Origin of the sequence: Streptosporangium lutulentum, assembly GCF_030811455.1 — a bacterium.
In the GTDB taxonomy this organism is placed as follows: Bacteria; Actinomycetota; Actinomycetes; order Streptosporangiales; family Streptosporangiaceae; genus Streptosporangium; species Streptosporangium lutulentum.
In genome coordinates, this window is sequence record NZ_JAUSQU010000001.1 from 7,725,166 (window position 1) to 7,955,851 (window position 230,686).

Below are 230,686 nucleotides of genomic sequence, written 5' to 3' on the forward strand. Positions count from 1 at the left end.
TCATGCCGGTCCCGGTCGGCGGGGTCGTATCCCTGATGGAAGTGGATCTGCTGGGTGACCGACAGGCAGGGCACCCGAACGCCCCCGATCACGCCCGTGACGAAGGCGTCGGCGGGATAGGAGAAGGTGCCGCCTCGCGTGTCGGCGTGCTGGACGGCCGAGCCGTCCGGGCCGAACAGCAGCGGGTGCAGATCCAGCTCGTGCCCACCGGGGTCGGCCATGACGAAGCGGACCGGCCGACCCGGCTGGGCGTCGGGCCGCTCGCCGAACCCGGCCGCCTCCAGCGTTCCGATCAGCAGCGGCTCCTGCTCGACACGGTGCACCAGGTCGAGATCGCGATGCTCGCGGGTCACCTCGCCCACCAGGGCGTCGACGCCCCATCCACCGGCGATCCAGACCTCGCACCCGGCCTGACGCAACAGCGCCAGCACCCTCAGAACCTCATTCGCCTCGAACACGGAGAACACCCTGTCATCCCCGTCCCCGTGGCGTCGATCGATTTCCGGGGGCGCCGGCCGCACGCCGTGGTGAAGGACCGGTTCGGTCCCGCCGGCATAGATCGGCGCCCTGCCCGCGTCCTTGCTTGGTGACACAGCGAGGAGGACATGTGGATCCAGGATGTGAGGCGGACTTCCAGAAGTTCGTCGTCGATCGGTCGGGTGCGCTGTTCCATACCGCGTACTTGATGACCGGTGACCGGCACGCCGCCGAGGACCTGGTGCAGTCGGCACTGGCGCGGACCTCCGCGAAATGGCGCGGCCTTCGCGATCCGGCGGCCGTCGAGGGATACGTCCGCCGCGTCATGTACCACGAGCAGGTGAGCTGGTGGCGGCGCCGTTCCCGGGTCGCCGAGGTGGCCACCGAACGGCTGCCCGACCAGGCCGGAGAAGGGCACGCCGACGTCGCGGACCTTCGCCTGGTGATGCGTACGGCTCTCGCCCAGCTGACACCCCGGCAGCGGACCATGCTCGTGCTGCGCTACTTCGAGGACCTGTCCGAGACCGAGATCGCGCGGATGCTCGGGATCGGGGTGGGGTCGGTCCGCAGTCAGATCTACCGCTCGCTGGAGCGCCTGAGGAAGGTCGCCCCTGAACTGAGCACCGTGAGGGAGTTCAGATGAACATCGAAGACCTGCTGCGCGAGACCCTTTCCGACATGGCCCGTGAGGAGCGGCCACCTCCGCCGGGCCGGTTCCTCCAGGTCGGCGGGGGCCGATCCCGGCGCCGCGGCCTCGCCCTGGCAGCGGCGGCGGCCGTCACCGTGATGGCGGTCGGATCCACCCTCGTCGTCGGAGGGCTGTCCTCTCGGATGACGGTCTCCGAGCCCCCCGTCGGGCAGGGTTCCGGCGAGGTGCCCGTCGAGGTCCTGCGGAACCGTTTGACCGTGAAGGAAGGGCTGCGGCTCACGGATGTCTTCAAGCGACTGTCGAACGTCACCGGCAGGCCGGTGAAGGAGTTCGAGCAGGCCGCCAAGCACGGCGGGGCGCTCGGCCTTCCGGCCTACGCCAAGGGCAGGCTGGAGGGATTCGCCTTTCCCGCGACCTACGAGGTCTCGCCCACGTCGAGCCCGGCCGAGATCCTCGCCGCGATGGTGGCCCGCTTCAACCGAACCGCCGAGGACCTCGACCTGGTGGACGGCGCCAGGCGTGCCGGCCGTACGCCACTGGAGATCTTGACCATCGCCAGCATCGTCCAGGCCGAGTCGGGCACCAATCGTGACATGCCCAAGATCGCGCGGGTCGTCTACAACCGGCTGGACCTCAAGCCCGCGAGGAAGCTGGAGATGGACAGCACGCTCATGTACGGCCTGAACAAGTACGGCATCACCGCCTCGAACAAGGATCTCCGGAGCCGGTCGCCGTACAACACCTACATGCGCCCCGGACTGCCGCCCGGTCCCATCGGCAACCCGGGCGCCGACGCCATCAAGGCCGCGCTGAAGCCGGCCGCCGGCTCCTGGCTGTGGTTCGTGACGACCGACCCGAAGAAGGGCGTCACGAAGTTCGCCGGCTCCGAATCCGAGTTCCTCAAGCTGAAGGAGGAGTGGGAAAGGAACCGCGGAAACCGGTGACGGAGCGGTTCTCTGCTCGCCGCTCGCGCGCGCTCCCTCTCACCGCGCCTCCGCCGGCCCTCCGCCTGACGGATCCACGCCACACGCCCTAACCGAAGGCGTTGTCGCGGGCCAGGTCGAGGGCCGTCAGGACGGCTCCCTGAAGCACCGCGTTGCCCACCACCGTGCTGGCGCGGATCTCGGCGGGAGCGGGGGAGAGCCCGCCCACGCGCTCGGCCACCAGCGCGGCGAGCGCGTCGCCGCCCGCCCGGCCCGTCGTACCGCCGAGGACGACGAGCCCGGGGTCCAGGATCGCGACGAGGGCGAAGGCGCCCTTGGCGATCCGCGCGGCCAGCTCCGCGCGGCCGAGGCCCCGCGCGGCCTCGGCCTCCGTCTGGTCGCAGAACGACGTGCCGTTCACCTCCAGGAGGCCGATCTCGCCCGCGCCGCCCGACACGCCGCGGCGCAGCCGGCCGCCGAGCACGACCGCCGCGCCGACGCCCTCGTCCAGCCAGAGCAGGACGAAGTCCTCGTGCCCCGTCGCCGCGCCCGTGCGGAGCTCGGCGACGGCGGCGAGGTTCACCTCGTTCTCCAGGATCACCGGCACGCCCAGGCTCTGCCGTACCGAGGCGATCAGGCCCGGCCGCCACCCGGGCACGTTCTCCGACACCAGTTCGCCGTGCCGGGGGTCCACCAGGCCGGGCGCGCCGATGACGACCGTGTCGAGCACGCGGCCCGCGGCGGCCTCCCTGACCGCGCCCCCCATGAGGCCCGCGAGGTCCTGCGGCCCGTCCGCTCCGGGGATCTCCCGTACGGCCGAGCCGACCGCCCGCCCGGTGATGTCGGCGATCGTGACCTCGATGGCACTGCGGCGCACGTCCACCCCCGCCACGTGGGCGCGGTTCGCCACGATGCCGTACAGGCGCGCGTTGGGGCCCCGGCGGTCCTCGCCGCTCTCGCCGGTCACCTCGATGAGCCCGCCGTCCCTGAGCCGCTCGATCAGATCGGACACGGTGGGCCTGGACAGCCCGGTCAGCGTGCGGAGCTGGGGAGCGGTCAGCGGCCCGCGCTCAAGCAGCAGGTCCAGGGCGAGCCGATCGTTGATGGCGCGGGCCATGGCCGGGGTCGCGGTCTTCACGTCCCCCATATTAATCAGGGAGCCTGCCTGATATCTCTTTTCATCAGGAAGCCTGCCTGATAGTTTCCGGGCCATGAGTCACCATCGCGCCATAGCCGCCGTGTTCGCCGCGCACGGCGCCGTCGCGGGCAGCCTGGCCACCCGCGTTCCGTGGATCCAGGACCACCTGCACCTCGGCCCCGGCACCCTCGGTCTCGCGCTGCTCTGCCCGTCGATCGGCGCCTTCGTCGGCATGCCGCTGGCCAGTCGCCTGGCCTACCGCTTCGGCGGACGCGCCGCCACCCGGGTCCTGCTCGCGCTGTGGTGCGCCGCCCTCGCCCTGCCCGCCCTCGCCCCTGCTCCCGCCTGGCTGTTCGTCGCGTTCCTGCTGTACGGCACGGCGGCGGGCATGTGCGACGTGGTGATGAACGCCCACGCCGTGGTGCTCGAACGGCATCTGGGACGCTCCATCATCTCCGGGCTGCACGGCCTGTGGTGCGTGGGCAGCCTGGCCGGAGGCGGCATCGGGGCTCTGGCCGCACAGGCGGAGGTCGACGCCAGGCTCCACCTCGGGGCGATCGCGCTCGTGCTGCTCGGTCTGGGCGCCGTAGCCGGGCGCGACCTGATGCCCGACGGCTCGACCGCCGGCGTGCCCGCGCCACGGCGCTTCGCTCTGCCCTCGCGCGCGATCCTGGCCATCGGCCTCGTCGGGTTCTGCGGCACGTTCGCCGAGGGCGCGAGCTCGAACTGGGCCGCCGTCTACCTCACCGAGGTCACCGCCGCCGGCCCGGGAGTGGCCGCCGCCGGCTACATGACCTTCATGCTCTGCATGGCGGGCGCCCGGCTGGCCGGTGACCGGGTCATCGGCCGGTTCGGGCCCGTGACGGTCGTCAGAGCGGGTGGGGCCATGGCGGCCGTGGGCGGCGTCATCGTCGTCACGGCCCGCATGCCCTTGCTCGGCTTCGCCGGATTCGCCCTGCTCGGGCTGGGCATCGCGGTGATCGTCCCTCTGGTGTTCACAGCGGCGGGCAACATCGGGCCGACCCCGGGGGAAGGAGTGGCGGGCATCGCGACGATCACGTACCTGTCGGGGCTGACCGCCCCGGCCGTCACCGGGTGGGTCGCGGGCGGCGTCTCCTATCCCGCCGCGTTCGCGATGATCACCGGTGTGATGGTGCTGCTGACGCTGCTCGCACCGGTCCTGCGCCCGGCTCCGGCGGCGGCCCCGCGCACGGCGTCCCTCGCCCTCACGTCCGCCAGACGTCCAGGCACCGAGTCATGAACCGGAAGGGGACGGCCTGCCCCCTGGTCTGGTCGACGGTGCCGACCAGGTGCAGGTCGAGCTCCGGACAGTGGAAGAGCCACGTCCCGGTGACTCCCGAGTGGCCGATGAGCGTGACGGGGCGGCGTCCCGATGACATGAGCCGACCGACCGTGAAGAACATGGTGCCCAGCCCGTATCGGAGGACGGGAATGTTGCGCAGCCGGTTGCGCCGCTCGGTGAGCGACTCCAGCGAGCGGGCGTCACCGAAGAGCTCGCCGTCGAGCAGCGCCCGCTGAAAGACGAGGAGATCGCCGGTGGTGCTGAACAGGTCGTTGGAGGACTCGATCATCGAGGTCAGTTCCACGCGGCGCCGTTTCGCGTAGAGCGGTGAGGGCGCCGCGGTCGCCGGATCCGGCGGGCGATGTCCTGGGAGCCAGGTGTGCGTGAGGCCGAGCGGACCGAGGATCCGTTCGGTCAGCAGATCGGCGAACGACCGATCGGTCACCGTCTCCACGATGCGGATGAGCAACTGGAAGCCGGTGTCGGAGTAGCGGGCCTTCTGCCGGGCGGAGGTGAGGTCCTGCGGCTCGAAGTGCGGGCGTTGCTGCTCGCGCGTGATCCGCATCGCGTCCTCGAAGGACCAGGCCAGCTCATGCCCGGCGGCGAGGCGCTCATACAGGCTGGGGCCTTCACGACGCTTCTCAAAGTAATCAGGCAACCCGGACGTATGACTCGCGAGGTGGCGCACCGTGATCGCGGACGTCCGGTCGATCCCCCCGAGGACATGGAGCCCGGCGATCGTCTCCGCCGGCAGGTAGGCGCCGATCGGCGCGGCCAGTTCGAGCTCGCCGCGCTCGTGCGCCTGCAGCACCAGCGTGATGATGAAACGCTTGGTGACGCTCGCGATGAAGAACGGGGTGTCGGGACGCGGTTGGTGATCGTCGGAACCGGCGGGGCCGGAGGCGGCGGACCAGCGCCGTTTCCCGTCACCGCTCGCGACGGCGAGGTTGGCGTGGTGTACGTCGCGTCGCGCGACGAGGTTCTCCAGCAGGCCCGTCAGCCGCACGTCGACGTCGTCGGGAACGTGATTGTCATGGGCGAGGGTGGTGGCGAGCCGCGATGTCTCGTGAATGTTCCCTGTCTCCGTTCTCTCGGCGTGACCCGTCGGCACCACGCCCTCCATCGGCCGGGGCGGCCGACCGGCATTCACGACCATGGGCATCGACCCGTGGTCGAGGCGGGCGCGTTGCCCTGAGACGCCATGGGTTCTCCGCGTCAACGGAGGGCGAGGGTGCCGGTGATCATAGATATGTCTAGTAGACATGTCTATGAGAGTCAATGCCCTAGACTCTGCCGATGGCCCATGTGATCCTCGGTCTGCTCCTGATCGCCCCGCAGACCTTCTACGACCTCATCAAAGGATTCGAGGCCGGCGTCGCGCTCTTCTACAGCGCCAGCCCCGGCAGCATCAAACGCGCACTGGACACCCTGCTCACGCGGGGGTTCATCGAGGTCGCCAGCGTCGAAGCCGAAGGCCGGGGGCGGAAGGTGTACCGCCTGACCGACGCCGGCCGTCAGGAGTTCCGCGCGTGGATGAAAGGGGAGTTGACCGGGCCCGACATGGAGACCGCGGCGCTGTCCAGGCTCTACTTCCTCGGCCTGCTGGAGCCGGTCGAACGCGTACCGGTGCTCCGCCGCATCACGGCGCGCATCGAGACCGACCTCGCCACGCTGTCGGCCCTCGACAAGCACCTCCATACCCTGGACATCCCCGAGGAGCACCGCGACCTCGCCACCCACCAGCGCGCGACGCTCGGCTACGGCATCGCCTCGCACCGCTTCGCGCTCGACTGGTTCCGCGACCACATCGACCGGCACGAGACGCCGAACCCCTGACACCGCACAGAAGCGGCCTCACGGTCCGGTGACCTCTTCACCCGCTTGGTCGCCCTGCTCGCACGATGACGGCTTGACCGATTGGAGGGCCGGCATCCCCTGTGGTGGCCGGTGAGGAGATGACGGCGGCGACCGTCCCGCCCCCACGACCCTTTCCCCCGCCCTCTCCATCTCCTCCGCAGCCGGACCGGGGGCTGGGGCAGCGCCCATCGCTGCTCCATCGCCACCGGGACTCCACGATCCGCGAACGCGGGATCGAACCGCCCGAGGGTCACGCGCCGGCCCGCCTCGCGTACCAGGTGATACCGGCTCCGTTCGAGAACGCCCTGTGGTCGGTCGGGGTGAACACGGTGGGACGGAAGCCGCCGTCGACGAGGGCGGCGCCCGCGCCCGCCACCACGGGATAGCTCTTGATGATCATTTCGTCGATCTCGATCAGCAGCGAGCCGGCCAGCCCTCCGCCGCCGCAGAGCCAGACGTCCAGCCCGTCCTCACGCTTGAGGTCCCGGACAAGCGCGGCGGGGTCGCGCACCAGTTCCACCGCCGGGTCGTCGATGCGGTCCAGGGAACTGGAGACGACGTACTGCCGCAGGTGCGCGTACGGACTGCCGATCCCCTGGTCGAGCACGGCCCGGTAGGTGTTCAGCCCCATCAGGACGGTGTCGAAGCGCCTGTTGGGGACGTCCACGAGACCGGCGTGCGGACGGCGTCCAGCTACTTCGCCGGTGCGCGCCGACCTGGGTGAACGGGGCGGCGCGCACCGGTGATCAGGACGAGCGCGGCGATGGCGCCGTAGAGCGGGAGCACGAACCCGAGCCCCTGCGAACCCTCAGGGCAATAGGGGGAGAAGAACGCAACGGTCGACAGTGCGTAGTAAGCGGCTGTCACGAGCGCTCCGCCGGCTCCTGTCCAGGCCAGGAGCCGGCGCCTTCGGGGCGGTGATAGCCATGCGGCCACGGCCAGCGCTGTCAAAGCGGGGGGAAGCAGAGCGGCCATCGCGCCGAAACCCAGGCCGAGCACATCACGACCGGTGTATCCGTCTTCGGTGTTCAGATGGGCGCAGATGTAGATCTCTGTATCCACCGGTGACGAAGCCCAGCCAGGAAGGGTGGACAGAAGGATGGCACTCATCCAGCACAACAGCGCGCGGTGCTTCATCGCCTGCCCCCAGGACCCCGCAACCGCTCAGCCTCCGGGCGGACCTCGGAACGGGGAGGCTCAGTCTTCCAGCCGTAGCTCGTGGCTTCCAGCCTTGGCTCGTGGCCTTCGGACGAGATTCGAAGGCGGAGAGGGGGCACCCCGCCCCGTGACCTGACGAAAGTCATGGTGAGGTCCATCCGATCGTACGGTGTGTGGCCCTCCCGCCGACTTCTAGCGTTCGTCCCATGCGAATGGAGATCTCGGAGGGCCCCCGATGAAGAGGCAGAAGATCGCGGCGATCGCCGCTCTGACCGGTGTGTTGCTCACGACGGGGGTGACGGCGGCGAGTGCCCTGGCGGAAGCGCCGGAGACCGGCGGGCTGAGCGCGACCGCGATCGACCACTACATGCGCGACTACATCGAGCGGACCCGACTGCCCGGCGCCCTGGTCGCGGTCACCAAGGGCGACCAGGTCGTGCACGCCGCGGGTTACGGCCACACGGCCGGCGGCGAGATGATCACGAAGGACACGCCGATGCCGCTCGCCTCGGTCTCCAAGTCGTTCACGGCCCTGGCGGTGCTGCATCTCGCCGACCAGGGAAAGATCAGCCTGGACGCCCCCGTCCGGACGTATCTGCCCGAGTTCACCATGGCCGACCCCCGCGCCGGGAAGATCACCGTGCGGGAGCTGCTCCAGCAGACCTCGGGAATGAGCGACCAGACCTTCCCCGAGCTGACGCTCCCCGCGCCGGACACCCTCAAGGACGCCGTCGCGATGCTGCGGACCGCCCCGCTCGCCGTCGACCCGGGCACCAAGGAGATTTACCACAACCCCAACTACACCGTCGCGGCGCGGCTGGTCGAGGCGGTGGCCCGGGTGCCGTTCGCCGACTACATGGCCACCACCGTCTTCGATCCACTCGGCATGACGTCCACCAGGACGGTGAACACCACCACGGACCTCCCCGGCGCGGGCGAGGGGTACATCCGCGCCTACGGCCAGGTCATCAAGCGCTCCCATCCGAAGTGGTTCATCAATGGCGGCTACGGCGTCGTCAGCACCGCCGACGACATGGCCAAGTGGCTGATCACGCAGAACGGCGCCGGCCACGTCTTCCCCGAGGAGAGCATCAAGACCACCCAGACCGCGTCCGGCGTGGGCGGCAGCAACTACGGCATGGGATGGGACACCGGGAAGACCGCCGGGGGAGCGCCCCAGCTCCAGCACACCGGCTGGCTGCTCACCCACAACTCCGCGCAGACCCTCCTGCCCGCAAGCGGATACGGTATCGCCGTCGTCACCAACACCGGGATGATCTCCGGTGACGACGCGGTCATCATCACCGACGGCCTGATCGACATCATCGAGGGCCGCCCCGACGCGGGCACCGTACCCTTCACCACGACCGCGGACCCCTGGCTGGGCGGCCTGACGCTGCTCAACCTCGGACTCGGCTTCCTGGGGGTCTACCGTTCCCGCGGCTGGGCCCGCCGCCGTGCGGGCCGCCCCGTGTGGCGCCTGATCGTACGGCTGGTCCCCTACGCGCTGCCGATCGCGTTCTTCGCCGGCCTCGCCGATCTGATCGGCTTTGTGATGAACCGGGTGGGCACGCTGGACCAGATCACCTACGTCTGGCTCGCGCTGTACATCTGGGCCGGCACCGGTGCGCTGGCCGCCACCGCCGTCGTCGTCTCCCGTCTCGTCCACACCGTCCTCGCCCGCCGCTCGGGCACCCCCGCCCCGCTTCCGGGCGGACCGGCGTCAACGCCGGCCGGTCCCTCTCCCGTGGGTAGCGTGCCTGCATGACCGGGCGGTACCGTCCGCCCTCCGGCCTGCCGTTGAGGCTTCCGGAAAGGTGACCGCTTTGTCAGAGGCGCCCGCCATAATGGCTCAGATGGCGACACAGCAGCGGCTCTCGGACGGTTTACCTCATCCGATGTAAGGCGCCGACGCCCCTCGGAGAAAGTGATCGATTCGGAGATGCTGCGTGTCGTGCATCGGCAGTGTCTTGATCTCCTCTCGGTCGACCCAGCGGACGCCGATCGACCCCGGCTCCCATTCATGAGCACCTTGCTCGGCGGCATGGTCATCCACCTGGTCACGGACCGCTCCAAGGCCTCACGACGGCTTAGCGATCTCAGGGCGCTGTCAGGGGAAGTTTCAGGGACGCCCCGGACGCCGCCCCGCCCGCCTTCCAGGAGACTTTGCGTCATGAGTATGAGGAGCTTAGGTGTGGTCGCGGGCGCGGTGGCGCTCGTGGCGCTCTTGACGGGGTGTGGCCTCGCCGGCCCCTCCGAGGAGGACACGGCGTCCTACGACGTCACGGACAAAGTGAACGCGATCCAGATCGAGGCCGACTCGGGCGGAATCGAGGTGACCGAGTCCGACCGGCAGGACATCCACGTGATCGAGCGCCTCAGCTGGCGCAAGAACAAGCCCGTCGCCAGCCATGAGACGCAGGGCGACACCCTGGTGCTTAAATTCACCTGCCCCGGCAGCTGGATCGGCGGCACGAACTGCGAAGTCGGCTATCAGGTCGAGATCCCCCGAGGACTGAGCGTCAAGGCCACCAGCGACTCCGGGGAGGTGACGCTGCGGGATCTGTCCGGCGACGTGGACGTGACCAGCGACTCAGGCATGATCGACGCCGGCGGGCTGGCGGGCAAACAGGTCGTCTCGAAGACCGACTCGGGCGCCATCACTCTCGCCTTCACCGCTCAGCCCGACAAGGTCAAGACGTCGACGGACTCCGGCAGGACCGAGGTGCGCGTGCCGGAAGGGCCCTACAACATCGCCGCCACTACGGATTCAGGCACCAAGGAGATCGACGCGACGCACGACGCCTCGGCTCCACGCTCGATCACCCTGTCCAGCGATTCCGGTGCGATCGAGGTCCTCGGATCCTGAATCCGCGCGGAGAAACGCCAGAGGGGCCGCGCCGTTGAACCGGCGTGACCTCTCTGAGCTGGCAAGGACGGGAGATTTGAAATCTTGAGGGGATTACCCCTTTACGGCTTCCAAACGGGAGCGTTAGTCCCCCGGAAGATCAAAAGGCCACTTCCCTTGGTGGGAAATGGCCTCTGAGCTGGGTGGGGCTACCAGGACTTGAACCTGGGACCTCTTCCTTATCAGGGAAGCGCTCTAACCGTCTGAGCTATAGCCCCTCATTACACACAATGAACGGTGCCGCACCCGCTTCGCGAGGGCGAATCCGTTCACTCGAACAGGGAAAAGCTTACCCTGTCCTGGCGCCTGTTCGCGCCATGTCCCCGGCCCTCAAAACCGGGGACATGGCGGCAGGTCGCCTATTCGGCCTCGCTGAACGTGACCTCCACGCCGCCGACCAAATCGGAGGCGATGTTGTAGATCACAGCGCCGAGGGTCGACATGGCGGTGATCAGCACCACGTTCACCGCGCCGATCAGGGCGGTGTAGCCAAGGATGCGGACCGGCTCGAACCAGGAGGCGATGTCCACGTCGCTGGTGGACTTGCCGTCGGCCGTCGTCAGCTGGTTCACCGTCTGGATGATGTTCTCAAACACCCCAAGCCCGGACAGGACCATGTAAAGAACCGCGACCGCGATGAACAGCACCACAAAACAGACCAGAGACACCACGAAGCTGAACTTCATGGCGGACCACGGCTCGACACGGCGCAGCACCAGGTGCGCCTTGCGCGGTGGCCGGGGAGTTGTGTCCGAGGCCTTCTTGTCCGCCCCCTCCGAGGAGGACGCCGAAGAAGACAGCCCTCCCGGCGACCAGGGAGTACGGTTCGGCTCTGCCGGGCGGATCCGAACCGTGGAATCGCCCTTTTGCTTGTCGTCCTCGATCGCCGTCACGCGCTGCCTGCCCTTGGGCTCGTCGGTTACCGAATCATCGGTCCCCGGCTTGGGCGCTTGACCGTCGGCCGGTGACTCGACCACCTCGACGATGTTCGTTTCAGCGGTCTTGTCCATCTTCTCCGTCACCTGGTCGCGTGTCGATGACGAGGCCGGACGTGGACCCGGATTGGACTGAGCATTCACGGGCTATTCCCCTTCCCCGTTTTCCTCAGTTTCCAAAGTCTCTGCATTGCGGGCGAGAGCCACGACGCTGTCACCCTCCGCGAGATTCATCAGACGCACCCCCATGGTCTGGCGGCCCGACTGCTTGATCTCTCCTGCGCTGGTCCGGATAACCCCGCCGACCGACGTGATCGCGAAAACCTCGTCTTCGGGCCTGACCATGGCCGCGCCAACCAGCTTGCCACGCGCACTGACGATCTTGGCAGTCAGGACGCCCTTTCCGCCTCTTCCCTGCAAAGGATATTGCTCAGCGGGGGTGCGTTTGGCGTATCCGCCCTCGGTCGCGATCAGCACATGGTCGCCGTCGGCCATCCGGTTCATCGCCAGCAGCTCGTCGCCGTCGAGGAATCGCATGCCGATCACACCGCTGGTCGCCCGGCCCATCGGCCGAAGGGCCTCGTCGGAGGCGGTGAAGCGGATGGACTGGGCTCCGCGGGAGACCAGGAGGAGGTCGTCCTCCTCCGATATCAGCCTGGCGGCGATCACCTCGTCATCTTCGCGCAAGTTGATGGCGATGAGGCCACCCGTGCGCGGCGAGTCGTATTCGGAAAGGCGGGTTTTCTTCACCAGACCGCTACGGGTGGCCAGCACGAGGTACGGGGCGACGTCGTAGTCACGGAGGTCCAGGACCTCCATCACGACCTCGTCCGGCTGCATGGCCAGCAGGTTCGCCAGGTGCTGACCGCGGGCGTCGCGGCCGGAGTCGGGCAGCTCGTAGGCCTTGACCCGGTAGACCCGGCCCTTGTTCGTGAAGAACAGCAGCCAGTGGTGGGTCGTCGTGACGAAGAAGTGGTCGACGATGTCGTCCTGGCGCAGCTGCGCGCCGCGCACCCCCTTGCCGCCGCGCTTCTGCGCCCGGTAGAGGTCGGTGTTGGTGCGCTTGGCGTAGCCGCCACGGGTGATCGTGACGACCATGTCCTCCTCGGCGAGGAGGTCTTCGATCGACATGTCGCCCTCGTAGGCGATGATCTCCGTCTGGCGGTCGTCGCCGTACTTCGCCGCGACCTCGGAGAGCTCGTCGAAGACGATCGTCCGCTGCCGCTCGGGCGAGGCCAGGATGTCCTGGTAGTCGGTGATGTGCGCCATCAACGCGTCGTACTCGTCGGTGATCTGCTGGCGCTCCAGAGCGGCCAGCTTGCGCAGCTGCATGTCGAGGATGGCCTGTGCCTGGATCTCGTCGATCTCCAGCAGCGTCATCAGGCCGCCCTGGGCCGCGGACGCCGACGCCGACCGCCGGATCAGGGCGATGACCTCGTCCATCCGGTCGAGGGCCCGCAGCAGGGCACGCAGGATGTGCGCCCGCTCCTCGGCCTTGCGCAGCAGGTAGCGCGTCCGGCGGACCACGACCTCGATCTGGTGCGAGACGTAGTGGCGGACGAACTGGTCGAGCCGGAGCGTCCGCGGGACGCCGTCGACCAGGGCCAGCATGTTGGCGCCGAAGGTGGTCTGCAGCTGGGTGTGCTTGTAGAGGTTGTTCAGCACGACCTTGGCGACCGCGTCGCGCTTGAGCACGATCACCAGGCGCTGGCCGACCCGGGAGGAGCTCTCGTCGCGGACGTCGGCGATGCCGGTGATCCGGCCGTCCTTCACCGACTCGGCGATCGTCAGCGCGAGGTTGTCCGGGTTGACCTGGTAGGGCAGCTTGGTGGCGACCAGGCACTGGCGGCCCTTGGCGTCCTCCTCGACCTCCACGATCGCCCGCATGGTGATCGAACCGCGGCCGGTCCGGTAGGCGTCGTCGATGCCGCGGCGGCCGACGATCAGCGCGCCGGTGGGGAAGTCGGGGCCCTTGACCCTGGCGATCAGCGCTTCGAGGAGTTCCTCGTCGGTGGCGTCGGGGTTCTGCAGGCACCACTTGACGCCTTCGGACACCTCCCGCAGGTTGTGCGGCGGGATGCTGGTCGCCATGCCGACCGCGATGCCGGCGGACCCGTTGACCAGCAGGTTCGGGAACCGCGCCGGGAGGACCACGGGCTCCTGGGAGCGCCCGTCGTAGTTGGGGATGAGATCGACGGTGTCCTTGTCGATGTCGCGCAGCATCTCCATGGCGATCGGCGCGAGCTTGCACTCGGTGTAGCGCATCGCCGCCGGCGGGTCGTTGCCCGGCGAGCCGAAGTTGCCCTGCCCGTCGATCAGCGGGTAGCGCAGCGCCCAGGGCTGGGCCATTCGCACGACGGTGCCGTAGATGGACGAGTCACCGTGCGGGTGGTAGGAGCCCATGACGTCGCCGACGACGCGGGAGCACTTGAAATAACCGCGGTCGGGCCGGTAGCCGCCGTCGTACATGGCGTACAGGACCCGGCGGTGGACCGGCTTGAAACCGTCCCGGACGTCCGGCAGAGCACGCGAGACGATGACCGACATCGCGTAGTCCATGTAGCTGCGCTGCATCTCGGACTGGATGTCCACCGGTTCGACACGATCGACCGGAGGTCCAGGCGGAGTGTTCACTTCCGTCACAGGTCAAAATCCTTTTCTGGTACGGCTACCGCTACACGTCGAGGAATCGGACGTCTCGCGCGTTCCTGATGATGAAGGAACGGCGGGCTTCGACGTCCTCACCCATGAGCACGCTGAACAGCTCGTCGGCCTGAGCGGCGTCATCGAGGGTGACCTGCAGGAGCAAGCGGGTGTCGGGGTTCATGGTGGTCTCCCAGAGCTGGGAGGCGTTCATCTCGCCCAGACCCTTGAAGCGCTGCACGTTGTCGCGGGGCCGGGGGTCGGGCTTGCCCGCCGCGATACCGGCCTGGATGACCGCGTCGCGCTCCCGGTCGGAGTAGGCGTAGGAGGCGTCGTCGCCCCTCCGGTCCCACTTGATCTTGTAGAGCGGCGGCTGCGAGAGGTAGACGTGCCCGGCCTCGATCAGCGGCCTCATGAAGCGGAACAGCAGGGTCAGCAGCAGGGTCGTGATGTGCTGGCCGTCGACGTCGGCGTCGGCCATCAGGATGAGCTTGTGATACCGCAGCTTGGCGATGTCGAACTCGTCGTGCACACCGGTGCCCATGGCGGTGATCAGCGCCTGGACCTCGTTGTTCTGCAGGACCCTGTCGATCCGTGCCTTCTCGACGTTGAGGATCTTGCCGCGAATCGGGAGGATCGCCTGGAACTTGGAGTCGCGACCGCCCTTGGCCGAGCCGCCCGCCGAGTCACCCTCGACGATGTAGAGCTCGCACTTCTCCGGGTCGCTCCACTGGCAGTCGGCCAGCTTGCCGGGCAGGCCCGACCCCGACTCCAGCAGCGACTTGCGCCGGGTCAGGTCACGGGCCTGGCGGGCCGCGAGGCGGGCGCGTGAGGCCTGCAGGGACTTGGTGATGATGTCCTTGGCCTCGCCGGGGTTGCGCTCGAACCAGTCGCGCAGGTGGTCGTTGCAGGCTTTCTGCACGAACGACTTGGCCTCGGTGTTGCCCAGTTTGGTCTTGGTCTGGCCCTCGAACTGCGGGTCGGCCAGCTTCACCGAGATGATCGCGGTCAGGCCCTCGCGGATGTCCTCACCGGCGAGGTTGTCGTCCTTGCCCTCCTTGAGGAACTTCTGCTCGCGCGCGTAGCGGTTGACGATCGACGTCAGCGCCGCGCGGAAGCCCTCCTCGTGGGTGCCGCCCTCCGCGGTGTTGATCGTGTTGGCGAAGGTGTAGACCGACTCGCTGTAGGAGTTGTTCCACTGCATGGCGATCTCGACCGCGATACCCTCGCCGCTCTCCTCGAAGTCGATCACCGAGAGGTGAGCGGGCTCCTTCTTGGCGTTGAGGTGCTTGACGAAGTCGGAGAGACCGCCCTCGTAGTGGTAGGTGAGCTCTTGGGGCTCGCCGTTGACGAAGTCGGGCCGCTCGTCCTTGATGGAGATCGTCAGGCCCTTGTTGAGGAAGGCCATCTCCTGGAAGCGGCGCGTGAGCGTCTCGAAGTGCCACGTCGTGGTCTCGAAGATGGTCTCGTCGGCCCAGAAGGTGATGGAGGTGCCGGTCTCGTCGGTCTTCTCCCCCTTGGCCAGGGGGGCGACCGGCCGGGTGTCGGCATATTTCTGCCGCCAGTAGTGACCCTCGGTGCGGATCTCCACGTCGAGTCTCTTGGACAGGGCGTTGACCACCGAGACGCCGACGCCGTGCAGACCGCCGGAGACCGCGTAGGACTTGTCGTCGAATTTTCCGCCCGCGTGCAGCACGGTCAGGACGACCTCGACCGCCGGCCGGTTCTCGCCGGGGACATTGCCCACGGGGATGCCGCGGCCGTTGTCCACAACCCGCACACCGTTGTCTGCGAGCAGCGTGATCTCGATCCTGTCGGCGTGCCCCGCCAGGGCTTCGTCGACGGCATTGTCCACCACCTCGTAGACGAGGTGGTGGAGACCACGTTCCCCGGTCGAGCCGATGTACATGCCTGGGCGCTTACGAACCGCCTCAAGCCCTTCGAGGACGGTGATTGAGCTAGCGTCGTAGGACAAGTGCGAAATCCTCCTGCCGCGGACACGCGGCGCGGAACGCATAGCCCCGCCGTGCCCGTCACCGTCATGAATGCCCCGATGCGCTCACCCGGGAGTATCGGCGCACAGGCCGGGGTGACACGCAAACGGACGTGTCCGGAATTCAATTTCATTCTAGCGGCTCAGAACACATCGTGTGGCATTGACGGCCTCTAGAAGCCTCTGTCGCGCGACGATCATCCTCTCAAACATCCCCCTACGGGGATGGGGGTCGCCACGCCAGAGGGGCCACTGATCCGTTTCTGCGTGATCGATCAGCCGTACGTGTCGCCTGGGCCGCGGCTTCCTGTGACCCTCAGACCGCCGCTGGGCCGCGGGCCGTTCTGGGGTCCGCGCACCTTCACCCGCTGTACGGTTCCGTCCCCAAGCTCCTCGTTCAGCCGTCTGACCAGCGTCCTGGCCAGCAGTCGCACCTGGGTGGCCCAGGCCGTGGAGTCGGCGACCACGAGGACCTCCCCGTCGGCGAAGGTCTCCGGCGTGGTGTGGGCCGCCATGTCGGGCCCGACGATCTCGTGCCATCGGCCGAACACCCCGCCCACCGCGGCCGGCTGCTCCCACCCCCGGTCGGCCAGAAGCTCCGCGATGGCCCGACCGAAAAGCTGGGGATCACCGGAGTCCCTGCGCGGTCCGTACGCCTTGCGCCGCGGCTCGCTGCGGGGCAGCTGGCCCCGCCTGGCCGCGTCCGATTTCGCCTGGGCCAGTTTCTCCCTGGCCATCGCCGCGCCCTTGGCCGCCGCGCTCCTGGCCGAACCCGAACCCGAGCCCGAGCCCGAACCGGAACCCGGGTCCGGCCCCTGCTCCGGGCCCCCGGCCGACCCCCGTTCGGAACCCTTGACCAACTCCAGTCTCGGGGCCTGGGCCGATCCGGGCTCCGAGCCCCGTTCGGAGCCCCTGACCGGGTCGGGTCCGGAGATTCCTGTCGATCCGGGCGCCGGGCTCCTGACCAGTCTGAGCTCGGGCGGTGTCCTATCGGACACGGGCCACACCACCTTCCGCCACGTCGAACCGGGCTCCGGCCAGTTCGGCCGGCACATCGTCGGGGACCGCGGCGGTGATCAGCACCTGCTCGGCGGGGGCGACCATCTCGGCCAGGCGGCGGCGGCGCCGGTTGTCCAGCTCGGCGAAGACGTCGTCGAGGATCAGCACCGGATCACCGCCGTCGGCCTTCAGGAGGTCGTAGGCGGCCAGTCTGAGCGCCAGAGCGAACGACCACGACTCGCCGTGGCTGGCGTAGCCGCGCGCGGGCAGCTCTCCCAGGCCGAGGAACAGATCGTCGCGGTGCGGGCCGACCAGGGTGACGCCGCGTTCGAGCTCGGAACTCCGGACCTCCAGCAGGGCGGCCCGCAACCGTTCTTCGAGAGCGGCGCGGTCGACGCCCCCGGTTTCCAGGACGCCTGCGGCGTCCGCGGGGTCCGTCCCCGGGCCTGTGGACAACGTGCCGCGATACTCCAGCCCCGCGGGGGCGGAGTCGGGCGCGAGGGACGCGTAGGAGGCCGCGACCAGCGGTCGCAACACCTCCACCAGCTCCAGCCTGGCCGCGAGCAGCTCCGCGCCGTGCCTGGCCAGGTGGGCGTCCCACACCTCAAGGGTGCTCAACGGATCTCCGGCCCCGGCCGCGGCGAACGCCGCCTCGCTTTCGGCCCTTCGCCCGCTCCGGCTTCCCCTTCGCGCCTGCGCGGCCGTACGCAGCAGGGCTCCGCGCTGCTTGAGCACCCGGTCGTAGTCGGCGCGGACCCCCGCGAACCGGGGAGTCCTGGCCACCAGGAGGTCGTCCAGGAACCGGCGCCGCTCCGAAGGGTCGCCCTTGACCATCGACAGGTCCTCGGGGGCGAACAGGACCGTGCGCAGCAGACCGATGACGTCGCGAGGGCGGGCCACGGGCGAGCGGTTGAGCCTGGCCCGGTTGGCCTTCCCCGGGTTGAGCTCCAGCTCGATCAGCGCCCGCCGGTCCTCGCGTATCACGACCGACCGGATGATCGCCCGCACCGCCCCCTGCCGCACCAGCGGCCCGTCGTTGGCGACCCGGTGGCTGGACTGCGTCGCCACGTAGCCCAGTGCCTCGACCAGGTTGGTCTTGCCCTGCCCGTTGGGTCCGACGAAGGCGGTGACTCCCGGCTCCAGAGCGAGGTCGACGGACTCGTAGGAGCGGAAATCGGTCAGGGAGAGGCTGGCGACATGCACCTCAGGAAGATTAGTCGGCCACGCCCGTCACTGGGGCCTCGCCACGTTTGTACGGCTTGCCCCTGTGGAAAAGGTATGGCGCAAGCCGTACGAACGCGGGGTTACTTCTGTGCCTCCACGGGCGGGACGACATCGGCGCCGGGGGAGTCGGCGCCCTTGGCGACCGAGCCCTCCTTGGAGGTGACGGCGTGCCCGCCGAACTGGTTGCGCAGGGCCGCGACGACCTTCATGGCCGGCGAGTCGTCCTGGCGGGAGGCGAACCTGGCGTACAGCGCGGCGGTGATGACCGGCAGCGGAACCGCGTGATCCACCGCCGCCTGCACCGTCCAGCGGCCCTCTCCCGAGTCCTGGGCGTACCCTTCGAGCTCTTCCAGGGCCGGGTCCTCGTCGAGCGCGCGGACCAGCAGGTCGAGCAGCCAGGAGCGGATGACCGTGCCGGTCCGCCAGCTCTTGAAGGCGCCGGGCACGTCGGTCACGACGTCGGAGGCCTCAAGCAGCTCCCAGCCCTCGGCGAAGGCCTGCATCATGCCGTACTCGATGCCGTTGTGGACCATCTTGGCGAAGTGGCCGGCGCCGATCTCGCCGGCGTGGACGAACCCATCCTTCTCGGGCTTGAGGGTGTCGAAGACCGGCATCAGCCGCTCGACGTTCTCCGTGGAGCCGCCGACCATCAGGGCGTAGCCGTTCTCCAGACCCCAGACGCCCCCGCTCACGCCGCAGTCGACGAAGCCGATCTGCTTGGCCCCGAGCGCGGCGCCGTGCTTCTGGTCGTCCACGTAGTGCGAGTTGCCGCCGTCGACGAGGATGTCGCCGGGCGACATCAGATTGCCGAGCTCCTCGATCGTCGCGTGGGTCGGCGGTCCCGAGGGGACCATGACCCACACCGCGCGCGGCTCCTGAAGCCGCTCCATGAGCTCCTTCAGGCTTGAGACGTCGCTGACCGCGGGATCGCGGTCGTAGCCGACGACGTCGTGGCCGCCGCGGCGCAGGCGCTCGGCCATCTTGCCGCCCATCTTGCCCAGCCCAACCATGCCGATCTGCATACGAGCACCCCCTTCAGGGTTCCATCATCCACCTACCACCAGGCGTGCCCGCGCGAGCCGTACCAGGTCGGCGTTTCCACCGACCGGCTCACCCACAGGGCCGTGGAGGACATCCTCCAGACCGATGCGCGTGGCCAGACCCGACTGCCCCGCCTCGTCCACAAGTATCCAAGCCGGGGCTCCCTCTCCGTGGAGAAGCCTGGGCCCGGGAACCCCCAGGCGGTCGAGGCGGCCGAGCACGGCGTGTGCCCGGGACACGGACGTGTCCGCGGGGCCGCCGATGATCTCGACGAGCACCCTCAGGCACTCCAGCCCGGTCGCGGCGAGCGCGTCGGCGTCGTCCACAGACCAGACCCCGGCCTCCACACCCACTCCGAGCCGTCGGAGATCCTGCCATACGCCGGAGAAGCCTTGCTCAGAGAGGTTCACCGACGCGAAATCCGGCCGGTCCTCCGGCGGGAGCGCGGCCCAGCCCCGTACGGCCTCACGCCGCGCCCCGGGGTCCCAACCGGATATCCACAGGCCCGTGCTGACCCCGACGGGAAGCCCCGGGCACGCCTGCCGCACCGCGCGGACGGCCGCACCGACGTGAACGGCGCTGAGAGACTCCCTGCCCGCCGCGTCACGCGGATGCATGTGCACGGCGTCGGCACCCGCCTCACGCGTCTCACGGGCCGCTTCAGCGAGCTCCAGGGGCGTCACGGGGAGGGCCGGGTGGTCGCCGGGCGTCCTGCTCCCGTTGAGGCAGGCCTTGATCATGGTCGTTCCCCGGTGCCCTCGTCCCGCCGCCGCGTCCACGCCCGGCTCGCCGCCCTGTGGAGGAAGGTCAGCTGGAGAGGCGGATGGGCATGATCAGGTAACGGTAGTCGGGGACTCCGCCGTCGCCGTCCACAGGCTTGCCGCCGGTGAGGATGGCGGGCTTGGTGGACGTGGTCATCTGCAGGCGCGCCACGTCGGAGTCGATCGCGCCGAGCCCCTCCAGCAGGAACTGGTGGTTGAAGGCGATGTTGATGTCGTCGCCCTCGAAGTCCACAGGAAGCACCTCGACCGCCTGCGCCTCGTCGCCGCTGCCCGCCTCCAGGACGACCTCGTCGCCGCGGAAGGCCAGCCGGACGGGGGTGTTGCGCTCGGCGACCAGGGCCACGCGCTTGACGGCCTCGACGAAGGCGCTCGTCGGCAGGTCGGCGCGGGCGGAGAACTCGGTCGGCAGCAGCGAGCGGTACTTGGGGAACTCGGGGTCGAGCAGCCGGGTGGTGGTGCGGCGACCGGCGCTGGAGAAGCCGATCATGCCTTCTCCGGTGCCGCCGACCGAGCTCATCGCGATCTCGATCTCGGCGCCGGTGTTGCCCAGGGCCTTGGCCGTGTCGGCGAGGGTCTTGCCGGGGATCATGGCGATCGCGGAGAAGTCGGGCTGGTCCGGCTGCCACTTCAGCTCTCGTACGGCGAGACGGTAGCGGTCGGTCGCGGCCAGGGTGACCGTGTCGCCCTCGATCTCCACGCGCACGCCGGTGAGCATGGGCAGGGTGTCGTCCTTGCCCGCGGCCACGGCGACCTGGCCGACGGCCGAGGCGAAAACGTCGCTGCCGATCCGTCCGGCGGCGGGGGGCATGGCCGGCAGGGAGGGGTAGTCCTCCACAGGCATGGTGAGAAGGGTGAACCGCGCGCTGCCGCACGTGACGACGGCCTTCGCGCCCTCGACGACGAATTCCACCGGCTGCGCGGGGAGCGCCCTGGTGATCTCGGCGAGCAGCCTGCCGGAGACGAGCACGACGCCCGCCTCTCCGGTCTGCAACTCCAGGGTCACCTCGGCGGAGACCTCGTAGTCGAAGCCGGAGAGCTTGAGCTGCCCGCCCTCTGTGACTTCGAGACGCATGCCTGCGAGCACCGGCACGGAGGGGCGCGCAGGCAGACTGCGCGCCGTCCATGCGACCGCCTCAGCGAGCACGTCTCGGTCGACCCGGAACATCACGTGGATCTGCCTCCTGTGTATCGAGCGCCGTTCGCTCGGTGCCTGGGGTTCAAGTGTTCACTGTCCCGCACCTGTGCTCCCCCGGAACCCATCTATGGCTCTTGGGTTTCCTATTGAGAGATACAAGTGGTCATCGCAGTAGGGGCGGTGGATACTGTGGAAAGCCGTTGTTTCCGCAGCTCAGAGCCTGTTTTTTCATCCACCGGGGCTGTGGGTGAAGTGTGTGGAGAACTCTTGGGCCTGGGGAGAACCGAGCTGTACACACAGGCCATCCCCAGATCTTGGGTCCTTTGTCCACCGGTTATCCACGAGGTTTCCCCAGGTTGTCCACCGGGTAAGAGGTCGTTTTGTCCCTGGGGAAAACTCTCTTCACAGGGTCCCCACAGGTTATCCACGAGTTGTCCCCAAGTTGTCCCCAACTTCTCCCCAGAGTTATCCCCATGTACCGAACGGCATTCGGTTTGGTGATTCCCCAGGTGATCATGGTCGGACGCTCCGATGGCTCTCCCTTGCCACGGCCATGTCAATGATCCACAAGGTTTTCCACAGCCTGTGCATCATGCGGGGGAAGTCCTCATCCATTGCGCGACTGCTGCTTGATCCTGGTGGTGAGCTCGTTGACCTGGTTGTAGATCGAGCGACGCTCGGCCATCAGGGAGCGGATCTTGCGGTCGGCGTGCATGACCGTGGTGTGGTCGCGGCCGCCGAACTGCTGACCGATCTTCGGCAGCGACATGTCGGTGAGTTCCCTGCACAGGTACATCGCGATCTGGCGGGCGGTGACCAGGACGCGCGAGCGTGACCCGCCGCACAGATCGTCGATCGACAGCCCGAAGTAGGCCGCGGTGGAAGCCATGATCGTGGCGACGGTGATCTCGGACCCGGCGTCCTCGGTGATCAGGTCCTTGAGCACGACCTCGGTGAGCTGCAGGTCCACCGACTGCCGGTTGAGGCTGGCGAACGCGGTCACCCGGATCAGCGCGCCCTCGAGCTCGCGGATGTTGGTGGAGATGCGGCTGGCGATGTACTCCAGCACCTCGGGCGGCGCGGCCAGGCCCTCCTGGATCGCCTTCTTGCGCAGGATCGCGATGCGCGTCTCCAGCTCGGGCGGCTGGACGTCGGTGATCAGGCCCCACTCGAACCGGTTGCGGAGCCGGTCTTCCAGCGTGACCAGCTGCTTGGGCGCCCGGTCGCTGGAGATGACGATCTGCTTGTTGGCGTTGTGCAGGGTGTTGAAGGTGTGGAAGAACTCCTCCTGCGTCTGCTCCTTGCCCTCCAGGAACTGGATGTCGTCCACGAGCAGGATGTCCACGGCCCGGTAGCGGCTGCGGAAGCCGTCGGCCTTGTGGTCGCGGATGGAGTTGATGAAGTCGTTGGTGAACTCCTCCGAGCTCACGTATCTCACCCGCGCGCCGTCGTAGAGGCTCTGCGCGTAGTGGCCGATCGCGTGCAGCAGGTGGGTCTTGCCCAGGCCCGAGTCACCGTAGATGAACAGCGGGTTGTACGCCTTGGCCGGCGCCTCGGCCACCGCGACCGCCGCCGCGTGGGCGAACCGGTTGCTGGAGCCGATGACGAAGGTGTCGAAGGTGTACTTCGGGTTCAGCCGCGCGGGTTCTCCCTGCGTACGGCTGCCGCGACCGTCCCACCTGTTCTGCACGTGGCTGGGACCCGGGTTCTGCGCGCCGCGGTCGAAGGTGTCCGGCTCGGGGCGCGGAGGGGAGGGCTGCGGGGTGTAGCCGCCCCGGCCGTATCCGGGGTTCGGCTCGCCCTGCTGGGGCTGCGGGGAGGGCTCCGCGGGGAGGTAGGGCTGCGAGGGCTCCTCCACGTGCTGATACGGGTAGGAGAACGGCTGGCCCTGTGGTTGATGCTGTGGATATTCGGTGGGCGGCGGGGCGGTGGGTCCGGGGGCCGGATAGGGGTGTTGCAGGCCGGAACCGCTGTGGTGCTGGGGAGTTACCGGCTGTGTATAACCCTGCTGCTGTCCGTTGCCCTGTGTATAACCCGCCTGCGGCGCCTGGGGATAAGGCTCCTGGCGAGGGGCGAGCCCCGGCTCAGAACCGGCCGCGCTGGGGTCGACCATGACCGCGACCCGCATCGGGCGGCCGAACTCCTTGGAGAGTGCATGGCTGATAAGCGGACGAAGCCTATTTTCCAGAACATCTCTGGCGAAATCGGTGGGGGCGGCGAGCACCACGGTGTCGTTCATGAGGCCGAAGGGCCGGGTCATACTGAGCCAGACCCGCTGCTGGGACGGCACACTCTCGTTGAGGGAGTTCTCCAAGGCCCGTTCCCATACCGCGCTGAGCTCGATTCCATCCACGGTCCGGCTCTCCTCCTCTCGATGCGGCCCGCCTGAGTTCACCGCGATCTGTTTATCCACATCGATGGCCGCCGGGCGTGCCGGATTCCGTTGTTGTCCACATGCCGGCGTCCCCGTGGCCCCGCCGGGGGGCACTGTTCGAAATCCACATCGAATCCACAAGGTGTGCACAGCCCGATACCTGTGGTTCCGACGCATCCCCGCAGTAGAGAGAAGGTCTGGAAGGGTCGACAGTAGCCCTGTCCCCAGCTGTGGACAAGACGTTGTCCACAGCCTAGTGGCAGCACGGGGGACACTGAGTGCACATCCTGTGGATGGCGAGCCGCCGGTGGAAAAGTGGCCTGTGGAAAGGTGGATAACCTATATAGGCGTGCTCTCCGGTTTGACCTGGGACACGCGCGACCCCTAACGTACGAAGGTCGGCTTGCCACGCGACGGCTATTTCGCATGCCCCGCTTCCGGCAAGCCAGCCACTGTCGAGCGTCCCCATGTGCTGGGGACGCGCTTAAGCCTGGAGCCCACTCGTGACCAAGCGTACTTTCCAGCCGAACAACCGCCGTCGCGCGAAGACTCACGGCTTCCGGCTTCGCATGCGCACTCGCGCCGGCCGTGCCATCCTGGCCGCCCGCAGGCGCAAGGGCCGCGCCGAGCTGTCCGCCTGACGCATCCGTTGCGCCCGGTTCGCCGGGCCAAGGCAGCCGCGCACCGTTGCCCGCCGACCGTGATGTCGGCGGGCGACAGCCGTGCCTGCCCAGGGTCAATCAAGGTCTCTCGTGTTGCCGTCCGTGTCCCGCATGCGCCGGGGCGAGGAGTTCGCCAACGCGGTCAGAAAGGGAAGCCGTGCAGGCCGTCCCACCCTGGTCGCGCACTTGAGCGTGCGCCCAAATACGGACGAATCCCCTTTGATCGGATTCGTAGTGAGCCGTGCCGTGGGAGGCGCGGTTGTACGAAATCGGGTTAAACGTCAGTTGAGACACCTCATGCGAGACCGTCTCCACAGGCTTCCGCGAGGTAGCCTGCTGGTTGTACGCGCCAATCCACCGGCCGCGTCCGCGCGGAGCGAGCGCCTTGCCGCCGAGCTCGACGGCGCGTTGGATCGTTTACTCAGGCGGCGAGAGCCTTCCAAGGCTCGCATGGATGGGCGATGATGACGGCGCAGCAGATCGCCGGGGTTTCTCCGGCTGCCAGGGCCCTGATGGCTCCTGTCCGGTTCTACCGGGCCTACGTGAGTCCTCTGCTGGGTCCCCGTTGCCGTTTCCATCCTTCGTGTAGTGCTTACGGTCTTGAGGCGTTGACCGTCCATGGTGCGCTGCGCGGCACATGGTTGACGATCCGGAGAATCGGGCGTTGCCACCCATTCCATCCCGGAGGTTTTGACCCGGTGCCCCCACGCCCGGGCCGGTCCGACGAAACGCAAGGGAGCTAGCTCGGTGGAGCTGTCCTGGCTGAACTGGCTATACACAGCAGTCGCCCAAGTCATCACCTGGATTCATCAGGGCTATAGCAGCTTCCTCGACCCGAACAGCGGGCTGACGTGGGCGCTGAGCATCATCACGCTGACGGTCCTGATGCGGCTGCTCATCTTCCCCCTCTTCCTCAAGCAGATGCGCTCGTCGAAGAAGATGCAGGAGCTGGGCCCCAAGGTCGCGGAGATCCGCAAGCGATACAAGAACGACAAGCAGCGCATGAACCAGGAGGTCATGGCGCTGTACCAGGGGCAGGGGGCCAACCCGCTCGGCGGCTGTCTGCCGATCGTGGCCCAGTTCCCGATCTTCATCTCGATGTTCACCGTGCTCAACGCCATGGCGCATGGCGAGGCCAAGTTCGGCATGACGCAGGAGTTCATCGAAAGCGCGCGGGGCGCGCACATCTTCGGCGCCCCCCTGCCGGCGACCTTCTGGAGCAGCACCGAGCAGATCGAGGCGTTCGGCGCGAACGCGATCCAGACGAAGATCGTGCTCGCGGTCTTCGTGGCGATCAGCTCGCTGACCACGTTCCTCACCGTCCGGCAGAGCGTGGGCCGCTCGATGGCGCAGATGCCGGACAACCCGATGGCGCAGCAGCAGAAGATCCTGATGTACGTCTCGCCGCTGTTCGCGATCTTCTCTCTGAACTTCCCCCTCGGTCTGATTCTTTACTGGGTCACCACCAACCTGTGGACCCTGAGCCAGCAACACTGGTTCTACAGCCGTAACCCCTCCCCCGTGGTCGACGCCAAGGGCAATGTGACGACTCCTGAGCCCAAGCCGAGCTTGCTCAGCAAGGTCAGGAAGGCGCCTCCCGAGCCCCCGGCGCCTCCCGCGGAGCCGGAGCCCAAGGTGCTCCGTCAGCAGCCGACCCGCCAGCCCCGCAGCAAGCGGACCGGTAGCAAGAAGTCCTGACGACTCATCCCGACAGCACGAAGGAGTGGCCGGACGTGACCGAGGCCGAGGCCGAAAAGGAGACCGTGAAGGCGGCTCCGGATCTCGCTGCGCTGGAGCAGGAAGGCGAGATCGCGGCGGACTACGTCGAGGGTCTGCTCGACATCGCCGACATCGACGGTGACATCGACATGGATGTCGAGGGTGACCGTGCCGTGGTGTCGGTTGTGGATATCAAGGGCGGCGACCTCGTGGGCTCCAACGGCGAGGTGCTGGAGGCGATCCAGGAGCTGACCCGTCTCGCGGTGCACCGGCAGACAGGCGAGCGGTCCCGCCTCATGCTGGACATCGGTGGTTTTCGTGAGCGTCGCAGGGCCGAACTGAGCGAACTCGGTCGGAAGATCGCCGAAGACGTCAAGCGCGATGGCGAGCCCAAGTCGCTGCAGCCGATGACGCCTTTCGAGCGCAAGGTCGTGCACGACGCCGTCGCGGCGGCGGGCCTGCGAAGCGAATCCGAGGGCGAGGAGCCCCGTCGCTTCGTGGTGGTCCTGCCCGTGTAGCGACACGGCGGACGGAAATTGGCCGTCGTCCCCGATTTTCCGGGGACGACGGCCTTTTTCATGCCCTGCTTTGTGTGTCGCCGTGGACTGGGCCGTTAGCCTTAGACCGGCCTGACCCAGACAGTTTTCAAGGAAGAGTGAGGTCGAGTGACCGACCAGATGCCCGATCCGCCCGAAGTCGCGCGTGAGGTGTTCACCGGGGGCGCCTGGTCCCGGGCTGAGGCCTTCGCGGAGCTACTGGCCGGCCCTGGAGTGGTGCGCGGACTGCTTGGGCCGCGTGAGGTGCCCCGCATCTGGGACCGCCATCTGCTCAACTGCGCCGTGGTCGCCGAGGCTGTCCCCGCGAACGTGCGGCTGGTGGACATCGGTTCGGGCGCGGGACTGCCGGGCCTCGTCCTGGCGATCGTGCGACCGGATATCACCGTCACCCTTCTTGAGCCGCTCCTGCGCCGGACGGTGTTCCTGGAGGAGTGCGTGGAGTCGCTCAAGCTCGGCAACGTCGAAGTGCTGCGTGGCCGAGCCGAGGAGTTCGCGGGAAAGCTCGACTTTGACGTAGCCTCCGCCCGAGCGGTGGCGCCGCTTGACCGGTTGTTGAAGTGGTCGCTGCCGCTGTTACGAGAAGGCGGGGAGCTGCTCGCGATGAAGGGGGAGCGGGCAGCGGAAGAATTGGCGGACGCAGAGGCGCAATTGAGGTCGAGTGGGGTGCAAACGGCCGAGCTTGTATCGGTCGGGCACGGTAAGGTCGAGCCGCCCGCAACTCTCATCCGGGTGGTCGCCGGTCGGGCTCCTGAGGGAGCACGCCAGGCCTCTCGCCGGAAAGATCGCGCCTCGCGAGCGAAGCCGGCACGAGGCCAGTAGACACATAGAGCAAAGCGAGTACGAGGCCAGTGAATGACCGTGTAAGTGCGATCGTCAGCGCGATGTGCGGCCTCGGCTGGCCCGAGACTCCCACCGTCCTGACACATGGACGCCCTTCTGGTCTGGGCTGGCCGGCACCGGCTCCCGCCGCAGTCAGGCCGGTTGAAAGGACGATGATCGTGACCCAGACCCCCCTTAACCCCGGCGACTCGCCGCTGGTACGAGAGGCACTCAGCTCAGTGGTTTCACGTGAAACAGCGCCCCAGAAGACCATGGCCGCCTCCGGAGACTCCGCGGGGGCTCGCGATGGAGACTGGCCTCGGCCGCCCAAGACCCGCATATTCACCGTCGCCAACCAGAAGGGTGGCGTGGGCAAGACCACGACGTCGGTGAATCTGGCGGCGGCGCTGTCGATGCATGGCCAGCGCGTGCTCGTGGTGGATCTCGACCCGCAGGGCAACGCCTCCACGGCGCTGTCCATCGAGCACCGTGGTGATGTGCCGGACATGTACAAGGTTCTTGTGGAGGACGTGTCTCTGGAGGAGGTCGTGAAGGAGGTTCCGGACATGCCGAACCTCTACTGCGCCCCCGCCACGATCGACCTGGCCGGTGCCGAGATCGAGCTGGTGTCCATGGTCGCGCGGGAGGCTCGCCTCCAGCGTGCGCTGGCCTCGTATACGGTGATCGACTTCGATTACGTCTTCATCGACTGCCCGCCCTCGCTCGGCCTGCTCACCGTCAACGCGTTGATGGCCGCGAACGAGTTGCTGGTCCCCATCCAGTGCGAGTACTACGCGCTGGAAGGACTCGGCCAGTTGCTCAGGAACGTGGACCTGGTCCGTGCCCATTTGAACCCCGCGCTTGATCTGTCCACCATCCTGATGACGATGTATGACGGACGGACCCGATTGGCCTCCCAGGTTGCCGAAGAGGTCCGGTCCCACTTCGGCGACACGGTGTTGAAAACGCTGATCCCCCGGAGCGTCCGCGTCTCCGAGGCCCCGAGCTACGGCCAGTCGGTCATGACCTACGACCCCGGCTCCAGCGGCGCGATGGCGTACATGGACGCCGCCCGTGAGATGGCATATCGCGGCGCGGCCGTGTGAGCGTTGAAAGACTCGCGGTCGTCGTGGCCGCGAAAACGACTGGGGCGGAAATCCTTGAGCCGGAGGAGCGGCAGTGAGCAAGCAGCCGAGAGGTATGGGCGGCAAGGGTCTGGCGGCACTCATCCCCACGGGTCCGCCCGTGGTACGGAGTGCCGCACCGTCGGCGACCGCGACGATGGTCGTACCGGAGCCCGCGGCGGAGTTCGCGCCGCAGCACCGCCAGTCGGAACTGAAGCCGGTGGCGGGCGCGTACTTCCTTGAGATTCCGATCGAGAGAATCGAGCCGAACCCGCGCCAGCCCAGAGACATCTTCGATGAAGAGGCGCTGAAGGAGCTCGCCACGTCGATCGGCGAGGTCGGCCTGCTCCAGCCCATCGTGGTCCGTGCGGTGGGCGAGGAGAGTTACGAGCTGGTCATGGGAGAGCGCCGCTGGCGAGCCTGCAAGCTCGCCGGCCTCTCCGAGATCCCCGCGATCGTACGGAGCACGCAGGAGGACAAACTCCTTCTCGACGCGTTGATCGAGAACCTCCAGCGGGAACAGCTCAACGCACTGGAGGAGGCCGCGGCCTACCGGCAGTTGCTGGACGACTTCGGCGCCACCCACGAGCAGCTCGCCACCCGGGTCGGTCGTTCCCGTTCCCACGTGACGAACACGTTGCGGCTCCTCAACCTCCCCCCCAAGGTGCAGCTCAGCGTCTCGGCCGGCACGATCAGCGCCGGGCACGCCCGGGCTCTGCTCGCGTTGGACGACCCCGCAGCCCAGGAACATCTCGCTCATAGAATCGTGGCCGAGCTGCTGTCGGTTCGTGCGGTCGAGGAAATCGTCGCCATGGGCGATGCCAAAGCCGCCCCCGAGCCCACCACTCGCGCGCCCCGGGCGAAGCCGGCCGAGGAGCCGGCCCTCCGCCACCTCGCCGACCGTCTCTCCGACCGCTTCGAGACCCGGGTGAAGGTGGACTTCGGTCGCCGCAAGGGGCGCATCGTGGTGGAGTTCGCGACCATCGACGACCTGGAGCGCATCATCAGCACGATGGCCCCAGGGTCCATGCAGATGGTGGAGGAGTAGCTCCCCCTCCTGAGCGGCCTCCGTGTTTCACGTGAAACACGGAGGCCGCTTTTGTTTCCCCCGGAGGATTCCGGCTCGGCCTCTCTCCACCTCCGGGCATCCGCCGAAGCGGCCTGCGTCCTGCGTCCTCGTCGTCCTGCGTCCTCGTCCGGCAGTCGACGGTCGGCAGTCGGCGGTCGGGGGATGCCCGGCCTCCCCCGGCCCCGGATATCCGCCGAAGCGCGTCCTGCGTCCTCGTCCAGCGGTTCAGCGGTCAGCGGTTGGGGGTTGGGGGTTGGGGGTCAGGCGGGTCGCGACTTCCTGGATGGACCCTCCGGCCGAACACCCGGGACGGAGATCTCCTCTCGTCCGGAACGGTGGGCGTGTGCGGATCAAGGAGGGGTGATGGCCAAACGCCGTTTCCGACCGCTCATCCGCCCCGCCTGGCCCCTCGCTCGCCCAACCATTTGCCCGCTCGCCCGCCAGGCCGTTCGTCTGCCCAGCCCCCCGCTTGCTCGCCTGGCTGTCCGCCCGATGGTTCGTTTGGCCGCCCGAGCGGGTTGCTCGCCCGTTTTACCCGTCTGCTCGTCATATTCGCCCGAGCGTTTGCCCGGCCGGCAGACAGAAGGGTTCTACCCGCCCGCTCGACGAACGGGTTTCGCTAATGCGGTGACCGGAAACGTTCGCCGGGTTGGAGGCACGCTGCGTGGCTTCACCAGTCGAGAGTGACGGGCCACTCGTGCTGTGCTCCTTGGAGCAGGTCTTTCGAGCAACACGGCCAGCCCGGGCGGAAAGACCCGCTCCGTGGTCGTGTCGAGCTCGGTCGCGGTCCACCATCGGTGCCCGAACCCATCATCTCCGGATCCGGAAACCTCCGCCGCTGAGACTCGGGCGAAAAAGTACGGGTGCATGCACGGTGGAGTAGCGGCTTCCCTGTAGGAACCACCCTCCTGTCGTTGACGGCCGCCGGGTTCGCCCAGGTCTTGGCGCGTGATGATGAAACCGGTCTCTTCGTCAACCCAGGGTTGGCGGACTCCAGCGCGTTGGCCCCTCAACCCAGGGTTGGCGGACTCCAGCGCGTTGGCCCCTCAACCCAGGGTTGGCGGACTCCAGCGCGTTGGCCCCTCAACCCAGGGCTGGCGGACTCCAGCGCGTTGGCCCCTCAACCCAGGGCTGGCGGACTCCAGCGTGTAGGCCTCTCAACCCAGGGTTGGCGAACTTCAGCGTGTAGACCCCTCGGAACGTCTCCCCGGGCGCCTGCCGTACTCGCGCTTTGGAGGAGCCGGTCATGCATCAGAGACCGGCTGTTGTCGTAGGTGGCGTTCTTCCCCATGACGTGTCCGCCTGCCCTCGTAGGGTTCGACGGCGCGGTCGCAGAGGTGAACCCGGACTGGAGCCGATCCCCGGACGACTCGGCGAGTGTGTACGTCCGGCGTTCCAGGGGCTCGGTTGGCTTGGCGACAGAACACCTGTCGATGCCATGAAACGATCTGAGGACCCTCCGAGGAGGCCGGCTGACGCCAGAGGAAGGAGCTCTCTGTCCTGGAGAGGGCAGCCCTAAAGGTCTTTGCGGAGCGCGTTGCCTCTGGCGGAAGACTGGTGTTTCACGTGAAACATGGGTTCCCTCCGATGGGCGGCAACCCATGTTTCACGTGAAACGGCGGCCCGTCAGGCGTTGACCGCCCCATTCACGGCGAGACGGATGTCCGAGATGAACGTGTCCACATGCTCGGCGGTGGTGTCGAAGGCGGTCACCCAACGGACCACGTTCTCGGTCGCGTCCCAGATGTGGAAGAGGTAGCGCTCCTGGAGCTCCGAGATGGCCTTCTCCGGAAGGACCGGAAAGACGGCGTTGGACTGCACGGGGTAGTGCAGAGAGACGCCGGGGAGGCCCGCTATGCCATCGGCCAGGCGATGGGCCATGGCATTGGCGTGGGAGGCGTTCTCGCGCCAGAGACCATCGGTGAGGAGCGCGGTCAGCTGGGCGGAGACGAAGCGCATCTTGGAAGCGAGCTGCATCCCCTGCTTACGGAGGAACAGGGTTGAGATGTCCAGCTCGGGCCGGAGTACGACGAGCGCTTCGGCGCCCATGGCGCCGTTCTTGGTACCGCCGAAGCTGAGCAGGTCCACGCCCACGTCGGTGGTCAGGGAACGCATCGAGCCGCCGAGTTCGGCCGCCGCATTGGCCAGCCGGGCTCCGTCCATGTGGAGGAAGAGCCCGTGCGCGTGGATGAACTCCGCGAGCTCGGCGATCTCGTCGGCGGTGTAGCAGGTGCCGCACTCGGTCACCTGGGAGATGGAGACGACACGCGGCTGGGAGTGTTGCACGTTGCCTATCACGGAGAGCTGGCCCCGGATGTCGTCCACGGTGATCTTGCCGTTCTCCGTGGGGAGGGGGATCAGCTTGGTGCTCAGCAGGCGCTCAGCGGCACCGCACTCGTTGGTGTTGATGTGAGCGGTGGCGGGGCAGAGCACGGCGTCATAGGGCCGCAGAAGAAGGCTCAGGCCCACGACGTTGGCGCCGGTGCCGTTGAACATGGCGTAGGTGGTCGCCTGGGCGCCGAATTCGGCGCGGAAGGCATCCTCCATCGTCTCGGTCCAGGGGTCTCCGCCGTAGGCGGGGGCGTCTCCGGTGTTGGCTTCGAGGATGGCGGCAAGAACGGCGGGGTGTACGCCCGAGTGATTGTCGCTGGCGAAACTTTTAGGAAAAGGAGTGGAGGTCAGCACACGGCCAGCGTAAGGGGGCAGGGCTCAGGGAGGTAAACGTAGCCTCCCCGATCCGCCCGGTGCCGGTCAGGTAGGGAAAAGACGTCGGCGGTGTGTGCCGGATGGAGCGAGAATCGGTAGCCGTTCCTGCCTTGGTGGTGAAAGGCGACGGTTTCGCGCCGGGACAGGAGGGGGAAATCTGCGGGTCTGCGACAGAGGGCGAGAAAGCCGATCAGCGCTCCGGCTCCGCAGGGCCGGACACCGACGCGGGGGTTCGGGTGGACGGCCGGATGCCGACGGCCCGGAGGTCCAGAGGGTTCGGGTGAATGACCGAGTGCTGACGGCTCAGAGCGGACGGCCAATCCGACGTCCTAGGGGATTCAGAGCGGACGGCAAGATGTGCCGGTGCTCTGGGAGATTCAGGTCGAGCGGGGCACTGGTGGCCCCCCAAGGAGCCAGGCTGGACAGACCACGGCTGACACCCGGGGGGATTCAGGTTGTACGCCGGTCGGGCCGAGGTCAGGCGCCGCGGGTGGCGGCTTGTTCCAGGAGCACCCGGCAGAGGGTGCCGAAATCCTCGCCGGCGGCTTCGACGGCCATGGGGAAAAGGGAGGTCTCGGTCATGCCGGGGGCGACGTTGACCTCAAGGAAGTGGGGCAGACCGTCCTCGTCGACGATGAGGTCGGTACGGGAGACATCGCGGAGGCCGAGGGCCGTGTGGGCGGTCACGGCCATTTCGGAACAGGCGGCGGAGACCTCGGCAGAAAGGCGGGCCGGGGCGAAGAACTCGGTGTGACCGGCGGTGTAGCGGGCCGCGTAGTCGTAGGTGCCGTCGTCGGGAACGATCTCCACGGGGGGCAGGGCCACGGGGCCCTCTCCGAGGTCGACCACGGAGACGGAGACCTCGACGCCCTTGATGCAGCGTTCGATCAACGCGGTGTCGCCGTAGGCGAAGCACCCGACCATGGCGGCCGGGAGTTCTTCGGCGACCCGGACGATCGAGGCGCCGAGGGCCGAGCCGCCGCGGGACGGTTTGACGAACAGGGGGAGGCCGAGGCGCTCCACGATGCGGGTCAGCACCGCGGAGGCGCCGAGGTCGTGGAAGGTCTCCTTGGGAAGCGTCACCGAGTCAGGCGTGCGCAGGCCGACGGAGCGGACGACGGTCTTGGCGGTGGGCTTGTCGAAGGCCACCCTGCAGGCGTCGGGGTCGGCGCCGACGTAGGGGATGGAGAGGAGTTCGAGCACCGAGCGGATGGCGCCGTCCTCGCCCGCCCCGCCGTGGAGCGTGACGAAAACCGCGTCCGGCGGATTCGCGAGCACCGAGGGAACCAGCGAGGCGTCGGTGTCACGGGTCTCCACGGAGACCCCCGCCCCCTGCAGCGCCTCGCTCACCCGGCGGCCCGAACGCAGGGAGACCTCCCGCTCGTAGGACAGTCCGCCTGCCAGGACGAGCACGTGGCCCAGATCACTCATCCGAAGTTTTACCTCTCGTTAAGGCCCGCTCCGAGCCTGTCCGGTCGCTCTCACCGCGTGCGGTCCGGTCTTCCTATGAGGACCGGGATCGATCACCGCACAACGGCACAGGAAGTCACCGTACGGTACAGCGCCGCGCCGGTGTGCGCGGGCTGGGCGGCCCCGTGTCGCGTCAGGCCCTGCGCACCGGCGACTCCGTTGTGGAGCGCCCGTGCTTCGGGGCCAAGGCGCCCGTGTCTTGCGAGCGTTCGTGCTTCAAAGCCACGTTGCCCGTGTCTTGCGAGTGCCCGTGCTTCAGGGCCAAGGCGCCCGCGTCTTGCGAGTGCCCGTGTTTCAAAGCCACGCTGCCCGTGTCTTGCAAGTGTCGGTGCTTCGGGACACCGGCGTTTCAGGGCGCCGACATCCCGAGGTGTTCGCGTTTTGAGGCTCCGGGTGTTCCAGGGCTCCCGTCCTGAGTCGCCGGCCGTTTCAAAGCTCTTGTCTCGGGGCGTGAGCCCCCAGGGCACCTGAGTCCAAAATATCCGTGTTTCGAGGTGCCCGTGTCGCGGCGCGTCAGTGTTTCGAGGTCCCTGACGTTCCCGAGTTCCCGTGCCCTGAGACGTGGGAGTCCTCGGACACCCGCGTGCCGGAAGGCGCCGCGTCACGAGTTCTGGATGCCCGCGTCGCGATGTCCACGATTCGAGACCGCCGGCGTCCGAGGGCCTCCGTGCTTTGAGGCGCGGACGTCCCAGCGCGATGGGCGTCTTAGCAAGGTGGGCATCCCAGAGCGATGCGTGTCCCAGAGCGATGCGTGTCCGAAAGCGATGGGTGTCCCAGAGCGATGGGCATCCCAGCACGGTGGGCGTCCCGGAGCTTGGAGTCCTTCCCGGACACCTGCGTCCCGGGACGCCCACCGAGAGGGGCTATGCGAGGTCGGGCCCCGGTGTGTCGACCCCGATGTGCTCGGGAGACGCGCTGGCCCCGAACGTGTCGCGCACGCGGAGCTCCTGCTCGATCACCCCGGCCAGGCGGCGAACGCCCTCGCGGATGCGTTCGGGCTCCGGGTAGCAGTAGGACAGCCGCATGTGGCGTGCGCCGCCGCCGTCGGCGAAGAAGCCCGTGCCCGGCACGAACGCCACTCTCTCGGCGACCGCGCGAGGCAGGAGCGCCTTGGAGTCGAGGCCCTCGGGCAATGTGGCCCAAACGAAGAACCCGCCACCGGGGCGGGTCCAGGTGAAGTCGGCGGGCATGAAGGCCTCAAGCGAACTGATCATGGTGTCGCGTCGCTCGCGGTAGAGCTCCTGAAAGGACTTGATCTGCTCGCGCCAGGGCTGGGTGGCGAGATACTGCCCGACGGCGAGCTGGGTGAAGGAGGAGTGCGACAGGACCGCCGATTCCATCGCCAGCACCAGTTTGTCGCGGATGGCGTGCGGGGCGAGCGCCCAGCCGACCCGGAAGCCGGGGGCCAGGGTCTTGGAGAACGAGCCGAGATAGACGATGTCGTCGGCGTTGTCGGCGCGCAGCGCCCGCATGGGCTCTCCGTCGAAGCCGAGCAGGCCGTACGGATTGTCCTCGACGATCAGCACGCCGGCTCGCTGGCAGATCTCCAGCACCTGCTGCCTGCGCACCGCGTTGAGCGTCACACCGGCGGGATTCTGGAAGGTGGGGATCGTGTACAGGAACTTGATCCTGTTGCCCGCCGTCTTCAACGCGTAGATGGTCTGGGCGAGCGACTCGGGGATGATCCCCTCGTTGTCCATCGCGATATGGACGACCTTGGCCTGATAGGCGGCGAAAGTGCCCAGCGCGCCCACGTAGGACGGGCCCTCGGCGAGCACGACGTCGCCGGGATCGATGAAGATGCGCGTGATCAGATCAAGGGCCTGCTGAGAGCCGACGGTCACGACGACGTCGTTGGAGTTGGCCTCGATCCCCTCCATGCGCATGACGTCGCAGATCTGCTCGCGCAGATGCGGGTCACCCTGGCCGGAACCGTACTGGAGCGCGACCGGGCCGCGCTTCGCTATCAGGTCGGCGACGAGCTCCCCCACGACGTCGAGGGGAAGCGCAGTGACGTACGGCATGCCGCCGGCCAGCGAGACCACCTCGGGCCTCGACGCGACGGCGAAAAGTGCTCGAACCTCGGAGGCGACCATCCCGGTAGCTCGTGCCGCGTACCGATCGACGTAGGCGTCGATTCGCGATCCTTGGGCCGCGATGGTCTGACCGTGATCTGGTTCTTGGGGCACGGTCCACCTCCTAGCTCATGTGGAGCACACGGTGCTCATGCCAGAGAAACCCAGAGTATGACAGTGGCCGGAGTCGTCTGCGTGTGGGGATGGGACCCTCTGAAATCAGTACCCTCCCTGGGTTACGATGCCAGCTGGAGACGCGGTTTTCACGCGTTTTTCGCCATGGCTTGCACTCGTCTCGCCAGGATTGGGGCCAACAGGTGTCGCGTCGGCTGGCAAACGTCACCCTGGACAATCTCGACGACCTGCCGCGCCGCTGCCGTCGGTGCGTCTTCTGGGAGCTCGATCCCGTAGGTGCGGAGCGAGCGGTCGAGGCGGGTGATCCCGGGTTGGAGAAAGAGGCCTGGATCTCGTCGACCCTCCTGGAATGGGGAAGCTGCGGAAAGATCGTCTACGTGGACGGGGTGGCGGCCGGCTTCGTGCTCTACGCGCCGCCGCACCACGTGCCGCGTTCGGTGGCCTTCCCGACCTCGCCGGTCAGTGCCGACGCCGTGCTGCTGATGACCGCGCACATCATCCCGGAGTTCTCCGGCGGAGGTCTGGGCCGGATGCTGGTCCAGGGCGTGGCCAAGGATCTGACCCGGCGCGGGGTGCGGGCGATCGAGGCGTTCGGCGACCTGAAATGGGAGCAGCCGGGGGCATGCCTGATGCCCGCCGACTACCTGCTCTCGGTGGGATTCAAGACGGTTCGGCCGCATCTGCGTTTCCCCCGCCTCCGCCTTGAGCTCAAGAACGCCGTCTCCTGGCGTGAGGACGTCGAGGTGGCGCTGGAGAGGCTTCTGGGTTCCATGAGTCCCGAGAGGGCGCTGCGGCCCGTCTGAGGCCATCTGGGGCCCGCAGGAACACGCCAGAACGCATGAGGCCATCTGGGTCCGCCGGAACACACCAGAACGTGTGAGAGCCCCCTGCCCGGTGGGCGAGGGGGCTCTCACGAGTGGGTGTTGCCGCTCGGAAGCGGGTGATACGGCATGCGCTGTGGGATGCGACCAGCCGCAGGGGGCCTAGATGATGCCCTCGAGCTCGCGAAGCAGCATGGCCTTCGGCTTGGCGCCGATGATCTGCTTCACAACCTCTCCGTTCTTATAGACGTTCAGGGTCGGGATCTGGAGTACGCCGTAGGTGCCGGCGGTCGCCGGATTCTCGTCGACGTTCAGCTTGACGATGGTGAGCTTCTCGGCCTGCTCGTTCGCGATCTCCTCCAGGATCGGCGCGACCTGGCGGCACGGGCCGCACCACTCGGCCCAGAAGTCGACGATCACTGGCTTGTCGCTCTTCAGGACGTCGACGTCGAAGCTGGCGTCGGTCACTTGCTTGATTGCGCCCAAGGTTCCTTCTCCCTCTATCCGGTGCTGCGGTTGGAATCAGTTGTCGGCGTGGTCGGCCAGCCAGCGCTCGGAGTCGAGCGCGGCGGCGGAGCCGGTGCCCGCGGCGGTGATCGCCTGACGGTAGGTGTGGTCGACCACGTCGCCCGCGGCGAAGACACCGTCCAGGTTGGTGCGAGTGGTGGGGGAGGCGACCTCGATGTAGCCCTCGTCGTCGAGCTCGACCTGGCCCTTGACGAGCTCGGAGCGGGGGTCGTGGCCGATCGCCACGAACAGGCCGCTGGCCGCGAGCTCGCTCTCCTCGCCGGTCTTGAGGTTGCGCAGGCGCACCCCGCTGACCTTGGTGTCTCCCAGGACGTCGACGACCTCGCTGTCCCAGGCGAAGCGGATCTTCTCGTTCGCGAACGCGCGCTCCTGCATGATCTTGCTGGCGCGCAGCTCGTCACGGCGGTGCACGATGGTCACCGAGGAGGCGAACCGGGTGAGGAAGGTGGCCTCCTCCATGGCGGTGTCGCCGCCGCCGACGACCACGATGTCCTGGCCGCGGAAGAAGAAGCCGTCACAGGTGGCACACCAGGAGACGCCGCGGCCGGACAGACGCTTCTCGTTGGGCACGCCCAGCTCGCGGTAGCCGGAGCCCATGGCCAGGATGACGGCCTTGGCGTAGTAGGTGTCCGTGGCGGTCTTGACGACCTTGGGCGTGACGGTCAGGTCCACCTCGACCACGTCGTCGGCGACCAACTCGGCGCCGAACCGCTCGGCCTGCTTGCGCAGGCCGTCCATGAGGTCGGGGCCCATGATCCCATCGGGAAAGCCGGGGAAGTTCTCCACCTCTGTGGTGTTCATCAGCGCGCCGCCTGCGGTGACCGAACCCTCGAAGACCAGGGGCTTGAGGTCGGCGCGGGCGGAGTACACAGCCGACGTGTAGCCCGCGGGACCCGATCCGATGATGATCACATTCCGGACGTCCATCACTGCTGTGCCCTTCCCTATGTCATTGCCAGTGGCGTCAACAGATCCTAGGCGCCGGTGATTCCCCGTAACGCGTGGAAGGCCCGGCACGGACGAATCCGTGCCGGGCCTTCCCGAGATCGAAGGAGGTCTTTCCCGGCGGGTTACCCGAAGCGGGTCACTTCCAGTGTGCGAGAGCGGTCTCGCGCACGGTCTCGCATTCCGGACCCACGACGTGTACGTCCACCGTGTTCTTGGCCCTGTCACGCCAGAAGACCAGGATGTTCGCCTCTTGCCCGTTGTAGAAGCCCTGGTCCACGGCGAAGGGCGACGTGCCGACCTTCTTCGAGACCGCCTTCACACACTGGGCGAGCTTGGAGTCCTCGGACAGGCCGGCCTGGATCAGCACCGGCCCGATGTATTCCATCAGCGGACCCTTGAGCTCGGCGTCGGTGTAGTTCCAGTTGCTGTCCGACAGCGTGTACTGCAGGTTGTCGACCGGCAGAGACTGAGCGATCGCCGGAGTGTCGTCCGTGCCGGTCGCGGAGAGCATGCTGGTCGTCACCACGGCCGCGCCGATCACCGCGGCCGCGACACCCGCCGCCGCGGCGGGCATCGCCCACCTGCGCCGCCGTGTGGCCTTGCGCCGCCTGGCCGGAACGATGGTGCCGTCGTCGCCGACGACTCCCAGCCGTACGGCCGGCTCCGGCGTCTTCTCCCACTCGGGTTCGGGAGAGGGCGTCGTCTCCCACGCCGGCTGAGGGACAGAGGTCGTCTCCCAGGGCGCGTCACGCATTATGTCGTCCCAGGCCGGTGCTTCCACCAGGCCTATTCCACCTCCACGCATGCTGTCGGCCTCGGCGGCCAGCGCGCGATCGATCCTGAGCGCGACTCCCATGGGCATCGCCGGTGTGGGCGTCGCCGCGAGCACCTCACGGACTGCTGCGAGGTCGGCAAGGCTTTCACCACAGGGATCGCAGATCGCGAGATGCTCGCGTACCTGCAAGGCCGTGGCGGCGTCAAGGAGACCCTCGGCCAGTTCGGCCAGGACCTCCAGGTCATAGTGCGAATCACACGTCACGAAGTTCTGCTCCCTTCGCGGATGAGACGCGAGACAGATCGGAACGGTTCCGTAGATGCGAAAGAATTGGGGCGAGTTTCGCGCGTCCGCGCGCGCATCGGCTCTTCACCGTGCCGCTCGGCACCTCCAGGACCTGGGCCGCGTCGTCCACGGAGTAGCCCATCATGTCCACGAGCACCAGTGCGGCCCGCTGGTCCGACGGCAGCAGCTTCAGAGCAGCCGAGACCTCCATGGAGACCTCGCGCTCGGCCGTCTGGTCGAGCACCGGGGCGTCGCGTTCCGCGGCCTCCACGAGCTCGTCGTCGGCGACCGGGCGTACTGATTTCCTGCGCATGCGGTCGAGGCAGGCGTTCACCACGATGCGGTGCAGCCACGTGGTGACGGCCGCCTCGCCGCGAAAGCTCCCGGCCTTGCGATAGGCCGAGACGAAGGCGTCCTGCACGGCGTCGGCCGCCTCGTCGGGATCGCCCAGCGTGCGCAGGGCGACCGCCCACATGCGATCTCTATGTCGCTTGACTATTTCACTGAAGGCGTGCGGATCCCCGGCGATGTGCCGGGTCAGCAGATCGGCGTCGGACACGAGGGCCCGCGCTGCCTGCTGTTCCGCCGCCGGCGGGATCTCGGGTGGGGAATTCACAAGAAGAGTCCTGCTATACCAGTCCGGGGAGAACACCACTACGTGATAGATGGTGCCATGAAATCTTCAACGATCCGCAAAAAGCCGGGTAAAACAGATCAATTCGCACTGGTTTCACTTGCTTGCGAGGATCTTCACATCGAGCACCGAACCACGGAACCCCTGCTCGAAGGGGGGCAACTTGGTGAACCAGATCAGGACGTAGCGGCTCTTCTGCCCGGTCTCGAAGGTGAACTCCTTCGTGCCCACGGCGTCGGTGGGTTTTCCGGTCACGGCCAGCTTGTTGAGGTCTTTCGTGTCGCCCAGCCTGAGCTCCGCGGTGCCACCGGGGGTGTCACCGAACTCGATCGAGACCTGCCTGATCGGGATGGACTCGCCCATGTCCATCAGGAGACCGGCGCCGTCCTTCAACCCGCCGAAGTCGGGGGTGTTGTTGTACGTCTCGGTATGCCAGTCGGTGGAACTCTTGCCGTCGATCGCGTTCTGGACGTGCCCGTCGCCCTCCGGGCCGTCGCCCAGCGGGTCGAAGCCGGAGACCGACTTGGGCTTCACCTCGCGGGTTCCGGTGGCCACGGTGGGAGCGGTGGGGGTGGCGGAAGCGGTGGTCTCGCCGGCGGACGAGCCCCCGGCGTTGCCGAAGCTGCGTCCGAGCGTCCAGGCGCCCAGGCCGACGGCCGCCATCGCCAGCAGCACGACCACGGTCATGGCGATCTTGTTGAGCGTCCCGCCGCCCGCCGGGCGCTGCTGGTGCTGATGCTGGTGCTGCGTGGGGGAGGACATGCCGGTGCGCGAGGGCGCCGCGGTGTCCAGACCCTCGGAGCGTGAGGCCGCAACGGGGAGCGGCGTCATCGGCATCGGCGTCGGCATGGGCAGGGGTGCGGGGCGGGACACCGAGGCCAGGGCCTCGGCGAGCTCGGCGGGTGTCGTCAGCGGGTCGAGCCCCCGCTTGCTCTCCGGCAGCACCGCCCTGCAGACGATGGCGTCGAGGTAGCCGGGAACGCCCGCGGTGACCTGGCGCGGCGTGCAGAAGTGCCCGTCGTCCATGGGAGCGACGGGAAGCCCGCCGCCCTCCCGCTCGTCGCCCGGCCAGTGGCCGGTCAGCCCGGCGTACAGCAGGCGGCCGAGCCCTTCGGCGTCGGCGCGAGCCGGGTCGTCGCTCGTCACGTCGGACAGGACGGCGTCGATTCCCAGGCCGAGCAGCTTGACCGTGCCGCCCGCCGTCCACACCAGGTGCTCGGGGGTCAGGCAGAGGTGGGCGAGGTTCGCCTCGTGGGCGTGCGCCATCGCCTCGGCGGCCTCGGCGACCAGGGAGGCCGCCCGCTCGGGGTCGAGCGGGCCGCCCGCGATCATGTCGCTGAAGGTCTCACCGCTCACCCACTCGCTGACGACGTAGGAGTGACCGTCGTCCTCGGTGGCGTCGAAGACCTGGGTCAGCCGGGGGTCGGTCAGCCGGCTGGCCACACGCGCGGCCGTGACCACCTCGTTCAGGCGGGGGAAGTCGGGGTCGAAGGTGTGGACGGCGACGGGCCGGGCGAGCACCTCGTCGATGGCCTTCCACAGCGTGGCTCCGCCCGACTCGTGGACGCGGTCTTCCAGCCGGAATCGCTCAGCCAGTTTCGTGCCGGGCTCGACGGCGGAGGGACTCATGAACGCTCCGCAACTGAGAACACGACAGCACCACGCCAGGTCGGCAAATTAGGACACATCGCATGATGCCGGGTGGATCCGCCCACGCCCTCCTGCTTCCATTAGCCGCATGTCACCACACGCGTCGCACCATGGTAGTCCCGCACCGGTTCCGCCCGTGTTCGCCTTGTCAGACGCTTGGGACAAGCCTTGGGGTTACCGGCTTACCCGCCCTGCAACCATTCCAACGATCGAACTCACCTCGGGGATGCGCATCCGGTGGGCGATCATCAGGTAAAGAACCATACCGAGACCTCCGCCCGCGGCGAGCATGATGGCCGCACTCAGCGCGTGAAGATCGGTCAGCTCCTGGGTGAGCCACAATACGCCGAGCGCGACCACCGCGGCCGGAACCGCGGCCATGTACATCCGGGACAGTCCCAGGGCCACCTCGCGACCTTGGAGGCCCTGTACGCGGCGGCCGGCGAGCATCCAGGCGACCCCGGTGCCCACCACGTAGGCGACGGTGAACGACAGGGCCAGGCCCATCACGATGTAGCGCGGCGGAAGGGTGAAGTAGGCCACGACGCTGAGCGTGGCGTTCACCGCCACGTTGCCGAAGGCGAGGAAGACCGGGGTGCGGGTGTCGCCGAAGGAGTAGAAGACGCGCAGCAGGAGCTGGAAGATCGAGAACGGGACCAGCGCCAGCCCGAAGATCTGCAGCACGTTGCCGATGTAGACCGCCGAGTCGACGGTCATGTTGCCCCACGAGAAGATCATCACGGTCACGGCCGGGCCCAGCACCATCAGCAGCAGCCCCGCCGGCACCAGCAGGACCGACACCAGCCGGACGCCCGAGGCGAACTCCGCCCTGACCGTGTCCAGCTGCCCGTCGGCCACGCCCCGGCTCATCCTGGGCAGCATGGCGGTGATCACCGAGACCGCGATGATCCCGTAGGGGAGCTGGAAGAACTGGTAGGCGAAGGAGTACGCGGCGTTTCCCGCACCGGGCGTCTGCTGGCCCGCGCCGGTCGCGAGCTTGGTGGTGATCAGGAAGCCGAGCTGGCTGACCCCGACGTAGGCGAAGGTCCAGACCCCGGTTCGGCCCATCTCGCCGAGCCCGGCGTTGCGCAGGTCCAGCCTGGGCCGGAACCGGAACCCCACCCGGTGCAGCGAGACGACCAGGACCACGCACTGTGCCACGATGCCCGCCGTGGTGCCGAGTCCCAGCAGCAACAGGTCGGCGTCGGTCACCGTGTCGACGTTCGTGCCCACACCGCCCAGCTTCACGTAGTAGACGATCGCGACGCCGATCATCACGATGTTGTTCAGCACCGGCGCCCACATCGGGGCGGCGAACCTGTCACGGGTGTTGAGGATCGCCCCGGCGATCGCCCCGACGCCGAAGAAGGCGATCATCGGCAGGATGTACTGGGCCAGCCTGACCGCGACCTCTGTCTGCCTGGGCCCCCAGCCGGCGCTGTACAGGCTGATCAGTGGCCCGGCCAGGAGCACCGCGACCACCGCCACCGCCGTCAGAGCGATGATCCCGAGCGTCATCAGCCGCTGCTCGTAGGCCCGGCCGCCGTCGGGGTCGCTCCGCTGCCTCCTGATGATCATCGGCACCACGACGCTGCTCAGGATCCCGCCGATGAGGAAATCGAACAGGATCAGCGGGATCGTGTAGGCCACGCTGTAGGCGTCGCCGAGCGCGAAAGTCCCGATGGCCGCCGCGAGCACCGCCGTACGGACGAAACCCGTGACGCGCGAGACCATCGTCCCGGCCGCCATGATCGCGCTCGCACGCAGGACTCTGCTCATGGGTCTTCCTCTGCTAGGTGCTCAGGACTCGGTGCCGACCGGCGCGCTCGCGCGCCTCGCCGTGGAGGTCGCCGCGCGGCGGCCCCCACGGCGGCGCAGGATGCGCATGATCACGGCGGCCAGCATCACCACGAGCGCCGCGCCCACGATGAACAGGGCGATCCCGGCGTAGCCGGTGGTCCGCACGGTCAACTCGACCGGCTTGCCGTACTTGCGGCCGTCGGCGGTGGTGAGCTGGACCGTCACGGTGGTCTGACCGCTGTCCGCGGCGGTCATCGGGACCGGAATGATCCGGTTCTGACCACCCTGGATCACGATCAGTTTTTGGTCGCTGTCCCGGTAGGGCTCGATCTTCAGTAATTTGGGCTGGTCGGAGGTTACCTTGAGCCGGACCGAGACCTGGCTCCCCGTGCCCGTCAGCCCGTTGTGGACGCTGATCGGCACGTCGCCGTTGTCGCCCGCCAGGGTGCGGAGCCTGGACTGCTCGGTGCCGGTGATCGTGACCATCCCGATCCGGTCGTCGACCGTGGTGCCGACCCGCTCGGCGTACGGCGCCGCGACCTCGTCCTTGCCCCGCCAGGCGGAGGAGGCGAGCCGGAGCAGCGCCAGGTCGAACCCCTCGGAGTCTTCGGCCGTGGTGATCGCGGCGGTCAGGTCGGCGCGGGCGCCGATCCGTTTGACCGCCGTGAGATACGGCTTGCCGAGCTCTCTGCGCCGATCCTGGTCGGTGTAGGTGAGGCCGGCCCGGGGCGTCGGAACGCCCTTGCCCGCCTTCGCCGTGTCGAGCGTGGTGGGAGCGAGCCAGGGCAGGGTGGCGGCCGTCTTCACGAGGTCGCTCACGTAGGCCGGATCCGGGTCCCAGCGCCGGGGCGGGGCGGCGATCACGGTCCTGGTGGTGGTGACGGGCTCCGCACTGATCATCGCGGTCTCCGCGATGAAACGCTGACGGTTCAGCAGCGCCGCTCCGGGGGCGGAGGTGCCGGCGCCGACGACCTCGCTCAGGCCCGGGTCGGCGATGAGGGCGGTCACCGGGCCGTTCACGCTCTGCAGCGTCGCGAAGGCGTCCGGGGTGGTGTCCGTGGCCATCACCGGCGGCAGGTTCAGCGAGTTGAGCAACAGGGTGCCGACGCCGCCGGTGGCCAGCAGGTCCAGCCCGTCGTAGTCGGTCAGGCCGCCCACCGGCCAGTTGATGTCGGTGATCACATCGCGCCCGAGGATCTCCTTGCCGACGGTGCCGGCCTGCGCGATCGCGAGCCTCGTGAAGTCGTCGACGCCGTTGTGGGCCAGGGCCGTCACGTCGGGGTCGGCGTAGGGGGTGGCCACGACCGGATGCTTGGCCAGGGCCGTGCGCAGGTCGGCGAGCCAGGTGGCGGCCTCGGTGTCGGCGGGGAGCCGGCGGGTCGTCTCCTTCGACAGGACCGTGTGCGTCTTGCTCGTCGTTTGCGCGTCGTCGAGCAGGGAGGGGTCGACCACCCAGGTGATGCCCTTGGCGGAGGCGGTGTCCTCGGCGACCGTCAGCAGGTTGCCGAGGCGTTTGCCGGCGGCCATGGACGCGGGCAGGTTCTCGTCGATGAAGGTGTCGTCGTCGGCCCGGTGCGGCTGGTCGACGAGCGGCATGACCATGGCGAGCCGGGTGCGGGGCACCTTGAGGCCCGCGGGCATGTAGGTCAGGAGGGTGCGCTGGACGGCGACCGGATCGCCCAGGGCGTTGAGCACCTCGATCGTGATCGGGTAGACACCGAAGCGGGAGATGCCCAGCGTCTGCGGGGTGAAGACGAACTCCCACGGCAGCTTCCCCGAGGGCGCGATCGACTGCTGGTAGCGCTGGTCGCGCCAGGAGAGCCGCTGGGTGCTCTGACCGGTTCGGTAGGTCTCCATGTCGGCGCGCCGGGCGAACGGCTGCGACGAGTACTGCATCTGGATCCGCATGCCGTCCAGAGGCTGGGTGCCGGTGTTGACCAGGGAACCGGAGATCCTGATCTGCGTGGTCGGCTCACGGGGGACGTCCGGGCTGACCGACTCCACCACGATCTGCGGGTTCGCGCGGATCGCCGCCGTCGTCCGGGCGCTCGCCGCACCAGGAAGGACCACGGCCGCGGACATGAGCAGCGTGGTGGTGAGCAGGGCGAGCAACGTGGCCTTGCGGATCACGTGCCGGCCAGGGATGGAGTACGGCGCACGCCCGCAATGTTATGGCCTATCCGGCGAGGGGAAAGGTCACCGGCTCTCTTCGGGAGCGTGGCCGCGCCAGGTCGACGGTCTTGCCCGAGACAAGGGTGAGCAGGTGATCTCTGCGAATCAGGAGCGCCGTGCGACGCTCCCCGGTAGGGGTGTAAACCAGCTCCGAGGTCGCGCCGAGGCGCTCGTCCACCAGTACGGTCAACTCGTCCGGGAGCAGCAGGGGGCAGACCAGGCCGGAGGCGTAGTCGGTGGCGGAGTTCACGGTGAACGCCGAGGCCGGACGGACCCGCCGGGCGCCCAGGACCTTCCCGATCATGTCGGGCCGGGGAGGAAAACCGACCGACGCGACCACCGCGACGGGCTCGCGGCCGATTCGCGTCGTGACCTCGAAAACGGTGACCTCCACACAGGTCGCCGGGCTCGCGGACAGCACCTCGGGAAGCTCATCGGCACACGTCATCGCGCGTGGAAGGCGTACGATCTCATGATGGATCTGGTGATCGAGGAGCCAGCGGTGGATCGCGAGGGCGTCCTTCATGTGTGTGCTCCTTGCCTCGACGCACGGCCCCCGAGAATCTCCTGACTGACCGTAACCTGGTGATCGCTTCAGGTGTATCCCCGCAGGGGAACATGTTCCGTAACCAAAGGACCTACCCGGCTTGTCCCTTTCAAATCTGACTGAGAATCAGCGCCACGGCATGAGCGAGCTGTTCCGGAAGATCGCTCCCGTGGCTGACGAACTCGGCACGCTGTTCGCCGCCAGGGGCTACCAGATCGCCCTCGTAGGCGGTTCCGTCCGAGACGTGTTCCTGGGCAGGATCGGCAACGATCTCGACCTGACCACGGACGCCCGCCCGGAGACGGTCCTGGAGCTCATCCGCGACTGGGCCGACTCCATCTGGACGATAGGCATCGACTTCGGCACGGTCGGCGTGCGCAAGGGCGGCTGGCTGCTGGAGATCACCACCTATCGCAGCGAGTCCTACGACCCCAAGTCGCGCAAGCCCGACGTCGTCTACGGCGACACGCTGGAGGGCGACCTGGCCCGGCGTGACTTCGCGGTCAACGCGATGGCGCTGCGCCTGCCGTCCCGCGAGTTCGTGGACCCGCACGGCGGCCTCGACGACCTGCACGCCAAGAGGCTGCGCACGCCCGGTCCCCCCGAGCGGTCCTTCGACGACGACCCGCTGCGGATGCTCCGCGCCGCCCGGTTCGCCAGCCAGCTCGGCTTCGCCGTGGACCCGGCGGCGTTCGCCGCGATGACCGCGATGTCCGAGCGGATCGAGATCGTCTCCGCCGAGCGGATCCGCGAGGAGCTGGACAAGCTCATCTGTGGCGATCACCCCCGCGAGGGGCTCAAGATCCTCGTCGACTCCGGACTCGCCGCCCACGTCCTTCCCGAGCTGCCCAAGCTCCGCCTGGAGATCGACGAGCACCATCGGCACAAGGACGTCTACGAGCACTCGCTGATCGTGCTGGAGCAGGCGATCGACCTGGAGGAGAGCGGTCCCGACCGGGTCCTGCGCTGGGCCGCGCTCCTGCACGACGTGGGCAAGCCCAAGACCCGCCGCCACGAGTCCGGCGGCCGGGTCTCCTTCCACCATCACGAGGTGGTCGGCGCCCAGCTCGCCAAGAAGCGCATGACGGAGCTGAAGTTCCCCAAGGACGTGGTGGCCGACGTGTCCCGCCTGGTGGAGCTGCACCTGCGCTTCCACGGGTACGGCACGGGCGAGTGGACCGACTCGGCCGTGCGCCGCTACGTCAGGGACGCCGGGCACCTGCTGGAGCGCCTGCACAGGCTGACCCGCGCCGACTGCACCACCCGCAACACGCGCAAGGCCCAGGCCCTGTCCCGGACCTACGACCAGCTTGAGGAGCGCATCGCCCGGCTGGCCGACGAGGAGGAGCTGGGCAAGATCCGCCCCGAGCTCGACGGCAACGAGATCCAGGAGCACCTCGGCGTCCCCCCGGGCCCGGTGGTCGGGCGCGCCTACAAGTTCCTCCTGGAGATGCGCCTCGACCGGGGTGTGATCGGCAAGGAGGCGGCGGCCGAGGCCCTCCGCCAGTGGGCCCGCGAGAACGAGATCGGAGCCTGACCGGCGTCTCCGGCCCGGACCGCGAGCACGTCTGACGTCCCTGCGCGCGGGTGCCGGCCACGGCACCCGCGCACCGGTCTCCGGGGTCCGCGGGGTGCGGCCGACGCTCGCGGACGGGCGGGAGCCGGTCGGCGGGATGCCGCCCTACCCGGTCGGCGAGGACCCTCCGACGGTCACGGCTGCGGTGACGGCAGCGGCTGGAGCGCCCGCCTCGGAGTGATCACCCAGTAGATCGCCGCGCTGCCCAGGTAGCCGACGGTGATGAGCCCCAGCACCGGCAGCGACCTGCCGTCCTGCGGCAGCAGCACCGCCGCCAGGGCCGCGGCCAGCACGTAGGTGCCGTTGAAGAGCATGTCGTAGATCGAGAAGGCCCGCCCGAGGTAGGCGTCCTCGACGTCCCGCTGCACGGCCGTGTCCGCGCAGATCTTGATGCTCTGCCCGGTGATGCCGAGCACGAAGCCGGTGACCGCGAAGCCCCACTGCTGGAACGACACGCAGAGCAGCGGCGTCAGCACCCCCGCGGTGACGAGCATGATCGTGACCCAGGACCGGATGCCGAAGCGCTCGGTCGCCCACGGCGTGATCAGGATGGCGAAGAAGTAGCCCACCGCGGAGGTGGCGACCACGATGCTGACCGCGGTCAGCGCGTCCTCGACGTTCTCGGCGAAGTAGTAGCGCGACAGCATCATCAGCATCGCCGTGCACATGCCGTACATGAACCGGTGGGCGGCCATCGCCCCCATCCCGGCGGCGGCGGCCCGATGACGGACGAGACGCCGCGCGCCGTCGGCCAGGCCGCTCAGCACGTTGCGCAGGGCCTCGCGGGTCTGCGTCCGGTTCGGGTCGTAGGCCGGGCCGAGGAGATCCTTGTCCATGGTCCTGGCGATCAGCGCGCTGAGCCCGAAGATGAGACCGGAGGCGACCAGCAGCACCGCCGTGCCCCGGTGGTCGGCACCGAAGATCATTCGTAGCAGGTAGCCCACGCCCACGCCCACGAAGGTCATCACGGTGCCGGAGGTGGGGGTCACCGCGTTGGCCACCATCAGCCGGTCGGCCGGGACGACGTGCGGGAGCGACGCCCCGAGCGCGGAGAGGAAGAACCGGTTCACCCCGAGCACGCCGAGCGCGGCGGCGTAGAAGACCGCGTCGGGGGCGTCCACGGCGACGAGCGCGGCGGCCGCCAGCAGCAGCGCCCCGCGGACCATCGGCGCGATGACCAGGATCTGCCGCCGGGACCAGCGGTCGATGAACACGCCCGCGAAGGGACCGAGGATCGAGTACGGAAGCAGCAGCACGGCCAGACCGGTGGCGATCTCGACGGCGCTCGTGCTGTTCTCGGGGCTGAAGAACGCGAACCCGGCTACCGCGAACTGGAAGATCCCGTCGGACGACTGTGAGACCAGACGGGTCCCGAACAGCCGCCGGAAGTCCCGACCTTCCAGGACGACGCGTAGATCGGATACGAATGACACGCGCTTAGCCTACGCGTGATGACTACGAGTCAGGCATAGGGAACATCGCCGAAATGCGTACAAAATACGTGCAATCCCTCCTGTTCAGCCGCGATCGGACACGCCGACGCTTATCCGCGATCGGATGCGCCGATCGGCATGATCACGTACTCTCGATCGAGTGACAGCTGATGAACACGTTGTGCTTGTCGACGCCGAGGGAAACGCGATCGGCACGGCGGCCAAGGCCATGGTGCACGGCTTTGACACGCCCCTCCATCTGGCCTTCTCCAGCTACGTGTTCGACGGCCGGGGCCAGGTGCTCCTCACCCGCCGGGCATCACACAAGATCACTTGGCCCGGCGTGTGGACCAACAGCTGCTGCGGGCACCCGCTGCCCGGCGAGCCACTTCCGGACGCGGTGATCCGAAGGCTCTCCCACGAGCTGGGCCTGAAGGCCGATCGGGTCGATCTGCTCCTGCCGGGCTTCTCCTACCGGGCGGTCATGGACAACGGGATCGTCGAGCGGGAGCTGTGCCCGGTCTACCGGGTGCTCGTCGAATCCGACGCCGTGCCCAACCCGGACGAGGTCGAGGGCGTGCGCTGGATGCCGTGGGAGAGGTTCGCCGACGAGGTGCTCGGCCGGCGCATGGAGATCTCCCCGTGGTGCCGCGAGCAGGTCGGCCAGCTCGTCGGGCTCGGGGCCGACCCGCTCGCCTGGCCGGTCGCCGACTCCGCCGACCTTCCCGGCGCCGCCCGCTGAGGGGATCCGGCCCTCTCCGCGCGGGCGATCCGCGAGACATCACGACGAGAGCCTCCGCCCTGCACGGGCGGAGGCTCTCGTCGTTTCACCGTTCAGTCTGGTCGCGGTCCGGTTCGGCGCGGCAGTGACGGTAGGGGGCGACTCAGCGCTCGACCTCGCCGCGGATGTACTTCTCCACGTAGTCACGGGCCTCGTCGTCGGAGTACTGCTCCGGCGGGGACTTCATGAAGTAGGAGGAGGCCGACAGGATCGGGCCGGCGATGCCCCGATCCAGGGCGATCTTGGCGGCGCGGACCGCGTCGATGATGATGCCGGCGGAGTTGGGGGAGTCCCAGACCTCCAGCTTGTACTCCAGGTTCAGCGGGGTGTCGCCGAAGGACTTGCCCTCCAGGCGGACGTAGGCCCACTTGCGGTCGTCGAGCCACGGCACGTGGTCCGACGGGCCGATGTGCACGTCGGCCTTCTGCATCTCGTGCGGGATCTGCGAGGTGACGGACTGGGTCTTGGAGATCTTCTTGGACATGAGGCGCTTGCGCTCCAGCATGTTCATGAAGTCCATGTTCCCGCCGAAGTTCAGCTGGTAGGTGCGCAGCAGCTCCACGCCGCGGTCCTCGAACAGCTTGGCCATCACGCGGTGCGTGATGGTCGCGCCGACCTGCGACTTGATGTCGTCACCGATGATCGGGACGCCGGCGTCGGTGAACTTCTGCGCCCACGTGGGGTCCGAGGCGATGAACACCGGCAGGGCGTTGACGAACGCGACCTTGGCGTCGATCGCGCACTGGGCGTAGAAACGGTCGGCCTCCTCCGACCCCACCGGCAGGTAGGAGACGAGGACGTCGACCTTGTTGTCCTTGAGGATCTTGACGACGTCGGCCGGGGCCTCGTCGGACTCCTCGATCATCTCGCGGTAGTACTCGCCGAGACCGTCGAAAGTGTGGCCGCGCTGGACGGTGACGCCCAGCGGCGGCACGTCACAGATCTTGATGGTGTTGTTCTCGGAGGCCACGATCGCCTCGGAGAGATCACGCCCGACCTTCTTGGCGTCAACGTCGAACGCCGCGACGAACTCGACGTCGCCGACGTGGTAGTCGCCGAACTTGACGTGCATCAGGCCCGGCACCCGAGTGCCGGGGTCGGCGTCCTTGTAGTAATGCACGCCCTGTACGAGCGACGTGGCACAGTTGCCCACACCGACAATGGCTACGCGCACCGAACCCATGGCACTCGCTCCCCTTTTGTTTCTTTAGTGGATCAGTTGTCTTCCGGGGTGATTTGCGGCCCCGGTTTCTCTGCCCCGGGCATGGAAGCCCGGGATGCTTCTTCTTGCGTGGGCTGCCGCTCTTCGGCCGGCGGAGACGCTCGGCGCTCGGTGGCGATCAGCTCATTCAACCAGCGCACTTCGCGTTCGACCGACTCCAGACCGTGACGCTGAAGTTCGAGGGTGTAGCTGTCCAGCCGTTCCCTGGTGCGGGCGAGAGCCGTGCGCACGCCGTCGAGCCGTTCTTCCAGCCGGCTGCGGCGCCCTTCGAGGATGCGCAGCCGTACTTCGGCCTCGGTGTGCCTGAAGAAGGCGAAGTGAACGCCGAAGCTCTCGTCCTCCCAGGCGGACGGACCGGCCTGGGTGAGCAGCTCCTGGAGGCGTTCCTTGCCCTCCGCCGTCAGCTTGTAGACGATCTTCGATCGCCGGCCGGGGAGCGCCAGAGGGCTCTCGGCGGGGGCGTCGGGCGGGTCGGAGACACGTGAGCACGCGCCGTCTTCGGTGATCAGTCCGTCGTTGAGCAGCTGACGGAGGCAGGGATAGAGCGACCCGTATGAGAACGCCCGAAACATACCGAGTAGCGTGTTGAGCCGTTTGCGCAGCTCGTAGCCGTGTAGCGGGGTCTCGTGCAGCGACCCGAGCACGGCCAGCTCCAGCACGCCGCTGCGTCCACTGGCCACCGGAAACCACCACCTCTCGTGTCGATGTATCGAGCCGATACATCAGCAGGATACGTCCACTCAACATATGCCTGCAATCAACGACTTTCCCAAGAGGTTGGGGGCAAACGGTAAAAAGCCGTAGTCTGGCGCTTATGTGGTCGCATCGAGCGGTGGTAGGGCATAGCCCTCGCGCGGACGAGGCCGCTTTCCAATACGGAAAATCCCGCCTCCGTGAGGAGGAGGTCTGCCAAGGTTGTTCTTGGAACCACCTGACGACCTCGTTCGTCCTCGGAAACGGAGATCCACCCGTAAAGGTCGGCTACTAGTGAGCCAAGGCGATGAGGGCTTCCGCGATCAGGGGGTAATCTCACCCGCCAGCACGCCGTCGTAGACCCCGATGACCGAACGAGGACGCGTGAGTTACAGCCACAGCAATGACCCGGAGCCGAACGAGCGCCAAGAGCGCGCTGACGGATCGGCTCGCCAGGGGAGGCGCCGTCGCTCAAACCCAGGGGCCGCTCCCCACGACGTTCCCCCGCCTCAACGCCCTCAAACCGGCGACGCCGGCTGGCCCGGGCCCCAGGCTCAGGCGCAGGGACGGCCTCCGCAGGGCCCGGCCCCCGATCCTCGATCCGGCCCGCCGCCCCGGCCCGCCGCGATGCCCTACCCCAGCGGAGCGGGGCAGGCGGGGCCGCCTCCCCAGCACGGGCAGATGCCTCCCCAGCACGGCGGGCCGCCCCAGCACGGCCAGATGCCCCCGAACGGCGGGGCGCCCCAGCACGGCCAGATGCCCCCGAACGGCGGGGCGCGCCATCCCGGTCCGACGCCCCAGCCTTCCGGAACGCCCAGGCCCGCCGCGATGCCCTACCCCGGCGGGGCGGGGCCGGCATCCCAGACCACCGCGATGCCGCAACCCGGCGGGCCTCGCCAGGGCGGCCCGGCGCCCCGGGCCGCCGCGGCGGCTCAGACCACCGCGATGCACCAGCCCGGTGGGACGCGCCAGCGTGACACCGACCCGACCGGCCGCCGCGCCGAGGCCGCCTTCGAGGACACCCAGGCGATGCTCGCGGCCCAGGCGGGCGGCGGACGCCCCTCGGGCCCGGGCGAGCCCGGAGGCCGCAGGCGAGCCCGCGGCGGGCGCGCCGCGGACGCCTCGATGGGCCTCGGGGCCCCCGGAGGGCCCGGAGGCCCCGACGGGCATGGTCCCGACGACGACGAGGACGAGCCCGGCGGCAGGGGATGGAAACGTTTCATCCCCAGCTGGAAGATCATGATGGCCAGCTTCGTGGTCCTCTCCGCGGGCGTCTTCGGCATGATCGCCGTGGCCTACGCCGGCACGCCCGTCCCCACGGGGGTCCAGGACAGCGCGGTCGACCAGGGCAGCGCCATCTACTATTCCGACGGCAAGGGCCTGATCGCGCGCCTGGGGACCAAGCGCAACCCGGTGACGATCGACAAGATCCCCCTCTGGGTCCAGGACGCGGTGATCGCCGCTGAGAACGGGGGCTTCCGCGAGGACAGCGGCATCGACTTCCCGGGCATGGTGCGGTCGTTCGTGAGCACGGTGACCGGTACCCAGGTTCAGGGCGCCTCGACGATCACCCAGCAGATGGCCCGTGGCTACTACGACGGCCTCAGCAAGGAAGTGTCGATCCAGCGCAAGATCAAGGAGATCTTCGTCGCCGTCAAGATCAACAAGACGCTGTCGAAGAATCAGATCCTCACGCAGTACCTGAACACCATCTACTTCGGCCGCGGCGCCTACGGCATCGACGCCGCGGCCCAGGCGTTCTTCAACAAGCACGTCGACAAGCTGACCAAGGAACAGGGCGCCTACCTGGCGGGGCGCATCCAGAACCCCGACGCGTTCGACCGGGCCGAGAACGCCAAGAACCTGGGCCCCACGCAGGCGCGTTACGCCTACGTGCTCGGTCAGATGAAAGTCCTCGACCCCGCCAAGTACGGCTCGCTGGCCTCCACCTCGCCCACCGCCCCCAAGCGGATCGCCCGCCAGACCAAGGACTACTACCAGGGGGTCAACGGCTACATGATCACCGAGGTCCTCAAGGAGCTCAAGGCCAAGGGCATCAGCCAGGAGGCCGTCGAGCAGGGCGGCTACAAGATCATTAGCACGTTCGACAAGCGTTTGATGGGCGCGGCCAAGACGGCCGTCCTGAACAACACCTCCGGTCTCTCCAAGGAGATCCACACGGGGCTCGCGGCCGTCGATCCACGCAACGGGCGGGTCATCGCCTTCTACGGAGGCAGCAACTTCGCCAAGAAGGAGTGGAACGACGCCTTCATGTCCGAGAAGCAGGCGGCGTCGGCGTTCAAGCCCTACGTGCTGGCCGCCTGGCTGGAGGCCGGCAACAGCCTCAACAGCTACCTGCTGGGCAAGGGACCGATCGAGGCGCCCGGCACCAAACCGATCAAGAACTCCCACGACATCCCCGGCGGTTCGGTGAACGTGGTCAGGGCCACGGCCGAATCCGTCAACACCGCCTTCGTGCAGATGGGCGAGGAGGTCGGCCTGGACAAGGTCGTCGACATCGCGGCCGGGGCCGGCATCAACGAGGAAAATCTCAAGAAGACCGAGAAGGACCACGCCTTCGCCCTCACCATCGGATCCGGCCCGGTCACCCCGGTCCAGCAGGCGGGCGGCTACTCGATCTTCGCCAACGAGGGCAAGCACTTCCAGAACCACGTCGTGATCAAGGTCGTCAAACCCGACGGGACGACGGTCATCCCGGAGAACAAGCAGCCCGTCCAGGTCATCAGCCCCGAGAGCGCGGCCGACGCCCTCGTCGCGTTGCAGGCGGTCGTGAAGGACCCCCAGGGCACCGGCAAGGCCGCGGCTCTCCCCGACCGGCCGGTGGCGGGCAAGACCGGCACCAACGATGACAACAAGGAAGCGTGGTTCGTCGGGTTCACCCCGCAGCTGTCCACCGCGGTCGGCATGTACCGGCAGGACGGGAAGACGAACGCCGAGGAGCCGCTGGGCGACGCCATCCAGGGCGCCACGTACCCCACCCGCGTGTGGCAGGCCTTCATGGCGGAGGCCATGAAGGGCAAGGAGGTCATGCAGTTCCCGCCGCCCGCCAACGTCGGCATGCCCAAGGACCTCGCACCCAAGCCCGCCCCGAAGCCGACCCCGACGGTGACGGAGGACCCGTTCGCCCCCGACGGCGACGGCGGCGGCGACGGCAGCGACTGGTCCGGCGACGGCGGTAACAGCGACGGCAACGACGACAACGGCGGGATGGATCAGCCCGAGGGCGGGGAGTGTCTGCCCTGGGACGGTTCGTGTGATCGCCGGGACGACGGCGGCGGACTTCCCGAGGGGGATATCGGCGACGGCGGCGCCGCCCCCGGTGCGGCGGTCGGGCCGGACCACCAGCCCTCCGGGCAACGGCCCTGATGAAGAGCCTCCTGTCGATGCGGAGCCCGCTGCCGGAGATCGGCACGCGCGTGATCCCGTACGTCCCCCTGGCCCTGTTCGCGGGGCTGGGGGCCGTGCTGGCCTGGTTCTGGAAGTGGCCGTGCCGGATCGACGGGGCCTGGAACGACGGCACCCTGCGGTTCACGAACTTCTGTTACACCGACATCTATCCGCTGTGGCAGATGGAGAAGCTCAACGAAGGCAAGATCCCGTACTTCGGCTATCCGGTCGAATACCCCGTCGGCATCGGCGGGATCATGGAGTTCTTCCGCCGGATCGTCACGAACATGAGCGATCCCGGGACGGCGTTCTACGACCTGACCGTGATCCTCATGGCCATCTGCCTGATCGCCGGCGTGCTGCTGATGGCCGCGCTGGCCGGGCCGGTCCGGCGCTGGGACGCGCTCTGGTACGCCCTGGCCCCCGCGCTGATCCTCACCGCCTACATCAACTGGGACCTGGCGAGCAACGCCCTCGCGCTGGGCGCGCTGCTCGCCTGGTCGAAGCGGAAACAGTGGCTCGCGGGCATCCTGCTCGGCCTGGCGATCGCCACCAAGTTCTACCCCCTGATGTTCCTCGGCCCGCTGTTCCTGCTGACGCTGCGCACGGGCAAGTGGGTGCCGTTCCTCAAGACCCTCGGCGGCACGGCGGGCGCCTGGCTCGTCGTCAACGTGCCGATCATGGTCTTCGCCTTCGACGGCTGGAAACGGTTCTACGTCTTCAGCCAGGAGCGCCCGGCCGACTGGGGCTCGATCTGGTACTTCTTCAACCAGAAGCAGTGGCCGTTCCTCGGCGACACGGACCGGCTCGACCTCCTGGGCATCGTGTCGCTCGGCGCGTTCTGCCTGGCGATCGCCGTGCTGACGCTGACCGCCCGAACCCGGCCCAGGCTGATGCAGCTCTGCTTCCTCACCCTCGCCGCGTTCATGCTGACGAACAAGGTCTGGTCGCCGCAGTACGTGCTCTGGCTGATCCCCTTCGCCGTGCTGGCCCGGCCCAACTGGAAGGCCATCGCGCTCTGGCAGATCGCCGAGTGCTGGTACTTCTTCGCCATCTGGCTCTATCTGGTCGGCCTCCAACCCGGTGACGAGGCGCTGGGCATCTCCGGCGACACCTACTTCACCGCGGTGTGGGGCCGGGTGATCACCATCCTGATCATGATGGCCTTCGTCGTGCGGGACATCCTCAAGCCCGAGAAGGACATGATCCGGCAGGACGGGACCGACGACCACTCGGGCGGTGTCTTCGACGGAGTCCCCGACCGGTTCCGGATAGCGCTCGCCTGATGACCCATGCCGTTTCCAACCGGCCGCGGGGCGGGTCGATCGAGCACGATTCCACCGTATGACCGCCTCCCTCGACCGTCCCCCCGACACCTCGCCCCCATCCCGGCGCGACACCATGACGGAGGCGTTGCTGCTCTGGCTGAGTTCCCGGCTGGGCATCGTCGTCCTCGCCGTCGTGGGGGTCACGGCGATGGCGGACGGGGACACCATCGCCCCGTTCCTGGAGCGCTGGAGGCACTGGGACGCCGACCTTCTCATCACCATCGCCGAGCACGGTTACGGAGGCGATCCGAGCGGTGAGCCGGACAAGGGACTGCCGGCCTTCTTCCCCGGGATGCCCCTGATGCTTCGCGTGGTGCATCTGTTCACGGGGAGCTGGACACTCGCCGGACTGCTGATCTCCTTCGTGGCCGGGGCCGTGGCCATGGTCGCGCTGGCCAGGCTGGCCGAGTTCGAGGGACCGCCGGGGACCGGCCGGCGCGCGGTGCTGGCGTTGCTGCTCTGGCCGATGTCGGTCTTCCTGTTCGCCGGGTACAGCGAGTCCCTCTTTCTGGCCTTCGCGATCCCCGCGTGGCTGGCGGCGCGCCGGGGGCGCTGGCCGCTCGCCGCCGTTCTCGCCGCCGGGGCCTCCTGCGTGCGGATCACCGGCCTGTTCCTGGCCCTCGCGCTGGTCGTGGAGTTCTTCAGCAGGCGGCATGCCGTACGGCAGGCGGGGTGGCTGGTGGCGCCGTTCGTGCCGCTGGTGCTCTACTCCGCCTACCAGCACGCCAGGAGCGGTGACTGGCTGGCGTGGAAGCACGCGCAGGAGGCCGGGTGGGGACGGCACCTGGTGTGGCCGTGGGAGTCGTTGATCACGACCTGGAACTCGGCCCTGGGAGAGGGGCGGTTCGCGTGGGCGTTCCGCCTGGAGATCGCGGGGGCGGTCGTCGGGGTCGGGCTCGTGCTGGTCCTGCTCTATCTGCGCAGATGGAGCGAGTTCCTCTACGTGGGACTCCAGGTGGGAGCCCTGCTCTGCTCCGCCTACTACCTGTCGATCCCGCGCTCGGCGCTGCTGTGGTGGCCGCTCTTCCTGCTCATCGCCAAGGCGAGCGCCTCACCCCCGTCGTGGAGACGGTGGATCATCGTCGTCTACGCCCTGGTGGTGGGTCCGTTGATGGTGCTCAACACGCTGGTCTTCACGGACGGGGCCTGGGTCGGGTAGCGGTCGCTACCCACTTTCGTGGATAAGTAATCCAGAAAGTTATCCACAGGCTGTGGATTGTTGTCGGCCGAAGGCGTCCCCTGGATCATCGCCACGGATGGACGACGGCTCAAGGTCGCGGCTTCGCCCAGGTCACAGATGCTTCCTGAGGAAGGCGACGTCCTGTGCCTGACCCTCGAACGGCGTCTCCACCACGATCGGCGCGTTCGCGCTCCTGCACACGCCGAGGATGAGTTCGGTGTCGATCTGTCCCGCCCCGAGGCTCGCGTGCCGGTCGGCGCCGGAGTCGAAGGCGTCGCGCGAGTCGTTGCAGTGGATGAGGTCGATCCTGCCGGTGATCGCCATGACCCGCTCGACCACGTCGGCCAGTCCTTCGCCGCCCGCGTGGGCATGACAGGTGTCCAGGCAGAAGCCCACGTCGAACCCGTCGAGCGCCTCCCACAGCCGGGCGATGCGCTCCAGCTTGCGGGCCATCGCGTTGCCGCCGCCCGCGGTGTTCTCGATGAGCACCGGAACCTCGTGCTCCTCCAGGCGCTCGAACACCTTGCGCCAGTTGTCGAAGCCCTTCTGAGGGTCGTCGCCGGCGCTGACGTGCCCGCCGTGGACGATAAGCCCCTTGGCGCCGAGTTCCGCCGCCGCGGCGAGGTTCGAGCTCAGCAGCTTGCGGCTGGGGATGCGGATCCGGTTGTTGGAGGTCGCCACGTTGATCACATAGGGCGCGTGGACGTAGACGTCCACGTCGGAATCCTTGATCTCCCGGGTCTTCTCGCCGATGACGGGGCCCTTCCAGCCCTGCGGATCGCCGAGGAAGAACTGCACGACCTCGGCGTCACGGGCCCTGGCGTGGGCCAGCGGGTCGTCCTGATCGACATGAGCTCCGATACGCGGCATGTATCCGAGAGTAGCCGTTTCAAGGCCCCGGCCAGGGGCAGTCGCAGGGCGCGCCCCGTTGCCCGCCCCCCCAGCGGGCTGAACACAAGGAGTCAACGTGCCTCGCTACCGCAGAGGGATCAGCCTGATAGGTCTGATCTACATTCTGGTCGGCCTCTATGTGGCCTGGGTCTACGACTACATCACCCCCGCGCTCCTGAAGGACATCGCCGAGGCCCTGCTGGCCGTCTTCCTCTGGTTCCTCGTCCTGCTGGGCGTGGACCTGCGACTCGGCTAGTCATCCGGCCCTCGATGTGGGGTGGTCTTCGGCGGTTCGGGGCTCTACGGGAGGAAACCTCCGTGGTGGATGCCGAAGGCCACACCCACGAACGAGGCCACGATGCCCACGATGTTCAGCGAACGCTCGCGCGTCGTCGCGGAGACGTACTGCGAGTAGAGACCCCCGACGAACCCCACCGTTCCCGCCCATGACGCGAACGCGTGCATGCCCGGCATGAACCCCGTCGCGAAGGCGACCAGCCCGCAGACGAGGGTGCCGACGCTCAGGACGTCCTCGGCGAGATGAGGCCGCCCACCGCGGTTCGCCGCGAACCGGAACGGCCCCCGCCTGGTGGATCGAGACGCATCCGGCATGTCCACCACCTCTTTTTCCTCTCGTGGTGAGGTGCCCGCCGAGCCGACTCCCCAACCCTTACCGGCCTGGTAGGCTGTCAGGGCTGCGTTGAATGGGTGTGTTATCGCCCACCCGCCATCACGAAGGCCGAAATAGGCGTTCGCGGTGCACACGTCAGCGTCCTCCTGTCACGGCACGGTGTCGTGACCGCAATAGTCCAGAGGAGGTTGGAAGTCAGCATGCGTCGTTACGAAATGATGGTCATTCTCGACCCTTCGCTCGATGAGCGTACGGTTGCCCCTTCCCTCGACCAGTTCCTCACGGTGGTCCGCAACGACGGCGGCAGCGTGGAGAAGGTCGATGTGTGGGGTCGTCGTCGGCTGTCCTATGACATCGCGAAGAAGCCCGAGGGCATCTACGCCGTCATCGACCTGACCGCGGAGCCCGCCACGGTCAAGGAGCTCGACCGGCAGATGAACCTCAACGAGGGAATTCTGCGCACCAAGGTCCTGCGCCCGGACGTGCACTAACCTCCGACATTTTGTCGGGCGGCAGCCGTACTCTGAGCCGATAATCAGCGAAGGCCGCAGGAAGGGCAGCGCTAGCCATGGCAGCAGGCGACACCACGATCACCATCGTCGGCAACCTCGTCGACGATCCGGAGCTGCGCTTCACCCCCACGGGGCAAGCAGTGGCACGGTTCCGCATCGCATCCACTCCGAGGTTCCTCGACAAGACGACCAACGAGTGGAAGGACGGCGAAGGCCTGTTCCTGACCTGCAACGTTTGGCGGCAGGCGGCGGAGAACGTCGCCGAGAGCCTCCAGCGCGGCATGCGGGTCATCGTTCAGGGACGGCTGCGCCAGCGGTCTTACGAGACCAAGGAAGGCGAGAAGCGCACGGTTTACGAGGTCGAGGTCGACGAGGTCGGCCCCTCCCTGAGGAACGCGACCGCCAAGGTCAACAAAACCGCCCGTCAGGGCGGCGGCGGTGGCTTCGGCGGCGGCGGTGGCGGTGGCCCCGCCAACGACCCGTGGGCCTCCGCGGCGCCCGCCGCACCGCAAGGTGGCGGCTTCGGCGGCGGCGGCGGTAGCTACGGCGGCGGCCCGCAGGGCGCTCCGCAACAGGGTGGCGGCGGCTTCGGCGGCGGCGACTTCAGCGACGAACCGCCTTTCTAGGTGACGGTCCCGGCGGGACCGTCGAAGACCGCATTCTGAAATCCCAGTCCATATCCGCAGCGACCATTCCCGCCTGACGGCGGGGCTCTGAAAGGAGCACCACGATGGCCAAGCCGGCATTGCGCAAGCCTAAGAAGAAGGTTTGCCTGTTCTGCCACGACAAGATCTCCTACGTCGACTACAAGGACACGGCGCTGCTTCGGAAGTTCATCTCCGACCGCGGCAAGATCCGTGCACGCCGGGTGACGGGCAACTGCACCCAGCACCAGCGTGACGTGGCGACCGCTATCAAGAACGCTCGTGAGATGGCGCTCCTGCCGTACATGAGCACCGCGCGCTAAGGAGGTCCGGACAAATGAAGCTCATTCTCACCAGTGAGGTCACGGGCCTCGGTGCCCCCGGTGACATCGTTGAGGTCAAGAGCGGCTACGGCCGTAACTACCTGCTCCCCCGTGGCTTCGCGATCCTGTGGACGCGTGGCGGCGAGAAGCAGATTCTCTCGATCAAGAAGGCCCGCGACGCCCGCGAGATCCGCGACGTCGGCACCGCCAAGGAAGTCGCCGGCCAGCTCAAGGCCCTGAAGGTGGTCCTGAAGACGAAGGCCGGCGAGTCCGGTCGTCTCTTCGGTTCCATCACCACGGGTGACGTCGCCGAGGCCGTCAAGGCCGCCGGTGGCCCCCTGCTCGACCGCCGCCGCATCGAGATCGCCTCCGCGATCAAGAGCCTCGGCTCCCACCGGGTCAGCGTCAAGCTGCACCCGGAGGTCTCCGCCGCCCTCGACATCGAGGTCGTCGCGGCCTGACAGGCCCCATGAGATAAGGGCTCCTCCCATCGAGGAGCCCTTATCCATGTGACGGCCCGGGTTCTTCCCGGCGCCCGCGTATGAGTCCGGTGCCCGCGTGTGAGCCGGTGTCCGCGGGGCGCGTGCGTGTTCGTGGCGGGTCGATGCCCACGTAGTGAGACCACGTCCTTTCTGGTTACGGCGAATACGTACAATTCGGGAGTCATTGCTTTACTCTGGAGGTTTTTCATGGTTCGTCCGTCGATGCTGCTCGCGCTCGGTGCCCTCGTGGCAGCCGCGGTGGCCTGTGCGCCGGCTTCGGAAACGACGACCCAGGCGAGTGCCTCCGCCCCGGCCACCTGCACCAAGGACCAGCTCACGCTGAAGACGGCGGGCAAGCTGACCATCGGCACCGACAAGCCCGCCTACGAGCCGTGGTTCAAGGACGACGACCCGGCCAACGGCAAGGGCTTCGAGAGTGCGGTGGCGTACGCGATCGCCAAGCAGCTCGGCTTCACGGACACCGAGGTCACCTGGGCCACGGTGAAGTTCGACTCCGCGTTCGCTCCCGGCGCCAAGCAGTTCGACCTCGACTTCAACCAGGTCTCGGTCACCCCCGACCGGGCCAAGGTCGTCGATTTCAGCGACGGCTACTACACGGTCAAGCAGGCCGTGGTCGCGCTGAACGGCTCCAAGATCGCCTCCGCGACGGACCTGGCGAGCCTGAAGGACGCCAAGATCGGCGTCCAGGTCGGCACCACCTCGCTGCAGGCGGTCAAGGACGTCATCAAGCCCACGGTCGAGCTGAACGTCTACAACGAGCAGATCGACGCGGTGAACGCGCTGAAGAACAAGCAGGTCGACGCCGTGGTGGTGGACCTGCCCACCGCGTTCTACGTGACCGCGGCGCAGGTCGAGGGCTCCAAGATCGTTGGCCAGTTCGGTACCGCCTCCGGCGCGCCCGAGGTCTTCGGTGCGGTCTTCGAGAAGGGCAGCCCCCTGGTGGGTTGTGTCAACGAGGCGATCGGCAAGCTGACCGCCTCCGGCGAACTCGCCAAGATAGAAACCGAGTGGCTCGGTTCGGCCGCGGGTGCGCCGGAGCTGAAGTGACCGGAGAGCGACCACCGGCCGCCGGCCCCACGGGGATGAAGAGCGCGCCCCGCCCGCCGGACGGCGGCGGTCGATGAAGAGCGATGGGCATGTCCCGGTGTCCACCGACTGGGTGAAGAGCGAACGGCAGGTCGAACGGGAGCGACTCCGCAGGCAGAGGTCGATCCGGTCGAGCTCGGTCGCGACGGTCTCGACGATCCTGGTGATCGTCCTGCTTTTCTGGATCTTCACCAGCTCGCCCGGCTGGCCTCGGGTCCAGGAGACGTTCTTCGACTCCGAGCAGTTCGTGAAGGCGCTGCCGGAGGTGCTGAGCGGGTTCCTGCTCAACATCAAGATCTTCCTGATCGCCGAGCCGCTGATCCTGATCGTGGGCCTGCTGGTCGCGCTGATCCGCAACCTCAAGGCGCCGGTGTTCTTCCCGCTGCGCGCCCTCGCGGTGGCCTACACCGACGTCTTCCGCGGTGTGCCGACCATCCTGGTCATCTATCTCGTCGGCTTCGGCCTGCCCGCGCTCGGCCTGCAGGGCATGCCGACGGATCTCGCGACGCTGGGCGTCATCGCGCTCACGCTGTCCTACGGGGCGTACGTGGCGGAGGTCTTCCGCGCGGGCATCGAATCGGTGCACCCCAGCCAGTGGGCCGCCGCCCGATCCCTCGGGCTGAGCCACGGCAGGACCATGCGTCACGTGGTGGTTCCCCAGGCGGTGCGCCGGGTGGTGCCGCCGCTGCTCAACGACTTCGTCTCGCTGCAGAAGGACACCGCGCTGGTCGCCACGATCGGCCCGTTGGAGGCGCTGCGGCAGGCGCAGATCCACGCCGCCAGCACGTTCAACTACACGCCCTACCTGGTGGCGGCGCTGCTGTTCATCCTGCTCACCATTCCCATGGCCCGTTTCACCGACTACCTGGCGGCCCGCTCCCAGAGGCGGCGAGGCCAGTGACCCGGCTTTCCGGCGGGCGCGGCGCCCTCGCCCCGTGGGCCGGTGGACGTGGCGCTCTCGCCACGTGGGCCGGTGGGACAGGCGGTTTCGAGGCGTGGACCGGCGGACGCGGAGGGTTCGTCCCGTGGACCGGCGGACGCGTCGGTCTCGAAGCGTGTTCCGGCGAGCCGCAGGGCGAGGAGAGTCCATGAGCCTGCTGACCATCGAAGGTCTGTGGAAGAACTACCACGGCCACAACGTGCTGCGCGGGATCGACCTGACGGTCGAGGCACACGAGGTGGTCTGCCTGATCGGGGCCTCCGGCTCGGGCAAGTCCACGTTGCTGCGCTGCGTCAACCTGCTGGAGACGGCCGACGACGGCACGATCCACCTGGACGGTACGGAGATCACCGACGTCCGGGCCGACGCCGACGACGTGCGGAAGCGCATGGGCATCGTGTTCCAGGCGTTCAACCTGTTCCCGCACATGACCGTGCTGGACAACATCACGCTGGCCCCGCGCAAGGTGCACAAGGTCGGCAGGGAACAGGCCGAGACACAGGCCCGCGAGCTGCTCGCCAGGTTCGGCCTGGCGAGCAAGGCGAACTCCTATCCCGACCAGCTCTCCGGCGGCCAGCAGCAACGCGCGGCCATCATCCGGGCCATGGCCACCCGGCCCCGCCTGATGCTGCTGGACGAGGTCACCTCCGCGCTGGATCCGGAGCTGGTCACGGAGGTGCTCGGGGTCATCCGGGAGCTCAAGGAGGGCGGGATGACCATGATCCTGACCACTCACGAAATGGGTTTCTGCCGTGAGATCGCGGACACCGTCTGCTTTCTCGACGGCGGTGTGCTCCTGGAACGCGGCACTCCCGAGCAGATCTTCAACGATCCCGGCGAGCCCCGCACCCGGGAGTTCCTGCAGAGCGTGATCGACGCCCGTCGGCTGTGACGCCTCAGCGGCGGTGCCTGCCCCGGAACCCGGAGTCGGGCGGGACGACGGCGGGGAGCTCCGCCACGGGACGTGCTCCGGCGAGCACGCTGTTGCGCCTGCCGTACATCAGGTAGACCAGCACGCCGAAGGACATCCAGATGATGAAGTACAGCCAGGTGACGACCTGGAGGTTCACCATGAGCCACAGGCAGGCGGCGATCGAGGCGATCGGCACGCCGGGGGAGAGCGGGGTGCGGAAGCCCCGGGGCAGGTCGGGCATCGTCCGCCGCATCCTGATCACCCCGCCGGCCACGGTGACGAACACGAACAGGGCGCCGATCACGACCAGCGGTTCGAGCGTGAGCACCGGCACGAACTCGGCCAGCAGGATCGCCAGGCCGCCGATGAGCAGGGTGACCCTGGTCGGGCTGTGGTAGCTCCGGTTGATCGTGGACAGCGAGCGGGGGATGAGCCCGTCACGGGCCATGGAGAACATGACGCGGGTCAGGCCGACGAGCAGCACCAGGATGACGGTCGTGAGGCCGAGGACCGCGCCGATGTTGATGATGTGCACCATGAAGCCCTCGCCCGCCTGGCGGAAGGCGTTGGCGAGCGGAGCACTGGGGTCGATCTTGTTGTAGGGGGTCATGCCGACCATCACCAGCGCGACCGCGATGTAGACGACCGTGGTCAGGATCAGGCCGCGGATGATGCCCTTCGGTATCGAGCGGGGCGCGTCCTCGGACTCCTCGGCCGCGGTGGCCACGACGTCGAATCCGATGTAGGCGAAGGTGATGGCCGCCGAGGCGGCGAAGATGCCGAACCAGCCGAAGGCGCCCGTCTGACCGAAGACGATGCCGAGCAGCGGGGAGTGCAGGGTGTCCGCGTCTCCCGTGGCGGGGGTCGCCGGTACGGGGATGGCCGCGAGGTTGCGCTGGTCGAAGTGGGTGGCGCCGATCACGATGACCGCACCGACGGCCAGCAGCTTGGCGATCACGATGATCCACAGGGCGCGCAGGCCGATCCGGGCGCCCAGGGCGACCACGGCCGTCAGAGCCACCAGAATGAACAGCGCGAACAGGTCGAATCCCTCTTCTTTGCCGACCATCCCGGTGAGCGGCCCGGAAAGGCTCACCCCGAGGTCGGTGAGCATCTGGGCCGCGTAGAGCGACCAGGCGCGGGCCACCGTCGCGACGGCCAGCAGGAGTTCCAGCAGCAGTGCCCAGCCGACGATCCAGGCCCAGACCTCGCCGAAGATGACGTAGGTGAAGGTGTAGGCGCTTCCCGAGGTCGGCATGGCCGAGGCCAGTTCGGCGAAGCAGAAGGCCACCAGCAGGCTGGTAATGCCGGCGATCATGAAAGAGAGGATCACGCCGGGACCGGCCATGGTGGCGGCCTGCCGGCCGGCGAGGCTGAAGATGCCCGCGCCGATCATCACGCCGACGCCGAGGACGATGAGATCCGTCGAGCCGTAGGCCTTGGGGAGGCCGTGGCGTGCACTGGTCCACCGATCCGTGGCGTGGCTTGGCGGCATACGGCGCACGATCGATGGTGAGGAGCCTGAGGGCACGACATGACCAATCATGGTGGGTGAAACACCCGCATCGCCGGGATCGTTTTACAGTGCCGCAGGAGATCGTCGCCGTACAAGGGCTAGCCGGTCACGTGGTGGACACCACCAGGTCACGCGGCGATCACCAGTGGCGTCTCACCTGGTGGACGCCACCGGGTCACGCGCCGACCACCAGCCACTTCGTCCCGTACGCGCGCAGTCCGAGGGTGACCATCCGGGCCACCATCCACACCCCGAGCGCCATCCAGAGCATGGCCAGGCCGCTGCCGGAGACGACGACCAGGAGCGCGGCGGGCAGGTAGGCGAGCGTCGTCCACGCGCCGGCCCAGGCGAGGTAGCGCTGGTCACCGGCGCCGATCAGCACCCCGTCCAGGACGAACACCACCCCCGCGAGCGGTTGCAGGATCGCCACCACCCAGAGCAGGTCGAGCAGTTCCCCGGTCACGACCGGATTCGCGTCGAACACGGCGGGAACGAACGGCCTGGCCACGACCACGAGCACCCCGAGCACCACGCCGGAGCCGATCCCCCACAGGATCATCCTCCAGGTCGCCTCGCGGGTTCCCGCCACGTCACCGGCGCCCAGAGCCCGGCCGGTGATGGCCTGTCCGGCGATGGCGATCGCGTCCAGGGCCAGTGCCAGCAGGTTCCAGATCCTGATGGCGATCGTGTGCGCCCCGATCTCGTTCTCCCCCATCCGGGTGGCGACCGCCGCCGCGATGAACAGCACCGCCTGCAGGCACGCCGTACGGATGATCAGCGCGATCCCCGCCGAACCGGCGGCCCTGATGCCCGCGAGGTCGGGCCGGAGGGATGCCTTGTGCCGCCCGAAGATCAGGGCGAGGTAGACGGCGGCGGCGAGCGACTGGGCCAGCACCGTTCCCCAGGCCGACCCGGCGACACCCCAGCCCAGACCGAGGACGAACACGACGTTGAGCACCGCGTTGAGGGTGAAGGAACCCACGGACACCAGCAGCGGGGTCTTGGTGTCCTGCATGCCGCGCAGCACCCCGGTCCCGGCGAACACCAGCAACATGGCCGGGACGCCCAGCAGGCTGATCCGCAGGTAGGTCGCGGCCTGCCGGGTGAGCTCCCCCTCGGCGCCGATGAGCTGAACGAGCGAGGGCGCGAGCGGCCACACGATCACGATGATCGCCACTCCGATCCCGGCGGCCAGCCAGAGACCGTCCACCCCCTGCCGGATCGCCTGAGGGACGTTGCCCGCACCGATCTGCCGGGCCACCGCCGCCGTCGTGCCATAGGCCAGGAACACGCACAGCGCCACCAGGAGACTCAGCACCGTGCTCGCCACTCCCACCGCACCGAGCGCGGGCGCGGGCAGGCGGCTGACGATGACGGTGTCCGTCAGCAGAAACAGCGGCTCGGCCACCAGGGCGCCGAAGGCGGGCAACGCGAGCCGGAGGATCTGTCTGTCGTGGTGACGGCCGGAGCCGCGGGTAAGAGGCACGGCTCAATTGTGCGTCTTACCCTTAGACGGCTCCTCAGGGGGACGAAGGTCGTGTTTCATGCCATGTGAGGCGAGTCTCAGCGTGTCGCCTCAACTTTCTTTTCTCCACAGGCAGTGGATGACGTTTTCCCTGCTCAGGCGGCTTCTGTGGACTGTGGACAAGAGTTATCCACAGAACTGTCCCCAGGCTGCCCACACCTCTGAGGAAGAACTGCACAACTTATCCACACCTCTGTCGACAGGCCACGTTGCCACCTGGCCTGAAGAGCGGCGAAACTGTCAGACCGGTCGGCTACAAGTTGGATAGCGCGACCGAGTGGGAAGGGGGGCGTGCGGTGAGTATCGCGGAACCACCGGTCTTCGAGCCTGGGTTCGAGCGCACGCCGCCGAACAACATCGAGGCCGAGCAGTCCGTCCTCGGTGGCATGCTCCTGTCCAAGGACGCCATCGCGGACGTGGTCGAGATCATCCGATCTGACGACTTCTACCGTCCGGCCCACCAGATCATCTACGACATCATCATCGACCTCTACGGTCGCGGTGACCCGGCCGACGCCGTCACCATCTTCGACGAGCTGCAGAAGAGAGGCGAGGTCGCCCGAGTCGGCGGCGGCGCCTACCTCCACACCCTGACCGCGGTCGTCCCCACCGCGGCCAACGCGGGCTACTACGCGAGGATCGTCCGCGAGCAGGCCATCCTCCGGCGGCTGATCGAGGCCGGCACCCGCATCGTCTCCTACGGCTACGGCGGCCAGGACGAGGAGGTCGACGAGCTCGTCGACCGCGCCCAGGCCGAGATCTACAAGGTCACCGAGCGCCGCACCTCCGAGGACTACATCCCCCTGGCGGACATCATGCCGGGCGCCCTCGACGAGCTGGAGGCCATCGGCGGGCGAGGCGGCCAGATGGTCGGCGTCCCGACGGGCTTCCAGGACCTCGACGCCCTCACCAACGGCCTGCACCCCGGCCAGATGATCGTTGTGGCCGCGCGACCTGCCATTGGTAAGTCCACGCTGGGACTGGATTTCGCCAGATCTGCCGCTATCAAGCACGGTATGACGACTGTCGTGTTCTCGCTGGAAATGTCCCGTAATGAGATCACGATGCGTCTGCTGTCGGCCGAGGCCCGGGTGGCGCTGCACGCCATGCGCTCGGGCACGATGACCGACGACGACTGGGCCAAGCTGGCCCGGCGGATGGGCGAGGTGGCCGAGGCGCCGCTGTTCATCGACGACTCGCCCAACATGTCGATGATGGAGATCCGGGCCAAGTGCCGGCGTCTCAAGCAACGTAACGACCTGCGGTTCGTCATCATCGACTACCTGCAGCTGATGTCCTCGCCGAAGAAGACGGAGAGCCGCCAGAACGAGGTCTCCGAGATCTCCCGTGCCATCAAGCTCCTGGCCAAGGAGCTGGAGGTCCCGGTCATCGCGATCTCACAGCTGAACCGTGGACCCGAGCAGCGAACGGACAAAAGGCCCATGGTTAGCGACCTGCGTGAATCGGGTTGTCTGACCGCGGACACCCGGGTCCTTAGGGCTGACACCGGCGCGGAGGTGTCGCTGGGAGAGCTGCTGGAGAGCGGAACGCATGACATTCCGGTGTGGTCGCTCGACGAGCGGCTGAGACTCGTCCCCCGAACTATGGCGCGTGTCTTCCCCAGCGGGGTCAAGGAGGTCTTCAAGCTTCGGCTGAAGTCTGGCCGGGAGGTCAAGGCAACAGCGAACCATCCCTTCATGACCTATGACGGGTGGCGGCCGCTGGGCGAGCTTTTTGTGGGAGCCCGGCTGGCTGTGCCACGTCACGTTCCGGCTCCCAGGCAACTCCAGGAATGGCCGGAAGCCCATGTCACCTTGCTGGCGCACATGATCGGTGATGGATCATTTGTGAAAACCCAGCCGATACGTTACGCAAGCAAGGATGAGGCCTGCCTCGAAACAATGACGGAGGCGGCGAGGCATTTCGGCATTACCGCTGTTCGAGACGAATACGAGGCTGCCAGGGTTGCCACTCTGCGTCTTCCCGCGCCTTATCGCCTGACCCACGGCAAGAGAAACCCGATTGCCGCATGGCTTGACTCTCTCGGGCTTTTTGGACTCAGAAGCCATGAGAAATACGTTCCCGAAGGAGTCTTCTCGCTCTCCAAGGCCCAGGTTGCTCTCTTCCTGCGCCATCTCTGGGCAACCGATGGGTGTGTCTGGTGGGACGACAAGCTCGGTCAAGCACGAATTTATTATGCTTCCACGAGTCGACGCCTGATCGACGATGTTGCCCAGCTTCTCCTGCGCTTCAACGTGATGACCAGGGTGAAGGAAATTCGGAAAGGCGATTACCGGTCGGGATATCAGCTGCATATCTATGGTTCCGAAAACCAGCTCCGTTTCCTCGGAAGCATAGGTGTTCACGGCGAACGATCGGCGCATGCGGAGCGGTGTACCACCGCGCTACGTGGAATCAAGGCGAACACGAACCTCGACACCGTTCCTCGTGAGGTTTGGGAAAGGGTGCGGAGTGTACTGGGCGAGAAGGAGATGACTCACCGTGAGTTCTCAGCCGAGCTCGGCACTCAGTTCTGCGGAAGTACCTTGTGGAAGCACGCCCCCAGCCGCGAACGCCTGGGTCGAGTGGCCACGATTCTCGATGATGCCCAACTGGAGATGCTCGCCACCAACGATGTTTTCTGGGATGAAGTCGTCTCTATCGAGAGCCAGGGTGAGCAGCCTGTCTTCGATGCCACCGTTCTAGGTACCCACAATTTCATTGCAAACGGAATCGGCGTCCATAACTCGATCGAGCAGGATGCTGACATGGTCATCCTTCTCCATCGGGAAGACGCGTATGAGCGCGAGTCGCCCCGAGCGGGCGAGGCCGACCTGATCGTGGCCAAGCACCGTAACGGACCCACGGCCACGGTCACCGTGGCCTTCCAGGGCCACTACAGCCGGTTCGTCGACATGGCCCCTCACTAAAACGATCGTCAACGCGATCCTCCGCCGGGGCCGGACCGGCCGCCGGCGGGACTCCCGATCGCGGGCATGATCGCCTGGTCGACTATCGCCGCGAGGTCCTCGTCGCTGGGCGGGGTCCCGGTGTCGATCAGGCGCTTGGTGACGAGAGCCTCGCCGATGTCGGCCACGACCGGGGTGAGCAGCTCGGCCGGGAAGTGACCCCGGTCGGCGTAGTGCCGCAGCACGGTGCGGGTGAACGTGCCGCCCCGGTTGGCGAAGACCCGCTCGAACAGGGCCTCGGACATCAGCGCGGCGCTCCTGGGGTCGGTGAGGATGGCCGCGACGGCGCGGCCCGCCGGGCTGAAGGCCCAGTCCGTCATGAGGCGCAGGGCGCGGATGAGGTCACCGCGCAGGTCGTCGGCCCCCGCCGTCGGCTCCTCGACCGGGTGCTGGTGGTAGAGCGCGTCGAGGAGCACCTCTGTCGGGTCCGACCAGCGGCGATACAGGGTCGTGCGCGGCGTGGCCGCGCGCCGGGCGATGCCGTCCATGGTCAGCCGCCCCGCGCCGACCTCCACCACCTCTTCCAGCACGGCGTCGTGGATGGCCTTCAGCAGCTCTTCTCCGCGTCGGCGCACCCGGGCGCTGTGATCGTTCATCGCCACCTCTTGCTTAGCTGCACGGGTGTATCTTACTCTCGCAATTAGATACACTCGTGTATCTAATTTCAGGAGGACAGCCATGTCCATCGCCCCACCGGCCCCCGTTCACGGGCCACTCCCATCACCCAGCGCGCGCTCGCGCCCGATCTCGCACGCGGGCTGATGCTGCTGCTCATCGCGTTGGCGCACGCGCACATGTACCTGTCAGGCCACGAGGCGGGCTTCCGCGGCTACGCGCTCGACGGCGGCGCCCTGGACCGGCTGGTCGCCGGGACGCAGATCCTGCTGGTGGACGGACGTGCGCTGCCCATGTTCGCCGCCCTGTTCGGCTACGGCCTGGTGCAGCTCGCCAACCGGCAGCTCGCCACGGGCAGGAGCTGGCCACAGGCGCGCGGGACGCTGCGCCGGCGGAGCCTGTGGCTGCTGGCGTTCGGGTTCTGCCACGCGCTGCTGCTGTTCTTCGGTGACATCCTCGGGGCGTACGGGCTGGTCGGGCTCGTGCTCGTCGGGTTCATCCGGCGCGAGGACAAGGTCGTGCTGCGTGCCGCCGTCGTCGGGCTGGTGCTGCACGTCGTGATCCTGTTCGGCTTCGGGCTGCTCACCGTCTCCGCGCCCAAGGGCGACACGCCCGCCGCCATGGCGGACCCGATCGAGGCGATTGTGATGCGGCTCATCGGATGGTCCGGGATGACGCCCACGTACTTCGCCGCAAGCGTGGTGCCGGCCTTCCTGTTCGGGATCTGGGCGGCGAGGCGCCGCGTGCTGGAAGACCCCGTCGCGCACCGGGACCTGCTCTCCCGGGTCGCTCTCCTGGGCACCGGGCTGGCCGTCGTCGGCGGAGTGCCGCTGACGCTGATCGACACCCGGATCTGGACGCCGTCGGACATGGTGGCCGTGTCGACGTACGCACTGCACAGCGTGACGGGCATCGCCGGCGGGCTCGCGTACGCGGCCGTCATCGGACTCGCCGTGGACCGGATGCGGCGCGGCCGTCCCGGCCCGGTCGTCAGGGCGCTGACCGCGTGCGGCCAATGGTCGCTGACCTGCTACCTCCTCCAATCGGTGATCTTCGTGGCGGTGTTCGCACCGTACTTCGGAGGGCTCGGCACGCGGGTCGGCGACGCCGCGGCGTCCGGCATCGCCGTGGTGACGTGGCTGGCCACCGTGGTGCTCGCCGCGCTGCTGGCGCCCGGCGGGCGAAGAGGCCCGGCCGAGGCCGCGCTGCGGCGCCTCACCTACTCGCGCCGCTGACTCCCCGTACGCCGGGATACCGGCCCGACGGGTCGCGACCCCGAACTCCGGCGTGAACGGGCGGCGAGGCCGCGGTCACGCCGAAGTCCCGGGTCGGCGGCGGGCCGGTGACGGGCCGGTCACCGAGCGGCTGCGACCACCACACGCCCTCGCCGTGTGACAGGCCCCGGATCCGGCGCTCGGCCTCGTGCACGCTCCTGGTCGGGATCTCGCCCCTGATCAGCCACGTCTGCCGGCCGGAGGTCTCGGTGAGCCGCGCGCCCAGTCCGGCCAGCAGTGTGGTGGCCGGGCTGAGCGCCTCGTGCGGAACCTCCAGCTCGAAGGTGTGGCACGGCTCGAACACGGTGGTCCCCGCCTCTCTGAGGGCCCGCTGGAGGACCAGCGGGACGAGGCCGCGGAAGTCGGCCGCCGTGGTGAGCGGCGCGATGTAGCCGGTACGGGTCAGCGTGACCGCGCAGTCGGTGATCTGCCAGCCGTACGGTCCCCGCCGGAGCGCCTGGTGCACGCTGTCCTCGATGGCCCGGTGGAAGGCGTGCGGGAGCGACCCGAGATCCACCTCGCGCCGGAAGGTGATGCCCGGACCGGGCTCGACGCGCAGCCCGACGGTGGCGTGGAAGTCGTTGGGGCCACGCCGGTCGATCTCGGTGATCGCTTCGGCGCCGCCTCGCGGGCGCTCCTGATAGACCAGGCGGCTCTCCTCGAAGACGGCCTCCACCCCGAAGTCGTCACGCAGCGTCTGGGCGATGACCTCTTTCTGCACCTCCCCGTACAGCAGCACCGAGACCCCCTCGCTTTCGACCGTGCGGGTCTGGATCAGCGGGTCCTGGTCGGCCAGGCAGGCCAGCGCGGCATGCAGCCGGGCGGCCTCCGGCCTGTGGCGGGGCCGTACCAGCGTCTCCAGGCTGGGCCGGGCGAAGTGCGGCCGCTCGGCCGGGGCGGGTACGGCTCCCACGCGGTCGCCGACCCGAACCCCTGACAGGCCCCACACCTTGGTGATCGCCGGGGTGGCGCCGACGGTCCGCAGCGCGGTGACGCGCCCGGTGTACTCGCCGTCGGGGCGGTGCAGGGTCAGGAGCCGGCGCGGGTGCAACTCGCCCCCGAACAGCCGGAAATAGGCGACCTTCTGCCCATCCTCGCCGCGTTCGACGGCGAAGACGGTGCCGCGTGGTTCCCCGCCGGGCGGCGGGGCGGCCGGGAGCAGGCGGGTGATGCCGTCGAGGAGCTCGGCCACGCCCTGCCCGCCGATCGCCGAGCCGAAGAACAGCGGGTGCGTCAGTCCCGCCGCGGTCTGGGCGCGCAGGAGGTCGCGCAGGGTGTCCGGGCCGGGGACGCGGTCGTCGACGAGGTCGGCCAGCAGCCGCTCATCGTGCTCGGCCAGGGCCTCCGCCGCGTGTTCGATCGGCCGGGGGCGGGTGCGGGCGGCCGGGGTGGCGATGTCCTCGAACGTGTTCATGGCGATGACGTGCGGAGACAGCAGGCGGCGGATGTCGGCCAGCATCTCCTCCTGCCGTGCGCCCGCCCGGTCGATCTTGTTGACCATGATGATCGTCGGCAGGCGCATCCGGCGCAGCGTCTTCATCAGGACGCGGGTCTGCGCCTGGACGCCCTCGACCGCCGACAGCACCAGCACCGCGCCGTCGAGCACGCCGAGGGCGCGTTCGACCTCGGCGATGAAGTCGCTGTGGCCCGGGGTGTCGATGAGGTTGACCTGCAGGTCGCCGACGGTGAACGAGGCGACGGCGGCGCGGATGGTGATGCCGCGCCGTCGCTCGATGGCGCCGCTGTCGGTCTGGGTGCTGCCGGAGTCGACGCTGCCGAGCCGGTCGATGGCGCCGGTGTCGAACAGCAGTCGCTCGGTGAGGCTGGTCTTACCCGCGTCGACGTGCGCGAGGATGCCGATGTTCAGGACGTGCACAGATGGAGACCTCGAGAACTCTGGTGCCAGTGGGGCGCTGAGAGATGTCGAGGCTCTGCCGCATTCGTGTGCTCCTGGGTCGTCGGACGGGTGAGCATCGTCTCACCCGTCCGGTGCGGACCGCGACGGGTTTTTGGTGCGGGCGCTCCCGCACCGGGCCGGCCGTGTGGTGGAGGCCGCCCGGCTGCCGCTCAGCCGAGCTTCTTGACCATCACTTCGAGCTGCAGGCCGGCGCGGGTCGGCACGCCGACGCTCTCGTCGTCATACGGGAACGGGATCATCTGACCGGTGCGGGTGTAGCCGCGGCGCTCGTACCAGGCGAGGAGTTCCTCACGGGCCGAGATCACCGTCATCTGCATCTCGTTCAGGCCCCACTCGTCGCGGACGAAGCGCTCGGCCTCCGCCAGGACCGCCCTGCCGAAGCCGACGCCCTGCAGCGTGGGACGTACGGCGAACATCCCGAAGTACGCGTGCCCGCGCCTGCCCTGTACCTGGCAGCAGGCGACGACCTCGCCGTCCGACTCCATGACCATCACCAGTCCGTCTGGCTCGTGGAGCGCGGTGATCACGCTCATGGCGTCCGTACGCTGCCCCTTCAGCAGATCGGCCTCGTTCGTCCAGCCGGCTCGACTCGGCTCCCCGCGGTACGCCGAATCGATCAGGGTCACCAGCGCGGGAACGTCCGCGATGGTGGCGACACGGAAGGTCGGTTCTGTGATCCGGGCGGTGGTGTCCATGTGCATGATCCTCTCGACGGACGGCAAGATGATGAGCGTCGAGGCATACAGCCTCGGAAAAACGTACATTACCGGACATTTCTCCGGACTGTCCGATCCGGAGGACCGGCTGGGCCGGGTGCGCGGTGCGTTCGCGCCTGCCGTCGCGTCCGGGGAACCCTCTCACGCGGACGCCCGCCGCAGGAAGCCTTCTGGCTCCGTACGGCGGGCGTTTCGGGATCGATCCGGTGGCTCGCGGCCGTCGCGCGATGTGTTACCAGCCGGCGCGGGAGCTGTAGAGCTGACCGCGCACCGCGCCGTCGGGGAACTCGCCGGTGTACCGGTTGCTCGGGTTCTTCCTGATCCCGGAAACGGTGCCGCCGTCAGCCTTGACGGTGCCGGCGTAGGCGGTGCCGTTCTTGTCGCCGACCTGCGGGCCGCCCGAGACGGTCACCTCGTTCCTGCCGGCCAGGGCGGCGGCCATGACACCGGCGAGGGCGCGTGCGGGTTTGAAGATGACCAATCTCTCGTATGCGTGCGAGACAGGTAAAGCCAATGGCCTTCCGCACGTTGTACGGGTTCAGAGGCCAAGCTGGTTCAAATCGGGAATCCGTAAAATTGCACATTGCCGAACGGTCATGAAAGTGCCCTCGCGTTAAAAAAGGGGGGCTTAAAACGCTCGCTCAAATCTTGACGGTGAGCAGTGTCTTCCCGCTGGTCGTGCTCACCTCGAAGTGGTCGATATCACCGGTGGAAAGCGCGGTTCCTCCGTGCACGTAAAGCGCTCTGGGAGAGCCGGGAACTCCGTAACCCTTTTCCGGAACCGCCCATCCGGTGACGGTCCGCCTCTCGCCCGTCTTGGAGACGGCGACCAGTTCGCACTCCAGGGGACCCTTGACACCCTTGAGTTCGAGGGCCGCGTGGGTGCCCCAGCCCTTCTTCTCCAGCACCACGCCCCCCGAGATGCCGGGGAGGCCCGTCCCCGCGATCGGCGTGCCCTGCCTGTAGGCGTCCTCCGCGGGGCTGCGCGTGGAGTGGATCGCGATTGGAGCGGTCCCGCCGTCGCCGAACACCGCGGCGCCCACCCCGATGCCGCCGGCCACCAGGGCGACGGCGGCGGCGGCGCCGATCACGAACGCCCCCTTGCGGGCACGCCGGTCGGCGTCCTTCTTCCGCCGGAGCAGGTCGATGACCTCGGCACGAGGAGCCTCGCCGAGGTGACCGTCGTCCCGCTCGTCCTCGACGGGGTCGACGCCGGCGAGCAGGCTCGCCATGCCGGACAACTCGGCCAGCTCCGCCGTACAGGAAGGGCAGCCTGCGAGGTGCGCGGAGAAGGCCCGGCGGTCGCTCTCCTCGAGGAGTCCGAGCGCGTAGGCGCCCACGTCGGTGTGCTCGACCTCCGGGGTCATGCCGTCACCCCCCGCTCCTCCAGGGCGACGCGGAGCGCGCGGAGAGCGTAGTAGACCCGCGACTTCGCGGTGCCCACGGGAATGCCGAGCAGCTCGGCGGCCTCGTTCACCGACCGGTCGCGGAGAATCGTCTCGTTCAGGATCTCGCGATGAGCGGGGGACAACGACGTGAGCGCGTCCGCCACGACCACCTGGTGGAGGAGACCCTCCATCTGATCGGGCATGGGCACACCCTCCAGCGGTGCCTCGTCGGCCTCGTGGGGACGCACGTCCTTACGGCGTTGATCGTCGATCACGATACGCCTGGCCACCGTCGCCAGCCAGGGCATCAGGGAGCGGGCCCCGGAGTCGAGCTGGTCCGCGCTGCGCCACGCCCGGAGCATGGTCTCCTGCACCACGTCCTCGGCCCACTGCACGTCTCCCCACGTGAGCCGCACGACGAAGGCGAGCAACGGCCGGTGGTACTCGCGATACAGCTCGGAGACGATCAGCTCGTCGTCCGGGGCGTCGCCCGAGGTCAGGTGACGGAACCAGCTCCGTCGCCCATCCGGTTCGCGGGAGGCGTTCACGATGGGTCTGGCTCCGAGAGGGTCGGCCGGCGGGGGAGGACAGGTGCTCTGTCTCATCATGGCCCGCATCCCTCGGTCCGCGCGAACGCGTGATGAACCCGATCATCGTTCGGTTTCCCGCCGGGGCGCCGGACCGCCGTGTGACCCGCCGTCCTGCGGGCCTTGGGACGGCTCGCGGTCTCCCGGACGGTGACGAGTCTCACAGCTCCGGGGCCGAAGGCGCCGCCCCCGCCCTCTCGACCACGGGACCGGGACGGGGATCCGGCGATCGGGACGGTGCCTGCCGTGCCCCCTCGTCGCCAGACGCTCATGGTCACCCCTCTTGTCCCCGCTCCGGCGGCCGGACGATTTCACCTTCGGCAGGCAGTACGGAACGGACGCCGAAGAGGGTTCAATAAATCTCGGGGAATTTTCGATGACCTGGGAGAACGGCCGGATGAAGATCGTCGACCTTCGGGCCTTTCCCCTTGACGCGATCCTCCGGAGGCCGGCCCCTGACGGCCTCCGGAGAGCGATTTCGGCGAGTCCTCGAGGACGGGCTCCGGCGGACGCAGGGCGGGTCACTCCCAACGGAACAGCCGCGCGGCCACTACCCCGGTGATCAGCACGGTGGCCGCCATGACCACCAGGTGCAGCGGCTGCGGCGCGTGGCCCGCCCAGGTCGCGCGGAGCGCGTCGCCGAAGGGGGCCATCGGCAGGAAGTCGCCGATCCGCTGGAGGAACTCGGGCATCGTCTCCCGGGGGGTCCACATGCCGGACACGTAGAGCAGAGGGAACATCAGCAGCGAGCCGAGGGCGGGCGCGGTCTTGGCGTTGGGCGCCACGGCGGCGATCAGCAGCCCCAGGCCAAACATCGACGCGGTGCCGAGCACGAACACCCCCGTGAACGCCAGGACGTTCTTCGGCAGGGCCGAGCCGAGGACGAGCCACCCCGAGGCGATGAGGAGGACCGTGGCGACGACCGCCATCGCCAGGTTGTTCACGACCTGGGCGACCAGCAGCCGGACCGGCCTGACCGGGGTGGTGGACAGCCGGCGCAGCACGCCGTTCTCCCGATAGGTCACCAGCGTGGCGGGAAGTACGGTCAGCGCCATCGTCACCACGGCCAGGAGCACCATCATGGTGGGAAAATGAATGTCGATCACCCGCTCCCCGCTCGTTCCGGGGAGGGTCTCCCGGAGCCCGGAGGTGCTGCCCAGCCCGAGCAGGAGCCCCAGGGGGAGCAGGACCGCGAAGATCGTGGCGCCCGGCTCCCGGAGGAGGAGCTTGGCCTCGACCATGATTGTCTTGTTCATCGGAGTCCTTCCGGTGCGGGAACCCCGGGCTTCGGCCCCGGGGCGGAGGTCAGGCGGAGATCTTCTTTCCTGTGAGGGAGAGGAAGGCGTCGTCGAGGGTGGCCTGCTCGATCCGCAGGTCGGCGGGGACGACATCGGCGGAGGCCAGGGCAGTGGTGATCGCCAGGAGCAGGTTGCCGGTGCCGGTGACAGTGACCTGCTCACCCGTACGGCTCACCCCGGTCACCTCCGTCAGGTTCCTGAGCACCGCGTCGTCGAATGCACGGGAACGCCGGAACGTGACGGTCTGCTGCCGCTCGACCATCGAGATCAGCCCCGCCGGGCTGTCGACGGCGACCACCCGGCCGGAGTCGATCAGCGCGAGCCGGTCGCAGAGCCGTTCGGCCTCCTCCATGAAGTGGGTGACCAGCACGATCGTCACCCCGTCCTCGCGGATCTGCCGGATGAGCTCCCAGGTGTCCCGGCGGGCCTGCGGGTCCAGGCCGGTGGTCAGCTCGTCCAGGATCGCCACCCGGGGGTTGCCGATCAGGGCCAGGGCGATGGAGAGCCGCTGCCGCTGGCCGCCGGAGAGCTTGCCGTAGGGAGTGTTCCGCTTGTCGGCGAGCCCCACCCGCTCCAGCAGCGTGATCCAGTTCGCGGAGACCCGGTAGAAGGAGGCGTAGAGGTCGAGCGCCTCCCAAACCCTCATCTTTCCTGGCAGCATGAAGCTCTGCAGCTGGACGCCGAGCTGGTTCTTGAGCTTCGCGCCGCTGAGGCCGCCGAGCACCCTGACGGTGCCGGAGTCGGGAACGCGCAGGCCGGCGACGCACTCGACGGTGGTCGTCTTGCCGGCGCCGTTGGGGCCGAGAACGCCGAAGATCTCGCCCTCCTCGACGGTGAACGACACGTCGTCCACCGCGAGATGATCACGGTACTGCTTGCGGAGGTTGCTGACCTCGATGACCTTCATGCTCAACGACGTTAGGAGCCGCGCCACCGCCGGAGAATCCGCCTGGGCACCCGGCAGGGGTGTGGTTATCTCCACCGCGGTACGGCACCTGGCGACACTGGGCGCATCCGGTCCGATCGTCGAAACTGATGGACATGAGGAAACACGCAACGGCGATCGGCCGGGCCCTCGCTCTGGGGATGCTCGCCCTGTCGGACGTCGTCCTGGTGGTGCTGGCCATGGTGACCCTGGCACTGAGCTTCGGGCTGGGGATGATTTTCCTGTTTCCTGCGGTGGCCTGGCTGATCAGACACCGTACGATGCTCGCAAGAAGGCTGAACGGCACCCTGCTCGGTGTCGAGACGCAGGCACCGTACCGGCCGGAGCCGCTGCCGACCCGCCCCCAGCCCGACGGCTGGTACCGCCACGACCGCCGGCTCTACAGGACGCCGCGGTGGCCCGACTGGAACAAGCGCTGGATGTGGATGTTCAGCGACCCGGCCACCTGGCGGGACGGGCTCTGGCTGCTCCTGAACCCGGTGGTCGGCGGGGCGCTCCTGCTGCCCTTCGTCGTGATCGGATACTGCCTGGTGACACCGTGGCAGTCGAACCCCTTCGCCATGTCACTGGGACTGGGCGTCGCCGTCGCCGCGGTGGCCGCGATGCCCTGGGCGCTGCGGGAGTACGGGCGGTGGAACCGCCTGCTGCTGGCCCCCACGGCGATATCCATACTGGCCAACCGGGTCCAGCGGCTCGACCAGGTGCGTCTGGACGCGGTCGACTCCCAGGCGGCGGAGCTGCGGCGGATCGAGCGCGACCTGCACGACGGGGCGCAGGCCAGGCTCGTCGCCATGGGCATGACCCTCGGCGCGGTCGAGGAGCTGATGGAGAAGGACCCGGTGGCGGCGAAGGTGCTGCTGGGCAAGGTCAGGGAGGCCTCGTCCACGGCGCTCACCGAGATCCGCGGGCTGGTCAGGGGCATCCATCCGCCGGTCCTGGCCGAGCGCGGCCTCGGCGACGCCGTGCGGGCCCTCGCGCTGGACAGCCCGCTGAAGGTCAAGGTCACCGTCGACCTGAAGGCGCGCCCGGAGTCGCCGGTGGAGTCGGCCGCCTACTTCTCGATCAGCGAGCTGCTCGCCAACGCGGCCCGCCACGGTGGCGCGGACCGCGTGTGGATCGACATCAGCGGCCAGGGCCGGGCGCTGCGCGTCACGGTCGTCGACGACGGCTCGGGCGGCGCCGACCCCATCCGGGGCAGCGGCCTGCGCGGCATCGAGCGGAGGCTGGCGGCCTTCGACGGGGTGCTCGCGGTCAGCAGCCCGCCGGGCGGCCCGACCACGGCGACGTTCGACCTGCCGACCGCGCTGAGCCTCGGTGACAACAGGGACAAGCAGCCGAAACTGCCTCTCTGGAAGACCGTCATCGTCGTGATCGGCTGGGGCATCGGCTGGCTTCCCCTCTTCCCGCAGGGGCTGGTCGCGATGGTCTTCAAACTCCTCGGCCGGCAGGATTTCAGCTGGTTCTACGCGCTCTACCTGCCCGAGCGGTGGCAGTGGCCGGCGATCATCTTCAATGTCGTCCTCGGCGTCTCCCTGTACGCCATCGCCCTGCTCATCCCCATACGGCACTCACGCAGGCGCTGGATGGCGGAGGCCACCCCGTCCCGCCTATGGTTTTGCACGTGAGCCTCAGAGTTGTCATCGCCGAAGACCTCTACCTCCTGCGAGACGGCCTGGTCCATCTGCTGCAGGCACACGACTTCGAGGTGGTCGCGGCCGTCGAGTCCGGGCCCGAACTGCTGAACGCGCTGATGGAGAAGCGGCCCGACGTGGCCGTGGTGGACGTACGGCTTCCGCCGACGTTCACCGACGAAGGGCTCCAGGCGTCGCTGGCCGCGCGCAAGGCCGTCCCCGGCCTGCCGGTGCTCGTGCTCTCCCAGCACGTCGAGCAGCTCTACGCGCGAGAGCTCCTGGCCGACGGCTCCGGGGCGATCGGCTACCTCCTCAAGGACCGGGTCTTCAACGCCGAGCAGTTCGTCGACGCGGTCCGCAGGGTCGCCGGGGGCGGTACCGCGATGGACCCCGAGGTGATCGCCAAACTCCTGGTCAGCACCGCCAGGCACGAGCCCCTCGGCGCGCTGACGCCGCGCGAGCGCGAGGTGCTGGAGCTGATGGCCGAAGGCCGTTCCAACGCGGCCATCTCCCAGCGGCTGTTCCTCAGCGAGAGCGCGGTCGGCAAGCACACGGCCAGCATCTTCGGCAAGCTCGACCTCGTCCCCTCCGACGACGACAACCGCCGCGTCCTCGCCGTCCTCACCTACCTCAACGCCGCCCGCGGCTAGATTTCGGGGCCTCGTCCGCGCCGGGGATGTGTGGCTGTCTGACGTTCTGTCGGTCAGACCGGCTAACGTCAGGTGGAATACGGTTCCCACACGTGGCGATGCCGTTCAGGACGAAGGGATGATCAGGTGAAGTTCCGGGTTAACCGTGATGTCCTGGCCGATGCTGTGGCCTGGGCCGCCCGGGTGCTGCCGAGCCGCCCGGCCATGCCTGTGCTCTCCGGCCTGCTCCTGGAGGCCGACGACGGTCTCGTGCTGTCGGCCTTCGACTACGACGTCTCGGCCAGAGCCTCGATCGAGGCGGATGTGGCCGAGCCCGGCCGGGTGCTGATCCCGGGCCGGATCCTCGCTGAGATCACCCGTAGCCTGCCCGCCGAGGTGGTGGAGATCGTCACCAGCGGCTCCGAGGCGGTGCTGACCTGCGGAAGCGCGGAGTTCGGCCTGCTCACCATGCCGGTGGAAGACTTTCCGACCCTGCCGGCGATGCCGCCCAGGATCGGCGCCATCGGTGGCGGGATCTTCGCGAGCGCGGTCGGTCAGGTGGCTCCGGCGGCCAGTCGCGACGAGACGCTCCCCATGCTGACCGGGATCCGGGTCGACATCTCCGGCGAGACCGTGACCATGGCCACCACCGACCGCTACCGCATCGCGGCCAGGGAGTTCGGCTGGCGTCCCGAGCAGCCCGGGGCCACGGCCGCCGCCATGGTGCCCGCGCGGGTGCTGGTGGAGGTGGCCAGGTCGCTGCGCGGGGGCGAGGTGTCGGTGGCGCTGGGCGAGGGTGTCGCCGGGTTCGAGAGCGTCGGCCGGAGCACCACGGTCCGCCTGCTCGACGAGCAGTTCATCGACTACCGCTCACGGCTGACCGACGACTGGTCGATCCGGGCCGATCTGCACGTGGCCCCCTTCGTCGAGGCGATCAAGCGGGTCGCGCTGGTCGGCGAGCGCAACACCCCGATCCGGCTGTCGTTCAGTCAGGGGCAGGTGCTCATCCAGGCGGGCGGCGGCGATCTCGGCCGCGGCACCGAGACGGTGGACGCCGAGCTGTCCGGCGACGACATCCAGATCGCCTTCCAGTCCCAGTTCCTGCTGGACGGCCTGAGCGGCATCGAGACCGAGCTCGTCCGGCTCAACATGGAGTCCCCGAGCCGCCCGGCCCTCGTCGCCGAGGTTCCCGGCGACGCCGACCCCGCCTTCCGCTATCTCGTGATGTCCCTGCGCCTGCCCTGAGGCGCCCGCGCCTCATCCGGCGAGACATTAAAAAAGGGCCTCAACCCCGCTCGGGGGTGAGGCCCTTTTCTCGCCGGATGAGAGCTAGATCGAGAGCTCCTGCGCGTCGGTCAGGGAGATCAGGATGTGCTCCATGCACGCGTGACCGGCGTGCTCGGCCGCCGCGGCGTCACCGGCCGCGATCGCGCGGGCGATGGCCTCGTGGGGAATGTAGGTGCTGTTGAGCGAGGTGCCCGCCGCGGTGATGCTGGCACGCAGGGCGGCGGAGAAGTCCTCGTAAAGGTCGATCAGAACCAGGTTGTGCGTGGCGTGGACGACCGCGACGTGGAAGGCGAGGTCGGCCTCGACGAAAGCGTTGGGCTCGCCACGCTCCCAAGCCCGCTCCCGTTCGTCCAGCGCGGCCTCGATCCGGACGATGTCGTCCTCGGTGCGCCGGGTGGCGGCAAGCCGGGCGGCCTCCACCTCCAGTGCGCGCCGTACCTCCAGGATCTCCAACTGCTCGGCGGCGCGCAGCCGCCGCAGCATGGCCCCGGAGAGCTCGCTCGTGGCCCGGACGTACGTCCCGTCGCCCTGGCGGCATTCCAGCAGGCCGGCATGAGTGAGCGCGCGCACCGCCTCGCGGACGGTGTTGCGGCCTACCCCGAGTTGCTCGGCCAGCACTGTCTCGGTCGGGATCTTCGCGTGCATCTGCCAGGAGTTCGAAGTGATCTGCTCCTTGAGCTGATCGATCACTTGGTCGACGAGGGATGCGCGCTGCGCCGTACGCAGACTCACAGTCCGCCTCCTCCGGAGAAACCAATCATCCTACGATTCAATGACTGGTAGACCCTAAATATTCCGGAGGCGCAAAAACAAATTTGTCGCTCCAGAACTCGGGGTGCTTTACCGGACCAGCGCCGAATCGACCGTCACGCCCACCATCGCACCGCGCACCCCGGCGGCTTCGAGCGCCCTGCGATACGCGCTCATCTGCTCGTCGCCCTCACCGACCTGGCCGTACAGGTCACCCAGCTCGCGCCAGGTCCGAGCGGCGTCCCGGTCGGGACCGGAGAGGTCGTACGGCTGGTCGCCGAGGGCTTCCTTGGCGCTGTGCAGAATGGCCGTGACGTCCTTGTCGCCACGCGTGAGCGCGACTTCGGAGAGGACCAGATGCGCGGTGGCCCCGAAGGGGGTGCCCGGCCGGCCGCTCAGCACCTCGAGGGCGGCCCGGGCCAGAGTGGCCGCGCCGTCCACGTGGCCGCTCCTGAGCTGGACGTAGGCGAGCGCGATGTGAGCCTTGGCGTGCTCGTCGACGCGCTCGGGGAACGGGGCGAAGACCTTGCTCGCGAGGGACGCGAACTCGTGGGCCTCGTCGAGGGACTCTCCGCCGACGGAGGCGGTGAGCCGTGACCAGTCCATCGCGATCAGGGCGAGCCGGAACGCCATCCGGGCCGGACGACCGGTCGCGATCGCGTCGTCGGCGAGGTGGACGGCCAGCGCCGAGTCCTCACCTTCGGCGGCGGTGATGCTCGCCTGCCAGAGGGCCTTGATCTCGGCGGTGCGGTTGAGCGCGTTCGGGATGCCGTTGACCGACAGGACGCGCCGGGCGTAGGACATCGCCTGGGAGTTCGGGGTGCGCGCGGCCTCGCTCTCCACGAGGGAGGCGGCCAGGTCCACGGCGATCTCGCCCTGGGTCAGACCCAGCTGGTTGACCTGTGTGAGCGCGTGAACGGCCAGGTCGTAGGCGCGCAGGGTGTCTCCGGCCCGCTGGTAGCAGCGGCTCAGGGCCACGGTCAGCGGCAGGTCCGCCAGACGCTCGGGGTGGGCGGCCGCCTCGCGGCGAAGCCGCTCGAACGCCTCCACCGCCGGACCGATCCGCCCCTGGGACTCCAGAGACCGGGCTCGGCCGAGCCGCGCGTGCGCGGCCAGCATGGCGTTCTCCTCGCCGGCGACCTTGACGATCTCGCCGAACCGTTCCGCGGCCACGGCCGGGTCGCCGTGGTAGAGCTCCAGCTCCGCGTGGCGAAGGCCCAGCTCGGTGTCGATCCGCTGGCGCGGCTCGATCCCGTGGAGCAGGAACTCGGTGGTACAACCCAGGCGTTCGGCGAGGAGGCGCGCGACCACGGGGGTCGGCGTGCGCTTGCCGGACTCGATGAGGGAGACGTAGCTGTCTGAAAGGTCAGGCCCAGCCAGCTGGGCCTGGGACATGCGCCTGCTCAACCGCAGTCCGCGGACGCGGTCACCGATGGTTCCCTGACTCGGCATCTGATCTCTCAGGGCGGGGGATGGTCAATATGTTCTCGCCATGATTGCATGAAGCAGTCGAATCGGGTAACCCCAGGTGAAAAATCCTTAGGCGGAACTCTTGCCAGCCCTTACGTCATAGGGGATTAATCATCCGAATCGTTGGCGCCGGGGAAGAGCATCTGGCAGACCTCCAGATAGAGGGTCTCCGGGTACGGAATGTAGTTGACCCGTGACAGGGCCTGATCCTGGCCGGCCGACTCGAGCACAAATTCGCCGTATCCCAGCATGCGACCGAGGAGTGAGCGCTGGAAGCTCATGTCGGTCACCTTGCCGAGCGGCATCATGTCGACCTTGCGGGTGATCAGGCCCGTGGTGAGCAGCATGCGTTTGGAAGTGACCACGAAGTAGTCGACCGACCACTCCGCGACCTTCCAGACGAAACGGATCAACAGCAGGAGCCATGCCCACCAGACGACGACGAGCGCGCCGCCACCGCCTTCACTGACTCGGTCGCCGAACCACTTGCTGAGCAGTCCGGCGAGAATCAGGCCGCCGAAGACCTCGGCGACCGGACGAAGCAGTACGGCTGGGTGGCGCCGCACCATGATGACCTGGTGTTCGTGGGGGAGTAGGTAGCGGTTGACCGACGAGGGAGCGGAGTCCCCGTGGGTCACTAGCCTCATGACGACATATGAGAAACGAATTGGGCCATGGAGTCGGCTCCCTTACGAATTCCGTTCATGACGTTCTCTGTAGTGTTCGCGGCATCGTTTGGTCGCGTGAACAGGAAAAACACGACAAAACCGACCCCTGCATACTTTAGGACCTGCTTAACCTGCATTGCGGTCTCCTTCTACCACTTACCCACTGCACCCGACGTATACATTACCCATGCCAATCGCAAGGTAAAGCGCATCAGCTCATCCGGTCTGGACTTCTCGTGGAGGCGTTTTCCTGCTGATGTCGTGCCCCGTCACCGCGTGATCGCCGCTCGTCACCCTCGCTCGCTCGCGACCAGCGCGAGGACTTCGAGATGCTTGCGGGCGATCCGCTCGACCAGGCCCGGATGGGCATGGCCGGTGACCTCCAGCGCGCCGTAGTGCGCCGCCTCTATGCAGCGTGCAACCGTGGTCGCCGGATGGACCTCGGAGAACTCGTCCCTCAACGCGGCACTGAAATCCGCGTAGGGGTCCGGCTCCGTGTCCGGGATGCTTCGCTCGCTCATGGTTCTCCCTGGTGTGCGCCCGCGGTCCCTGCGGATCGGGAACACAGAAGAGATGCTGTCGCGACTCTTCGTACCCAGGTAGGCACAGTATGTAACCAGAGATCGCCGGAACGCTCGTCCTTTTGGCGAAAACGTGGGGAAAGTGGGTGCTTCAGACGACGCCGTAAAGGCGGTCGCCGGCGTCGCCGAGTCCCGGGACGATATATCCCTGATCGTTCAGGCGCTCGTCCAGCGCGGCGGTCACCAAACGGATCGGCTTGTCGATCCCGGCGAGGACCTTGTCCATGTGGGCGATTCCCTCGGGGGCGGCCAGCAGGCACAGCGCGGTCACGTCGTCCGCGCCCCGGTCGAGAAGGAACTCGATCGCCGCGGCGAGGGTGCCGCCGGTGGCCAGCATGGGGTCGACCACGTAGACCTGCCGACCGGAAAGATCTTCAGGAAGCCGCGTGGCGTAGGTCTCCGCCTTCAGCGTGGACTCGTTGCGGACCATCCCGAGGAAACCCACCTCGGCCGTCGGCAGCAGCCGGGTCATGCCGTCCAGCATGCCCAGACCGGCGCGGAGGATCGGGACCACCAGCGGGTACGGCTGCGCCAGCCGTACGCCCTGGGCCGGGGCGACGGGGGTCTCCACGGTGATCTCGGTGACGCGGACCTGCCGGGTCGCCTCGTAGGCCAGCAACGTCACCAGCTCGTCGGCCAGACGCCTGAAGGTGGGCGAATCCGTGTTCGCGTCCCGCAGCGCGGTCAGCTTGTGGGCTACGAGCGGGTGGTCAACGACCAGGGTCTCCATGGACGCCCACGGTATCCCGAATGACCGCCCAGGGGATAACGGGCGATATCGTCCTTGGGTGGCTGCTCGGCGAGTACGGCGCGACACCTGCGCGACATCGCCCGCTCACTCGGATTTGATCACAATTTGGTAGGAGAGACCTACGCCCGAGAGCCGCTTCTGAAAGCATTGACATCCGTAGAGAACGCATCGGTGGGGATGGGCATGTCAGACGAAGACTCGCTGGACTTTGCCATCGTGATCTACCGCGAGGAGGGCCGCTGGGAAGCGGAGATGCTCCCGGAGAGACTCACCTCGAACCTCGACGACCTGATTCACGCCCTGCGCCAGCAGCCGAGCATGAACGGCACGATTGGCCTGGTCGCCGTGGGGGATGAGTTCTTCGTGGCGCTACGGGTGTTCGGTGAGCGGGTGGAGGTCTTCCTTTCCGACATCGCCGCGTCCTGGGACTTCCCGCTCGCGGAGCAGGTGCTGGAATACCTCGACGTGCCGGTGCCCGACGAGGAGGAGCTCGACGCGATCCTCCAGGACGAGGAGACGGCGCTCCCTGCGGGGGATCTGTCGATCTTCGCCGACCTGGGCCTCGACGAGATGGAGCTCGGAATCCTCTCCGGGGACATCGACCTGCTTCCCGAGGACGTTCTGTCCAGCATCGCCGCGCGGTTGGGATTCTCCGAGCCGTTCGAGCGCGCCATCGACTCTGTGTTCGGCTGACCTCGGGAGATCGGCCATGCCTTCCAGACCGTCCGGCAACAGCGTGTTCTCCGCGGCCTTCGTCCGCACCGGCGGCGGATGGAACGGCGCGGAGGTCGATCTCAGCGAGGCCGAGATCGCCGACGATCTCGGAGACGCCGTCCAGGAGCACCTCGGGCTCACCGGCGACGAGCTGGCCCTGCTGTGCGTGGAGATGGAAGACGAGTGGTTCGCGATCGTCCGCTACCAGGGCGATCTGGAGCCCCGCACGTTCCTGTCCGACGCTCAGGCCGGCCTCTCCGACCAGCTCGGGGAGCTCTTCGGAGAGCTGGCCGGGGTCGCGCCGGACAAGGAGACCCCCGCCGGGCTGGGCGTACGGCCGGCGGGTGACTTCGAGCTCCTGAACGACCTGGGGGTGAGCTCCGACGAGCTCGTCGAGCTCAGCATGGAGGAGGGCGCCCTCCCGGGAGACACGCTCTCGGTGATCGCCGAGCGCCTGGCCTTCGCGGACGAGCTCGATCGGCTGCGGTGACGGGCGCCGCGGTGACGGACCACCTCCCGGCGATGCGCCTGGCCCTGGAGCAGGCCGCGGCGGCCGGCGCCCGAGGCGAGGTCCCGGTCGGCGCGGTCGTCCTCGGCCCTGACGGCTCCGTGCTGGCGCGGGCGGGGAACGACAGGGAGTCATCGGTCGATCCCACCGCGCACGCCGAGGTGCTCGCCCTGCGCCGGGCCGCGAGAGCCCTCGGGCGGTGGCGGCTGACCGGCTGCACGCTGGTGGTCACCCTGGAACCCTGCACCATGTGCGCGGGGGCCTCCGTGCTGGCCAGGATCGACCGCGTCGTCTACGGCGCCGTCGATCTCAAGGGTGGGGCCGTGGGCTCGCTCTGGGACGTGGTCAGGGACCGTCGTCTCAACCACCGGCCCGAGGTCGTCATGGGCGTGCTGGCCGAGGAGTGCTCGGAGATCCTCACCGAGTTCTTCGCTGTTCGCCGGATGCGCGAGCTATAGCGGTTATCCGGTAAGCTGCTCCGCGGTGGAGTCGCCTAGTGGCCGAGGGCGCACGCCTCGAAAGCGTGTGATGGGGCAACCTATCCGTGGGTTCAAATCCCACCTCCACCGCCACTGAAAAGGGCCCACCGATCTGCGCCGGCAGGACGGGGGCCCTTTTGTCATGCGCCCATGCTTCTCGGGGAAGAGTCCGGGCTCAGTCGTCGGCGGGCAGATCCAGGACCCGGGCGTGCAGGACCGAGCGCTGATGCAGGGCCGAGCGCAACGCGCGGTGCAGGCCGTCCTCCAGATAGAAGTCGCCGCGCCACTGCACCACGTGGGGGAAGAGGTCGCCGTAGAACGTGGAGTCCTTGGCGAGCAGGGAATGCAGGTCGAGCACCGCTTTCGTGGTGATCAAAGTGTCGAGCCGGACCTGTCGCGGCGGTATCTGCGCCCACTCGCGATGCGAGAGGCCGTGTTCGGGGTAGGGCCGTCCATCGCCGACCAGCTTGAAGATCACAGTACGTAGTTTATGAGAGATTCTCGTCCTTCGTCTGGTCGGCCTCCCCTGTCGCAGGTCACGGTCTTTTTCAGATGCTCCCGGCGAACGTGTCGCACTTGCGGGGGTCGCCGCTCTCGTAACCGGTGGTGAACCACTTGACACGTTGCGCGGAGGTTCCGTGGGTGAAGCCGTCCGGGTTCACCCGGCCCTGGGTGCGCTCCTGGATGCTGTCGTCGCCCACCGCCGAGGCCGCGCTGAGCGCCTCCTCGATGTCCGTCTTGGTGAACGGCTTCTCGAACAGGCCGGTCTCGTAGGCGTTCTTGGCCCATGCTCCGGAGTAGCAGTCGGCCTGCAGCTCCAGCCGGACGGAACCGCTCTCCGGGCCCTGCTGATCGCCACGCTCGGCCTTCGCGTTGGTGCCGAGCAGGTTCTGGACGTGGTGACCGTACTCGTGCCCGATGACGTAGGCCTGGGCGAACGGCCCGCCCTTGGCCCCGAACTGGCTTTCGAGCTGCTTGAAGAAGCTCAGGTCGAGATAGACCTGACGGTCGGCCGGGCAGTAGAACGGGCCGACCGAGGCGTCGGCGGCGCCGCAGGCGGTGTTCACCTGGCCGGAGAACATGACGGTCTTGGCCGGCTCGTAGCCCTGAACGACCTTGGGCCAGTAGTCCTGGATGCTGTTGACCACGCCGACCACCCGGCACTCCTCGTTCTGGTCGGCGTCCTTGCCGGTCTTGCACTGCGCGCTGAGGTCGGAGGTGGGCCCCACCGCGGCCGGGTCGCCGCCGGTGATGTCTCCAGGATTGATCCCGAATATCAGCGCAACGATCAGCGCAACGATTCCGGCCGCACCGCCGCCGACCGCGAGGCCGCCACCGGGGATTCCTCGGCCGCGACTTTCGGTCTGCGAGCTGTCCAGCTGGACATCATCCTTGAAATCCATCGCCGACGTCCCTTCGATCCGCTAGGACCCTTCGACTGCCCCCAGGAGGGCGGTACATGCCGTTGGGTTCGGATACCGCCGGAGGAGACGTCGCGGCGCCGTGGACCGTGGGTCCGGTGACCGTCGGCGGACGGTGCGTCCGGCACCGTCTCGCCCGCCCGGTCGCGACCGGGGGCCTCCTCCGCGTTGGCTGTCTCAGATATTCCCCGAACGGCCTGCGTCTACGCCGTGACATGGCGACGGCGGTGCTCGAAGCGGGTTCCGGCGACGATCGGCCCAGACGGACCGTCCGGATATGCCGACGCGGGCCGTCAGCGGGCCGGCGCGTTCCCGTTCTCGCCTCCGGCTTGGCGTTCCGAACGCAGGAGCCAGTCCGAATACCACTCGGCGAATGTCACGCGCTGCTTTTCCGGTCGCAGGAACCGGACGGGGTCGACCCCTTCGCCGACGGCTCTGACGTCGTTCCACATGGTGCCGCGCTCGGGGCCGGTCACGGCGAGAAGCGTGTAGTAGCCGCAGCCTTGATGGCTCACGCAGAGCGTGCCCGCCATCAGAGCCGCGTCGAGTTCGTCGTACTCGTCGTTCCAGGCGCTCCAGGCCCGTCTGTACTCCTCCTCGTCCGGACAGGCCTCCCGGACGGGCTCCCTCTTCTCGTACGCGTCGATCATTTCCTGCGCCGGACCGGGCAGGAAGGGCCGCCGCAGGTGCTCGCTCCCCGCGCTGTCTCCGCCCTCCGTCCGGGGCCTCAACGGGAACAACCCGTAATCGGGCCCGGCGCCACCCGACGCGACCTGAAGCAGGAAGTCGCGGTACTCCGCCGGAAGCCTCACGCCCAACGACCGCTCGATCTCCGAAAGCTCGATCTCCGTCAGCGGGGGCAGCAACTCGAAGCCGTGGCCCCACTGACCACCCAGATGACCGTTCAGCGCGGCACCGAACACCTTGTTCGCCTTCGGGGCCGTGCGCAACGCGAGCACCCGATCACGCACACCCGCCCATATCGCCGTCATCGCCCACACGCTACTGAGCCACCACCACCTCGACAATCGGATTCAACGGGGGCAGGGGGAAGGATTCGAGGTGACGAAGGACCGAGCCGCCGCGGCGGTCCGGCCCACCGCCGGAGAGACGTCTCGAATCGATCGGCGCCGAGTCGCCTCACCTGTCAGCCCGCCTTCCGTTCCCTCTCCGGTTCGGTCCCGGGCGTGACCGCGCCCTGCCGGTACGGCTCTGCCGGGATGTCCAGGTCGACGCCGTCGAGTACGTAGGTGCTTGCCGTAGGCCTTGCGCAGACCGATGGCGGAGATCGCCGGGTCGGTCATGATCGGTCCTTGAAGGTCGGGTGTGGGCTCGGGGCGGCGTTTCAGACTGAGGTGGCGATCAGCGGGCGGGGCCCCGCGTCGGTGGCCTGCCGTACGGCTCGCCTGGCCGCGATGATCGTCCAGGCGGTGATGAGCGCGGTGACCAGCGCCGTCGCGGCGAAGGCGGCGAGGGTGGCCGCATCAGGGTGGATCAGGGACTGGCCGCGTGCGGCCTGCCAGGTCACGACGGCGACCAGGCCGCTGTAGCCGAGGGCGGCGGCACCCACCAGACGGGCACGCACTCGCTCGTCCCGCAACCAGGCGTACCGGGTGGCCAGGGCGGCCAGGACCGCGGTGAGGACGAGCAGCACCTGGATGCCGTGCAGGCCGAAGAAGTGCGGGACGCGGAAGTCTCCGCCGGTGACGCTCCAGTTGGTGAGGGGCATGCCGTGTCCGTCGGGGTCGCCGATGCCGTGGCCCTGGTACATGGGGATCCGGGCGCCGTTGGCGTCGGTGACCGTACGGGGATGGATGTCGGTGACCATCCAATAGAGCGGGACGAGCATGCCCACGGTGGCCAGCCCCAGCCCGGCGCGGATCGCGCGGGTGAGCGCGGGGCCGGCCGTGCGCTGGATCAGCACCATGATCCCGATGATCAGTTGCGCGATCAGAATGATCATCACGCCGTAGGTGAGGAACGGGACCAGGGCCAGGGTGACGGGATCGCTCTGGTCGGCGTTGAAGTGACTGATGGTGCCACGGGCCGCCTGCAGGGTGATGACGCCGACCTCGACGGTCGCGGCGCCGGCGAACACGCAGCCGACCCACCAGCCCACCCGCCTGCCCCTCGTCAGTTTGGACAGCAGCCAGGCGAGCGTCCCGGCGTAGAGGCCGAAGGCGAAGCCGAACTTCAACGGTTTGACCCACACCGACTCGCCCAGCAGCGTGCGGTCGTCGATCAGCGAACCGGCGAGGCAGACGAACATCAGGGCGCACATGAGGCCCGCGCAGATCAGCAGCGGACGATGCCAGGACTTCACAGGAACTCCGATCAAGCTTGTCGTTTCGACATGCGAAAAGCTAGCTTGCATTCAGATATTCGTCAATGATAAATCTGCTGGTCGAGTGGGCAAATGAGAAGTACTTGCAATGGGATGCCGGTGAACGCAAATGGTTGACTTGCAATGAGATGGGGGTGGATGCAAGACTGCCCGCCCGTGCAGGCGCGACCAGGAAGGCACATCCATGCCCGGAGGCAGGCTGACCCACCAGGACCGACGGCAGATCGCCGACGGCCTGGCGGAAGGGCTCACCTATACCGAGATCGCCGCCCGCCTGGACCGGCCGCTGTCCACCGTCACGCGCGAAGTGGCCCGCAACGGCGGATCCGAGGGCTACCGGGCCGACCAGGCGCACGAGGCAACCCGAGAACGCGCCAGGAGGAGCCGGTCCGCCCCTGGGGAACGCGACGTCGAGGCGGTCGACACCGTGGAGGAGCAGTTCACCGAGATCTTGATCAGCACCGGTCTGTCGCGGATGACCGCCCGCGTGCTCGCCGGCCTCTACCTCACCGACAGCGGCAGCCTTACCGCCGCCGAACTCACCCGGCACCTTCAGGTCAGCCCGGCCTCCGTCTCCAAGGCCATCGGCGAGCTCGAACAGCAGGAGATGGTCCGCCGCGAACGCGACCCGCGCAGGCGCCGCGACCGCTACATCATCGACGCCGACGCGCTCTTCCGCGCCTGGATGGCCGGCGCTCGCCAGAACGCCCTGCTGGCCGACTTCGCCCACCGGGCGGCTGAAACCCTCGGGGCTGCCTCGCCCGCCGGGGGCCGGCTGCGGGACGTCGGCGACTTCTTCGACCACGTCGGCCAGGCGATGCTGCAGGCGGCCGAGCAGTGGCGCGAGGCCTACAACGCCAAGCAAGAGCTGTGAACGGCCGGTTCGGCGTCATCGGATGCTGTGACCAGACATGATCATCGGTTCGTTCGTGGTTCGGACCACTCCCGATCACCGGTCCCGCTGCCACTCGATCGCGAGGACGATCCGTTCAGACGGCATCGCCGTGGTGACGAGATGCCGGGAGCCGATCTTCGGCAAGCCGTCGGCGGGAGGGGTTCCCGTCCCCACTGAGACCCCGGACAGCAAGCAGGGGCCGACTGGATCCAGTCGGCCCCTGCTTTTCCGCTTCAATCAGGCGCGGAGGATAGGAGATTCGAACTCCTGAGGGGTTGCCCCCAACACGCTTTCCAAGTCTGCGGATCTTCGTACAAACCCATTCAATCCGGGCTTTCACCAGACAGGCGAGGGTGGCGTGTGCGCCCGTGAACGAGGGTGAACGACGGCGAACTGAGACCCATACTGAGACCCGCATGAGGCAGAGCTGACGCTGACTGGGTCCCGACAGGCTGGCGACTCGGTTCCTCAACGAGCTCCGGGCACCCCACCGGCTCTTTGCCGGTGGGGTGCCGTGTCACGTCTTTCTACGGCTCATGAAGGTCGACGGTGTGCGGCGACCTGTTCAGGCGACTCCGGACTTTGTCGCAATATTGGTACACGCAGCACTGTGACCTGCTGCTTTGTCATCGGGTACGATGATGGTGACCGTTGAGGGCTTGCTTCCCTCATTGGTCTTCGCCTGGTGATACCAGGCGATAGCGGCGATCATGGCGGCACTCGCCCCGATGATTGCGATCGCGCGGGCGGTCCGTGGGGTGCTTTCCAGGGCATAGCGGACCGCCCTTGCAATTTCGGTATGCGAATCCTGCGCATCCTCTTCTGTCTGGTTTCTCCGTTTTCGGCTCACTCGTTTTCCCTTCTGGTGGAGTTAGTCACAGGAATGGCCCTGAATGGCCCTCAGGTCCATTCTGAACCACGAGTGTACATGTCCCGGACGGTAAGTGACCCTCCACCATTCGGTGGCCTTACGGTTGACTACAGGGCCTTTGAGGGGTATTTCGCGCGCGCCGCGCGCCGCGTGTGCGTCACGTGCGCGCCGCGCGCGATATATCAAATTCTCCCGAACGGTGGGAAAGCTGCCCGAGGGCACCCAGATCGTGTTCCACAGACTCGTTCGCAGAGGGGTTCCGGTGTCGGGTGTCATCTGTATACTGGCGGGTTTTCCTAACGGTGGGAAAGCTGCCCGAGGGCACCCAGATCGTGTTCCACAGACTCGTTCGCAGAGGGGTTCCGGTGTCGGGTGTCATCTGTATACTGGCGGGTTTTCCTAAAACTTCGCCTATTCGAGATCTCTCGGGTAAGTACCTTCCATGGACGGCTGTTTGTGGTATACGCGCGCACGCGCATCTTAGGGAAGGGGTGTATCCATGCGCTCCGTAGGTCTCCCACGGCTGGAGAGATGACTACCTAAGTGCTTCTGATAGTGGCAGCGGAGATATGTGATATACGCGCGCACGCGCGCGCCTTTAGACATAGGCATATGGCTTACCTTGAGCCTGGGCGCATCGGAGCAGCTTGTAGCTACTCAGTGCATTGAGTCGGGTGCGTACCTCAACCCAAGTCAGTTCCACTCCACTGACAAGCGGCGCCCTACTGCGCTCTCAACGACGAGAGCTTCAGAGAAGGGCCTTCGGGGCTCTCGTCATGTTCGGTTCAGCCTCCCAGGTTGTGGAAGGTCAGCTTCGGATACGCCAGGAAGCGTGGCGGGGGCGGGTTCAGTGCGAGACACTCGTCTGCATGGCTCAGCTGGCAATGACATCAGCACGATGGGGTGAACTCACTGCGCTGCTGAACGATGAGCAGCGTCTTCAAGCCGAGTATCCCAAGGTGGCCGAATACCTGGACGCGGCAGGAGGACTGTCGGGGACCGGTGACGTTGAAGCCGACGGGGCGTTCGACTTACGGTTCGTGCACTACATGACCGGCGGAAGCGCTGTGAGCCCGAACCCCTACTGGGACATCGTTGAGCCGTTTGTGTTCGAGCACGAGGGCCGCCGCGTGGTGAACGGTGGTCGCGCGGAAGGAAGTGCGCGACTTGCCTTTGCACAGATGATTTTGCAGGCGACCTACGCATACGCGGTGCCTTCCCCGCAGACCATCGACTGGATGTCCAGTTTCTGTGCCGATCTCCCAATCATGGAGCTGGGGGCAGGTCGGGGATATTGGGCGGCGCAGTTGGCTCGCTCGGGGTTGGTCGTTGAGGCGTATGACCTGGAGCCGCCGGACAAGGCCAAGAACCTCTCATTCCTTGGAGTTGCCGGCCAGGCGGACGTGTGGCACCCCGTTGGTGATCTGGATGAGTTCGCGGCTTGTGCCCGAGCCGCGGATCATGTGCTGTTCCTTTGCTGGCCGCCTGGCTGGGGGGACAAGATGTCGTCTGAGGCGCTGACCTCGTTCGAGAAAGCAGGGGGCGAACGACTCATCTACATCGGAGAGCCGAAGGGCGGCAAGACCGGCAACGATGCCTTCTTTGATGCCCTGTCGGCCCGCTGGAAGTTGGACTCCGTAGACCCACACTTCGTTTCGTGGTGGACGGAGGCGGACGTCGCGCAGGGCTGGGTTCGGAGTTGAGGACATAGCAAAGGGGGGGGTGCCGACCGAGTCGGCACCCCCCTTGCTATGTCTCCTTTTGCTACTTGAGGGCCATGCGGAACACGAATGCGTCGTAGCGATCTCGTGGATACGACACATCGGAAATCATGATGATTCGGTCATCGGCGGAGAGAAACTGCTGGTGGACAGTCTTGGCGAGCTCGCCGGGGGTGGTGCGCAACCACTCGGCATGAGGCGCTGTCGGTAGCTGGTCAGAGACAGTCTCTTCCAGGAAGGTTGCCCCCGATACATCGACAACATCCACCGGGTGGTAGGTGTCCGAGATCGAGATTGGCCGACCATCTTCGGTGGCTCGGGTGATGACGTGGGTGATCAGCTCGCCTTCTGAGAGGCCGAGAGCCTCCGCAAGTTCGCTGGTGGCAGGGATCTGCTCGGTCTCCCGTTCTACCTGAATGTCTCGATCGGATTCGTTCCGGAACGTGCGCTCAGCGGTTTCCATCTGGCGCTCAGGAGAAACGCGAACGAGGTTGGGTCGGTCGGCGACGAAGATGCCTCGCCGCCGTACGGATCGAACGAGCCCCTGGCTCAGGAGCAGTTCGAGGGCCTTTCGAACCACGATGTCCGACACGCCGTTCTTCTGGGCGATCTCGGCGTAGCTCGGTAGTTGCATGCCGGGAGGAAGCTCTCCCCCGCGAATACGTAGGGCGTACTCGCCTGCGATGCGGACGTAGGCCGGTTCTGGCACTTGGTGATCATCCCTTCAACTGCTCTTCGGTGATGCCTCCAACGTATACGCATCATCGTATACCAAGGTCTTGTGCGTATACGAAGTTACGTATACGCTCATGCTTGTGACTCCTTCGCGCGGAGGGTCGCCGGAAGCACTCAGAAGAAGGAGAACGACGATGCTCCCCACCCCCAAGACCAGTCGTTTCGTCCCGTTTCTGCTCACAGCTCTGGCTCTGTTCTTCATCGTCCGGGAGCCCGCCCACGCTGCTCAGTTCGCGACGAACGCCTTCACCGGCCTGATGACGGTCACCGAATCGCTGATGACCTTCGCTTCCAATCTCGGTTAACCCGCCCATGCAAGAGGGACGGCCCCATCCGGCAAAGACACGGGCCGCCCCTCAACTCCCCGCTTAGAAGGAGCACACCCATCATGACCCGCCCGTCCACCCCGGCCAAGTCCGACGTGTGCACGTCGGACTGTCGCAACGGCCAGATCTGGAACCCCGGCTCCGGCACCTACCCCTGCCCCCTCTGCCGCGCGAAGAAGGTCGCCCGATGAGCGCCCCCACCATCCACCTACTCACCACGCACCCGGCGCTGTCCCTGCTGGCCGCCATCACCGATGGCATGCCGCGCAGGCTGGCCGAGGGCGCGCTGTGCGGGCTGGACCCTGAGTTGCACACCGGCCCGGACGCCTTCACCGATGAGAGCGCCGACGAGCGGGCCGCCCGCGAGCAGGTAGCCCGCGAGGTCTGCGCCGAGTGCCCCGTTCGGGCGCTGTGCCTGGCCCGCGCGCTGGAGACCCGCCCTAGCAGCGGAGTGTGGGCCGGCATCCTCGCGGCCGACCTGCTGGCCCTGCTGAGCACGACCGAGCAGCGGACCGAGGTGGCCTGACCATGGGCCGCTTTCAGTGCCTCGACTGCGAGCACGAGCACCACGCCGCCACCACGTGCCCGCGCTGCCGTACGCAGCGCGGTCAGGTGGAGCTGTGCCGCTCCCACGGTGAGCGTCATGTCCACCGCTGCGGTACCTGCCGCACCCTGGCCCGCTCCCAGTCCGGCCTCTGACCCGCAGGAGACCCACCATGCCCATCCACAACCACCACGGCCCGGTCACGGTCACCAAGGACGGACGGATCATCATCGACGGCCGACAGGTCGGCACCACCGCCCTCACCTTCGGCATCCCCACCGACGACGACACCAACGAGGAGGACAAATGAGCCGCATCCGCGCCGCCTTCTGGGACCCGGCCGGTACCCGGTACGGCATCCCCACCTACCCCTGGCGAATGTCGCCTCCGCACCTGCTCACCCGCCGCCAACTGACCGCCGAAGGGCTACGGCCCGGCGGGCAGGGCGTACAGGCACAGGTCATGTGGCGCTCGACGCGACACAGCGCCCCCGGCGTGCGCTCCGCCTACCTCTACGACATCCGGTTTGCGCTCCCGAAGCGCACCGCCACCCCGGCCCAGATGGAGGCGCTGGCCAAGGCCAACGCTGCCCGCCGCACCTGCCCCGACTGCCACCGGGACGCCGGGTATGTGCTGCCGCGCCACCTGGGCACCTGCCTGGACTGCGCCGAGACGGCGGAGGTGGCCGCGTGAAGATCCGCCTGATCGGCACGCCGTTCGAGGTGGCCGACGCCTGCCTGTCCATCCGCGCACTGGCCATCATCACCGCCTTTCACGGCCCCTACCCCGCCCGCCGCGACCCCGCCCACGTGTGTCTGTACCTGGAGGTCACCAGCCTGCTCCGCCCGGTGCCCCACCCCGACGCACCCGCCGAGACCTCCGCCGCTCACCGCGGCTGCACCCGGCCCGACTGCCTGACCTGCCAGAGCTGGACCTACGAGACCCGCACCTTCCGACGTCCCCGCACGGAGGGCTGATGAGCACCGCGACCCCGACCCCGGAGCCAACGCCCGAGGACATCTCGCGTGGCCTGGCCGAGCTGGAACGCCACCTCGACCAGCAGGCCCCGCCCCTCCCGGCTCTCCCGCCGGCGCGCCCGGTGGAGACCGGCGGGGAGACCAAGCGCGTGCAGCGACTGCGCGCCGAGGTGGCCGAAGCGCACCTGTTGGCCGATCTCCAAGACGACACCGCGCCGCTGTTGCTGGACACGGCCAAGGTCCGTAAGCGCCGCAAGGCCGCCCGCGAGGCCGCCCGGCTGCATGAGCTGGCCCAAGACCCGGCCATGCGCGCCTACCAAGCGGCGCGGATGCGCCGTTTGCTGGTCACCGCGGGCATGGTGTCGCTGAGTCTGGCGCTGGCGTGGTCGACGGCCGGTGTGCAGACCTTCGCCGCCGACGGCGCCGCGGCCTGGTCACCCTCATGGGTGTTCGCCTGGCTGGTCGAGCCGTTCATGTCCCTGGCCCTGCTGGTCGTGGTCGGCGCCCGCGCCTACCTCGCCACCCACGGCCAGCCGATCCACTCGCCCACTCTGGTCCGCATCGAGTGGCTGTTCCTGGCTTTGACACTCGGCATGAACGCCTGGCCCTACCTGCCCTGGTCACTGCCCACAGGAGAGACATTCTCCTTCTCTCGGCTGGTGCTGCACGTCCTGGGACCGATCGTCGCCGTCGCCATCGTGACCGCTCTGCCGATCATCTTGGCCGCGTTCACCGGCCTGGACCACAACGACACCGGACGGCTTACCGGCCTTACGTACAGCGCAAACGCCCATGATCCGGTAAGGGCGCCCGGACCGGACCTGGTCCGCCTGATCGACCGGGCGCGGACGCTCATCGCCACCGGCGAGCTTCCGGAGGCCCCCAGCGCCTACCGCCTTCAGCGCGTGCTGCGGTGCGGCATGGACGACGCCCGCGCCGTCCGTGACGCCCTCAACCACCCCACCGCCAACTAGGCCAAGGAGCCGCCCGCCATGTTCACCTTCGCCCTCATCCTCAGCCTCGCGTGCCTGGCTGTCCCGGTGTCCATCTTCGCCCGGATGGCCATCACCGGCCGAAGCGTCCGCGCCGAGATCCACTCCAGCATGTCGATGCACCGCCGGACCTGCTGCAGCCACAGCGTCACCCGCGACGCCGACCGATGAATCCGACCAACGAGCCGAATCGCACACCGTCTTCGACCATCACGCAGGGCGCGGCCCCAACTCCGCCAAGAACCGTGACCGCGCCCTGCAACCCCGCCCGCTCGATCGCACACGAGGTGACCCCATCATGACCGACACCCCGACCGAGACCAACGGCCACCACCCCACCACGCCGCATCTGGACCTGATCCCCCTGCCCGACGCACCGACCAGCCCCACCGCCCCGGCCCCCCTCGCGCCCGCCGACCCGGCCACCGACCGCGTGACCCGTGATACCTCCTACGAGATCGCTCTGGATGAGGAGCCGCCCGCCGCGGCGAAGCCGGTCGCGGTGGATCTGCCCGGCGACGGCATCGTGCCCGGCACCATGCCGACCGAGGGACGTCGGCCGATCATCCCGGCCGGTCTGCACCGCGGCAACCGTGCGGCCAGCGCGCAGGCCACCGCGCACCGCCTGGGATATGTGGCCGCCTTCCACGCCGTTCGCCTGCCCTGGTACAGCGTGCAAGCGCTGGGGTGGTCGGTGGTCGGCATGGTCCGCCTGATCGGCCGGCAGTTGCGCTGGTGGTGGGTCAGCGAGCAGTACGCGCTCCTTCAGCAGGCCGCCAGCGACAACGACCCTGACCGGTGGCTCAAACTGCACCGCGAAGGCAAGGCCACCCGCCGCTGGCGCGGCATCGTGCTCGCGGTGCAGGTCATCGCGGTCATCATCGCGACGCTGATCGTGTCCGGTCTGCCGCTGCACTTCCAGCTGCTCACCATCGCCGCGCTGGTACCGCTGCTGGCCCGCAGCGGCCGCCCGGCCGGACGGCCGATCATCGCCCCGGCGGTGGTGACCCGCCGCTATCGCAAGCTGAATGCCGATGTGGTGCTGCGCGCCTACTACGCCGCCGGCCTGGGCCACCCCGAGCGCTCCGATCAGCAGATCGAGTTCGGCGCGCAGATGGCCCGCGACGGCAACGGCTCCAGGGTCCTGATCAACCTGCCCTACGGGCGGACCTTCGCCGAAGCCGTCAAGGCCCGCGAGAAGATCGCCTCTGGGCTGGATGTGTCCATCGCGCAGGTTGCGCTGACCCGGGATCCGGCCAGCAACCGCAGTCACTGGCTGTGGGTGGCCGACGCCGACCCCCTCGCCCTGCCCGCCGGCCGTACCCCGCTGCTGGCCTGCAAGGAGACCGACATCTGGCAGCCTGCCCCGCTCGGCCTCGACGAGCGCGGCCGGCAGGTCTCCCTGCTGATGATGTGGATCTCCATCCTGGTCGGCGCCCAGCCCCGCCAGGGCAAGAGCTTCACCGCCCGCCTGCTCGCCCTGTATGCCGCCCTCGACCCGTACGTGCGGCTGGAGGTGTTCGACGGCAAGGGCTCGCCCGACTGGCGCAAGTTCGCCCTGGTCGCGCACTCATGCTCGTTCGGCTTCACCCTCAGCCGCGACGGCGACCCGCTGGAGATCTTCGTGCAGATGCTGCGCGACCTCAAAGCCGACGTCCAGCAGCGCTACCAGCGCCTGTCTGAACTGCCGGTGGAGGTCTGCCCCGAGGGCAAGCTGACCCGCGAGATCGCCCGCAACCCCAAGTACGGCATGCCGGTGCGGCTGGTGGTCATCGACGAGTGCCAGGAGTACTTCGACACCGGCGACAAGGACCTCAACAAGGAAATCGCGGGCCTGCTGGTCTACCTGGTCAAGGTCGCCCCCGCCGCCGGAATCATCGTGCTGGACGCCACCCAAAAGCCCGGCGGGGTCGGCGCCGGTGACGTGGCGACCTCCTTTACCAGCTTCCGCGATAACCACCAGGTGCGGATCGCGCTGCGCACCGGCTCCTACACCGTCTCGGACATGGTGCTCGGCTCTGGCGCCTACTCCGAAGGATTCGACTCCTCGGTGCTGCTGCCCAGCTACAAGGGCGTCGGCATCCTGCGCGGCGCCTCCGACGAGACCCCGACCGTGCGCTTCTACCTGGCCGATGCCGAGGACGCCGAGAAGATCTTGATGGCCGCCCGCGCGCTGCGCCAGCGCGCCGGCACCCTGACCGGCCACGCCGCCGGACAGGCCATGATCTGCGAAACCCGCGACGTGCTGGCCGACGCCGCGAGCGTCTTTGAGTCCGGGGAAACCGGTCTGGACTGGGCACAGATGGCCGCCCGGCTGGCCGAGCGCATCCCCGAGCACTACACCGACCTGACCGCCGAGACCATCTCCGCCCAGCTGCGCGCGCTCGGCATCACCAGCGTCAACATCAAGCGCGACGGCCAGGTACTCAAGGGCGCCAAGCAGGCCGCCATCACCACCGCCCTGACCGCCCGCCAGAGCGCCACTTCCTAACCCGCGGCGAGCCCCTGCCGGCCATCTGAAAACAGGTCACCGAACGGCCGGCAGGGCTCACCCGCCACCCCACCCTGCGCGATCGAGTGGTAGCGGCGCTCCCGCTACCGGTAGCGGGCAGGCTACCGCCCCCGCTACCCCCCGCATAGGCCCTGAGCTGCCCACATACCCGCAGGTAGCGGGTAGCGGGCCACCCCTGCCCCACCCCACACCGCCCCCTGGAGTGCTTGTCATGCCCTTCCTGGCCGCTACCGCTACCCACCCCGCCGCTACCGCCCTCGCCGCCTACGCGCCCCTGATCGTCTGGCTGATCCTCGCCGCCCTGGGCTGGCTGACCCTCTACGTACTGCGCTGCGCCGCGACCCCGTTCGGCCCCTGCCGCCACTGCCATGGCGAGGGCAAGCGCACCCCGCGCCTCAGCCGCAAACGCCGCCACTGCCACCGCTGCGAGGGCACCGGCCTCCGGCTACGCACCGGCCGACGTGTCTGGAACAACATCCGCCGTCTGTACCGCGACCTCAAGCGCTAATCCGCCCAACATCAGGAGAACGCCAACCATGACCACCCCGCACACCGCGCGCATCGCCGCGCTGCTGCTGGCCATCACCGCGGCTCTCACCCTCACCGCCGCCTGCGTGCCTGTCGAGTCCGCGTGCGCCGCGACCCTCGCAACGGTGGCCACCCCGCCCGAGCCGATCGAGGACGGCACCTACCGCGACGGCTCGTATGAGGAGACCGAGGACGCTCCTCCAGAGCCGATCGAGGACGGCAGCTACCGCGACGGCAGCCACGAGGACACCGAGCAGGCCGACGTTCCGCCCGAGCCCGACGAGCACACCGAAGACGCCGGCAGCTGCTGACCCCCGGACGGGCGCGCACCGGTGTGGCCAAACCGCCAAGTCAACCCACACCGGGCGCGCCCGCTCACCCCACCAGCCACCGGCCCGCAAAGGCCGGCAGAAAGAGGCTCACCCATCATGACCCGTTCCATCACCGACGTAGAACTCCCGCTAGATGTTCACCCGCCTAACCCCGACCCGCGCTCAGCCCACCGGACGGCGCCGATGGCAGCCGAGCCGATCGTCATCTACCAGGGCAAGCGCTACCGGCTGTGGGAAGGGCGCATCCTGCTGGACTGGAGCAAGCGCCTCGTTCCGCACCACCGCGAAGGCTGCGTGCTGTGCTGCACGGTGCGGGTTACCACCGGCCCCGGCTCCCCGCTTCGCCACCCGAAGAACTGCACCAACTGCATGACCTACCCCGGCCCGCGCCCCGACCCGTGCTGGTCATGCGGCACGACCGCGCACTTCCGCGACGATGCCGGCCGCCCCACCCACAAGGTCTGCCTGGAGACGAACATCACCGCCGCCGCCCTCGCCAAGAGCGCCCCGACCCCGATCGCAGAAGCCGCATGAGCGCCCCCGCAACGCTGCGCTACGCGCTGGCCGCCGCCGCCCGTGGCTGGCACGTCTTCCCCGTCTCCATCGGCGACAAGCCCCCGCTGAAGGGCTTCACCGACTGGGAGACCAACGCCACCACCGACCCTGAGACCATCCGCCGCTGCTGGTCGCGCGCCTCCTACAACATCGGCATCGCCTGCGGCCCCTCCAATCTGGTCGTGATCGACCTGGACACCCGAAAGGACGGGCAGAGCCCGCCGCCTTCCTGGGACCTGCCGGGAGTCAACGAGGGTGCCGACGTGCTGGCCGTCCTGTGCGAGCGCGCTGGAGAACCCCTGCCGTTCGAGACGTTCAGCGTGCGCACCCGGCGCGGTGGCACTCACCTGTACTTCACCGCGCCGGACGGCCCGGCCCTGCGCAACACCGAAGGTGCCTGGGGCGGACTGGGCTGGCTGATCGACACCCGAGCAGGGGGCGGGTACGTGCTCGGCCCCGGCAGCTACGTGGATCTGCCGGACGGCACCGGCACCTACGAGGTGATCCACAACACGACCCCGGCCCCGCTGCCCCCCCTCCTGTCCAAGCAGCTTGTTGCCCCGCCCCAGGCAGTGGCCGAGCCGGTCTGCCTGACCTTGCCTGATGACCGGCGCGGTGCCTTCCTGCGTGCCGCGATCACTGGCGAACTCGACCGCGTGGCCGCTGCCCCGGAAGGCCAGCGCAACCGCACCCTCTACCTGGCCGCTACCGCCCTGGGCCAACTCGTCGCGGGCGGTGCGCTCACCGAAGGCGAGGTCACAACCCTGCTTGGACAGGGAGGGGTTGACGCCGGGCTGAGCGCCACCGAAACCCGCCTCACCGTCGCCTCCGGGCTCAAAAACGGCGCCCGCCGCCCCCGGACGGTCGCCGCATGACCACCTCACCCACGCACACAGGAGCTGAACCCATGTCCCAGACCGAACCCATCAGCCACGGCGCGATACTGCTTGACGCACTGCTGGCCGCCCTGACCCGCTACGTCATCTTGCCGAGCCCGGAAGCCGCATGGGCGGTCACGCTGTGGGTGGCCGCCAGCCACGGCCAACCCGCCTGGGCACACGCCCCCCGCCTGGTCATCCGCGCTCCGGAAAAGCGGTGCGGCAAGTCCCGGCTGCTGGACGTGGTCGAGGCCACCTGCCACAACCCGTTCATCACCGTCAACTCGTCCAGCGCCGCGGTCTACCGGTCCATCACCGACGACCCGCCGACCATGCTCGTGGACGAGGCCGACACCATCTTCGGTCCAAAGGCTGACGGCAACGAGGATCTGCGCGGGCTGCTGAACGCCGGCCACCAGCGCAACCGGCCCGCCAAGCGCTATGACGCCAACGCCAACCGGGTGGAGTCCATCCCGACCTTCGCCATGGCCGCACTCGCCGGCATCGGCGCCATGCCCGACACCATCGAAGACCGCGCCGTCGTGGTGAGGATGCGCCGGCGCGGCCCCGGCGAGAGTGTCGCCCCTTACCGCCATCGCCGCGACCGGCCCGCGCTGCGCCAGCTCGCCGAAGACCTCTCGTTGTGGCTGCGCGCCGACCTAGCCACCCTGGAGCAGGCCGAACCGGCGATGCCGGTGGAAGACCGCGCCGCCGACACCTGGGAACCCCTGGTAGCCGTCGCCGACCACGCCGGGAGCCACTGGCCCGAGCGTGCCCGCGCCGCGGTGCTGGCCCTGACCGCCGAAGCTGACGACAACGGCGAAACCTCCACCAGGGTGCGGCTGTTGGCCGACTGCCGTACCGCCTTTGGCACCGATCCCGCTCTGCCCACCGCCGTCCTGCTGGAGCGGCTTAAGACCGACGCCGAAGCGCCCTGGGCTGACTACGGACCCACCGGCCTGACTGCCATGAGATTGGGAGTGATCCTGCGCGAGTACGGCATCCGTTCGGCCAACATCCGCTTCCCGGACGGCAGCCAGGTCAAGGGCTACCAGCGCGCCGACTTCGCTGACGCCTGGGCGCGCTACTGCCCCCCGCCGAGCACCCTGGACACCCCCAAGGGCAGCGAAATTCCTCTGTTCGAGGGGGGTAGCCGTCCCAGCCGTCCCAGCCTCGTCATCGCAGGTCAGCGCGGGACGGCTTCCAACCGTGGGACGGCTTAGCCGTCCCAGCAAAACAAGCCGTCCCAGCCTGACCAGCACAAATGAGGCTGGGACGGCTGGGACGGCTACCCCTCCTGAACTCGTCTATCCGCGCTCGCAGGACAGCCAAAACACTGTGCATCGATGAGGAGAACACCCCGTCATGACTATCGCAGCGCCGGACAGTGTCCGACTCGACCTGACCGCTGTCACGGACCCGGCGGACATGCCCCTGTTGCTCACGGTCGAAGAGGCCGCTGAGCGGCTCAGGATCGGCCGAACCCGGATGTGGCACCTCGTGACGACTGGCACCGTGCGGTCCGTCTTCATCGGACGACTCCGCCGCGTGCCGATCGAGTGCCTGCACGAGTACGTGACCAACCTGCTGGCCAACGGTGGCCAACGACAGAAGACCGCAGCCTGAGGAGAACTGAATGGGACGTAAGCCGAACGGTGCCTCATCGATCTACCTGGGCAAGGATGGCAAGTGGCACGGGCGGGTGACCATGGGCGTCAAGGACGACGGCACCCCGGACCGTAGGCACGTGAAACGCAAGAACGAGTCCGAGGTCATCAGAGCAGTTCGTGAGCTGGAACGAGAGCGCGACAGCGGAGCCATCCGCAAGACTGGGCGGTGGACCGTCACGAAGTGGCTCACGCACTGGATCGAGACCGTCGCCGTTCCGCCGGCCATTCGTGAGACGTCCCACTCGGGCTACCGGGTGGACGTGTATACCCACCTGATCCCCGGTATCGGGGCGCATCGACTCGACAAGCTGACCCCCGAGCACCTCGAAAAGCTCTACGCCAAGATGCAGCACGAGGGGAAGTCCGCGGGCACTGCCCATCACGTCCACAGAACGATCCGGACGGCGCTCAATGTGGCCGTACGGCGTGGGTACCTCATTCGGAACCCCGCCACGTTCGCCAAGGCCCCGACGCTGAGTGAGGAGGAAGTGGAGCCGTATGAGATCGGTGAAGTGAAGCGGCTTCTGAAAGCCGCCGAGGCGTTGCCGCGCAACAGCGCTCGGTGGGCCGTGGCGCTCGCCCTGGGACTCCGCCAGGGGGAAGCCTTGGGACTGAAGTGGGCAGATGTGGATCTGGAGAAGGGCACCCTGCGGATACGGCGAGGACGTCAGCGCCCGAAGTACGAGCATGGCTGTGGGAAGACCTGTGGACGGAAGGCAGGCTACTGCCCGGAACGCCGGCAGACTCGGCCGGACACCGCCGACACCAAGTCACGTGCAGGACGGCGCACCATTGGACTACCCGGTCAGCTCGTCATTCTCCTACGGAAGCACCAGCAAGAGCAGAAGGTGGACCGCGTAAACGCTCGGCAGCTCTGGCAGGAAGGGGGATGGGTGTTCGCTACCGCGACCGGCGGCCCCCTCAACCCAAACACCGACTACCACCAGTGGAAGGATCTCTTGAAGGCCGCCGGGCTCCGAGACGCTCGCCTTCACGATGCCAGGCACACCGCGGCCACCGTTCTTTTGATCCTCGGAGTTCCCGAGCGAACCGTGATGGTCATCATGGGATGGTCCAGCACAGGGATGGCGGCGAAGTACCAACACGTCACCGAAGGCATCCGGCAAACCGTAGCCAAGCAGGTAGACGTCTTACTTTGGGAATAGAGAGCTATTGTCCCGATGACGGTTCGAGCCGCTCCGTGATATCGGAGCGGCTCGAACGGCTTTCACAGCGGCAACATGCCAGCGTGCTGGGGGAACCCCAACTCTTTCAGATATGTCAGCCGAGCGGTGATAGCCGCTGAGAAATGCCGCCAGTCGAGACTCTCCTTAAGCTCAACGGGCTTGGGATTTTCGGCGGACGATGTGATGTAGCATGCCGAATCGTAGAGTCCTTCCGCGACAAGCCTGTCACAGAAAATCGCAAACCGATCTTGATAAGAAGTTCCGCGCCAGGCATCTTCTACTGGGAAGGCGCCCCGTCTTAGATCCACGGTTGAGCGTGACCCCTCAGCATCCTCCATGATGAAGAAGTAACCAAGCCAGGGTTTCTCGCCGGGGAAGTGATTAGCCAGCGCGGCACGTCTGAGATCTACAGCGCTGCCGAGAGCTTCCTCTACTCGATTATTGTAGTTTTTGCTGAACGAAGGTCCACCAAGCGCCTTGAGTTCGAATGCTGCAACCAAGATGTCCTGGTGAGTCACCACGACGTCCCATTTTTTCTGTGGGCGGTAATAGCCTGGTAGCTCTAGACCTTTACTAACCCGAATTTCTTGTGGCGTATACCCAGCCTCAAGAAAGAATTTAGCCAGTAGGGCTGCGATATCGTCGAAGTGCTTGCCCCCACGTACGTCCCCCGCAGTTCCGGCTCCCACCGCATTTTTGATCGCAGACATTTCTCTTTGTGTCTGCTTTACTCCCCAGTACGCGGCTATAGCGTCCTCGAAGTCTTGGCGGCTGACTGTCAAGCGTTGCCCTTCCTAATCTGGAAGATCAGTTAGCCCGTAGGCGCGAAGTGCGGCCTCCGTAGCAGCCTGTACGTCACGGCAGTCGAATGCCTTGGCCAAGGCTGCGCAGACCTCATCGCTCAATTCCGAGAAGTCGGGAACACGGATCTTGCGGAGGTACTGGGCCTGGAACCGTAGGGTTCCTCCACGCATCTTCACGGCATACGCCTCGACGAAGGCTTGGGCAACCTTCGAGAGGAGCAGACCGCCAAGTACGCGCAGATCCCATACATCCGACACGATGTAGTACAGGTTGTGGTGAGGGTACATCCCTCCCTGATCAAGGACAGGGTGGATGGTCAACTTCATGTCGGGGAAGAGAAGTTTCGGTTTTGCAACCAGCGTGTGGTCGACCTTGTCGATGGTCTTGTACCAGCGTTCCGGCTGCTTAACGGCGACGTAGCGTGTACGTAGAGCTCCGCTGTGCTTCCTGAGATAGGCGCCTAGTCGGGGGTACTTAGCCAAGTCGACTAGGTTGCCGCGCGCATCCCAGGGGTTGACCAGGTAAGTGTCGTCCCATTTGAGAACCCCGCTGGTGGTGTCACGGACCATGGCCAAGGGCAGAAGCCGGTCATCCTCGACGAGATCTTCGTCATGAGTGATAAAGATCTTGTCGGCGCCGGTTGCGATGCCGATGCCTACTCGGGTTCCCGTAGTCTCGTCTTCCAGTAGGCGAAAGCGATCGCTGAGATCCTCCAGCATAGCGAGCCGGGCGGGTGAGGCCGCTGGCCAGGAATCCTCGGTGGGGAACCAATGCGGCAAAAGAGCTGCATGGTAGGCCGGACGGTGGGTAATGCTCTCAGTCGGGGCTTTTGCCCACGCGACCAACTCTGTGGCTTCTACTGCGTCAAAATCTTGCGTCGCCTCGGCAGCGATAGCAGAACCTTGTCTAGCGTTCTTGATGATTGTGATCGCTGGGTACGCGGACACCTGCTGATGGAAAGCATCCACGGCATGCATGCTTAGAACTAGTTCCATGCTGTACCGGCGGGTGACGAGTTGGCGGAGTCTCTGTCCGTATTGGTTGCGCATCCAGCGGTCGGCGCAGATGAAGCCAAGTTGACCGTCTGGCTTGAGGCTGCGTAGACCAACCTCATAGAAGCCAACGTAGATATCTGCTCGGCCCCCCATGGAGGGGCATGCCGCGCGGTAGGCGCTCATACGTTCATCTGGAACGTCTTCAAGCCGGATGTAGGGCGGGTTGCCGACGACAAAGTCCGCCTTTTGCTCGATGTCTGTTTGCAGTAGGTAGTCGCCTTCGCGAACCCAGGTGTGGACAACCTTGTCCACGTCTGCTGTGTCCCAGCCATCCGAGATGAGCTGCTTAGCCAGGCGTTTCCGGCTCTGCTGGACATTACGAGCCAAAAGATCAAATGCTTCTACGGCATTGACTGCTTCGAGGAGAGAGCGTCCGCGTGCCTGGCAAGAGGTGCTGAGACGCTCTGCTATCGGGCCTAGGAAGGCGCCGGCGCCACACGCGGGCTCAATGATGTGCATCTCGGCTAGGTCGCGATCAGGTGTGTAGCCGACTAGGTCAAGGATGGCCTCAACAACCCAGCGACGGGTGAAGACTTCACCGTGCTCCACTGCCTCCCGCAAGGATGCGGGCAAGGGCAAGTGATCAGTACGAACAAGCTCACGAGTTGCCACTGGCCGACCATACCGCCAGGTACTTACCCGTGCCGTGCTCTATAACCGGACCTGACAAAGACGCAGTCCGGTAGATGGACCTTTGGCTCTTGGGCGACCGGTAAAGGCATGATGACCCGTCTCAGTTGGCTAACTGAGACCCAAACTGAGACCCGAACGCCAGAGGGGCCGGACCGCGTGTGCGGTCCGGCCCCTCTGAGGTGGCGGAGGATAGGAGATTCGAACTCCTGAGGGGTTGCCCCCAACACGCTTTCCAAGCGTGCGCCCTAGGCCAACTAGGCGAATCCTCCGTGGAGAAGCTTACCCAACTTCCGGAGTGCCCGGGCCATGAATTTTCTCGGTCACGATCACTTCGATCTGAGGCCGACTCGGCCCCGATCACTCTGATCTGAGGCTAGACTTACGAAGGACCCCTCGCGCGGCGTCATCCTGTGAACCTCCCCAGGGCCGGAAGGCAGCAAGGATAAGCAGGCTCTGGCGGGTGTGCGAGGGGTCTCTTCGTTTCAACCCCTCGCAGGTGGGATCGTCGCATGAGTCTTGCGCTTTACCGCAAGTACCGGCCCGGGACCTTCGCCGAGGTCAAAGGGCAGGAACACGTCACCGAGCCACTGCGGCAGGCGTTGCGCAGCGGGCGGATCAACCACGCCTACCTCTTCAGCGGGCCCCGAGGATGCGGCAAGACGTCCAGCGCCCGGATCCTGGCCCGCTCACTGAACTGCGAGAAGGGCCCGACCCCTGACCCGTGCGGGGAGTGTGACTCCTGCGTCGCGCTGGCCCCCACCGGTCCCGGCCACCTCGACGTCATCGAGATCGACGCGGCCTCGCACGGTGGTGTGGACGACGCCCGCGACCTGCGTGAGCGGGCCTTCTTCGCGCCGGTGTCGTCGCGCTTCAAGATCTACATCATCGACGAGGCGCACATGGTGACCCGCGAGGGTTTCAACGCGCTGCTCAAGCTCGTCGAGGAGCCTCCGCCGCACCTGAAGTTCGTCTTCGCGACCACCGAGCCCGAGAAGGTCATCGGGACGATCAAGTCCCGGACCCACCACTACCCGTTCCGGCTGATCCCGCCCGCCGCGCTGCGCGCCCTCATGGAGGAGATCCTCACCTCCGAGAAGATCGCGTTCGAGTCCGCCGCGCTGCCGCTGGTGGTCCGGGCGGGCGCGGGCTCGGCCCGTGACTCGCTGTCGATCCTCGACCAGCTTTTCGCCGGGTCGGACGAAGCGGGAATCACGTACGCGCGTGCGGTCTCACTGCTGGGCTACACCGACGGAGACCTGCTCGACGACGTGATCGCCGCCTTCGCGAGCCGTGACGGCGCGCAGGTGTTCAACACCGTGAACCGGGTGATCGACGGAGGCCACGACCCCCGCCGCTTCGCGATGGACCTGCTGGAGCGCTTCCGCGACCTGGTGATCCTGGCCAACGTGCCGGAGGCGGCCACCAGCGGGCTGCTCGACCGGCCCGCCGACGAGCTGGAGCGGCTTCAGGGCCAGGCCGCCTCGATGGGCCCGGCCGAGCTGACCCGCGCGGCGGAGATCTTCAACGCCGGTCTGACCGAGATGCGCGGAGCCGCCTCGCCCCGGCTGCTGCTTGAGCTGATGTGCGCCAGGACGCTGCTTCCCGGGGCCGCACAGGGAGAGGCGGCGTTGCTCACCCGGCTGGAGCGACTGGAGAAAAGCGGTGTCGCGGCGGCTCCGGTGACCTACGCGCTCTCCGCCCCGGACGCCGCTCCCGCTCCCGTGTCGGCGGCCCCCGCGGTCGCGGCGCCCCAGGCTCCGCCGTCCGCGCCTCCCGTCGCGGCTCCGGCTCCCGCGGTCCCCGCCGAGCGGCCTCGCCCCCAGGGCGACGACTGGCCCGTGGCGGTCAAGCCCGGAGCCGCCCCCCAGGCGCAGGCTCCGGTGCCGGCACAGCAGACCCCCGGCGCACCGGCGTCCGCGCCGGCCCCCGGATCGGGGGCGGGGGCCGTCCAGCAGGCCTGGCCGCAGGTGCTGAGCGCGCTCAAGCAGCGCAGCATCGTCGTCTGGGCGCAGGTCAACACCAACGCCCAGGTCGTGGGGGTCGAGGGCAGGGTCGTGGTCCTCGGGTTCACCCAGGTGGGCGCGATGAAGAACTTCATCGGCGGCGGCAAGGACGCGGTGGTCGCGGCGGTGCTGCAGGAGGTCCTGGGCGGCACCTGGAAGGTCGAGGCCGTCGTCGGGGGCGGGCCCGTCCCGTCCGGTGGCGGCCGTCCTCCGGCCGCGCCCCCGCACAGCCCGGCCCCGCAGCATCCGGCCCCCCGCCCCGCTCCCGTGAGCCAGGAACCCGTCCCCAGGCAGGACCCCGGATCGCCGGCGTCGGTCTCGGCGGCCCCGTCGGCTCAGGCGGCACCGGCCGCCTCCGCCGCCCCAGTGAGGCAGGCTCCGCCCGCCACGGACGAATCCTGGCCGGACGAGCCGATGCCGGAGGATCACGGCTCGCCTCCCTCCCCGAACCCCGGTCTGGCCGCGGCCCGTTCGGCGGCCAAGGCAGCGGCCCAGTCGGGTCCGAGGGCCGTGGGCAACAGGGCGGGCGGCGGCAAGCAGGGCGGCGGCAAGCAGGGTGGCGACGCGGCGGCCTGGCCGGACGCGGTGCCCGGCCGCAAGAGCGTTCCGGAGGTCGACGAGGTCGATCCGCTGCACGACGCGGACGCCGACGTCGACGCGGTCACCGGAATGGCCCTCATCCAGCGAGAGCTCGGCGGCCAGGTCATCGGGGAGATCGACCACACCTGACGACCTGCTCCGCTCGCGGTGTCGGCCGCGTCCGGCGGCCCGCTTCGCCGAGGCCGGGCGCGGGATCAAACCGCCGCGGAGGCCCCGGAAAGACGGAAGTCCGTGCGAGGGCCTCCGCGCCTACGGCAGGTTGATGCCGGTGAGGCGGATCCGGGCGGCCACCGCGCGGTGGTCCTCGCGGGGCAGGGCGGCGACGAGGCGTTCCAGGATGTTGATGTCGTTCTTGCCGTGTTCCGTCTCGGCGTAGGCCCACAGGTCGTCCGGGCCGCCCCGGAGGAGGAGCCGGGCCCGGACCTGGCCTTCCAGCTCCTCGCGGATGCGGCGGAGGGTGGGGGACTCGGAGCGGGGAAGCAGAGGGCCGCCGTAGGTGCGGACGATCGGGGCGGTCTCCTCCAGGGCGAGCAGCCGCCTGAGATCGAGGAAGTCGGCCTCGACCGCGCAGGCCAGCCTGTACGGCTTGGCGACGACGGTGGGGCCGAGCTGGGCGCGGAGGCGGTGGATCTCGGCACGGATGGTCACCGGATTGCCGGCGTCGCCGTACAGGTGGAAGGAGAGCTGGTCGGCCGTCATGCCCTGGGGGTTGAGCGCCAGCAGCGCGAGGATCTCGGCGTGGCGCAGGGAGAGGGACAGCCGGACCCCGTCGAGGTGGGCCGAGGGGCGCTCGGCGCCGAGGAAGGACAGGGTGAGCACGGGGCCGTGCGCCTGGCCGGGAAAGCGGAGCAGGAAGCCGTCTCCGAGCGGTTCGAGCAAGGCGGCCCGGCCGCCGGGCAGGAGCACCCGGTCACCCGTCTCCGGCAGGCGGATGCGGTGACCCCACTGCCGCGCGTGGTCGCCGGAGATGATCCGCCCGGTCATGGTGACCAGGGCGCCCGGTTCGCCGTGCAGCGCCCGCAGGTGCTTGTCGTGGCGGCTCCGGAGCCGCTCGTCGCGCTCGATCATGCGCAGCGTGAGCTGGCTCTCGGCCAGGCGCGCGGTGGCCTCGACGAGGGCGACGGTCGCCGGATGCAGGGTGTGGGTGGGGCCGCTGACGTCGATGCAGCCGAGCACCTCGCCGCTGTCCGGATCGACGACCGGCGCGGCGGAGCAGGACCAGAGGTGCAGCACCCTGACCAGGTGCTCGGCGGCGAAGATGTGGACCGGACGCCGGGCCTCGAGGGCGGTTCCCATGCCGTTGGTCCCGATCGCGCTCTCTCCCCAGTGGAACCCGTCGGCCATACCCACCTCGTCGGCCCGGTTCATCACCTGGTGGTTGCCGTCGCGCCAGAGCACCCGGCCCTCGGCGTCGGCGACCATCAGGATGTTGGAGCTTTGCCTGGCGGCGTCCAGGAGCGTCTCGCCGACGAGCGGCAACAGCGCGTTCATCGGATGGGACGAGCGGATCTCCCGGAGGTCCTCGCCTTCGAAGGCGAGCGGCGCCGAGCTCGTCTCGGGGTCGACTCCGGCGTTCAGGGAGCGCCGCCACGACGCGGAGATCACATTCCTGGGCCCCCCGCCCGCCGGTGGCTCTCCACCGGTCACGGCTTCGTGCAGGCGGCGCAGCCGTACCGAGTAGGCGTCCAGCTCGGAAACGGGGACAGCGCTCATACGGCTGTCGCGCACATACCCCCCCGGAATCGGACCGATGGGCGAAGCATCGGTGGTGAGGACCTCGGTACGCAACCCATTCGGCGAAAGAGGGTGTGCGAAGGGTGAGTGAACGGTCGCAACGTGTGTGCAACCTGTGTTCGGCTACCTTCTGACCACACGCCGCCGTGTACGGCCGTTCCGGCGCGTGTGATGTCGGGTCCCGGACGTCTGGAGGGGGGCCGGGGCCCGACTGAGGTTTGATCCCCTTATGTGGGGAACACGTGGTGCCGCCAGTACACGACCTGGCAAGAACCCCGTAGGCTCGTGACGACTGACGTCACGGACGAGGAGCACACGACGGTGAACCCAGGGGATGTCAACCTGCAGCAGCTGCTGGAGCAGGCACAGCTCATGCAGCAGCAGCTTGTGAGCGCCCAGCAGGAGCTGAACGACGCGGAGGTCGAGGGCTCGGCGGGAGGCGGTCTGGTCGTGGCCACGGTCAACGGCGGGGGCGAGCTGCTTGAACTGAAGATCAGCGGAGAGGCCGTCGATCCCGGCGACCCCCAGGAGACGGCCGACACGATCGCCGACCTGGTCATCGCCGCGATCCGCGATGCCGTGCGCGCGGCGGCCGACCTCCAGCAGGAGAAACTCGGTCCGCTCGCGCAGGGGCTGGGCGGTGGCGGCGGGCTCGGCCAGCTGCCCGGGTTCTAGATCATGTACGAAGGGGTCGTCCAGAATCTGATCGACGAACTGGGGATGCTGCCCGGCGTCGGTCCCAAGAGCGCGCAGCGCATCGCGTTCCACCTGCTGGCCGCGGAGCCGGCCGACGTGAAACGGCTCGCGCACGCGCTGCTGGAGGTCAAGGACAAGGTTCGCTTCTGCCGGGTCTGCGGGAACGTCGCGGCCGAGGAGGAGTGCCGGATCTGTCGTGACGTCAGGCGCGATCCCCACGTGATCTGTGTCGTCGAGGAGTCGAAGGACGTCGTGGCGATCGAGAAGACCCGCGAGTTCCGGGGCCGTTACCACGTGCTCGGCGGGGCGATCAGCCCGATCGACGGGGTCGGTCCCGACGACCTGCGCATCCGCGAACTGATGACACGCCTGGCCGACGGCCAGGTGACCGAGCTCATCCTCGCCACCGACCCCAACCTTGAGGGGGAGGCGACGGCGACCTATCTTGCCCGGCTAGTAAAGCCGATGGGACTGAGAGTCACACGACTGGCCAGCGGTCTGCCGGTAGGCGGTGACCTCGAATACGCCGACGAGGTCACCTTGGGCCGCGCTTTCGAAGGAAGGAGGCTGCTGGATGTCTGATGCGTGGAGCGCTCTGGCAGAACGGATCGCGGAGCATGCGGAGAACTACATCGACGGCCTGACCCGTCTGGCGGGCGGTGAGGGTGGTGACGCCATCCTGTCGCTGCTGCTGGTGGAGGTCGCGCAGGTCAGCTCGGCGGGCGCGCAGCTCGGTGCCAGCCAGGACGTGATCCTGTCCGGCAACTGGGAGCCGCACCTGAGCGAGGACCCCGACGTCGACGCCGTTCGTACGGCTCTCGCCGAACGGCTCGGCCCGGTGGACGACTACGCGGAGGTCTTCGACCCCTACAAGGACACCGTGGTCACGCCGTACCGGCTGTCGGACGACCTGACCGCCGTGGCCGCGGACCTCCTGCACGGCCTGCGGCACTACAAGGCGGGCCGTCCGCTCGAGGCTCTCTGGTGGTGGCAGTACTCCTACTTCAACACCTGGGGAAACCACGCCGGAGCTGCCATGCGGGCACTTCAGTCGCTTGTCGCTCACGCACGTCTGGACGTGGCGGAAGAGCGCACAACGGTGTGATCGTCCACATGCTGGGCCGAACCAGAGGGTACCTACGGGTGCGCCAGTAGACTGTGAGCTCCACAGCCCTAGATTGCTTCGGAGACATCTCGTGGCGCTCGTTGTTCAGAAATATGGTGGTTCGTCCGTTGCCGACGCGTCCCGCATCAAGCGGGTCGCCCAGCGTATCGTCGCGACGAAAAAAGCCGGCAACGACGTCGTGGTGATCGTCTCCGCGATGGGCGACACGACCGACGAGCTGCTGGACCTGGCCCAGCAGGTCTCGCCGCTGCCGCCGGGCCGCGAGCTCGACATGCTGCTCACCTCCGGTGAGCGCATCTCGATGGCGCTGCTGGCGATGGCGATCGCGAACCTGGGCCACGAGGCACGCTCGTTCACCGGCTCCCAGGCCGGTGTGATCACCGACTCGTCCCACGGCCGCGCGCGCATCATCGACGTGACGCCCGGCCGGATCCGCGAAGCCCTCGACGGGGGCCAGATCGCGATCGTGGCCGGGTTCCAGGGCGTCTCCCAGGACACCAAGGACATCACCACGCTCGGCCGGGGCGGCTCTGACACGACCGCGGTCGCGCTCGCCGCGGCCCTGAGCGCCGACGTGTGTGAGATCTACACCGATGTGGACGGCATCTTCACCGCCGACCCCCGCATCGTCCCCGCCGCCCGCCAGATCCCCAAGATCTCCTATGAGGAGATGATGGAGATGGCGGCCTGTGGGGCGAAGATCCTTCACCTGCGCTGCGTCGAGTACGCTCGCCGTTTCGGCCTGCCGATCCATGTCAGAAGCTCATTCAGTACCAAAGAAGGCACGTGGGTCGTTTTCGCCCCCGACAGCGAAGGAACAGAGATGGAGCAGCCGATCATCTCCGGCGTCGCGCACGACCGGAGCGAGGCCAAGATCACCGTTGTCGGGGTGCCCGACAAGGTCGGCGAGGCTGCCACGATCTTCAAAACGCTGGCCGACGCCGAGGTCAACATCGACATGATCGTGCAGAACGTGTCGGCGGCGACGACCGGGCGGACGGACATCTCCTTCACCCTGCCCACGACCGACGGTTCCACGGCGCTCACCGCGCTGAAGAGGATCCAGGAGCGCATCGGGTTCGAGTCGCTGCTCTTCGACGACCAGATCGGAAAGGTGTCGCTGATCGGCGCGGGCATGCGCTCGCACCCCGGCGTCACCGCGACGTTCTTCGCCGCCCTCGCGGACGCGGGGGTGAACATCGAGATGATCTCCACCTCGGAGATCCGCATCTCGGTGATCGTGGGACAGGACGAGGTGGACACGGCGGTCACCGCCGCCCACCGCGCGTTCGACCTCGACTCCGACCAGGTTGAAGCCGTCATCTATGGAGGTACCGGGAGATGAGCCGCAAGCCCACCCTCGCCCTGATCGGTGCGACCGGTGCCGTCGGCACCGTGATGCGCGACATCATCTCCAGCCGGGAAGACCTCTACGGCGAGATCAAGCTCGTCGCCTCCGCCCGGTCGGCGGGCAAGATCCTGCAGGTCCGCGGGGAGGACCTGGTCGTCCAGGAACTGACCCCCGAGGTCTTCGACGGCGTCGACATCGCGATCTTCGACGTGCCGGACGAGGTCTCCGCGACGTGGGTGCCGATCGCCGCCGAGCGCGGCGCGGTCGTCATCGACAAGTCGGGCACTTTCCGGATGAACCCCGAGGTCCCGCTCGTCGTGCCGGAGGTCAACCCCGAGGCCGTGCGCGACCGGCCCCTGGGCATCGTCTCCACCCCCAACTGCACCACGCTGTCGATGATGGCCGCGATGGGCGCGCTCCACGAGCAGTACGGTCTGCGCGAGCTGGTGGTCGCCTCCTACCAGGCGGTCTCCGGTGCGGGCGTGGCGGGTTCCGCCCGCCTCTACGACGAGGTCGAGGCCCTCGCGGGCGACCGGACGATCGGGCAGACCGCCGGCGACGTGCGAAAGGCGCTGCAGAACAAGCTGGGCGACGAGGAGTCGCCGTTCCCGGCGCCCGTGGCGTTCAACGTCGTGCCGTGGGCGGGCTCGCTCAAGGACGGCGGCTGGGCCTCCGAGGAGATCAAGCTCCGTAACGAGTCCCGGAAGATCCTTGGGATTCCCGACCTGAGGGTCTCGGCGACCTGCGTCCGCGTTCCGGTGATCACCACTCACTCGCTGGCCGTGCACGCGACCTTCGAGCGGGAGATCACCGTCGCCGACGCGCACCGGATCCTGGAGGCCGCCCCGACCGTGGTCGTCATGGACGACCCGGAAAACGGCGTCTTCCCCACCCCTGCGGACGTCGTCGGCACCGACCCGACCTACGTGGGCCGGATCCGCCAGGCGCTCGACTTCCCGAACGCCCTCGACCTGTTCGTCTGCGGTGACAACCTTCGCAAGGGCGCGGCCCTGAACGCGGCCGAGATCGCCGAACTGGTCGCGGCCGAGTTCGCGTAACCCGTTACGACCTCACGTCCCCCGCCTGTTCGCCGTACGGCGGCACCGCCGCCGCCGTACGGCCCCCACCGCGTCGATCCCTGCGACGCCCAGGACCGCCGCAGGGATCGCGTACGGGTCTCGGCGGAGTCAGTGGAAGAGAATGTCCCAGTGGTTCGACTCGCGGGCGTAGAGCGTCCCTGAGGGATCCCCGTAGAGACGTGCTCCGTCGCCTCGCACCCCTTGCAGGGGGTGATGCTCTTTGATGTAGCTGTTGATGCACTTGTTGGGCTTGATGTCCAGCTTGTAGCCCTCATGGTGGCTGTAGGGGCCGGGAGCGTGGCCGATCTCGGTGCCGCCGGTGATGACGATCGGGCACTGGCTGCTCTTCTTCAGTGCGATCACGTTGTCCACGGTGGCGGCCCGTACGGCCTGCAGCGAGGTGCAGTGCCCCACGCGACGGTCGGAGCATTTCCCGGAGGAGGTCCAGTTCAGGCCGGCCTGTTTCAGTAGTTCCGTGGCCTGTATGTGCTGGAGCCGTATCGGTTGGCGTTGCTGTACCTGGGTCTGTTCCTGGGCCTGGGGCGGGACCTGGGGCTGGGCCACGGGCTGGACCTGAGGCGGGACCTGGGGTTTGGCCGGAGGCTGGGCCTGGGCCGGGACCTCGGGTTTGGCCACGGGCCGGCCCTGGGGCGGGACCTGGGGTTTGGCCGGAGACTGGGCCTGCGGGACGGTCTGGGGCTTGGCCAGGGGCTGGTTCTGAGGGGGGTTCTGCGGCTTGACCCGGCCCTGGGGCCTGCTCTTGAGACGGCCCAGAGGGCGGCTCTTGGGCTGGTTCTGGCTTCGGGCCTGACTTCCGGGCCGGCTCCGGACCTTGGATCCGCCCTGAGGCGTGGACCGGGCCCGATAGCGGGCCCGGCTGTCGAGCCGATGCCGGGCCTGGGTCGCCGCCCGGCTCCGCAGCACGGTCGCCTGCCGGTACAACTGCCGGCTGTAGCCGCGGGCGGCGTTCAGGACGTTGACGCCGTAGGGCTGGGCGACCGTGAACCGACGCGGCGTGAAGGCCCGGACGGCCAGTGGCCGGTTCAGGGCCATGACGGCGGCGGACAGGCGCCTGCTCTCGGCCACGGCGGTGTCCTCCGGGGCCCAGGCGATGAACGATATCTGCAGAGCCAGCAGTGCTCCTGCGGTAAACCAGGCGGCTCTCTGTTTACAGGGACGTGTCCCCATTGTGTATCCCTTGTCGCGGGAGCCCTTCCAGCAGCAAGGGGATCAATCCCACACCGGAACCCGGATGATCCCTACCAGAGGCCGAATTTTGCCCCATGGTGGCGATCATCGTGCGGCTCGATGACCTAAGGGGGCCGTGAGTCGTACAGTGACGAAGGTGGCTGAACCAAGCCCGGGAAGCCGGGGATCAGACAGGACCCGTGAGGTCATCGTGGAGACGGCCCTGCGGCTTTTTCGCGAACGAGGATACGAAGCCACCACAATGAGGGCCATCGCCGCAGAGGCCGGGGTCTCGGTGGGCAACGCCTACTACTACTTCGCCTCGAAGGAAGCCCTCATCCAGGCGTACTACGACCGGGCGCAGGCCGAGCACGAGGCCGCGTGCGAGGAACTGCTGGCCGCCGAGGACTCCTTCGCCGAACGCCTGGGCGGGGTGCTGCGGGAGTGGGTACGGGTCTCCGATCCGTATCACGAGTTCGCGGTGAAGTTCTTCAAGCACGCGGCCGAGCCCAGTAACCCGCTCAGCCCGTTCAGCGCCGAGTCGTCGCCCGCCCGCGATTCGTCGATCGCGATCTACCAGAAGGTCGTGGAGGGGTCGAGGGACCGCATGGACGCGGAGCTCAGGGCCGAGCTGCCCGAGTTGCTCTGGTTGATGTCGCTGGGGGTCGTCCTCTTCTGGGTGCACGACACCTCGGAGGGCTGCCGGAGGACCTACAGGTTCATCGAGCTCACCGTGCCGCTGGTTGATCGGCTGGTCGGGCTCTCCCACCTTCCGGGCCTGCGTGGGGTCGCCCGGGACTTCATCGCCGGAGTCCACGAACTTCGGTCGTAACCTCCCCCGCGGATTTCAGTCATGCCTTCCCCATGAACTCCAAGAATTTGCGTATCGATCCGATTACTCTAAGTAGTTGCTTTGATGGTGGATTCAAGGGAGTCTCATGGGTTGGGTAATAACACTGGTGGTGGTGTCCATCGCGATCATGCTGATCGCGTTCCTCGTGCTCAAACAGAAGGGGCGGGAGAGCGAAGATCGCGGATCGGCGGCGGTCGACTTCTCCGCCAACCTCGCCCTCGCCGTCTACCTGCTGGTGCTGGCCTATGCCGCGGTGCTCTGCAGGGACGGGCTCTCGGTCACCGAGACCGACGTCAAGGCCGAGGCGGAGACCCTCACCGAGATGTACTGGTCGGTGGCTCCGATCCCCGAGGCGGAACAGGTCCGATCCCAGATCCGGCAGTACACCGCGCAGACCATCAACCTCGACTGGCCGCTGATGGCCAGGGGCGAGATGTCGCCGGCCGCCACGAAAACGCTTGAGGACCTGCGTTCCGCGACGATCCGGCTTCGGCCGATCGGCGAGGAGAACAAGGCGCTCCAGCAAGAAGCCCTCACCCGGGCCTCCGAGATCTCCCACGCGCGCGGCATCCGTTCGAGCGACGCGAGCGAGGGCCTGGAGAGCATCTTCGTGATCTCAATGATCCTCTCCGGGTTGCTGGTGATCGTGCTGCCGTGGACGCTCGGAGTGAGGCCCACGCGCGCGTCGATGTTCGCCGACCTGGTCCGGGTGGCCGTGGTCGTCATCGGCGTCTGCTTCATCATCCTGATCAGCCACCCGTTCAGCGGAATCGGCGCGGTCGAGCCCGAAGCGCTCAGGGCCGCGGAACAGCACTACGACCACATCGACAACCAGTTCCCTTCGCAGCCGTAGCCAGGCCCGCCCGGGCAGCGGAAAGCCCGCCGGTAGAGGAGATCTACCGGCGGGCTTTCCGCTGTCCGGGCAACGGCGGCGGACTTTCGGGCCGGCCTCTACCGGCGCATTCTGCCCTTCAGGGCGGCGACCGCGCTGACCGAGATCACGCCGGTGAACATCACCAGGAGAACCAGCCTGCGGTCGGTGCCCTGCCGCCGGTCGGCGAAGCGCTCCAGCACCATCTGCCGCTTCATCGCCTGAGGCGGGCCGGGCGGTAGGACCGGCCTCGGCGTCGGCTCCGGGGTGGGAGGCGGTGTGACGACCTCCCTGGGACGCTGGGCGCCCGGTGGGAGCGGCTGGACGGGCTGGACCACGGGTGGCTGGGCGGGCTGGACCGTAGGAGGTTGGGCGGGCTGGGCGGGCTGGACGGGCTGGGTCGCGGGCGGCGGGGCCGGCTGGGTCGCGGGTGGTTGGGCGGGCTGAGGCGCGGGTGGTTGGGCGGGCTGGACGGGCTGAGCCGCGGGTGGCGGGACCACGGGCGGCACCACCACCGGCGGTTCGGCGGGCGTCGCCGGCGCGGGCGCGGCGGGCGGCGGTGGCGATGGGACCGGGGCCGGAGGCAGGAACGGGGCGCAGGGTGACAGGACCTCCAGATGCAGCGCGGCGACCCCGGGCAAGGAGAGATCCAGGCACAGGCCGATCCCCATGGGGAGGAGGCCGCCGGAGGAGTTGTTCTCGACCTGAAGGGAGAGGAGATCGTCGGAGGACGAGCTGTCCTCTCCGACCTCGACGGAGAGGAGGTTGTCGGAGGGGGAAGGGCCGCCTTCGGCGGGGAGGGCGCCCGAGGGCGAGGTGTTCGTTCCGAGCTCGACCGAAAGGAGGCCGCCGGAAGGGGACGGACCGCCTTCGGCCGGGAGGTCGCCAGAGGACGGATTGTTCTCTCCGAGCTCGACGGAGAGGAGGTTGTCGGAGGGGGACGGGCCGCTTTCGGCGGGGGGTGAGGTGTTCGTTCCGAGCTCGACCGAAAGGAGGGTGTCGGAAGGGGACGGTCTGTCTTCGGCGGGGAGGGCGCCCGAGGGTGAGGTGTTCGTTCCGAGCTCGACGGAGAGGAGGCCGTCGGAGGGGGACGGTCTGTCTTCGGCGGGGAGGGCGCCCGAGGGTGAGGTGTTCGTTCCGAGCTCGACCGAAAGGAGTCTGTCGAAAAGGGACGGGCCGTCCCCGGCCGGGAGGGCGCCGGGGAGAGGCGAGCTCGCACCGGCCAGAACCACGTCGCCGGAGAAGGACGGCGTGCCCTTGGGGGCCGGCGCTTCCTCGAAGGAGGGGGACGTGTCTCTGCGGGAGGGAGAGCGGTCGAGGGAGGGCGACTCCGGCAGGCCCCCGGCCATTCGGGCACGGGGCTTTTCGAACGGCGCGCCGCCGGGCTTTCGCGCCTGAGACTTTTCCACCGGTCCGCCCTCGGGTGGCGAAGACTTCCCCGACGCAGGGTCTGCCCCGGCGGGCGGCTTCCCTCCGGCCCACCTCGCCTGGAGGTGCGGCGCGCGTGTTCCGGTGTGGGGCATGGCCGTATTCGTGCATCCCGCTCCGGAGAGACGGCCGGACGAGGCGCCCCCGTCCCTTACGGCCTCGGGGCAGTCGCCGTGGTCGGCCGATCGGTCGTACGCGGACACCGCGACGCCGACCGCCCCGGCCAGCACGGATGCCGTCATGCAGCTCGTCAGAACCGCCGCTCCCAGGAGCTCTCGGTGTTTCCTCCGCCGATTAATCATCACGTAAAGGTTCTAACACCTAACGCACAGTGATGAAGGGGTAAGTAGGCGGGTAGCGTAGATCATTTTTCGGAAACATACCGGCCGGTTGGTACGGTCAACCTGTTGATGCCCCCGAGTGGGTGCGGCAAGCTACATCAGAATGTCGTTCTAGAGGACATCGACCAACCGGCGAGCACTGACACGGAGGCGACACGATGGCTACGGGCGCACGTTGGGGGATGACGATCCCCTTCTATGACCGTTCACTGGCCGATTCCCGGGATCTGATCGCCGAGCTCCCGGCGCTCGGCTACACCGACGCCTGGTCCGCGGAGGTCAACGGCGTCGACGGTTTCGTGCCTCTGGCGATGGCCGCCGAATGGGCCCCCGAGGTACGGCTCGGCAGCGCGATCGTCCCGGTCTCCACCCGGGGGCCCGGTCTGCTGGCCATGTCCGCCGCCACGCTCGCCGACCTCGCCCCCGGAAGGTTCGTGCTGGGCATCGGGGCCTCCTCCCCGGCCATCGTGGAGCGCTGGAACGCCGGTGAGTTCGTCAAGCCGTTCGCCAGGACCAGAGACACGCTGCGCTTCCTGAAGAGGGCGCTCGCCGGGGAGAAGGTCACCGAGAAGTACGAGACCTTCGAGATCAAGGGCTTCAGGCTGGAACGCGCGCCCAAGTCCCCGCCGAAGATCGTCCTGGCCGCGCTGCGCCCCCGCATGTTGCGCCTGGCCGCGGAAGAGGCCGACGGCGCGATCACCAACTGGCTCTCGCCGCGGGACGTACCCAAGATCAGGGCCGAGATCGGGCCCGGCACCGAGCTGATCGCACGGCTGTTCGTGTGCGTCAGCACCGACACGGAGAAGGTGCGTGAGCTCGGCCGGCGGATGCTCGCCGGTTACCTGACCGTTCCGGTCTACGCGGCCTTCCACGACTGGCTGGGACGCGGTGAGGTGCTGCGGCCGATGCACGAGGCATGGGCGGCGGGCGACCGGCAGGCGGCGCTCAAGGCCATCCCCGACGAGGTCGTGGACGAGCTCATCGTGCACGGCGACGCGGCGACGTGCCGGGCCAGGATTCAGGAGTACGTGGACAACGGGCTGAACACCCCCGTCCTCGCCCCGATCCCCGGCGGTGAGATCCCGATCGCGCAGGCCGTACGCGACCTGGCCCCGAACCGGGGATGAGCCCGGGCCGGGCGTGAGCGGACCGTCGGCTCGGAGGCGAGGGGAACGGGTCTCTGGCCCGGAAGTAAGCGTGGGCGGGCTTTTACGAGGCCCCAGGCGGGGATCCGCTCGTCGGAGCGGTTCTCCGGGCCGGAAGGAGGCGGCCCTTTCGCGCGTCCCGGCGCGCCGGGGGAACCCGGGACGGAAGTCACGCGTTATATCGTGATGCGGCGGGGTAGTGGAACGCCGCCATTCGAACGTGCTCCCAAGGAGGATCCCCCATGGCGAAGGCAGCGCGTGCGGCACAGGTCTGGCGGACCTACAAGGATGTGAAGAAGCCGGGCACCCCCGGTCTCGGCGCCCGCCTGCGTGCCATTCCCCGGCTGATCGGCGCGACGGCGCGCGGTCAGTATCCCGGCATGGGCAAGGGCAAGCTGACCATGATGGGGCTCGCCGTCGTCTACATGCTGTCGCCGCTCGACGTCATTCCCGACTTCCTGCTGCTCATCGGCGTGGTCGACGACTTCGGCGTCTTCCTGTGGCTGATGAGCTCACTCCTCGGAGAGGGCGGCCGATACGTCGACTGGGAGCGCAAGCACGTCAGAGCTGTTCCATCCTGAGCCAGGCGCGGGAGGGCAGAGGGTGGCCGAACAGGCGGGCGGCGTTGCCGTAGGCCACCCTGGCGATGTCGGCGGGCGGCAGGCTGCCCAGGTTCGTCACGACGGCCTGCTGGGTGTCGGGCCAGGTCGAGTCGGAATGCGGGTAACCGCTCTCCAGCAGGACGTGCTCCAGGCCGACGGCGAGGCGCACCCCTGACAGGGCGTGGTCGTTGAGCGTTCCGAAGAAGAAGTTGCGGCGCAGGACCTCGCTGGGCTTCAGACCGCCCTCCCAGGACGCCTCGCCGGCGACCGGGTGGTCCAGCGCGTAGTCGGCCCGCTCGGCCAGCATCGGCAGCCAGCCCACGCCGCCCTCCACGATCAGGATCCGCAGGGCGGGAAAGCGCAGCGGGACGCCGGACCAGAGCCAGTCGGCACAGGCGAACATGGCGCTCGCCGGCATCAGCGTGGTGATCGCCTCGATGGGGGTGTCCGGCGAGGGCACCGGGGCCCAGGAGGCGGCACCGGTGTGCAGGCAGACGACGGTGCCGGTCTCCTCGCAGGCCTGGAAGAACGGGTCCCAGTGCTCGGTGTGGATGGACGGCAGGCGCAGCCGGGTGGGGAACTCGGGGAAGAGGACCGCCTTGAAACCCCGGGCGGCGTTGTCCCGGATCTCCTTGGCCGCGATCTCGGGGTCGGTCAGCCAGGGAAGCTGCAGGGCGATGATCCGCTCCGGGTAGGTGCCCGCCCAGACGTCCACGTGCCAGTCGTTCCACGCGCGCAGGACCGACAGGCCCAGCTCCTGGTCGCGGGTTTTGGCGAAGACCATCCCCGACTGCCCGGCCAGCATGCCGGGGAAGCAGAGCGCCCCCCAGACGCCGGCGCGGTCCATGTCCTCGATCCGGGCCTCGATGTCGTGGCAGCCGGGCCGCATGTGCTCGAACCGCACCGGGTCGAGTGTCCACTGCTCGCGGGGCAGGCCGGCGCCCACGTCGAGCCCGGCGCACGGATAGGTGGCTCCGCCGTACCGCCAGACCTGATGGCCCGAGTCGGTCTCCACCACCTTGGGAGCGAGATCGGCGTACTTCTCGGGGAGCCGGTCGTCGAACATGTCAGGCGGCTCGATCAAGTGATCATCGGCTGAGATGATCACATGGTCCCGCCGCCTCGGCTCGGGGTCGGGCAGCAGCGGGGTAGTCACGCGGTAAACCGTACGACGCTGGCATAACGCTCATCAAGCTGCAAGGTCTCCGCTTGGTATCTCTGTCCCCCTTCGGAAGAGCCCCGAGACCGCTGGAGGGGGACACACGGCGGCCTCGGGGCGGGCCCGCCGGGAGGGTGCTGCTCTTTGGCGGGCCCTGATGGGTGCATCTACCCAGAGATCTTCTAAATATCGGAGTTTTTCAGGAGATGATCCTGAAGGTCGGAGATGAGCTTTTCATTTACGCCCAGTACCTTGACGCAGTAGTCGCGCACCGGGCCGAGTTCGGCCAGGAACAGTCTCATCGCGTCGGCGGGCGCCTGGCCGAGTCCGGGCCACGGCAACGGCTCGCCCGGATGCTCCTCCTCCCAGTACGCGATCAGCCGGGGCGTCGCCAGCCCGGTCAGCGCGTAGTCGACGATCACGTCCTTCTCCGTCACCCCGAGCAGTCGCAGGACCAGCGCGGTGAGCACCCCCGTGCGGTCCTTGCCCGCCGCGCAGTGGATCACCACGGGGGCGTTCTCCTCCGCGGCGATCACCTCCAGAGCGCTCCTGAGCTCGGCCACGCCGTCCTGGGCGACCTCGTGGTAGCGATCGGCGAAGAACCTGGCGACCCCCACCTCGGGGTGGAAGTCGTCCTGGACGTTCCAGCGTCGGTGCTCGACCGAGAGGTTGTGGTAGGCCGGCCCCTGCGGTGCCCGTCCGCGACGCTCGATCTCCTCCGGATGGCGCAGATCGATCACGGTTCGGATGCCGAGGGCGTGAAAGCGGGCGAGGTCGTCGTCGGCGAGCCAGTGCAGGGAGTCGGACCGGTAAAGCCGTTGCCAGCGCACCTCCCGCCCGCCCTCGACGGCATAGCCGCCCACGTCCCGGAAGTTGTGCAGTCGTGCGAACTCGATATGCCGGATCACGCGCTCCAACCTATCCAGCGGTGGGTGTTTCACGACAAGGAGAACAATCGCCGTGACGCTTCTTTTTTGGTCATAGAGATGGAAAGGAAGCACCATTGGGTAGTAATAGATCATGACTTCCGATGCGCCCGAAGTTCGTCAAGGCTGGCGAGTCGTCGGATTGATCATTCGATGGGTGTTGCTGGTCGTTCTGCTCTGGGGCGCCCTGATCACGGTGCTGAGCCTCAATCCCGTGCCCCGGACGCAGGCGGAGTTCCGCGCCGCCGCGGACGCGGGCAGGATCACCGTCGTCGAGTTCAGGGAACAGGAAGGTGACCTCTCGTACCTGCGGTGGACCGAGGGCCCGCTGGTATGGCGCTGGATCAGTCCGAGGCCGCTCTCGGGCGACTCGGCCACCTACACCACCGAGGACCTCAGGCGGGAGCTGGGAGACGACTCGGTCAGGGTGACCGGGATCAGAAACGATTCTGGCGATTTCCCGCCCCGCTGGCCCTTCGAGGTGCCCGCACTGGCCGGTGTGAACTGGGTCGCCGTGGCCGGGGTGCTCACTTTCCTGATCATGCTCGGCTCGACGCCCCGGCTGGGCAACCGATGGGCCTGGTTCTGGCTGTTCACCGTCGGACAGGTCGGCGCGATCCTGTTCCTGCTGCTCGAACCCCGCCCGCTCGGGTTCCGGCCGGGAGCGCCTTCCACCCCGAGCAGTCGGCTGAGCGGCGGCTTCGGCTTCCTCACGGCGATCGGGGTGAGCATGATCGCCGCGGGAGTCACGGCCCTCCTCGGGCAGCTTGTGGGCCTCGCCGTCGGCTAGGCTCCGGCCCGCTTGGCGGACCGCGCGGGCTCGGCGGCCTGCGAGACCTCACCGGTCGGCTCGGCCGGTCGTGCGGGTTCGACCGGCGGTGAGGGTTCCGTCGACGGGGTGGATTCGGCCGACGGCGCGGGTTCGGCCGGCCGTGTGGGCTCGGCCGGCTGCGGGGCCTCGGTGTTCCCGGCGGGTTCGGCGTCCCCCGCGCGCTCGGCGGTTTTCGAGCCCGCGGCCGCGGCCTGGAGGTCGGCGGCCTCGCGGCGGATCAGCATGATCCAGCCGCCGATCGCGATGCCGATGAACAGCCACCACTGCACGCCGTACGCCAGGTTGAGCCCGCCGCCCTCGCCGATGTCCGGTTCGGGCAGCGGCGCGGGCGCGGCGGTGGCCTTGGGCGACTGCTCGATCAGATCCACGTATCCGCCGAGGAGTTTGTACGGCAGGCCGCGCCCGACCGTCTCGGTGTTGATCAGAAGGACCTGGCCCTTGGGAAGACCCGCCCGATTCCGGATGCCCGTGGAATCCTCGGTCTCGGTGGGACGTAGCCGTCCGGTGACAGTCACCTCACCCGGGGTCGGCGGGGGAACCTCGGGGGAGGCGTCGGGCGTGGCGCCCGCCTTGACCCAGCCTCTGTTCACCAGCACGCCGACCCCGTTCGCCATGGTCAGCGGGGTGAGAACGTAGAAGCCGACCTGGCTGTCCTGGATGCGGCGGCGGACCACGAGCTGAGCTCCCGCGTCGAACGTCCCGGTGGCCGTGACGGTGCGGTATTTGTCCTGGACACGGACGGTGCCGCCCGGGGTGGTGAGGCTCTCCACGGGGACGGGTGCGGCGGCGAGATTGTCGGACGTCTGGTGGCTCGTTCCCGACCGCTCCTCGTAACGCCCGAACTGCCATCGCCCCAGCAGTACGAAGGAGGGGATGATCAGCAGCACCAGGACGTGGAAGGCGAGCCAGCGAGGAGTCAGCAGGAACCGGTACACGCACTCAAGGTTAGGCACCGGGTGCGTCGCCTCGTCCTTCGAGTGTGCCTTTCGCCGTAGTAAGGTGCCCGGGACCGTACGATCACCGGGTTCGCCGAAGGAGCCGAAGCCGTCGAAAACCTGTCGGATCTCAGGGGCGTCGCGTACGGTCGGATGAGCTCGCCCCCCGGAACGTCCAGCACCTCCGGAGCCCGCATCTGATGACCCTGCTCATGTCGGCCCCCGCGGCTCCGATCGCGCTGCCCCGCCTGGGGGCGCTGCTACGGCACGCCGCCCCCCGGGTGCTGGAGAGCATGATCCTCCCTGTCGCCGTCTTCTACGCGGCCTTCGCCGTGCTGGGCCTGTACGGCGCGCTGGCCGTGGCGGTGGCCTGGGTCTACGGCGGGGTCGTCTGGCGGCTGGTCAGGCGCAGGGCGGTCCCCGGCACGCTGATGCTGGCGGCGGGCGCGGTCACGGTCAGGGCGGTGCTGGCCGGGGTGACGGAGAGTTCGACCCTCTTCTTCCTGCCGTCCTGCCTCGGGGTCTTCTGCGCGAGCATGGGTTTCCTGCTCACCGCGCCGCTGCGGCGGCCGCTGGCCCAGCGGGTGGCGAGCGATCTGGTGCCGCTGCCCGACCATCTGCTGGAGCATTCGCTGATGCGTCGCTTCTTCATGCGGCAGTCGGTCCTGTGGGGCTGCGCGCAGCTGGTCAACGCGGGGCTGAGCGTGTGGCTGCTGTTCAGCCTGACCACGGAGACCTATCTCGTCGTCAGAACCTCGGCGGTCGCGGTGCTGCTCGGCGGCGCCGGGCTGATCTCGGTGCTCAGCCTCCGGCGTTGCCTGCGGGCGCTGGCGCGCTGACCGTCGCCCCGGGGCCCGGAATCGGCGTGACCTCCCGGGGGCCGGCGACCTCGTGGCCGTCGGCGCAGCGGAAGTGCTGTTCGACCAGGGCTCCGCAGCCTCGGTGGGTGATGAGCAGGGAAGGACCGTCCGGGCCGGCGAGATACCGGTCGCCCCACTGCATCAGCGCCACCAGGGTCGGATAGAGGTCTCGTCCCATCTGCGTCAGCCGGTATTCGTCCCGCTGCCGCTGGCCGGGCTCGCGGTAGGGGACCTTGCACAGGAGCCCTTCCTCCACCAGCCGGGTCAGCCGGGCGCTCAGCACCTGTCTGGGCGCTCCCGTCATGGCCTGCATGTCGGCGAAGCGCCGTACTCCTCCGAACGCCTCCCGCAGCACCAGGAACGTCCACTTCTCGCCGACGACGGCGAGGGCGCGCTCGATGGAACAGCTCCCCGCTCGCAAGGGCGTGGTGTCGAGGGTCGCCTCACTCATGTCCGCATCGTAAGTCGCCATCGCATTACCTCCAACGTCATCTAAGTCTAGTTGACAGACTCAGCTGCTCACGAGAATCTGAGTCCATGATGCGAACTCAGCTGGCGACGCCGCACCACGCTCCGGTATGGATCACGCCCGGAGGCCCCGGAGACCATGGCGGTCCCGAAGACCTTGGAAACCTCGGAGACCGTGAGGGCCGCGGGAGCGTCGTGGATCTCGGAGACGTCGAGATCCGTCCGGCGCGGCTGAACGACGAGGAGCTGATCCGCCGCTTCTTGACGGGACTGTCGGCACGCACGCAGACGCAGCGGTTCTTCGCCGGGATGAGCCGCCCGAGCGCGAGCGTGGTCCGGGCGCTGCTCACGGTGGACGAGCAGCGCGACGCGCTGCTCGCCGTACGGGGAGACCTCCTGATCGGGCACGCGATGAGCTACCGGGGAGAGGGAGCCGACGTCGAGATCGCCGTCGTGGTGAGCGACGAGTGGCAGGGGCAGGGGATCGGATCCCGGCTCGTCCGCAGGCTACTCCACCGGGCGTCGGCCGGTGGGGCGGAGACCTTGGGCATGGACGTGCTCGGGGACAACCGCAGAGTGCTCGCGATGATCCGCAGGGCATGGCCGGAGGCGATCATGAGGACTTCCGCGGGGACGGTCCAGGTGACCACGATGACGTTGCTCTGATCGGCGCCCTCGCCGTTACGCCGGCTGCCGCCTTCGGTCTTCGTGCCGCGGTGAAGGCCCTAACGATCAAGCGGTTGGGATGAATCCGGCCCGAGGTGCCCGTGCCATTTGCGGAACAAGGTTCTGGTGCCTCACCATTGCTCTGTGAAGACTGCCAAGAACGGACGCGACGGCCGCACCCGGATCGTCGAGGGTGCCCTGCGCCGATTCAGTCAGGATGGTGTCTCGGCCACCACGCTGGCCAGCCTCCGCGCGGAGAGCGGCGTCAGCGTCGGCAGTTTCTACCATCACTTCGCCAGCAAGGAGCACGTCTTCGGCGTTCTCTACGCGGAGACCCTGAGAATGTACCAGGACGCGTTCCTCGCCGAGCTGCGGAGCCACGAGGGCGCGAGAGAGGGCATCGAGGCGATCGTCGCCCTGCACATGTCCTGGAGCGGCGAGCATCGTGAGCGGGCGCACCTGCTGATCAGCGAGCGGCCTCCCAGGCGTGAGGAGCCGGGTGGCCCCGAGGTGTCGGAGTCGCGCCGCGCGTTCTTCAGGAAGGTCTCCGACTGGTGGCGGCCCCACATGAAGAACGGCCTGCTCCAGCCCGTTCATCCGACGATGTGTTACGTGCTCTGGCTGGGCCCGGCCACCGAGATGTGCCGGCTGTGGTTCGCCGGGGCGCACCAGCCCACCCAGGAGGAGATCGCCGGCCTCTGCGAGGCCGCCTGGCAGAGCCTGCGGCAGCAGAGTTCCTGATCGTCGCCCGGCGTCGTGTCCTCCGAGGGCTCCGGTCCGAATCACGGGGGCTTTTTCGGACCGGAGCGGTCTCAGTTCGCTCCCACCAGCTGGTGAGGCCGGCAGGAGACTCGCCAGACCTCGTCGTCCAGCGAGATGTCCAGCCACAGGTCCCGGCGCCGGCGCCGCAGGCCGGGCACGCGCACCCGGTCGCAGATGGAGAACCTGCCGCGCCGGGGATAAACGAATCCCAGCTCCCCGGGAAGAACCCGTAGCTCGTCCTGATTTCCACAGCGAGGACAGGTCCAGGCGACCAGGTCCAGGCCCCGGCGGTAGTCGTGGCAGGCGCGGAAATACTCATCCGGACGGAAACGGGATTCGCAGGCGAAGCACGGGATCAACATCGTGGATCCTTTGGAGCGGATGGCGCGGCCACAAAGAAGTACCGCTCCTCGCTTGAGGTCCGCTTGCAGAACGCTTGCCACCTTGAGTAATCGATCATTTACTCATAGTGGCCAACGGCGCCCGGTGTGAGGATTCGCGCGCTCCGGGCCGCCGCCGGCCGTCTCGCCGCCCGGAGCGCGAGGAGGTCTCCGGTGCGAGGATGTCCTGGTGAACGATCTGCTGGACCGGCTCAGAGGACTGCTTCTCGACACCGGCTACACCATCGACGGCGTCCGCGAGCGTCTCGGCGACGTCGCCGCCACCGCGCTTTCCCGCGAGGAGACGGTGCCCGCCCTGCGCGCCACCGCGGGGGACGACCCGCTCGGCACGCTGATCCGCCTGTGGTGGCTCGGCGCCGCCGTGGACGAGCGGAAGGCGCCCCGGGGCCTTCCGGTGGAAGAGCTGGCCGCCGCGGGCCTGGTGGGCGTCGAGGGCGGCCGGATCACCTCCACGGTCCACCTGCAGCCCTGGGAGACCGGCGGTTACGTCGTCTCCGACCGCAAGGTCAGGCCGGGTGACCCGGCGCTGCGCACGGACCACGTCGTCGGGGCGGGCGGGGCGTCGGCGAACCTGGCCCAGCTGGTGTCCCGCCGTCCGGCGGGACGCGTCCTCGATCTCGGCACCGGGTGCGGGGTCCAGGTGCTGCACCTGGACGGCCGGGCCGAGGAGATCGTGGCCACCGACGTCAACCCCCGCGCGCTGGAGCTGGCCCGGCTGAGCTGGGCCCTGTCGGGGATCCGGGGGGTGGACGCCCGGCGGGGTTCCCTGTTCGACCCCGTCCCCGGCGAGCGCTTCGACCTGATCGTCTCCAACCCGCCGTTCGTGATCTCCCCTGCCGGACGGTTCGCCTATCGCGAGTCCGGCTTCCGGGCCGACGACTTCTGCCGCGACCTCGTACGGCTGGCGCCCCGCCATCTGGCGCCCGGCGGCACCTGCCAGCTCCTGGCCAACTGGCTGCACGTCGGCGGCGAGGACTGGCAGGACCGGGTGGGCGGCTGGCTGGCCGAGACCGGGTGCGACGGCTGGGCGGTCCAGCGCGACGTCCAGGACCCGGCCGAATACGTCGAGCTGTGGCTGAGGGACGCCGCCGAGCAGGGAACCCCGCGCTACCGCGAGCTCTACGAGGACTGGCTGGGCTGGTTCGAGTCCGAGAACGTCACGGGGATCGGCTTCGGCTGGATCACCCTGAACGACTCGGGCAGTCTCGACCCGGTCGTGCGGGTGGAGGAGTACGGCCAGCGGGTGGAGCTCCCGGTCGGCGGGTATGTGGACGAGATCCTCGGCTCGATCACCGGGGCGCACCGGCTGACCGACGCGGAGCTTCTGGGCGCCCGGCTCGCGCTGGCCGACGGGGTGCTGGAGGAGCGGATCGGATCGCCGGGCGCCGAGGACCCGGAGAGGATCGTGCTCAGGCAGACGAGAGGGCTGCGCCGCAGCGCACAGGTGGGGACCGTGGAAGCCGCTCTCGCCGGGGTCTGCGACGGCCTGTATCCACTGGATCCGCTGCTGGCGGCGATCGCTGAGCTCACCGGGGAGGACCCCGGCGACCTGCGGGAGAAGGCCCCCGAGGGGCTTCGCCCGCTGATCGCCGAAGGGTTTTTCCACATATCCACAGGCTAGTTCTCCACAGCCTGTGGATATCGTCGTTATCGCTTGTCAATTCGATGTCAAACGACGGCGGGGAAGCTTTGGCCGTGGGGCACGGACCCGGGGGGAATGGGGCCGTGTCGAGTCCGGCCGGCTGTCACAGTGAGGCGGCCGACCTCGGGGTGACGCACCGGATGACCGGGCCCCCTACGCGTCACCCGAGGTCCGACGGTCGGCCGGGCACCCGCATCCACCTTCAGGTCCCAGACCGACGGGAATCCCAGTGATCAACCACGTTTGGATGACGCGTCTCGACGACGACTGGTACGACGGTCTCGAGTCAGCTGCCGGCCTGGTCCCGGTCGAGCCGGCCCAGGCCGGCGTGGTCCCGTTCGGCCTGACCCCGGTCGATCCGGCTCTCGTCGCCCCGGTCCCGGTCGAGCAGGGCACGCAGGTCGTCGGCTTCGGGTGCCCCCAGCATGGTGAAGATGGCATGGGCCCGTTCCAGGCAGTCGCGGCTGCGCTCGGCGCCGCCGAGGCCGGCGAGCGCCCTGCCTAACACCCCCAGCGCCTGCGCCTCGCCGTACGGGTGCCCGATCTCGCGGCTCACGGTCAGGGCCTGCTCGGCGTGACGGGTCGCGTCGGAGAACCGGCCCGCGGCGATGAACGTCTCGGCCAGCCGGGAACAGACCCGCTGCTCCCACACCCGCTGGTTGCTGGCCCGGAAGAAGGCCAGGCACTCGGCGTGGTGGTGGACCGCCTCGTTCAGCCGTCCCACCCGCGACAGCACCATCCCCAGGTGGTAGCGGGCCCTGGCGATGGCCGGGCTGGAACCGAGCTCGATCAGGATGGCCAGGCCCTGCTCGGCGGCGGTGATCGCCTCCTCCGGCTGCCCCAGGAACAGGTGGTCACGGGCGGAGTAACTGAGGGAGATGGCCTCGCCGCCCCGCGCGCCGAACTCCCTGAACACCTTGCGCGCCGCGTCGTACCAGGCCAGCGCCTCCACGTGGCGGCGCTGGCGCCCGGACACGACGGCCAGCGCGTTGAGCACCTCTCCGATGACGATGCGGTCGCCCCCCGCGGACAACTCCAGCGAGGCCCGTAACTCCTCCTCCGCCTCGGTCAGCCGGTTGGCGCTGAACAGCACCCGCCCGAGGACGTAGCGGCAGCGCAACTCGCTGGAGGTGGCGCCGAGCCGCCGGGCGACGGCGAGCAGCTCCCGCGCGTGGCTGTCGAAGTCTCGGACGTGGCTCCCCGACTCCAGCAACGGCTCCATGGCGAGCAGCAGGTCGGCGCCGGGCAGCAGCGCCTCGGCGGAGTCGGTGTCGGTCGCCTGGGCGATCGACGCGAACAGCGACTCCGCCTCGACCGACAGCCAGGCCACGGCCTCGTCTGCGGAGGCGAACGTGTGTCCCTGCCCGGTGACCCCGAGCTGGTCGGCGATCGTGCTGCCCTCGTAGGCGAGCCGGTGCGCCGACTGCGCGGACGCCAGGTAGAAGTCGAGCAACCGGCGCAGGGCCGCGCCCCCCTCCCCGCCGGCCGCCACGCTCACGTCGGACCCCCGCCGGTCCGCTCCGCCGTCCGAGCCTTCCGCCCGCTCCCCGGCCCGTTCCGCCGTACGGCGGGCGAAAAGCTTGAGCAGGTCGTGGAAGCGGTAGCGGCCGGGGGCGGGAGCCTCCAGCAGGCTGGCGTCCACGAGGGACTCCAGGATGTCCTCGGTGTCCGTCGGGCTCAGCGCGAGCACCGCGGAGGCGGCCCCGATCGAGATGGCGGGGCCTCCCGGAAGGGAGAGCAACCGGAAGGCGCGGGCCTGGGCCGGGCTGAGCTGGCCGTACCCGAGGGCGAAGGTCGCCTCCACGGCGAGGTTGCCCACGCGCATCTCGTCCAGGCGACGGCGCTCGTCGGCCAGCCGGGGCACCAGCGAGGCGACCGTCCAGGAGGGCCGGGCGGCCAGGCGCGCCGCCACGATCCGCACCGCGAGCGGCAGGAACCCGCAGGCGGCGACCACGTCCATGGCGGCGGCGCGCTCCGCGGCCACCCTCTCGGCGCCGGCGACCGTGCCGAACAGGACCAGCGCCTCGTCCGGCTCCATGACGTCCAGGTCGACCAGCCGGGCCGCGGCCAGGTCGGCGAGCTTGCCGCGGCTGGTCACGATGGCCGCGCAACCGGTCGAGCCGGGAAGCAGATGACTGACCTGGGCGGCGTCCCTGGCGTTGTCGAGCAACACCAGCATTCGCCGCTCGGCCAGCAGCGAGCGGAAGAGCGCGGACCGCTCGGCCAGGCCGTCGGGGATGATGTCGGCGGGCAGGCCCAGCCCGCGGAGGAACGCCGCCAGCACGGACTCGGGAGCGGTCGGCTCCTCCCCGTATCCGCGCAGGTCGGCATAGAGCTGACCGTCGGGGAACAGGTCCTGCATGGCATGGGCGACGTGCACCGCGAGGGCCGTCTTGCCGACGCCGCCGATCCCGGAGATGGCCGCCACCGGCACCCCCTCGGAACCGCTCGGAGACGACAGCAGGGTGTGCAGCCGCGCGATGATCTGGCGGCGGCCGGTGAAGTCGCTCACCGCCGCGGGGAGCTGCGCCGGGCGCGGCAGCTCGGGGGTGCCGTGCGCCCCTTGCTGCTCGTGCTGGACGGACTCGGCGCCCTCCGCCTTCGCCGCCGGTTCGGGAGCGGCGGGCGCGGGCTGTGCGGGATGGGTGACGGAGGCGGGTGCGAGGCTCGGGTCGTCGACGAGGATGCGCTGGTGCAGGGCCGTCAGGTCGGAGCCCGGGTCGATGCCGAGCTCGTCGATCAGGGCGGCACGGGTGTCGGCGAAGGCCGTGAGCGCCTCCGCTTTGCGGCCGCACCGGTAGTAGGCCAGCATCAGCTGGGCGCGGAGCCGCTCGCGAAGCGGATGGTCGGCGGTCAGCGCGATCAGCTCGGAGACGACGTCCGCGTGCCGTCCCAGCTCCAGGTCCAGGTCCATCAGGACTTCCAGCACGCTCATCCGGCGCTCCACGAGCCGGTCACGCTGGTGCTCGGCATAGGGTCCGACGGCTCCGGCGAGCGGCTCCCCGGCGCACAGCGCCAGGCTCGCGCGCAGGCTCTCGGCGGCGCCGCCGACGTCTCCTGCGCGGCGGGCGGTCTCGGCCTCCTGGACGCCCCGGTCGAAGAGGGCCAGGTCAAGGGTGCTGTCGTTCAGGCGCAGCGCGTATCCCCGGCCGACCGAGGTGAGCAGCTCGGGGCGGGTGCGCGGGGACCTGCCCGGCTCCAGGACGGAGCGCAGCCTGGAGACGTAGGTTCGCAGCGCGCCGAGTGCCCGGGGCGGGGCGTCCTCGCCCCAGATCGCGTCGATCATCTCGGCCGGCGTCACCGCCCGGCCCTCGCGCAGCAGCAGCATCGCCAGAATGGAACGTTGCAGCGGGGTGCCCAGATCAAGCTCGGTTCCGTCACGCCAGGCCTGGACAGGGCCGAGCACGGCGAAGCGCAACCCGCCTTCGCTGCCCTGAACAGCCATTTCTTGAATCCTCGCCCTAACGGAAAGTTTTATGGCCAAATGATAGGTCCTTCGCCGCTTACCTCGTAGGTAGAGGCTTGCTCGTCAACCTAAGCGTTGATCAGACGCTAATCGGGTGTTGAGCCATACCGATGATGCTGGGGCATGTCGGGCATGGCCCCATACGGGGGCGGCCATGCCCGGCGGATTGAAGGAGTCGATAAAAGCACTGTAAGTGGGGTGAAGGTGGTGGATCTATCAATAAGCCGTAACTCCATCTGAAAGGGAGTTGCATTCCCCTTCAAGGAGAACCCCCATACATCACGTGATCCACAACCTCCTCGGCCTGGCCGCGACCACCGTCTTCGCGGTCGACGGCACGGCTTTCGCCTCCTCCGCTCCGGCGTCCACACGCGCCTTCATCGGCTGTGACGAGTCCCGGGGGCCACCGCCGCCCCGCGTCTTTCGGCGATTTCAGGGCGGAGGCCGGGGACCACGTCCGGCTCCGGGGCGGGCTCTACGACGAATGCCCCCCGCCGGCTCTATGGCCGCGCCCAGGTCGCTTCCGAGGACGAGGACGAGAACACCCGCCGGGTGGGGAAGCGCGGTCCCGGCGGCTGCCGGTCGTTCCGCTTCGCGACCCACGACGTCGACGACGTCCAGGTCAGGGGCTGCAACCGGGGCGGGAAGAATGCCGGGAAGACCCGTGGTGCCACATCTACGAGGCCGATGGCGACGAGTGACGGCGAGAGGTCAAACGGAAGATGAATGATTCATGTACGGAAAACGCCGGCGAACATCGGGCCCGCCCGGATTTCGGGCGGGCCTTTGTTCCGTGAAATCATCGAAGTGATGGGTTCGTTGCTATGAGGAAGCCGTCGAGGTGACAAATTCGTTACCACGCCGCTTTCGCGCCGTCGTCGTGTCGCTTCCGCGCCGTCGTCGCGCGGCGTCGGTCAGCCCGGCCGCGCGTGTCGTCAGGACCGCGGCGGAGGCGAAGCGAAACGTGAAATCGTCGCGGCGCCGTACGGCTTCGGCGTTACGCGGCTTCGAACAGGCCCAGCCGCGCGTGGATCCGTTCTCGGACGAGCGGCCATTCGGAACTGAGGATCGAGTAGTACGCGGTATCTCGGACCGTGTCGTCGGAGCCCCGACTCTCCGCCCGCCGCACACCGTCGAGGTGCGCGCCGAGGGCTTCGATGGCGGCCCGGGAGCGTACGTTCCGTACGTCGGCCTTCAGGGTTATCCGGTGGACCTGCCACGTTTCGAAGGCGAGTGAGAGCATCAGATACTTGCTCTCCCGGTTGACACCCGTGCCTTGGGCCGAGGCGGCCAGCCAGGTGTAACCGATGTCCGCCACGGACGGGACATCGCCCACGGCCCCATGTTCACCCGGCGGCCAGGGCATGGGGCCCTGCCAGTACTCCAGGTTCATGAGGCGGGTGGCACCGACGATGCGGTCGGTGTGGAGCCACCGGATGGCGAAGGGCATCGTGCGGCCCTTCGCCTGCTCAGCCAGAGTGGCCTCCACGTAGGAGACCATCTCGTCCCGGCCTTGAGGGACGCGCGTGAAGGCGTAAGTAGAACGGTCTTCACTCGCCGCGGCGACGAGGTCGTCGATGGCCGCGAGGCTGAGCGGCTCCAGGCGCACGGAGCGCCCGGACAGGGTGACAAAAGCGGGCATGAGCACATGATGAGGGCTCATTCATGGGCCCGGTGCCAAACGACACGAGACATCTTGGTGAGCATCGGGAAAAACATCGTCCCCATTGGTCTATGGAGCACGATATCCCAGCTCAGGCACGGGTACGGTCCCGGTGCCCGAGCGAGGTCTCGTGGGTTTTCCGCCCTTGGAGATCACCCCCGTCACGAGGCCGGGACGAGCCTTCCGGGTCCGTACCCGAGGGGCGCCCGCCGCATGGCGTAAAGGCCGGCCAGGGCTTCGCTCAGATGGTCCAGTGAGGCCGAGATCCAGGGGAGCCCGAGCGGGTCGGGAGCGTTCAGCGTGACCGTCCTCTGCTCGGTCGTCTCGCCGTACAGAAGGCTGGTCGCCACGCGTGCCCGGAGGGCGCCGGGATCGTCGCCGAAGACGTGGCCGGCGAGCACCCCGACGCCGTACTCGTCGAGCAGGTGGGCGGCCAGGTCGGCGGAGGTCGCGAAGTCCAGCCCGTCGAAGTGGGGGTAGAGGTAGAAACCGCCCCGCGGCGCGTCCACCCGCGCACCCGCCAGGACGAACCTCTCGTGCACGGCCCGCACCACCGTGCCGTGCAGCCTGCGGCTCTGGTCGATCCGCGCGACGAGCTCGGCCGGTTCGGTGTAGGCGTAGGCGGCCGCCTGCTGGACGGGGGCGGCCGGGCTGGACCAGATCTCGCTGGCCACCGCGAGCAGCCGGTCGCGCAGCCCGACGGACGGAAGCCGTGCCACGCCGATCCGCCAGCCGCCGAGCGCGAGACTCTTGCTGAGCCCGCTGGTGATCACGGTGCGCTCGGGGGCCAGGTCCGCCGGGCTGACGAAGCCGGTGGCGACGGGATCGTGGACCAGGTCGCGGTAGATCTCGTCGGAGATGATCGTCAGGTCGAGCTCGCGGGCGACCTCGACGATCCGCCCGATCGTGTTCGCGGTGGCCAGCGTGCCGCTGGGGTTGTCGGGCAGCGTGACCAGCAACGAGCGCACCTGGCGTCCCTCGGACCGGGCACGCAGGACCGCGGACACGACGCGCTCGGGGTCCGGCACCCCTCCCTCGCCGGGGGGCGCCGGTACGAGCAGGGGGCGTGCCCCGACCAGATCGGCCTGGGCGGCGTAGCTGACCCAGCTCGGCATCGGCAGGACGATGTCGCCGCCGATCGCGAGCAGCAGGCCGTACAGCAGGGCCTTGCTTCCGGGACCGCAGACCACCAGTTCGGGGTCGGTGGGCAGTCCTCGCCGGTGCCAGTATCCGGAGGCCGCCTCGCGCAGCTCGCTCGCACCGGCCACCGGTCCGTATCCGTTGCGCTCGGACGCCGCGATCAGTCGTTCGCGCAGGGCCGGATGAACGGGCAGTCCCGCCTCCCCGAAGGCCAGGTGCAGAACGCGCTCGCCGGCGCGCCGTCTTCGCTCGATCTCCTCGTTCGCCGCCAGTGTGGCGGACAGGGTCACGTTCATCGCGGGTCCTTCCGGGTCGTTGCGGAACGTTCCCAAGCCTGGTGGGATGAGAGCATCAGAACAAGCTTTGGTTCTTGTGGGTGGGCATAAGGAAGGCTGATGCTTGATTTGCGGCGTCTTGCGGTGATCTGCGAGTTTGCCCGCCGGGGCAGTATCGCCGCGACCGCGCTTTCCCTGGGCTATAGTCCCTCGGCGGTCTCCCAGCAACTGGCCGCCCTGGAGCGTGAGGCCGGGGCCATGCTGATCGACAGGACCGCCCGGAGCGCCGAGCTGACCGACGCGGGGCGCCGCCTGGTCGAGCACGCCGAGCGGATCCTCACCATGGTGGAGACCGCCGAGTCCGATCTGTCGGCCCAGGCGGCGACGCCCACGGGCCGGGTCACCGTGACCGCCTTCCCGACCGCCGCCGTGGCCTTCGCGCCCGCGCTGGCCAGGACGTTGCGCCGCCACAGCGCGCTGACCCTGCGAATGGGCCAGGGGCGTTCGGGGCGCGGGATCCGTGAGGTGCAGTCGGGAGAGGTGGACATCGCGCTGGTGGACGACTGGTACGGCCGGGTGCGCGAGTCGGACACGATGCGGGTCTTCCCCCTGCTGCACGACCCGCTGGTGCTCGTGGTGCCGCGCAAGCACCGGCTCGCCTCGCCTGACGTGCCCGTGGACCTGCGGGAGCTGCGGGACGAGCCGTGGATGGCCACCCCGGACGGCGAGCCCTCCCGGCTGGCCGTGGACCGGCTGATGGCCGACGTCGGCGGCGCCCAGCCGGTGCCCTGGGAGTTCGAGGGGCTGAGCACGATCATCGGCCTGGTCGCCAAGGGCATCGGCATCGCGGCCGTCCCAGCCCTGGCCCTGGCCGCCGGAGTCCGCGGCATCGTCGTCCGCGAGCTTCCCGGGCCACCGATCGGCCGCGACGTCCACGCCGTCGCCCGCGCCTCCAGCGTCCATCGCCCCGCGGTCTCCGTCACCCTCCGGGCCGTGCACGTCGCGGCCCGCCTCCTCGCCGCCGATTTCGAGGCGATCGAGCTCGCCTCCCGGTGACGTCGCCGTACGCCTCCCGGCGGCCGTCCCGGAAGCGGTCGAACCCGCCTGCCGGTAACGTCGGAACGTGCCTCCCTCCTATGCGATTGAACGGTTGCTGAACGCCGGCGGGTCGAAGCTGGTGGCCGGTGTGGACGAGGTCGGGCGGGGAGCCTGGGCGGGGCCGGTGGCGGTCTGCGCGGTGGTCACCGACCTGTCGGAGCCGCCCGCGGGCCTGACCGACTCCAAGCTGCTCAGCCCCGCCCGGCGCGTCGCCATGGTTTCCGAGATCACCGCCTGGGCGGCCGGGATCGGGTACGGCGAGGCGACGCACGAGGAGGTCGACGCGCTCGGCATGACCGAGGCGCTGCGCCGCGCGGCCACGAGGGCGCTGGCCGAGCTGCCGGTGAGGCCCGACGTGGTCATCCTCGACGGCAAGCACGACTACCTGGGCCCGCCGTGGCCGGTCAGATGCGAGATCAAGGGCGACCTGTCCTGCGTCTCCGTGGCCGCGGCCTCCGTGATCGCCAAGGTCCGCCGCGACGCCTACATGGCCTCGCTCGGATGCGAGGAGTACGGCTTCGCCGACAACGCGGGCTACCCCTCCCCGGTCCACCAGGAGGCTCTGGCCTCCCTCGGGCCGACGGAGCACCACCGTCTGTCCTGGTCCTACCTCGACGACCTGCCCCGGTGGCGCCACCTCAAGAGGCACCGCAACCCGCTGGCCGGGGAAGGCCAGCTCGGGCTCTTCGGATAGTCCGGACTCTTCGCACGGACCGGATCCGCCGGGCGGCTCGAACGCCGGCGAGATCCCACCGAATTCCTTTCGCGCGCGGACCCGGGGCCGCGGCGCGAGGAGGATGTCAACATGCGTATCGGTGTCTTTCTGGTCGTGGCGGGGTTTCCGGGCCGTGAGCCGGGCGAGGTGCTGCGGGACACGGTGGAGGCGGTCGTGGCCGCCGAGGAGGCCGGGTTCGACGACGCGTGGATCGCCGAGCACCACTTCATGTCGTACGGCGTGTGCCCGTCTGCGGTGACGCTGGCGGGTGTGGCGCTGGGCCGTACCGGCAGGATCCGGGTCGGGACGGCGGTGAGCGTCCTGTCCACCCAGCACCCGGTGGCCCTCGCCGAACAGGCGGCGATCCTCGACCAGGTCTCGGGCGGGCGGTTCGTGCTCGGGGTGGGGCGGGGCGGGCCGTGGGTGGATCTGGAGGTGTTCGGGACGGGGCTGGACAGGTTCGAGCGGGGTTTCCCCGAGTCACTGGATCTGCTGTGCGCGGCCCTGAACCGCGAGACGGTCTCGGCCGACGGGGAGTTCTTCCGGTTCAGGGAGGTGCCCATGGTCCCGGCCGCCAGGCTCAGGCCCGTGGTGGCGTGCACCTCGCCGCGGACCGTGGAGCTCGCCGCCGAGCGGGGGCTGCCGATGCTGCTGGGGATGCACATCGGCGACGCGGACAAGGCCGGCATGATCCGGGCCTACGGGCGAGAGGATCCGGGGCACGTGGCGGCGGTCGTGGGACACGTGGGCGACTCGACGGCGCAGGCCGTACGGGAGCTGAGGGAGGCCATGCCGCGGTGGCTGGGGCCGGGGCTCGCGGGTTACGTGCCGGTGGACGGCCGGGCACGGGCGGACCGCGACATTCCGGGGTATGTGGATTTCCTCTGCGACACGCACCCGGTCGGCTCGCCCGACCACTGCGTCGAGAAGATCAACCGAACCGCGGAGGTCACCGGCCTGCGGCATCTGATCCTCATGGTCGAGGGTGCGGGCGATCACGCCCGCACCCTCGAGAACATCCGGCGGCTCGGGGCCGAGGTGCTGCCCCGGATCCGTGGTCGTGCCCTCTAGGCGTGTCCCCGGACCGCTGTCGCGCGTGTCCTCGAACCCGCCGCCCGGGTTCGGGACCGTACTGCGGGGGGCAGGGTCCTCAGCAGTCGACGAGCTCGGGCGACTGGTTGAGGATCTGGGACCTGGCGGTGACGAACTCCGCGTGGGCCTTGGTGGCGGCGGGGTCGAAGACCGCGACCCGGTGGCAGTTCTGGAAGGCCAGCCTCACCTGGAAGTGGCGCTCCAGAGCGCCGCGCATGGAGTCGCTCGCCAGACAGCGCAGGAGCTGGCCCCGGGCGCTCTCGTCCGGCGGCGGCACGGTGTTGTCGGCGAACTCGGCGCCGGTGTGGTCACGTTGCCTGACCAGCTCGGTGATCACCGACCACGCGTAGGGCAGGGAGTCACGAACACAGGCGACAAACGCCGCATCGTCCACCTCACCGGCTTTCGCCTGGTCAAGAAGATCGTTCGAAACGGTCAGCGACATGCTGCGTTCTCCTCTCAGAAGGGGATCAATCAGACACTAAAGTGGACGCGGCGATCGCTCCATCTAGCGCGAGAGCGACACTCGCGTGGGCCCGAAGACGAAGTCCGGGTCGATCTGGGCGGCGAGATCCTCGCCGGTGGCCCTGTTGGCCCAGGCCTCCGCGTTGCGGAGGTGGAACCGTACGGCCTGGCGGCCGAAGCGGGGCCAGTCTTTCTCCTGGGCGTCGAGGTGCGCCAAAAGCGTGCCCAGCGCCTCGGAGTTGGCGGGTTCGAGGTCGTGCAGGGTGAACGGACGGCCCTGCTCCATCGCGCGGATCGCCGTCGAGTGCTCAAGGCAGACCAGCAGGTCGTCGCCGACGTGCTCGCGCAGGAAGGCCACGTCGCCGGGGCCGTGCACCTTGTTGCCGACCACCGCGATCGGCACGTCGTCGGCGGCGGCGTAGTCGCGGTACTGGCGGTACACGCTCACCCCCTGACGGGTCGGCTCGGCGACCAGGAAGGTCATGTCGAAGCGGGTGAACAGCCCGGAGGCGAAGGAGTCGGCCCCCGCCGTCATGTCCACCACGACGTATTCGCCGGCGCCGTCGACGAGGTGGTTGAGATACAGCTCCACCGCGCCCACTTTGGAGTGGTAGCAGGCCACCCCCAGATCGCCCTCGCTGAACGGGCCGGTGACCATCAGCCGTGGCCCCTCAGGGGTGACGGCGGCGAAGCCGGAGTGGATGGGGTCGTGGGATTCGTCCAGGCGCAGCAGCCGGGAGCCGCGCCCGGGCGGGGTCGTCTTGACCATCGCCGAGGCCGAGGAGATGCGCGGGTTGTCACCCCGCAGGTATTCCTTGATCTCGGTCAGGTGTGAGCCCATCGGGCGGGGCAGCGCGCCGTCGGCCACGCCCAGGGCCATTCCCAGATGTTGGTTGATGTCGGCGTCGACCGCGACGACCGGCCCGCCATGGCTCGCTGTGTATCTCGCGAACAGCGCCGACAGAGTCGTCTTGCCGCTGCCGCCTTTACCGACGAACGCCACCCTCACAACGACGATCCAATCTGGTTATGAAAACCGTTGCAACTCCCGAGAGTGATAATCATGACACGGACAGTGAGGATGCGCGACCCGTACGACCAGGGAAATCGACGGATGACCAGGAAGAATCAGCAGGCGGGCGAGGGTGACGGTGATCGCGGACGCACGCCCGGTACGGCGAGTCCTCGCCGTCCGCCCCGGGAGACGCGGCCCGGGGCGGCCGTCAGGGAAGTGAGTCCTTGGCGATGTGGGCGAGGGTGATCTCGGCGAGCAGGGTCTCCTCGTACTCGCGCAACGCGCTCCACACGTCGGCCAGAGGCCGGGCGACTCCCGGGTAGCCGCCGTGCGCGGGGCGTTCCGGATTGCCCTCGACCACCAGGATCACATCGGCCAGGGTGATCTCCTCGGCGGGCCGGGCCAGCCAGTAGCCCCCGTCGGGACCACGCTGGCTGTGGATGAGTCCCGCCCGCCGCAACTGCAGCAGGATGTTGTCCAGGAACCTCCGCGGGATGTTCTGCGACGCGGCGATCCTCTCGGCGGGCACGGGACCGGGTGGCGCCGCGGCCAGTTCGGTGGCGGCCCGTAGCGCGTACTGGGTTCTGGCGGAGATTCGCATGTCAGCGGGTCACGTTAGGCCGGTCAGTTGCGCACCTGCGCGAGGCCCCAGCGACGGCGCAGCGAGTTGTCGGCCGTCTCGAACAGCAGGTCCACCCCGATCCCGATGACCAGGATCACGATCATCGTGGAGAGCAGGCCCGCGGAGTCGGCGAGCTCGCGGTCGAAGAACAGCCGCTCGCCCAGGGAGGACTGGTGGGCGATGATGACGACGATCTCGCCGGCCATCAGCGAGCGCCAGGCGAAGGCCCAGCCCTGTTTGAGCCCGGCCAGGAACGACGGCAGCGACGCCGGCAGGATCACGTGGCGGTAGAGCTGGATGCGGCGGAATCCGAGCACGTGTCCCGCGCGCAGCAGGATCGGCGGGGTGTAGTCGACCCCGGCGATCAGCCCGTTGGCGATGGACGGCGTCGCGCCCAGGATCACCACGAACGTGATCGCGCTCTCGGTCAGGCCGAACAGCAGGATGGCCAGCGGGAACCAGGCGATCGACGGCATGGTCTGCAGACCGGTGATCAGCGAGCCGAAGGCCGCCCTGAGCACCTTGATCCGTGACACCAGGGCGCCGACGACCAGCCCGATCAGCACCGAGATCGCGAAACCGGTCACCGCGCGGCGCATCGTGACGCCGATGGCCTCCCAGTACTCGGCCGTGGTCAGGCGCTCGCGGAGCACCCCGAAGGTCTCGACGGGCCCGGCGAGGACGTACTCCGGCCAGCGGCCGGACCACACCACGGCCTGCCAGATCAGCAGGACCAGGCCGACCGCCAGGGCTATCGGCCACAGCCGGCCCCAGATCTGGGAGGTGACCCTGTGACGCTCGCCGCCGCCGAGCTCCAGCGCGTCGAGTCCGGCGAGGTGCTGGGCATGGGTGTCGGCGGGGGGCGCCTGGTCAACGGCCATGGCGGAGGACCTCCTGTCGAAGCCGGTTCGTGATCGTCGTGGCGAGCTCCGCCACCTCGGTGGAGTCGGTACGGCGGGGCCGGTCGAGTCTGATCGGGAAGTCCTCGACGACCTGGCCGGGGCGGCTGCTGAGCAGGACCACCCGGTCGCCGAGCCGTACAGCCTCGCGGACGTTGTGGGTGACGAACAGCACGCTGAGGCTGCGCTCCCGCCAGATCCGCTCCAGCTCGTCGTGGAGCAGGTCGCGGGTCATCGCGTCGAGCGCGCCGAAGGGCTCGTCCATCAGGAGCACGTCCGCGTCCTGGGCCAGCGCGCGGGCCAGGGAGACCCGCTGGCGCATGCCGCCGGACAGCTCGTGCGGGCGCTTGGCGCCGAACCCGTTCAGGTGGACGATCTCCAGGAACTCCGCCGCCCTGGACTGGCGCTCGCGCTTGGCCACGCCCTGCACCCGCAGCGCCATCTCGACGTTGGCGGAGACGGTGAGCCAGGGGAACAGCGCCGGCTCCTGGAACATCATGGCGATCTTGTGGCCCTCGGTGTCGATCCGGCCGGCGGTGGGCGCGTCGAGCCCGGCGACCAGCGAGAGCAGCGTGCTCTTGCCGCAGCCGGAGGCGCCGAGCAGGCAGACGAACTCGCCCGGATGGACGGAGAGGGAGACGTTGTCGAGGGCCAGCAGGCTGTTTTTGCCCTGGCCGTAGATCTTGGAAACGCCGTCCAGCCGGACCGTGGGCTCCTCGCCCTCGATCCGGCTGTCCGCCCGCTCCCTGAGCGGAGCTGTCACGTGCCCTCCTGCTTGCTTCTTCGGATCCGTCGGATCTACTTGTCGACGACCGCGGGCTGGCCCTGGGCCGCGAGCACCTCGTTCAGGGGCTTCAGGTCGTAGATGCCGTTCAGGTCGACCGGCTCCAGCAGCCCGACCTTGATCGCGTGGTCCGCGCTGCCGATGAGGGAGGAGGCGATCGGGTCGTTGGTGAAGGTGATGTTCTTGAAGACGCTGTCCAGGACCTCCTGCTTGAGCGGCTTGCCGCTCAGCTTCTCCAGCGCCGTGTTCACGGTCTTGGCGGCGTCGGCCGGGTCGGCGTTGATCGCGGCGTTGGCCTCGACGTGCCCTTCGAGGAGCTGCTTGACCGTCTCGGGGTGCTCGGCGGCGAACTCCTGCCGGACGATCAGGTGGGTGATCACGAACTGCTTGTTCGGCCAGAGGTCACGCTCGTCGACGAGGATCTTGCCCTTGCTCTCCTGGACCATGCGGCTGGCGAACGGCTCGGGCACCCAGGCGCCGTCGATGTCGCCGGTGGCGAAGGTCTGCAGGGTCTGGGCGTTCTCCTGCGGGATGATGCTGACGTCGCCGCCGCCCTTGGTGTCGGTCTTCAGGCCCTTCTCCTGCAGCCAGTAGCGCAGGGCCACGTCCTGGGTGTTGCCGAGCTGAGGAGTGGCGATCTTCTTGCCCCTGAGGTCCTCGGCGCTGTTGATCCCGGGCTTGACCACGAGGTAGACGCCGCCGGAGGCCGATCCGGCGATGATCTTTATTGCCTTGCCCTTCGACTTGGCCCAGGCGTTGATGGCCGGGTTGGGGCCGATGTAGGTGGCGTCGATCGCGCCCGCGAAGAGCGCCTCGATCGCGGCCGGGCCGGCGTTGAAGCTGCTGGTCGTGAGCTTGGTGCTGCCCAGGTGCTTGGCGAACAGGCCCTTCTCGATGCCGACCAGCGCCGTGGCGTGGGTGATGTTGGGGAAGTAGCCCAGCCGAACCTCGGCGAGGGCGTTCCCACCGGCCGCGGCCGTCGTCCCCGTGCTCTCCGTGCCCCCGCAGGCGGTCGCCAAGGTCGTGATCGCCAGCGCGGCCAGTACGGCCACCACCCCGCGAACCCTGCGAGCGTTCATGATTACTCCTAATTCCTACTTAATAAGTCGGTTATGTGTATTAAGGCAAGGGCGGGAGTGCCTGTCAAGTCATGGTGTGTCGCGAAGGTCCACTGTTACCTCTTCGTGTTCTCTCGTGTGGAATCGGTAACTGCCTTTGGGATTGACATGACAGATGTTTATCGAGGTCGCCGGTGAGATTTCGGTGGTCCGGGTATCCAACCGGCGTCAGTTGATCTTGAGACCCCCGAACGAGGTCAAACCCTGGAAACTGGGTCTGCAGGGAGCTTTGGTGGGACTTAACGGTGCTTGTTCGCCTCACGTTCGGGGACGGCGAGTCGGCGGGCTTGTCGCGTGCGGGGTCGCGCTCTCGGTGGTCGTGATGCCGTCGGTCGTGCTCGCCGTATCCGCCGCGCCCGCCGCGCCCGCCGCGTCGCGGGCGAGGGTCGTGGGGGTCACGGGGACTACGGGGGTGTCCTGCCAGAGCGGAGCCGCGGTCCGGGTCTCGGCGGGCGAGTGCGCCGGGGCGGGCTCCGGGCGCCTGGCTCCGGACGGTTCCCGTCCCGGCGTCCCCGATATGGCTCCGGACGGTTCCCGTTCCGGTACGTCCGGCCGGGGTTCGGGTGGTTCCCGCTCCGGCACGTCCGACTTCGGCACGTCCGGTCAGGCTTCGGATGATTTCCGTTCCGGCACGTCTGGTTCGGCTTCGGGTGGTTCCCGTTCCGGCACGTCCGGTTCGGCTTCGGGTGGTTCCCGTTCCGGCACGTCCGGCCGGGGTCCGGGTGATTCCCGTTCCGGCGCGCCCGGCTCGGTTTCGGGTGGTTCCCGTTCCGGCGTGCCCGGCTCGACCGAGACGGTGACCCCGGTTCTGCCGCCGGAGCAGGAGCAGGCACCGGCACCGACGCCGGATCCGCAGGCGACGGCGGCAGGGAGGCAGGACCTCTCCGGCACCCCGGAGTCGTCTCCTGCCTCCGCACCTGACGAGCCTGTCGTCTCGCCTGACGAGCTCGTCGTCTCACCGCCGGTGCGCAAGCCTGCCCCGGCCGGCAAGGAGGAGAACGGCTCGCGCCGTGAGACCGCGACGCCCCGCCTGAGACTGACCAAGATCGCCTCCGCCGTCCCCGCGAAGAAGGGGGGCAGGCTGGTCTACACGATCACGGTCACCAACGAAGGGAAGGTCGACTATCCCGGCGTCGGGATCCTCGACGACCTGTCCGGAGTGCTGGACGACGCGGCGTTCAACGGAGACCAGCGGGCGTCGAGCGGAACCGTCGTCTACAGCGAACCGATCGTGACCTGGAGCGGCGACGTGGCCGGGGGCGAGACGGTGAGGATCACCTACAGCGTCACGGTCGACGCCGACGGGGACAGGATCCTGGAGGGCCACGTCGCCGGTCCGCCTTTCGCCTCGAACTGCAGCCCGGGGTCGGCCGCTCCGGAGTGCGGGGGGCGCATCGGCGTCGCGGAGCTGAGGATCAAGAAGTCGCTCACCCCCGGCCGGCCCAGACCCAACGGGACCGTGGACTACACGCTCACGGTCACCAACGCCGGAACCGCGACCTACCCGAGGGCGACGATCATCGATGATCTGTCCGGCGTGATCGACGACGCCGTTTTCAACGGCGACGAGAAGGCGTCGAGCGGTACGGTCTCCTACGCCGAGCCGAAGGTGACCTGGAGCGGCGACGTGGCGGCGGGCCAGACGGTGACGATCACCTACAGCGCGCGGGTGGCCGACCGGCCGGCCGGGGACCGGCGGCTGTCCGGCGAGCTGGCCGGGCCCGAGGGCTCCAACTGCGTCGCCGGTTCCGCCGATTTCGCCTGTGGCAACACCTCCGAGGCGGGACTGCCGCTGCTGAACATCGGCATGTCCGCCGACCGGGAGACGGTCAGGCCCGGCGACGTGATCGTCCACACGATCACGGCCCAGAACGTCGGCGCCGCCGCCTACCTCGGCGCCACACTCACCGACGAGCTGTCCCAGACACTCGACGACGCGACCTACAACAACGACGCCAGTGCCACGACCGGCGCCGTCTCCTACGACGAGTCCCGGCTGAACTGGACCGGTGACATCGCGGCGGGTGAGACGGTCACCGTCACCTACAGTTCGACCGTCAAGGACACCGGTGCCGGCGACCATCTGCTGGTCAGCGCGATCGAGGCTCCCGGGGGCGGCACGAACTGCCCGGCTCCGACGCCCGAGGCCGGCAGGATCGCCTCTCCGGTCCCCAGGGCCGATCGCGAATGCGCCCACCGCGTCGTCGTGGAGAACGTGACGATCAGCGAGACGCTCTCGCCGCAGGCGCCCCGGCCCGGGGAGGCCGTGACCTACACGATCACCGTCGCCAACGCCCAGGAGGTCTCGTACACCGGCGCCCATGTGACGGACGACCTCTCCGGGGTGCTCGACGACGCGACCTACAACAACGACGCCAGGGCCTCCTCGGGCTCCGTCACCCTCACCGGGCCGACGCTGGACTGGAAGGGCGACCTCCCGGCGGGGACCAAGGTGACGATCACCTACAGCGTCACGGTGAACGACCCGCCGACGGGAGACCTGACGCTACGGAGCAGGGCGCTGGGGGTGTCGCCGGGATCCAACTGCCGCGCGGGCTCGACCGACCCGAACTGCGACCCCGGCCACATCGGGATCGTCCTGCGGTCGGCTCGGACACCGACGTCCACCCCGTCCTCCGCGCTGTCGCGGAACCCGTCGTGCCTGCGGACGTGCACCCCGTCGTGCGACCGGAGACACGACGTCTCGTGCCGGGAATGCGATCGCTCGGACGGCCGCTCGGACCACCGTGTGGACGACCGTGCGGACGATCGGTCGTGCGACTCCTCATGCGACCGGAGGTGCGGCTCCTCGCGGGGCTCGGCGCGAGACGTGCCGGGCTCGGGCGGTCGCCCGTCCGAGCTGCCGTTCACGGGGCTCCCGGTGGCGCCGGTCGTGCTGGCGCTCCTGCTGTCCGGACTGGGCCTGACCGTACGGCTGTGCGCCGGGCGGGGGCGGCCTGAGGGCTCCTGACTGTCCGACGGCCCGGCGAAGACGACCTGAGTGGTCCCGCCGGAGCCGATGCCGGCGTCCCGCGGAACCGCTCCGGGGTCCGCGGGACGCCGAGAGGCCGAGCGGTCAGCCGGCTGCGGGGACGGTGAAGGGGGAGACACCGCCCCGCACGTCGTCGGCGGGCCACGGGCGTTCGGTGGAGAACACCACCGTCACCGCGGTCGTGTCCACGCCGACGGCCCTGATGGCCTCTCTGGTCTTCTCGGGCACCGCGGTGAGGACGACGACCTTGTTGGTCTTCACGTCGATGTAGCGCACGCTCCCCCCGTAGGGGTGTGAGGACAGAGCCTCGTCGAGTTTCCGTTTGATCGGGGCGAGCTCCGCCAGCGAGCGGGCGACGAGCTTGGGCCGGGCGCCCGCGGCGGTGATCAGAGGAATGTCGGCGGCGTTGTTGGTGGCCACCACGAGGGTCTGCGAGACGGTTCCCATGAACCAGGAACCGCCGAAGCGGTCACCGAGCCGGCTGCGGAGCCGCGCCGCGATCGGTGTGAGGCGGGCTTCGTTGCGCAGGCGGGTCAGGGTCTGTTCCCTGGTGAGGCCGAGGTCGCGCTGGAGCGCCTCGATCACGTCCGGAGGCGGTGGTTGCCAGGTGGGCGGAGCGGCGTGGGAGACCGCTGCCTGAGGTCCGGTGGCGAGGGCGGACGTCAGAGTGAGGGCGGCCGTCAGAGTGAGGGCGGCCGTGAGAGTGAGGGCGGTGGTCGCCAGAACGCATTCCGTGGTAATGGCACGTCTGCGGGACATGGGGTCTCTCCTCGGCCTCGGCTTGTAAGGGAAGAGGGAGGAGAGTCGCTTCGTGTCGCAGGTTGATCATGCGATGTGGGCAACCCCACCTTAATCCAGTCGTTGCCGGTCAAGGCCGCAAAAGCCGTGCGCCACGCGGCCGCCGATTTCGCCGGGTCCGCACGCGGGCGCGCGGCGGTGCGGGGACGGAGAGAACGGCGGAGAGGCGTCAGCGGCAGACGGTGTCGAGGGTGACGGCTTTCTGCCCGGAGATCTCCCCGACGCTCTGCTCCTCGTGGCGAGCCCGGCCCCTGCGCCCGCTGTCGCCGGAATCGTTCCGACCGGCCGCCATGACGGGAGGGGCGGGCGGCTCGGCCAGAATGTCGGCGACCTTGCTCTTGATCAGGTCGTAGTCGGGCGAACCCGTGTTGATCAGAGGGGGAACGAACTGGAAGCTCTTGATCCGGGAGTTCTTCACCTTGGAGGACAGGTCGATCAGCTTGGGCAGCAGTTCCTGCGGGATGTCGGTGGAGACGGCGTTCATCGTGGCGTGGGCCAGATTCTCGAAGCTGCTGAGCACCGTCACCGGATCGGCCTGCTTGACGACGGCGTTGAGCAGGCACTTCTGCCTTCCCATCCGGATGTAGTCGTCGCTGTAGGTACGGGCTCTGCCGTACCAGAGGGCCTCCTCGCCCGACAGCCTGCGCGTGCCCGTTGTGATCAGGCCCTCGTTCTGCCTGCCGTACACGATGGGGTCCTTGACGGTGACCCTCACCCCGCCCATCGCGTCGACGATCTCGATGAAGCCCCTCATGTCGACCATCGCGTAGTTGGTGATGTCGAGCCCGGTGATGCCGCTGATCGTCCGCTTCAGCAGCGCCGGGCCGCGATGCCCCTTGGCCATCCTCGGCGCCATCTCGGGATAGTCCTCGGCGTACTGGAAGACCTCGTTGAGCATGCCCACGCGGTAGGGCGGCTCGCCCTCGAAGCCGAAGGGGAAACGGTCGCGGGCCGGGCCGGGAGGCATCGGGACGTCCTCCAGGTTCCGCGGCATGCCGAACAGCACGGTGTCGCCGGTGGTGGTGTCGATGCTGGCCACGGTCATGCTGTCGGTTCGCACCCCGGGCCGGTTGGGCGCCGCGTCCGCGCCGATCAGCAGGATGTTGAACCGCTCGCGGCCTTTCCACGGGTCCACCGGGACCGGGGTGGTGCTCGTGGCGAACACCGAGTTCACCACGTTCCTGGAGATGTAGGCCAGCCGGGCCATGTAGGCCATCGGGGCGACCACCAGCGCGCACATCAGGCCGACCGCGAGGGCCGAGAGGTAGCGGGCCGAGCCGGACAGCGCCTCGGGCCGGACGAGCTGGTAGGACCGGATGACCACGGCCACCGTGATCCCGGCGAACAGCATCGCGGCGAGTGCGAAGAACCAGAGCCAGCTCGGCTGCACGGCCAGGGAGAGCAGCGGGGGTCCGGCGGTGAGCAGGGCGGTCGTGACCCCGGCGGCGAAGGTCAGGTAGATGCCCATCAGGCAGACACCCGTCACGCGGCGACCCGCCCAGATATGGGCCAGGCCCCATAGAACGGCTGAGCCCAGCGTAAGCGCCAGGCTTGCTCCGATACCGCTACGCCCCCCGTTACCTGCCATTTTTCCAACAGCTCCCGTCCCTCAACCCGATGCGTCACAGGTTAGTAACGGTTTTCGGATGTAAGGGGTATGTGACCGTACGACGCGCTGAGGGACGCCGGTCAAGATTCGGTGAGCCGGTTCCCGTTCATGGCCGATATCGCCGACCTTCGAATCACACCAAAGGTGCACTTATCGGCGTGCGGCCGAGTCCCGAACGTGAGGGCGTCGGCCGGTGTACGGCCGGATCCCGCGTCCGGAGCCGGTGATCACCAGTCGGCGGCGCCGGCGAACGACGTCGCCGCCGGCCTGTAACGGAGCCGGTCGCGGGCGGCGGTGATGTCGAGAGTCCGCTCGACGGCCAGGTGCCCTGCGGCGTAGCGGGTCAGCCGGGGCGGGCGCGGCCGCCTGAGCGTCCGGAACGTGGTCTCGGCCACGGCGGCGAGGGGAGCGACCAGTTTGAGGGGCAGGTAGTACGGCTCGGCGTCGATCCCGCGTTCCTTGAGGATCGCGCGCAGGGCGTCGTCGAGGATGACGGGTTCGGCGTCGGTCACGTTGAAGACGCCGCACCCGACGGGACCGGCGGCGGCGAGCAGGCAGGCCCGGACCAGGTTGTCCACCGAGGTCAGGCTGATCCGCTGGCCGCCGTCACCCACGGCGAGGAGCCTGCCTCCCCTGACGGCTCCGAGAACCCGGGGGAGCAGGGTGGTGTCGCCCTTCCCGTAGACGGCGTGCGGCCGCAGGACGACCGCCCTCTCCAGGACCTTCTCCGCGGCGGCCTTCGAGGCGCCGTAGGCGTTGGCGTACCGGCCGACCGGAGCCATGCTCTCCGCCGCCATCACGGTCGGCCGGAACGGGTCGTAGACGCTGGCCGTACTGACATGAACGAACCTGGCGCCGGGGAAGGCCTCGGCGGCGGCGCGGGTGCCGTCCACGTTGGCCGCCCAGATCTCCCTCCGCGGTCCCCAGTCCGTGACGCTTCCGGCGCAGTGGATCACCACATCCAGCTCCGGCAGCTCGGGCCTGGCCCCCAGGAGGTCCCACGGCGTGTACGGCGCACCGCCGACCCCGGCGGGTTCCACCGACGGACGCCTGCCGAAGGCGGACACCTGCCAGCCCTCGTTCACGGCCGCACGGCAGACCGCCCCGCCCACGAACCCGGACGCTCCCGTCACCCCCAGCCTCAGCACGTCCTTCCTCCTTCGCGGGTGCGGCGGGGTGTGAGGGCGAGGTCGTGGACGGCCCGCTCTTCGCGGGTGCGGAGGGGTGCGAGGTCGTGGACGACCCGTTCGAGGGCGGTTCCGTCTCCGGGGCGCACGGCGGGCGATCTCACGGCTCAGGCCCGGCGGGAGACCAGGTCGCGGAGGGCGGCGCGGTCGAGTTTGCCGGAACGGCCCGAGCGGGGGAGGGTGTCGAGAGACTCGATGCGGTCGGGGACGGCCATGGCGTCCACGATGCCGGGAACGGCCCTCCTCAGGGAACCCTCGTCGTAGTCGCCGGTGGGGACGACGGCCAGCACGACCTCCTCGTCCCCGGTCACGGGATCGGGGAGTCCGACGATCGCGGCCTCGGCCACCCCCGGCAGCGCGGCGATGGCGGGTTCGTACAGACCCGGATAGATGTTGACCCCGTCACGGAGGATCATGTCCTTCTTCCTGCCGAGCAGGATCAGCCGGTCACCTTCGAGACGGACCAGATCACCGGTGGCGACCTCCTCCAGCGGATCCTCGCCGAGATAGCGCTGGGCGAGATGAGGACCGGAGACGAACAGCTCGCCGTCGTCCGCGATCCGGACGCCGATCCCGGAAAGGGGCGCCCCGAGCAGATCCCCCTCGAACTGGGCCAGCTTCTCCCGCGCCGAGGCGATCGCGATCGGCAGCGCCTCGGTCATCGCGTAGACCGACAGCACCTCGGGTCCGGCCTCGATCGCGCGGCGGAGTACGCCGGGCGGGGCGGGGGCGGCACCGAGCAGCAGGTAGCGCAGGGTGCCGGGCAACTTGGGAGTCTCACGCAGGAGCCTGTCCAGGTGCACGGGTACGGCGAAGGTGTGGGTGGCCCTCCTCGCGGCCAGTTCCGCGGCGAGATCCCCGCCTCCGGGCAGCGACCAGGTCGCCCCGGCCATCAGAGCGGGCAGTCCGAGCATCAACTGGTCGGTGTGGACGACGTCGCCGGGCCCCAGCGGGAAGGCGCTCTGGAACAGCTTCAGCCCGGCCGCCAGCGACCCCCGCGTGTGCACCACTCCACGCGGGCGCGCGGTGGTTCCCGAGGTGAAGATCACGGCCGCCGGCTGGTCCGCGGTGTCCGGGACGCCTGACGGGTCCGGGGAGGCGGAGCCGGGGAGGCGGAGGATCCCGGAGAGCCGCAGGGCTCCCCGGGGGACGCCCGGCAGCCACGGGCCCGTGTGGAGATGGCGGACGGCCCGCCCGGGAAGAGGGTCACGGAGGTTCGGCAGGAGCAGGCCGCGGCGGCGGGCGAGGCCCCTGAGCGGGCCGCTCAGGGTGTAGAGCACCGACTCGGCGACCACCCACGCCGGGCGGGTGGCGGCCAGGCGGGCCGCGAGCACGTCGGGAGCCAGTCCGGGATCGGCGAGCACGAGCATCCCGCCCGCCGCCACGGCCCCCAGCGCCAGCGTCACCGCGTCCACTCCGGGCCGCACCGCGAACAGCACGCCGTCCCCCGGCCGCAGCCCGCCCTCCGCGCCCGCCGCGGTTCCCGCACCGGGCCGGCCGGTCATCGCGTCGCGGACCGCGTTCACCCGCCGGGCCAGTTCGCCGTAGGCGACCTCGCGGCCACGGCCGTCGATGACGGCGGTCCGCTCCGGCTCCCGCCCGGCGACGGTCATGATGCCGGTGATGATGTCGTTCATGTCGCTTCGATCCAGAGATGTTCGTAGGTCGGGATGAGGACCCCCCTGGCCGCGCTGCGCCGTACGACACGCACCCGGTGGGAGAGCACGACCGAGGCGACCGCCCGGATCTCCGCCAGGGCCAGCGGGTAGCCGATGCAGAAGTGCGGACCGGCGCCGAACCAGAGGCGGCGCAGCTCGGGCGGGTGCTTCAGGGAGGGGTCGAACGGCCCGTACGACCGGGCGCAGTTGTGGGTCACGATCAGCACCCGGTCGCCCGGCCGCACCGCCACCGCGCCGACGCGCGCGGCCGAGTCCACCGAGCGCAGCATCACCGGCGTCGGCGTGGTGATCCGCATGGCCTCCTCGATCACCTGGTCCAGGTCGCCGGCCTCCGTCCGGTGGTCGTGCAGGAGGGCGATCAGCCGGGGGACGAAGGTGGCGACCGTCTCGGTGCCGGTCAGGAAGAACGCCCCGGCCGCGCCCCTGGCCTCGGCCGCCGACAGTCCCTGCTCCCGCATCCGGCCCATGAGCGTGGACTCGTCCCCGGACTCGTAGGCGGCCTGCGCGATGTCCCCGATTCTGTCCAGCGTCCGCCGGGCGACCACCGCCTGCCGGTCCGACAGCCGCCGGGACCGCAGCGAGACCATCGAGACGACCCGCTCCCCGTCGTCGAACAACTCCCGGGCCCGCGCCTCGGAGACCTCGCCCAGCCCGATCACCCGGCAGATCACCGCCCCGGCCATCACTCGCATGGCGTCGACCAGGTCGACCGTCTCACCGTGCTCCAGCCGTGCCGAGAGCTCCTCCAGCGGCCGCCGCAACACGTCGGCGACCAGTGCGGAGACATACGCGGTGGTGAACAGCGGCATCAGCTTCCTGCGCAACGCCAGATGCCCCTCGCCCTCCATGTTGAGCAGCACGGAGGGGCCGAGGATCGGCGTCCACAGGTCGCCGGGCGAGCCGGGGCCGTCCTTGCGGAACCGCTCGTCCATCAGTACGGCACGCGCGGTGGCGGCGTCGTTCACCACCACTCCCAGCCCCGGCACCCGGACCACCGGGCCGAGACGGGCCAGCAGCCGCATGAGCGGGTAGACGAAGGGATGGGCGGCCAGGTGGAGACGGGTCTCGTGGTTCACCGGACGTCGATCACCTCGGGGCGGTAGTGGTGGTCGGCGTACCAGGCCAGGGTGCCCGCCAGGCCGTACGCCCGCAGGCGCCGGACCGAGCCGAAGACCACCACGTCGCGGCGCGAGCCGTAGGCGGGGGTGAGCTTGCGGACCCGGTTGACCAGGGCGCGATCCTCGTGGACCTCCTCGATCGCGGTTCTGGGGAAACCTCCCGCGCGCTCGTACAGCGAGGCGGTGATGGCCAGGGTCGCGCCGGGCATCATCACGTACGGCCCGAGGTACTCCGGCGACCTGTTACCCGGCCGGAAGCGGCCGAACGTCGCCGCCAGGTCCACCACGAACGGGATGAGGCGCCGCTCCCAGAACTTCAGCGGGAACTCGTCGGTGCGGGGCCGGAGCTGTCCGCCGACCATCTCCAGCCCGTCGCCGAACGCCCTCCGGATGTTGCGCACCCAGTCGGGGCGGGGCAGGCAGTCGGCGTCGGTCCTGGCCAGATGGGTCGCGCCGTGCGCGATGGCGTGGCGCATGCCGGTGTCGGAGGCGGCGCCGGTGCCCTTCCTGGTCTCGGTGATCATCTGGACGCCGTGCCGCCGGACGATCTCGGCGGTGTCGTCGGTGCTCGCGTTGTCCACGACGACGAGCGTGAAGTCCTGGTCGTCCTGCCCGGCCAGCGCCTTGATCGTCGCCTCGATGCCGCCCGCCTCGTTGTAGGCCGGAACGATCACCCAGAGGTCCATCACATCTCCGCCAGCATCACGCCGGTGCTGATTCCGCCGCCCAGGCCGAGCAGCGCCACCCGGTCGCCCGGTTCCCAGCCGCCCAGCGTGAGCTGGAGCGGCAGCGTGGTCGAGGCGCAGTTGCCGTGCTCGGGCAGGCTGACCACGAGCTTCTCCCGGGGGATGTCCAGCATCTTCACCAGGAAGTTCAAGTAGGGCAGCGCCACCTGGTGCACCGCCACGAGGGCGAAGTCGTCCCAGCTCAGGCCGGTGCGCTTGAGGGCGTTGAGAAAGACGTCGGGGCCGACCAGTTCGAACGCCTCCTTCAGCCTCCGCCCGTCGCCGCGGAAGTAGGAGTATTCGGGATCACGGGGGTGCGCGGAGCCGCCTCCCGGCAGGGTGCCGATCACCCACGCGGTGGAGTCGGCCGCGAAGTCGCGATAGAAGATGCCGCGTTCCGCGTCCGCGGTGATCAGCACCGCGGCTCCGGTGTCGGAGAGGGTGTACCCGGCGAAGGAGTCCACGAACTGCGCCCGGTCCCGGACCCGCCACCGGATCGCCCGCGACGGGATCTCGCCCGAGCAGACCAGCACCCTGCGGTGCGCACCGCTCAGGATGAGAGCCTCGGCCACCTGGATTCCGTTGAGCATGCTGTTGCAGGCGTTCTTGACGTCGAACACCGGGCACGAGAGCCCGAGCTTGGCCGCCACGATGTGCGCGGTCGCGGGCTCGACCATGTCCTGCGAGGCCGACGCGAACACGAGCAGGTCGACACCGCCGTGATCGAGCCGGCGGACGGCCTCGACCGCCAGGTCGGACGCCTGCTGGTCGTCACGGGCCACGTGGCGCAGGCGGATGCCGGTCAGTCGTTCGATGACACCTCCGTAGGGCACGTATCCCTCGATCCGCCGTTCCACCTCCGCACTGGACAGGGTCCGTTCCGGCAGATAGGTCGCGACGCCCGTGATCCGGGCTTTCATGGATCTCCCTCGATAGCGTCAAGTCTTTCCATGCTCGCGCAATGTACCGAAAACGAACAGTCGGACGGTCGTCCCGGCCGGCTCGGCGTCGGGCCGTACGGGGAACGGCGCCGTATCGGGACAGGAGAGATCATGCCGTGTCTAGCCTCGCGCTTTCGCCGAGGGGCCGGCCCGTGTTGATCGTTTAAATGCGAAAAGTGCCCTGAACTGGGAGGATTGGACTTGCTGAGGGTCCTGTCCACACCAGTTCGAAAGGCACTTTTCGAGTGCAGCTTATCGGTCATCGTTCCAAGATCGTCACGTCTGCGGACGGCAAGGGATTGATCAGCCAGGCCGGCGGCCTGCTGCTGATGGAAACACTGAGAGTGACCGGCCTGGACAAGGGCCTGTCGCAGGCGCTCCAGCCGTGGCGCGCACCCCGGGCAGTACATGATCCCGGGAAGATCGTGGCGGATCTGGCCATGACACTCGCGCTGGGCGGGGACTGCCTGGCCGACATCGCGGTGTTGCGGTCCTCACCCCAGTTATACGGGCCGGTGGCCTCCGATCCCACGGTGTCACGGCTGGTCACCACCCTCGCCGCCGCAGGACCCAAGGCGTTGCGGGCGATCCGCGCCGCTCGCGCGCAGGCACGGGCCAAAGCATGGCCCCTGGCCGGTGAACGCGCTCCCGGAGCGGACGGCACACTGATCCCGGTGGACCTGGACGCAACCATCGTGATCGCGCATTCCGACAAAGAACAAGCAGCCCCGACCTGGAAACACACCTACGGCTTTCACCCGATGACCGCGTTCATCGACCACGGCCCAGACGGGACGGGGGAGGCCGCCGCCCTGCTGCTACGCCGTGGGAACGCCGGATCCAACACCGCCGACGATCACATCACCGCCGGACGACTCGCCCTCAACCAGATACCGGCCCACCTGCACAAGCAGGTCCTGATACGGACCGATTCGGGGGGCGGCACCCGCGCCTTCCTCACCTGGGTGACCGCCCGCCGCCTGAAGTACTCCATCGGGTTCAACCTCACCGACGACATCTGCGCCGCGATCCTGTCCCTGCCCAAGGATGTGTGGGAGGTCGCCTACGACGCCGACCGCCAACCTCGCGACGGCGCGTGGGTCGCCGAACTCACCGGCATGCTCGACCTGTCGTCCTGGCCCAAGGGCATGAGGGTCATCGTCCGCAAAGAGCGTCCCCACCCCGGCGCGCAGCTGCGCTTCACCGACATCGACGGACACCGCTTCACCTGCTTTATCACCGGAACCCGGCCCGGCGGCGGCCGCGGCCAGCTCGCCGACCTGGAACTACGCCACCGTCGCCGGGCCCGCTGCGAGGACCGCATTCGCTGCGCGAAAGACACCGGGCTGCGGAACCTGCCGCTGCACGGATCCGCTCAAAACCAGATCTGGTGCGAGCTGGTCGCCCTGGCCTCGGAGCTGACCGCCTGGATGCAGATGCTCGCCCTTGACGGCCTCCCGGCCCGTCGCTGGGAACCCAAACGCCTGCGTCTGCGCATCTTCTCGACCGTTGGACGCATGGTTAAAGGCGGACGACGGCTGCGCCTGCGCCTCGCTCACCACTGGCCATGGGCCGATCTGATCGCCACCGCGGTCACTCGCCTGCAGATGTTGCCGGCACCCTGACCAGCCCCCGATTGCCCAGCCGACGCAGGAAGGAGACCGTCCGGGCCCGTGGAACCCCGCCCACCCAGCGCGACAGCTGGGCGCCAACGCTGACCAGGACCTGAAAAACCAAGTCGGTTGACCCCTCTACCCGACCCAACCGACTTCACGAAAGATCGAGGCTAGACGGAATATATGGCGCGATGTGGGGGCGAAGAGTTTCGTGGGGCGGTTGCGTGTGTGACGGTGTGCCCGCCAGGCGAGAAGGGGGCCGCAGTATGTCTGCCGGGAGGGCTATGCGGCGATGTGCCCGCCAGGCCGGGGCCACAGTGGTGTGTCCGCCAGGCTGGGAAGTGGCCTCGGTGAGCCGGAAGAGCGTCGTTTATGGAGAGTGGAGCGGGACGATCTCCTCCCGCCGGGTGATCTCGGCGTGCGGTTCGACACGTCTCCGAGCACCTTCTATGGGCATAACGCGCCATTGGCGAAAAGAAGCCCGATTCTCGATCTGACGACAAAGGGTGCAATCGAGGAGCCGGTCGGATTCTTGGAAGAGAACCGGATCCGTTTCGTGGAAACCTGGTCTACGCTGGTGCGGGTGGTGAGATCCAGGTAAATGTGCTGCATGCCATATTGCTAGAGAGCAGCGGAAACGCCCTGCCGTCGGCGAGTTCCCTGAAGTTCTGGACGTTAGCGTTGCGATCAGGTGAATCGCCGGGTTTCGGTCCTTCGCCTTTGGGGGTTTCGTCCGCCGCCCGTACGTCATAAGCGTCGGCTCCGGGTCGGATGCCTCCCATCGGGAATGTCGCGGTAGTGGCGGTGCAGCCGACTGACATATCCGATCTGATGGAGACATTTACAAAAGGGTAGATCGAAAATAATCTTGCCGCCGGAGTTGTCGTGTTCCGCCGACCGCGCTGGAGTCCGCTGCCCCCATGGCCCATCCGTTACCTACGCCTTCGCCGATCTCTCAGCCGGCCCCCGCCGCTCAGGGGCCCGGTGGCTCGGTGGCGTCGCCCACGGCTGAACCCTCCCCGGCCGCTCCTCCGCCGACCTCTCAGCCTTCTCCCGTTGCTCAGGGGCCCGGCGACTCACAGGAGTCGCCCACCCCATCGCCTGCTCCTCAGCCGTCGTCCACCGCTCCGGGACCGAGTGGTTCCCAGGCATCGCCCACGGCCGAACCTTCCCTCCCCAAACCTCTGGCCGGCCCTCAACCGTCTCCGGCCCCGCCGGGAGTGGACGGCGAGTATTCGGGGATCGATCCCGCTCTGATGGACGACTTCGAGCGAGGACTTGGCCGGGCGGAGGACGCACTCGGCCGCAACGAACCTCGGATCCGCAGCACCTTGCAGAGGCTCGACCTGGACACCTCGGGACTGAGCTCCCTGCGCGAGGTGCAGAGCTGGATCGGGACCAGCCGTCCCGACCTGAGGCGCCGCAGCGAGACGATCCGCACCGAGCGTACGGAGTGGGGGTCCGCCTCCGGCCTCCCCGGCGAGCTGACCGCCTTCGACGAGGCGCTGTACGGCAAGGCCGCCCATGATCCCGACGTCTACGCCGCGATCGTCAAGGTGGCCGAGGCCGCAGAGAAGGGCGAGGTCGACGCGAAGGCTCTGGCGGAGCTGGAGAAGCGGACGGGAGACGCGACGTTCGCCGCCGCGCTGATGAACGCGATGGGCGCGACGGGGTTCCGCAAGCTGATGGGGAAGACCGTTGGGCACAAGGACGACAAGAAGGTGGAGCGACTACAGATCGCCCTCGGCAAGACCCTGGGCACGGCCAGCCCGAAGCTGAGCAACGCCTGGCGCGACGAACTCACCTCCGACTTCGCCATCGGATGGCAGGAGGGTCACGGGATCTCGCTGGCACTCAAATATGCCACTTCTAAATATGCCGGCCCCGAATACGGTGCCTCCAGCGGGGTCGTGAGCACCGCCTTCCTGCTGGCAGCCGCCAAGAAGGTCGACGCTTGGGACCGTGAAGCATCCAAGTTCCCCGTCGGCATTGACCCAGGCGTCACGGTGGCTCTCCTGGAGGCGCTCAGCAGTGATCCCGCAGCGGCCCAGGACTTCTTCGCGGGCGACCCCACCGCGCTGAAGCACTATCTGACCGAACGGGGTATGCGCGACGGCGGTGAGGCATTGGGCAAGGCCCTGGTGGCCGCGATGCTCACCTTCCGTGATCATAAAGGCTCGCCACAGGCTCCTTCACGCGGCTATCTGTCGGCCAAGCTGGCCTCGGAGTTCGTACATCTGGAAGCCAAACGGATTGAGGCGGGCAATCCCCCCGCATTCGTGAAGCCCACCACCACCGGCCGCATCCTCGCCGGCTATGTCAGTGATATCAACTACGTCGCTCAGAAGGTTGGTGACATCGTTGCGCCCGGAGTCCGGGGAGCTGACAATCCCAGCGCGTCTGGACAGGACCCTTGGGGGGCGCAGTTCAACCTGGAAGAGTTACGCCAAGTGATGAAGGAGGCGTTCGCGGATTCCAAGGCGTTCGCCCCCGTTTTGGCCGCTCAGACGGCATTCGCTGGTTGGATTCTCGATCATGGTGCAGCGGAGATGACTGCCGGACGGGGCGATGGTGCACTTCTGAGTAATGCGAAACGAGCGGGGGCAGGCTTCGGCATGATCACCGACGCAGCAGGCCTTGCCAAGATCGAGGAAGGCAAGGAGTTGGACGAGAAGCAGCAGCAGAACATGCGGGTGCTTATGGCTGTAGTGAATACCGGCCTCGTCATTCCGCAGGCGAAAGCTTGGCAGCTCACGGCCGACCTCGTGGGGGCGTGGACGGGTGTGGCCGAAGGCAGCATCAAGGGCGATGCAGAAGCCAAAGCCCGCGTTAACGCCAACACCGTCGTTGACCAGACCCAAGCCCTCATGCGTGATCTCACGGCGCAGGCCATGCTCAAGCGAGGAGCGTTCGGCGCTGCCGAGCCCGCTGCCAAGACCCATCCCTGGGCCTCGCTGGAAGGTCTGGAAAAGGGAGACGACCCTCGTGAGAACCCTAACAACTTCCTCAAAGAGGATGGTCGGACACTCATGACTATGGACGAGATGATCGACAAAACGGTCACCAATGGCGCCGACAAGGATCAGCGGCTCGAGGCCTACAGGCGATGGCTCTACGAGGGGCCGTCAGGGCGACCCTGGAGAGATGTTGAGGACCGCCTGGACCAGGGCTTCTCCAATGGTTTCTCCCAATACGGATCATGATGAGAATACCGTTCATGCTGATGGCGGCGCTGGCGTGCGTGTTGACATTCGCGACAGGCTGCCAGAACGGCGAGGCGAAAATCGACCGAAGCCCGTTGCCGATGGCGGCTGCTTCCCCATATATCTGTGAACACATTCCGCTGAAGGCGGTGGAGTTGATGACCGGGGTACATGACCCGCTGGTTCGCGGCTACTTCGACCTCACGGTTGCCGGAGGTCTCGGCGACGGAAGCTGCGCAGCTTACCGGAGAGATGGCGAGCGGCTGAAGGTGCTGCAGATCGGCCTTACTCCTGGAGGATATCCGGGAGAGATTGAGGAACAGCTCGAAGATGGGGCCTTGCCGCTGCCGGAAATCGTCCCCGGGGCTATCGGCTTTTACTTTAAAGATACGAACAGCAAGAACAATGCCGCATATGCCATGCTTGTTCGCGGTGAGGCGGAAATCGCAATTCAACTTAATATAGGTGTCGCGGGGCGTGACAATGCAGCTGATGTGCTGGCGTTGATGAAGCTGATCGCGCCGAGGCTGATCACCGATGCCAGCGCTCCCTCGCCGAGCCCGTCCGCGAAGACCCCGCCTGCGAAGACCCCGTCCCCCTCCCCGAAGGGCTGATCTGGTCGTGGCCGAGATGGTGCCCAATCCGCTCTATGAGGCGCTGGGAGAGGCCCTGCGGACGGTCGAGCCGCTGGTCCAGGAGATCGAGAAGGGCATCGAGGGGCCGTACCGGGACTTCCACTCCGGAAAGGTGTGGACGGGGCCTGCCGCCAAACGCTTTGACGCGGAGCTCTCCCAGCAGCGCACGCGGGTCCGCGGCTCGGGGGACAAGATCCTGTCCGACCTGCGCCAGACGCTGAACCGCACACCACGTCAGGTGACCGAAGAGGAAGCCAAGATGATCAAGAGAAGGTACGGCCTGCCCTGACGGGGAGGGTGCACGTCAGATCGCCGGATGTGGCCGTACCGGCTGGACCGCGAAGAGTGCGGCCCGGGTGAGGAGCAGGGGTGGTGTGACGGCTGCCGGGGCTGACGTAGAGGAGCGGCACGGTCTGACCTGGGAGACGTTCTGACCTAAGAGAATAAGTTCGCCGGGAATGAGGGGATTTTCGGCGGGTAGCCGGTACGGCCATGAGTGACGTTCAGACGGGGACGGTGACCACAAAGGTCCCCGCGCGGTTGGACCGGCTGCCATGGTCACGATGGCACTGGATGATCATTATCGGACTCGGCACCGTCTGGATCCTCGACGGTCTCGAAGTGACCATCATCGGAAACCTCTCGGCCCAGCTGGCCAAGGAGGGAAGCGGTCTGGAGATCACCCAGACCCAGGTGGCCGGTACGGCGGGGGCCCTCTATGTGGCCGGGGCCTGCCTCGGGGCGTTGTTCTTCGGCTGGCTGACAGACAAGTTCGGCCGCAAGAAGCTGTTCATCATCACGATGGTCGTCTATCTGATCGCCACCGCGATGACCGCGCTGTCGTTCTCCGCGTGGTGGTTCTTCCTGTTCCGGTTCCTGACCGGGTTCGGCATCGGCGGCGAGTACGCCGCGATCAACTCGGCCATCGACGAGCTCATCCCGAGCCGCCACCGGGGCCGGATCGACATCATCATCAACGGCAGCTACTGGCTCGGTGCCGCCGGCGGCGCGCTGCTGACGGTGCCGCTGCTCAACAACTTCGCGGTGAACATCGGCTGGCGTATCGCGTTCGGCCTGGGGGTGGTGCTCGGCCTGGCCATCCTGCTGGTCCGTCGGCACGTGCCGGAGAGTCCGCGCTGGCTGTTCATCCACGGCCGGGACGAGGAGGCCGAGAAACTGGTCGACGAGGTCGAGGAGCGCGTCGAACAGGAGAAGGGCGTCCGGCTGGAGGAGCCCTCGCAGAGCATGACCATTCACCAGCGCAAATCAATCGGGTTCGGTCAGATCGCGCACACCATGGTGGCCCGCTATCCCAAGCGCACCATTCTCGGCTTTTCTCTCTTCGTCGGGCAGGCGTTCCTCTACAACGCCATCACCTTCGGATACGCCCAGATCCTGTCGACCTTCTTTAAGATCGACACCAATGCCGGTTACTTCTTCGCGGTCATCGCGGTCGGTAACTTCCTCGGTCCGCTCCTGCTCGGGCCGCTGTTCGACAGCGTCGGCCGGATTCCCATGATCTCCGGCACCTACATCGGGTCCGGGGTGCTGCTGCTCGGCACGGCCTGGCTGTTCAACCAGGGTGTGCTGACCGCGGTCACGCTGACCGCGTGCTGGTGCGTCGTTCTCTTCTTCGCCTCGGCCGGCGCGAGCGCGGCCTATCTGACCGTCAGCGAGATCTTTCCGATGGAGACCCGGGCCATGGCCATCGCGTTCTTCTACGCGATCGGCACCTTCGTCGGCGGCGTCGCCGGTCCGCTGGTCTTCTCCGGTCTGGTCGAGAGCGGCAGGCCGGGTGACACCGCCCTGGCTTTCTCCATCGGGGCATCCCTCATGATCGCGGCCGGGTTGGTGGAGATGTTCCTCGGGGTCAAGGCCGAACGCAGAGGTTTGGAGGACATCGCCGAGCCGCTGAGCACCGCGCGGGCCCAATCGTAATTTTCATCAGGAAAGTGCACTGCGAGACACGGCTTACGCGTTTCCGGCCAGGAAGGGCGACTTGATACGATAGTGATTATCGTTTGAACATATGTTCAGGAGTTTGCCCATGGACGTCGTCACCGGTCTGGACGCCTGCAGCACCATGGAGCCAGACGATGCCAGGGTGGCGGCGACGCGAGAGCGGCTCGTCACCGCGCAGGAGGCCACCCGGCTCGCCGACCTTTTCCGGCTGCTGGGCGACCCCACCCGCGCCCAGCTCCTGTACGCGCTGCTCGAAGCCGGTGAGCTTTGCGTCTGCGATCTCACCGAGACGGTGGAGGTCAGTGACACCGCCGTCTCCCACGCGCTCAGGCTGCTGCGGACCGCGGGCATCGTGGCCAGCCGCCGGGCCGGGCGGATGATCTACTACCGCCTCGCCGACGCCCACGTCCGGATGCTTCTCGACCTCAGCCGCGAGCATCTGCGCCACGAGATCGTCAAGGGCTGACCACCCGTCCCGGGCGCCCTCGCCGCCGACGCACGTGGTGGCCGGAACGCGGCGGTCCGGCGGTCCGGTGGTCTGGTGGTTCGGCGGTCCGGTGGCCCGGTGGCCCGGTGGCCCGGTGGCCCGGTGGCCCGGTGGTTCGGCGGTCCGGTGGTTTGGTGGCCCGGTGGCCCGGTGGCCTGATGACACGGCGGCCCGGTGGCGGGTCCGGCCGCCTGTTCGGAGCTCGTAAGATCATTGGCGATGTTCCACATCGTCGCGTGGGCGAACCCGCCCTCCAGCCCGGTGCCCACGGGCCTTCGTGTTCGGCGAGGCGGGCATACCGGCAGCGGTGCGAATGCGGCGGCCGGCGGTACGCGGACGCGGCAGTCACAGCGGTCACAGGAGTGTCATCCCGGTTTCCCAGGGCAGTGGAAGATCGATTTCGATAGGGACGGTTCGGCCACAGGCTCCGCGACCCCGTGACGACGGGCCGCCCTCAACGCCGATCCGGTGCCCCCTCACCCGCGTTTTTGTTCTGCTGGAGGTATCGCATGCCTGGTACAGCTCGTGTGTTAACCCTGATGGCCGCGGCCCTCAGCTTGGGACTGACCGCCGCCTGCGCGGGCGACGGGAGCGCGGAGGGGCAGAAGCCGGTTCAGCAGGCACGCCAGGGCGCGGTCGAACCCGTCACGCTGAAGTATTGGACCTCGTTCCCTCCCGAGCCGGCCCTCAAGGAAACGATCGCCGCGTTCGAACGGGCGACTCCCGGGATCAAGGTCGAGCTGCGCGGGTTCAAGGCCGCCGACTACGCGAAGCGGCTTCCTGAGGCACTCGGCGCCGATGGTGAGGCACTCGACGTCGTCGGCGTCCAGGTCCCGACGATGACCGATGAGATCAAGGACCGGCTTCTCCCGGTCGACGAGTGGGACAACCTGTCCGAGGACTGGCGGGACACGCTCGGGGAGACCGCGGTCGGCCAGGCAGAGAAGGCCGCCGAGGACGGGAAGCTCTACTCCGTCCCGATGGGCTCCAGCGGGGGCGCGGTCATGTACTACAACGCCGCGCTCCTGTCCGAACTCGGGATGTCCTTCCCCGAGACGGTCGCCGACCTCGAATCCGTCGTCATGAAGGCGAAGAAACTCCCGGACCTCCAGCCGATCGTCCTGTCCGGCGAGCCGCGGCGGCAGGAGGAGCTGCTGTTCACCATCGTGGGCCAGAGCGACCCCGGCCTCTCCGACGACCTGTTCGCCGGTGACAAGCGGTGGAACAGCCCCGAGATGGTCTCGGCCCTGGTCGCCTACAAGTCGCTCTTCGACCGGGGCGTGGTGGACAAGTCCGTGCTGAGCCTCAAGGGCGACGGCCCGGCCAAGCTGTTCACCTCGGGCAAGGCGCTGTTCCTGGTGGACGACTCCGGGCGGAGCCCGCTGCTGTCCGACTCCTACCGCAAGGACAACAAGGTCTCCCTCACCGACGTCGGCGCCGGGGCCTTTCCCGTCCTCCTGCCCGGCGGCAAGCCCGCCGTGCGCAGCCAGGTTGAGGAGGGCCTGGGCATTCCCAAGGACTCCAAGCACGCGGCCGAGGCGGCCGAGCTGATCAAGTTCCTGACCCTGGGCGACGGCGTCGCGAAGTGGTCCAAGAACATGACGCTGGTCCCGGCGCTCAAGGACTTCCAGATGGACCCGTCCGTCTTCTCCACCGACGCGGCCAGGGAAGGTTACGCCGAGGTCCAGGAGGTCATCGGTGCCGGCGGCTCCGCCCGCACCTCCAGCCGGGCCTTCCTGGACGAGGTGGAGGGCGACGTCATCCTCGGCGTCGCGCGCGGCAGGCTCAGCCCGGAGAAGGCGGCGGACCAGCTGCAGAAGGAGTGGTCCAGCGGACGGTTCGACCTCGGGTGACCGAGGCTCAGACCTCCACCTCCGGCCGCGATGAGATCTCCAGCGGCCGGAATGTGCGGCGGTAGGCCATCGGCGAGACGCCGATGGCCGCCTGCAGGTGCTGGCGGAGCGAGGCCGCGGTGCCGAACCCGGCCCGCAGCGCGACGCCGTCCACCGGCAGGTCGCTGGCCTCCAGCAGGCGGCGGGCCAGCTCCACGCGCTGCAGGATGAGCCACTGACCCGGGCTGACGCCCGTCTCGTCGCGGAAGCGCCGCGTGAAGGTACGGCGGCTCATCCGGGCGTGGGCGGCCAGTTCGGTGAGAGGGAGTGGCTGTTGCAGGCGCTCCAGCGCCCAGGCCCTGGTCGCGGCGGTGGTGGCGGCGGACCGCTCCGGGACGGGGCGCTCGATGAACTGAGCCTGGCCGCCGTCGCGCCACGGCGGGACGACGCATCGCCGGGCCACCCGGTTGGCCACCGCGGTGCCGTGGTCGCGGCGGAGGACGTGCAGGCAGAGATCGACCCCGGCGGCCACCCCGGCTGAGGTGAGCACCTCCCCGTCGTCCACGAACAACACGTCGGGATTGACCTTGACCTGGGGGAACAGCTTCTGGAAGTGGTCGGCGCTGCTCCAGTGGGTGGTCGCCGGGCGGCCGTCGAGCAGTCCCGCCGCCGCGAGCACGTAGGAGCCGGTGCAGATCGAGATCAGGCGGGTGCCCGGCCGGATGAGGGCGATCGCCCTGGCCAGTGACTCCGGGAGCCTTCCGTCCTTGGAGATCGTGCCGAGCGTGTGGGTGGCCGGGATCACCACGGTGTCCGCGGTGCTCAGCGCCTCCGCGCCGTGCTCCACCGAGACCGAGAAGTCGGCGTCGGTACGGACCGGGCCGCCGTCGACGGTGCAGGTGATCACCTCGTAGAGCGGCCCGCCCTCCGGGCTTTTGGCGCCGCCGAAGATTCGTGCCGGGATGCCCAGCTCGAAGGGGATGACACCGTCCAGAGCTAACACGACGACCCTGTGCATGGCCCGATTCTTACACAGGATGGATCCGGGCCGTTTTCCCCTCTACCCCCAGGGGGCTAGACCGATAGAGGGGTGGACAGCGGCAGCCGGAGGATCAACCGGGCGCCACGGCCGTTCGTGCTGTCCGCGGCGTACAGCTTGCCGTGGTGCGCGGACGCGATGTCCCTGGCGATGGGCAGGCCCAGCCCGGTCCCTCCGGCGTCGCGGCTGCGTGCCGAGTCCAGGCGGGTGAAGCGCTGGAAGACCCGCTCGCGCTCGTCCGGCGGGATACCGAGCCCGTTGTCGCGGACCTCCAGTACGGCCTCACCGCCCTCGCGCTTGACCTCGACCCATACTGTGCTCAACGCGTGCCGTTGGGCGTTGGTGAGCAGGTTGGCCAGCAGGCGGCAGAGCTGGAGCCGGTTGCCCGCGACCGTCACGTCGGGGTCGAGATTCAGGATCACCTCGTGCCTGCACGGCTGCCCGATCTCCGAGACGACCAGCTCGGAGAGATCGATCGGCTGGGAGGCGTTCCGCACCCCGGCGTCGAGGCGGGCGAGCAGGAGCAGGTCGTCCATGGTGGCCTGGAGCCGCTCGGCGTCGCCCAGCGCCGACCGCATCGCCTGCACGGGATCCTCCACCTCGGGGTCGGCGAGCGCCAGTTCGAGCTTGGTGCGCAACCCGGTCAGCGGCGTGCGCAGCTCGTGCGAGGCGTCGGAGGCGAAGCGCCGCTGGTTCTCCATGGCCCACTCCAGCCTCCCCAGGGTGCCGTTGAGGGTCTGGGCGAGCTGCGCCACCTCGTCCCCGGTGTCCGGCACGGACATCCGGCGGCTGAGGTCGGAGGCGGTGATCTCGGCCATCTCGGCGCTGATCCGCTGGACCGGTTCGAGGGTCCGGCCGACCATCCGCCAGGTGCCCCAGCCGAGCAGCCCGAGGAGCACGGTGAACAGGACGGCCAGCGAGATCTCCAGGGTGTGGCCGCCGAGCAGTGGGGGTGCGGCGGCCTGCGCGTAGACCATGACGTCGCCGTAGGAGGATTTACTGTGCCAGAGCCCCACGGTGAGGAAGCAGGTCCTGTCCTTCTGGGAGAAGGCGACGCAGGACATTTTGTCCACTCGCAGGTCTCCGCCGACGGGGCGCGCCCGGGAGATCGCGGGCTTTCCCTTCAACGCCGGGCTGGCGGCGAGGACCCGGCCGTCCTCCCCGACGACCTGGAGACGGCTGACGTAGTTCGACGGCATGATGACGCCGCCCGGCACGTGCCCTTTGTCGGCGCTCAGAGCCGCCTTCCTGGCCGCCTCGACCACGGAGTTGTTGATGTCGGTCCTCAGCTTGGCTCGCACACCCAGCGAGGTCGCGACCGCGCCCGTTCCCAGCACGAGCGCGAATATCATGAGCGCGGTGAGCGTCACCCGTGCCCGAACCGAATGTGGAAGTCGCGATACCACCTTTACCCCCGAAAGATGCCATTCGCACATTTATAGGCGACGGTCATCCATTGGTGAGTAAAGGTGAGTCAAGTGCTCTTGACCTTCAGTTCGTTCAGCCGGAAAGGGCAACCGCCCCGAGCTCGCCGCGGGAGGCGACGCCGAGCTTGGGATAGGCCTTGTAGAGGTGGTAGCCGACCGTGCGAGGGCTGAGGAAGAGCTGGGCCGCGATGTCCCGGTTCGACAGGCCCTGTGCCGCCAGCCGTACGATCTGCAGCTCCTGCGGGGTGAGTCTGGCCAGCACGCCGGGCGCGGGCGCGGCGGGCGCGGCGGAGCCGGTGGCGCTCAGCTCGGCACGCGCCCGGCCGGCCCACGGCGTGGCGCCCAGACGCTCGAAGGTCTCCAGCGCGGCGCGCAGACGGATGCGGGAATCGGCCTTTCTTCTCATACGGCGGAGCCATTCGCCGTAGAGCAGTTCGGTTCTGGCCTGTTCGAAAGGGCGTCCTTCGAGTTTCAACGCCGCGGTGAAATGCTCCTCGGAGTCTTCGAGCAGGGCCCGGCAGCGGAGCACCAGGGCCTCGGTCCACGGCTGGCGCGTGTAGTCGGCCCATTCCCGGTAGACGGCGAAGGCCCCGGCCGCGCGCTCGGGAGCGCCGAACCGTACCGCCGCCTCCACCAGGTCGGGCACGCACCGCGTATCGGCCACGTGATGCCCGCCTGCCATGGGCGCCAGCCGGGAGAGCGCGGCCTCCACCCGGCCATGACCGAGGTCGAGCGTGCCCCGCGCCCACAGGACCCACCGAGTCCCCGCCACACCGCTCGCGAGCGCCTCGTCCGCGTGCCTGACGCAGCGCTCGTCATCACCGTCGATCGCGGCGAGATAGGCCAGGAAACTGTTCATCTGACTGACCCACTGCCCCTGCCCGGTGTCGCGCGCGATGCGCAGGCTCTCGGTGGCGGTGGTCAGCGCGTCCCGGTGCCGTCCCTGGAAGAGCTCGGTCTCGGCGAGGAAGAAGAGCAGCGTCGGCAGCACCCCGATGCTTCCCAGGGCGCGGCTCTCGGCGATCAGGGACGTCGCGGTCTCGTGGACCTCCTCGTCCTGCCCGGCGGCCAGCCCGAACCCGCAGACCTGGACCAGCTCGCGCGGGCCGGCCCCCAGGCGCCGGGCCTGCGCGACCACGTCGTTCAGCGACGGCCGCGCGCTCCGGGACAGGATCGCCGTGATGAACCCGATGACCGGCGCCGCCGGGTCCCCCTCGGGAAGGGACAGGGCGTCCAGCCGGGCCGCGGTGCGGTCGATTTCGGGCCTGCCGAGGTACCAGGCGGCGTGCAGCGCCTGGATCAGCATCCGCGCGGCCCGCGTGCCGTCCGCCGTCGCGGCGCCGTCCAGCAACGCCTCGTGCGCGGTGTGCGGCGACCCGCGCAGGAAGTCGGACGTCGCCCGGACCTGTGTGAGCCGGGCCCGGAGAGCCGGGTTCCCCACCTGCTCCACGGCATCCGGGGCGGGTGTGACGAGTTGTCGTTCCCCTTGTTCGGCCAGCGTTCCCGCCCTGTCCAGCTCCCCCGCCCAGATCGCCGTCTCGGCCGCCAGGGTGAGCCGCCTCGCCCGGGACTCCGGCCGCGCGCTGAGCCGGGCCGCCCGCTCGTAGGCGGTGGCCGCGGCGGCGTAACCGTGGCGATCGCTGGCCCGTACGCCGGTGCGCTCCAGCTCGGTGGCGACCTCCTCGTCGGGTCCCGTCGCCGCCATGGCCCGGTGCCAGGCGCGCCGGTCGTCGTCGTCGGGGCGGTCGAGCACCTGGGCCAGGGCCTTGTGTACGGCCAGCCGCAGGCTGGGCGGGATTCCCTGATAGACGGCGGCCCTGACCAGGGGATGCCGGAAGGTCAAGGTTCCCGCGTCGACCAGGACCAGTCCCGCGCTCTCCGCCGGGTGCAGGTCCTCAAGGAAGTCTCCGAACCCGGCCGCGGCCCGTAACACCACGTCCAGGTCACCGGTGTCCTCGGCCGCGGCCACCGCCAGCAGCCCCTGCGTCGCCTCGGGAAGCGCCCTGACCTGGCCGAGGAAGGCTTCCTGAACCCGGCTGGTGAGCGGCAGCGCCGTACCGTCCGACGGCGCCGCGGCGGGCAGTTCGATCAGCGCGAGCGGGTTGCCCCGCGCCTCGGCCAGCACGCGGTAACGGACGACGGGGTTGATGGCGGCGCCGGTGGGAGCGGAGGTGGGGTCGGCGCCGGTGCCGGCGGCGGCGTCCAGCAACGCCGCCGCGGAGGTGGCGTCCAGCCCCTTCACCGGCAGCTCCTCCACTCCCGGCGCGGTGAACGGCTCGCGCGCGGCGAAGATCAGTGCGATCCCCTCGGCGTCCAGCCGCCGCGCGGCGAACAGCAGCGAGTCGATCGAGGCGCGGTCCAGCCACTGGGCGTCGTCCACCAGCACCAGCAGCGGGCCGTCCTCGGCCAGTTCCGACAGCAGGGAGAGCACCGCCAGGCCGACCAGCAAGCGGTCGCCCGCCTCCATGGAGGCGAGTCCGAAGGCGGCGCGCAGCGCCCGTTCCTGATGCTCGGGCAGCGCTCCCACCTGGTCGAGCACCGGCCGCAGCAGCAGGTGCAGCCCGGCGAACGGGAGCTCCGCCTCCGACTCCACCCCGGTGCCACGGATCACCCGCAGGTCCCCGGCGGCGGTGGCCGCGTAGTTCAGCAGCGCGGTCTTGCCGATCCCCGGCTCGCCCCGGACGAGCAGGGCGCCACTGTGGCCCGCACGGGAGTCCGACAGCAGCCGATCGATGACGGCCTGCTCGGCGCCTCTCCCGTACAACATGTCCTGCACCCTACTTAATGGGCTTTGCACTAACACATGTGCCTTACGGGGATCCAGGAGTCTCCTGGTGAACGGCCGGGGAACCGTTCAGGCGCCGGCGCACGAGTCATGGGTGGCGTCGAAGCCTTGCAGGCTGTCGGTGTCGTTGCGGGGAAGCGCCTTGAGGCCCTTCCAGTCGTCGCCGATCGTCAGGACGAGCCTCGCCGTGGTCGCCTGGGCGGCGAGCAGGCCCTTGGACGCGAGCAGGTCGCGAGTGAGGGTGGGCGCGTTGGTCGCGCCGTTCGGCGAGTACGCGATCGTGGTCGTCGGGTACGGCTTGCGCTTCGCGTCACCGATCTTGGCGATGTGGTATCCCCGCTCCTCCAACTGGGCGGCCACCTGTGTGGCCAGGCCCGACCGGTTGGTCCCGTTGCGTACCTCGACCTGGATCTTCGATCGGGCCACCTTGGACTCCCCGCCCTTGACCCCTGACCCGGTGATCGCCTGGTCCGTCGCGACGATGCGGAACAGCTGCTTGCTCTGCGGCTGGACCCACTCCACCCGGCCGGGGTGGACGACGGAGTACCGCCAGGGGGTGGTGATGAAGTGGATCTGCCCGGCGGCCAGCCCCTGGGCGCTTGAGGCGAGGTCCTTCATGACGCCCGGGGTGAGCTCGGGGTCGGTGGTGACCGACTTCGTGGCCGCGTCGAGGAATCCGAGGAGCTTGGCGGGATCGGTGAGCGTCTCGCCGCTCATGACCTTCTTGACCATTGAGGCGATGAACATCTGCTGCCGCTGGATGCGCCCGATGTCGGAGCCGTCGCCCAGGCTGTAGCGGGCCCGGACGTAGCCGAGGGCCTGCTCGCCCATGAGGGTCTGCTTGCCGGCGGGCAGGTGGAGCAGGGCCTTCTTGTCGTTGATCGCCTCGGGTATGCAGACGTCCACGCCGCCGATCGCGTCGACCATGCCCTTGAAGCCGGTGAAGTCGACCTTCACGAAGTGGTCGATGTGGATGCCGGTGAGCGACTCGATGGTCTTCCAGGTGCAGGTGATGCCGCCGGAGTTGAACGACTCGTTGATCATGCCCAGGTGTGCCTGCTGGCCGGCGAGCCCCTGCTGCGCCCGGCAGGCGGGGAGCTGGACCATCGAGTCCCGGGGAAAGCTGATGATCATGGCGTTGTCCCGCTTCGGCGAGATGTGCGCCAGCATGATCGTGTCGGTCCGCTCGCCGGGGACCTCGCCGTACTTGGCGTTCTTGCCGTCGCGCTGGTCGGAGCCGACGACCAGGACGTTCATCGCCTTGGTCGCGACCTTGACGGGGCGGGTCCCGAGGTCCGCCGCCGTGACGTCGATGTGCTTGACGTTCCCGGCCAGCTTGACGTAGACGCCGGCCACCGTACCCGTTATCACGAGCACGACCACGGTCACGAGGGCCACCAGCCACCACAGCCACCTGCGGCGGGCGCGGGGCGGTGTGGGGCCTGAGGGCTTCGGGGGTGCGTCGGTCAACCCGCTGCTCACGTGACTCCTGGGGGACGGGCCAGGGAATGCACCCGTGGCTGAGGGACCGGAATACGGTCCATCGCCAAGTGTACTTATCCTCCATAAGAGTCAGGTAAGAATCTAAGTAAAGCGCTATGACCTGGAATCTTGTAAAAAGGAGGACGACAGACCCTGATGGGCGATTGGTGCTGTTACGATCCGCCGATGATTATCCGAGATGGCAATCTTGGCGACGTTCCTGCCGTCCTGGGAATGTTCGACAGCGCGGTGGCGTGGCTGACCGCCCAAGGCCGTACCCGCCAGTGGGGCAGCCTGCCGCTCTCCGCCAATCCCACCCACGTCGAGCGGGTCACCTCCTGGGCGAGGACGGACGGGATGCGCATCGCCGAGATCGACGGCGAACCCGCCGGATGCATGGTCCTCGGGCCTCCGACGGACGACATCACGCCGGTTCTCGAACCCGAGGTCTACATCAGGGCTCTGGTCATCGATCAGCGGTTTCGCGGTCGCGACGTCGGAGCGGCCCTGCTGGAGCGGGCCTCGGCCGAGGCGGCCGAGCAGGGGATCACCCTGGTCCGGGTCGACTGCTACGCCGGTGACGACGGCCGGCTGGTGACGTACTACGAGAGCCGGGGCTTCACCAGGACCGAGACCTTCAGCGTCGGCGAGTGGCCCGGCCAGATCCTCCAGATGCGCCTGCCCGCCGGAACCTGAGCCGCGTGCCGCCGGAGTCGCACAGGGCTCGCGGACGTGCGAAGGGTGCGGGACCCCCGGGGGGCCCGCACCCTCTTGTCCGGTGAGGTGATCGGAAGGCTCAGCCGGCGGCCTGGAGCGGGTAGACGCGGAGCCAGTCCACCTCCATCCAGGCCTCACCCCCGCTGCCCTGGCCGGGGAACCAGTCCAGTTGCAGGCAGGCCGACATCGGGCTGTGGGTGGCGTTGGGGGAACGGAACCACTCCTGTCCGTCGATGTAGCCGACGACCCCGTTCCGGGTGTTCTCCACGGCGTAGGTGTGCCAGGTGGTCAGGTCCACATCGGCGCGGGCCTGCTCCTGACCCCGGGGGGTGTGGAGGAAGAAGTTGGGGTGTTGCCTGTCCGGGTCGTCGATGAGCTCCAGGAAGTTCACCTCCTCGCTCGTGGAGCTCCGCACGCCGCCGCCGCCGTCCTTCGGCCACAGCAGGGCGACGGGATGGTAGGAACCCGCGCCCGGATACAGGCGGATGCGGGTCTCCCAGCGCCCGTAGGTCTGGGTATGCCGGGTGGCCAGCCCGGCGGTGGTCCCGTCGGGACGGCCGTGCAGGTAGAGCGCTCCGTTTCCCAGATAGAGCTGTTCGGGGGAACGGCGGCCGTTGCCGGCGTGCCCGGCGGAGTCGTAGAAGACCCAGTCGGCTGGATCGAGGTGGCCGTCGAACTCCGCGCACCAGGCCGGCGCGCCCCAGGCACGGGCCTGGGCGGCGCTCGCCTCACCGGTCGCCCGAGGGCAGGCGGCCGCCTGCCCTGCGGCCACCTCCCCTCGGGCCGCGCCGAGGGTGCTCACGGCCAGAGCCGTCACCGTGCCGAGCACGGCCACCCTCATGAGGGATCTGCTGATCAAGACTGTTCTTCCCATGATCTGGCGCAGAGCGCGGAAGGACTGAAGCTCCAGCAACCGACCCTGTTCGTCGCGAGGGGCGAGGGAGCGGACGTGCTCGGTGTCGCGACGCCGGAGACGGGCGGTGCGAAGGCCCATCGAGGCGCCGACGCGGACGCCTGCTTCGAGGCCGGCGAGCTCTCAGGCGAATCGAAGGTACGGCTGCGCCAGGGCGCGAGACTCCAGCAGGTGACGGCGGTCTCGACCTGGCAGAAATCCGCTGAGGATCGTTTCACCGGCGGCATGGGAACGACCGCCTGGGTCGACGGAGCCGAGACCGTGTACGTCATGGGAACACGGGCGGTGTCGGCCTGCTCGTCGAGAACGGTGGGATCGAAGGTGACGGCCGGACGGGACGCCGGCTGCCGGGGCGTGGCGGTGGGTTCGGTGACCGGGGCGGTCCTGGTCTCGGGGGGCTTCGAGGTGGCCGGTCTCGGGTCCGGAGGCCTGACCGTGGCGGTGCGGCTCGGTGCGGGCCTCGGCGTGTCGTCCGGGGGAGCCGAGGTCGGGTCCGGCCGATCCGGCGGTTCGGACGCCTCCGGGGTCGAGCTCGGCGAGGACGGGGCCGTCTCGGGGGCGTCGGGGGCCGCCGTGGGTCCGGTGCTCTCGGCCGGTGCCGTGGGCCTCGGTTCCTCGGACGGGTCCCTGGACGGGCGCTCGGATGGGCCCTCGGCGTCCTCGGACGGTTCCGAGGTGAGCCTGACCCTCACGGGCGGGTTGACCCGTGACCCGTTCGGCGCCTCCAGGTCCCTGGAGTTCCTGGACGGTGCCGTTGTGGGGGCGGCGCGCCTGGGCGGTGCCGCGGCCCTCTCGGGGGGAGGTGCGGTGGTCCTTTCCGGGGAAGGCGCGGGGGCACTCTCGGGGGGAGGCGCGGTGGTCCTTTCCGGGGGAGGCGCCGTGGTTCTCTCGGGCGGCGGTGCGGTGGTCCTTTCCGGGGGAGGCGCCGTGGTTCTCTCGGGCGGCGGTGCGGTGGTCCTTTCCGGGGGAGGCGCGGCGGTTCTCTCGGGGGGAGGCACGACGGCTCTCTCCGGGGGAGGTCTGCGCACCGGTGGCGGGGAGTCCTCGCCACGATCGGGGGCCGGACCGGCGGGGGGAACCCACTGGCCGCCCTCCGTCTCGGGCAGGGTCTCCACGGGTGGGGGATCGGCACTCTGCGACATCGGTGGAACGGCGGTCACGCCGGGATCCGCCATGGCGGCCCATGGCTGGGCGATGATCGCACTGGTCGTCGCAGAGACCGCGGCCAGCAGGAGTCCTGAGACCAGGGTGACCCGCCGGGACGAGCTGCGTGGGGGCATTGATGGCTCTTCCTGGATCTGTCTCTATTGGGTGGGCGCCGGGCCGGAGAGAGGCTTCCAGCCTGCGGCGGTGAACTCGGGGGTGCCCGGGAGGGCGACCTGCGGCACGGTGGCGGACAGGGGGTCGGGGATGTTGACCCAGTCCCCGCGGTTCGCGCCGCGCATGTCGGGGTTCCAGCTCATGAGCAGGCTCATGGCGTACGGGCTGGAGTAGGTCGGGTCGGTGTCCTGGACGCCCTTGGTCGCGGTCACCTGGACCAGGACGGAGACCTGGACCTGGTCCTTCGCGCGGGCCTTCCACTGGATGCCGATCGTCCTCGTCTGCATCGCCGCCCCTTCGGGAAGCGCTCCGTCCTTGGGGAGGCCGAGGATCTCCCGCCAACCGGCGACCGCCTCCTGCGCGCCGCCGCGGGCGGCGTCATGCTGCTCCGGCGGGGCGTACAGGACGGCCGCCTGCTCGGCCTGTTCGAGATCCAGGGTCCAGGCCGCCTCCAGCGCGGCCGCCGCCGCCGAGGCCGCTCCCAGCTCGGTGTGGGGAAAACCGACGGGGTAGCCGGCCTCCCCCTCGTAGCCGGAGGGCGGGGCGAGCAGGACGGTGTCGCCGACGGGTTCGCCGGAGGCGACCACGGCGGGATCGGACCCCGGCCGCATGACCTGCCACGCGCCGGCCGCCAGGAGGATCGCTCCCACGATCGAGACGACCACGATGAGCATCCGCCGTGGACGCGGCGGAGGGCCCAGGTCCCAGTTGAGCGCGGGATCCTCGGGGATCGGCCGCACTAGTGGCCCCGGTCGGGGCGCTGGCCGAAGGTCTGCCCGACGGCCGCCGCCAGGCGCAGGTACGCGCCCCGGGTGGTGGGGCGGAGACGGACCAGATCGACCTCCGCGCCCTCTTTGAGGTGGGGGTCGTAGGGGATGCGGATCACTGCCCGGCAGCGGGAGTGGAAGTGGCGTTCCAGCAGTTCCACGTCCACGTCGGACTTGGGTTCCACGGCGTTGAGCACGACGATGGCGTTCTTGACCAGGTCCGCGTACCCGTGGGCGGTGAGCCAGTCCAGTGTCGCGGCGGCCGAGCTCGCCCCGTCCACCGCGACCAGGCTGACCAGCACGATCTGGTCGGCCAGCTCCAGTGTCGCGCCCATGGCGCCGTGGAGCAGGCCGGTTCCGCAGTCGGTGATGCAGATCGAGTAGTAGCGCTCGATGAGCCCGGCGACCGTGCGGTAGTCCTCGGCGTTGAACGCCTCGCTCACGGCGGGGTCGGTGTCGGAGGCGAGGACCTCCAGCCGGGCGGGCGACTGGGAGGTGAAGGCGCGTGCGTCGGCGTAACGGAGGATGTGCGGGGCCTCGGCGAGCATGGTGCGGATGGTCGCGGCCGTCTCGGACTTGACCTTGATGCCGAGGGTCCCCCGGTCGGGGTTGGCGTCGATCGCGATCACCCTGTCCCCCCGCAGGGAGGCCAGGGTGTTGCCGAGCGAGACGGTCGTCGTGGTCTTGCCGACCCCGCCCTTGAGACTCATGACCGCGATCCGGTGATGCCCGCTCGCGACGGGGGTCTGAGCCTGGGCTATCAACGTGCGACGCTCCTGCTCCGCCGCGGACTCCGCGGGAATGATCTTCCGGCCGGAGAGCAGCCAGACGAGGCGGCGCCACCCGCCTGCCGGTTCGGGCCGGCGGTTGGTGAGCAGGTGCTCGGCGGTGAGCGGAACCGTCTCGTGGAACGGCTCGGCGGGGGCGGCAGGAGGAGCGGGCGCGGCGGGGGCGGGAGGCGAGGTCTGGGCCTGGGTCTGGGGGGACGTCTCCGTCATGGCGAAGGTCCTTTCACAGAGAGCTTTCACGGGAGGCGGGGTGGGGTGGCCAGAGGGTCGTCAACAGGTCCGCCAGCGCACCGTCGTGGTGATCGAGTCGTCGGGTCCGTGGACGGTCAGCGGGGTGGTGACGGAGGCCGGGGTGCCACACCACTGGCGGATCCGGTGAGCACGCAGGGTGATCACCTCCGTGCGGCCTTGTTTCAGCGTGCCGCTGGAGGGGGTCACGGCCAGGCCGGGAGCCGATATCCGCCACGTTAGGGGATCTCCGGACAGGGTGAGGACGATGCTGCCCTGGCCGAACTCGTCCAGCGTCACGACGGGCGGGATCCGCAGGCGCGTGGCGATTCCGTCGGGGTCGGCGGGGGCGTCGGCCGTCCAGGGGTCCTGAGTCTCCTGGGTCGTGGAGGCCTGCAGGGAGCTCGTCGGCTCCTTGGTCTCGATGGAGGGACCAAGGAGGTTCATCCCGGTCAGGGTGCCCGCCGCGCCCGCGACGACGATGATGACGATCTTGATGGTCGTGGTCCTGACCCGGGCTCCCGCCCAGGCGAGCGCCTCCACCAGCCGGACCCCGGGTCCGATCCCGTCCTTCTCCGGCTGATCGTCGAATTCGGCGTGAAACCGCAGCCTCGGCACTTGCGCGTCGTCGCGCATCTCGACGGCGGCCTGTCCGGGGAGGATGACGGGCCCCGAGACGCCGGGCGGGCCGCCTGCCCCGGAGCCGGTGGGCTGCGCGGGGGCGGCGGCCTGTCGAGGGATCATGGTGGTGACCTCCTCGCTCTGGGCGAGGACCTCACGTGCCCATGCCTGCGTGAGCAGGGCGTCGTAGAGCGGGGTGTCGTGCCCGGGAACGGGCGGCGCGGACGGCGGCCGGACCGGACGAGTCCGCGGGGGTGGGGGCAGGGGCGGTAGGTCGGGCAGGCTCGAAGGGGTCGCCGCGGGCTCGCCTCCCACCGGTTTCGCGGACAGTCCCGGAGCCGCCGGGGGGTAGGGCGTCATGCGGAGCCTGGGCGCGCGTGACGTCTCGGCGGGAGGAGCGGACACCGGTGCGGGCGAGGGGGAGGCGGGCGTCGGGACGGACGGAGCGGGAGCGGGTGAGGCCGCGGCCCGGCGCTGGGAGTCCATGAACAGCTGCCGGACCTCGGGGGCGAGGGGTGACACCGGTGGATGGGAGATCATCTGCGGAACCGTGTAGCGGATGTTGATCGGCCGCGTGCACACGGAGCACTTGATCATGTGAGAGAGAAGGGCCGCGCGTGCGCCTTCGGACTCGGCGCCGGACCGCGTGCTCCGTACGGTGGCGTCCTGTCCTTCGGGGAACACGGCGTCGACCAGGGGAGCGAGTTCCGGGCAGGCGCGACGCCCGTGGGCGAGCGCGTCCAGCCCGCTCACGAGCGTCTCGATCAGATCCTGGGTACGGGTGGCGAGCCTGTTGACCTCGTCCATGGGCATCGCCAGGACGTGGACGAGGTCCTGCACGGGCAGCCCGTGGCGGTACATCAACCTGAGCGTCTCGGTGCCCAGCGGGTCGACGAGGGTCCAGACGCGCTCGATCAGCAGGGCGTCGGGCATGCCGGGTCCCGAGCCCGGAACGTACCGCTCCCGGTATCCGGGCGCGGTACGGCAGTCACGTCGCAGTACGGCCAGCAGCCGCCCCCGGACCGTGACGTCCTCGGGGGCGGCCTCCGCCCGGCAGGCCGTCAGCGCGGACATGACCGCGGCCGGTGCCCTGCCGGATTCGAGATGGTAGGCGGCGTAGTCCATCAGGTGCGCGCCGTGCTCGCTCACCCAGGCCGCCCCCTGGCCGGCGCCGGGCGTTTCGCGCCCGGCTCCGGTGGGTGTGCTCATGGGCCGGTGTACTCGTCCGGGTCCGGCTCGATCTGGCCGGGGCCGGGCCGGACGGAATCGACCCGGCCGGGCTGACCGGATCGACGAGGCTGGTCGAACCGGTCGTACCGGCTGGAGTCAGGCTGGTCGACCCGGCCGGGCTGGTCGGGCTGGTTGGGCTGGACGGTGTCGGGCCGGTCGATCTGGCCGGGGTCGATCCGGCGGGGGGTGGACTGGCCGGTCTGGCCGGTGTCGGGCTCGACGGTGTCGGGCCGGCCGGCGTCGGGCTCGACGGTGTCGGGCCGGGCGGGGTCGGGCTGGATGGAGGGCCGGCCGATCGGGGCGGAGGGCGCGGGTGCGGGGTTGGTCAGCACGAGTTCCAGGTTCCGCTTGAGCAGTCCGGTGACCTTGGTCCAGTTACTGACCTCCCCGGGCTCCGGCTCCGCGTAGAGCCAGCGGATGAAGGCGGGCCACAGGCACGAGTCACGGGGGACAGTCGGGCTGACGGCCGTGCCCTGCTCGTTCTGGACCGCGCCCGACGCGCTCGGGGACGTGCCCAGCGCCTGCAGCTCCTCCAGGGAGTAGTCACGGCACGGGGGAGTGCCGGGCGGGGCGATGTTGAGGTCCCATACGCCGTTCTCGTCGGTGTACCGCATGCCCCTGTCCAGTCCCAGGGCTTCCCGAGCCTGCCGGAGAAGCTCCGGATCCCGGAAGACGGGGAGCTGGGCCTCGCCCTCGGGGATGGGCTGGGGGGCGGGCGCGGTTCCGTCGGGAGCCTGGGGCGGGTTGCCGGGATCGGCGGACGGGGGCTTCGCGCGCTCCGCCGGCCCGGTCGGGGCAAGGGTCGGATCCGGCCGGGAGGACGTGTCCGAGGGCCGGGGAAGTACCGGAGGCAGGGCGGGCCTCAGCTGGCCGGAGGGCCGGGTCGGCTTGGCCGTCCCCGAGGGTCGCGGAGGCACCGTGGGCTTCCTCGCCCCCGAACCCGGAGGCACGACCGGATCGCCGGAACGCTGGGGCGGCGTGGTCCTGTTCCTCTCGGAGGGGGTGGTCGGCCTGAGGCCGTCGGACGGCAGGGCCGGCTTCAGGGCCGGAGGTTGGGCGGTGCGCGCGTTGCGCGAGGGTCTCGTCTCGGGGGGCGTCGGCAGGGGGTCCAGCGTGACGTACGCCGGCGCGTCGGGGACGCGCCTGACCACGCTGCCGTTCTCGGAGACGTTTCCGGTGATCTTCTGCGTCGGCGTCGGAGCCGGAGGGGCCTTCGGAGGGGCTTTCGGGGCGGCCGCCGGAGGTCTCGCCGGCGCCTTGGGGGCGGGGGCGGGGGCGGCGGCGGGAGGCCGCACCGGCGTCTTGGGCGCGGTGGTCTTCGGCGTCGCCGGCTTCGGTGCCGAAGACGTCTTGGGCGGCGGTTGGGTCGGGGTGCTCTTGGGGTTTCCCGGCCGCTGCAGGGTCTCCACGGCGGCGGCGGCGACGGCCAGGACGGGAAGGGCGGCGCAGCCGCTCCCTCCGGCCCCGACCGCGCGTCCGTCGACGGTCGCGGTCAGGCAGACCCGCTGCTCGTCGGACTCCTTGGTGATCGTGCTGCCCGCGTCCGCGCCGGAGAGCGGGACGGGCTGGTCACCGCCGGCCGCGGCCTGGGACGTCCATGCCCCCGCACGGTCGTCCAGGTGATACGTGCCCGCGGCCAGGCGTATCACCTGATCTTCGATGGGATTGGAACGAATGGCGATGACGGTTCCCAACCCGGCACCGGCGCCGAAGACGCCGATCGCGACACTCGCAGTGATCACCGTCGCGCGCGAGGGCTTACGAGAGGGTGTCATGAAGGTTCCTTTTCTTTCCGATGGACGTCAGTCGCCGTGGCTCTCCAGAACATCGCTCCACTCGCCCAGTACGCGGGCGGGATCAGTGGAACCGGCGGGGGGGACATAGGTGACGTACATGCGTCCGTATGTGGCGCTCACCGAGTGAGCGAAGGATTTGTTCTCGGTCCGGACGGCGGCCGAACCCTTCAGAGTGACCTGGGCGCCTTCCTTCTGAGCCTTACGTATTTCGGTGGAGCGGGCGCCGTACCAGACCAGGGCGCCCCCGTCGCCGGTCCTCATCGCACGGACCGGCCCTTCGAGGCGGTAGTCCAGGGTGAGCGTCCAGTCGGCCTCCTGTAGTTGGGCGCGCTCCTGCTGCCAGAACAGCACCGCCTCGCTGGTCCACGGTCCGTCGGCGAACCGCGGGTCGGCCTCGGCCCTCTCCAGGCTCGCCAGATGGGCGCGTGCGATCTGCTGCGGCGTCGCGCTCAGCCCGGAGGCGTCCCCGGGCAGGCTCGTGGCATAGCCTTCGGAGTCAGTCGCGATCTTGGGAAACCGTCCGGGGGTGGATCGCGCGTCGGCGGCGGAGGCCACCAGCCGCCACCCGCCGGGGGCGGAGCTCATGACGTCGATGACCCGGGCGACCCCCGGTTCGTACGAGATCGCCACGAACCAGTCGGCGCCGCCCTCGACCCGGCGGGGGATCCACACCTTCGGGTTGGGCCAGATCCCCGACGCCAACGAGGTCCCCTGCATTTCGGCGGTCTTGAAACCGGCCCGTGTCATCTCCAGCGCGAGCCCGTGCTCCAGTTTCCCCATGGCGTCCCGGTCCTTCCTGGCCTGAGCCGCCGACAGCCCCCGCTGGTAACGGCCGTGAATGCCGTACGCCTCTTTGGGAGTGAGCTGCGGTGGGCCGGTCCGAGCCGGCGGCTCGGCGGACGGCGGCGGGACCGCGACCTTGGTCTCCGGTTTCTCCGCGCGGGAGGGCTTGGGGCTGGGCGAGGGCTTCGGTGTGCCGCTCCTGGTCGGCTTCGACGACTTCGAGGGGGAGGGGGTCGGCGTCGACGACGGAGGTACGGGCTTGTCCCAGTCCGTCGCGGGAGGCTTGATCGGATTCGCGGCCAGGGAAGGCTCGGAGGGGATTCTCACCGCGAGCCAGAACGCCGCTCCAGCGATGATCGCTAAAATCGCTCCGAACAGAATGACCTTCCGCCAATCGAATGCCGCGAGGAGACGCTCGGGGTGCCACTCGGATACGTGTTCGGAGTCCTGTCTTGCGGAAGCATCGCCACGGCCAGAGGATCCAGCCTGCCCATCTGGGAAATCTGATGCACGCCATGACATAGGTCCAAATATTAGACTGACCGTGATCTATTGGGAAGGTAAAGGGGAAGAGTAATTAGCATTTATGGCTATTGGATATAAATAAGGCTTAAATGCAGATACGGCATGTCCGAAATCTGTGGCGTCGTGACCTGCTACTGCGTCGCCTGTGGACCGTATCAGGTCCTCTCTAGAGATTTGATCTCATCCGATGGTTTCGGATGCTCTCCGGCGTTTCTTGTTGATCTAGCATTTCCCTTGAGCAAGGCTGTCGTTCGCCTCGTGTTGGGCTTTCCGCCTCCTCGACGAGCACTGGAGTGAGGGATGTCATGAAACGGCTTTCATGGATGGGATTGCCGCAAGTGCTCATAGCGAGTTGATATGAACTCATTTCATGTGTTTGACCGTTCGGTCCGATGCGCCGGTCGAGGAGAATGGACTCTCGTCTTTCCCGGCCGGTCGTGGCGGCCCTCGGATGAGTTCGGCGGACCCCTCGGCCGAGACCGCGGAAAACAAAAAGCGATCATCGAGAGGCGCCCCCGCGGAGCCTCTCGATGACCGGGAACGGGTGGTTGTCAGACCGCGGCGGGCTCATCCTGGACACGGCCCTCGTCGTCGAGGATCACCTCGGGGATCACCTTGGGGACACCCCGCAGGGCGAACAGCACGACCCCGGCGAGAACGGCGAGCAGGATCGCGCCGGTCACCATGGTCATCTGCATGCTGTCGAGGAACGTCTGCCTGGCGCTCGCGGCGACGGCCTCCCCAAGCCTGCCCGGAAGGGTGGCGGCGATCTCCAGCGCCCCGCCGAGTGATTCCCTGATCTGGGCCGCCGCCTCGGCGGGCACGCCCGCCGGGAGCTCCAGGTTGTTGCGGTAGGTGCTGTTCAGAACGGTTCCGAGTACGGCGATGCCCAGTGCGCCCCCGATCTCGAACCCGGTCTCCGAGATCGCGGACGCCGCGCCCGCCTGCTCCTTGGGGACCGACGCGAGGATGGTGTCGTTGGTGACGGCGAAGGTGAATCCCATGCCCACGCCGGCGACGACCATGGCGAGCACCATGTACGCGTAGCCGCTGTCCATTTCGATCCTGCTGTACAGCAGATAGCCGATCGCACACAGCAGCAGGCCCAGGCTGACGACGCGCGCCCGGCCGATGGCGCCGACCAGCGGAGCCGCCAGGCCCCCGCCGACCGCCGCGCTCACACCGCCGGGCAGGCTCGCGAGTCCCGAGATGAGAGGCGACCAGCCCAGGACGAGCTGGAAGTACTGCGCGAAGGCGAGCGACGACGCGAGCATCGAGAAGACACACATGAGGTTCGCCCCGACCGCCCCGGAGAAGGCGCGGTGACGGAAGAGCCGGACGTCGATGAGGGGCGCGGCCAGCCGGGTCTGCCGCCGGGTGAAGAGGGTGAGCGTGACGAGGGCGAGCGCCGCGGCCACCCAGAAGCCGCTCTGGGCGAGGCCGTCGTGGGCGCCGGTCTTCAACGCGTAGACGGCGGAGACGATCCCGACGATCGAGAGCGGCACGCTCACCAGGTCGAGCCGTCCGGGCCGGGGGTTGCGCGACTCGGGGAGCACAAGAAGGCCGACGATGATGATCAGCACGGCGATCGGCACGTTGAGGAGGAAGACGGAGCCCCACCAGAAGTGGTTGAGGAGCGCCCCGCCGATGACGGGCCCGAGGGCGAAACCCATCGCGGAGATGCTGCTCCAGATGCCGACCGCGGTGGCACGCTCCCTCGGGTTGGTGAAGACGTTGCGGATCATCGACAAGGTGGACGGCATGATGGTGGCGCCCGCGACCCCGAGCAGAACTCGCGCCGCGATGAGCCACTCCGGAGTCGGCGCGTAGGCCGTCAGGACGGAGGCGACCGCGAAGGCGGCCATTCCGATGAGCAGAAGCCGCTTCCGGCCGATCCGGTCGCCGACGTTTCCCATGGTGATCAAGAGCCCTGCCAGCGCGAATCCGTACACATCGACGATCCACAGGAACTGCGTGGCCGACGGGCGCATGTCCTCGACCAGTTTGGGCGCGGCCAGGTGCAGCACCGTGAGGTCGATGGCGAGCAGCAACACGGCGAGGCAGGCGATCACCAGCGTGCCCCACTTGCGAGGCGCAGAAGAAGTCATGCCCGTAGCTTCGGCAATCGCGTTGACCGAACGCTGATGAGTCACTGACCGGTCGCTGACGGCCCCTCGGCGATGGCGAGCATCTGGTCGGTGCTGAGCGAGGCCATCTGGCCGGAGGTGAGCGCGGAGCCCCGCCCGTAGGCCCGCTCGAAGGCCGGAACGCCGATCCGCGCACGGGCTCGCGTACGGACGCGGTCGACGTCGGGATCCCCCGCCAGGGCGAGGCCGCGCAGGGCCGTACCCACGCCGAGCAGGAACGCGGCCCGCTCCCCGTCGTCCTCCAGCAGGGCCACCCCGGCCAGCCCCTCCATCGCGAGGGCAGTGATCGGCAGGTTCCGCGGACCGGCGCCGGGAGCGAGGGCCAGGCGGTGCCAGTACAGGGCCGTCCCGGTGTCCTGCCTCGCCTCGGCGAGCCTGCCCAGCGCGACGTGGATCCGCTGCCGCACGTTGCTGCCGTTGTACCATTCCGGCCTGCAGCAGGCCAGCGCCGCCTCGTACTGGCGTTGCGCGTCGTCCAGGTCGCCGAGGAGCCGTGCGATCTCGCCGAGCCCGAGCCGGGCGCTCGCCAGGATCTCCGGATTGCCCACCCGGCGCGCGAGTCCGGCGGCGCGCTCGTAGTCGGCGCGGGCTCCGTCCACATCGCCCGCGCGCACGTTCGTGTCGGCGCGCACGCGCAGCAACTCCGCGATGTCGGCTGTGGCGTCGAGCTCCTCGGCCAGGCCGAGAGCCTCACTCATCAGCGCGTTCGACTCGTCCATGCTCCCGTGCCAGCCGGCGAGTTCGGCCAGCGCGGAGAGCGTCATCATGATTCCCCAGCGATCTCCGATGGACCGGAAACCTCCGAGAGCGCGATCGAACATCCAGGGAGCCTCCGCCGGCCGCCCGTTCCACAGCTGCTGGTGGCCCTCTCCGAAGTCCATGAGCGCCCGCATCCACGGATCCACCCCGATCCGCTCCATCCGGTACAGCATCGCCGAGTAGTCGTCATCGCTCGGGGGGCCGGTGATCAGCGCGGAGATCACGTTGATGACCGGTTGCCTCGGCAGCTCGTCCAGGGCCATCACGATCGAGTAGGCGGCTTCCATGTGGTGCCGGATCTCGGGATCGTGACCGCCGGTCGACGCGACGAGCAGCACGCAGAGGGCGTACTCCTGGGACAGGCCGTCGGGAACCCCGGAACCGAGCCGGTCGAGGAGCTCACCGGCCAGCGTCGCTCCCTCGGTCCGCAGCCCGCGCAGCCACCAGTATCCGGCCAGGGCCGACATGAGCCGCAGCGCGAACGCCGGGTCGGACTCGATCGCCCGGTGCAGCGCGGCGTGCAGGTTGTCGTGCTCGCGGTCCAGCACCCGGAGCCATTCGAGCTGCCGCGCGGCGCGCAGATGCGGGTCGGCGGTCTCGGCCAGATCGAGGAAGTATTCCCCGTGCGCTCTGCGCAGAGCCTCCTCCTCGCCGGCCTCGGCGAGTCGCTCCGCGCAGAAGGCACGAATCGTGTCCAGCATCCGGTAGCGGTCGTCCGCCACCTCGACCAGCGACTTGTCCACGAGGCCGCTCAGCACGTCGACCACGTCGGACAGCCCGCTCACCCGCTCGGCCGCCTCCAGATCGGCGCCGCCCGCGAAGACCGTCAGCCGCCTGGCCAGCGTCCGCTCGTCCTCGTCGAGGAGGTCCCAGCTCCACTCGACCACCGCGCGCAGAGTCTGGTGGCGGGGCTGTGCCGTACGGCTGCCGCGGGACAGCAGACGGAACCGGTCGTCCAGCCGGGTGGCGATCTCCGAGGCCGGCAGCGACCGCAGCCTCGCCGCGGCCAGCTCGATCGCCAGCGGCAGGCCGTCCAGCGTCCGGCAGATGTGCAGGACGGCGTCGACGTCGGCGCCCAGGTCGAAGCCGGGTCGTACGGCTGACGCCCGGTCCGCGAACAACCGCACCGCGGGAAAGGCGAGCGCCTCCGCGGAGGAGGCGTCCGCCGGAGGAAGACCCAAGGGCGGGATCGGGCACAGCACCTCACCGGTGATGCCGAGCGCCTCACGGCTGGTGGCCAGGATGCGCAGCGTCGGGCAGCTGCTCAGCAGCCGGGCGGCCAGCCCGGCCGTGGCGCCGACGACGTGCTCGCAGTTGTCCAGAATCAGAAGCATCCGCCGGTCAGCGAGTATCGAGGTCAGCCGCATGAGAGGATCGTGCGCCGGCCTGTTCGATCCGGGCAGCGTCCCACTCTCCCGCAGCCCGAGCGCGCCGAGTACGGCCTGCGGCACGTCCGCGCCGTCGGCCAGCGGCGCCAGCTCGACGAAGCAGACCTCCCCGTCGTCGCCCCGCTCTCGCCCCGCCGTCTCGACGGCCAGCCGGGTCTTGCCGGTGCCGCCGGGCCCGGTGAGCGTGACCAGGCGGGCCCCGGCGAGCAGTTCGCCGATCCGCGCCAGCTCGCCGGAACGGCCTATCAGGGTGGTGAGCTGGGCGGGGATGCCGTGCCGGACGTCCTGCGACGCGTCGGGCGGGGACGCGGCCGGGGAGGGCGCGCGCGTCGCCGGAGGGAGATCGGCCCGGAGCACGGACAGGTGGGTCGCCGCCAGCTCGGGCGACGGATCGGCGCCGAGCTCGTCGGCCAGCCGTCTGCGGGCGTCCTCGTAGGTGGCGAGCGCGTCGGCCTGCCGCCCGCACGCGTACAGCGCCCGCATGAGCTGGCCGCGCAGCCGCTCGCGCAGCGGGTGGGCCGCGACCAGCTCCTGGAGCCCCGCGACGGTCTCACGATGCCGGCCCAGAGCGAGCCGCGCCTCCACCTGGTCCTCGGTGGCGGCGATGCGCAGCTCCTCCAGGCGGGCCGCCTGCGCGGCGGCGAACGGTGCCTCCAGGACGTCGGCCAGCGCGGGCCCCCGCCAGAGGTCCAGGGCCTCGCGCAGCGTCTCCTCCGCCCGGAGGGGGTCGCCGGCGTCGAGGGCGCCGCGGCCCTCCGCCGCGAGCCGCTCGAACCGGTGCGCGTCCACGCTCTCCGGGGCGACGGCCAGCAGGTAGCCCGCGGGATGCCGTACGACGACGTCACCGTCGCCGGCGAGGAGATGGCGGAGCCGGGAGACCTGAGCCTGCAGGGCGTTGACGGCGCCGGCCGGCGGGGCCGTGCCGTACAGGCCGTCGATCAGCCGCTCCGAGGTCACCATCCGCCCGGCGTCGAGCAACAGCAGCCCGAGCAGTGCGCGCAGTCTCGGCCCGCCGATGGCCGCCAGGCGCCCGTCGGACAGCCACACCTCCGTCGACCCCAGGATGCCGAACCGCATGCACCAATTGTCCACCATGATCGCCTTCGGCCCCGTGGACTCCGGGAACGTGCCGGAACGACCGGCCGACGTGATCACCGGGACCGGCTGCCCGGTCACCTCGTGGGACGGTCTCGAAGACGCTCGGACCCTCCGGTGACCTCAGAGCAGCGCGGAGCGCACGGTCAGCACGTCCGGCAGGTGCCGGGCGACGGTGAACCAGCTCTCCCCGTCGTCGCGGGAACCGTAGACCTCACCGTCGCGGGTGCCGAGGAAGACGCCCGCGGACGAGGCGTGCATCGCGTCGCGCAGCACGGAGGTGTGAACCGGTCCCTCGGGCAGCCCGACGCTCAGGGCCTGCCAGGACGTGCCCGCGTCGTCGCTGCGGAAGACCCGGCAGCGGTGGTCGACGGGTGTGCGGTCCTCGTCGGCCTGAAGGGGGAAGACGTACAGGGTGTCGGGCCGGTCGGGGTGCACGGTCAGCGGGAAGCCGAAGTCGGAGGGGAGCGAGTCTCCGATGGAGGTCCAGGAGCCGCCGAAGTCGTCACTGCGATAGACGCCGAAGTGGTGCTGGAGGAAGAGGCGCTCCGGTCTGGACGGATGCGCGTCGACCTTGTGCACGCACTGCCCGAACTCCGGATACTGCGCGCCCTCGGGAAAGAACGGCGCGCGGATCCCCCGGTTGGCGGCCTCCCAGGAGACGCCGCCGTCGGTGCTGCGGTAGAAGCCGCCGCTGGAGACCGCGATCGCCATGACCTTCGCGTCGGTCGGGTGGGGAAGAACGGTGTGCAGGCAGAGACCGCCGCCGCCGGGTTGCCACTGAGCCCGGTGCGGGTGGTTCCACAGCCCCTCCACCAGGGAGAACGTGGAGCCGCCGTCCTCGGAGCGAAACAGCGCCCCCGGCTCCACCCCGGCCCAGACCACGCCCGGCTCGGACGGGGAGGGCCGCAGCTGCCAGACGCGGGCGAGCGCCGTCTCGGTGTGCTCGGGGAAGGCGATCGGCGCCTCTTCGGCCTCCTGCCAGCTCTTGCCGAGGTCGTCCGACCACATCACGGACGGTCCGAAGTGGCCGTATTCGATCCCGGCGAGGATCCGGGGCGCCGGGCCGCGGGTGTCGACCGCGACCGCGTGCACCCCGACGGTGGAGAAGTGGATCGGCTCGACCTCGAACGGGCCGCCGCCGAAGGAGCGGGCCAGGAACAGGCCCTTGCGGGTGCCGATGACAAGGAGTGCGTCGCGCATGACGTTTCCCTTTCGCCGTTCGTCTCATGGTGCCACGCCAGGTGGAGCGTACGGGGAAGGTTCGCGCAACACGTGGAGGTCGCCGCCGGACGCGCCCCGCGAGTCCCGGCCGGGCCGGGGTATGGATCTCCCCGGGACACCTACAGCACGGGGGCCGTCATGACCGTTTACACACTCTCGATCGTCGAGGGCGACATCGACCACGTCCTCTCCGGCAAGGACCTCTTCTCGCCCGCCTCTCCGATCGCCTTCAGCCAACTGGATCCCTCCACCCTGGTGTGGCTGACGGAGCACGGCTACGAGGACCCGGGGAGGAGGGTCGTGGTCACCCCGGTGGGCCGTGACCCGGAGGGGGTCCAGGTGATCGCCTCCCGCGACGTGGCTCTCTGAGCGCCACCTGTCGCCGAAGTATGACGATATATATAGAACTGTCTTGTTCGGTTTTCAGACAGCGTGCCGTCGTCCCGCGGGTCGCAGGGACCTCGGAGAGGAACAGCGATGCCCAGGTGTGACGGACGGATCGCCCATCTGCGCGCGGCGGGCACGAGCCTCGCCGTGGACCTGACCAGGCGGGTGCCCACCGTGCTGCACTGGGGAAAGGACCTCGGAGAGCTGTCCGAGGCGGGGCTCGCCGCGCTGGCCCTGACCGGCGAGCCCGCGGTGCTGAACAACGCCGTCGACGTGCCCCGGACGTTCTCGATCTGGCCGACGGAGGCCGAGGGCTGGTCGGGCACCCCGGCGCACCAGGGCCACCGGGACGGCTCCGCGTCGACGCCCCGTCCACGCCTGGCGCGCGCCGAGCGGCACGATCGGCCGGACGGCGGCGCCGAACTCGTGGTCCACCTTGAGGACGACGTCTCCGACCTGGACATCGTGATCTCCTACCGGCTCGACGCCTCGGGCGTCCTCGCGGTCCAGACCACCATGACCCTGCGCGCGGAACCGGGGAACACGGGCGCGGCGCCGTACGACGTGGCCGACGTGTCGACGTTCCTGCCGCTGCCGAGGCGCGCCGCCGAGGTGCTGGACTTCACCGGGAAGTGGTGCCGCGAACGGGCGCCGCAGCGGAGCCAGCTCGGTTTCGGAGGACATGTCCGCGAGGTCCGCCGCGGTAAGCCCGGACAGGACTCCCCGTACCTGCTCACCGTCGGGGTCCCGGGTTTCGGGTTCCGGTCGGGTGAGGTCTGGGGCCTGCACGTGGGCTGGAGCGGGAACCAGCGCTACCTCGTCGAGCAGTCGCCCGAGGGAGCGGGCGCGCACGCCTCGGTGCTGGGCGGCGGCGAGCTGCTGAAACCGGGAGAGATCCGGCTCGCTCCCGGGACGTCGTACCAGACGCCCACCTGCTACTTCGCCTGGTCCGACGAGGGGCTGGACGGTCTCGCCGACCGTTTCCACACCCTGCTGCGGGCACGGGAGGCGCACCCGTCGGCGCCGAGGCCGCTGGTCCTCAACACCTGGGAGGCGGTGTACTTCGACCACGATCTGACCCGGCTGCGGGAACTGGCCGACCTCGCCGCGAAGGTGGGTGCGGAACGCGTCGTGCTGGACGACGGCTGGTTCCGCGGACGACGCGACGACACGGCCGGGCTCGGCGACTGGAGCGTGGACGAGACGGTCTGGCCGGACGGACTCTCCCCCCTGGCCGACCACGTCCATCGGCTCGGCATGCAGTTCGGGCTGTGGTTCGAGCCGGAGATGGTGAACCTGGACTCCGACCTGGCGCGAGAGCATCCGGAGTGGATCCTCGGCCCCTCGTCCGGGCTCGGCCCCTCGGCGAGAAACCAGTACGTGGTGAACCTCGCCGACGAGCGGGCCTGGAACCACCTGCTGGAGTCGATCGACGGGCTCGTCTCCCGATACTCGATCGACTACCTCAAGTGGGACCACAACCGGGACCTGCACGAGGCCGTCGGCCGTGGGCCCGGCGGGCTGGACCGGCCCGGCGTCCACGCCCAGACGGTCGCGCTGTACCGCCTCATCGACGCACTCAAGGAACGTCACCCGAACCTGGAGATCGAATCCTGCGCGAGCGGCGGGGGGCGCGTCGACCTGGGCATCCTCGACCGGACCGACCGGGTGTGGGCCTCCGACTGCAACGACCCCGTCGAGCGCCAGGCGATCCAGCGCTGGACGGCGCAGCTGATCCCTCCCGAACTCGTCGGGACGCACGTCGGCCCGGAACGGAGTCACACCACGCGGAGGGTCACCGCCGACTCGTTCCGCCTCATCACCGCGCTGTTCGGACACGCCGGCATCGAGCAGGACCTGACGCGGTGCTCGCCCGAGGAGCTCGACCGGCTGACCTCCTGGGCGGCGCTGTACCGGGAGTTCCGTGGCCTGCTGCACAGCGGCCGCGTGGTCCGGGCCGACCTGGACAACGACGCGACCCTCCTGCACGGCGTGGTCTCGGCGGACTCCGCCTCCGGCCTGTTCTGCTGGGCGCGCACGGCCACGTCGGCGGAGGGACAGTCGGGACGCGTGCCGATTCCGGGTCTGGCGACGACCTGCGACTATCAGGTGCGGATCCGGACCGAGGTGGGTGCGCCCGCCACGCGTCAGAGCCGGGACCCCGCCTGGATCACCGAGGCGCTCACCGGCTGGGTGACCCTCCCCGGTGTCGTCCTGGCCACGACCGGAGTGCCGATGCCGACACTCGACCCCGAGCAGGCCATGCTCATCGAGGTGCGAAGGCCGGCCTGACCCGCTTTCCGGAAGGCGTGACGGGCAGAGCCGCCGGTCTTTGGAACGTGCCATGAAGGCATCTCATTGAAACGTACATTAGCCCGTTAAATAGAACACAAGCCATTAAGCATTGCATTGCTCAATGTAGCTTCATTTTTCATGCTGAACTGGATTCATTCAGGTTAACGGTGATCATCGGCATCGGACATTCCACATCGAGTGCCTTAACATGACATTTGACCCTCGCGGGGGATTGTGTGGAGGCGCGCGCGGACACATTCGTGATCCACACCGGTACGAAATCGGCATATGGCTCGGCCGGACCGATCGGCCTCGGCCGACCGGGCACCGGCCCCGGCGATAACTGATTCACTCTCGTCCGGGGAGTGAGCGGTGCCGGCACAGCTCATCCCGCCTGTCTCCGTCGGTGCCTCATTCACCGTAAACCCGGCGACCTTGATCATGCCCCCGTACGGCCGGCGCCGCCGTACGCGGGCGACGAATACGGGACGCCACGAGAAACAGAGGTGACCTCATGAAACTCGACCGATTAAACGGGCCGGTGCTCTCGCTCTTCCGTGTCGTGACGAGTCTCCTTTTCCTGTGCCACGGCATGGCGTCGATGTTCGGTGTTCTCGGCGGTAATCACGGCACCGGTCAGGCCGTCGAATTCGCGGCCTGGCCCGGCTGGTGGGCCGCGCTCATCCAGACGGTCTGCGGCGCGCTCGTACTGGCGGGGTTCTTCACCCGTGCCGGTGCGATCCTCTCGTCCGGCTCGATGGCGTACGCGTACTTCGTGGTGCATCTGCCGCAGGACTTCGTGCCGTTGCGCAACGGCGGCGAGCCGGCGGCGCTGTTCTGCTGGTCGTTCCTGATCATCGCCATCCTGGGCCCAGGCCCGTGGGCGATGGACACCCTGATCAAGCGCCGCCGCGACGGATCCCGGGACCCCGTTCAGGTCCCGGCCCCGGCGCATCTCGAAAGAGCCTGAGCGCGAGCCGCGAAAGCACGTTCCAGGAGTCTCGCGGAGACCGCCGGCCGCGGTGAAGGCCCGATCTCCGGGGCTCACCCCTGGCACGGGCCCTCATCGGATCCGATGAGGGCCTCCGCGGGCAGCCGCCGCACGGTACGAGCCCCGGTCGTGTCATGCGCGGCGGCTCACCGGGCCCTTTGTCCGGCGACGCCCTCGGCCTCCCTCCCTCACCAGGCCCGTGCCGCCTGCTGCGCCCGCTCGGCGACGTCCTCGGCTCCCTCCCTCATCAGCCTGCCCGCCAGTTCGGCCAGGGCGCGTCCCGCGGCGAGCTCGTCGCCGATCTCCGGAACGGGCTGGTCATCCGGGTTGCGCCGGGCATAGGCGACGCTCTCGTACCTCCTGCCGCCGGACCCCACCAGCACGGCCTTGGCGGTGGTGACGTCGTCGTCATCGTCCTCGCTGATGAAGATCCGCACATCCCATTGCTTGGGTTCCATCGCGAACACCTCCCCTTCAAGCCTCCTCCTCCACCGGCGCGGCAGGAAGGGGGTCCGGATCCGGCATGGTGCGCCTTGGAGCCGGCATGGCGTGCCGTGGACCTGGGGCGGCGAGGTTTGGGATCCGGAGTGGCGGGGCTTTGCCGTTCGAGGTCCGCGCGGGTCCGTCCGTCGACGAGAGGACTCTCACGGTGCGCGTGCTCCGCCGCCCGGGAGCGTTGCGCGACCGATCTGTCGCTGCGAGTAGGCTGGCCGGGCGCCGAGGTCGTTGATACGCCGGGCCGTGGTCGCCGGACCTCTCCGGGTGAGCGTGGAGCCAGACGATCCACACCACAGAACAGATCGACCTACACCGGGAAATGGGCGGATGCGATGAGTGCGCGGTTCGAGGAGCTCGACTGGCGTCGGACGCCGATCGGGGAGATCAGCCTGCGCCGCCGGCGGGAGCCCGTTCTCGGCGTCGACGTCTACGAGATCAAGCTCGACGACGACTTTCTCATGTCGAGCCTGTTCACGGCGGCCGAGATCGCGCTCGCACGGCTCGGGCTGGCGGAGCTGACGGGTACGGACCTCGACGTCGTCGTGGGCGGGCTCGGGCTCGGTTACACGGCCCAGGCCGTGCTGGAACATCCGGGGGTGCGCTCTCTCGTGGTGGTGGAGACGCTTGGCGAAGTGATCGAGTGGCATGAGCGGAAGCTGCTACCGGTCGGTGCCCGGTTGACGTCGGATCCTCGATGCCGCCTGGTCCACGGTGACTTCTTCGCACTGGTCAACGCCCCTTCGGGGTTTGACCCCGAAGCTCCGGGCCGACGCTTCGACGCCATTCTGCTGGACATCGACCACACGCCGCGCCACGTGCTGCATCCCAGCCACGCCGCTTTCTACACCCCCGCGGGCCTGCGCCGGCTCGCCGCCCACCTCCGGCCGGACGGCGTTTTCGCCCTTTGGTCGAACGATCCGCCGGACGAGGACTTCCAGACCGTACTGGCCGAGGTCTTCGCGACCTCGGAGGCTCACGTCGTCGGCTTCCACAACCCACTCCAGGGTCGCGAGTCGACCAACACCGTCTACGTGGCGAGCTGAGAAGCGCTGCCGCATGAAGCGCCTGGTCGCAGAGAGGATGAAGGCCGCGCTTCTGAAGGTGGCGAACGTCAGATGCGTTCAGGCCCTTCGGGAGGAAAAAGCAGGGCCTGGCGAGCACGGCGATAGCGCACGTGCATGCTCCTGAGATTGTCGCCGACGACCTCGATCGTTCTTTCCTCACGCATGATCTTGAGCCATCGGCGAACGGACTGATCATTGAGGCCGGTCCGTGCTGACAGCTCGGCGCGTGACAGAGTCTCCTTGCCGAGGGCTTCGAGTAGTTCCGACCTGCGGTCGGCTCGCGGTGACAGCTCTTTGGGCATGGTGTGCCGTGGGGACAACCGATAGATGGCCCAGCGGCGGGTTCCTGTTTGTGCGATCAGTTCACGAGCCACCAGATCTTGGAGTTCGGTGGTGGCCACACGTGAGTCGACGCCCGTCGCGCTGCGGTAAGCGCGATTGTCGAGGATTTCTTCTTCGCGCAACAGCGCAAGGGCGATGCACTGGCTGTCGGTCAGACCTTTCTCACCCAGGGCGGTGATCCAGGCGATTGTTTCCTCGCTCAGCAGCGTGTGGTTGGGAAACGTGACCGCGAAGGAAGAGATCTTGTCGTTGAACTGGGGCGGGCTCATACCGGCCGCGAGCAGGGAGCCGAGCATGGCTCGGATGCCTGATCCCCGGTTCTCACAGACGGTACGGGTCTCGCCTGGCAGCGATACGTCCTCCAGGATCTTGATGAGGGTCGCGTTACGTGCTGAGGAGATGCCTTCTTCGCCGAGGTCGTCCACTGTGACGGGGCCGAACAGGACGCCGGGATTCCGAATGATCAGCCGGTCGGGGTACATCTCGATCTGGACCTGGGTGCCTCGGGCGCCGCTGGAGAGATCGCGGTGGACGAGCGCGTTCACGACTGCTTCGCGTAGAGCGGTCTCAGGGTATTCCCAAACATCCTGCCGACCCGCCCCTTCGATGATCGCTCGGCGTGACATGTTTCGGCGGATGGCCGCCAGCGTGTCACGGACCATCACCGGGATCGAACCTTCCAGGGTCACGTTGTCCAGAAATCTCTCACTGGCCTGAGGGCCGCTCTCGGTCGGGTAATGAACGAAAGTGACCATCAGCTGAGGGAAGTGCTCTTGTGGATAGCTACCCAGTGCCAGCAGTCCACCCAGTGAGACCATGTCCTCGCCATGCTCATCAGGCACGAGGACTTTGGCCCGGCGCAGGGCCGCGATGCGGTTCAGGTCCTTGAAGGCGTACGGTCTGGTGGTTCTCAACCGGGCGATCAGTGCATCAACGCCGATCGCGTCAAGCTGATCTAGGCCGATACCGCGGACAGGCTGCTCATCCTCACGCGGCCGGCCGCGAGCTCCCCATCGAGCATTCGGTCTCCCCAGACGGCCAACCATGCTAACTAGCATGGTAGTTAGCATGGTTGCTGGTGGGGGTGATTTCGCTGCGCTTGGTCAACGGCCTCCGCCTCATGAACGAACAGCACACGGTAGTGCAGCGGCAGCAGGAGGTCACTTCCTACTGACCCAGCCTCGTCGGCCTCGCTGAACCAAAAAATCCAACAACCCTGCGACGACGGCCGCCAATGCATCGAAGGGTAGGTAAATTGACTAATTCGCCTGAACGGGGGGTGGCGACATGATCCGGGTGCTGCTGGCGGAGGACATGCACCTCATTCGGGGTGCCCTCGTCGCTCTCCTCGGCCTGGAGCCCGACATGGTGGTGGTCTCCGAGGTCTCCTCGGGTGACGAGGTCATGCCGGAGGCGATCCGGCACGGCCCGGACGTCGCCGTGCTCGACATCAACATGCCCGGAGGCATCGACGGGCTCGCCGCGGCCGCCCTGCTCGCCGAAAGGCTTCCGGATTGCCGGGTGCTGATCCTCACCTCACTCGGCCGCCCCGAGACGTTGCGCAAGGCGTTGTCGGCCGAGGTTCGGGGGTTCATGCTCAAGGATGCTCCGCCCGCCCAGCTGGCCGACGCGATCCGCCGGGTGGCCGCCGGGGAGCGGGTGATCGATCCGCAGCTGGCCGCGGCGGCGATCACAGGCAGGCAGAATCCGCTGAGCCTGCGGGAGGTCGAGGTACTGCGTACGGCCGCCGGTGGCGCCGACCTGTCGGAGATCGCGTCCACGCTCCATCTGACCAAGGGCACCGTGCGAAACTACCTGGGGGCCATCGTCACCAAGCTAGACGCCCGCAACCGCCTCGACGCCGTCCGTATCGCCACAGAGGCCGGCTGGCTGTAGCACCAGCAGCTCGAACCCGCCGCCTGGGACGGGCCCGGCCTCCAGCCGCCCGCCCATGGCCGCCACCCGCCCGGCCAGGTTGGCGATCCCCTGGCCACCGGTTCCGGCTTCCGCCTCCCGGTCACCGGCCCCGCCTTCGGCGACGCCGTCGTCGGTCACCCGGAACGTCACCAGCTCGCCGGCCCAGGCCATCTCGACGTGGCAGTGCCGCGCCCGGCTGTGCCGCAGCACATTGGTGACGGCCTCGCGGAGCACGACGGCCAGCAGCGCGTCGACGGGCTGCGGGACCCGCGGCCAGGGCGCGGTGCCGAGGTGGACGGTCACTCCCGCGGCGGTGAGGATTTCGCGGGCCGAAGCGAGTTCGGTCTCCAGTGACAGGCCGGGATCGTCGTCCCGTGGGATGGCGCGCAGGTCGGCCAGGGCACGGCGGGCGATCTGCGCGATGCCGGCGAGTTCCTGCCCGGCCCGCTCGGGGGCCCGTAGGGCCAGCTCACCCTTGACCACGATGGCGGACAGCCCGTAGCCGAGCAGGTCGTGCACGTCCCGGGAGATCCTGCGCCGCTCCCCGGCGACCGCGATCTCGGCCAGGGCCAGCCGTGCCTCCCGTACCTGGAAGACCAGACCGGTGTGCAGTGCCAGCCCGTAGAACATCGTCGAGATCGCCACGGCGTTGAACGTCCAGTAGAGGTTCTCCCCCGAGGCGACCCCGCGCAGCAGCAGCGTCGCGCAGACTCCCAGGATGATCGCACCGAAGATCGACCACATGGCCCACGCCGCACGCCCGTACCTGAGGACCAGCACGGACCCGGCGGCGAAACCGACCAGCTGGGGATAAGGCTGGTCGGGCGAGAGGAGGGGCAGACAGGCGAGCACCAGTTGCGCCGGCAGCGTCCACGCCGCGTACGGGGGTCGCACACCGGGAGGGCGTGGCAGGGAGTGGTAGAGCTGGAGCCCGATGACCCCGGTGACGGCGAGGAGGGCTCCGGGGAGCAACCAGGCGGGTGGGCGCGCCTCCCACAGATAGATCGCCGAGACGATCAGAAACCCGGTGTGCGCGGCGATCAGAATGGGCAGCGCGAGCCGGGGGGTCAGGTCGCTGCGCGGCAGTTCCACCGGAGGACCCGGTGTCTCCCGGGCCCGGGCGGCGGCCTCGCGCGCCAGCGCCAGGATCTTCTCCGTTCTCGCCTTCGCCGCGAGGCCGATGATGGCCGACAGGCTGGAGCCGAGAACGGAGTCCAGAGCCAGGGAGGCCCGTTCGCGCTCCGCCACCACGGACTCGGTGGCCAGCTCGCCCCGGGCGGCATGCAGTTCGGTCCGCAGATCGCTCAGCCGGGTCACCCCGAACACGATCAGCCCCTGGGACAGTGCGTTGACCATGGCGTTGGCACAGGTGTAGGCGTCTTCGAGGTTGAGCAGCCCGGCGACGGCCACGACCCCGGTGAAGATCACCCAGCGGGCCGGCCCTCGCACGATGAGGAGCACCGACGCGGCCAGCAGCCCGGGTGCCCCCTGACCCGCCCAGGGGAAGAGCATCGCCTGGGCGGCCAGGCTCCACGGCCCGCGCAGCCATCTCAGCCGGGGCGCGCTGTGCACGATCTGCACGGCGAGCATCGCGGCGGCCGGCCCGTTCGGCAACGGGTGCAGTGGATCGAGGGCCACCCCCAGCAGAACCACCAGAATGACCACCACAGCGGAGGATTATAGGGGCTTTTGTCCTAATTCTGCGTTCTACATACTCCGTCGGTGTGCACCGCACTGGTGGTGCGTATTCCCAGGTTGGCACTGTGATCGTCATGAAGGTGAACGTCACGAAGCTCCTCGCGACAGTACTTACCGCCGGTGTGGTGTTCGGGCCGCAGACGCCGGCGGGAGCGGAGTCCGCACCGCGGCTCCGGGACGTCGGGGGACTGGTCGACCAGATCGTGCCCGCGCAGTTGGCCAAGGACCGGATCCCCGGCGCGGCGGTCGTCGTGGTCGCCGGTGGGCGGACCGTGTTCGCCAAGGGGTACGGCCTCGCCGACGTCACGACCAAGACTCCGGTGGACGTCGACCGTACGGGCTTCTTCACCGGGTCGATGAGCAAGCTGTTCACCGCCACGGCCGCACTGCAACTGGTGAGGCAGGGAAAGCTCGACCTGCACGCCGACGTCAACCGTTACCTCACCACATTCAAGATCAAGGACACCTATCCGGGCCGGCCCGTCACCCTCGACCATCTGCTGACGTACACGGCGGGGTTCGACGATGACGTTCTCGGGCTCGCCGAGGCCGACCCCGGGGACGTCACCTCCCTGGGCCGCAGCCTGGCCGACCGGCAGCCGAGCCGGATACACCCGCCAGGCGTCAAGGTCGCCTACAACAACTACGGCGTGGCACTGGCCGGATACCTCGTCGAGATCGCCTCCGGGCAGTCGTTCGCGCAGTACGTCGACCAGAAGATCCTCAAGCCGCTGGGCATGAGCTCCACCACCATGGCGGTGCCCCATCCGGCCGCGACCGACGCGACGCTCGCCCGTGGTTATCGCCCCGGCGGAGACGGCTACACCGCAGAGAAGGGTCAGTACGGTCCGTGGGCCCCCTCCGGGACCGGCCCCGTCACCACCGTCGCTGACATGGGCCGGTTCATGCTCGCCCAGCTGCGGAACGACCCCCTGCTCGGCCCGGACGTCGCCCGCGTGATGCAGGGGCAGCACTACACCCAGGACTCCCGGATGCCCGGTATGGGATACGTGTTCGAGCAGCGCCCCCGCGACGGCCGGCAGCTGGTCTACAAGGACGGGGACGTGCCCGGCTTCCACAGCGTCATGGCACTGCTGCCCGGCGAGGACATCGGGATCTACGTCGCCTACAACGGAGACGGCACCAACCTCGTGGCGAGCTCGGACGGGGTCCGCCTGGTCAACCGGATCGTCGACCGCTATCTCCCCGCCGCACCGGCCCGTCCGCAGGGCGTCAAGGGCGACGTCTCCCGGTTCGCCGGGACGTACCGGTCCGCCCGGGTCAGTCACAACAGCCTCATGAAGGTCGCCTCGCTGTTCTCCGCCCCGACCGTGGAGGCCGGCGCGGACGGCACCCTGACGACCACCGGGCTGTCGCCGGACCCGGCCAAGGAGACGCAGCACTGGATCCAGATCCAGCCCGGCCTCTTTCAGGAACGCGGCGGCCAGGACCGGATCGCCTTCGACGGCAAGGGGACGATGACCACCTCGGCGAACCCGGCGGAGGCCCTTGAGCGCCTCGCCTGGTACGACTCCCCGATGCCGCACATCGGCGTGCTCGGCTTCGGCGCGCTGGTGTTCGTACTCGCCCTGCTCGGCTTCCCGATCGTCGCACTCCTGCGCACGCTTCGCAGGCGTCCCCGGCATCCGGCCGGAGCCCGCGTCGCCCGGTCGCTCGCCTGGATCACCGGGTTGCTCGTCACCGTCTCCCTGATCGGCATCGCCCTGGTGACCTCCGACCCCAACGCCCTGATGGAGACCACGGCTCTCAACTCGCCGCGGCTGGCGGTCGTGCCGGTCATCGTGACGGTGGCCCTCGGATTCGCCGTGCCGGTGCTGCCGGCGGCCGTCGCGGCCTGGTGGAAGGGCTGGTGGGGTCTGCTCGGGCGGCTGTCCTACACGCTGATCGCGCTGACCGGGGTGGCGTTCTTCAAGGTCGTGATGATCTACAACCTCGTCATCCTGCCGTTTCCCGCGAACTGAGGCCGCCACGAACGAACCTCTCCCACCGGCCCGCATCGCCGGACGACGGCGAGCGTTGCGGGCCGATGAGGGATGGAGACCGCCCCCGGTCTACTCGATCGTGGACAGGTCCAGGATGTACGCCTTGTCCCCGATCGTGTAGGCCATCAGCGCATCGAGCCGGCTTTGGGGAATGCCTATGCGCCCTTTCGTATCCGGTCTTAAGCCGAGGTCGGCCATCCTGCCGGTCTCCACGTCGTAGAGGGCCACAACGTTCTCTCCCTTCGGTCCGTGGAGAATCTGCTTTAAGAACCGCTCAAAGTTGAGGTCAAACGGGGCGGTGTCCGGCAGTGGTCTTTCCCCGGAACCGTCGCGGTTGCGGACGAAGCTGCGCAGGATGACCCGCTTTTCCTCCACCTTGCCCGCGCACGGCTTGGCGGTGCAGGTGACCTGGCCCTTCTCATAGCGCACCTTTACGCCCGTGCACCGGATGACACCGCACCTGACCTCCTCGTCGGCCGCGACCACGGCGTCGCGCCGTTCACCGGTCTCGGCGTTGAACAGTTTGAGGAAGCCGTTTCCTGCTCGATGGTCACCCACCCACGGCCATTGCAGGATGCGCTGCCGCTCGGCGCCCTTCACCGGTTGCATCTGGCCCCCGCTCAGCGGCACCCGGTAGACACCTCCCTTCTCGTAGGCGAAGATCACGTTTTTGCCCACGACGGTCAGGTCGGTGATCCGGCCCAGCTGCTTGGTGGCGTTTCCCATGGGAACGTCGCTCACCGGCCGTGGCGTACCGCCCCGGACCGGCACCGTCCAGATCTGGGCGACCTGGTTCCTGCCCGCCTCCTTGAACGCCCACCAGACGATGTTCCCGCCTCCCGCCGCGATGTCGTCGGCGAAGCTCTGCGAGCCCTTCGTCAGGGGGATCTCGGCGATCCGCGTGGGCTTTCCGCTGTTCAGGTCGTAGCTCCACAGGAACCGGCGCTTCTCCCTGATCTCCGTGGTCACCAGCAGTGTGCGATCGTCCAGAAGCAACTCCGGGTAGTAGCCGCGGCCGTCGGGCAGCGTGGCAGGGATCTTGTGTACGGCCTGCGGCCACACCTTCTCGATGGACGGAGGGATGACATCCGCCGGCGGTTTCGCCCTGTCTGTCGGCTTGCCCGTTGGTTCGTCCGTCGCGTTGGCCGCGGGCTGCGGTACGACCGACGTGCGTACGTTCTTCACCACCGTGCCCGCCCCGCCGATCACCACGACCACGGCCGCGGCCGCGAGCAGGGCGGCGGACCGCGCCCGCCGCCGGCGATGACGTGCCTTGACCGTCGCGGACAACCCCGCCGACGCCCGCGGCGCCCGGTCCGCCGCGTCGGCGAGAAGGCGGCTCAACTCGTTTTCAAGATCGTTCATCGCGGGCTCCCGTGGGTCGCGGGCGAGGGGGCGAGGGAGGACCGCAGTTTGTCCAGGCCCCGCGAGGCCTGACTGCGTACGGTTCCCGGGGAGATGCCGAGCACCTTGGCGATCTCGGCGTCGGTGAGCTGCTCGTAGTAGCGCAGCACCAGTACGGCGCGCTGCCTGCGGGGCAGCGCGGACAACTCCTCCCAGAGCCCCTGCTGCTTCTCGAAGGGGAAGACCTCGTGACCGGCCCGATCCGGAGGGTCTCCGGTGAGGTGTTCACGCCTGTGCCGCCGCCAGATGCTGATGTGCAGCCGCGCCATCGTGGTCCGCGCGTAGCTGTTCGGATTGTCCTTGCGCCGCACCCTCGGCCAGGCCCTGCGCACCCGGAAGAGGGTCTCCTGAAGGAGATCGGCGGCGTCGTGAGGATTTCCGGCCAGGACATATCCGTAGCGGAGCAGCGCGTCCGCGTGCTCGGCCACGAATCTGTCGAAGCCGGGTTCGTCGTCCAATGGGGGTCCTTTCTCGATCCTCGGAACCCAGACGACTCAAGGGGCCGAAGTGTTGCACCGCGCGGCGAGATGTTTTCCGGACTCCCCGGAGTCTCGCCCGGGCCGGCCCGCCGCTTCCCCCTCTCGGGTCCGAGCCGCGAGACAGAAGGGCCGCCCGAGCCGGTGCTCCCCGTTCACCTCGCGTCGCGGCCGGTCGCGCGGTGTGCGACTCCGCAATGACGCACGGGCACCTGCGCAAAAAGCCAAAGGACTAATGAAGCTACAGAGCAAGGTTACGAAACTATTTCGCAGGAACCTTGTGGAACGAGGCATCGGAGTTTTAATGTCACCTCACCTTCACAACGTCCGCTCCGCCTCGAGCATCCCCGGGTGCTCACCCCCCAGAGAAACGAGCATTCGATGTCACGCAGCATCACAGGAGCCGTATCGAGGTGGTCCGGCAGACCACCGCGAAGGACCACTGTCGCGGCGATGACCGCGGTCACCGTCGGCCTGAGCGTCGTCCTCGGCGGCCCGGCCCTCGCCGACAGAGGCCCGAACGGCTCATCGACCCCCGTCGTGACGCGCGCCGCCCTCGCCCCGTCGCTCGTCGCGGGCCGGGGAGCCGATGTCGACTTCGCCGAGCAGGAGGCGGAGAACGCCGCGACGAACGGCACGACCATCGGCCCTGACCGCACCGCGTACACGCTGCCGTCGGAGGCGTCCGGCCGTAGGGCGGTCAAGCTGACGGCCGGGCAGCACGTCGAGTTCACGCTGCCGAGCAAGGCCAACGCGATCACCGTGCGCTACAGCATTCCGGACGCGCCGGGCGGCGGCGGCATCACCGCGCCGCTCAACGTCACGGTGAACGGCGGGGCCAAGAAGACCATGACCCTCACGTCGCAGTACGCGTGGCTGTACAACCAGTATCCGTTCACGAACGACCCGAACGCCGATCTGCTCCACCCCGACTGGTGGATCACCGAGTGCGCCTGCGTGCCCAACGCCACGACGCCGGCCCCGACGATCACGAAGCCGTTCCGTCCGACGCACTTCTACGACGAGCAGCGGCTCCTGCTCGGCAAGACGTACCGCGCGGGTGACAAGGTGCGGCTCACGGTCCCCGCGGGGAGCAACGCCGCGTGGACGGTCATCGACCTGCTCGACTCGGAGCTCGTCGGCGCGCCGCACGTCAGGCTCCTCGCGGCGAACGTGCTGGCGTTCGGCGCCGACCCGTCCGGCCGGCGCGACTCGGCCGACGCGTTCGACAAGGCGATCGCCTTCGCCAAGCGCAGCCGTCTCAAGGTCTACATCCCGCCGGGCACCTTCCAGGTGAACCGCCACATCATCGTCGACAACGTGACGATTGAGGGCGCCGGCAACTGGTACACGATCATCAAGGGCCGCGAGGTCGCCCTCGGCACCCCGGCCCCCGACGGCTCGGTGCACACCGGCGTCGGTTTCTACGGCAAGGACGCGTCGGCCGGCGGCAGCAAGAACGTCCACCTGTCCGGCTTCGCCATCGAGGGTGACGTCCGCGAGCGCATCGACACCGACCAGGTGAACGGCATCGGCGGGGCGCTGAGCGACTCGACCGTCGACGGCCTCCACATCCGCCACACCAAGGTGGGCATGTGGTTCGACGGGCCGATGAAGAACCTGAAGATCACGAACAACGTCATCGTCGACCAGATCGCCGACGCCCTCAACTTCCACGGCGGTGTCACGGACTCGGTCGTGTCGAACAACTTCGTCCGCAACACCGGTGACGACGGCCTCGCCCTGTGGTCCGAGAAGATCGCCAACGCCCGCAACACGTTCGACCGCAACACCGTGCAGACGCCGACCCTCGCGAACGGCATCGCCGTCTACGGCGGTACGGACAACACCGTCTCGAACAACCTCGTCGCCGACCCGATCCGCGAGGGCAGCGGCATCCACGTCGGCTCCCGCTTCGGCGCCGAGGCGTTCGCCGGGCAGCTGTCGATCAAGGACAACACCACCGCCCGGGCCGGCACGTACGAGCTGAACTGGAACATCGGCCTGGGGGCCATCTGGCTCTACGCGCTCGACAAGAACATCGAGGCGGACATCCAGGTGGTCGGGAACCACTTCCTCGACAACACCTACAACGCGATCATGCTGGTCAGCGACTGGGGAGTGAAGGACCTTTACTCGATCACGAACGTCCACTTCAAGGACATCAGGGTCGACGGCACCGGAACCTCGGTGGTCAGCGCCCGGGTGAAGGGGTCCGCCTCCTTCGAGAACGTGGACGCCCGCAACGTCGGCGCGGTCGGCGTCAACAACTGCGGCTCGTTCAACTTCCCGCCCACCGGTTCGGAGTTCTCGCTGACGGACCTCGGCGGCAACGACGGCGGCGGCACCACCGGAGCCTGGCTCGCCCCGTGGATGCTGCCGAACACCATCACCTGCGACGACCGCCCGCCGGTCGTCGCGCCTCCGGCGCCGTCCCCGTGGTGACCCTCCACCGGGCGCGCCTCTAACCGGGAAACGCGTCTCCGAGAGCGGGGAAAGCACGTTTCCGGGAGCCGGAAAAGGAGTGACCCCGGGGCCTGCCCCGGCCCCGGGGTCCGAACGGCGGTGCCGCCCGGCGGACGTCCGGGCCGCCCGCCGGGCACCACCGGTCCGCGCATACCATTCAGCGGTGGATGTTCTGGAGCCGGAGGAGTGGCAGGCCCGGGCGGAGGCCCACCGCCGACGGGTCGAGGTGTGGGCGGCCCCGCACCTGGCGCGCAGGGCGCGGGGCGAGACCCATCCCATCGAGGACTTCCTGTTCACCTACTACGGGCACCGGCCGGCGCGGCTGCGGCAGTGGCATCCGGGCGCCGGAGTGGTCCTGAAGGGGGCACGCGACTTCGGCCGCGACTACCTCGACATCCCCGAGGGGGCCGTGCTCGACACCGCGGCGCTGATGGACAGGCGCGGGGACTCCGTCGCGTGGATCGCGCGACTGCTGGCCGCCACCGCGTCACGGCCGGCGTTCCTGGGCTGCTTCGGCCTGCACGAGTGGGCGATGGTCTACAAGACCACGGAGGTACGGCACGACTCCTGGCCGCTGCGGCTCAGCGGGGAGGAGATCGCGGAGGTGGTGGACCAGCGGGGCGTGCGGTGCGGCCATTTCGACGCGTTCCGCTTCTTCACCCCGGAGGCGCGCCCGCTCAACGCGCTGCAGCCGACGCGGCAGCTGCAGGAGGAGCTGGAGCAGCCGGGCTGCCTGCACGCCAACATGGACCTGTACAAGTGGGCGTACAAGCTGTCGCCGCTGGTGAGCGGCGAGCTGGTCGCCGACTGCTTCATGCTGGCCCGGGACATCCGCGCCGTGGACATGCGGGCCAGTCCGTACGACCTGAGCTCGCTCGGCCATCGGGCGATCCGGATCGAGACCCCCGAGGGACGCGCCGAGTACGCCGCCGAACAGCGGGGGTTCGCCGAGCGGGCGCGGCCGCAGCGGCAACGCCTGCTCGACGCCTGCGAACGCCTGCTCGCCGGCACCCGCCCCTGAACCGCTGTCCGTAGACGGCACGATCGTCGCGGCTTCGCCCGCCGGGGATCCCGCGGAACTCGGGCGACGAGCGACGCCGCGGGACGTCCGAACGACGGACGCCCCGCGGCGGTGCCACCTGACAGTGCGGACCGGGTCCGCCGTGGTGATCAGCTTCCGTAGACCTCGAAACCGAACAGGGAGTAGCCCCACGCCGTGGCCCGGGTGGTGCCGAGGATGCGAACGTACCGGGCGGAGTTGCTCAGACCGGTGTTGTCGTCCTCACCGCCGTTGCCGCCGGTCACCGTCCGGGCGGTGGTCCAGGTCGTGCCGTTGGGCGAGGTCTGGATCTGGTACGCCGACCCGTAGGCCGCCTCCCATACGAGGCGCACCCGGTTGATCGTGTACGTGGCGCCCAGGTCGACCTGGATCCACTGCGGGTCGGAGAACGCGCTGGCCCACCGGGTCGTCGCCGACCCGTCCACCGCGGCCGAGGCCGGGTAGGCGGCCGCCTCCACGCTGGACGCCGTCGCCGGCTTGTTCAGCGCGAGGTTCGTCGACGTCGGCGGCTGCGTTCCGCTGGTGAACGTGAAGGAGTCGATGTCGAACAGCGAGCCCGCGCCACCGGTGAAGACCAGGAACAGGTTCGTCGTCCCGGACGGCGGCGTCACGGTGCCGGTGACGTTGACCCAGGTCTCCCAGCCGCCGGTCGGCGCGACCGTGGCCGTGCCGACCACCGCCCCGGTCGCCGAACCGGCCCGCAGGGTGAGCGTGCCACCGGCGCCGGCCGACGCGACCCTGGCCGTGAACGACGTGACCCCGGTCAGGTTGTACGGCGTGAACGAGATCCAGTCCCCGTTCTCGACGTACCCGATCGCGTTGCCGCCGGCTGCCGACGGCTTCGCCACGACCTGCACGCCCTGCTGGGCGCTGTAGTGCTCGGCCTGGCGGGTCCGCGGCTGCAGGACGGCCTGCGGCGCGTGGACGGCCGTGGTCGAGCCGACCGGGGTGTACTCCGCGTCGAAGACGCCGAAGATGTTCGCGTTGGCGTCGTGCTCACCGTCCACGGGGGTCTGGATGGTGCCCGAGCAGCCGGTCGCGCTGGTCATCTGGTGGCCGTGGCTGTCGTGGCCGAGGATGTAGTTGATCTTCACCCGGCTGCAGTCGATGGTCGGGGAGTTCGGATCGGTGACGCTGATCTGGAACGGGACCGCGTCGCCGAAGTTGAACACCCGCCCGTTGAGCGGGAGGCTGAGGGTGACCGTCGGTTGCCCGACGCTGACGGTGATGCTCGCCGTGGCGCTGCGACCGGTGTTGTCGCTCACCGTCAACGTCGCCGTGTACGTGCCGTTGGCCGCGTAGGTGAACGTCGGGTTGGCCGCGGTCGAGTCGGTGCTGCCGTTCGTCGTGAAGTCCCACGCGTACGTGATCGGGTCGCCGTCCGGGTCGGTGGTCCCGGCCGAGCTGAACTGCACGGCGAGCGGCGCGTTGCCGGTCTTCGGGGTGGCGTTGATCGCCGCGATCGGGGCCTGACCGGTTCCCGAGTTGTACTCGATCCTGTACACGGCCGAGTTGGCGTCGCCGCCGAACCAGCCGGTGCCGTAGTCGAGCACGTACAGCGCGCCGTCCGGCCCGAACTCCGTGTCCATCACCTGGGTGCCGGTCCAGGAGGGGAAGGGCTCGATCGCTCCCACCCCGCCGCCGGCGGCCACGGTGACCGTCTTGATCCACCGCCGGCCGAACTCGCTGATGAACACCTTGCCGTTCATCGACGCCGGGAACTTCACGTCCGAGACGAGCCCGGCGTCGTAGTTGTAGACCGGGGCGCCCATCGGCGACCAGCTTCCGCAGCACAGCTCCGACCGGTCCTGGCCGACTCCGTACGGCAGCCAGGCCGCGCGCGAGGCCGGGAGCTGGGTGATGCCGGTGTTGTTGCGTGAGTTGTTCACCGGCCCGCCGGCGCAGTTGAACGCGGCGCCCGAGGGTCCGGACGGGAAGGTGAAGTCGACGTAGGGCACGTTGAACTGCGAGCAGTACGGCCAGCCGTAGTTGCCGGGCTGGGTGATGCGCTCGAACGAGACCGACGCCGCGGGGCCACGGGTGGCGCTGGCGGTGCCCGAGTCCGGCCCGTAGTCGCCCAGGTAGACCGTGCCGGTGGCCCGGTCCACGTTCATCCGGAACGGGTTGCGGAAGCCCATCGCGTAGATCTCGGGCCGGGTGTTCGCGGTGCCGGGCGCGAACATGTTGCCCGCCGGGACGGTGTAGCCGCCGGCCGCGCTCGGCTTGATCCGCAGCACCTTGCCCCGCAGGTCGTTGCTGTTGCCGGAGGTGCGCTGCGCGTCGAAGGCCGGGTTGCGGTCGGTCCGCTCGTCGATCGGCGTGTAGCCGCTGGAGTCGAACGGGTTCGTGTCGTCGCCGGTGGAGAGGTAGAGATTGCCGGCCGCGTCGAAGTCGATGTCGCCGCCGACGTGACAGCACATGCCGCGGCTGGTGGGGACGTCGAGGACGGTGACCGCGGAGGCCGCGTTGAGGGTGTTGTCCGCGTTGACCGTGTACCGGGCCAGCCGGTTCACCCCGTTGAACGGGGCGAACTGGGCCGCCGTCCCCGAGGCCGGCGCGTCACCGCCCGGGGTGGACAGCGGCGGCGCGTAGTAGACGTACACCCACCGGTTCGACGCGAAGTTCGGGTCGGCCTTGATGCTCTGCAGGCCCTCCTCGTCGTGCGTGTACACCGGGATGGTGAGCGCCACCTTGGTGTTGCCCAGCACGTCGGTGTAGCGGATCGTGCCGTCGCGCGACGTGTGCAGCACGCCCCGGTTGGGCAGGACGGTCAGGCCCATCGGCTCGCCGGTCTCCGCCGCGCCCTTGGCCAGCGTCACCTGGGTGTAGCCGGGCGCCGCGAGCGCCGCCGTCTCCGACGTCGCCTTCGATGCGATCTTCGACACGGTGTTCGGCGCGGCCTGCGCTGGAGGGGCCAGGCTGAGGGCGGTCGCCAGTACGGCGACGCATGAGACTAGTTTTCGTAACATGATCGGTGCTGCTCGCTTCCTGTAGTACGAGTCCATACAGGCGTGCGCCGATCACGCCAACGACGCGGAGAGACGAGGGAATCCGTCAGCGACGTCGTTCGGACAAACTGTGACCACTTTGGTTAAAACAGTCAACATGTCTCTGTCAGGAGTTGTGAGTCACCTCGCCTTCTGGCGCCGAGGGGTAAGGGCAGCCGTCAAGCGGCCGCGGGCGGACGTGTCGGAGGGCATCACGAAGGTGGCCGTCGCCGGTCGTCATGGGTGGCCATGGCGATGGGACATGGGGCCGCCTCGCTCACCGGCCGGGGAAGCCGGTGATCGGGAAGGCCGGTGATCGGGAAGGCCGGTGATCGGGAAGGCCGGTAGTCGGTGGGCGCCGGTGCCGTCGGCGCCCACCGGTCTTCGCCGGCGGGTGACGAGCGGGGCCGGGTCGGCGGAGCGGTCGGCGTCCATCCCCGCCGGCCCGGCTGTCCCACTCGTGTCGGCGGCGCGGCACCACCTGGCGCCGCGCCGGCCGTCAGCGGATCGCGGCGGGACGGATCAGCAGTCGCATGACGACCTCCAGGCTGTTCGTGGGGGGTGGTGGGGACCGGCCGACCGTCGACCACGGTGCGGGGTCGCGGTCGGTGGAACTGCGTGATCAGGTGCGGTGGTACGAATGCGAGGTGAGCCGGGGTCGTGGGAACCCGGTGATCGGTACGGCCCGTGCGCCTGTCCCGGCTGCCGCCGTACGGTGCCGAGTCCTATGGGTGAGGTGGTCCGCTCCCGGCCGCTCCGGTTCGACGGCCGTGCGCACGCGCTGCGATTCGAGCCGACCACCGATCTCGGCCTCGGACGGCGAGCCTCGTCGCGCAGGAGATGAAGGGCGCGGTGCTGCAGTCGCAAATTGCTGCACCTCCTGAACTTTCGCCACCTTTATGGCACGTTCTGGCGCGATCTTAAAATGTTACGTACAAACTGTCTAGATGTTACGGTCGAATCCGTCAAACTTTTGTCGTTCCAGGACTAAAGTCCAGCACTGTTGATCGAAACTCCCGCGACGCGGCACCAGGAAAGTGGCGCGGCACAGAGAAGCGGCATGTCGCCGGAACGTTCGCCCGGAGCCGGACGCGGTTCGCACGCGCCATCCACCCGTCGCCGAACGCTCGATCCGTACAAGCAAACGCATGCTTGACCATCAGGGTTATACGCGATCTCTTAGGTGAGGCGGCCGGGCCTCATGAAGATCTTGACGCTGTCGGCACGGCGTGTTGTGATCCAGGTATTCGTTATTTCATGCCTATTTGGTAGGGAATGGGGCGGTTATGAGGGTTCTCCGGCGTGCGGCTGCGATGGCCGCGCTCCTGGTGGGCGCGGTCGGCATCCAAGTCGTCCAGGGCGGAGCGGCGCAGGCGGCTCTGCCCGCCGCCGCCGTCGCGCTCGGCGACAGTTTCGTCAGCGGGGAGGGCGCGGGGGACTACCAGCCCGTCGTCGACGCCTCCGGGACGGCACAGTCCTTCCCCGGCTGGTCGGCGGCCAACGGCAACGCCTACTTCTGCCACCGGTCGGCGAACGCCTCGCTGTTCAAGGCGTCGTTCCCCGGTATCCAGGACCGCTTCAACCTCGCGTGCTCCGGCGGCCAGCCCGCCGACATCGCCAACCCCTCCGGTGCCCGCGCCAAGGGCCGCTCCGTCGCCTCGCAACTCGACCAGCTACGCGCCGTCGCCCAGACCCACGACATCGACGTCGTCCTCGTCGGCCTCGGTTCCAACAACAGCCAGTTCACCTTCGGCGACGTGGCCACGGTGTGCGCCAACCGCTTCATCGCCGACGCCTGGACAGGCTGGTGGGAGTTCTGGGCCTACCTGGGCGGCGACGTGCCGCAGGAGCCCTGCACCGTCTCGGATCTGGCCTCCGACGCCGAGGTCGCCGCCGCCACCACCGAGACCACCGCCGCCCTGCGCCAGATCCTCGACACCCTCGCCCAGGTCGACGCCGACGGCGTCCACCAGGTGGTCCTGCAGACCTACACCAACCCGCTGCCGCTCGACGTCGCCCCGCAGTACCGGGACGAGGACAACCGCACCGACACCCGCGACAAGTTCCGCGACCTCGGCGCCGAGCGGTACGCCGCCGGCTGCCCGATCCACCGCGCGAGCCTCGCCCCCGGGCACGTGTTCTCCCAGAACCTCGGCTCCCTGGTCAAGAACGCCTACACCACGCTGGCGGCCGAGCGTCCGACGGCCGACCTGCGCGTGCTGGACGTCCAGAAGGCGTTCGACGGGGCCCGGCTCTGCGAGAACCCCGGCAGCCCGGCGGGCGCGCTCGCCACGCCGGTCCGGGTGCAGGACGGGCCGACCGGCACGTACGTCACCAACCTGTCCGGTTGGGACAAGATCGGCGTTCAGCGGGTGGCGAACACCTGCGTCACCTACTTCCAGACCTGCCAGGAGGCGTGGCACCCCAACGCCGCGGGCCACACCGTCCTCGGCCAGTGCCTGACCGGCGCCCTCACCGCCGCGTCCCGTACGATCGTCACGTGCGCCCGTAACGCGAACGGCACGCTCACCGTCTCCTGACGTCTCCCCTTGATGCGCGACTTGATACGCGACAGCGCGCGCCCTGCCTCCGGGGAGCGCGCCGTCGCAGCGGGGCTTCCCGCCGTCCTGCGAAACCGGCCGTGCTTGAGGTCGCCCCGATTGCGATACCTCTCGGACGGCCCGGCGATAAAGTCCGCGCGTGCGTTGATCTTCCGGGCGGCGGCCAAGTGCCGCCGTGGACGGTGCGGGCGACCCCCCGGCCGGCGGGGCCGCCCCAACAGGCATACCCGCCACCATCCCTTCCGGAGATCGCACGATGCCCACTCAGCGCCCCCTCACCTACCGCGCGTTCGTCGAGCTCGCCGCCACCGACCCCGCCGTCGTCGGCCTCGTCCTCAAGGGCTCCCGTGCCCACGACGACATGACCACCGAGCACTCCGACCACGACCTGTACGTCGTCCTCGCCGACGGCGCGACAACGGATCTCACCCGGTTCGCCGGCCACCGCACTCCTGAGCTCGACCTCGTCATCGTCTCCCTCACCGAGTTTCGCGCGGCTGGAATGCCCGGCTTCGAGCGCTATGCCCTCGCCCGCGCCCGGATCGTGCTCGACCGGCTCGACGGAGGCATCGCCCAGATCCTGGCCACCAAGGCGCGGCTCAACGCCGATGAGGCATTCCGGAACTCCGGTGAATGGCTCGACGCCTATGCCAACTCCCTCTACCGCTCCGTCAAGAACGACCGTGACGGACATTCACTCGCCGCCCGCCTCGACGCCGCCGACAGCATCCGGTTTCTGCTGGAGCTGCTCTTCGCTCTCGACCGTCGCCCACGCCCCTACAACAAGTATCTGGAATGGGAACTCGCCCGATGCCCCTTGCCCGGCTGGGACACCGGGATGCTGCTGGAGGCCGCGAACCGCATCTCGGGAACGGGCGACGTGCCCCTGCAACGGCGCCTCTTCGCCCAGGCCGAGGCAGCGGCCCGACGCGCCGGGCACGGCGCGGTGCTGGACGCATGGGGCGAAGACCTTGACCTGATGCGACCGCAATAGGGCATACCGCGAAAGGCGCCCGCGCCGCTGTGGCACCACCCGAGAATCGTCGTCGCCCTGGCCGCCGCCCGCGACGTGATCATCGACGGGAAGGGGCGTAGGGCATGGTGCTGCCTGGAAACGGCTCGCTGAACGAGCCTTGTCCATCAACCGGAAAAGAAAAATCCTGGCCACTTTGGTAAGTGGCCAGGACCTCATACATATCGGTGTGTCCGAGGGGGGACTTGAACCGTTCGCCCATCTCCTGAGTAGCTTCGACGCTCCGTGGCTGGACCTCTCATGTCCGGAATAGGCGCACAGGGAAGCGGCACCCGCACCCATTTCAACGAGATCGGGCCCTGCTTCGCGCCACACGCCCATGCCGGGGAAGTCCAGCAGCCACCAGCTCGGGATCTTCAGCAGACAATCTCAGCTAAGCCCAGGACAGCGATGACAAGGGGTCAGGGCCTCGGTGATTGCCACACCGAACCCCTTCCTGCATCCCGGCAATTTGATCAACCCGGGACCCGGGCGATGCGCCCCTCCTCTGCCGGGGAGGCGGTGCCGATCGAAGGGGCTTGGGTCGGGCGCACTCAGCGCGATCGGTACGGGGACCGGATCATCCTGGGCTTTGCGGTGGCTGTCCTGCTGGCAGTCGCAGGCGCGGCCGCCTACGTCTCATACCACCACTTCTATGGTCTGGCGATCGTTCTCGGTGAGCGGCACGACATGGCCATTCTGTATCCGGCGATGTCTGACGGTGTGATCGTCATGGCGTCGCTGGTGATGGTCTACTGCTCGCGTCGTCGGCTACGTGTGCCGGTGCTGGCATGGGTAGCGCTTGCATTGGGCGGTGCGGTGACGCTGGCGGCGAACGTGGCGCACGGCTGGTCCGGCGGACTCGGGTCGCGCCTGGTCAGCGCTCTGGCACCGCTGGCCTTCGCGGGCGCGTACGAACTGCTCATGTGGATCGTCCGGAACACCCGACAACCGTCCATCGAGACGCCGGCCAAGGACCACGTGTGCCAGCCCGTTGAGACTCTCGTTGAGGTGGAACGCGTGGTGCCGCTGCTACCCACCGACCGGTACGAGGCGGCGCGGCTCACCTATATCGAGAGCCTTAGTGAGGGCAATCAGAGGGTCGGCCGACGCCCGCTGATGAGCCGGTGGGGGCTGGAACAGCGTGAGGCCGAGGAGATCATCACCGAGGTGGAGAAGGAGCGGAGCAATGATCGAAACCTGTGGATCTGCCGGGGAGGGGTGTACCTTCCCGGATCATCCGATGATGGTTTCGAGATAAGGCCGACGTTGGCGCGTCGGTCGGGAAGGCACACCCGTGCCGCTCACCGTAGTGCCCGAACCGCCCGCTGACGACAGCTCATCGACGGCCGCCGCCTCCTCGTTGATCGATGAGATCGTCCGTGAGGGCGCCCGTAAGATGCTGGCCGCCGCGTTGCAGGCCGAGGTGGACGCCTACATCGCCGCCTTCGCTGACGAGCGCGATGCGGCCGGTCGCCGTCTGGTGGTGCGTAACGGCTCCCATCAGCCGCGCGAGATCCTCACCGCGGCCGGCGCGATCGAGGTCACGGCCCCGCGCGTCAACGACAAGCGCATCGACGAGCAGACGGGTGAGCGTCAGCGGTTCTCCTCATCGATCCTGCCGGCCTGGGCGCGTAAGACCCCGCAGGTCAGCGAGGTGTTGCCGCTGTTGTACCTGCACGGCCTGTCCTCGGGCGATTTCATCCCCGCGCTGGGCCAATTCCTCGGCTCGACCGCGGGCCTGTCCGCGCCGGTGATCACTCGTCTGACCGAGACCTGGAAGGGCGAGCAGCGCGCGTTTGCCGCCCGCGACCTGTCCGGCGCCGACTACGTCTACCTGTGGGTCGACGGCATCCACGTCAACATCCGGCTGGAGGAGCACAAGCTGTGCCTGCTGGTGATGATCGGGGTGCGCGCTGATGGCCGCAAGGAACTCGTCGCGCTGAGCGACGGCTATCGGGAGTCGGCTGAGTCGTGGGCCGATCTGCTGCGCGATGCCAAAAGGCGCGGGATGCGGGCGCCGGTGCTGGCGATGGGGGACGGTGCGCTGGGGTTCTGGTCCGCGCTTCGGGAGGTGTTTCCGCAGGCCAGAGAGCAGAGGTGTTGGTTTCACAAGATCGCTAATGTGCTGGGGGCGCTGCCGAAGTCCGCTCACCCCGCAGCGAAGAAGGCCCTGGCCGAGATCTGGAACGCCGAGGACAAAAACCATGCCCAGGCCGCGGTCAAGGGCTTCCAGGCCGCCTACGGCGCCAAGTATCCCAAGGCCGTGACCAAGGTGGTCGACGACCTCGAGGAGCTGCTCGCCTTCTATGACTTCCCGGCCGAGCACTGGGTGCACCTACGCACGACCAACCCGATCGAGTCGACCTTCGCCACCGTCCGGCACCGCACCAAGGTCACCAAGGGGCCCGGCTCACGCGCTGCCGGGCTGGCCATGGCGTTCAAGCTGATCGAGTCCGCCCAGGCCCGCTGGCGCGCGGTCAACGCCCCTCATCTGGTCGCGCTGGTCCGCGCCGGGGCGACCTTCACCGGCGGCAAGCTCGTCGAACGACCCGACGACCACGTCCCATCCGCAGCCGCTTAAAAGATCTTGATCCACAGGTATTGACGATTGCTCGAAGGAGCGGGCCCACGCCATCGTCGAGGTGGCCGATTCGGAGAGTGTCGTGCCGCCGCCGGGAGGCCTCCGTTCGACCGGCACGAGCGAGGCCTGTGGCGCGTAGTAAAAGACATCGGTAACGGGGTGGTCGGGTCGTCCTCCAATCGCCTAGTTCGATCATCGGGCGGTCCCCCATTCTGAAACGATCAAGGTTCTGGGCCGCGATAAATCATTTATCGCGGCCCAGAATTGGCACCAAGATCAATTTGAGTTCCGTAGAGCATAGGCTCGTGCAGCCGAACACCGCTTGTGACTAGAGGACTCGTACGTCCAAAGCAACGGCAAGACGACTGATGGAGATAAAGAATGAGGCGCACGAGCGCCCGGCCAAGACAGTAGCTAGGAAGATGCTGGGGGCGTGCGCCCTTTCCTGAACCTCAGTAGCATCGGCACGATGCCGCAGCATTGTCTCCGCGACCGATGCCGACTTATATCTACCAATGTGTTCACGCACACGGGGAGACCACCGCCGGCCGATCACGTACTTTCTGGGCGGCGCGCATGACACGGGTGCGGCTTACGGGATCTTGCCTTTGACCTCCACTTGCTCGTGTCGATAGCGATGCCCGCCACACCGGATAGGACATCGCTGGGAATTAAGCGGTTGACGCGAAACGGATGTTCTCCACGATCTGCGCCGGGAGTGCAGTAAGAGCAGTGACACTGCGAGGCGAGCTAAGAAACTCTAGGAGCCTTGCTGGTTGCTCGGGGGGACCGAGTGGGACCGGCTCGACGCGCCGCCATCCTCTCGCGGATGCGGTCTTGATGGCGGTGAGGTAGGTGGTGTCTTTCATCTTGCCCAGCGTCTTGGCGCGCATGAGCAGGGCGGCCAAAGAGACTTGCCACTGCTGCTTGAGCGCGAACAGTTTTGGCCAGTCGACGGTGCTCGGTAGGTGGTCGTAGATGTCGATTGCGGGCATGAGGAGAGCTGCCGCGAACTGGTGGGCCTGGGTCTCGACCTCTTTGACGCCCCATATCTGCTCGCCGTGGAGGATGAGATGGCCGAGTTCGTGGGCGCAGTCGAAACGCGAGCGGGCGCGGTCGTTTTTGTCGGTGCTCAGGACGACGACCGAATGGTCGGCGAAGGGCAGGGAGAAGGCGTCGACGTCCGTATTGCCGAGCGGCAGACGGATGACTGTGACCCCGTGTGCTTCAAGTAGTCCGACGACATTGGTCAGCGGTCCAGGCGGGACATCCCAGAGCGATCGAATGCGCGCGGCGGCCTGCTCTATCTCGTCGATTCCGGCGTCCAGCCCGCTCACGGGGATCGTTGGCACGTTGGTGGGGGGAAACAGGCCTGCTTGGGCAGCCTCGATGGCGAGGTCGTGGGCGACGTGTGCGATTGCTCGGGCGCGTCGTCGGTCGGCGATGGATGTCCGTCGCAGCGAGCGGAAGAAGCCCTCGTGGCTCTCCGTCATCGGCATGTGGAAGAACCCGAGGGGTACGGCGAGCAGTCGGCTCAGGATGGCGATCGTGTCGGGACTGGGGCGAGCCGCGCCGCTCTCGAATTGGCTGATCGCGGCAGGCGTGAGGCCTGCTTCGCCTGCCAGCTTCGCCTGGCTCCATTGCGCCAGTTCTCGGGCTGTGCGGAGGCGTATCCGGTCGAACGCCTGCGTGCTCATCTCTTCCCCTCGCCTACTTTTCTTCCCTCATCTTGTCGGATCCCGGTGTCGCCCGCCCGTTTGGGTGGTCCATCGGAGTGTGGGTCGCACTGTCAGTGTAGAAGTTCACACGGAAAATGATGTCGTGGTATTAAGTATCTTCGATAGTAGAGATCGCCCTCGGTGGTCTCCTCGGAGCGGCGGTACGGAGGTCGGTTATGTTGACCGAGCGTTTCCAGATTCTGTCCCTGGACGGGGGAGGGTTCCGCGGCATGTTCTCCGCCGCGGTCCTGGCCCGCCTGGAGGAGGATCTCGGCACCCGGATCGTCGACCACTTCGATCTCATCGCGGGCACCTCCACCGGTGGGATCATCGCCCTGGGCCTAGGCTTGGGCCTGTCGCCCAAGGAGATCCTCGGCTTCTACACCGAGCACGGCCCGAGGATCTTCCGGGATCGCAGCCGGATGCGTGTCTTGCGGCATGTGATGCGGGCCAAGTACGGCTCTGAGCCACTGCGGACGGCCCTCGCGGAAGTCTTCGGTGACCGTACCTTCGGGGAGAGTACCAAGCGGCTGGTGATCCCCTCGTACAACATCGCCGCTGATGATGTTTACCTCTTCCGGACGCCGCACCTGTCGACCCTGAAGCGAGACTGGCGTGAAAGCGCGGTCAACGTCGCACTGGCCACCTCGGCCGCGCCCACCTACCTGCCAGGGATGCACCTAGACGGCGCCCGGCTCGTCGACGGAGGGGTGTGGGCGAACAACCCGACGATGGTCGCGCTGACCGAGGCGGTCGGGCCTCTCAACATTCCGCTGGAGAAAATCCGCGTGTTCAGCCTCGGCACCACGACCGATGTCCGCACCCGCCACCGCCGACTCGACAAAGGCGGTCTCCTGCCCTGGGCGGGCGACGCCGTCGAAGTGCTCATGCGCGCGCAGAGCGAAAGCGCTGCCAAACAGGTACGGCATTTCGTCGGGAAGGACAACGTGCTCCGCCTCAACCCGACGGTCCCCACGCGCGCCTTAGCACTGGACAAGGTCGACATCGACACCCTGTACGGACTCGCTGGTCACGTCAGCCGTGACGCCTCGCCATCCGTCCACCGGACCTTCTGCGACCACCTCGCGCCAACGTTCAACCCTCACTACCCCGTACGAGAGGACTGACATGACGTTGCTGACGCCGGAGACGAGCGCGGACACGCTCGCCGACATGCTGTCGATGCTGCTCGACGGGGCCGTGGAGGCACTCGATGTCGCCCCGGACCTGGAGAAAACGACCATCAACTGCTACGAGGAGGTAGGCGGCTGGCTTGCTGAGAACGGCAGCCCTGGCTGCCGAATCTACCCCCAGGGATCCTTTCGCCTCGGCACCGTCGTCCGGCCCGCTACAGAATCCGGCGAGTACGACATCGACCTCGTGTGCTGGCTGCCGCTGGCGAAGGAGAGCATCACCCAGGACGCTCTCAAGCAGCGAGTGGGCGCTCAACTACAGAGCTACATGGCCTGGAAGAACGCCCGGCGTGACACCGACGGTCCCAAGAGCCTCGAATCTCGCCGCCGCTGCTGGACGATGGGCTACGAGGGATTCCACCTTGACGTCCTGCCGACCATCCCCGACGAGGAGCACCAGCCTGACGGGATCCTCCTTACAGACGAAAACTTCTGGAAGTGGCAGCACAGCAACCCCATCGGGTACGCGGACTGGTTCCGTGGGCGCTCTGAGCTGCTTCACGGTTTCGAAGCCAAGCGGCACCCCAGCGTCGCCAGCGTGCCCGCCTGGTCGGCTCGCACGCCGCTCCAGCGCGTCGTGCAGATCCTGAAGTGGCACTGCATGATCCTCTTCGAGGAGGACCCCGACAACCGTCCCCCGTCCATCCTCATCACCACCCTCGCCGCCCGCGCGTACACCGGCGAACGCGACCTCTTCACCGCTACGCGGATGGTGCTCGACCTCATGCCGAGCTTCATTGAGAACCGGGACGGCACGTGGTGGGTGCCCAACCCCGCGCACGAGGGTGAAAACTTCACAGACAAGTGGAAGGAGTATCCCGAGCGGAGGAAGGCGTTCTACACCTGGCTCGAAGACATCAGGGCCGCCATGAACGACTTGGCTGGCATGGAGACCAAGGGGGTGCACGTCGTTTTCGCTCGCCTTGCCGAGGCTTTCGACCGCGACCCCATGCGCCACTCAATCAACCGGTATGCCGACCTCATGGGCAGTGCCTCCACGAAACTGCGGATGACTTCGACAGGCCTGCTCTCCGCTGCTCCCACCGAGACCGGTCCGCGTAACAGTAGGCACACGTTCTATGGTCAGCACTCCGCGTCGCGCCATTAATCTCGGCCGGCAGTTGGCCGCGATCCAAGCGGTCCTGCCGCATGCGCAGGGGGTCGTACATCGCGGCCATCTGGTTTGTACCGTCACGCTTCAGCCCAACGTCCTCTGCCGCGTCTACACGGTGAAGGTCACTTACCGACATCGAAGCAGCCCACGGGTGAGAGTCATTGACCCTCTCCTTGAACTGCATCCACGTGCTACGAGCCTCCCGCACGTGTACAGCGGGGGCGACCTATGCCTTTACTTTCCAGGGGAGTGGACCGAAGACATGCTCCTGGCCAGGACGATCCTGCCGTGGACGTGTGAGTGGCTTCTGCACTACGAGCTGTGGCTGATCACTGGGCGCTGGGCGGGCAGCGGTGAGGACCATACGGTGTCACCGGCCGACGAGGACGCTGAAAGTGAGAGATGAAGCGGGTTGGGATCGGTTGGTTTCTGACGGGCCGCCGGAACGCCTTATCTACAAGTGCACCGGTAGCGCTGTCCGGTCCGGCACCATCCCATGGCTAGACGCGATTGAAGGCCTAGTCGACGGCCGCAGTCGGCATGTTCCGCCGATTACTCCCGATCCCGTCTCGTCCTGAAAATCATCATTAACAGCGGCTAATTGGCCGACATGCCCAAATATTCTTAAGTTGGTAAATTTGAGCCTAGTTCAATCTGAATGTGGATTTTTTCGGTCTGGGGTTGGCTCTGAAGGGGGCCCTGGGGCAACCCTCTACCTCCGGGTGCGCCTACCTGCTGCCGCGTATGTGTGCCAAACGGACTAGGGTTCCTATCGTGCCTAAGCGTCAACTACGGGAGTCTCTTAAGTATGTTCTCGCAATGCCGGGCTATCCCATGAATACCCCCGAGGAGCTCACGGGTGAGCGGCTATATATCGTTCGAGATCGGTCCGCGGACAGATGGGCGAAGATCGCTAACGTTTACCTTATTGCTAGCGAGTATCTCAAACCTGCCGAGGAGGTGCGAGGCCGCACATACAATGGAACCGAGTGGCTGAACGCAATCTTGGCTCTATATCCGGTCGAAGACTTCCTCTGCGCCTTGGCAGGCCTGAACCATGCTGTGTCTAATGCCTCTCGCGAGCCTGGGTTGGTTCAGAGATATAAGCAAATCTTCCTAGCTGCGCTTCCGGATGATATTGCGCATTCTGTGGTTAATGCTCTGGCTGATATCCCCGGCAGGCCGCGCAGGAGGCTCATTAGTCGGCAGGCAATTTTGCGTGCCATTCATACGGTCCTATGCGCTAAGCCTGAGTCGCATGAAGGTGCTGTTGCGGATGCGGTAGCCGGGATAGATCTGTATGTCGCTGCAATTATCCTGGTTCATCTCGTTGCTGAGAATCTGGGAAATGAAAAACGTGCTGAGGGGGAGCCTCGCCTGGGTGGGCTATCTCAATCCCTGGCAATGGAAATGATCTCTAACCAACTGTTCAACGAGATCCCGGAAGCGGGAAGTCTGCTCGGTCGAAGCAGAATGTTGTGGACGCGGTATGAAGTGCAGGCTGCTGCGCGCCGTCCTCCTCTAGAAATGATACAGGAGGCTCTTGGCGTAGAGTTTGACGACATCCTGGCTTTGGCATTTGCCTATTATTCAAAGATTATTTCGCACGAGCCTGGCGGCTCTGTGGGCATACATGCCTTTGAGGGTATCCCAGTTGATCGTGCCATTATCAATGTATTCTTGAGTCGTTTCGCAGTAAGTCCGGAGCAGCTCGCCGAGCAGTTGGGAAATGCGTCAGGGGCCTGGCAAATGATGCCTGTTCAGGATCGCCCTCTTCTGCTTCTTGGGGAGAATGTCGTTGTCCTGGATGAGACATTTCTCCTTGAGCGGGTTACGGAAGGACTCTATTGGCTCGTTCATGACTACGAGAAGCATAATCATGGGGAAAAGGCTCGATTGAAGTGGACCCAAGCCTATTCCAGGATGATCGAATGTCACGTCGAAGGGGAACTTCGAGTCGTAGCGCCACCGCTTCTCGGTGGAGAGGCGAGCACCTTCTTCACCGAAGAGGACCTACAGAGAGCATTTCCCGGAAAGGCGTGCGATGTAGGCGTCGACTTTGGATCGTCGTGTCTTCTTGTTGAAATCGTGAGTGCGACCATGACGGTTGCTACACGAGAACACGGAGACGTTGAGGCGTTCAAGAAGGACGCGGAGAAAATAGTTGTGAAGAAGGCGCGGCAGTTGTCGATTACCGCCGACAACCTCCTCTGTGCGCAGCAGCCAGAGAAATCCCCACTTCTTGTTGGGGCGCATAAGATTTATCCAGTTATTGTCCGGGGTGGTCATTTTCCGTTTAGTCCGATTACTCGCGATTACCTCTTCGAGGTGCTCGTCCAGGAGAACCTACTCACGCAAGCCGGTGTTCGTCCACTTTCCCTGCTAAGTCTGGAAGAACTTGAGGCGGCCGTCAGTCTATACTCCAATCGCGGTATCTCGCTTCCTGATCTTTTGGATTCCTGGCATACTTCCGAATATCGCCACACTAACTTTATGTTCTTCCTGGCGTCGAAGTTCGGGGGTGAAAATATCGGGAGAGAGGAGAGCCTCGAAAACTCGGTAGCGGAGTTCAAATCTATGATCTTGAATCGACTGGGTGCTGGCGAATGAGGATCTCGAAGATCTCGGCTGTTCGCCTCTTGTTCGCTGACTGCTACGCCAACCAGGCTCGGTGAAAGAGAAAAATCGCGGCAATGACCAGAGCTGCCGTCGCCGATTCACCTGTCCTATGATCCGCCTAGGATTTTCAACGAATCATCTATCTGTGGTTGGGAATCCTGTCCTAGCTGCTCTCTTGCCAGCCCTAAAGTACTGGAGAGACATGACTCTTTATCTGCATCTGCCGAACGACGCCGTCAAGTTGGATCATCTAAACGGTCTTCCGGGCACTGAGGTTTTGGCTGGCCCACCACATGGCCTTGACGACGTCCCAGCGACAAGGCACTGATCTGCGTACGGGATATGGGGACGTACGAGGCGGCCGGTTGCATTATTACCGAAATGGATTTCGCCACCTGGGCCCGTTCCGTCGACGATCATTCCGCGAATTTGCTCCTCTTGAACCGCCAAGCCGCCGAGAACCTTTGCCTGGAAACGGTGGAAAGGCGCCGGCCCTGGCAGTCTGGTCTGGAATTCGATGCCGAAGCCGCCGCCCACACCGACAACCTCATTCCCGTGGGACGGGCGAGCCGTAGCTGGATCGGGATCCGCATCGAACTGTTGCGCACGTACGCGCAGGTCCTTTGTAGTGAGCCGCAGGGCGTCCGATCTGATGGTCTGCTGACAGATGCTGGCGCACAGCGCGTTGCCGCAGCTGATCTCGACGCTGTGGCGAAGATCTGGAGGCATGGGCCGCGCACGACTGGGGCGCCATCATCGACCTCGGCGCGAAACGCCAGCATCTTGCCGGACCGCTTCCTCCCTTCCTCGGCACTGGGCCGGACGAGAACCGACCTGGGACGACAGGGCGCCGAGCACTTCGCTGAGCTGAACTCGGCGAGCGGTCGGCATCGTCAGGATATGGATGTGTTAAATGCTCGAAGATGTTCCTTCCTCGGTACGCCTGGATGAAGAATGGTGCGGTGGCAGACGTGGAGAGCTTGATCGGCCAGGTATGGGGTCCGGACGTTCGACCACTGGTCGAGGAGGCGTGGCGCTGCTACAACGCCGGCGCGATTCGCGCCTGCATCACCACGACGTGGAGCGCCGTTACCGCCGACATCATCACCAAGCTCGTACGGCTGGCTGATGACGGCGACGGCCAGGCCGCCTCGTTCCGCACCGCTCTGTCCGAGGCCCAGAAGAAAGGGCTGAGCAAGGACGGGGTGCGAGCCATGCAGGCCATCGAGGCGAGCCTGCTGGACAAGGCCGTGGAGTTCGAGCTCATCGACTCGATCGGGTCACGTGAGCTGGAGCGTATCCGCGAGGATCGCAACCTATGCGCGCATCCTTCGCTGCGCACGCTCGGGGACGTCTACGAGCCTCGCCCAGAAGTCGCCCGTGGCCACCTGGCCGTCGCACTGGCGACCCTGCTCACCCATCCTCCAACGCAGGGCCGCAAGGTTGTCGAGGAGTTCAGCACCTACATCTGCGACCCGTTCTTCGTGCCTACGTATCCGCACATGCAGGCCACCTTCTTCGACCGGGTCCGAACCGCGACTCGCAAAACCATCGTCAGTTTCGCCGCTAAGCATGCCCTGCTCGAACTCGATCCCGAGGGGCGCCTGCCTGCCGCTGAACATTCCGACAGGATGGCTTTGGCCCTGATCGCCTTCGCGCAGCGGGACCGAGAGCTGGTCCGCTCGGCCATTTCCGCCCAAAGCGAGAGGTTCCAGGTGCTCGAAGGTGCCGCCCAGCTGCGCGCCTCGGTGCGGTTGGGAGACCAGGACTTCTTCTGGAGCATGGTGGACCAGGCACTGGCCACACGGCTTCAGGAGATGGTGGCCAAGTTGTCCACCACCGTCGAGTGGGAGTCGCTTCCCCCTGCGACGGCTGCTGCGATTGCCCTGGTTCGGAGCCCGTACGCGCGCGAACGGTTGTCAGTACTGGAAACGCGGTTCACCGAGCTGTCCTGGACCCATCGCCTCGGGGTAGCCACCATGCATCCCGACCCGTACTTTGTGTCGGCGGTGGTCCAATTCATCGACGAAGCTGGCAGTTGGCGTATGGGTGAGCAGGCTGGGCGGATACTCGTCCAACACGCTCCTTTCCTGACCATCGAGACCTTGCGAGAAGCCTTGAACGGCTGGTGGGAAAACTCAGAGTGCCGGACCGCGGCAGACATGCCGAACCTCGCCGTACTCCTCTTCCACGGCACATCACACCTCGGTCCCCAACGCGCCCCCGTGTTCGGCGAGTTCCTGACCAACGTTCGAGCGCTGGAAGGCGAAGGTGAGTACTACAGCTACCCGGCGCTGGAAGAAGCTCTGAGTCGGTCGGGATACAACCCTTCAGCGGCTGGTAGATGAGCCGCGAACGTTCGCCGCTCTTGTAGTAGACCAGGGCGGCGATGTTCACTCGTCCGCTCCCGTTGGCGTGGACGTGCACCACCGGGATCCGCCGAGGCCACGTGTCGCTATGTTGACAGGAGAGTCGAGTATGACTCCCATCTCGGGGGAACGATCAATGCCAGCACAGTAAATGATCTTCAAAGGCTGCTCGCCTCTGTGATAGCACCCATCCGTGAATGCCTCTCTCCCGCACCTTCTCGTCGAGCGGCTCTGTATTTCTGTTCAGATGAACTGGTGGGGGCATTCGTGCCGTAATTTGACATGAGCTGCCGCTACATTCATCCGAGGGTGCGCTATCAGGCTGATTCACCAAAGCGCTAAGGGTGAATGTCTTGAAAGGGTAGCATTTGCCGGGTTTGAAAGGTGAGCAGGTTTATGGACGTCGGTGATGTCTGGGGGTTCAGGGATCAACCGAAGGCCGTCGGGGGGCGGGTGTACCAGGTGGAGGTGGTCCGGGTCGATGGGCCGCGAAAACACGGCGATCTGCATGTACGTTTCCTCGATGGCGAGGAGGCCGGGCTGCAGGAGTGGGTGGCGCGTGGTCAACTGGTCGCTCCGTGGGCTGACGTCGGGGCGTTCCTTGATGACGATCGCCGGTGGGCGGCAGCGATTGAAAGCTCACGTGAGGTTCGAGGTAGCGCGGAATTCGAAGTGGCCAAGCTGCTCTTCGGTCATGTTCGGCCGAAGAACAAGATTCGTCTCCGGCATGCTGTCGCAGATGCCGGAGTGATGGAGATCGCCGATCTCGATGGGGTGGCGTCGTGGCTTGGTCTCGACCCTCGGGACCTGCGTAAGGAGCCGCTGGCCTTTGAGGACAGGTTCGGAACCTATGTCGCTTCGTGGCCGACGACTCGTCAGGTGGCCATGCGAGTGGCCCAGGTTCTGGGTGGAGACGTCCTCAAGGCCATGACGAAGCAGGAAGAAGCGCTGAAGACACAACGCCGGAACGAGTCCTGGTACGGACATGAGAAGACCGACCGCGAACTGGAGCGGCTGGAGACCGTCGTCGGCACGCTCTATGAGTGGTGCGGTAAGGAAGTCATCGACCGTTATGACGAGCTCAAGGCCTTACGGGCCGAGGTCGAACGTCTGGGTGGGCTGGTCCAGCGTGCAGTGTCGGAGTTGAGGGCCCGCAAGTGTCACGCTATCGCCGCCACCATTGAGGCCGACCTCGGCGTCCATACGACCAGCTTTCGCGGTGGGCATCGCTGACCTGTGTTCGCTGTTCGGCTTGAGGCCGGTAATACTCCTTTTTGGGGCCATGGGGACTCCAGTCCCCGAGGTAAGGGCGCAGGTCGTCTGGGGCTGGATCCTTGTTGAAGCCCGCGTGGGCGAGACGAGATGGACCGCGGAGTGGGTCTAGGCGGTCGGCGATCGCGTGTCCCCACTCGATCCAGGGACGCAGGAGTTCGGCTTCCCCTGGCTCCTGGCAGCCAGCCGCGGCTTGGTCGAGCGCGGCGCAGAATTCGCGGATTTCGCTGGCTGCCCCCCAGGCATCCAAGGCATTGGCGAATGTCGTGTTGCGGTAGTCATCAACTGCGCGGCTCCGGGCCTGCACCATCGAGGCCTCCCAGCGCGCCCGCTTCGCGGCTTCTTCTCGTTCTTGTTCGGCGAGCCACTCCTCGTATTCCTGTCTCCGAGCGAGGGCAGCCTTTTCCGCCGCCCCGGCGCGATGCTCGATCTCCTTGACGACCTCGCATACTTTGCTTTCTACCAGCGAGCGCGAACTATCCGTCCACTGGTCGCGTCGGCTATGTGGCGACTGGGGTAACTCCAGGCGAAGGCGTCCCGTTGGTGCGGATTCGTATTGCACGGGGACTCGCTGCCAGGCATAAGGTCTTCGGCGTTTTTCCTCGGGATCTGGCTCGCGGACCACTTGGTCCTGTTCCTCTTTGACGGCAACCGGGTACTGCCTCGTACCGGCCTGTATGTACAGTCCGCGAGCTTTGCGTTTCTTGGACATCGAAAGTTTGTGGCCGCTTCGGCGGGCTTCTTCTGCAAGGGACTTGACCAGGTCGATGGCCCGGGGCATGAGTGCCTCGGAGACGGCCAGTACCTCGGGATGATCCCGAAGCAGCTTGACCAGCGCGTCGGCATCGGTGACCTTGTCGCGTGCACTGAGGCGGATGCGGTTCCAGTCCGTCTCGTCCGGATGCGCGTCGTCGAAGAGCCGGATGATCAGATCGCCGCCATTTCGGCCGGTGTGCCGTAGATGGAAACCTGCAGGTACCAGGTTGTGTTGTTTGGCCGCGTGCATCGCCCGCCGGTAGGACGCGCGTGTCTCCTGGTCAGGGGTCTGGATCTCGAGGGTTCCCCCATTGTGTTGTAGGCGTTCGATCAACTCCTCGGCCAGGCCGAGGGGGCTTTGACCGGCGTCGCGTGTTCTGGAGGCGCCTGGTGTACGGGCAACGACGGCACTGCTCACTGTGCCTGGAGTTGGCCGGTCCGGGTGATGGCCATGCTTCAGATAGAAGCGGCCAGCCTCAGTGATCTCGGCCTGCCAGAATCCGTCCTTTCGCGGCGTGGTGACCAAGCCGCGGTCACGAAGCGCGTACACCGTTCTAGCCAGCTCCGGCGTCTTCGCGCTGACCGGTTCCTGGCTCTTCCCGATCCGCTGCAACACCGTCAACTGACGATCATTTAACCTGTCCCATCGCTGCACGTCACCAGATCACACCGCAATGTCACCGCAGGCAAGTGGTTTCAGGATTTGCGTCGCGTCGGCGAGCTTGTCGACCTTCTTGGTGTGGAGCATGCAGGGGGACTTGAACTGTTCGCCTATCCCCTGAGCAGGGTCGATGCCCCATGGTTAGACATCTCATGTCCGGAATGAGCGCGCAAGGTGGCGTCTCCTGGACTCAACTCGACAGAATCGGGTCTAACAGCGCGGCACACGCTTATGCCAGCGAACCCCAGCAGCCGCCAGTTCGGGATCTTGAACCGCGCCGGGTTTCGTGGAGCCTCCAGCAATCCCGGCGCGGTTCATCTTCAGCAGGCGGCTTCCGCTGCGCCTGGGGCAGGAGCAGTAGGGCGGGTGGGGCGGTGACGCTGACGGCGAACGTGGCGCACGGCTGGTCCGGCGGACTCGGGTCGCGCCTGGTCAGCGCTCTGGCACCGCTGGCCTTCGCGGGCGCGTACGAACTGCTCATGTGGATCGTCCGGAACACCCGGCAACCGTCCATCGAGACGCCGGCCAAGGACCACGTGTGCCAGCCCGTTGAGACTCTCGTTGAGGTGGAACGCGTGGTGCCGGTGCTGCCCACCGACCGGTACGAGGCGGCGCGTGCAACCGAACACCGCTTGTGGCTAGAGCCGTACGTCCACAGTAACGGCAACCATTCGTGTAGATACGTCACCGATGAGTTAGAGATCCTCCTCCTCAATGGAGAAGGTGACGCCAGGCAGCAGTTTCGCCTTGGACAAGAGCGAACTGGTATCCCTCGTCCGGGCCGTCACGGTGATCTCCAACCCGAGCATCTGGAGATCGACAGTCGCCCTTGCCGGGTCGACGAGAGAGGCGAGTTCGCGGATGAGCCCCCACACGGCTTCGCGTTTCGCATCGTTGGTAAGCGACGACAGCGGCATCCTGACTTTCGTCACCTCGTAGGTCGTCGCTTCAGTCTCTGCCTGCGATGAAGGGACAGGATTTGCACCTGCGTATCCGCCGGTCAGCTTGCTCACGCCCTGACTCGACCCACCACCGCGTCCAGATACTGGAATGAGGGACGTGGATGAAAGTTGGGGCGACAGCACCGGACGTGGGCGGAGCAATTGCTGCATCGATGCGGGCTGAATCTGGCTGGGGCTGGCGGGGCGAATCTCATTGCCGTCGCTGTCGGTCAGCATCCATTCGGCACCGGTAGCCAGGTGAAACAAAGCCTGGCGCAGGTCATCGACGGTGGCAACCAGCGGCCAGGTGGGATCGCTGTATGGGAGGGCGAAAAGCTCTATAGGGGTGAGGTCACGTCCGAAGGCCCCGCGGCCGATCAGCTGGCTGACGTACTCGGGCGCCAGCGCTCCAGCTGCGACGGCGCGACCGACCGCGACAAGTTCGTTCCACACCTCCTGCCCTAACAGGGCGCTCCTACCGTCGGGCATCGTTTTGTACTGCACCGTCAGACCGTCAGAGGTGCGAAGTAGGTAGGCGTAGTGCTGGTAGGCCCACTTAACATCAGTATCGAGTTTGGTCCGGGCCTCGTCCCTGCGTGCGCAAGCCTCGGGATACTCATCAGCGACAGGATCGAGTTGGGCGACAACGGTCTCCCAAGCGAGCAGGTCCCGGGCCCGATCGCGTGCGCGAGTGCGGCGCTGTGTGTTCACCATGGCGACCACCATGGATGCCGCGTAGGTGGCGCTGAGCCCAGGCGTGACACCGAACGCCATGTTGAGGTCGACGCGGGTATCAGCATCGCGGCCGTTGAGCAGGCTCCACCGGCGTGGGTCGAGCACGACAAGACGGTTCTCCTGACCGTCAAACCCGGAGAAGCATCCGGCAGCGGAGGTATCGCTCCCGACGGACCCTTCCGCGAAATGCGGCCCGCTAAAGGCTCCCTTACTGGCCAACCGCTGGGCGCGCTTCCACACACGGTCCAGCGCCAGATCATTGCTAACCATGGCTGTGGCGTTGGCGTGGTACATGTTCAGCGTCTGCTTGATGGAGAGGTAGAAACGTTCTGGTCCTTTGCCCGTGGCTGGGCGTGCTCGTTCCAAGGCTCCCAGGCCACCTTGGACGGGACTGGCGGTGAGAGCGTTGAAGACTTCTTCAGCAGT

202 protein-coding genes, 3 tRNA genes and 1 other RNA gene (2 of these 206 running past the window's edge) are annotated in these 230,686 nt (G+C 68.2%); 105 read left to right on the top strand and 101 right to left on the bottom strand.

Annotated elements, in window-relative coordinates:
- On the bottom strand, positions 1-458 hold the 5' portion of the coding sequence (locus J2853_RS34820; RefSeq protein WP_307564950.1) for a nucleotidyltransferase domain-containing protein. It extends 46 nt beyond the left edge of the window; 458 of the gene's 504 nt are visible here — the first part of the coding sequence; it begins with the start codon at positions 456-458; its stop codon lies beyond the left edge, outside the window.
- 149 nt (positions 459-607) lie between these two features.
- On the opposite strand from J2853_RS34820, the gene J2853_RS34825 reads away from it, so the two are divergent.
- Positions 608-1,120: a SigE family RNA polymerase sigma factor gene (locus J2853_RS34825; RefSeq protein WP_307564951.1), complete on the top strand. Its 513-nt coding sequence runs from the start codon at positions 608-610 to the stop codon at positions 1,118-1,120.
- A complete protein-coding gene (mltG, locus tag J2853_RS34830) occupies positions 1,117-2,070 on the top strand; it encodes an endolytic transglycosylase MltG (RefSeq protein WP_307564952.1) in 954 nt (317 codons plus the stop codon). Before J2853_RS34825 ends, mltG begins: the two co-directional genes overlap by 4 nt.
- 88 nt (positions 2,071-2,158) lie before the next feature.
- Here the strand turns inward: mltG and J2853_RS34835 are convergent, their stop codons facing one another.
- The gene (locus J2853_RS34835) at positions 2,159-3,187 is read right to left on the bottom strand and encodes an ROK family transcriptional regulator (protein ID WP_307564953.1); all 1,029 of its coding nucleotides are present in this window, start codon (positions 3,185-3,187) and stop codon (positions 2,159-2,161) included.
- Between the two features lie 73 nt (positions 3,188-3,260).
- Here J2853_RS34835 and J2853_RS34840 point away from each other — a divergent pair, with 73 nt between their 5' ends.
- Positions 3,261-4,448 (top strand): MFS transporter, encoded by a 1,188-nt coding sequence (locus J2853_RS34840; RefSeq protein WP_307564954.1) that lies wholly within the window; start codon positions 3,261-3,263, stop codon positions 4,446-4,448.
- On the opposite strand, the gene J2853_RS34845 is transcribed toward J2853_RS34840, so the two are convergent.
- Positions 4,414-5,601 (bottom strand): serine hydrolase domain-containing protein, encoded by a 1,188-nt coding sequence (locus J2853_RS34845; protein WP_307564955.1) that lies wholly within the window; start codon positions 5,599-5,601, stop codon positions 4,414-4,416. The two genes, J2853_RS34840 and J2853_RS34845, sit on opposite strands and share 35 nt — an antisense overlap.
- Positions 5,602-5,786: 185 nt before the next feature.
- Here J2853_RS34845 and J2853_RS34850 point away from each other — a divergent pair, with 185 nt between their 5' ends.
- Positions 5,787-6,326, top strand: a complete 540-nt coding sequence (locus J2853_RS34850; RefSeq protein ID WP_307564956.1) for a PadR family transcriptional regulator — start codon at positions 5,787-5,789, stop codon at positions 6,324-6,326.
- Between the two features lie 271 nt (positions 6,327-6,597).
- Here J2853_RS34850 and J2853_RS34855 read toward each other — a convergent pair whose 3' ends face one another.
- Both J2853_RS34855 and J2853_RS34860 read right to left on the bottom strand, forming a co-directional pair.
- On the bottom strand, positions 6,598-7,014 hold the full coding sequence (locus tag J2853_RS34855; protein ID WP_307564957.1) for a dihydrofolate reductase family protein: 417 nt from the start codon (positions 7,012-7,014) through the stop codon (positions 6,598-6,600).
- A 26-nt stretch (positions 7,015-7,040) separates the two neighbouring features.
- On the bottom strand, positions 7,041-7,484 hold the full coding sequence (locus J2853_RS34860; protein WP_307564958.1) for a hypothetical protein: 444 nt from the start codon (positions 7,482-7,484) through the stop codon (positions 7,041-7,043).
- A 256-nt stretch (positions 7,485-7,740) separates the two neighbouring features.
- On the opposite strand from J2853_RS34860, the gene J2853_RS34865 reads away from it, so the two are divergent.
- Positions 7,741-9,273 (top strand): serine hydrolase domain-containing protein, encoded by a 1,533-nt coding sequence (locus tag J2853_RS34865; RefSeq protein WP_307564959.1) that lies wholly within the window; start codon positions 7,741-7,743, stop codon positions 9,271-9,273.
- A 411-nt stretch (positions 9,274-9,684) separates the two neighbouring features.
- Complete coding sequence (locus tag J2853_RS34870; RefSeq protein WP_307564960.1) at positions 9,685-10,374, top strand: DUF4097 family beta strand repeat-containing protein; 690 nt, start codon at positions 9,685-9,687, stop codon at positions 10,372-10,374.
- A 183-nt stretch (positions 10,375-10,557) separates the two neighbouring features.
- Here the strand turns inward: J2853_RS34870 and J2853_RS34875 are convergent.
- The 10 genes from J2853_RS34875 to dnaA all read right to left on the bottom strand — a co-directional run bounded on the left by J2853_RS34875 (position 10,558) and on the right by dnaA (position 23,716).
- A tRNA-Ile gene (locus J2853_RS34875) sits at positions 10,558-10,631 on the bottom strand.
- Between the two features lie 141 nt (positions 10,632-10,772).
- Positions 10,773-11,306 carry a DUF3566 domain-containing protein gene (locus J2853_RS34880; RefSeq protein ID WP_307564961.1) on the bottom strand — a complete coding sequence of 178 codons (534 nt, stop codon included), beginning with the start codon at positions 11,304-11,306 and terminating at the stop codon, positions 10,773-10,775.
- 189 nt (positions 11,307-11,495) lie between these two features.
- Positions 11,496-13,991, bottom strand: a complete 2,496-nt coding sequence (gene gyrA, locus J2853_RS34885; RefSeq protein ID WP_307564962.1) for a DNA gyrase subunit A — start codon at positions 13,989-13,991, stop codon at positions 11,496-11,498.
- 31 nt (positions 13,992-14,022) lie between these two features.
- The gene (gene gyrB / locus J2853_RS34890; RefSeq protein WP_307564963.1) at positions 14,023-15,966 is read right to left on the bottom strand and encodes a DNA topoisomerase (ATP-hydrolyzing) subunit B; all 1,944 of its coding nucleotides are present in this window, start codon (positions 15,964-15,966) and stop codon (positions 14,023-14,025) included.
- 293 nt (positions 15,967-16,259) lie between these two features.
- Positions 16,260-16,982 carry a DciA family protein gene (locus tag J2853_RS34895; protein WP_307564964.1) on the bottom strand — a complete coding sequence of 241 codons (723 nt, stop codon included), beginning with the start codon at positions 16,980-16,982 and terminating at the stop codon, positions 16,260-16,262.
- A complete protein-coding gene (gene recF / locus J2853_RS34900; protein ID WP_307564965.1) occupies positions 16,972-18,186 on the bottom strand; it encodes a DNA replication/repair protein RecF in 1,215 nt (404 codons plus the stop codon). The genes J2853_RS34895 and recF overlap by 11 nt, the downstream gene beginning before the upstream one ends.
- Positions 18,187-18,287: 101 nt before the next feature.
- Complete coding sequence (gnd, locus tag J2853_RS34905; protein WP_307564966.1) at positions 18,288-19,229, bottom strand: phosphogluconate dehydrogenase (NAD(+)-dependent, decarboxylating); 942 nt, start codon at positions 19,227-19,229, stop codon at positions 18,288-18,290.
- 24 nt (positions 19,230-19,253) lie between these two features.
- A complete protein-coding gene (locus J2853_RS34910) occupies positions 19,254-19,988 on the bottom strand; it encodes a 3-keto-5-aminohexanoate cleavage protein (protein WP_307564967.1) in 735 nt (244 codons plus the stop codon).
- 67 nt (positions 19,989-20,055) lie between these two features.
- Positions 20,056-21,198, bottom strand: a complete 1,143-nt coding sequence (gene dnaN, locus J2853_RS34915) for a DNA polymerase III subunit beta (protein WP_307564968.1) — start codon at positions 21,196-21,198, stop codon at positions 20,056-20,058.
- Positions 21,199-21,772: 574 nt separating this feature from the next.
- Positions 21,773-23,716, bottom strand: coding sequence for a chromosomal replication initiator protein DnaA (gene dnaA / locus J2853_RS34920; RefSeq protein ID WP_417849233.1), 1,944 nt, complete (start codon positions 23,714-23,716; stop codon positions 21,773-21,775).
- A 326-nt stretch (positions 23,717-24,042) separates the two neighbouring features.
- Between dnaA and rpmH the strand changes: the two genes are divergently transcribed.
- The 8 genes from rpmH (at position 24,043) to J2853_RS34960 (ending at position 29,468) form a co-directional block, all read left to right on the top strand.
- On the top strand, positions 24,043-24,180 hold the full coding sequence (gene rpmH, locus J2853_RS34925; RefSeq protein ID WP_043601468.1) for a 50S ribosomal protein L34: 138 nt from the start codon (positions 24,043-24,045) through the stop codon (positions 24,178-24,180).
- A gap of 123 nt (positions 24,181-24,303) precedes the next feature.
- Positions 24,304-24,666, top strand: coding sequence for a ribonuclease P protein component (gene rnpA, locus J2853_RS34930; protein ID WP_307564970.1), 363 nt, complete (start codon positions 24,304-24,306; stop codon positions 24,664-24,666).
- The gene (yidD, locus tag J2853_RS34935; protein ID WP_307568926.1) at positions 24,666-24,944 is read left to right on the top strand and encodes a membrane protein insertion efficiency factor YidD; all 279 of its coding nucleotides are present in this window, start codon (positions 24,666-24,668) and stop codon (positions 24,942-24,944) included. Before rnpA ends, yidD begins: the two co-directional genes overlap by 1 nt.
- Positions 24,945-24,948: 4 nt before the next feature.
- The gene (gene yidC, locus J2853_RS34940; RefSeq protein WP_307564971.1) at positions 24,949-25,899 is read left to right on the top strand and encodes a membrane protein insertase YidC; all 951 of its coding nucleotides are present in this window, start codon (positions 24,949-24,951) and stop codon (positions 25,897-25,899) included.
- A gap of 35 nt (positions 25,900-25,934) precedes the next feature.
- Positions 25,935-26,438 (top strand): Jag family protein, encoded by a 504-nt coding sequence (locus J2853_RS34945; protein WP_307564972.1) that lies wholly within the window; start codon positions 25,935-25,937, stop codon positions 26,436-26,438.
- Positions 26,439-26,597: 159 nt separating this feature from the next.
- The gene (gene rsmG / locus J2853_RS34950; RefSeq protein ID WP_370879552.1) at positions 26,598-27,296 is read left to right on the top strand and encodes a 16S rRNA (guanine(527)-N(7))-methyltransferase RsmG; all 699 of its coding nucleotides are present in this window, start codon (positions 26,598-26,600) and stop codon (positions 27,294-27,296) included.
- Positions 27,297-27,469: 173 nt separating this feature from the next.
- Positions 27,470-28,402: a ParA family protein gene (locus J2853_RS34955; RefSeq protein ID WP_370879472.1), complete on the top strand. Its 933-nt coding sequence runs from the start codon at positions 27,470-27,472 to the stop codon at positions 28,400-28,402.
- Positions 28,403-28,475: 73 nt separating this feature from the next.
- Complete coding sequence (locus J2853_RS34960; RefSeq protein WP_307564974.1) at positions 28,476-29,468, top strand: ParB/RepB/Spo0J family partition protein; 993 nt, start codon at positions 28,476-28,478, stop codon at positions 29,466-29,468.
- Between the two features lie 1,647 nt (positions 29,469-31,115).
- Here J2853_RS34960 and J2853_RS34965 read toward each other — a convergent pair.
- From J2853_RS34965 to J2853_RS34975, 3 genes are all read right to left on the bottom strand, one after another.
- Complete coding sequence (locus J2853_RS34965) at positions 31,116-32,174, bottom strand: threonine aldolase family protein (protein ID WP_307564975.1); 1,059 nt, start codon at positions 32,172-32,174, stop codon at positions 31,116-31,118.
- Positions 32,175-32,672: 498 nt separating this feature from the next.
- Complete coding sequence (locus tag J2853_RS34970) at positions 32,673-33,626, bottom strand: D-alanine--D-alanine ligase family protein (protein WP_307564976.1); 954 nt, start codon at positions 33,624-33,626, stop codon at positions 32,673-32,675.
- Positions 33,627-34,528: 902 nt separating this feature from the next.
- Complete coding sequence (locus J2853_RS34975) at positions 34,529-35,761, bottom strand: aminotransferase-like domain-containing protein (RefSeq protein ID WP_307568929.1); 1,233 nt, start codon at positions 35,759-35,761, stop codon at positions 34,529-34,531.
- Between the two features lie 296 nt (positions 35,762-36,057).
- Here J2853_RS34975 and J2853_RS34980 point away from each other — a divergent pair, with 296 nt between their 5' ends.
- Positions 36,058-36,678, top strand: coding sequence for a GNAT family N-acetyltransferase (locus J2853_RS34980; protein WP_307564977.1), 621 nt, complete (start codon positions 36,058-36,060; stop codon positions 36,676-36,678).
- Between the two features lie 180 nt (positions 36,679-36,858).
- On the opposite strand, the gene trxA is transcribed toward J2853_RS34980, so the two are convergent.
- The 8 genes from trxA to J2853_RS35020 form a co-directional block, all read right to left on the bottom strand.
- On the bottom strand, positions 36,859-37,182 hold the full coding sequence (gene trxA / locus J2853_RS34985) for a thioredoxin (RefSeq protein WP_307564978.1): 324 nt from the start codon (positions 37,180-37,182) through the stop codon (positions 36,859-36,861).
- A 36-nt stretch (positions 37,183-37,218) separates the two neighbouring features.
- A complete protein-coding gene (trxB, locus tag J2853_RS34990; protein ID WP_307564979.1) occupies positions 37,219-38,154 on the bottom strand; it encodes a thioredoxin-disulfide reductase in 936 nt (311 codons plus the stop codon).
- 154 nt (positions 38,155-38,308) lie between these two features.
- Positions 38,309-39,211 (bottom strand): anti-sigma factor family protein, encoded by a 903-nt coding sequence (locus J2853_RS34995; protein WP_307564980.1) that lies wholly within the window; start codon positions 39,209-39,211, stop codon positions 38,309-38,311.
- Complete coding sequence (gene sigM / locus J2853_RS35000) at positions 39,201-39,848, bottom strand: RNA polymerase sigma factor SigM (protein WP_307564981.1); 648 nt, start codon at positions 39,846-39,848, stop codon at positions 39,201-39,203. The genes J2853_RS34995 and sigM overlap by 11 nt, the downstream gene beginning before the upstream one ends.
- A gap of 114 nt (positions 39,849-39,962) precedes the next feature.
- Entirely contained in the window at positions 39,963-41,495 is a 1,533-nt protein-coding gene (locus tag J2853_RS35005) for a protein kinase family protein (RefSeq protein WP_307564982.1), read from the bottom strand.
- A gap of 195 nt (positions 41,496-41,690) precedes the next feature.
- Entirely contained in the window at positions 41,691-43,295 is a 1,605-nt protein-coding gene (gene murJ, locus J2853_RS35010; RefSeq protein ID WP_307564983.1) for a murein biosynthesis integral membrane protein MurJ, read from the bottom strand.
- Between the two features lie 21 nt (positions 43,296-43,316).
- Positions 43,317-45,446: a DUF6049 family protein gene (locus J2853_RS35015; protein WP_307564984.1), complete on the bottom strand. Its 2,130-nt coding sequence runs from the start codon at positions 45,444-45,446 to the stop codon at positions 43,317-43,319.
- Positions 45,447-45,492: 46 nt separating this feature from the next.
- Complete coding sequence (locus J2853_RS35020) at positions 45,493-46,014, bottom strand: aminoacyl-tRNA deacylase (protein ID WP_307564985.1); 522 nt, start codon at positions 46,012-46,014, stop codon at positions 45,493-45,495.
- A gap of 160 nt (positions 46,015-46,174) precedes the next feature.
- Here J2853_RS35020 and J2853_RS35025 point away from each other — a divergent pair, with 160 nt between their 5' ends.
- The gene (locus tag J2853_RS35025) at positions 46,175-47,572 is read left to right on the top strand and encodes a CCA tRNA nucleotidyltransferase (RefSeq protein ID WP_307564986.1); all 1,398 of its coding nucleotides are present in this window, start codon (positions 46,175-46,177) and stop codon (positions 47,570-47,572) included.
- A 173-nt stretch (positions 47,573-47,745) separates the two neighbouring features.
- Here J2853_RS35025 and J2853_RS35030 read toward each other — a convergent pair whose 3' ends face one another.
- Entirely contained in the window at positions 47,746-49,044 is a 1,299-nt protein-coding gene (locus J2853_RS35030; protein ID WP_307564987.1) for an MFS transporter, read from the bottom strand.
- A 160-nt stretch (positions 49,045-49,204) separates the two neighbouring features.
- Between J2853_RS35030 and idi the strand changes: the two genes are divergently transcribed.
- Positions 49,205-49,786, top strand: a complete 582-nt coding sequence (idi, locus tag J2853_RS35035; RefSeq protein ID WP_307564988.1) for an isopentenyl-diphosphate Delta-isomerase — start codon at positions 49,205-49,207, stop codon at positions 49,784-49,786.
- A gap of 142 nt (positions 49,787-49,928) precedes the next feature.
- Here the strand turns inward: idi and J2853_RS35040 are convergent, their stop codons facing one another.
- On the bottom strand, positions 49,929-51,008 hold the full coding sequence (locus J2853_RS35040; protein WP_307564989.1) for an inositol-3-phosphate synthase: 1,080 nt from the start codon (positions 51,006-51,008) through the stop codon (positions 49,929-49,931).
- Positions 51,009-51,040: 32 nt separating this feature from the next.
- Positions 51,041-51,727: a PadR family transcriptional regulator gene (locus J2853_RS35045; protein WP_307564990.1), complete on the bottom strand. Its 687-nt coding sequence runs from the start codon at positions 51,725-51,727 to the stop codon at positions 51,041-51,043.
- A 694-nt stretch (positions 51,728-52,421) separates the two neighbouring features.
- Here J2853_RS35045 and J2853_RS35050 point away from each other — a divergent pair.
- From J2853_RS35050 to J2853_RS35060, 3 genes are read left to right on the top strand one after another with little or no spacing between them, the layout of a single operon-like run.
- On the top strand, positions 52,422-55,127 hold the full coding sequence (locus J2853_RS35050) for a transglycosylase domain-containing protein (RefSeq protein ID WP_307564991.1): 2,706 nt from the start codon (positions 52,422-52,424) through the stop codon (positions 55,125-55,127).
- Positions 55,128-55,144: 17 nt separating this feature from the next.
- Positions 55,145-56,434, top strand: coding sequence for a glycosyltransferase family 87 protein (locus tag J2853_RS35055; RefSeq protein WP_307564992.1), 1,290 nt, complete (start codon positions 55,145-55,147; stop codon positions 56,432-56,434).
- A 58-nt stretch (positions 56,435-56,492) separates the two neighbouring features.
- Positions 56,493-57,635 carry a mannosyltransferase family protein gene (locus tag J2853_RS35060; RefSeq protein ID WP_307564993.1) on the top strand — a complete coding sequence of 381 codons (1,143 nt, stop codon included), beginning with the start codon at positions 56,493-56,495 and terminating at the stop codon, positions 57,633-57,635.
- Between the two features lie 132 nt (positions 57,636-57,767).
- Here the strand turns inward: J2853_RS35060 and J2853_RS35065 are convergent, their stop codons facing one another.
- Complete coding sequence (locus J2853_RS35065) at positions 57,768-58,526, bottom strand: deoxyribonuclease IV (RefSeq protein WP_307564994.1); 759 nt, start codon at positions 58,524-58,526, stop codon at positions 57,768-57,770.
- A gap of 97 nt (positions 58,527-58,623) precedes the next feature.
- Between J2853_RS35065 and J2853_RS35070 the strand changes: the two genes are divergently transcribed.
- Positions 58,624-58,803: a hypothetical protein gene (locus J2853_RS35070; protein ID WP_307564995.1), complete on the top strand. Its 180-nt coding sequence runs from the start codon at positions 58,624-58,626 to the stop codon at positions 58,801-58,803.
- A gap of 44 nt (positions 58,804-58,847) precedes the next feature.
- Here the strand turns inward: J2853_RS35070 and J2853_RS35075 are convergent, their stop codons facing one another.
- The gene (locus tag J2853_RS35075) at positions 58,848-59,159 is read right to left on the bottom strand and encodes a hypothetical protein (protein WP_307564996.1); all 312 of its coding nucleotides are present in this window, start codon (positions 59,157-59,159) and stop codon (positions 58,848-58,850) included.
- Between the two features lie 219 nt (positions 59,160-59,378).
- On the opposite strand from J2853_RS35075, the gene rpsF reads away from it, so the two are divergent.
- The 7 genes from rpsF to J2853_RS35110 all read left to right on the top strand — a co-directional run bounded on the left by rpsF (position 59,379) and on the right by J2853_RS35110 (position 64,078).
- Positions 59,379-59,669, top strand: a complete 291-nt coding sequence (rpsF, locus tag J2853_RS35080; protein ID WP_184754701.1) for a 30S ribosomal protein S6 — start codon at positions 59,379-59,381, stop codon at positions 59,667-59,669.
- 77 nt (positions 59,670-59,746) lie between these two features.
- Positions 59,747-60,316, top strand: coding sequence for a single-stranded DNA-binding protein (locus J2853_RS35085; protein WP_307564997.1), 570 nt, complete (start codon positions 59,747-59,749; stop codon positions 60,314-60,316).
- Between the two features lie 104 nt (positions 60,317-60,420).
- The gene (rpsR, locus tag J2853_RS35090; RefSeq protein ID WP_012895699.1) at positions 60,421-60,657 is read left to right on the top strand and encodes a 30S ribosomal protein S18; all 237 of its coding nucleotides are present in this window, start codon (positions 60,421-60,423) and stop codon (positions 60,655-60,657) included.
- A gap of 14 nt (positions 60,658-60,671) precedes the next feature.
- Positions 60,672-61,118 (top strand): 50S ribosomal protein L9, encoded by a 447-nt coding sequence (rplI, locus tag J2853_RS35095; RefSeq protein ID WP_307564998.1) that lies wholly within the window; start codon positions 60,672-60,674, stop codon positions 61,116-61,118.
- Between the two features lie 228 nt (positions 61,119-61,346).
- Entirely contained in the window at positions 61,347-62,207 is an 861-nt protein-coding gene (locus tag J2853_RS35100) for an ABC transporter substrate-binding protein (RefSeq protein WP_307564999.1), read from the top strand.
- Between the two features lie 73 nt (positions 62,208-62,280).
- Positions 62,281-63,147, top strand: coding sequence for an amino acid ABC transporter permease (locus J2853_RS35105; RefSeq protein WP_307565000.1), 867 nt, complete (start codon positions 62,281-62,283; stop codon positions 63,145-63,147).
- A 187-nt stretch (positions 63,148-63,334) separates the two neighbouring features.
- Positions 63,335-64,078: an amino acid ABC transporter ATP-binding protein gene (locus tag J2853_RS35110; RefSeq protein WP_307565001.1), complete on the top strand. Its 744-nt coding sequence runs from the start codon at positions 63,335-63,337 to the stop codon at positions 64,076-64,078.
- 4 nt (positions 64,079-64,082) lie between these two features.
- Here J2853_RS35110 and J2853_RS35115 read toward each other — a convergent pair whose 3' ends face one another.
- Both J2853_RS35115 and J2853_RS35120 read right to left on the bottom strand, forming a co-directional pair.
- The gene (locus tag J2853_RS35115; protein WP_307565002.1) at positions 64,083-65,594 is read right to left on the bottom strand and encodes an APC family permease; all 1,512 of its coding nucleotides are present in this window, start codon (positions 65,592-65,594) and stop codon (positions 64,083-64,085) included.
- A 196-nt stretch (positions 65,595-65,790) separates the two neighbouring features.
- On the bottom strand, positions 65,791-67,101 hold the full coding sequence (locus J2853_RS35120) for an MATE family efflux transporter (protein WP_307565003.1): 1,311 nt from the start codon (positions 67,099-67,101) through the stop codon (positions 65,791-65,793).
- Between the two features lie 335 nt (positions 67,102-67,436).
- Here J2853_RS35120 and J2853_RS35125 point away from each other — a divergent pair, with 335 nt between their 5' ends.
- Positions 67,437-70,070, top strand: coding sequence for a replicative DNA helicase (locus tag J2853_RS35125; protein WP_307565004.1), 2,634 nt, complete (start codon positions 67,437-67,439; stop codon positions 70,068-70,070).
- Between the two features lie 8 nt (positions 70,071-70,078).
- Here J2853_RS35125 and J2853_RS35130 read toward each other — a convergent pair whose 3' ends face one another.
- Complete coding sequence (locus J2853_RS35130) at positions 70,079-70,705, bottom strand: TetR/AcrR family transcriptional regulator (protein ID WP_307565005.1); 627 nt, start codon at positions 70,703-70,705, stop codon at positions 70,079-70,081.
- Positions 70,706-70,870: 165 nt separating this feature from the next.
- Here J2853_RS35130 and J2853_RS35135 point away from each other — a divergent pair, with 165 nt between their 5' ends.
- Entirely contained in the window at positions 70,871-71,959 is a 1,089-nt protein-coding gene (locus J2853_RS35135; RefSeq protein ID WP_307565006.1) for a DUF418 domain-containing protein, read from the top strand.
- Here J2853_RS35135 and J2853_RS35140 read toward each other — a convergent pair.
- From J2853_RS35140 to J2853_RS35170, 7 genes are all read right to left on the bottom strand, one after another.
- Entirely contained in the window at positions 71,940-73,874 is a 1,935-nt protein-coding gene (locus tag J2853_RS35140; protein ID WP_307565007.1) for a GTP-binding protein, read from the bottom strand. The two genes, J2853_RS35135 and J2853_RS35140, sit on opposite strands and share 20 nt — an antisense overlap.
- 191 nt (positions 73,875-74,065) lie before the next feature.
- Positions 74,066-74,611, bottom strand: coding sequence for a GNAT family N-acetyltransferase (locus tag J2853_RS35145; protein ID WP_307565008.1), 546 nt, complete (start codon positions 74,609-74,611; stop codon positions 74,066-74,068).
- A gap of 253 nt (positions 74,612-74,864) precedes the next feature.
- Positions 74,865-75,113: a hypothetical protein gene (locus J2853_RS35150; RefSeq protein WP_307565009.1), complete on the bottom strand. Its 249-nt coding sequence runs from the start codon at positions 75,111-75,113 to the stop codon at positions 74,865-74,867.
- A gap of 160 nt (positions 75,114-75,273) precedes the next feature.
- Positions 75,274-75,999 (bottom strand): anti-sigma factor family protein, encoded by a 726-nt coding sequence (locus tag J2853_RS35155; RefSeq protein ID WP_307565010.1) that lies wholly within the window; start codon positions 75,997-75,999, stop codon positions 75,274-75,276.
- Entirely contained in the window at positions 75,996-76,628 is a 633-nt protein-coding gene (locus J2853_RS35160) for a sigma-70 family RNA polymerase sigma factor (protein WP_370879474.1), read from the bottom strand. Before J2853_RS35160 ends, J2853_RS35155 begins: the two co-directional genes overlap by 4 nt.
- A gap of 500 nt (positions 76,629-77,128) precedes the next feature.
- Positions 77,129-77,863 carry an ABC transporter permease gene (locus J2853_RS35165; protein ID WP_307565011.1) on the bottom strand — a complete coding sequence of 245 codons (735 nt, stop codon included), beginning with the start codon at positions 77,861-77,863 and terminating at the stop codon, positions 77,129-77,131.
- A 49-nt stretch (positions 77,864-77,912) separates the two neighbouring features.
- On the bottom strand, positions 77,913-78,812 hold the full coding sequence (locus J2853_RS35170; protein WP_307565012.1) for an ABC transporter ATP-binding protein: 900 nt from the start codon (positions 78,810-78,812) through the stop codon (positions 77,913-77,915).
- Positions 78,813-78,946: 134 nt separating this feature from the next.
- Here J2853_RS35170 and J2853_RS35175 point away from each other — a divergent pair, with 134 nt between their 5' ends.
- From J2853_RS35175 to dnaN (J2853_RS35185), 3 genes are all read left to right on the top strand, one after another.
- Entirely contained in the window at positions 78,947-80,476 is a 1,530-nt protein-coding gene (locus J2853_RS35175; protein ID WP_307565013.1) for a sensor histidine kinase, read from the top strand.
- Positions 80,473-81,132 (top strand): response regulator transcription factor, encoded by a 660-nt coding sequence (locus tag J2853_RS35180; protein ID WP_307565014.1) that lies wholly within the window; start codon positions 80,473-80,475, stop codon positions 81,130-81,132. The genes J2853_RS35175 and J2853_RS35180 overlap by 4 nt, the downstream gene beginning before the upstream one ends.
- A gap of 126 nt (positions 81,133-81,258) precedes the next feature.
- Positions 81,259-82,356, top strand: coding sequence for a DNA polymerase III subunit beta (gene dnaN, locus J2853_RS35185; RefSeq protein WP_307565015.1), 1,098 nt, complete (start codon positions 81,259-81,261; stop codon positions 82,354-82,356).
- A gap of 84 nt (positions 82,357-82,440) precedes the next feature.
- On the opposite strand, the gene J2853_RS35190 is transcribed toward dnaN (J2853_RS35185), so the two are convergent.
- From J2853_RS35190 to upp, 5 genes are all read right to left on the bottom strand, one after another.
- On the bottom strand, positions 82,441-83,130 hold the full coding sequence (locus tag J2853_RS35190) for a FadR/GntR family transcriptional regulator (RefSeq protein WP_307565016.1): 690 nt from the start codon (positions 83,128-83,130) through the stop codon (positions 82,441-82,443).
- Between the two features lie 108 nt (positions 83,131-83,238).
- On the bottom strand, positions 83,239-84,600 hold the full coding sequence (locus J2853_RS35195; RefSeq protein WP_307565017.1) for a helix-turn-helix domain-containing protein: 1,362 nt from the start codon (positions 84,598-84,600) through the stop codon (positions 83,239-83,241).
- A gap of 125 nt (positions 84,601-84,725) precedes the next feature.
- Positions 84,726-85,265, bottom strand: coding sequence for a PH domain-containing protein (locus J2853_RS35200; RefSeq protein WP_307565018.1), 540 nt, complete (start codon positions 85,263-85,265; stop codon positions 84,726-84,728).
- 311 nt (positions 85,266-85,576) lie between these two features.
- A complete protein-coding gene (locus tag J2853_RS35205; RefSeq protein WP_089209100.1) occupies positions 85,577-85,807 on the bottom strand; it encodes a hypothetical protein in 231 nt (76 codons plus the stop codon).
- A 151-nt stretch (positions 85,808-85,958) separates the two neighbouring features.
- Positions 85,959-86,597 (bottom strand): uracil phosphoribosyltransferase, encoded by a 639-nt coding sequence (gene upp / locus J2853_RS35210; RefSeq protein WP_307565019.1) that lies wholly within the window; start codon positions 86,595-86,597, stop codon positions 85,959-85,961.
- 204 nt (positions 86,598-86,801) lie between these two features.
- Here upp and J2853_RS35215 point away from each other — a divergent pair, with 204 nt between their 5' ends.
- The 4 genes from J2853_RS35215 (at position 86,802) to J2853_RS35230 (ending at position 88,412) form a co-directional block, all read left to right on the top strand.
- On the top strand, positions 86,802-87,311 hold the full coding sequence (locus J2853_RS35215) for a tRNA adenosine deaminase-associated protein (protein WP_307565020.1): 510 nt from the start codon (positions 86,802-86,804) through the stop codon (positions 87,309-87,311).
- Between the two features lie 16 nt (positions 87,312-87,327).
- A complete protein-coding gene (locus tag J2853_RS35220) occupies positions 87,328-87,822 on the top strand; it encodes a tRNA adenosine deaminase-associated protein (protein ID WP_307565021.1) in 495 nt (164 codons plus the stop codon).
- Between the two features lie 11 nt (positions 87,823-87,833).
- A complete protein-coding gene (gene tadA / locus J2853_RS35225; RefSeq protein WP_307565022.1) occupies positions 87,834-88,298 on the top strand; it encodes a tRNA adenosine(34) deaminase TadA in 465 nt (154 codons plus the stop codon).
- A 24-nt stretch (positions 88,299-88,322) separates the two neighbouring features.
- Positions 88,323-88,412, top strand: a tRNA-Ser gene (locus tag J2853_RS35230).
- An 82-nt stretch (positions 88,413-88,494) separates the two neighbouring features.
- Here J2853_RS35230 and J2853_RS35235 read toward each other — a convergent pair.
- The 4 genes from J2853_RS35235 to J2853_RS35250 form a co-directional block, all read right to left on the bottom strand.
- Positions 88,495-88,797 carry a type II toxin-antitoxin system VapB family antitoxin gene (locus tag J2853_RS35235; RefSeq protein ID WP_307565023.1) on the bottom strand — a complete coding sequence of 101 codons (303 nt, stop codon included), beginning with the start codon at positions 88,795-88,797 and terminating at the stop codon, positions 88,495-88,497.
- 70 nt (positions 88,798-88,867) lie between these two features.
- Positions 88,868-89,722: a KPN_02809 family neutral zinc metallopeptidase gene (ypfJ, locus tag J2853_RS35240; protein ID WP_307565024.1), complete on the bottom strand. Its 855-nt coding sequence runs from the start codon at positions 89,720-89,722 to the stop codon at positions 88,868-88,870.
- 311 nt (positions 89,723-90,033) lie between these two features.
- Entirely contained in the window at positions 90,034-90,732 is a 699-nt protein-coding gene (locus tag J2853_RS35245; protein ID WP_307565025.1) for an SMI1/KNR4 family protein, read from the bottom strand.
- 353 nt (positions 90,733-91,085) lie between these two features.
- A complete protein-coding gene (locus tag J2853_RS35250) occupies positions 91,086-92,063 on the bottom strand; it encodes a hypothetical protein (protein ID WP_307565026.1) in 978 nt (325 codons plus the stop codon).
- A 205-nt stretch (positions 92,064-92,268) separates the two neighbouring features.
- On the opposite strand from J2853_RS35250, the gene J2853_RS35255 reads away from it, so the two are divergent.
- Complete coding sequence (locus J2853_RS35255; protein WP_307565027.1) at positions 92,269-92,958, top strand: MarR family transcriptional regulator; 690 nt, start codon at positions 92,269-92,271, stop codon at positions 92,956-92,958.
- Positions 92,959-93,544: 586 nt separating this feature from the next.
- On the opposite strand, the gene J2853_RS35260 is transcribed toward J2853_RS35255, so the two are convergent.
- Positions 93,545-93,829 (bottom strand): hypothetical protein, encoded by a 285-nt coding sequence (locus J2853_RS35260; RefSeq protein WP_307565028.1) that lies wholly within the window; start codon positions 93,827-93,829, stop codon positions 93,545-93,547.
- A gap of 890 nt (positions 93,830-94,719) precedes the next feature.
- Here J2853_RS35260 and J2853_RS35265 point away from each other — a divergent pair.
- Entirely contained in the window at positions 94,720-95,553 is an 834-nt protein-coding gene (locus J2853_RS35265; protein WP_307565029.1) for a hypothetical protein, read from the top strand.
- 61 nt (positions 95,554-95,614) lie between these two features.
- Here J2853_RS35265 and J2853_RS35270 read toward each other — a convergent pair whose 3' ends face one another.
- Positions 95,615-96,280: a GntR family transcriptional regulator gene (locus J2853_RS35270; protein ID WP_307565030.1), complete on the bottom strand. Its 666-nt coding sequence runs from the start codon at positions 96,278-96,280 to the stop codon at positions 95,615-95,617.
- A gap of 160 nt (positions 96,281-96,440) precedes the next feature.
- On the opposite strand from J2853_RS35270, the gene J2853_RS35275 reads away from it, so the two are divergent.
- From J2853_RS35275 to J2853_RS35355, 17 genes are all read left to right on the top strand, one after another.
- Entirely contained in the window at positions 96,441-96,611 is a 171-nt protein-coding gene (locus tag J2853_RS35275) for a hypothetical protein (protein ID WP_307565031.1), read from the top strand.
- A gap of 83 nt (positions 96,612-96,694) precedes the next feature.
- Positions 96,695-96,823 carry a hypothetical protein gene (locus J2853_RS35280; RefSeq protein WP_307565032.1) on the top strand — a complete coding sequence of 43 codons (129 nt, stop codon included), beginning with the start codon at positions 96,695-96,697 and terminating at the stop codon, positions 96,821-96,823.
- Positions 96,820-97,158, top strand: a complete 339-nt coding sequence (locus J2853_RS35285) for a WhiB family transcriptional regulator (RefSeq protein WP_307565033.1) — start codon at positions 96,820-96,822, stop codon at positions 97,156-97,158. Before J2853_RS35280 ends, J2853_RS35285 begins: the two co-directional genes overlap by 4 nt.
- Positions 97,159-97,160: 2 nt before the next feature.
- The gene (locus J2853_RS35290) at positions 97,161-97,331 is read left to right on the top strand and encodes a hypothetical protein (RefSeq protein WP_307565034.1); all 171 of its coding nucleotides are present in this window, start codon (positions 97,161-97,163) and stop codon (positions 97,329-97,331) included.
- Positions 97,332-97,348: 17 nt separating this feature from the next.
- The gene (locus tag J2853_RS35295; protein ID WP_307565035.1) at positions 97,349-97,486 is read left to right on the top strand and encodes a hypothetical protein; all 138 of its coding nucleotides are present in this window, start codon (positions 97,349-97,351) and stop codon (positions 97,484-97,486) included.
- On the top strand, positions 97,483-97,869 hold the full coding sequence (locus tag J2853_RS35300; RefSeq protein WP_307565036.1) for an RRQRL motif-containing zinc-binding protein: 387 nt from the start codon (positions 97,483-97,485) through the stop codon (positions 97,867-97,869). Before J2853_RS35295 ends, J2853_RS35300 begins: the two co-directional genes overlap by 4 nt.
- The gene (locus J2853_RS35305; protein WP_307565037.1) at positions 97,866-98,153 is read left to right on the top strand and encodes a hypothetical protein; all 288 of its coding nucleotides are present in this window, start codon (positions 97,866-97,868) and stop codon (positions 98,151-98,153) included. The genes J2853_RS35300 and J2853_RS35305 overlap by 4 nt, the downstream gene beginning before the upstream one ends.
- Positions 98,153-99,127, top strand: a complete 975-nt coding sequence (locus J2853_RS35310) for a hypothetical protein (protein WP_307565038.1) — start codon at positions 98,153-98,155, stop codon at positions 99,125-99,127. Before J2853_RS35305 ends, J2853_RS35310 begins: the two co-directional genes overlap by 1 nt.
- A gap of 18 nt (positions 99,128-99,145) precedes the next feature.
- Complete coding sequence (locus J2853_RS35315; RefSeq protein ID WP_307565039.1) at positions 99,146-99,316, top strand: hypothetical protein; 171 nt, start codon at positions 99,146-99,148, stop codon at positions 99,314-99,316.
- Positions 99,317-99,443: 127 nt separating this feature from the next.
- Positions 99,444-101,636 carry a hypothetical protein gene (locus tag J2853_RS35320; protein ID WP_307565040.1) on the top strand — a complete coding sequence of 731 codons (2,193 nt, stop codon included), beginning with the start codon at positions 99,444-99,446 and terminating at the stop codon, positions 101,634-101,636.
- A 232-nt stretch (positions 101,637-101,868) separates the two neighbouring features.
- On the top strand, positions 101,869-102,165 hold the full coding sequence (locus J2853_RS35325) for a hypothetical protein (RefSeq protein ID WP_307565041.1): 297 nt from the start codon (positions 101,869-101,871) through the stop codon (positions 102,163-102,165).
- Between the two features lie 28 nt (positions 102,166-102,193).
- A complete protein-coding gene (locus tag J2853_RS35330) occupies positions 102,194-102,496 on the top strand; it encodes a hypothetical protein (RefSeq protein ID WP_307565042.1) in 303 nt (100 codons plus the stop codon).
- Positions 102,497-102,700: 204 nt separating this feature from the next.
- Positions 102,701-103,051, top strand: coding sequence for a hypothetical protein (locus J2853_RS35335; protein WP_307565043.1), 351 nt, complete (start codon positions 102,701-102,703; stop codon positions 103,049-103,051).
- Positions 103,048-103,947 carry a bifunctional DNA primase/polymerase gene (locus J2853_RS35340; protein ID WP_307565044.1) on the top strand — a complete coding sequence of 300 codons (900 nt, stop codon included), beginning with the start codon at positions 103,048-103,050 and terminating at the stop codon, positions 103,945-103,947. The genes J2853_RS35335 and J2853_RS35340 overlap by 4 nt, the downstream gene beginning before the upstream one ends.
- A gap of 32 nt (positions 103,948-103,979) precedes the next feature.
- Entirely contained in the window at positions 103,980-105,173 is a 1,194-nt protein-coding gene (locus J2853_RS35345) for a DUF3631 domain-containing protein (protein ID WP_307565045.1), read from the top strand.
- A gap of 142 nt (positions 105,174-105,315) precedes the next feature.
- Positions 105,316-105,576, top strand: a complete 261-nt coding sequence (locus J2853_RS35350; RefSeq protein ID WP_307565046.1) for an excisionase family DNA-binding protein — start codon at positions 105,316-105,318, stop codon at positions 105,574-105,576.
- Between the two features lie 10 nt (positions 105,577-105,586).
- On the top strand, positions 105,587-106,786 hold the full coding sequence (locus J2853_RS35355) for a tyrosine-type recombinase/integrase (RefSeq protein WP_307565047.1): 1,200 nt from the start codon (positions 105,587-105,589) through the stop codon (positions 106,784-106,786).
- 62 nt (positions 106,787-106,848) lie between these two features.
- Here the strand turns inward: J2853_RS35355 and J2853_RS35360 are convergent, their stop codons facing one another.
- The 3 genes from J2853_RS35360 to J2853_RS35370 all read right to left on the bottom strand — a co-directional run bounded on the left by J2853_RS35360 (position 106,849) and on the right by J2853_RS35370 (position 109,568).
- Entirely contained in the window at positions 106,849-107,517 is a 669-nt protein-coding gene (locus J2853_RS35360) for a PaeR7I family type II restriction endonuclease (protein WP_307565048.1), read from the bottom strand.
- 84 nt (positions 107,518-107,601) lie between these two features.
- Positions 107,602-109,278, bottom strand: coding sequence for an Eco57I restriction-modification methylase domain-containing protein (locus J2853_RS35365; RefSeq protein WP_307565049.1), 1,677 nt, complete (start codon positions 109,276-109,278; stop codon positions 107,602-107,604).
- A 201-nt stretch (positions 109,279-109,479) separates the two neighbouring features.
- Positions 109,480-109,568: transfer RNA gene (locus J2853_RS35370), tRNA-Ser, on the bottom strand.
- A gap of 115 nt (positions 109,569-109,683) precedes the next feature.
- Here J2853_RS35370 and ffs point away from each other — a divergent pair.
- Both ffs and J2853_RS35380 read left to right on the top strand, forming a co-directional pair.
- Positions 109,684-109,779, top strand: an RNA gene (gene ffs / locus J2853_RS35375) — signal recognition particle sRNA small type.
- Positions 109,780-109,808: 29 nt separating this feature from the next.
- Positions 109,809-112,031 carry a DNA polymerase III subunit gamma and tau gene (locus tag J2853_RS35380; protein WP_307565050.1) on the top strand — a complete coding sequence of 741 codons (2,223 nt, stop codon included), beginning with the start codon at positions 109,809-109,811 and terminating at the stop codon, positions 112,029-112,031.
- A 120-nt stretch (positions 112,032-112,151) separates the two neighbouring features.
- Here J2853_RS35380 and J2853_RS35385 read toward each other — a convergent pair whose 3' ends face one another.
- Positions 112,152-113,615, bottom strand: coding sequence for a helix-turn-helix domain-containing protein (locus J2853_RS35385; RefSeq protein WP_307565051.1), 1,464 nt, complete (start codon positions 113,613-113,615; stop codon positions 112,152-112,154).
- Between the two features lie 342 nt (positions 113,616-113,957).
- Between J2853_RS35385 and J2853_RS35390 the strand changes: the two genes are divergently transcribed.
- The 5 genes from J2853_RS35390 to J2853_RS35410 all read left to right on the top strand — a co-directional run bounded on the left by J2853_RS35390 (position 113,958) and on the right by J2853_RS35410 (position 117,867).
- Positions 113,958-114,311, top strand: a complete 354-nt coding sequence (locus tag J2853_RS35390; protein WP_307568933.1) for a YbaB/EbfC family nucleoid-associated protein — start codon at positions 113,958-113,960, stop codon at positions 114,309-114,311.
- A gap of 3 nt (positions 114,312-114,314) precedes the next feature.
- Positions 114,315-114,914, top strand: coding sequence for a recombination mediator RecR (gene recR, locus J2853_RS35395; RefSeq protein WP_307565052.1), 600 nt, complete (start codon positions 114,315-114,317; stop codon positions 114,912-114,914).
- Positions 114,907-115,437, top strand: coding sequence for a DUF5063 domain-containing protein (locus J2853_RS35400; protein WP_307565053.1), 531 nt, complete (start codon positions 114,907-114,909; stop codon positions 115,435-115,437). The genes recR and J2853_RS35400 overlap by 8 nt, the downstream gene beginning before the upstream one ends.
- A 91-nt stretch (positions 115,438-115,528) precedes the next feature.
- A complete protein-coding gene (locus J2853_RS35405; RefSeq protein WP_307565054.1) occupies positions 115,529-116,803 on the top strand; it encodes an aspartate kinase in 1,275 nt (424 codons plus the stop codon).
- Complete coding sequence (locus J2853_RS35410) at positions 116,800-117,867, top strand: aspartate-semialdehyde dehydrogenase (protein ID WP_307565055.1); 1,068 nt, start codon at positions 116,800-116,802, stop codon at positions 117,865-117,867. Before J2853_RS35405 ends, J2853_RS35410 begins: the two co-directional genes overlap by 4 nt.
- A gap of 129 nt (positions 117,868-117,996) precedes the next feature.
- Here the strand turns inward: J2853_RS35410 and J2853_RS35415 are convergent, their stop codons facing one another.
- Positions 117,997-118,974 (bottom strand): hypothetical protein, encoded by a 978-nt coding sequence (locus tag J2853_RS35415; protein WP_307565056.1) that lies wholly within the window; start codon positions 118,972-118,974, stop codon positions 117,997-117,999.
- Between the two features lie 259 nt (positions 118,975-119,233).
- On the opposite strand from J2853_RS35415, the gene J2853_RS35420 reads away from it, so the two are divergent.
- Entirely contained in the window at positions 119,234-119,908 is a 675-nt protein-coding gene (locus J2853_RS35420) for a TetR/AcrR family transcriptional regulator (protein WP_307565057.1), read from the top strand.
- Between the two features lie 106 nt (positions 119,909-120,014).
- A complete protein-coding gene (locus J2853_RS35425) occupies positions 120,015-120,782 on the top strand; it encodes a bestrophin-like domain (RefSeq protein ID WP_307565058.1) in 768 nt (255 codons plus the stop codon).
- 98 nt (positions 120,783-120,880) lie between these two features.
- Here J2853_RS35425 and J2853_RS35430 read toward each other — a convergent pair whose 3' ends face one another.
- Positions 120,881-122,209 carry a hypothetical protein gene (locus tag J2853_RS35430; protein WP_307565059.1) on the bottom strand — a complete coding sequence of 443 codons (1,329 nt, stop codon included), beginning with the start codon at positions 122,207-122,209 and terminating at the stop codon, positions 120,881-120,883.
- 542 nt (positions 122,210-122,751) lie between these two features.
- Here J2853_RS35430 and J2853_RS35435 point away from each other — a divergent pair.
- The gene (locus J2853_RS35435; protein WP_370879475.1) at positions 122,752-123,696 is read left to right on the top strand and encodes an LLM class F420-dependent oxidoreductase; all 945 of its coding nucleotides are present in this window, start codon (positions 122,752-122,754) and stop codon (positions 123,694-123,696) included.
- A gap of 260 nt (positions 123,697-123,956) precedes the next feature.
- A complete protein-coding gene (locus J2853_RS35440; protein ID WP_307565061.1) occupies positions 123,957-124,295 on the top strand; it encodes a YkvA family protein in 339 nt (112 codons plus the stop codon).
- Here J2853_RS35440 and J2853_RS35445 read toward each other — a convergent pair.
- Both J2853_RS35445 and J2853_RS35450 read right to left on the bottom strand, forming a co-directional pair.
- Positions 124,276-125,472 carry an amidohydrolase family protein gene (locus J2853_RS35445; RefSeq protein WP_307565062.1) on the bottom strand — a complete coding sequence of 399 codons (1,197 nt, stop codon included), beginning with the start codon at positions 125,470-125,472 and terminating at the stop codon, positions 124,276-124,278. The two genes, J2853_RS35440 and J2853_RS35445, sit on opposite strands and share 20 nt — an antisense overlap.
- A 185-nt stretch (positions 125,473-125,657) precedes the next feature.
- Positions 125,658-126,383 (bottom strand): tyrosine-protein phosphatase, encoded by a 726-nt coding sequence (locus tag J2853_RS35450; RefSeq protein ID WP_307565063.1) that lies wholly within the window; start codon positions 126,381-126,383, stop codon positions 125,658-125,660.
- A 175-nt stretch (positions 126,384-126,558) separates the two neighbouring features.
- On the opposite strand from J2853_RS35450, the gene J2853_RS35455 reads away from it, so the two are divergent.
- Positions 126,559-127,191, top strand: coding sequence for a hypothetical protein (locus tag J2853_RS35455; protein WP_307565064.1), 633 nt, complete (start codon positions 126,559-126,561; stop codon positions 127,189-127,191).
- On the opposite strand, the gene J2853_RS35460 is transcribed toward J2853_RS35455, so the two are convergent.
- Positions 127,188-128,186, bottom strand: a complete 999-nt coding sequence (locus J2853_RS35460) for an SURF1 family cytochrome oxidase biogenesis protein (protein WP_307565065.1) — start codon at positions 128,184-128,186, stop codon at positions 127,188-127,190. The genes J2853_RS35455 and J2853_RS35460 overlap by 4 nt on opposite strands.
- 182 nt (positions 128,187-128,368) lie before the next feature.
- On the opposite strand from J2853_RS35460, the gene J2853_RS35465 reads away from it, so the two are divergent.
- Positions 128,369-129,007 carry a VC0807 family protein gene (locus J2853_RS35465; protein ID WP_307565066.1) on the top strand — a complete coding sequence of 213 codons (639 nt, stop codon included), beginning with the start codon at positions 128,369-128,371 and terminating at the stop codon, positions 129,005-129,007.
- On the opposite strand, the gene J2853_RS35470 is transcribed toward J2853_RS35465, so the two are convergent.
- Complete coding sequence (locus J2853_RS35470; protein WP_307565067.1) at positions 128,970-129,479, bottom strand: winged helix-turn-helix transcriptional regulator; 510 nt, start codon at positions 129,477-129,479, stop codon at positions 128,970-128,972. The genes J2853_RS35465 and J2853_RS35470 overlap by 38 nt on opposite strands.
- Before the next feature lie 212 nt (positions 129,480-129,691).
- Between J2853_RS35470 and J2853_RS35475 the strand changes: the two genes are divergently transcribed.
- A complete protein-coding gene (locus tag J2853_RS35475) occupies positions 129,692-130,162 on the top strand; it encodes a GNAT family N-acetyltransferase (RefSeq protein ID WP_307565068.1) in 471 nt (156 codons plus the stop codon).
- Between the two features lie 144 nt (positions 130,163-130,306).
- Positions 130,307-130,903, top strand: a complete 597-nt coding sequence (locus J2853_RS35480) for a TetR/AcrR family transcriptional regulator (RefSeq protein WP_307565069.1) — start codon at positions 130,307-130,309, stop codon at positions 130,901-130,903.
- A 71-nt stretch (positions 130,904-130,974) separates the two neighbouring features.
- On the opposite strand, the gene J2853_RS35485 is transcribed toward J2853_RS35480, so the two are convergent.
- Positions 130,975-131,286, bottom strand: coding sequence for a hypothetical protein (locus J2853_RS35485; protein WP_307565070.1), 312 nt, complete (start codon positions 131,284-131,286; stop codon positions 130,975-130,977).
- A gap of 208 nt (positions 131,287-131,494) precedes the next feature.
- On the opposite strand from J2853_RS35485, the gene J2853_RS35490 reads away from it, so the two are divergent.
- Positions 131,495-132,946: a DUF7059 domain-containing protein gene (locus J2853_RS35490; RefSeq protein ID WP_307565071.1), complete on the top strand. Its 1,452-nt coding sequence runs from the start codon at positions 131,495-131,497 to the stop codon at positions 132,944-132,946.
- A gap of 307 nt (positions 132,947-133,253) precedes the next feature.
- Here the strand turns inward: J2853_RS35490 and J2853_RS35495 are convergent, their stop codons facing one another.
- The 3 genes from J2853_RS35495 to J2853_RS35505 form a co-directional block, all read right to left on the bottom strand.
- Positions 133,254-136,412 carry an AfsR/SARP family transcriptional regulator gene (locus tag J2853_RS35495; RefSeq protein WP_307565072.1) on the bottom strand — a complete coding sequence of 1,053 codons (3,159 nt, stop codon included), beginning with the start codon at positions 136,410-136,412 and terminating at the stop codon, positions 133,254-133,256.
- 1,018 nt (positions 136,413-137,430) lie between these two features.
- Positions 137,431-138,075 carry a GNAT family N-acetyltransferase gene (locus tag J2853_RS35500; RefSeq protein ID WP_307565073.1) on the bottom strand — a complete coding sequence of 215 codons (645 nt, stop codon included), beginning with the start codon at positions 138,073-138,075 and terminating at the stop codon, positions 137,431-137,433.
- Positions 138,076-138,257: 182 nt separating this feature from the next.
- Positions 138,258-139,532 (bottom strand): pyridoxal phosphate-dependent aminotransferase, encoded by a 1,275-nt coding sequence (locus J2853_RS35505; protein WP_307565074.1) that lies wholly within the window; start codon positions 139,530-139,532, stop codon positions 138,258-138,260.
- Positions 139,533-139,631: 99 nt separating this feature from the next.
- Here J2853_RS35505 and J2853_RS35510 point away from each other — a divergent pair, with 99 nt between their 5' ends.
- The 3 genes from J2853_RS35510 (at position 139,632) to J2853_RS35520 (ending at position 142,395) form a co-directional block, all read left to right on the top strand.
- Positions 139,632-140,567, top strand: coding sequence for a LysR family transcriptional regulator (locus J2853_RS35510; RefSeq protein ID WP_307565075.1), 936 nt, complete (start codon positions 139,632-139,634; stop codon positions 140,565-140,567).
- A gap of 67 nt (positions 140,568-140,634) precedes the next feature.
- Positions 140,635-141,303, top strand: a complete 669-nt coding sequence (rnhB, locus tag J2853_RS35515; protein WP_307565076.1) for a ribonuclease HII — start codon at positions 140,635-140,637, stop codon at positions 141,301-141,303.
- 111 nt (positions 141,304-141,414) lie between these two features.
- Complete coding sequence (locus J2853_RS35520; RefSeq protein WP_307565077.1) at positions 141,415-142,395, top strand: LLM class flavin-dependent oxidoreductase; 981 nt, start codon at positions 141,415-141,417, stop codon at positions 142,393-142,395.
- A gap of 79 nt (positions 142,396-142,474) precedes the next feature.
- Here J2853_RS35520 and J2853_RS35525 read toward each other — a convergent pair whose 3' ends face one another.
- From J2853_RS35525 to J2853_RS35555, 7 genes are all read right to left on the bottom strand, one after another.
- On the bottom strand, positions 142,475-142,861 hold the full coding sequence (locus J2853_RS35525; protein ID WP_307565078.1) for an SCO5389 family protein: 387 nt from the start codon (positions 142,859-142,861) through the stop codon (positions 142,475-142,477).
- A gap of 63 nt (positions 142,862-142,924) precedes the next feature.
- Entirely contained in the window at positions 142,925-143,890 is a 966-nt protein-coding gene (locus J2853_RS35530) for an ATP-binding protein (RefSeq protein WP_307565079.1), read from the bottom strand.
- A 214-nt stretch (positions 143,891-144,104) separates the two neighbouring features.
- Positions 144,105-144,497 (bottom strand): RrF2 family transcriptional regulator, encoded by a 393-nt coding sequence (locus J2853_RS35535; RefSeq protein WP_307565080.1) that lies wholly within the window; start codon positions 144,495-144,497, stop codon positions 144,105-144,107.
- Positions 144,498-144,520: 23 nt separating this feature from the next.
- Positions 144,521-145,399 (bottom strand): ABC transporter permease, encoded by an 879-nt coding sequence (locus tag J2853_RS35540; RefSeq protein ID WP_307565081.1) that lies wholly within the window; start codon positions 145,397-145,399, stop codon positions 144,521-144,523.
- Positions 145,389-146,180 carry an ABC transporter ATP-binding protein gene (locus J2853_RS35545; RefSeq protein WP_307565082.1) on the bottom strand — a complete coding sequence of 264 codons (792 nt, stop codon included), beginning with the start codon at positions 146,178-146,180 and terminating at the stop codon, positions 145,389-145,391. The genes J2853_RS35540 and J2853_RS35545 overlap by 11 nt, the downstream gene beginning before the upstream one ends.
- 35 nt (positions 146,181-146,215) lie before the next feature.
- Positions 146,216-147,280 (bottom strand): ABC transporter substrate-binding protein, encoded by a 1,065-nt coding sequence (locus tag J2853_RS35550; RefSeq protein ID WP_307565083.1) that lies wholly within the window; start codon positions 147,278-147,280, stop codon positions 146,216-146,218.
- 297 nt (positions 147,281-147,577) lie between these two features.
- Complete coding sequence (locus J2853_RS35555; protein WP_307565084.1) at positions 147,578-147,718, bottom strand: hypothetical protein; 141 nt, start codon at positions 147,716-147,718, stop codon at positions 147,578-147,580.
- A gap of 376 nt (positions 147,719-148,094) precedes the next feature.
- On the opposite strand from J2853_RS35555, the gene J2853_RS35560 reads away from it, so the two are divergent.
- Positions 148,095-150,290 carry a DUF7927 domain-containing protein gene (locus J2853_RS35560; protein WP_307565085.1) on the top strand — a complete coding sequence of 732 codons (2,196 nt, stop codon included), beginning with the start codon at positions 148,095-148,097 and terminating at the stop codon, positions 150,288-150,290.
- Positions 150,291-150,395: 105 nt separating this feature from the next.
- Here the strand turns inward: J2853_RS35560 and J2853_RS35565 are convergent, their stop codons facing one another.
- The 7 genes from J2853_RS35565 to J2853_RS35595 form a co-directional block, all read right to left on the bottom strand.
- A complete protein-coding gene (locus J2853_RS35565; RefSeq protein WP_307565086.1) occupies positions 150,396-151,070 on the bottom strand; it encodes a S1 family peptidase in 675 nt (224 codons plus the stop codon).
- A gap of 208 nt (positions 151,071-151,278) precedes the next feature.
- On the bottom strand, positions 151,279-152,577 hold the full coding sequence (locus tag J2853_RS35570; protein ID WP_307565087.1) for an LCP family protein: 1,299 nt from the start codon (positions 152,575-152,577) through the stop codon (positions 151,279-151,281).
- Between the two features lie 368 nt (positions 152,578-152,945).
- Positions 152,946-153,866 (bottom strand): NAD-dependent epimerase/dehydratase family protein, encoded by a 921-nt coding sequence (locus tag J2853_RS35575; protein ID WP_307565088.1) that lies wholly within the window; start codon positions 153,864-153,866, stop codon positions 152,946-152,948.
- A 146-nt stretch (positions 153,867-154,012) separates the two neighbouring features.
- Complete coding sequence (locus J2853_RS35580; protein ID WP_307565089.1) at positions 154,013-155,542, bottom strand: class I adenylate-forming enzyme family protein; 1,530 nt, start codon at positions 155,540-155,542, stop codon at positions 154,013-154,015.
- The gene (locus J2853_RS35585; protein ID WP_307565090.1) at positions 155,539-156,660 is read right to left on the bottom strand and encodes a cytochrome P450; all 1,122 of its coding nucleotides are present in this window, start codon (positions 156,658-156,660) and stop codon (positions 155,539-155,541) included. Before J2853_RS35585 ends, J2853_RS35580 begins: the two co-directional genes overlap by 4 nt.
- A complete protein-coding gene (locus J2853_RS35590) occupies positions 156,657-157,388 on the bottom strand; it encodes a glycosyltransferase family 2 protein (RefSeq protein ID WP_307565091.1) in 732 nt (243 codons plus the stop codon). The genes J2853_RS35585 and J2853_RS35590 overlap by 4 nt, the downstream gene beginning before the upstream one ends.
- Positions 157,388-158,347 (bottom strand): 3-oxoacyl-ACP synthase III family protein, encoded by a 960-nt coding sequence (locus J2853_RS35595; RefSeq protein WP_307565092.1) that lies wholly within the window; start codon positions 158,345-158,347, stop codon positions 157,388-157,390. Before J2853_RS35595 ends, J2853_RS35590 begins: the two co-directional genes overlap by 1 nt.
- A 266-nt stretch (positions 158,348-158,613) precedes the next feature.
- On the opposite strand from J2853_RS35595, the gene J2853_RS35600 reads away from it, so the two are divergent.
- The 7 genes from J2853_RS35600 (at position 158,614) to J2853_RS35630 (ending at position 168,124) form a co-directional block, all read left to right on the top strand.
- Complete coding sequence (locus J2853_RS35600; RefSeq protein WP_307553893.1) at positions 158,614-159,993, top strand: IS1380 family transposase; 1,380 nt, start codon at positions 158,614-158,616, stop codon at positions 159,991-159,993.
- Positions 159,994-161,240: 1,247 nt separating this feature from the next.
- The gene (locus tag J2853_RS35605; RefSeq protein ID WP_307565093.1) at positions 161,241-163,187 is read left to right on the top strand and encodes a hypothetical protein; all 1,947 of its coding nucleotides are present in this window, start codon (positions 161,241-161,243) and stop codon (positions 163,185-163,187) included.
- Between the two features lie 14 nt (positions 163,188-163,201).
- A complete protein-coding gene (locus J2853_RS35610; protein WP_307565094.1) occupies positions 163,202-163,801 on the top strand; it encodes a hypothetical protein in 600 nt (199 codons plus the stop codon).
- Positions 163,802-163,808: 7 nt separating this feature from the next.
- Positions 163,809-164,111, top strand: coding sequence for a hypothetical protein (locus J2853_RS35615; RefSeq protein WP_307565095.1), 303 nt, complete (start codon positions 163,809-163,811; stop codon positions 164,109-164,111).
- 284 nt (positions 164,112-164,395) lie between these two features.
- The gene (locus J2853_RS35620) at positions 164,396-165,760 is read left to right on the top strand and encodes an MFS transporter (RefSeq protein WP_307565096.1); all 1,365 of its coding nucleotides are present in this window, start codon (positions 164,396-164,398) and stop codon (positions 165,758-165,760) included.
- Positions 165,761-165,869: 109 nt separating this feature from the next.
- Entirely contained in the window at positions 165,870-166,250 is a 381-nt protein-coding gene (locus J2853_RS35625) for an ArsR/SmtB family transcription factor (protein WP_307565097.1), read from the top strand.
- A 560-nt stretch (positions 166,251-166,810) separates the two neighbouring features.
- Positions 166,811-168,124, top strand: coding sequence for an ABC transporter substrate-binding protein (locus J2853_RS35630; protein ID WP_307565098.1), 1,314 nt, complete (start codon positions 166,811-166,813; stop codon positions 168,122-168,124).
- Positions 168,125-168,131: 7 nt separating this feature from the next.
- Here J2853_RS35630 and J2853_RS35635 read toward each other — a convergent pair whose 3' ends face one another.
- The 4 genes from J2853_RS35635 to J2853_RS35650 all read right to left on the bottom strand — a co-directional run bounded on the left by J2853_RS35635 (position 168,132) and on the right by J2853_RS35650 (position 174,836).
- Positions 168,132-169,121 (bottom strand): GlxA family transcriptional regulator, encoded by a 990-nt coding sequence (locus J2853_RS35635; RefSeq protein ID WP_307565099.1) that lies wholly within the window; start codon positions 169,119-169,121, stop codon positions 168,132-168,134.
- 56 nt (positions 169,122-169,177) lie between these two features.
- Positions 169,178-170,494, bottom strand: a complete 1,317-nt coding sequence (locus J2853_RS35640) for a HAMP domain-containing sensor histidine kinase (RefSeq protein WP_307565100.1) — start codon at positions 170,492-170,494, stop codon at positions 169,178-169,180.
- A gap of 148 nt (positions 170,495-170,642) precedes the next feature.
- Positions 170,643-173,336 carry a helix-turn-helix transcriptional regulator gene (locus tag J2853_RS35645; RefSeq protein WP_307565102.1) on the bottom strand — a complete coding sequence of 898 codons (2,694 nt, stop codon included), beginning with the start codon at positions 173,334-173,336 and terminating at the stop codon, positions 170,643-170,645.
- Positions 173,337-173,423: 87 nt separating this feature from the next.
- The gene (locus tag J2853_RS35650; RefSeq protein ID WP_307565104.1) at positions 173,424-174,836 is read right to left on the bottom strand and encodes an LCP family protein; all 1,413 of its coding nucleotides are present in this window, start codon (positions 174,834-174,836) and stop codon (positions 173,424-173,426) included.
- A gap of 186 nt (positions 174,837-175,022) precedes the next feature.
- Between J2853_RS35650 and J2853_RS35655 the strand changes: the two genes are divergently transcribed.
- Positions 175,023-175,532 (top strand): GNAT family N-acetyltransferase, encoded by a 510-nt coding sequence (locus tag J2853_RS35655; protein ID WP_307565106.1) that lies wholly within the window; start codon positions 175,023-175,025, stop codon positions 175,530-175,532.
- Between the two features lie 100 nt (positions 175,533-175,632).
- Here the strand turns inward: J2853_RS35655 and J2853_RS35660 are convergent, their stop codons facing one another.
- Positions 175,633-176,412, bottom strand: coding sequence for a glycoside hydrolase family 16 protein (locus J2853_RS35660; protein ID WP_307565108.1), 780 nt, complete (start codon positions 176,410-176,412; stop codon positions 175,633-175,635).
- Between the two features lie 90 nt (positions 176,413-176,502).
- Here J2853_RS35660 and J2853_RS35665 point away from each other — a divergent pair, with 90 nt between their 5' ends.
- Complete coding sequence (locus J2853_RS35665) at positions 176,503-177,960, top strand: hypothetical protein (RefSeq protein ID WP_307565110.1); 1,458 nt, start codon at positions 176,503-176,505, stop codon at positions 177,958-177,960.
- Positions 177,961-178,525: 565 nt separating this feature from the next.
- Here J2853_RS35665 and J2853_RS35670 read toward each other — a convergent pair.
- The 6 genes from J2853_RS35670 to J2853_RS35695 form a co-directional block, all read right to left on the bottom strand.
- Positions 178,526-179,551: a MinD/ParA family ATP-binding protein gene (locus J2853_RS35670; protein WP_307565111.1), complete on the bottom strand. Its 1,026-nt coding sequence runs from the start codon at positions 179,549-179,551 to the stop codon at positions 178,526-178,528.
- Positions 179,552-179,611: 60 nt separating this feature from the next.
- Positions 179,612-181,399 carry a hypothetical protein gene (locus tag J2853_RS35675; RefSeq protein WP_307565113.1) on the bottom strand — a complete coding sequence of 596 codons (1,788 nt, stop codon included), beginning with the start codon at positions 181,397-181,399 and terminating at the stop codon, positions 179,612-179,614.
- Positions 181,396-183,195, bottom strand: a complete 1,800-nt coding sequence (locus J2853_RS35680) for a hypothetical protein (RefSeq protein ID WP_307565115.1) — start codon at positions 183,193-183,195, stop codon at positions 181,396-181,398. Before J2853_RS35680 ends, J2853_RS35675 begins: the two co-directional genes overlap by 4 nt.
- 27 nt (positions 183,196-183,222) lie before the next feature.
- On the bottom strand, positions 183,223-184,326 hold the full coding sequence (locus J2853_RS35685) for a DUF8094 domain-containing protein (RefSeq protein WP_307565117.1): 1,104 nt from the start codon (positions 184,324-184,326) through the stop codon (positions 183,223-183,225).
- 749 nt (positions 184,327-185,075) lie between these two features.
- A complete protein-coding gene (locus J2853_RS35690) occupies positions 185,076-186,632 on the bottom strand; it encodes an MFS transporter (protein ID WP_307565119.1) in 1,557 nt (518 codons plus the stop codon).
- A gap of 41 nt (positions 186,633-186,673) precedes the next feature.
- Positions 186,674-189,895, bottom strand: coding sequence for an ATP-binding protein (locus J2853_RS35695; protein ID WP_307565121.1), 3,222 nt, complete (start codon positions 189,893-189,895; stop codon positions 186,674-186,676).
- Here J2853_RS35695 and J2853_RS35700 point away from each other — a divergent pair.
- Entirely contained in the window at positions 189,894-190,034 is a 141-nt protein-coding gene (locus J2853_RS35700; RefSeq protein ID WP_307565123.1) for a hypothetical protein, read from the top strand. The two genes, J2853_RS35695 and J2853_RS35700, sit on opposite strands and share 2 nt — an antisense overlap.
- A 2-nt stretch (positions 190,035-190,036) precedes the next feature.
- Here the strand turns inward: J2853_RS35700 and J2853_RS35705 are convergent, their stop codons facing one another.
- Positions 190,037-191,116: a WD40/YVTN/BNR-like repeat-containing protein gene (locus tag J2853_RS35705; RefSeq protein WP_307565125.1), complete on the bottom strand. Its 1,080-nt coding sequence runs from the start codon at positions 191,114-191,116 to the stop codon at positions 190,037-190,039.
- A gap of 159 nt (positions 191,117-191,275) precedes the next feature.
- Between J2853_RS35705 and J2853_RS35710 the strand changes: the two genes are divergently transcribed.
- The 3 genes from J2853_RS35710 (at position 191,276) to J2853_RS35720 (ending at position 194,789) form a co-directional block, all read left to right on the top strand.
- A complete protein-coding gene (locus tag J2853_RS35710; RefSeq protein ID WP_307565127.1) occupies positions 191,276-191,506 on the top strand; it encodes a hypothetical protein in 231 nt (76 codons plus the stop codon).
- A gap of 108 nt (positions 191,507-191,614) precedes the next feature.
- Complete coding sequence (locus J2853_RS35715) at positions 191,615-193,816, top strand: alpha-galactosidase (protein ID WP_307565129.1); 2,202 nt, start codon at positions 191,615-191,617, stop codon at positions 193,814-193,816.
- A 517-nt stretch (positions 193,817-194,333) separates the two neighbouring features.
- Entirely contained in the window at positions 194,334-194,789 is a 456-nt protein-coding gene (locus J2853_RS35720) for a DoxX family protein (protein ID WP_307565131.1), read from the top strand.
- Between the two features lie 209 nt (positions 194,790-194,998).
- On the opposite strand, the gene J2853_RS35725 is transcribed toward J2853_RS35720, so the two are convergent.
- Complete coding sequence (locus J2853_RS35725) at positions 194,999-195,268, bottom strand: DUF1876 domain-containing protein (protein ID WP_307565132.1); 270 nt, start codon at positions 195,266-195,268, stop codon at positions 194,999-195,001.
- A 372-nt stretch (positions 195,269-195,640) separates the two neighbouring features.
- Here J2853_RS35725 and J2853_RS35730 point away from each other — a divergent pair, with 372 nt between their 5' ends.
- Positions 195,641-196,351, top strand: coding sequence for a spermidine synthase (locus tag J2853_RS35730; RefSeq protein ID WP_307565134.1), 711 nt, complete (start codon positions 195,641-195,643; stop codon positions 196,349-196,351).
- 68 nt (positions 196,352-196,419) lie between these two features.
- On the opposite strand, the gene J2853_RS35735 is transcribed toward J2853_RS35730, so the two are convergent.
- A complete protein-coding gene (locus J2853_RS35735) occupies positions 196,420-197,760 on the bottom strand; it encodes an ATP-binding protein (protein WP_307565136.1) in 1,341 nt (446 codons plus the stop codon).
- A 241-nt stretch (positions 197,761-198,001) separates the two neighbouring features.
- Here J2853_RS35735 and J2853_RS35740 point away from each other — a divergent pair, with 241 nt between their 5' ends.
- On the top strand, positions 198,002-198,610 hold the full coding sequence (locus J2853_RS35740) for a response regulator transcription factor (protein WP_307565138.1): 609 nt from the start codon (positions 198,002-198,004) through the stop codon (positions 198,608-198,610).
- Here the strand turns inward: J2853_RS35740 and J2853_RS35745 are convergent.
- Positions 198,551-200,299, bottom strand: a complete 1,749-nt coding sequence (locus J2853_RS35745) for a sensor histidine kinase (protein WP_307565140.1) — start codon at positions 200,297-200,299, stop codon at positions 198,551-198,553. The genes J2853_RS35740 and J2853_RS35745 overlap by 60 nt on opposite strands.
- A gap of 104 nt (positions 200,300-200,403) precedes the next feature.
- Here J2853_RS35745 and J2853_RS35750 point away from each other — a divergent pair, with 104 nt between their 5' ends.
- Complete coding sequence (locus J2853_RS35750) at positions 200,404-202,311, top strand: serine hydrolase domain-containing protein (protein ID WP_307565142.1); 1,908 nt, start codon at positions 200,404-200,406, stop codon at positions 202,309-202,311.
- A gap of 90 nt (positions 202,312-202,401) precedes the next feature.
- On the opposite strand, the gene J2853_RS35755 is transcribed toward J2853_RS35750, so the two are convergent.
- Both J2853_RS35755 and J2853_RS35760 read right to left on the bottom strand, forming a co-directional pair.
- Positions 202,402-203,697 (bottom strand): TolB family protein, encoded by a 1,296-nt coding sequence (locus tag J2853_RS35755; RefSeq protein WP_307565144.1) that lies wholly within the window; start codon positions 203,695-203,697, stop codon positions 202,402-202,404.
- Complete coding sequence (locus tag J2853_RS35760) at positions 203,694-204,194, bottom strand: SigE family RNA polymerase sigma factor (protein ID WP_307565145.1); 501 nt, start codon at positions 204,192-204,194, stop codon at positions 203,694-203,696. Before J2853_RS35760 ends, J2853_RS35755 begins: the two co-directional genes overlap by 4 nt.
- A gap of 471 nt (positions 204,195-204,665) precedes the next feature.
- Here J2853_RS35760 and J2853_RS35765 point away from each other — a divergent pair, with 471 nt between their 5' ends.
- Together J2853_RS35765 and J2853_RS35770 are read left to right on the top strand one after the other, a co-directional pair.
- Positions 204,666-206,657, top strand: coding sequence for a glycosyl hydrolase family 28-related protein (locus J2853_RS35765; RefSeq protein WP_307565146.1), 1,992 nt, complete (start codon positions 204,666-204,668; stop codon positions 206,655-206,657).
- Between the two features lie 184 nt (positions 206,658-206,841).
- The gene (locus J2853_RS35770; RefSeq protein ID WP_307565148.1) at positions 206,842-207,699 is read left to right on the top strand and encodes a 3-methyladenine DNA glycosylase; all 858 of its coding nucleotides are present in this window, start codon (positions 206,842-206,844) and stop codon (positions 207,697-207,699) included.
- Between the two features lie 149 nt (positions 207,700-207,848).
- Here J2853_RS35770 and J2853_RS35775 read toward each other — a convergent pair whose 3' ends face one another.
- Positions 207,849-210,707, bottom strand: coding sequence for a carbohydrate-binding protein (locus J2853_RS35775; RefSeq protein WP_307565150.1), 2,859 nt, complete (start codon positions 210,705-210,707; stop codon positions 207,849-207,851).
- A 1,304-nt stretch (positions 210,708-212,011) separates the two neighbouring features.
- Here J2853_RS35775 and J2853_RS35780 point away from each other — a divergent pair.
- The 4 genes from J2853_RS35780 (at position 212,012) to J2853_RS35795 (ending at position 216,882) form a co-directional block, all read left to right on the top strand.
- Complete coding sequence (locus tag J2853_RS35780) at positions 212,012-213,265, top strand: SGNH/GDSL hydrolase family protein (protein ID WP_307565152.1); 1,254 nt, start codon at positions 212,012-212,014, stop codon at positions 213,263-213,265.
- Positions 213,266-213,542: 277 nt separating this feature from the next.
- Positions 213,543-214,280: a hypothetical protein gene (locus tag J2853_RS35785; RefSeq protein ID WP_307565154.1), complete on the top strand. Its 738-nt coding sequence runs from the start codon at positions 213,543-213,545 to the stop codon at positions 214,278-214,280.
- 540 nt (positions 214,281-214,820) lie between these two features.
- A complete protein-coding gene (locus J2853_RS35790; protein WP_307565156.1) occupies positions 214,821-215,630 on the top strand; it encodes a DUF2637 domain-containing protein in 810 nt (269 codons plus the stop codon).
- Complete coding sequence (locus J2853_RS35795) at positions 215,611-216,882, top strand: IS256 family transposase (RefSeq protein ID WP_307568692.1); 1,272 nt, start codon at positions 215,611-215,613, stop codon at positions 216,880-216,882. The genes J2853_RS35790 and J2853_RS35795 overlap by 20 nt, the downstream gene beginning before the upstream one ends.
- A 671-nt stretch (positions 216,883-217,553) precedes the next feature.
- Here J2853_RS35795 and J2853_RS35800 read toward each other — a convergent pair.
- A complete protein-coding gene (locus tag J2853_RS35800; protein WP_307565159.1) occupies positions 217,554-218,579 on the bottom strand; it encodes an XRE family transcriptional regulator in 1,026 nt (341 codons plus the stop codon).
- A gap of 197 nt (positions 218,580-218,776) precedes the next feature.
- On the opposite strand from J2853_RS35800, the gene J2853_RS35805 reads away from it, so the two are divergent.
- The 7 genes from J2853_RS35805 (at position 218,777) to J2853_RS35835 (ending at position 227,128) form a co-directional block, all read left to right on the top strand.
- The gene (locus J2853_RS35805; RefSeq protein ID WP_307565161.1) at positions 218,777-219,727 is read left to right on the top strand and encodes a CBASS cGAMP-activated phospholipase; all 951 of its coding nucleotides are present in this window, start codon (positions 218,777-218,779) and stop codon (positions 219,725-219,727) included.
- A gap of 1 nt (position 219,728) precedes the next feature.
- On the top strand, positions 219,729-220,901 hold the full coding sequence (locus tag J2853_RS35810) for a nucleotidyltransferase domain-containing protein (protein ID WP_307565163.1): 1,173 nt from the start codon (positions 219,729-219,731) through the stop codon (positions 220,899-220,901).
- Positions 220,873-221,313, top strand: coding sequence for a type II CBASS E2 protein (locus J2853_RS48230; RefSeq protein WP_465330049.1), 441 nt, complete (start codon positions 220,873-220,875; stop codon positions 221,311-221,313). The genes J2853_RS35810 and J2853_RS48230 overlap by 29 nt, the downstream gene beginning before the upstream one ends.
- Positions 221,314-221,726: 413 nt before the next feature.
- Positions 221,727-223,517, top strand: coding sequence for a hypothetical protein (locus tag J2853_RS35820; protein ID WP_307565167.1), 1,791 nt, complete (start codon positions 221,727-221,729; stop codon positions 223,515-223,517).
- Positions 223,518-223,907: 390 nt separating this feature from the next.
- Positions 223,908-224,477, top strand: a complete 570-nt coding sequence (locus J2853_RS35825) for a hypothetical protein (RefSeq protein WP_307565169.1) — start codon at positions 223,908-223,910, stop codon at positions 224,475-224,477.
- Between the two features lie 11 nt (positions 224,478-224,488).
- On the top strand, positions 224,489-225,874 hold the full coding sequence (locus tag J2853_RS35830) for a hypothetical protein (protein ID WP_307565171.1): 1,386 nt from the start codon (positions 224,489-224,491) through the stop codon (positions 225,872-225,874).
- Between the two features lie 417 nt (positions 225,875-226,291).
- Entirely contained in the window at positions 226,292-227,128 is an 837-nt protein-coding gene (locus J2853_RS35835) for a hypothetical protein (protein WP_307565173.1), read from the top strand.
- Here J2853_RS35835 and J2853_RS35840 read toward each other — a convergent pair.
- Positions 227,061-228,545 (bottom strand): hypothetical protein, encoded by a 1,485-nt coding sequence (locus J2853_RS35840; protein ID WP_307565175.1) that lies wholly within the window; start codon positions 228,543-228,545, stop codon positions 227,061-227,063. The genes J2853_RS35835 and J2853_RS35840 overlap by 68 nt on opposite strands.
- 734 nt (positions 228,546-229,279) lie before the next feature.
- A protein-coding gene (locus tag J2853_RS35845; RefSeq protein ID WP_307565177.1) for a DUF499 family protein crosses the window boundary here: on the bottom strand, positions 229,280-230,686 show its 3' portion. Its footprint extends 1,530 nt past the window's final position; 1,407 of the gene's 2,937 nt are visible here — the last part of the coding sequence; its start codon lies beyond the right edge, outside the window; the stop codon is at positions 229,280-229,282.

Coding starts and splice junctions, on each gene's coding strand:
- J2853_RS35200 (WP_307565018.1), bottom strand. CDS start 85,265: ATGAGGCTAGTGACCCACGGGGACTCCGCTCCCTCGTCGGTCAACCGC.
- J2853_RS35005 (WP_307564982.1), bottom strand. CDS start 41,495: ATGAGTCCCTCCGCCGTCGAGCCCGGCACGAAACTGGCTGAGCGATTC.
- J2853_RS35655 (WP_307565106.1), top strand. CDS start 175,023: ATGATTATCCGAGATGGCAATCTTGGCGACGTTCCTGCCGTCCTGGGA.
- J2853_RS35435 (WP_370879475.1), top strand. CDS start 122,752: ATGACGATCCCCTTCTATGACCGTTCACTGGCCGATTCCCGGGATCTG.
- J2853_RS35710 (WP_307565127.1), top strand. CDS start 191,276: ATGACCGTTTACACACTCTCGATCGTCGAGGGCGACATCGACCACGTC.
- J2853_RS35720 (WP_307565131.1), top strand. CDS start 194,334: ATGAAACTCGACCGATTAAACGGGCCGGTGCTCTCGCTCTTCCGTGTC.
- J2853_RS35320 (WP_307565040.1), top strand. CDS start 99,444: ATGACCGACACCCCGACCGAGACCAACGGCCACCACCCCACCACGCCG.
- J2853_RS35145 (WP_307565008.1), bottom strand. CDS start 74,611: ATGGACACCACCGCCCGGATCACAGAACCGACCTTCCGTGTCGCCACC.
- J2853_RS35835 (WP_307565173.1), top strand. CDS start 226,292: ATGGACGTCGGTGATGTCTGGGGGTTCAGGGATCAACCGAAGGCCGTC.
- J2853_RS35020 (WP_307564985.1), bottom strand. CDS start 46,014: ATGAAGGACGCCCTCGCGATCCACCGCTGGCTCCTCGATCACCAGATC.
- J2853_RS35280 (WP_307565032.1), top strand. CDS start 96,695: ATGACCCGCCCGTCCACCCCGGCCAAGTCCGACGTGTGCACGTCGGAC.
- J2853_RS35810 (WP_307565163.1), top strand. CDS start 219,729: ATGACGTTGCTGACGCCGGAGACGAGCGCGGACACGCTCGCCGACATG.
- yidD (WP_307568926.1), top strand. CDS start 24,666: ATGACGGCGCAGCAGATCGCCGGGGTTTCTCCGGCTGCCAGGGCCCTG.
- J2853_RS35750 (WP_307565142.1), top strand. CDS start 200,404: ATGAAGGTGAACGTCACGAAGCTCCTCGCGACAGTACTTACCGCCGGT.
- J2853_RS35535 (WP_307565080.1), bottom strand. CDS start 144,497: ATGCGAATCTCCGCCAGAACCCAGTACGCGCTACGGGCCGCCACCGAA.
- J2853_RS35085 (WP_307564997.1), top strand. CDS start 59,747: ATGGCAGCAGGCGACACCACGATCACCATCGTCGGCAACCTCGTCGAC.
- J2853_RS35635 (WP_307565099.1), bottom strand. CDS start 169,121: ATGCACAGGGTCGTCGTGTTAGCTCTGGACGGTGTCATCCCCTTCGAG.
- J2853_RS35725 (WP_307565132.1), bottom strand. CDS start 195,268: ATGGAACCCAAGCAATGGGATGTGCGGATCTTCATCAGCGAGGACGAT.
- J2853_RS34955 (WP_370879472.1), top strand. CDS start 27,470: ATGATCGTGACCCAGACCCCCCTTAACCCCGGCGACTCGCCGCTGGTA.
- J2853_RS35195 (WP_307565017.1), bottom strand. CDS start 84,600: ATGCCGAGTCAGGGAACCATCGGTGACCGCGTCCGCGGACTGCGGTTG.
- J2853_RS48230 (WP_465330049.1), top strand. CDS start 220,873: ATGGTCAGCACTCCGCGTCGCGCCATTAATCTCGGCCGGCAGTTGGCC.
- J2853_RS35465 (WP_307565066.1), top strand. CDS start 128,369: ATGACCCTGCTCATGTCGGCCCCCGCGGCTCCGATCGCGCTGCCCCGC.
- J2853_RS35670 (WP_307565111.1), bottom strand. CDS start 179,551: ATGACGGAGACGTCCCCCCAGACCCAGGCCCAGACCTCGCCTCCCGCC.
- J2853_RS35340 (WP_307565044.1), top strand. CDS start 103,048: ATGAGCGCCCCCGCAACGCTGCGCTACGCGCTGGCCGCCGCCGCCCGT.
- dnaA (WP_417849233.1), bottom strand. CDS start 23,716: ATGCGTCGGAACCACAGGTATCGGGCTGTGCACACCTTGTGGATTCGA.
- rpsR (WP_012895699.1), top strand. CDS start 60,421: ATGGCCAAGCCGGCATTGCGCAAGCCTAAGAAGAAGGTTTGCCTGTTC.
- J2853_RS35565 (WP_307565086.1), bottom strand. CDS start 151,070: ATGTCCCGCAGACGTGCCATTACCACGGAATGCGTTCTGGCGACCACC.
- J2853_RS35740 (WP_307565138.1), top strand. CDS start 198,002: ATGATCCGGGTGCTGCTGGCGGAGGACATGCACCTCATTCGGGGTGCC.
- J2853_RS35355 (WP_307565047.1), top strand. CDS start 105,587: ATGGGACGTAAGCCGAACGGTGCCTCATCGATCTACCTGGGCAAGGAT.
- J2853_RS35700 (WP_307565123.1), top strand. CDS start 189,894: ATGCACCAATTGTCCACCATGATCGCCTTCGGCCCCGTGGACTCCGGG.
- rsmG (WP_370879552.1), top strand. CDS start 26,598: ATGCCCGATCCGCCCGAAGTCGCGCGTGAGGTGTTCACCGGGGGCGCC.
- J2853_RS35400 (WP_307565053.1), top strand. CDS start 114,907: ATGTCTGATGCGTGGAGCGCTCTGGCAGAACGGATCGCGGAGCATGCG.
- J2853_RS35220 (WP_307565021.1), top strand. CDS start 87,328: ATGCCTTCCAGACCGTCCGGCAACAGCGTGTTCTCCGCGGCCTTCGTC.
- J2853_RS35155 (WP_307565010.1), bottom strand. CDS start 75,999: ATGACCCCGGAGGTCGAGCACACCGACGTGGGCGCCTACGCGCTCGGA.
- J2853_RS35675 (WP_307565113.1), bottom strand. CDS start 181,399: ATGAGCACACCCACCGGAGCCGGGCGCGAAACGCCCGGCGCCGGCCAG.
- J2853_RS35265 (WP_307565029.1), top strand. CDS start 94,720: ATGGCTCAGCTGGCAATGACATCAGCACGATGGGGTGAACTCACTGCG.
- J2853_RS35105 (WP_307565000.1), top strand. CDS start 62,281: ATGAAGAGCGATGGGCATGTCCCGGTGTCCACCGACTGGGTGAAGAGC.
- J2853_RS35380 (WP_307565050.1), top strand. CDS start 109,809: ATGAGTCTTGCGCTTTACCGCAAGTACCGGCCCGGGACCTTCGCCGAG.
- J2853_RS34970 (WP_307564976.1), bottom strand. CDS start 33,626: ATGAGTGATCTGGGCCACGTGCTCGTCCTGGCAGGCGGACTGTCCTAC.
- J2853_RS35055 (WP_307564992.1), top strand. CDS start 55,145: ATGCGGAGCCCGCTGCCGGAGATCGGCACGCGCGTGATCCCGTACGTC.
- J2853_RS35495 (WP_307565072.1), bottom strand. CDS start 136,412: ATGGCTGTTCAGGGCAGCGAAGGCGGGTTGCGCTTCGCCGTGCTCGGC.
- J2853_RS35065 (WP_307564994.1), bottom strand. CDS start 58,526: ATGCCGCGTATCGGAGCTCATGTCGATCAGGACGACCCGCTGGCCCAC.
- J2853_RS35330 (WP_307565042.1), top strand. CDS start 102,194: ATGACCACCCCGCACACCGCGCGCATCGCCGCGCTGCTGCTGGCCATC.
- J2853_RS35315 (WP_307565039.1), top strand. CDS start 99,146: ATGTTCACCTTCGCCCTCATCCTCAGCCTCGCGTGCCTGGCTGTCCCG.
- J2853_RS35620 (WP_307565096.1), top strand. CDS start 164,396: ATGATCATTATCGGACTCGGCACCGTCTGGATCCTCGACGGTCTCGAA.
- J2853_RS35385 (WP_307565051.1), bottom strand. CDS start 113,615: ATGAGCGCTGTCCCCGTTTCCGAGCTGGACGCCTACTCGGTACGGCTG.
- J2853_RS35440 (WP_307565061.1), top strand. CDS start 123,957: ATGGCGAAGGCAGCGCGTGCGGCACAGGTCTGGCGGACCTACAAGGAT.
- J2853_RS35040 (WP_307564989.1), bottom strand. CDS start 51,008: ATGGGTTCGGTGCGCGTAGCCATTGTCGGTGTGGGCAACTGTGCCACG.
- J2853_RS35730 (WP_307565134.1), top strand. CDS start 195,641: ATGAGTGCGCGGTTCGAGGAGCTCGACTGGCGTCGGACGCCGATCGGG.
- J2853_RS34850 (WP_307564956.1), top strand. CDS start 5,787: ATGGCCCATGTGATCCTCGGTCTGCTCCTGATCGCCCCGCAGACCTTC.
- J2853_RS35285 (WP_307565033.1), top strand. CDS start 96,820: ATGAGCGCCCCCACCATCCACCTACTCACCACGCACCCGGCGCTGTCC.
- J2853_RS35520 (WP_307565077.1), top strand. CDS start 141,415: ATGCGTATCGGTGTCTTTCTGGTCGTGGCGGGGTTTCCGGGCCGTGAG.
- J2853_RS35170 (WP_307565012.1), bottom strand. CDS start 78,812: ATGAAGGTCATCGAGGTCAGCAACCTCCGCAAGCAGTACCGTGATCAT.
- J2853_RS35680 (WP_307565115.1), bottom strand. CDS start 183,195: ATGACACCCTCTCGTAAGCCCTCGCGCGCGACGGTGATCACTGCGAGT.
- J2853_RS35290 (WP_307565034.1), top strand. CDS start 97,161: ATGGGCCGCTTTCAGTGCCTCGACTGCGAGCACGAGCACCACGCCGCC.
- rpsF (WP_184754701.1), top strand. CDS start 59,379: ATGCGTCGTTACGAAATGATGGTCATTCTCGACCCTTCGCTCGATGAG.
- J2853_RS35310 (WP_307565038.1), top strand. CDS start 98,153: ATGAGCACCGCGACCCCGACCCCGGAGCCAACGCCCGAGGACATCTCG.
- J2853_RS35715 (WP_307565129.1), top strand. CDS start 191,615: ATGCCCAGGTGTGACGGACGGATCGCCCATCTGCGCGCGGCGGGCACG.
- J2853_RS35425 (WP_307565058.1), top strand. CDS start 120,015: ATGGGTTGGGTAATAACACTGGTGGTGGTGTCCATCGCGATCATGCTG.
- J2853_RS35060 (WP_307564993.1), top strand. CDS start 56,493: ATGACCGCCTCCCTCGACCGTCCCCCCGACACCTCGCCCCCATCCCGG.
- J2853_RS35590 (WP_307565091.1), bottom strand. CDS start 157,388: ATGGACCTCTGGGTGATCGTTCCGGCCTACAACGAGGCGGGCGGCATC.
- J2853_RS35505 (WP_307565074.1), bottom strand. CDS start 139,532: ATGAACGTGACCCTGTCCGCCACACTGGCGGCGAACGAGGAGATCGAG.
- J2853_RS35550 (WP_307565083.1), bottom strand. CDS start 147,280: ATGAACGCTCGCAGGGTTCGCGGGGTGGTGGCCGTACTGGCCGCGCTG.
- J2853_RS35255 (WP_307565027.1), top strand. CDS start 92,269: ATGCCCGGAGGCAGGCTGACCCACCAGGACCGACGGCAGATCGCCGAC.
- J2853_RS35570 (WP_307565087.1), bottom strand. CDS start 152,577: ATGGGCATCTACCTGACCTTCGCCGCCGGGGTCACGACCGCCCTGCTC.
- J2853_RS35625 (WP_307565097.1), top strand. CDS start 165,870: ATGGACGTCGTCACCGGTCTGGACGCCTGCAGCACCATGGAGCCAGAC.
- J2853_RS35115 (WP_307565002.1), bottom strand. CDS start 65,594: ATGCCGCCAAGCCACGCCACGGATCGGTGGACCAGTGCACGCCACGGC.
- J2853_RS35775 (WP_307565150.1), bottom strand. CDS start 210,707: ATGTTACGAAAACTAGTCTCATGCGTCGCCGTACTGGCGACCGCCCTC.
- J2853_RS35130 (WP_307565005.1), bottom strand. CDS start 70,705: ATGAACGATCACAGCGCCCGGGTGCGCCGACGCGGAGAAGAGCTGCTG.
- J2853_RS35135 (WP_307565006.1), top strand. CDS start 70,871: ATGCTGCTGCTCATCGCGTTGGCGCACGCGCACATGTACCTGTCAGGC.
- J2853_RS34840 (WP_307564954.1), top strand. CDS start 3,261: ATGAGTCACCATCGCGCCATAGCCGCCGTGTTCGCCGCGCACGGCGCC.
- J2853_RS35820 (WP_307565167.1), top strand. CDS start 221,727: ATGCCGGGCTATCCCATGAATACCCCCGAGGAGCTCACGGGTGAGCGG.
- J2853_RS34910 (WP_307564967.1), bottom strand. CDS start 19,988: ATGATCAAGGCCTGCCTCAACGGGAGCAGGACGCCCGGCGACCACCCG.
- J2853_RS35360 (WP_307565048.1), bottom strand. CDS start 107,517: ATGTCTGCGATCAAAAATGCGGTGGGAGCCGGAACTGCGGGGGACGTA.
- J2853_RS35825 (WP_307565169.1), top strand. CDS start 223,908: ATGGATTTCGCCACCTGGGCCCGTTCCGTCGACGATCATTCCGCGAAT.
- J2853_RS35110 (WP_307565001.1), top strand. CDS start 63,335: ATGAGCCTGCTGACCATCGAAGGTCTGTGGAAGAACTACCACGGCCAC.
- murJ (WP_307564983.1), bottom strand. CDS start 43,295: ATGAGCAGAGTCCTGCGTGCGAGCGCGATCATGGCGGCCGGGACGATG.
- rplI (WP_307564998.1), top strand. CDS start 60,672: ATGAAGCTCATTCTCACCAGTGAGGTCACGGGCCTCGGTGCCCCCGGT.
- J2853_RS35100 (WP_307564999.1), top strand. CDS start 61,347: ATGGTTCGTCCGTCGATGCTGCTCGCGCTCGGTGCCCTCGTGGCAGCC.
- J2853_RS35245 (WP_307565025.1), bottom strand. CDS start 90,732: ATGACGGCGATATGGGCGGGTGTGCGTGATCGGGTGCTCGCGTTGCGC.
- J2853_RS35175 (WP_307565013.1), top strand. CDS start 78,947: ATGAGGAAACACGCAACGGCGATCGGCCGGGCCCTCGCTCTGGGGATG.
- J2853_RS35800 (WP_307565159.1), bottom strand. CDS start 218,579: ATGAGCACGCAGGCGTTCGACCGGATACGCCTCCGCACAGCCCGAGAA.
- J2853_RS34870 (WP_307564960.1), top strand. CDS start 9,685: ATGAGGAGCTTAGGTGTGGTCGCGGGCGCGGTGGCGCTCGTGGCGCTC.
- J2853_RS35215 (WP_307565020.1), top strand. CDS start 86,802: ATGTCAGACGAAGACTCGCTGGACTTTGCCATCGTGATCTACCGCGAG.
- J2853_RS35300 (WP_307565036.1), top strand. CDS start 97,483: ATGAGCCGCATCCGCGCCGCCTTCTGGGACCCGGCCGGTACCCGGTAC.
- mltG (WP_307564952.1), top strand. CDS start 1,117: ATGAACATCGAAGACCTGCTGCGCGAGACCCTTTCCGACATGGCCCGT.
- J2853_RS35610 (WP_307565094.1), top strand. CDS start 163,202: ATGCTGATGGCGGCGCTGGCGTGCGTGTTGACATTCGCGACAGGCTGC.
- J2853_RS35645 (WP_307565102.1), bottom strand. CDS start 173,336: ATGTTGTACGGGAGAGGCGCCGAGCAGGCCGTCATCGATCGGCTGCTG.
- J2853_RS34860 (WP_307564958.1), bottom strand. CDS start 7,484: ATGAAGCACCGCGCGCTGTTGTGCTGGATGAGTGCCATCCTTCTGTCC.
- J2853_RS35295 (WP_307565035.1), top strand. CDS start 97,349: ATGCCCATCCACAACCACCACGGCCCGGTCACGGTCACCAAGGACGGA.
- J2853_RS35410 (WP_307565055.1), top strand. CDS start 116,800: ATGAGCCGCAAGCCCACCCTCGCCCTGATCGGTGCGACCGGTGCCGTC.
- J2853_RS35735 (WP_307565136.1), bottom strand. CDS start 197,760: ATGGTTGGCCGTCTGGGGAGACCGAATGCTCGATGGGGAGCTCGCGGC.
- J2853_RS34865 (WP_307564959.1), top strand. CDS start 7,741: ATGAAGAGGCAGAAGATCGCGGCGATCGCCGCTCTGACCGGTGTGTTG.
- J2853_RS35160 (WP_370879474.1), bottom strand. CDS start 76,628: ATGATGAGACAGAGCACCTGTCCTCCCCCGCCGGCCGACCCTCTCGGA.
- gnd (WP_307564966.1), bottom strand. CDS start 19,229: ATGCAGATCGGCATGGTTGGGCTGGGCAAGATGGGCGGCAAGATGGCC.
- J2853_RS34975 (WP_307568929.1), bottom strand. CDS start 35,761: ATGGTCGCCTCCGAGGTTCGAGCACTTTTCGCCGTCGCGTCGAGGCCC.
- upp (WP_307565019.1), bottom strand. CDS start 86,597: ATGGAGACCCTGGTCGTTGACCACCCGCTCGTAGCCCACAAGCTGACC.
- J2853_RS35485 (WP_307565070.1), bottom strand. CDS start 131,286: ATGTTGATCCCGTGCTTCGCCTGCGAATCCCGTTTCCGTCCGGATGAG.
- J2853_RS35695 (WP_307565121.1), bottom strand. CDS start 189,895: ATGCGGTTCGGCATCCTGGGGTCGACGGAGGTGTGGCTGTCCGACGGG.
- recR (WP_307565052.1), top strand. CDS start 114,315: ATGTACGAAGGGGTCGTCCAGAATCTGATCGACGAACTGGGGATGCTG.
- J2853_RS35345 (WP_307565045.1), top strand. CDS start 103,980: ATGTCCCAGACCGAACCCATCAGCCACGGCGCGATACTGCTTGACGCA.
- J2853_RS35780 (WP_307565152.1), top strand. CDS start 212,012: ATGAGGGTTCTCCGGCGTGCGGCTGCGATGGCCGCGCTCCTGGTGGGC.
- J2853_RS35165 (WP_307565011.1), bottom strand. CDS start 77,863: ATGAACAAGACAATCATGGTCGAGGCCAAGCTCCTCCTCCGGGAGCCG.
- J2853_RS35705 (WP_307565125.1), bottom strand. CDS start 191,116: ATGCGCGACGCACTCCTTGTCATCGGCACCCGCAAGGGCCTGTTCCTG.
- J2853_RS35580 (WP_307565089.1), bottom strand. CDS start 155,542: ATGAACGACATCATCACCGGCATCATGACCGTCGCCGGGCGGGAGCCG.
- J2853_RS35500 (WP_307565073.1), bottom strand. CDS start 138,075: ATGCCCGCTTTTGTCACCCTGTCCGGGCGCTCCGTGCGCCTGGAGCCG.
- J2853_RS35350 (WP_307565046.1), top strand. CDS start 105,316: ATGACTATCGCAGCGCCGGACAGTGTCCGACTCGACCTGACCGCTGTC.
- J2853_RS35525 (WP_307565078.1), bottom strand. CDS start 142,861: ATGTCGCTGACCGTTTCGAACGATCTTCTTGACCAGGCGAAAGCCGGT.
- J2853_RS35785 (WP_307565154.1), top strand. CDS start 213,543: ATGCCCACTCAGCGCCCCCTCACCTACCGCGCGTTCGTCGAGCTCGCC.
- J2853_RS35325 (WP_307565041.1), top strand. CDS start 101,869: ATGCCCTTCCTGGCCGCTACCGCTACCCACCCCGCCGCTACCGCCCTC.
- J2853_RS35640 (WP_307565100.1), bottom strand. CDS start 170,494: ATGATATTCGCGCTCGTGCTGGGAACGGGCGCGGTCGCGACCTCGCTG.
- J2853_RS35050 (WP_307564991.1), top strand. CDS start 52,422: ATGCCTCCCCAGCACGGCGGGCCGCCCCAGCACGGCCAGATGCCCCCG.
- J2853_RS35755 (WP_307565144.1), bottom strand. CDS start 203,697: ATGAACGATCTTGAAAACGAGTTGAGCCGCCTTCTCGCCGACGCGGCG.
- J2853_RS35765 (WP_307565146.1), top strand. CDS start 204,666: ATGACCGCGGTCACCGTCGGCCTGAGCGTCGTCCTCGGCGGCCCGGCC.
- J2853_RS35690 (WP_307565119.1), bottom strand. CDS start 186,632: ATGACTTCTTCTGCGCCTCGCAAGTGGGGCACGCTGGTGATCGCCTGC.
- J2853_RS35205 (WP_089209100.1), bottom strand. CDS start 85,807: ATGAGCGAGCGAAGCATCCCGGACACGGAGCCGGACCCCTACGCGGAT.
- J2853_RS35075 (WP_307564996.1), bottom strand. CDS start 59,159: ATGCCGGATGCGTCTCGATCCACCAGGCGGGGGCCGTTCCGGTTCGCG.
- J2853_RS35275 (WP_307565031.1), top strand. CDS start 96,441: ATGCTCCCCACCCCCAAGACCAGTCGTTTCGTCCCGTTTCTGCTCACA.
- J2853_RS35025 (WP_307564986.1), top strand. CDS start 46,175: ATGAGCGAGCTGTTCCGGAAGATCGCTCCCGTGGCTGACGAACTCGGC.
- J2853_RS35595 (WP_307565092.1), bottom strand. CDS start 158,347: ATGAAAGCCCGGATCACGGGCGTCGCGACCTATCTGCCGGAACGGACC.
- J2853_RS35540 (WP_307565081.1), bottom strand. CDS start 145,399: ATGGCCGTTGACCAGGCGCCCCCCGCCGACACCCATGCCCAGCACCTC.
- J2853_RS35510 (WP_307565075.1), top strand. CDS start 139,632: ATGCTTGATTTGCGGCGTCTTGCGGTGATCTGCGAGTTTGCCCGCCGG.
- J2853_RS35630 (WP_307565098.1), top strand. CDS start 166,811: ATGGCCGCGGCCCTCAGCTTGGGACTGACCGCCGCCTGCGCGGGCGAC.
- ypfJ (WP_307565024.1), bottom strand. CDS start 89,722: ATGGATTTCAAGGATGATGTCCAGCTGGACAGCTCGCAGACCGAAAGT.
- J2853_RS35805 (WP_307565161.1), top strand. CDS start 218,777: ATGTTGACCGAGCGTTTCCAGATTCTGTCCCTGGACGGGGGAGGGTTC.
- J2853_RS35470 (WP_307565067.1), bottom strand. CDS start 129,479: ATGAGTGAGGCGACCCTCGACACCACGCCCTTGCGAGCGGGGAGCTGT.
- J2853_RS35335 (WP_307565043.1), top strand. CDS start 102,701: ATGGCAGCCGAGCCGATCGTCATCTACCAGGGCAAGCGCTACCGGCTG.
- J2853_RS35605 (WP_307565093.1), top strand. CDS start 161,241: ATGGACGACTTCGAGCGAGGACTTGGCCGGGCGGAGGACGCACTCGGC.